190 protein-coding genes, 2 tRNA genes, 1 CRISPR repeat array and 7 riboswitches (2 of these 200 only partly in view) are annotated in these 230,686 nt (G+C 54.8%); of the genes, 91 read left to right on the top strand and 101 right to left on the bottom strand.

All coding sequences use genetic code 11. From position 1 onward, the window contains the following. Positions 1-63: direct repeats of the CRISPR family, unit length 28 nt; unit sequence GTTCACTGCCGCACAGGCAGCTTAGAAA; it reaches 1,465 nt to the left of the window's first position. Between the two features lie 396 nt (positions 64-459). The 6 genes from HUN04_15820 (at position 460) to HUN04_15795 (ending at position 6,898) form a co-directional block, all read left to right on the top strand. Continuing rightward, entirely contained in the window at positions 460-1,140 is a 681-nt protein-coding gene (locus HUN04_15820) for a DUF1722 domain-containing protein (GenBank protein WDP91082.1), read from the top strand. 103 nt (positions 1,141-1,243) lie between these two features. After that, positions 1,244-3,166 carry a molecular chaperone HtpG gene (htpG, locus tag HUN04_15815; GenBank protein WDP91081.1) on the top strand — a complete coding sequence of 641 codons (1,923 nt, stop codon included), beginning with the start codon at positions 1,244-1,246 and terminating at the stop codon, positions 3,164-3,166. A gap of 21 nt (positions 3,167-3,187) precedes the next feature. Continuing rightward, complete coding sequence (gene rimO / locus HUN04_15810; protein WDP91080.1) at positions 3,188-4,522, top strand: 30S ribosomal protein S12 methylthiotransferase RimO; 1,335 nt, start codon at positions 3,188-3,190, stop codon at positions 4,520-4,522. Further along, a complete protein-coding gene (locus tag HUN04_15805) occupies positions 4,519-5,502 on the top strand; it encodes a polyprenyl synthetase family protein (protein ID WDP91079.1) in 984 nt (327 codons plus the stop codon). Before rimO ends, HUN04_15805 begins: the two co-directional genes overlap by 4 nt. Before the next feature lie 2 nt (positions 5,503-5,504). Then, positions 5,505-6,767, top strand: a complete 1,263-nt coding sequence (locus HUN04_15800; GenBank protein WDP91078.1) for a hypothetical protein — start codon at positions 5,505-5,507, stop codon at positions 6,765-6,767. Positions 6,768-6,822: 55 nt separating this feature from the next. Continuing rightward, positions 6,823-6,898 (top strand) — tRNA-Val (locus HUN04_15795). Between the two features lie 99 nt (positions 6,899-6,997). Here HUN04_15795 and HUN04_15790 read toward each other — a convergent pair. The 10 genes from HUN04_15790 to HUN04_15745 all read right to left on the bottom strand — a co-directional run bounded on the left by HUN04_15790 (position 6,998) and on the right by HUN04_15745 (position 15,882). Beyond that, the gene (locus tag HUN04_15790; GenBank protein ID WDP93311.1) at positions 6,998-8,083 is read right to left on the bottom strand and encodes a site-specific integrase; all 1,086 of its coding nucleotides are present in this window, start codon (positions 8,081-8,083) and stop codon (positions 6,998-7,000) included. Positions 8,084-8,175: 92 nt separating this feature from the next. Beyond that, on the bottom strand, positions 8,176-8,382 hold the full coding sequence (locus HUN04_15785) for a helix-turn-helix domain-containing protein (protein ID WDP91077.1): 207 nt from the start codon (positions 8,380-8,382) through the stop codon (positions 8,176-8,178). A gap of 551 nt (positions 8,383-8,933) precedes the next feature. Continuing rightward, a complete protein-coding gene (locus tag HUN04_15780; GenBank protein WDP91076.1) occupies positions 8,934-9,455 on the bottom strand; it encodes a DNA repair protein RadC in 522 nt (173 codons plus the stop codon). 97 nt (positions 9,456-9,552) lie between these two features. Further along, positions 9,553-9,795, bottom strand: coding sequence for a hypothetical protein (locus tag HUN04_15775; GenBank protein WDP91075.1), 243 nt, complete (start codon positions 9,793-9,795; stop codon positions 9,553-9,555). Positions 9,796-9,871: 76 nt separating this feature from the next. After that, complete coding sequence (locus HUN04_15770) at positions 9,872-10,210, bottom strand: hypothetical protein (protein WDP91074.1); 339 nt, start codon at positions 10,208-10,210, stop codon at positions 9,872-9,874. A gap of 13 nt (positions 10,211-10,223) precedes the next feature. After that, complete coding sequence (locus HUN04_15765; GenBank protein ID WDP91073.1) at positions 10,224-11,840, bottom strand: hypothetical protein; 1,617 nt, start codon at positions 11,838-11,840, stop codon at positions 10,224-10,226. Between the two features lie 15 nt (positions 11,841-11,855). Next, on the bottom strand, positions 11,856-12,830 hold the full coding sequence (locus HUN04_15760) for a DUF3150 domain-containing protein (protein WDP91072.1): 975 nt from the start codon (positions 12,828-12,830) through the stop codon (positions 11,856-11,858). Between the two features lie 96 nt (positions 12,831-12,926). Beyond that, positions 12,927-13,901 carry an AAA family ATPase gene (locus HUN04_15755; protein ID WDP91071.1) on the bottom strand — a complete coding sequence of 325 codons (975 nt, stop codon included), beginning with the start codon at positions 13,899-13,901 and terminating at the stop codon, positions 12,927-12,929. A gap of 78 nt (positions 13,902-13,979) precedes the next feature. Next, a complete protein-coding gene (locus HUN04_15750) occupies positions 13,980-15,212 on the bottom strand; it encodes a hypothetical protein (protein ID WDP91070.1) in 1,233 nt (410 codons plus the stop codon). Next, on the bottom strand, positions 15,202-15,882 hold the full coding sequence (locus tag HUN04_15745; GenBank protein ID WDP91069.1) for an ERF family protein: 681 nt from the start codon (positions 15,880-15,882) through the stop codon (positions 15,202-15,204). The genes HUN04_15750 and HUN04_15745 overlap by 11 nt, the downstream gene beginning before the upstream one ends. A 347-nt stretch (positions 15,883-16,229) precedes the next feature. Here HUN04_15745 and HUN04_15740 point away from each other — a divergent pair, with 347 nt between their 5' ends. The 5 genes from HUN04_15740 to HUN04_15720 are packed head-to-tail and all read left to right on the top strand — an operon-like array spanning position 16,230 to position 27,739. Next, a complete protein-coding gene (locus tag HUN04_15740) occupies positions 16,230-19,280 on the top strand; it encodes a DEAD/DEAH box helicase family protein (protein WDP91068.1) in 3,051 nt (1,016 codons plus the stop codon). 9 nt (positions 19,281-19,289) lie between these two features. After that, the gene (locus HUN04_15735; protein WDP91067.1) at positions 19,290-22,100 is read left to right on the top strand and encodes a site-specific DNA-methyltransferase; all 2,811 of its coding nucleotides are present in this window, start codon (positions 19,290-19,292) and stop codon (positions 22,098-22,100) included. Positions 22,101-22,158: 58 nt separating this feature from the next. Then, positions 22,159-23,154, top strand: a complete 996-nt coding sequence (locus tag HUN04_15730) for an ATP-binding protein (protein WDP91066.1) — start codon at positions 22,159-22,161, stop codon at positions 23,152-23,154. Next, entirely contained in the window at positions 23,154-25,664 is a 2,511-nt protein-coding gene (locus HUN04_15725; GenBank protein WDP91065.1) for a S8 family peptidase, read from the top strand. Before HUN04_15730 ends, HUN04_15725 begins: the two co-directional genes overlap by 1 nt. Further along, complete coding sequence (locus tag HUN04_15720; GenBank protein WDP91064.1) at positions 25,661-27,739, top strand: UvrD-helicase domain-containing protein; 2,079 nt, start codon at positions 25,661-25,663, stop codon at positions 27,737-27,739. Before HUN04_15725 ends, HUN04_15720 begins: the two co-directional genes overlap by 4 nt. 530 nt (positions 27,740-28,269) lie before the next feature. On the opposite strand, the gene HUN04_15715 is transcribed toward HUN04_15720, so the two are convergent. Beyond that, a complete protein-coding gene (locus HUN04_15715) occupies positions 28,270-29,355 on the bottom strand; it encodes a hypothetical protein (protein WDP91063.1) in 1,086 nt (361 codons plus the stop codon). A 187-nt stretch (positions 29,356-29,542) separates the two neighbouring features. Between HUN04_15715 and HUN04_15710 the strand changes: the two genes are divergently transcribed. From HUN04_15710 to HUN04_15700, 3 genes are all read left to right on the top strand, one after another. Next, the gene (locus HUN04_15710) at positions 29,543-29,872 is read left to right on the top strand and encodes a helix-turn-helix transcriptional regulator (GenBank protein ID WDP91062.1); all 330 of its coding nucleotides are present in this window, start codon (positions 29,543-29,545) and stop codon (positions 29,870-29,872) included. Positions 29,873-30,014: 142 nt separating this feature from the next. Further along, positions 30,015-30,224: a hypothetical protein gene (locus HUN04_15705; GenBank protein ID WDP91061.1), complete on the top strand. Its 210-nt coding sequence runs from the start codon at positions 30,015-30,017 to the stop codon at positions 30,222-30,224. Between the two features lie 197 nt (positions 30,225-30,421). Beyond that, positions 30,422-31,357 carry a hypothetical protein gene (locus tag HUN04_15700; GenBank protein ID WDP91060.1) on the top strand — a complete coding sequence of 312 codons (936 nt, stop codon included), beginning with the start codon at positions 30,422-30,424 and terminating at the stop codon, positions 31,355-31,357. Positions 31,358-31,678: 321 nt separating this feature from the next. Here HUN04_15700 and HUN04_15695 read toward each other — a convergent pair whose 3' ends face one another. The 4 genes from HUN04_15695 to HUN04_15680 form a co-directional block, all read right to left on the bottom strand. Next, a complete protein-coding gene (locus HUN04_15695; protein ID WDP91059.1) occupies positions 31,679-32,287 on the bottom strand; it encodes an inovirus-type Gp2 protein in 609 nt (202 codons plus the stop codon). 591 nt (positions 32,288-32,878) lie between these two features. Then, positions 32,879-33,154 (bottom strand): hypothetical protein, encoded by a 276-nt coding sequence (locus tag HUN04_15690; GenBank protein WDP91058.1) that lies wholly within the window; start codon positions 33,152-33,154, stop codon positions 32,879-32,881. Between the two features lie 722 nt (positions 33,155-33,876). Beyond that, the gene (locus tag HUN04_15685) at positions 33,877-35,901 is read right to left on the bottom strand and encodes a DUF3987 domain-containing protein (GenBank protein WDP91057.1); all 2,025 of its coding nucleotides are present in this window, start codon (positions 35,899-35,901) and stop codon (positions 33,877-33,879) included. Positions 35,902-36,307: 406 nt separating this feature from the next. Beyond that, positions 36,308-37,528: an aminotransferase class I/II-fold pyridoxal phosphate-dependent enzyme gene (locus tag HUN04_15680; protein WDP91056.1), complete on the bottom strand. Its 1,221-nt coding sequence runs from the start codon at positions 37,526-37,528 to the stop codon at positions 36,308-36,310. A gap of 192 nt (positions 37,529-37,720) precedes the next feature. Here HUN04_15680 and HUN04_15675 point away from each other — a divergent pair, with 192 nt between their 5' ends. The 11 genes from HUN04_15675 to HUN04_15625 all read left to right on the top strand — a co-directional run bounded on the left by HUN04_15675 (position 37,721) and on the right by HUN04_15625 (position 50,923). Further along, on the top strand, positions 37,721-38,170 hold the full coding sequence (locus tag HUN04_15675) for an Lrp/AsnC family transcriptional regulator (protein ID WDP93310.1): 450 nt from the start codon (positions 37,721-37,723) through the stop codon (positions 38,168-38,170). Between the two features lie 410 nt (positions 38,171-38,580). Next, entirely contained in the window at positions 38,581-39,945 is a 1,365-nt protein-coding gene (locus HUN04_15670; GenBank protein ID WDP91055.1) for a YjiH family protein, read from the top strand. 121 nt (positions 39,946-40,066) lie between these two features. Beyond that, complete coding sequence (locus tag HUN04_15665; protein WDP91054.1) at positions 40,067-41,020, top strand: MarR family transcriptional regulator; 954 nt, start codon at positions 40,067-40,069, stop codon at positions 41,018-41,020. A gap of 312 nt (positions 41,021-41,332) precedes the next feature. Next, complete coding sequence (locus HUN04_15660) at positions 41,333-42,490, top strand: acyl-CoA dehydrogenase family protein (GenBank protein ID WDP91053.1); 1,158 nt, start codon at positions 41,333-41,335, stop codon at positions 42,488-42,490. Positions 42,491-42,508: 18 nt separating this feature from the next. After that, entirely contained in the window at positions 42,509-43,639 is a 1,131-nt protein-coding gene (locus tag HUN04_15655; protein ID WDP91052.1) for an acyl-CoA/acyl-ACP dehydrogenase, read from the top strand. A gap of 65 nt (positions 43,640-43,704) precedes the next feature. After that, entirely contained in the window at positions 43,705-44,892 is a 1,188-nt protein-coding gene (locus HUN04_15650; protein ID WDP91051.1) for a CoA transferase, read from the top strand. A 109-nt stretch (positions 44,893-45,001) separates the two neighbouring features. Next, positions 45,002-47,032, top strand: coding sequence for a urocanate hydratase (locus tag HUN04_15645; protein ID WDP91050.1), 2,031 nt, complete (start codon positions 45,002-45,004; stop codon positions 47,030-47,032). 102 nt (positions 47,033-47,134) lie between these two features. Next, entirely contained in the window at positions 47,135-48,751 is a 1,617-nt protein-coding gene (gene ftcD, locus HUN04_15640; GenBank protein ID WDP91049.1) for a glutamate formimidoyltransferase, read from the top strand. Positions 48,752-48,778: 27 nt separating this feature from the next. Then, a complete protein-coding gene (locus tag HUN04_15635; protein WDP91048.1) occupies positions 48,779-49,567 on the top strand; it encodes an electron transfer flavoprotein subunit beta/FixA family protein in 789 nt (262 codons plus the stop codon). A gap of 2 nt (positions 49,568-49,569) precedes the next feature. Continuing rightward, positions 49,570-50,544, top strand: a complete 975-nt coding sequence (locus HUN04_15630) for an electron transfer flavoprotein subunit alpha/FixB family protein (protein WDP91047.1) — start codon at positions 49,570-49,572, stop codon at positions 50,542-50,544. Positions 50,545-50,686: 142 nt separating this feature from the next. Further along, positions 50,687-50,923 carry a hypothetical protein gene (locus HUN04_15625; protein WDP91046.1) on the top strand — a complete coding sequence of 79 codons (237 nt, stop codon included), beginning with the start codon at positions 50,687-50,689 and terminating at the stop codon, positions 50,921-50,923. A 13-nt stretch (positions 50,924-50,936) separates the two neighbouring features. Here HUN04_15625 and HUN04_15620 read toward each other — a convergent pair whose 3' ends face one another. Beyond that, entirely contained in the window at positions 50,937-52,532 is a 1,596-nt protein-coding gene (locus HUN04_15620) for a sigma 54-interacting transcriptional regulator (protein ID WDP91045.1), read from the bottom strand. A gap of 257 nt (positions 52,533-52,789) precedes the next feature. Between HUN04_15620 and HUN04_15615 the strand changes: the two genes are divergently transcribed. Then, a tRNA-Asn gene (locus HUN04_15615) sits at positions 52,790-52,862 on the top strand. A gap of 3 nt (positions 52,863-52,865) precedes the next feature. Here the strand turns inward: HUN04_15615 and HUN04_15610 are convergent. Next, positions 52,866-53,036: a hypothetical protein gene (locus HUN04_15610; protein WDP91044.1), complete on the bottom strand. Its 171-nt coding sequence runs from the start codon at positions 53,034-53,036 to the stop codon at positions 52,866-52,868. Positions 53,037-53,164: 128 nt separating this feature from the next. Here HUN04_15610 and HUN04_15605 point away from each other — a divergent pair, with 128 nt between their 5' ends. Genes HUN04_15605 through HUN04_15595 form a run of 3 tightly spaced genes read left to right on the top strand, consistent with a single transcriptional unit; the run spans position 53,165 to position 56,528 of the window. Continuing rightward, positions 53,165-54,265: a slipin family protein gene (locus tag HUN04_15605; GenBank protein WDP91043.1), complete on the top strand. Its 1,101-nt coding sequence runs from the start codon at positions 53,165-53,167 to the stop codon at positions 54,263-54,265. An 18-nt stretch (positions 54,266-54,283) separates the two neighbouring features. Next, positions 54,284-55,294 carry an RNA 3'-terminal phosphate cyclase gene (locus tag HUN04_15600; GenBank protein ID WDP91042.1) on the top strand — a complete coding sequence of 337 codons (1,011 nt, stop codon included), beginning with the start codon at positions 54,284-54,286 and terminating at the stop codon, positions 55,292-55,294. A 16-nt stretch (positions 55,295-55,310) separates the two neighbouring features. Continuing rightward, the gene (locus HUN04_15595; GenBank protein ID WDP91041.1) at positions 55,311-56,528 is read left to right on the top strand and encodes an RtcB family protein; all 1,218 of its coding nucleotides are present in this window, start codon (positions 55,311-55,313) and stop codon (positions 56,526-56,528) included. 7 nt (positions 56,529-56,535) lie between these two features. On the opposite strand, the gene HUN04_15590 is transcribed toward HUN04_15595, so the two are convergent. From HUN04_15590 to HUN04_15545, 10 genes are all read right to left on the bottom strand, one after another. After that, positions 56,536-57,882 carry a tetratricopeptide repeat protein gene (locus HUN04_15590; protein ID WDP91040.1) on the bottom strand — a complete coding sequence of 449 codons (1,347 nt, stop codon included), beginning with the start codon at positions 57,880-57,882 and terminating at the stop codon, positions 56,536-56,538. Positions 57,883-57,893: 11 nt separating this feature from the next. Beyond that, the gene (locus tag HUN04_15585; GenBank protein WDP91039.1) at positions 57,894-58,616 is read right to left on the bottom strand and encodes an energy transducer TonB; all 723 of its coding nucleotides are present in this window, start codon (positions 58,614-58,616) and stop codon (positions 57,894-57,896) included. A gap of 1 nt (position 58,617) precedes the next feature. Beyond that, positions 58,618-59,037, bottom strand: coding sequence for a biopolymer transporter ExbD (locus HUN04_15580; GenBank protein ID WDP91038.1), 420 nt, complete (start codon positions 59,035-59,037; stop codon positions 58,618-58,620). Continuing rightward, positions 59,031-59,675: a MotA/TolQ/ExbB proton channel family protein gene (locus tag HUN04_15575; GenBank protein WDP91037.1), complete on the bottom strand. Its 645-nt coding sequence runs from the start codon at positions 59,673-59,675 to the stop codon at positions 59,031-59,033. Before HUN04_15575 ends, HUN04_15580 begins: the two co-directional genes overlap by 7 nt. Further along, a complete protein-coding gene (locus tag HUN04_15570) occupies positions 59,676-61,148 on the bottom strand; it encodes a DUF3450 family protein (protein ID WDP91036.1) in 1,473 nt (490 codons plus the stop codon). Then, positions 61,141-61,953, bottom strand: a complete 813-nt coding sequence (locus HUN04_15565) for a DUF3450 domain-containing protein (GenBank protein ID WDP91035.1) — start codon at positions 61,951-61,953, stop codon at positions 61,141-61,143. Before HUN04_15565 ends, HUN04_15570 begins: the two co-directional genes overlap by 8 nt. 142 nt (positions 61,954-62,095) lie before the next feature. After that, positions 62,096-62,273, bottom strand: a riboswitch (cobalamin riboswitch). A gap of 92 nt (positions 62,274-62,365) precedes the next feature. Further along, entirely contained in the window at positions 62,366-63,034 is a 669-nt protein-coding gene (locus HUN04_15560) for a PAS domain-containing protein (GenBank protein ID WDP91034.1), read from the bottom strand. 191 nt (positions 63,035-63,225) lie between these two features. Next, on the bottom strand, positions 63,226-63,576 hold the full coding sequence (locus HUN04_15555) for a hypothetical protein (protein WDP91033.1): 351 nt from the start codon (positions 63,574-63,576) through the stop codon (positions 63,226-63,228). A 144-nt stretch (positions 63,577-63,720) separates the two neighbouring features. Then, positions 63,721-64,953, bottom strand: coding sequence for an ABC transporter ATP-binding protein (locus HUN04_15550; GenBank protein WDP91032.1), 1,233 nt, complete (start codon positions 64,951-64,953; stop codon positions 63,721-63,723). Positions 64,954-64,970: 17 nt separating this feature from the next. Continuing rightward, a complete protein-coding gene (locus tag HUN04_15545; protein ID WDP91031.1) occupies positions 64,971-65,528 on the bottom strand; it encodes a hypothetical protein in 558 nt (185 codons plus the stop codon). Between the two features lie 166 nt (positions 65,529-65,694). Continuing rightward, positions 65,695-65,877, bottom strand: a riboswitch (cobalamin riboswitch). Between the two features lie 228 nt (positions 65,878-66,105). Next, positions 66,106-66,313, top strand: a riboswitch (cobalamin riboswitch). A gap of 148 nt (positions 66,314-66,461) precedes the next feature. Between HUN04_15545 and HUN04_15540 the strand changes: the two genes are divergently transcribed. The 14 genes from HUN04_15540 (at position 66,462) to HUN04_15475 (ending at position 85,138) form a co-directional block, all read left to right on the top strand. Beyond that, positions 66,462-68,405, top strand: a complete 1,944-nt coding sequence (locus HUN04_15540; protein ID WDP91030.1) for a TonB-dependent receptor — start codon at positions 66,462-66,464, stop codon at positions 68,403-68,405. 92 nt (positions 68,406-68,497) lie between these two features. Continuing rightward, complete coding sequence (locus tag HUN04_15535; GenBank protein ID WDP91029.1) at positions 68,498-70,504, top strand: adenosylcobinamide amidohydrolase; 2,007 nt, start codon at positions 68,498-68,500, stop codon at positions 70,502-70,504. Further along, positions 70,501-74,397 carry a cobaltochelatase subunit CobN gene (locus HUN04_15530; GenBank protein WDP91028.1) on the top strand — a complete coding sequence of 1,299 codons (3,897 nt, stop codon included), beginning with the start codon at positions 70,501-70,503 and terminating at the stop codon, positions 74,395-74,397. The genes HUN04_15535 and HUN04_15530 overlap by 4 nt, the downstream gene beginning before the upstream one ends. After that, on the top strand, positions 74,397-75,143 hold the full coding sequence (locus tag HUN04_15525) for a hypothetical protein (GenBank protein WDP93309.1): 747 nt from the start codon (positions 74,397-74,399) through the stop codon (positions 75,141-75,143). Before HUN04_15530 ends, HUN04_15525 begins: the two co-directional genes overlap by 1 nt. After that, positions 75,140-75,781 carry a MotA/TolQ/ExbB proton channel family protein gene (locus tag HUN04_15520; protein WDP91027.1) on the top strand — a complete coding sequence of 214 codons (642 nt, stop codon included), beginning with the start codon at positions 75,140-75,142 and terminating at the stop codon, positions 75,779-75,781. Before HUN04_15525 ends, HUN04_15520 begins: the two co-directional genes overlap by 4 nt. Further along, positions 75,778-76,143, top strand: coding sequence for a DUF2149 domain-containing protein (locus tag HUN04_15515; GenBank protein WDP91026.1), 366 nt, complete (start codon positions 75,778-75,780; stop codon positions 76,141-76,143). Before HUN04_15520 ends, HUN04_15515 begins: the two co-directional genes overlap by 4 nt. Further along, entirely contained in the window at positions 76,140-77,723 is a 1,584-nt protein-coding gene (locus HUN04_15510) for a carbon-nitrogen hydrolase family protein (GenBank protein WDP91025.1), read from the top strand. Before HUN04_15515 ends, HUN04_15510 begins: the two co-directional genes overlap by 4 nt. A 2-nt stretch (positions 77,724-77,725) precedes the next feature. Beyond that, complete coding sequence (locus HUN04_15505; protein ID WDP91024.1) at positions 77,726-79,603, top strand: TonB-dependent receptor; 1,878 nt, start codon at positions 77,726-77,728, stop codon at positions 79,601-79,603. A gap of 3 nt (positions 79,604-79,606) precedes the next feature. Beyond that, a complete protein-coding gene (locus HUN04_15500; GenBank protein WDP91023.1) occupies positions 79,607-80,482 on the top strand; it encodes a hypothetical protein in 876 nt (291 codons plus the stop codon). Beyond that, positions 80,467-81,405 carry a 4Fe-4S binding protein gene (locus HUN04_15495; GenBank protein WDP91022.1) on the top strand — a complete coding sequence of 313 codons (939 nt, stop codon included), beginning with the start codon at positions 80,467-80,469 and terminating at the stop codon, positions 81,403-81,405. The genes HUN04_15500 and HUN04_15495 overlap by 16 nt, the downstream gene beginning before the upstream one ends. After that, the gene (locus HUN04_15490; protein WDP91021.1) at positions 81,402-82,679 is read left to right on the top strand and encodes a 2-hydroxyacyl-CoA dehydratase; all 1,278 of its coding nucleotides are present in this window, start codon (positions 81,402-81,404) and stop codon (positions 82,677-82,679) included. Before HUN04_15495 ends, HUN04_15490 begins: the two co-directional genes overlap by 4 nt. 19 nt (positions 82,680-82,698) lie before the next feature. After that, on the top strand, positions 82,699-83,454 hold the full coding sequence (locus HUN04_15485) for a hypothetical protein (protein WDP91020.1): 756 nt from the start codon (positions 82,699-82,701) through the stop codon (positions 83,452-83,454). Positions 83,455-83,488: 34 nt separating this feature from the next. After that, a complete protein-coding gene (locus HUN04_15480; GenBank protein ID WDP91019.1) occupies positions 83,489-84,454 on the top strand; it encodes a hypothetical protein in 966 nt (321 codons plus the stop codon). Between the two features lie 198 nt (positions 84,455-84,652). Further along, on the top strand, positions 84,653-85,138 hold the full coding sequence (locus tag HUN04_15475) for a hypothetical protein (GenBank protein WDP91018.1): 486 nt from the start codon (positions 84,653-84,655) through the stop codon (positions 85,136-85,138). A gap of 157 nt (positions 85,139-85,295) precedes the next feature. Here HUN04_15475 and HUN04_15470 read toward each other — a convergent pair whose 3' ends face one another. The 12 genes from HUN04_15470 to HUN04_15415 form a co-directional block, all read right to left on the bottom strand. Continuing rightward, positions 85,296-85,736, bottom strand: a complete 441-nt coding sequence (locus HUN04_15470) for a DUF4019 domain-containing protein (protein WDP91017.1) — start codon at positions 85,734-85,736, stop codon at positions 85,296-85,298. Position 85,737: 1 nt separating this feature from the next. Beyond that, positions 85,738-89,685 carry a cobaltochelatase subunit CobN gene (locus tag HUN04_15465; GenBank protein ID WDP91016.1) on the bottom strand — a complete coding sequence of 1,316 codons (3,948 nt, stop codon included), beginning with the start codon at positions 89,683-89,685 and terminating at the stop codon, positions 85,738-85,740. Continuing rightward, on the bottom strand, positions 89,675-90,025 hold the full coding sequence (locus tag HUN04_15460; GenBank protein ID WDP91015.1) for a DUF2149 domain-containing protein: 351 nt from the start codon (positions 90,023-90,025) through the stop codon (positions 89,675-89,677). The genes HUN04_15465 and HUN04_15460 overlap by 11 nt, the downstream gene beginning before the upstream one ends. Further along, positions 90,012-90,701, bottom strand: coding sequence for a MotA/TolQ/ExbB proton channel family protein (locus tag HUN04_15455; GenBank protein ID WDP91014.1), 690 nt, complete (start codon positions 90,699-90,701; stop codon positions 90,012-90,014). Before HUN04_15455 ends, HUN04_15460 begins: the two co-directional genes overlap by 14 nt. Beyond that, positions 90,702-91,508, bottom strand: a complete 807-nt coding sequence (locus tag HUN04_15450; protein ID WDP91013.1) for a hypothetical protein — start codon at positions 91,506-91,508, stop codon at positions 90,702-90,704. 1 nt (position 91,509) lies between these two features. Next, a complete protein-coding gene (locus HUN04_15445) occupies positions 91,510-92,328 on the bottom strand; it encodes an ABC transporter ATP-binding protein (GenBank protein ID WDP91012.1) in 819 nt (272 codons plus the stop codon). After that, a complete protein-coding gene (locus HUN04_15440; protein ID WDP91011.1) occupies positions 92,325-93,332 on the bottom strand; it encodes an iron ABC transporter permease in 1,008 nt (335 codons plus the stop codon). The genes HUN04_15445 and HUN04_15440 overlap by 4 nt, the downstream gene beginning before the upstream one ends. After that, positions 93,322-94,182, bottom strand: a complete 861-nt coding sequence (locus tag HUN04_15435; GenBank protein ID WDP91010.1) for an ABC transporter substrate-binding protein — start codon at positions 94,180-94,182, stop codon at positions 93,322-93,324. Before HUN04_15435 ends, HUN04_15440 begins: the two co-directional genes overlap by 11 nt. Positions 94,183-94,186: 4 nt before the next feature. Beyond that, positions 94,187-96,241 carry an adenosylcobinamide amidohydrolase gene (locus tag HUN04_15430; GenBank protein ID WDP91009.1) on the bottom strand — a complete coding sequence of 685 codons (2,055 nt, stop codon included), beginning with the start codon at positions 96,239-96,241 and terminating at the stop codon, positions 94,187-94,189. Positions 96,242-96,371: 130 nt separating this feature from the next. Then, positions 96,372-96,557: riboswitch (cobalamin riboswitch) on the bottom strand. A gap of 99 nt (positions 96,558-96,656) precedes the next feature. Next, positions 96,657-97,343 carry a PAS domain S-box protein gene (locus HUN04_15425; GenBank protein WDP91008.1) on the bottom strand — a complete coding sequence of 229 codons (687 nt, stop codon included), beginning with the start codon at positions 97,341-97,343 and terminating at the stop codon, positions 96,657-96,659. Positions 97,344-97,685: 342 nt separating this feature from the next. Further along, positions 97,686-98,207 carry a hydrogenase-4 component G gene (locus HUN04_15420; GenBank protein WDP91007.1) on the bottom strand — a complete coding sequence of 174 codons (522 nt, stop codon included), beginning with the start codon at positions 98,205-98,207 and terminating at the stop codon, positions 97,686-97,688. A 124-nt stretch (positions 98,208-98,331) separates the two neighbouring features. Further along, on the bottom strand, positions 98,332-99,414 hold the full coding sequence (locus HUN04_15415) for a 4Fe-4S binding protein (protein WDP91006.1): 1,083 nt from the start codon (positions 99,412-99,414) through the stop codon (positions 98,332-98,334). A 218-nt stretch (positions 99,415-99,632) separates the two neighbouring features. Here HUN04_15415 and HUN04_15410 point away from each other — a divergent pair, with 218 nt between their 5' ends. Next, complete coding sequence (locus tag HUN04_15410; protein WDP91005.1) at positions 99,633-100,145, top strand: O-acetyl-ADP-ribose deacetylase; 513 nt, start codon at positions 99,633-99,635, stop codon at positions 100,143-100,145. Continuing rightward, entirely contained in the window at positions 100,142-100,438 is a 297-nt protein-coding gene (locus tag HUN04_15405; GenBank protein ID WDP91004.1) for an ArsR family transcriptional regulator, read from the top strand. Before HUN04_15410 ends, HUN04_15405 begins: the two co-directional genes overlap by 4 nt. Positions 100,439-100,477: 39 nt before the next feature. Here the strand turns inward: HUN04_15405 and HUN04_15400 are convergent, their stop codons facing one another. From HUN04_15400 to ilvY, 4 genes are all read right to left on the bottom strand, one after another. Then, entirely contained in the window at positions 100,478-102,067 is a 1,590-nt protein-coding gene (locus tag HUN04_15400; protein ID WDP91003.1) for a molybdopterin-dependent oxidoreductase, read from the bottom strand. 48 nt (positions 102,068-102,115) lie between these two features. Beyond that, entirely contained in the window at positions 102,116-103,237 is a 1,122-nt protein-coding gene (locus tag HUN04_15395) for a (2Fe-2S)-binding protein (protein WDP91002.1), read from the bottom strand. Between the two features lie 402 nt (positions 103,238-103,639). After that, positions 103,640-104,980, bottom strand: a complete 1,341-nt coding sequence (locus HUN04_15390) for a transporter substrate-binding domain-containing protein (GenBank protein ID WDP91001.1) — start codon at positions 104,978-104,980, stop codon at positions 103,640-103,642. Between the two features lie 171 nt (positions 104,981-105,151). Further along, positions 105,152-106,039, bottom strand: coding sequence for an HTH-type transcriptional activator IlvY (gene ilvY / locus HUN04_15385; protein ID WDP91000.1), 888 nt, complete (start codon positions 106,037-106,039; stop codon positions 105,152-105,154). Between the two features lie 150 nt (positions 106,040-106,189). Here ilvY and ilvC point away from each other — a divergent pair, with 150 nt between their 5' ends. Next, positions 106,190-107,662: a ketol-acid reductoisomerase gene (gene ilvC / locus HUN04_15380; GenBank protein WDP90999.1), complete on the top strand. Its 1,473-nt coding sequence runs from the start codon at positions 106,190-106,192 to the stop codon at positions 107,660-107,662. 265 nt (positions 107,663-107,927) lie between these two features. Here the strand turns inward: ilvC and HUN04_15375 are convergent, their stop codons facing one another. From HUN04_15375 to HUN04_15345, 7 genes are all read right to left on the bottom strand, one after another. Beyond that, positions 107,928-108,497, bottom strand: a complete 570-nt coding sequence (locus tag HUN04_15375; protein ID WDP90998.1) for a hypothetical protein — start codon at positions 108,495-108,497, stop codon at positions 107,928-107,930. 24 nt (positions 108,498-108,521) lie between these two features. Then, a complete protein-coding gene (locus HUN04_15370) occupies positions 108,522-109,604 on the bottom strand; it encodes a hypothetical protein (GenBank protein WDP90997.1) in 1,083 nt (360 codons plus the stop codon). Positions 109,605-109,646: 42 nt separating this feature from the next. Continuing rightward, positions 109,647-109,838 (bottom strand): hypothetical protein, encoded by a 192-nt coding sequence (locus HUN04_15365; GenBank protein WDP90996.1) that lies wholly within the window; start codon positions 109,836-109,838, stop codon positions 109,647-109,649. Positions 109,839-110,197: 359 nt separating this feature from the next. Beyond that, positions 110,198-110,515, bottom strand: coding sequence for a response regulator (locus HUN04_15360; GenBank protein WDP93308.1), 318 nt, complete (start codon positions 110,513-110,515; stop codon positions 110,198-110,200). 55 nt (positions 110,516-110,570) lie between these two features. After that, on the bottom strand, positions 110,571-113,060 hold the full coding sequence (locus tag HUN04_15355; GenBank protein ID WDP90995.1) for a response regulator: 2,490 nt from the start codon (positions 113,058-113,060) through the stop codon (positions 110,571-110,573). After that, complete coding sequence (locus tag HUN04_15350; protein ID WDP93307.1) at positions 113,050-114,645, bottom strand: PAS domain-containing protein; 1,596 nt, start codon at positions 114,643-114,645, stop codon at positions 113,050-113,052. Before HUN04_15350 ends, HUN04_15355 begins: the two co-directional genes overlap by 11 nt. A gap of 512 nt (positions 114,646-115,157) precedes the next feature. After that, complete coding sequence (locus HUN04_15345) at positions 115,158-115,760, bottom strand: hypothetical protein (protein ID WDP90994.1); 603 nt, start codon at positions 115,758-115,760, stop codon at positions 115,158-115,160. A 259-nt stretch (positions 115,761-116,019) separates the two neighbouring features. On the opposite strand from HUN04_15345, the gene HUN04_15340 reads away from it, so the two are divergent. Continuing rightward, a complete protein-coding gene (locus tag HUN04_15340; GenBank protein WDP90993.1) occupies positions 116,020-116,943 on the top strand; it encodes a glycine cleavage system protein H in 924 nt (307 codons plus the stop codon). A gap of 32 nt (positions 116,944-116,975) precedes the next feature. On the opposite strand, the gene HUN04_15335 is transcribed toward HUN04_15340, so the two are convergent. The 3 genes from HUN04_15335 to HUN04_15325 are packed head-to-tail and all read right to left on the bottom strand — an operon-like array spanning position 116,976 to position 120,417. Then, the gene (locus HUN04_15335; protein WDP90992.1) at positions 116,976-117,503 is read right to left on the bottom strand and encodes an archaemetzincin family Zn-dependent metalloprotease; all 528 of its coding nucleotides are present in this window, start codon (positions 117,501-117,503) and stop codon (positions 116,976-116,978) included. Continuing rightward, positions 117,500-118,846, bottom strand: coding sequence for a sigma-54-dependent Fis family transcriptional regulator (locus tag HUN04_15330; protein ID WDP90991.1), 1,347 nt, complete (start codon positions 118,844-118,846; stop codon positions 117,500-117,502). Before HUN04_15330 ends, HUN04_15335 begins: the two co-directional genes overlap by 4 nt. Before the next feature lie 2 nt (positions 118,847-118,848). Beyond that, on the bottom strand, positions 118,849-120,417 hold the full coding sequence (locus HUN04_15325) for a PAS domain-containing protein (protein ID WDP90990.1): 1,569 nt from the start codon (positions 120,415-120,417) through the stop codon (positions 118,849-118,851). Positions 120,418-121,328: 911 nt separating this feature from the next. Here HUN04_15325 and HUN04_15320 point away from each other — a divergent pair. Continuing rightward, positions 121,329-121,547 carry a phage integrase N-terminal SAM-like domain-containing protein gene (locus HUN04_15320; GenBank protein ID WDP90989.1) on the top strand — a complete coding sequence of 73 codons (219 nt, stop codon included), beginning with the start codon at positions 121,329-121,331 and terminating at the stop codon, positions 121,545-121,547. Between the two features lie 142 nt (positions 121,548-121,689). Here HUN04_15320 and HUN04_15315 read toward each other — a convergent pair whose 3' ends face one another. From HUN04_15315 to HUN04_15295, 5 genes are all read right to left on the bottom strand, one after another. After that, positions 121,690-121,968, bottom strand: coding sequence for a hypothetical protein (locus HUN04_15315; protein ID WDP90988.1), 279 nt, complete (start codon positions 121,966-121,968; stop codon positions 121,690-121,692). A 42-nt stretch (positions 121,969-122,010) separates the two neighbouring features. Then, positions 122,011-122,772, bottom strand: a complete 762-nt coding sequence (locus tag HUN04_15310) for a transporter substrate-binding domain-containing protein (GenBank protein WDP90987.1) — start codon at positions 122,770-122,772, stop codon at positions 122,011-122,013. A gap of 413 nt (positions 122,773-123,185) precedes the next feature. Continuing rightward, on the bottom strand, positions 123,186-123,800 hold the full coding sequence (locus HUN04_15305) for a histidine phosphatase family protein (protein ID WDP90986.1): 615 nt from the start codon (positions 123,798-123,800) through the stop codon (positions 123,186-123,188). A gap of 231 nt (positions 123,801-124,031) precedes the next feature. Beyond that, positions 124,032-124,661, bottom strand: coding sequence for a LysE family translocator (locus tag HUN04_15300; protein ID WDP90985.1), 630 nt, complete (start codon positions 124,659-124,661; stop codon positions 124,032-124,034). Between the two features lie 249 nt (positions 124,662-124,910). Further along, positions 124,911-126,455 carry a phosphatidylserine/phosphatidylglycerophosphate/cardiolipin synthase family protein gene (locus HUN04_15295; protein ID WDP90984.1) on the bottom strand — a complete coding sequence of 515 codons (1,545 nt, stop codon included), beginning with the start codon at positions 126,453-126,455 and terminating at the stop codon, positions 124,911-124,913. A gap of 306 nt (positions 126,456-126,761) precedes the next feature. Here HUN04_15295 and HUN04_15290 point away from each other — a divergent pair, with 306 nt between their 5' ends. Both HUN04_15290 and nudC read left to right on the top strand, forming a co-directional pair. Beyond that, positions 126,762-128,045 carry an MATE family efflux transporter gene (locus HUN04_15290; GenBank protein ID WDP90983.1) on the top strand — a complete coding sequence of 428 codons (1,284 nt, stop codon included), beginning with the start codon at positions 126,762-126,764 and terminating at the stop codon, positions 128,043-128,045. Positions 128,046-128,127: 82 nt separating this feature from the next. Further along, positions 128,128-128,946, top strand: coding sequence for an NAD(+) diphosphatase (gene nudC / locus HUN04_15285; GenBank protein WDP90982.1), 819 nt, complete (start codon positions 128,128-128,130; stop codon positions 128,944-128,946). Here nudC and HUN04_15280 read toward each other — a convergent pair. The 7 genes from HUN04_15280 to HUN04_15250 all read right to left on the bottom strand — a co-directional run bounded on the left by HUN04_15280 (position 128,943) and on the right by HUN04_15250 (position 140,425). Next, entirely contained in the window at positions 128,943-129,623 is a 681-nt protein-coding gene (locus HUN04_15280) for a YkgJ family cysteine cluster protein (protein WDP90981.1), read from the bottom strand. The genes nudC and HUN04_15280 overlap by 4 nt on opposite strands. Then, entirely contained in the window at positions 129,620-130,519 is a 900-nt protein-coding gene (locus tag HUN04_15275) for an MBL fold metallo-hydrolase (GenBank protein ID WDP90980.1), read from the bottom strand. The genes HUN04_15280 and HUN04_15275 overlap by 4 nt, the downstream gene beginning before the upstream one ends. A 12-nt stretch (positions 130,520-130,531) precedes the next feature. Further along, positions 130,532-133,180, bottom strand: coding sequence for an ATP-dependent helicase HrpB (gene hrpB, locus HUN04_15270; protein WDP90979.1), 2,649 nt, complete (start codon positions 133,178-133,180; stop codon positions 130,532-130,534). Further along, a complete protein-coding gene (locus HUN04_15265) occupies positions 133,177-133,641 on the bottom strand; it encodes an L-2-amino-thiazoline-4-carboxylic acid hydrolase (GenBank protein ID WDP93306.1) in 465 nt (154 codons plus the stop codon). Before HUN04_15265 ends, hrpB begins: the two co-directional genes overlap by 4 nt. 100 nt (positions 133,642-133,741) lie before the next feature. After that, positions 133,742-138,190, bottom strand: coding sequence for a DEAD/DEAH box helicase (locus HUN04_15260; protein ID WDP90978.1), 4,449 nt, complete (start codon positions 138,188-138,190; stop codon positions 133,742-133,744). Next, positions 138,187-138,960 (bottom strand): endonuclease/exonuclease/phosphatase family protein, encoded by a 774-nt coding sequence (locus HUN04_15255; protein WDP90977.1) that lies wholly within the window; start codon positions 138,958-138,960, stop codon positions 138,187-138,189. Before HUN04_15255 ends, HUN04_15260 begins: the two co-directional genes overlap by 4 nt. Before the next feature lie 7 nt (positions 138,961-138,967). Next, positions 138,968-140,425, bottom strand: coding sequence for a PLP-dependent aminotransferase family protein (locus HUN04_15250; GenBank protein ID WDP90976.1), 1,458 nt, complete (start codon positions 140,423-140,425; stop codon positions 138,968-138,970). A gap of 116 nt (positions 140,426-140,541) precedes the next feature. Here HUN04_15250 and HUN04_15245 point away from each other — a divergent pair, with 116 nt between their 5' ends. The 6 genes from HUN04_15245 (at position 140,542) to HUN04_15220 (ending at position 146,553) form a co-directional block, all read left to right on the top strand. After that, positions 140,542-140,736: a hypothetical protein gene (locus HUN04_15245; GenBank protein WDP90975.1), complete on the top strand. Its 195-nt coding sequence runs from the start codon at positions 140,542-140,544 to the stop codon at positions 140,734-140,736. 124 nt (positions 140,737-140,860) lie between these two features. After that, the gene (locus HUN04_15240) at positions 140,861-141,343 is read left to right on the top strand and encodes an MFS transporter permease (protein ID WDP90974.1); all 483 of its coding nucleotides are present in this window, start codon (positions 140,861-140,863) and stop codon (positions 141,341-141,343) included. Positions 141,344-141,376: 33 nt separating this feature from the next. Continuing rightward, positions 141,377-142,135: a phytochelatin synthase gene (locus HUN04_15235; GenBank protein WDP90973.1), complete on the top strand. Its 759-nt coding sequence runs from the start codon at positions 141,377-141,379 to the stop codon at positions 142,133-142,135. Between the two features lie 143 nt (positions 142,136-142,278). After that, positions 142,279-142,881: a superoxide dismutase gene (locus HUN04_15230; GenBank protein ID WDP90972.1), complete on the top strand. Its 603-nt coding sequence runs from the start codon at positions 142,279-142,281 to the stop codon at positions 142,879-142,881. A 225-nt stretch (positions 142,882-143,106) separates the two neighbouring features. Continuing rightward, complete coding sequence (locus HUN04_15225; protein WDP90971.1) at positions 143,107-145,599, top strand: DUF3365 domain-containing protein; 2,493 nt, start codon at positions 143,107-143,109, stop codon at positions 145,597-145,599. A 96-nt stretch (positions 145,600-145,695) separates the two neighbouring features. Beyond that, positions 145,696-146,553, top strand: a complete 858-nt coding sequence (locus HUN04_15220) for a methylenetetrahydrofolate reductase (GenBank protein WDP90970.1) — start codon at positions 145,696-145,698, stop codon at positions 146,551-146,553. 46 nt (positions 146,554-146,599) lie between these two features. On the opposite strand, the gene HUN04_15215 is transcribed toward HUN04_15220, so the two are convergent. Continuing rightward, positions 146,600-147,481, bottom strand: a complete 882-nt coding sequence (locus tag HUN04_15215) for a CBS domain-containing protein (GenBank protein ID WDP90969.1) — start codon at positions 147,479-147,481, stop codon at positions 146,600-146,602. A 2-nt stretch (positions 147,482-147,483) separates the two neighbouring features. Next, complete coding sequence (locus HUN04_15210) at positions 147,484-147,960, bottom strand: CBS domain-containing protein (GenBank protein WDP90968.1); 477 nt, start codon at positions 147,958-147,960, stop codon at positions 147,484-147,486. A 272-nt stretch (positions 147,961-148,232) separates the two neighbouring features. Here HUN04_15210 and HUN04_15205 point away from each other — a divergent pair, with 272 nt between their 5' ends. From HUN04_15205 to HUN04_15195, 3 genes are all read left to right on the top strand, one after another. Next, positions 148,233-149,027, top strand: coding sequence for a cytidylate kinase-like family protein (locus HUN04_15205; GenBank protein ID WDP90967.1), 795 nt, complete (start codon positions 148,233-148,235; stop codon positions 149,025-149,027). An 88-nt stretch (positions 149,028-149,115) separates the two neighbouring features. Beyond that, positions 149,116-151,527 (top strand): penicillin acylase family protein, encoded by a 2,412-nt coding sequence (locus HUN04_15200; protein ID WDP90966.1) that lies wholly within the window; start codon positions 149,116-149,118, stop codon positions 151,525-151,527. Between the two features lie 55 nt (positions 151,528-151,582). Beyond that, complete coding sequence (locus HUN04_15195; GenBank protein ID WDP90965.1) at positions 151,583-154,054, top strand: penicillin acylase family protein; 2,472 nt, start codon at positions 151,583-151,585, stop codon at positions 154,052-154,054. 13 nt (positions 154,055-154,067) lie between these two features. Here the strand turns inward: HUN04_15195 and HUN04_15190 are convergent, their stop codons facing one another. Further along, a complete protein-coding gene (locus HUN04_15190) occupies positions 154,068-154,913 on the bottom strand; it encodes an HDOD domain-containing protein (GenBank protein WDP90964.1) in 846 nt (281 codons plus the stop codon). A 2-nt stretch (positions 154,914-154,915) separates the two neighbouring features. Beyond that, positions 154,916-156,775: a Flp pilus assembly complex ATPase component TadA gene (tadA, locus tag HUN04_15185; GenBank protein ID WDP90963.1), complete on the bottom strand. Its 1,860-nt coding sequence runs from the start codon at positions 156,773-156,775 to the stop codon at positions 154,916-154,918. A gap of 387 nt (positions 156,776-157,162) precedes the next feature. Here tadA and HUN04_15180 point away from each other — a divergent pair, with 387 nt between their 5' ends. From HUN04_15180 to HUN04_15135, 10 genes are all read left to right on the top strand, one after another. Beyond that, positions 157,163-157,714: a prepilin-type cleavage/methylation domain-containing protein gene (locus HUN04_15180; GenBank protein WDP93305.1), complete on the top strand. Its 552-nt coding sequence runs from the start codon at positions 157,163-157,165 to the stop codon at positions 157,712-157,714. After that, positions 157,705-158,346 (top strand): prepilin-type N-terminal cleavage/methylation domain-containing protein, encoded by a 642-nt coding sequence (locus tag HUN04_15175; protein ID WDP93304.1) that lies wholly within the window; start codon positions 157,705-157,707, stop codon positions 158,344-158,346. The genes HUN04_15180 and HUN04_15175 overlap by 10 nt, the downstream gene beginning before the upstream one ends. A gap of 4 nt (positions 158,347-158,350) precedes the next feature. After that, entirely contained in the window at positions 158,351-158,818 is a 468-nt protein-coding gene (locus tag HUN04_15170) for a prepilin-type N-terminal cleavage/methylation domain-containing protein (GenBank protein ID WDP90962.1), read from the top strand. Continuing rightward, positions 158,815-159,360, top strand: coding sequence for a pilus assembly PilX N-terminal domain-containing protein (locus tag HUN04_15165; GenBank protein WDP90961.1), 546 nt, complete (start codon positions 158,815-158,817; stop codon positions 159,358-159,360). Before HUN04_15170 ends, HUN04_15165 begins: the two co-directional genes overlap by 4 nt. 21 nt (positions 159,361-159,381) lie before the next feature. Continuing rightward, a complete protein-coding gene (locus HUN04_15160) occupies positions 159,382-163,002 on the top strand; it encodes a VWA domain-containing protein (GenBank protein ID WDP90960.1) in 3,621 nt (1,206 codons plus the stop codon). Between the two features lie 11 nt (positions 163,003-163,013). Continuing rightward, positions 163,014-163,424 carry a hypothetical protein gene (locus HUN04_15155; protein WDP90959.1) on the top strand — a complete coding sequence of 137 codons (411 nt, stop codon included), beginning with the start codon at positions 163,014-163,016 and terminating at the stop codon, positions 163,422-163,424. Positions 163,425-163,511: 87 nt separating this feature from the next. Continuing rightward, a complete protein-coding gene (locus tag HUN04_15150) occupies positions 163,512-165,251 on the top strand; it encodes an HDOD domain-containing protein (protein WDP90958.1) in 1,740 nt (579 codons plus the stop codon). A gap of 312 nt (positions 165,252-165,563) precedes the next feature. Then, the gene (locus tag HUN04_15145; GenBank protein ID WDP90957.1) at positions 165,564-166,559 is read left to right on the top strand and encodes a TRAP transporter substrate-binding protein; all 996 of its coding nucleotides are present in this window, start codon (positions 165,564-165,566) and stop codon (positions 166,557-166,559) included. Between the two features lie 3 nt (positions 166,560-166,562). After that, positions 166,563-167,048, top strand: coding sequence for a TRAP transporter small permease (locus HUN04_15140; GenBank protein WDP90956.1), 486 nt, complete (start codon positions 166,563-166,565; stop codon positions 167,046-167,048). 5 nt (positions 167,049-167,053) lie between these two features. Then, positions 167,054-168,370, top strand: a complete 1,317-nt coding sequence (locus HUN04_15135) for a TRAP transporter large permease (protein WDP90955.1) — start codon at positions 167,054-167,056, stop codon at positions 168,368-168,370. Between the two features lie 50 nt (positions 168,371-168,420). On the opposite strand, the gene HUN04_15130 is transcribed toward HUN04_15135, so the two are convergent. From HUN04_15130 to HUN04_15075, 12 genes are all read right to left on the bottom strand, one after another. After that, a complete protein-coding gene (locus HUN04_15130; GenBank protein WDP90954.1) occupies positions 168,421-169,833 on the bottom strand; it encodes a sigma-54-dependent Fis family transcriptional regulator in 1,413 nt (470 codons plus the stop codon). Continuing rightward, entirely contained in the window at positions 169,830-171,353 is a 1,524-nt protein-coding gene (locus tag HUN04_15125; protein ID WDP90953.1) for a PAS domain S-box protein, read from the bottom strand. The genes HUN04_15130 and HUN04_15125 overlap by 4 nt, the downstream gene beginning before the upstream one ends. Next, positions 171,350-171,835, bottom strand: a complete 486-nt coding sequence (locus HUN04_15120; GenBank protein WDP93303.1) for a hypothetical protein — start codon at positions 171,833-171,835, stop codon at positions 171,350-171,352. The genes HUN04_15125 and HUN04_15120 overlap by 4 nt, the downstream gene beginning before the upstream one ends. Beyond that, positions 171,822-172,394: a hypothetical protein gene (locus HUN04_15115; GenBank protein ID WDP90952.1), complete on the bottom strand. Its 573-nt coding sequence runs from the start codon at positions 172,392-172,394 to the stop codon at positions 171,822-171,824. Before HUN04_15115 ends, HUN04_15120 begins: the two co-directional genes overlap by 14 nt. A 109-nt stretch (positions 172,395-172,503) precedes the next feature. Beyond that, the gene (locus tag HUN04_15110; GenBank protein WDP90951.1) at positions 172,504-174,201 is read right to left on the bottom strand and encodes a sulfite exporter TauE/SafE family protein; all 1,698 of its coding nucleotides are present in this window, start codon (positions 174,199-174,201) and stop codon (positions 172,504-172,506) included. A gap of 22 nt (positions 174,202-174,223) precedes the next feature. Then, a complete protein-coding gene (locus HUN04_15105) occupies positions 174,224-174,595 on the bottom strand; it encodes a hypothetical protein (protein WDP90950.1) in 372 nt (123 codons plus the stop codon). Between the two features lie 42 nt (positions 174,596-174,637). Beyond that, a complete protein-coding gene (locus tag HUN04_15100; GenBank protein WDP90949.1) occupies positions 174,638-175,396 on the bottom strand; it encodes a (2Fe-2S)-binding protein in 759 nt (252 codons plus the stop codon). Continuing rightward, positions 175,389-175,838: a CBS domain-containing protein gene (locus tag HUN04_15095; GenBank protein WDP90948.1), complete on the bottom strand. Its 450-nt coding sequence runs from the start codon at positions 175,836-175,838 to the stop codon at positions 175,389-175,391. The genes HUN04_15100 and HUN04_15095 overlap by 8 nt, the downstream gene beginning before the upstream one ends. After that, positions 175,835-176,053, bottom strand: a complete 219-nt coding sequence (locus HUN04_15090; GenBank protein ID WDP90947.1) for a hypothetical protein — start codon at positions 176,051-176,053, stop codon at positions 175,835-175,837. The genes HUN04_15095 and HUN04_15090 overlap by 4 nt, the downstream gene beginning before the upstream one ends. Before the next feature lie 15 nt (positions 176,054-176,068). Beyond that, positions 176,069-178,228, bottom strand: coding sequence for an FAD-dependent oxidoreductase (locus HUN04_15085; GenBank protein ID WDP90946.1), 2,160 nt, complete (start codon positions 178,226-178,228; stop codon positions 176,069-176,071). 9 nt (positions 178,229-178,237) lie between these two features. Further along, positions 178,238-178,753, bottom strand: a complete 516-nt coding sequence (locus tag HUN04_15080; protein ID WDP90945.1) for a 4Fe-4S dicluster domain-containing protein — start codon at positions 178,751-178,753, stop codon at positions 178,238-178,240. A gap of 240 nt (positions 178,754-178,993) precedes the next feature. Further along, the gene (locus HUN04_15075; GenBank protein WDP90944.1) at positions 178,994-179,317 is read right to left on the bottom strand and encodes a LysR family transcriptional regulator; all 324 of its coding nucleotides are present in this window, start codon (positions 179,315-179,317) and stop codon (positions 178,994-178,996) included. 87 nt (positions 179,318-179,404) lie between these two features. Between HUN04_15075 and HUN04_15070 the strand changes: the two genes are divergently transcribed. Genes HUN04_15070 through mobB form a run of 3 tightly spaced genes read left to right on the top strand, consistent with a single transcriptional unit; the run spans position 179,405 to position 181,555 of the window. Further along, on the top strand, positions 179,405-180,025 hold the full coding sequence (locus tag HUN04_15070; GenBank protein WDP90943.1) for a formylmethanofuran dehydrogenase: 621 nt from the start codon (positions 179,405-179,407) through the stop codon (positions 180,023-180,025). After that, positions 180,012-181,049, top strand: a complete 1,038-nt coding sequence (locus HUN04_15065) for a molybdopterin-binding protein (protein WDP90942.1) — start codon at positions 180,012-180,014, stop codon at positions 181,047-181,049. The genes HUN04_15070 and HUN04_15065 overlap by 14 nt, the downstream gene beginning before the upstream one ends. Beyond that, the gene (gene mobB, locus HUN04_15060; GenBank protein ID WDP90941.1) at positions 181,049-181,555 is read left to right on the top strand and encodes a molybdopterin-guanine dinucleotide biosynthesis protein B; all 507 of its coding nucleotides are present in this window, start codon (positions 181,049-181,051) and stop codon (positions 181,553-181,555) included. Before HUN04_15065 ends, mobB begins: the two co-directional genes overlap by 1 nt. Before the next feature lie 98 nt (positions 181,556-181,653). Here the strand turns inward: mobB and HUN04_15055 are convergent, their stop codons facing one another. From HUN04_15055 to HUN04_15045, 3 genes are read right to left on the bottom strand one after another with little or no spacing between them, the layout of a single operon-like run. Beyond that, positions 181,654-182,826, bottom strand: coding sequence for a hybrid sensor histidine kinase/response regulator (locus tag HUN04_15055; GenBank protein WDP90940.1), 1,173 nt, complete (start codon positions 182,824-182,826; stop codon positions 181,654-181,656). Positions 182,827-182,858: 32 nt separating this feature from the next. Next, positions 182,859-183,947 carry a two-component system response regulator gene (locus HUN04_15050; protein ID WDP90939.1) on the bottom strand — a complete coding sequence of 363 codons (1,089 nt, stop codon included), beginning with the start codon at positions 183,945-183,947 and terminating at the stop codon, positions 182,859-182,861. A 4-nt stretch (positions 183,948-183,951) separates the two neighbouring features. After that, positions 183,952-186,612 carry a response regulator gene (locus tag HUN04_15045; protein ID WDP90938.1) on the bottom strand — a complete coding sequence of 887 codons (2,661 nt, stop codon included), beginning with the start codon at positions 186,610-186,612 and terminating at the stop codon, positions 183,952-183,954. A 60-nt stretch (positions 186,613-186,672) separates the two neighbouring features. Here HUN04_15045 and HUN04_15040 point away from each other — a divergent pair, with 60 nt between their 5' ends. Further along, a complete protein-coding gene (locus tag HUN04_15040) occupies positions 186,673-186,942 on the top strand; it encodes a transposase (GenBank protein WDP90937.1) in 270 nt (89 codons plus the stop codon). A 32-nt stretch (positions 186,943-186,974) separates the two neighbouring features. Continuing rightward, positions 186,975-187,841 (top strand): IS3 family transposase, encoded by an 867-nt coding sequence (locus HUN04_15035; protein ID WDP90936.1) that lies wholly within the window; start codon positions 186,975-186,977, stop codon positions 187,839-187,841. Positions 187,842-187,995: 154 nt separating this feature from the next. On the opposite strand, the gene HUN04_15030 is transcribed toward HUN04_15035, so the two are convergent. Then, positions 187,996-189,552, bottom strand: coding sequence for a transporter substrate-binding domain-containing protein (locus HUN04_15030; GenBank protein WDP90935.1), 1,557 nt, complete (start codon positions 189,550-189,552; stop codon positions 187,996-187,998). A gap of 394 nt (positions 189,553-189,946) precedes the next feature. Between HUN04_15030 and HUN04_15025 the strand changes: the two genes are divergently transcribed. Beyond that, entirely contained in the window at positions 189,947-193,618 is a 3,672-nt protein-coding gene (locus tag HUN04_15025) for a response regulator (GenBank protein WDP90934.1), read from the top strand. Between the two features lie 68 nt (positions 193,619-193,686). On the opposite strand, the gene HUN04_15020 is transcribed toward HUN04_15025, so the two are convergent. The 6 genes from HUN04_15020 to HUN04_14995 all read right to left on the bottom strand — a co-directional run bounded on the left by HUN04_15020 (position 193,687) and on the right by HUN04_14995 (position 201,379). Next, positions 193,687-195,771, bottom strand: coding sequence for a molybdopterin-dependent oxidoreductase (locus HUN04_15020; GenBank protein WDP90933.1), 2,085 nt, complete (start codon positions 195,769-195,771; stop codon positions 193,687-193,689). 286 nt (positions 195,772-196,057) lie between these two features. After that, the gene (locus HUN04_15015; GenBank protein WDP90932.1) at positions 196,058-196,588 is read right to left on the bottom strand and encodes a TraR/DksA C4-type zinc finger protein; all 531 of its coding nucleotides are present in this window, start codon (positions 196,586-196,588) and stop codon (positions 196,058-196,060) included. A gap of 42 nt (positions 196,589-196,630) precedes the next feature. Continuing rightward, entirely contained in the window at positions 196,631-197,389 is a 759-nt protein-coding gene (locus tag HUN04_15010; GenBank protein WDP90931.1) for an ABC transporter ATP-binding protein, read from the bottom strand. After that, a complete protein-coding gene (locus HUN04_15005; protein ID WDP90930.1) occupies positions 197,386-198,456 on the bottom strand; it encodes an iron ABC transporter permease in 1,071 nt (356 codons plus the stop codon). Before HUN04_15005 ends, HUN04_15010 begins: the two co-directional genes overlap by 4 nt. An 8-nt stretch (positions 198,457-198,464) precedes the next feature. Further along, positions 198,465-199,544 (bottom strand): iron ABC transporter substrate-binding protein, encoded by a 1,080-nt coding sequence (locus tag HUN04_15000; GenBank protein ID WDP93302.1) that lies wholly within the window; start codon positions 199,542-199,544, stop codon positions 198,465-198,467. Between the two features lie 206 nt (positions 199,545-199,750). Continuing rightward, positions 199,751-201,379, bottom strand: a complete 1,629-nt coding sequence (locus tag HUN04_14995) for a response regulator (GenBank protein WDP90929.1) — start codon at positions 201,377-201,379, stop codon at positions 199,751-199,753. A gap of 90 nt (positions 201,380-201,469) precedes the next feature. Between HUN04_14995 and lnt the strand changes: the two genes are divergently transcribed. From lnt to HUN04_14980, 3 genes are all read left to right on the top strand, one after another. After that, entirely contained in the window at positions 201,470-203,038 is a 1,569-nt protein-coding gene (gene lnt / locus HUN04_14990) for an apolipoprotein N-acyltransferase (GenBank protein WDP90928.1), read from the top strand. 30 nt (positions 203,039-203,068) lie between these two features. After that, positions 203,069-204,167, top strand: a protein-coding gene (locus HUN04_14985; GenBank protein ID WDP90927.1) for a peptide chain release factor 2 whose coding sequence is annotated in 2 segments (ribosomal slippage) — positions 203,069-203,137 and positions 203,139-204,167 — 1,098 coding nt in all. Because the reading frame shifts where the segments join, the coding sequence is not laid out codon by codon here. Positions 204,168-204,209: 42 nt separating this feature from the next. Then, on the top strand, positions 204,210-204,773 hold the full coding sequence (locus tag HUN04_14980) for an HD domain-containing protein (protein ID WDP90926.1): 564 nt from the start codon (positions 204,210-204,212) through the stop codon (positions 204,771-204,773). Between the two features lie 24 nt (positions 204,774-204,797). Here the strand turns inward: HUN04_14980 and HUN04_14975 are convergent, their stop codons facing one another. Beyond that, on the bottom strand, positions 204,798-205,067 hold the full coding sequence (locus HUN04_14975) for a hypothetical protein (protein ID WDP90925.1): 270 nt from the start codon (positions 205,065-205,067) through the stop codon (positions 204,798-204,800). Between the two features lie 14 nt (positions 205,068-205,081). Next, positions 205,082-206,614, bottom strand: a complete 1,533-nt coding sequence (locus HUN04_14970; GenBank protein WDP93301.1) for a sigma 54-interacting transcriptional regulator — start codon at positions 206,612-206,614, stop codon at positions 205,082-205,084. A 284-nt stretch (positions 206,615-206,898) separates the two neighbouring features. Between HUN04_14970 and HUN04_14965 the strand changes: the two genes are divergently transcribed. The 6 genes from HUN04_14965 to HUN04_14940 all read left to right on the top strand — a co-directional run bounded on the left by HUN04_14965 (position 206,899) and on the right by HUN04_14940 (position 214,489). After that, positions 206,899-207,750: a 3-hydroxybutyryl-CoA dehydrogenase gene (locus HUN04_14965; GenBank protein ID WDP93300.1), complete on the top strand. Its 852-nt coding sequence runs from the start codon at positions 206,899-206,901 to the stop codon at positions 207,748-207,750. 10 nt (positions 207,751-207,760) lie between these two features. Beyond that, complete coding sequence (locus HUN04_14960) at positions 207,761-209,572, top strand: acyl-CoA dehydrogenase (GenBank protein WDP90924.1); 1,812 nt, start codon at positions 207,761-207,763, stop codon at positions 209,570-209,572. A 40-nt stretch (positions 209,573-209,612) separates the two neighbouring features. Further along, positions 209,613-210,863, top strand: coding sequence for an acetyl-CoA C-acyltransferase (locus HUN04_14955; GenBank protein WDP90923.1), 1,251 nt, complete (start codon positions 209,613-209,615; stop codon positions 210,861-210,863). A 136-nt stretch (positions 210,864-210,999) separates the two neighbouring features. Then, complete coding sequence (locus tag HUN04_14950; protein WDP90922.1) at positions 211,000-211,509, top strand: hypothetical protein; 510 nt, start codon at positions 211,000-211,002, stop codon at positions 211,507-211,509. 53 nt (positions 211,510-211,562) lie between these two features. After that, entirely contained in the window at positions 211,563-213,815 is a 2,253-nt protein-coding gene (locus tag HUN04_14945; GenBank protein ID WDP90921.1) for a cache domain-containing protein, read from the top strand. Next, complete coding sequence (locus tag HUN04_14940; GenBank protein WDP90920.1) at positions 213,812-214,489, top strand: response regulator transcription factor; 678 nt, start codon at positions 213,812-213,814, stop codon at positions 214,487-214,489. The genes HUN04_14945 and HUN04_14940 overlap by 4 nt, the downstream gene beginning before the upstream one ends. Before the next feature lie 42 nt (positions 214,490-214,531). On the opposite strand, the gene HUN04_14935 is transcribed toward HUN04_14940, so the two are convergent. Continuing rightward, positions 214,532-215,437: a hypothetical protein gene (locus HUN04_14935; protein WDP90919.1), complete on the bottom strand. Its 906-nt coding sequence runs from the start codon at positions 215,435-215,437 to the stop codon at positions 214,532-214,534. A gap of 325 nt (positions 215,438-215,762) precedes the next feature. Between HUN04_14935 and HUN04_14930 the strand changes: the two genes are divergently transcribed. Beyond that, positions 215,763-217,409 (top strand): fatty acid--CoA ligase, encoded by a 1,647-nt coding sequence (locus HUN04_14930; GenBank protein ID WDP90918.1) that lies wholly within the window; start codon positions 215,763-215,765, stop codon positions 217,407-217,409. A gap of 53 nt (positions 217,410-217,462) precedes the next feature. On the opposite strand, the gene HUN04_14925 is transcribed toward HUN04_14930, so the two are convergent. Beyond that, a complete protein-coding gene (locus HUN04_14925) occupies positions 217,463-218,512 on the bottom strand; it encodes an HDOD domain-containing protein (protein ID WDP90917.1) in 1,050 nt (349 codons plus the stop codon). Between the two features lie 237 nt (positions 218,513-218,749). Beyond that, positions 218,750-218,826: riboswitch (cyclic di-GMP riboswitch) on the top strand. Between the two features lie 265 nt (positions 218,827-219,091). On the opposite strand from HUN04_14925, the gene HUN04_14920 reads away from it, so the two are divergent. Together HUN04_14920 and HUN04_14915 are read left to right on the top strand one after the other, a co-directional pair. Next, complete coding sequence (locus HUN04_14920) at positions 219,092-219,595, top strand: VPLPA-CTERM sorting domain-containing protein (GenBank protein WDP93299.1); 504 nt, start codon at positions 219,092-219,094, stop codon at positions 219,593-219,595. A 299-nt stretch (positions 219,596-219,894) separates the two neighbouring features. Continuing rightward, positions 219,895-220,078: riboswitch (cobalamin riboswitch) on the top strand. 88 nt (positions 220,079-220,166) lie between these two features. Next, positions 220,167-220,979, top strand: coding sequence for an AraC family transcriptional regulator (locus tag HUN04_14915; protein ID WDP90916.1), 813 nt, complete (start codon positions 220,167-220,169; stop codon positions 220,977-220,979). Between the two features lie 76 nt (positions 220,980-221,055). On the opposite strand, the gene HUN04_14910 is transcribed toward HUN04_14915, so the two are convergent. Beyond that, positions 221,056-221,916 carry a hypothetical protein gene (locus HUN04_14910; GenBank protein ID WDP90915.1) on the bottom strand — a complete coding sequence of 287 codons (861 nt, stop codon included), beginning with the start codon at positions 221,914-221,916 and terminating at the stop codon, positions 221,056-221,058. A 79-nt stretch (positions 221,917-221,995) separates the two neighbouring features. After that, positions 221,996-222,072: riboswitch (cyclic di-GMP riboswitch) on the bottom strand. Positions 222,073-222,317: 245 nt separating this feature from the next. Here HUN04_14910 and HUN04_14905 point away from each other — a divergent pair. From HUN04_14905 to HUN04_14890, 4 genes are all read left to right on the top strand, one after another. Further along, complete coding sequence (locus HUN04_14905) at positions 222,318-222,923, top strand: hypothetical protein (protein WDP90914.1); 606 nt, start codon at positions 222,318-222,320, stop codon at positions 222,921-222,923. A 57-nt stretch (positions 222,924-222,980) separates the two neighbouring features. Then, positions 222,981-224,501, top strand: coding sequence for a hypothetical protein (locus HUN04_14900; protein ID WDP90913.1), 1,521 nt, complete (start codon positions 222,981-222,983; stop codon positions 224,499-224,501). A gap of 2 nt (positions 224,502-224,503) precedes the next feature. Then, positions 224,504-225,097: a VPLPA-CTERM sorting domain-containing protein gene (locus HUN04_14895; GenBank protein WDP90912.1), complete on the top strand. Its 594-nt coding sequence runs from the start codon at positions 224,504-224,506 to the stop codon at positions 225,095-225,097. 78 nt (positions 225,098-225,175) lie between these two features. After that, on the top strand, positions 225,176-226,225 hold the full coding sequence (locus HUN04_14890; protein WDP90911.1) for a DUF1573 domain-containing protein: 1,050 nt from the start codon (positions 225,176-225,178) through the stop codon (positions 226,223-226,225). Between the two features lie 5 nt (positions 226,226-226,230). On the opposite strand, the gene HUN04_14885 is transcribed toward HUN04_14890, so the two are convergent. The 5 genes in view from HUN04_14885 to HUN04_14865 are tightly spaced (at most 9 nt apart) and all read right to left on the bottom strand, a layout consistent with a single transcriptional unit that may run on beyond the window. Continuing rightward, entirely contained in the window at positions 226,231-227,721 is a 1,491-nt protein-coding gene (locus HUN04_14885) for a hypothetical protein (GenBank protein WDP90910.1), read from the bottom strand. Continuing rightward, positions 227,699-228,640: a tetratricopeptide repeat protein gene (locus tag HUN04_14880; GenBank protein ID WDP90909.1), complete on the bottom strand. Its 942-nt coding sequence runs from the start codon at positions 228,638-228,640 to the stop codon at positions 227,699-227,701. The genes HUN04_14885 and HUN04_14880 overlap by 23 nt, the downstream gene beginning before the upstream one ends. Before the next feature lie 9 nt (positions 228,641-228,649). Further along, on the bottom strand, positions 228,650-229,570 hold the full coding sequence (locus HUN04_14875) for a type II secretion system F family protein (GenBank protein ID WDP90908.1): 921 nt from the start codon (positions 229,568-229,570) through the stop codon (positions 228,650-228,652). After that, positions 229,567-230,514, bottom strand: coding sequence for a type II secretion system F family protein (locus HUN04_14870; GenBank protein ID WDP90907.1), 948 nt, complete (start codon positions 230,512-230,514; stop codon positions 229,567-229,569). The genes HUN04_14875 and HUN04_14870 overlap by 4 nt, the downstream gene beginning before the upstream one ends. A gap of 8 nt (positions 230,515-230,522) precedes the next feature. After that, a protein-coding gene (locus tag HUN04_14865; protein ID WDP90906.1) for a CpaF family protein crosses the window boundary here: on the bottom strand, positions 230,523-230,686 show its 3' portion. The gene runs 1,183 nt beyond the window's last position; only the last 164 of its 1,347 coding nucleotides appear in the window; its start codon lies beyond the right edge, outside the window; its stop codon occupies positions 230,523-230,525.

Here is a 230,686-nt window from a genome sequence, read left to right as displayed (position 1 = left end):
AAAGGTAGATATGCAGCAGGGTATGCCACATGGCTGTTCACTGCCGCACAGGCAGCTTAGAAATGCATAAGGCATAAACAGACAGACTTGGAGATAGGAAGCCGCATGAATAAAGGGATAGACCCTACTTTCACGGTAGCGTTTTGGGGGGTTTTTGGACTTTCACGGTAAGTTTCACGGTAAAGACGCAAAATAGGGGGTTTTTGGGTGAACTTTCACGGTAAATAGCCAAAGTGAAAGTATGGGATTTTGTTAGTTTTAATTAGTCAAATCAGAGAGTTATGGACTAATCGCCGATTCACCCCGACGGCTTCTGATATCGTCCATATCATTTCCCTATCAGAGATTGGGTTTTGCCTCCAGCTTTCTTTTTAATGTTCTTTGGGAATCCCCCCTGGTCAACCCCTGAATCAATGCATACAATATTCTTTGCAACCCAAGAACCATAGGGGACCTAATATGAGAATCTGGGACATTGACCCGGGATTTTTAAACGACCAGAGCCTGTTGGGAGAGCACCGGGAACTCCACGGCCTGATGTCCATCCATATCAACAATAAAAAGGGGTATTCCCGCCACCCGGAAACCCTGAGGTGGCAGCATTCCCTGACAGGACTTTATCAGCGCCATGAACTGCTGGTCAGTGAAATGACCCTCAGGGGCATGAACCACAACAGCCCGCTGGACCGCCCCCGGGGCTCCCTGTCATGGCCGGAAGAATGGATAGATCCCCCACATACCCAGTTTGACCTGCTCAGGGCCAAGTATACAAATAAACCGGGCGGCCGGATCCCCCTGCCCCAAAATCCCATGGCACTATGGGCCAGCCACAAATATTCGGTGATGGCCAGGGACCCGGGCCTGTACAGGCAGCTCGGGCCCGAAGTTGCCCAAAAAAAACTGACCTTGGCATCCCTTTCCCTCTCCCTGGCTCAGACCCTGAGGCAGCCGCCGGAGCAGGGCCGCCTTGACAATGCCCTGGATCACATGTGGGGATATGTATCCGGGATCAGCGCCCTGGATCGGAAGGATTTGGACGCCCGCCGCCTGTTCAATGAAATCCAGTCATTGAGCATCTCCGGGGAAATCACCTATCTGACCCGTTCAACCGCCCTGGGAGAACTGGGCGCATGGTTTTAAATCCCCCGTCTTGACAATCCATTTTTTGCCACAATTATTATTGGAAACTATTTTTATAATTATTCAAATTTAACCATATTTGAGCTTAATTTTAGGAGTTAAAATGGGAGCAAAAAAGACACGTAAATTTAAAACAGAAGTTCAGCAGCTGCTGCATCTCATCATCCATTCCCTTTATTCCAACAAGGAAATCTTTGTCAGGGAACTCATTTCCAATGCCTCGGACGCCATTGACAAGGCCCGCTTCAAAGAGCAGACCGAACCGGATCTCTTTGCCGACGACACCGATTACCACATCCGCCTGGCCGTGGATAAGGAAGCCAAAACCTTCACCATCACGGACAACGGCATTGGCATGACCTTTGACGAGGTCAATGAAAACATCGGCACCATTGCCCAGTCCGGCACCGCCGCCTTCATGGACGCCCTGGAAAAATCCAAAAATGAAACTGGGCTTTCACCGGAACTCATCGGCCAGTTCGGCGTGGGCTTTTACTCCGCCTTCATCGTGGCCGACAAGGTCCGCCTGGACACCAGAGCACCGGGCGAAGAAAAGGGCACCCGCTGGGAATCCGACGGCAAAGGGGCCTATACGGTTGAAGAAATTGACAAGGCCGGCCGGGGCACTGAAATCACCCTTTACCTGCGCGAAGGTGAAGAAGGGGACCAGGACTTCACCGAAGAGTACACCATCCAGAATATTGTCAAAAAGCACTCCGACTTCGTCACCTATCCCGTGATCATGAACGTGGAAAAGAACGAACCCATCCCCGAAGAAGAGATCATCAAGGACAGCGAGGGCAAGCCCATCGGAGACACCTTCCGCAAGGTGCGCGAAGACCAGACCCTCAATTCCATGAAAGCCATCTGGGCCAAGGCCAAGGACGAGGTTACCGAGGACGAGCACAAGGAATTCTACAAACACATCTCCCACAACTGGGACGATCCCTGCGCCACCATCCACAAACGCTTCGAAGGCGTCACCGAATACGACGTTCTCATGTACCTGCCCGCCAAGGCCCCCTTCGACCTGTTCCGTCCGGAACGCAAACATGGGATGCAGCTTTACTGCAAGCGGGTCTTCATCATGGACGACTGCAAGGAACTGCTGCCCGAATACCTGGGATTCGTCCAGGGCATCGTGGACGCCCCGGACCTCAACCTCAACGTGAGCCGTGAAATTCTCCAGGAAGACCGGCTGGTCCGCAGCATCCGCAAAAACCTGACCAAACAGATCTTTTCCACCCTGGAATCCATGGACAAGGAAAAGTACGAAGAATTCTACAACGAATTCGGCCAGGCCCTGAAAGCCGGCATCCCCACGGACTTTACCAACAAGGACCGCCTGGCGGCCCTGCTGCGGTACAAAACCACCAAGTCCGGCGACGAATACGTCACCCTGGACCAGTACATCGAAAACATGAAGGAAGACCAGAAGGAGATCTACTACCTCACCGGCGAAAGCCTGACCTCCCTGGCCAACTCCCCGCTGCTGGAAGCCCTCAAGTCCAAGGACTACGAAGTCCTGCTCATGACCGATCCCATTGACGAATGGGTGACCCAGTCCCTCACCGAATACAAGGAAAAGAAACTCAAAAGCGCGGAAAAGGGCGACCTGGATGTGGAAAAGGTGGACGATGAAAAGAAAAACGAATACTCCGCCCTCCTCTCCTTTCTCAAGGGCAAGCTGGAATCCCGCGTCAAAGACGTGGTGGTCTCCAACCGCCTCAAGGATTCCGTCTCCTGCCTCTCCGGCGACGACTTCGGCATGAGCGCCTACATGGAAAAAATCCTCAAGGCCTCCGGCCAGCAGACACCGGACCAGAAGCGGGTGATGGAGGTCAATGTCAACCATCCGGTCATGGGCAAAATCAAGGAACTATTCGAATCCGACACCACCAACCCGGTGCTCTCCGACTATTCCGACCTGCTCTATGACATTGCCGTGATCTCCGAAGGGGGTAAACTGGACAACCCGGCTAAATTTTCTGCCCAGCTGGGAGACCTCATGGCCAAAGCCATTTAGCATCACACTAAATAGGATAATATGAAAGTATACCTGGAAACACTCGGCTGTTCCAGAAACCAGGTGGACAGCGAAATCATGCTGGGCAAACTGGCCGCGGCCGGACATGAAGCCACCCATGATCCGGCCCTGGCCCATGCCATCATCGTGAACACCTGCGGATTTATTTCAACCGCCTCGGACGAGGCGGTTGAAACTATTTTGGACATGGCTGAATACAAAAAGGAAGGCGCCTGCCAGCGCCTCATTGCCACGGGCTGCCTGGCCCAGCGGTATAAAGACGATCCCGAGCTTACGAGCAGCCTGCCCGAGGTGGATGCCTTCCTGGGCACGGCCGCCTGCGACCGGATCGTGGATGCGGTGGAAGGCAGGGAATCAACACCGCTTACCCTGTTTCCCGATCCCAATTCCCGGGGATTCCAGAACCCGGAAGAGCGCCGGGAACTGCTCTCACAGGGGTTTGCCTACATCAAGGTCTCCGAAGGCTGCAACCGCCACTGCACCTACTGCATCATCCCATCACTCCGTGGCAAGCAGCGCTCCCGCCCGGTTCAGGAAATCTGCGATGAAGCCGTGGCCCTGGTGAGGGCCGGGGTCAAGGAGATCATCCTCACCGCGGAAAATACCACGGACTACGGCCTGGATCTGGATAATGGCGAAGGCTTCCACACCGTTCTGGAACACCTGTCAACAGCCGTGGGCAAGGCGGATCCCGACGCCTGGATCCGTTTTTTGTACACCCACCCCAAGACCCTGGATGAACGGGTCATCAAAACCGTCCGGAACCACGGCAATCTCTGCGCCTATTACGACGTGCCCATCCAGCATGCGGCATCATCCGCCCTCAAGCGAATGGGCCGGCCCTATACCCGGGAAGAACTCATTGCCCTCTTTGCCGACATCCGCCGCCTGGATCCCGATGCCTGCCTGCGGACCACGGTGATCGTGGGCTTTCCAGGGGAAACCGAGGAAGAATTCCAGACGCTCCTGGACTTCATCAAGGAGGTGAAATTCGACCATCTCGGCGTCTTCACCTACTCCGATTCCGAAGACCTCAAATCCCACGGCTTTAAGAACCATATCCCCGAAGAGACGGCTGAAAAACGCCACGACACCATCATGGCCGCCCAGGCCGCCATCTCCGAGGCGCATAATCTGGCCCATGTGGGCAGGACCTACCCGGTGCTGGTGGAAGAGAATCCCGAAGAAGGGGTTTACATCGGCAGAACCCCCTTCCAGGCCCCGGATGTGGACGGGGTTACATTTATTTACTCCGAGGGGCTGGACACGGGTTCCCTTGTTCAGGTAAAAGTAACCGACGCATTTGAATACGACATTGCCGGGGAGAAGGCATGAGTGCCGATATAAAACAACAGATCATCAAGATGGTGGGGCCGGACCTTGCAAAGGTGGAAGCGGCCCTTGAAGAGAATCTAACCCCCAACCTGGACCTGGTTCGGGAGGTGGCCGCCCACCTGCTCTTTGCAGGGGGAAAGCGGCTGCGCCCCCTGCTCATGATCCATGCCGCCCGCATGTGCGGTTACAGTTCAGGGTATGAAATTCTCTTTTCCACCATATTTGAATACCTCCACGCCGCCACCCTCCTCCACGACGATGTGGTGGACGGGGCGGACATGCGCCGGGGACGGCCCGCCGCCCACACCAAGTGGGAGGCCCCCAAGGTGGTTCTCACCGGGGATTTTCTTCTGGCCACGGCCCTGGACATTGCCGCAAAGACTGAGTCCCCCAGGGTGATCTCCGTCATTGCCCACATCACCCAGGCCATGTCCCAGGGCGAAATCGACCAGATGGAACAAAAAGGCCGGGCCGACCTCAGCGAGGCGGAATACAATAAGATCATCGAAAGAAAAACCGCCGTCCTCATCCAGGGGGCCTGCCAGAGCGGCGCCATTGTGGCCGGCGCGCCCGGAGAAAAGGAAAATGCCCTCAAGGACTACGGATACCACATGGGCATGGCCTTCCAGATGGCCGACGACCTCCTGGACTATATGGCCACGGCCGAGGAACTGGGTAAAAACCCCGGGGCGGACATGCGGGAAGGCAAACTCACCCTCCCCCTCATCCACAGTTTGGCCAATGCCGGCCCCGAAGACCGGGAATGGATCCTGGAAACCATGGCCCAGACCGGATTTGACCCCCAAAGATTTGACGGGCTGAAACAACGGCTCACGGACCTGGGCGGCATTGCCTATACCCGGGACCGGGCCGTCTCCCACGTAGAATCTGCCAAAGCCGCCCTGAACCGCTTTGAAGATTCAGATTCAAAAAACCTGCTCAACCTGATTGCCGATTATTCAATCCACAGAAAGGTATAGATATGAAGCTTAAATCCCCAGCCCTGCTGCTGGTTTTTTTCATTGCCGTGACCCTAGTGCCGGCGGTCCTGCCCCAGGCCCATTGCGCTGATGTCCTCACCCATGTAACCACGGGCAGCCAGGAAATCAAGGGACAGAACCTGCCAGGAGCCAAACAGAAAGCCGTAAAACTGGCCCTGGAACAGGCGGTCCAGCAGGCATTTGCCAAGCTGGTTTCCCGGGAAGTCTTTGCCTCCAACCTGGAATTCCTTTATTCCCGCCTCCTGCCCTCGGCCCAGGACTATGTGGTCACCTACCGGGTGCTGGACGGAATAGAGTACAACGGGCAATACCTGGTGGGCGTGGAGTCCAAAATAAACCTGGGCCTGGTGGAAAAACGGCTGAAAGACGCCAGGATCATTAAAACCGGCCAGGAAAAACCGGTGGTGCTCATACTCATTGCCGAGGAAACCCTGGATACGCCCCAGCCCCTTCACTGGTGGGGGACCGGCGCAGCGCCCTTTACCTCCTCCGTTGCAACCGCCATCAGAACCCGGCTGGAACAGGACCGCATCCCCTTTGCCAGGGCAGCGGCCACCTATCCTGACCCTGCATCCCACAATATCGTATTTGCGTCACCCTACGATGCCAAGGCCGCCATGGACCTGGGCCAGGCCCTCAAGGCCGACCTGGTAATCCTGGGCAAGGCTGCGGCTGCGGAATCCGCCAACCGAATGGGAGACGAACGGGCATTTGATGCCCATATCGACCTGACGGTCTACGATGTGAAAACCCAGGCCCTGGTCATCCGGACCACGGCAAAGGCCACCGCCAAAAGCGAAGTGGAATACCAGGGTGCGGCCCAGGCCCTGGACCAAGCCGCCGCATCTGCAGGTGAAGATCTGGCAAAACAGATCGATACATTCTGGAGCCGGACCCTGAGACAGGAAAAACAGTTTGACCTGACCATTGAAGGGGAAAACTTCCTGACCCGGTTCATTGCATTAAAACGGCGCATGAGGGACATCCGGGACATTGAGAATATCCAGCCCCGGGAAATCGGATCGAACAGCGCCGTCATGGAGGTGACCTTCAAGGGCAGCTCCCGGCAGTTTGCCGACGCCCTCCTCCTTAAAACCTTTGACGGATTCGGCATTGAAATTGCCGAGGTTACCGATGAGCAGGTCAGCATCCGGTTCACCGAAGCCGGCGGCCAGGCTGAAGAAGAAACAGCAACCCAGCCCGGCGCCCCCACAGCGGTGACCCAGGAAAAAATTGAAAACTAACGCCGGTTTTCCTTGACATGCCAAAGGATCTTTGATAAATACATCCGACGTTTGAAGGCGCGTAACTCAGTTGGTAGAGTGCTACCTCGACACGGTAGAAGTCAGCGGTTCAAATCCGCTCGTGCCTACCAGTAAAATCAAGGACTTACGGAAATGCCCGTAAGTCCTTTTTTGATTTTGTGACCGTTTTGTGACCGGTTCATTATTTCTGGTGCTGAAATCCATTCGAATTACCCATTCAAGATCAACTGTTCCAGTTTCATCGCTGATTCCTGATTAGTCCGCTTCATCAAATGCGCATATACATTAAATGTGACCATCGGGTTTGCATGCCCCAACTGATTCTGTATGTACTTGGGATTCTCTCCACGTTCAAATAAGAGGCTGGCGTATGTATGGCGAAGATCATGAAAACGAATTCGATCAATCCCCGCAGCTTTAAGTGCCGGTCGGAAATACCGATTGACCATATTGTTATGGTTCATCGGGGTGCCTTTCGCTGTAGGAAAGACAAGATTGAGTTCCCCTGGAGGGCACGCCAAGCGCCACTCCTTTAATGCTTTAATGGTTTGAGGACCGATATCGACTCTCCGCCTGGAAGTTTTGGTCTTGGTGGCAAAGAATTGTCCATTGTTAAATGTCCGCCGAATAAAAATCTGCTTATCCTTCCAGAGTATATCCGACCATTTAAGCCCCAGAAGCTCTCCTTGTCTGGCACCACTAACGATGGCCAGCCTAAACAAAGTTTTATACTTCTGTCCTTTGACCTCATTCAGAAAGGCAGATATCTGCTGTAGGTTTAAAATGGTCATCTTCTCCTCCTCTTCAAACTCTGTCCCTTGGCTTCGTGGTCTGTCAGCTTCCGTGAGCGGATTGCGGATACAATATCCCCGCTTTGTGGCCAAGGCTAATATCTGTCCAAAAGTAACGAGTATCTTTCTGAGGGTCGAAATGTTCATACCCTGCTTCTGACACTTGTTGATATACTGTTCAATCATCTTGGTGGTGATCCGATCAACCCTCAGGTGAAGAAACTCATCAAAATGATTCCGGGTGTGCCCCTCATAAACTGCCCAAGTTGAGGATCTAATATTCATTTTCTTATGTTCAAGCCATTCTTGGCCTGCTTCGTAAAAGGTAGGGATCTCTTGAACAGGCATATAAACACCGTTAGACACCTGATCCTGGATTTCTCTAAGGAGTTTCTCTGCAGACTTTTTCGTAGTGCCCTTTGGCATGGTCAAGCGCTGCCTCTTTCCATTTTGATCATAGAAATCCAAGACCCAACGTGATCTTCTATTAACAACTATTCCCATATTTTTTAGTTCCTTATTATTCATTGAGTTCTCGTTATTGGTGTCACAGCCAACGCTAATACAACGTTGGCTACGACATCGGTAAATAAGAGTTAGGTGCTGTAACAGTAGCCACCAATCTTTCTTGATTCCAGCCACTCCAGAACCTCATTCAACTTGAATCTCACATAGCGACCAATTTTATACCGGGGAATGGAGTCCTTTCCTTTCTGGCGTGTCAGAGAGTATATTTTTGATTTTGGTACGTTCAGGAACGCCGCCAACTCATCAACATTTATTAAAGGGTTTTGGTTTCCCATACTATCACCTCTAACTTAACTTTTTGTTTTTATAGCTTATTTGAAAGGGCGTTTAAGCCCAAACACTTCTTCCTTATTTTTGAGAAGGCAATACTACGATCTGTAAAACTAATAGGCCGTTGAGATTGCCTTGCGGTATCGAATTGCCTTTAAACAATGTTTGTTGACACGTAAAATATCAACGGAGGCTTATCGATGTTCAGCGAATTTTGTGTGATGCCATTAGATGCCGTTGCTGTTAAATGATGCTCGATTAACAAGCAACGCAGTAGATAAAAATATATGTAGGTAGGTTGAAGCCTCTTCTCAATTGCCTTCCCGAAGGACAATCAATTATTTCAAGACTTCGTCAATTAAGGGGGTTAAGTGGTTTACCATTTCTGATACCACTTCCTGCGGTATCAGTGATCTAATTACATTCCGAAGACTCCTAATTAGATCTATAAATATGACATAATAAATAGTCGAATTCGAGATCCGTGTCAAGGAGGTATTTGATAGTCCAGAATCCAGACATGTGAGTAACCCGAAGTGTAAATAATAATCCCACATCACCGAATATAGTTGCTTGAATCGATAAATTCCCGGTATTGTGCCTGTGCTTTCTCAACCCACCCCTTTTCGGCAAAGCTGTACCAGGTATCGCCAATAATCAGATGATCATGGAGCTGTACATCTATACTGGTCAACGCCACGTTCACCTTAGCAGTGATTTTAAAATCCTCTGACGAAAGGGTAATCTCACCGGAAGGATGGTTGTGTACCAGGATGACGGACGTTGCCTGCTTTTCCAGAACAGTCTTAAGCAGTTCTCTCGGATATACAGGTGAAGAAGTTATCGAACCTGAGAAAAGTTCATCAATTGCGAGGATCTTATTTTTCCCATCCAGAAAAATGCAATACATCTTTTCGACATCCGGATACTGAGCAAATATGGGTTTCATCGTGTTGTAAACCTCTTGGCCATTGGACAGCATATTGCCTTTCGAGACCTCTTTTACCATCGAAGTGAACGTCCCAGATCTCAGTTCTTCCCAGAACTTGAACGGTTCATAGGCTTGATTCTTATTCATTTGGTTTCTCCTGAAATAGCAAGAGCCCCCTCGCTTTTACACAAGGAGGCCCATGGTTGTTTGGTCAATTTTGATTTACTACAGAGGATACACATTCTTATTCAGTGGTGATTTCTTCATCTTCCAACAATTCTACGTTTCGGAAACCGGATACGTTATCCATCGCATCAAACAAACCGGTACCAATGTCTCCAGCCATAACAACATCTTCTTCAACCTCGTCTACACCTTCAATGGCACTTTCAGCGCTATCATCGCTGAGTGCCTGTAATCCAGCGGCAGCAAGAATGTTAGCAGCCGCACCACCAATAAACGTGATAGTTATTTTTACCTTGCCCATAACTTTCTCCCAAAATGTTGAAGACCCCTTTGAAGACGATCAAAGAGGTCTTGTAAATGTTAAAATGAAATATAATCTACATCTCGAACTCAGCACCGCATTTGTTACAGCGGTACTCACCGATCACATGACGGTCAATGTGTTCGCCAACTTTGTTGCCCACGGCAGCACCGGTGAAAAACCCTGCCAATGCTCCGGCCAGGCCACCTGCAACCATCCCGAGACCAGTGCCAACGACAGGAACAACTGAGCCAATTGCTCCACCGGTAACTACACCGGTTTTCGCACCGACATAGCCAGAAGCAGCTCCCGCAGCTCCGCCTACCGCTGTCCCTGCCTTCTTGGCAGTACTTACTAATACAACATGGTTTGCATTTTTACATTCCGGACATACAGGTGTTTCGTTTTCAGTCATAAATTTCTCCTTGTTATTTATGATTGTTAAATACAGTTTTCATGATTCGGAACATGGCCGGGGCCAGTTCAGACAGGTTGTGAATATTGCAACTACTTTGGGGCAGGATGCTTTTGATACTGATAGTATCTATCCCGATACCATGGAATTCAAACCCGAGCTTTTGACCTTGGTCAATGGCTTCTATCGTATTTGCAAGGTAATCCGGACTACCGTCTGTTAATATCAGGACAATCTTCCTGGTTTCCTTCAGCGGTAACATGGCCTGAAGTACCCACCATATGGCCTCCCCCATGGGAGTGCATCCTGCGGCACGGGTATGAAACTTGGAATGCATCAGTTCCCCATGCCTAACGACAGGATGGACTGCTGCCATATCAGGATTTTCACGGCCATTTATTTTAGGACGATCAGCAGGGAATGCGGTGACTCCGATGTTGATGCCCTTGATAGAGTCGAGAGCCTTTGCCAAGGCGTAACAGACCTGTGAAGTCAGTTCCATCCGTCGTCGCATACTTCCTGAACAATCAATCAGGATATGGACCGCTGTATTGAATCCCTGTCGTTCTTCAGGCTTGACGAACATCCGGGGATCGGAGACAGCGACTTTGTATAACTGCCGGGTATCCAATTTGCCTTGACGGGAGATACGGCCCCGTTTCAAAAGAACAGACTGAAGCATACTTTGCAGCCGTGTTTTCAGTGCCGTTGTTGATTTCAGCAGCTCTGGTGATTTTGCGGTATCAAGGGCTTTGAAATACCTATTACCAACAACAGCAACACTGACTTTGTCCTGGGAATTGGCAGACACCTTATTAGCCAAGTGCTCCTGGAGGATCTCCCCTGTACCTTTGGGTAAATCATCTGCTCCAGCATTGATCAGTTGTTCCAACTGATGTTTTGAGCCAGAACCCTGATCTTTATCCCCCCAAGGTCTCTGTACTGGGGCGTCATTATTTTCATTCCCTGCACTTCTCTGTTCCTTATTTGACGGGGGTTTAGGAGCTGGTTTTTCATTTGCTTCAGATTTGAGCAACGCAACTATCTTTTTGGCGTAGAGAATACTGTCCCCTGTTGTTACGCAGTTTGATCTTATTTCCTGGAGAATCGATTTTATCTTTCCTGGTAGACCAGGATAACGACTTTCAATTATGGCCTCCGACTGATCCCGTGGACCAGACAGACCCGGTACATGCCAGGCCCTGACAGACAAAAGAATCCAATCCGGGATAAGCTTTACCGGAATGCTGCCATCATCAACTATAGAGCCGCCGAAGATATGCCGAATCAGCCAATGGAAGTTTCCACGACATCCAGGAAAGATAGAGGCCAGCTTCTCTTCCACTCTCCAGTCTTCAATGCAGTTCCATATGTTCATCTCAAGCGGAGTGAGGTTGGCCTTCTTTACCTCATCAAAATCCGTATCCCTGATATGGGCAGATTCATGGTCAATATATCCCCTGGCAAGACCGATAAGCTGTTCATCGCTGTCCATGGGAAGACCTGGCAGGTAGATGGTGTTGCCATCGGTGAATGCGTCACTTCCGCCGATGGAGACTTTCACACCGTACTTATCACCTAAGACAGCCGCTACCAGGGGCAGCGACCGCATGATCAATTTGTTATTCATGGGCATTATATTCCTCTACCAGAGCCCAAAGCTATCGATGGCCTGCTGATTCAAATTGTTAACTGGAAGTGGTTCTGACAGATCTATGGAATCTGCCGGGACGGGACAGGCAGTATCATCGTTCTGGACAAGGCTTTTCAGTATGGAATCAGGCGTTTTGCCTTTGATGATACTTTTCCCATGTTCAACCAGGGATTCAGGATCTCGCAAAAGTGCCAATACGCCTTGGAGCATTAACAGATCCGCACCCTGGATAAATCCTCTTTTGGGGATTTGATCAAATGCTGTTCTGAGAAGATTGGCAATGGGTGCAGCACACGGCTCCACGAAGCTTAACCCGTTTAGCTTTTCATAAATGGACCGTAACGGGGAGATGGCCTTATGGGAGACCTTATTTTTCCCGAGATAACACTTGTTCCAGGCATCCTCCGCCGCCTTGGCTATCTCACCATAGAGGGTGTGCCCCAGATTGGTTACCTCATCTTTCAAACCTTGATGGATAAATTTCTTTTTAGGCGGGACAAGCTGGAATAGCTGCCATTTGAACCCGATCCGGCTACTGACGTATCCGGCATCCACTGTGGAATTTTTAATGATATCTTTCCACTCTGGGTGCTGGTTGATCCAGGATTCGATACTCTGGTCATAGGTGGCCAGGAACTGCTGTTTGGCGTCCATGAACTCATCGTGGATCGCCTTCAGATCCTTGATGACACCATCGGCGAGGCTCTCAGGAATCCCCCAACCACCCAGGAACCTCACCCCGATACGATCCAACATATTAACTGCACGGGATTTAAGGGTACCAAAGATCCGGAGGTCTTCGGGATTGCAAATTTTCTTGCTGCCGAGAGAAGCGAGTTCTTCCGGGGGCAACTTGGCTCCCCCGAAATCAGAGGGGCTTAATTTCTTTCGGGCTGACCAAATACTGACATCAAGGTTCAGCACCATCAGGTGTTTGAATACTTTTGCATCTGTGGCTGTATCCATATATTTTCCTTTCCAAAATAGAAAACAGGATAGAGGCATCCATGCCTCTTCCCGTCTGATTCTGTTTTTTATATTTTGTGGTATTGGTGACGTGATTTATGCGTCCGTCACAGGAAAAATTCGTTGTGCAAGCTCATGCAGAAATGACCGAGTTTCCCTGGTTGCCCGATATCCGAGAGCACGGTCCAAGGCGTATGTGACCGGCTGAATTCCTTGATTGGCTAACGGCTGAAACCGTATGGCCAGATCTGCCCACCGGATCAGGGTCCGGGTGGAGAACGTCACCTCTATGGTATCGTTAAAATCGGTGCTCTCACCCATGAACAGTTTCCGGACCTCATTGGCATATTCCACCATCTTTTTCCTGATGTCTTCGGGCAGACCTTTTGCTCTGAGTGCCAGGAGACTCTCTTCAGCGTCAGGTGTGGGATAGTTGATCTCGCAGAGCCAGAACCGATCCATAAACGCCAGGTTCTGTCGGAGGGTTCCCTGATAAAGACCGGTTTCATCTGACCCACCGTTAGTATTTGCCGTGGCTGCAAACCTGAAAAGTGGGTTGGGTTTGATTATTTCACTTCCGTTTTCCGGGATACATAAGGGTTCTCCGTCCAGCATCCCATTGAGACCTGCAGCGGTAGCAGGGTCAAGCAGGTCGATTTCATCAAGGAGGAACAATCCCCCATATTTCATGGCAAGCGCCAGGGGGCCGTATTGGAACACCATGTTTCCATTATCCACGGTCAGGTGCCCCACCATGTCAGGGAATTCCAACCGGCTGTGGCCTGTGATGGAAAACACTGGATAGTTGAGTTTTGTAGCAAGCTGCTTGATAAGGCTGGTTTTCCCGCTACCCGCAGGACCAAACAGATAAAACGGATCTGAACTGTCCATAAACCAGACGATCACGTCCCGGCTGGATTCATGATAAAGATATTCCGGGTTGATTGTCGGGGTAAAGGAACAGGGGGAAGCATAACCTTTGATCATTTTACCCGACGCTGTACCACTGAAGATGAGCCCAGCGTCCAGGTCCTTGGGTTTTAGTTTTTCAAGTTCAGTTATTGTTGTCATTGGCATCTCCTTAAAATAGAAAAGGCCCATCCCCCCGGTTAAGGGAGGTGGGCCTCGTTAAATTGAGTTATAAATTTGTTATGCTGCAGAAATCAGCTTTTTATTGATTTTGCTGATATAGAGCCGTTCATAGGGCGCGCTTGTTTTCTGGCATTGATCCAGGACATCATCCACCGATGTACCATCAGGGACCTGCCCTGCCATCTTTAGATGCAGCTTATCCCGGTCAAGGGATTTACGCCCCGGCATCTGGGATACCTTGAACCGGTATCCGGATGTGTTGAGCCAACCGGTAGTATCACCATTTACCAGGCGATATGTGTTCTTAACCCTTTGCTCAATGGCTTTCTTTTTCTTCTGGATCACTGATTCCTGAGCTTTCAGATCTGCCAACTTTTCAAGTTCAGATTCAAAAGCAGGGTCATGTTGCAGGATATCCGGCCCTTTGAACTTGGGACAGTCTTCATTGACACTGCAATAATCACACAACGGATGAAACCCGGAACAGTATTGGACATCATTCAGGACTATATCACCGGCATGAATCTCATTCTTCTCATTCCAGATCCGCTCTGCCATTTTAAGGCAGGTGTTGAGCATGACTTTATCCGGTAAATAGGGGCCAAACGGCTTCACCTGAGTCATGGAGATGGAAAGTATCCATGCTTCAATATCCACATTTTCTGGTGTATTCGGCATGGTGACTCCGAACAGTTTGGTAACAGCGTCAGGAAATGATACACCACTGAAACTATCCTTTCCGTTTTCTGCAACCACTCCAAAGCAAGGCTTGTTCCAACATTCTTTCAGCAAGCTGACCTGCCCGTATACCTGTGCTTCATAGGAGGCATACAGATGGTCTGGTATATTCTCGTTACTTTTCAGCTCTATAATTCTAACGGCTGGTTTCTTCCCTCCCCAGACTATTGTGAAATCCAAATGAGCCTTAATGGGGACCCCGTTGTACTCAATACAGATTTCAAGTTGTGGAATTAGTTTTACACTAGTTGCCATGATTGCGTTCTGGATGCCGTATTCTTGCCAATGCCCCCGCTGCAGAACAATTTGCTTCTCCAACACTGCCCTCAACGTTTTCTGGTTTAATCTGGGGACATCTTTATAATGAGGATGCCGGATCAGACCGGCTTTATCGGCTACGGCTGATCTGAGGCATTCCATACCCTTGCCGATATCCGAAAGACCAATGTACTGGTTCCGATCTCCAAGCTGGACTGCAGTATCCTCTGCGGTGTGCTTCAAGATTCCGGTGGTCAGGAATTGAAGCAGACCATTTTCTTTATCAGGCTGCATTGTCGTACCTCCACCAAACCTTCTTGTCCCCATCCCACCGGAATCCGGCGCTCTTCAGGAACTCTTTCTTGGAATGGGTGTTCCCGGTTGCCAGGATACAAAATTTACCGTTTTGTCCCTTCTGTTTTCTGTAACTGACACCATCCAATTGAGGCAAGTTCTCCTGAGGGGCAGTGTCTCCATATTGATGTGGCTTCTGTGGGCTTCCAGGGGCAGGTGTCGCCCCATGATTTAAGGGGTTAATCTGGTGATTTTCATTTTCCTGTCGTTGCATAGCAGATTCGGCGTCATCGTCTTCGGTGATAATACCAAGTAATGCTGACAGGCCGTAACGCCTGGCATAGGTCATGGCCGAGCCGTATCCTTGTGGATCATTCTTTGGCAGGGGCATTTCAATCAGGGAAGATTGCCATTGGCCGGATGCCGCATGAATGATTTTAGTGACCAGGCCCAAATGACCCTTATCAACCGAAACAGGGTACTGGGTCATCCAGATCCCGTGGTTGAATAATGCTGCCCGGCACACTTCCATTACCGATTTTAAAGATGCATAGCTGCTGTTGGTGAAATCGTTAATACTGTCTTTCAATGCAGGAGCAAGAGCCTGCTGCACTTGGATCATGGCTTTTGCCAGGTCGGTTATTTTGTCTGAACATAGGGTGACTTCCATGGTTATACTCCTTTCCAAATAACACAGCCAGAGTCCTGCTGTTATGCAGGACTCTGGCTGTGACATTGTTGTTTTAAGCGATTAAAGATCTTGTATCAGAAGGGTAATATATATCTGAAATGATTTGAGAAGCATTACTCGTAATATTCACTAGTAGATCACCAAGAGTGCAAGATAATATTTGCTTTTCCATAATTTTATAGATAAGAAAACTTAAGATTTGAATTACGCGGAAGGACATTGTTGACATAGTTTGCAGATATTGTAGGGACAACTTCTAATTCTATAGACTGATTATTTGATCCCAAACGCCGCGAGCGCTTCGATACGAGTTTGAGGAAACATATATGGCACCAGCAAATCTTTTTTTTGAACAACCTATTCTAAACTCCCCTTATACATATCCTGACAGGCATTGGGAGCTTGACGAACAGGGGCAGCCAACCCAGAAGGTTATTCCTAAACGACGGAAGGCTGAATTCCTTACCCCGATTCCCAAACCCAAAAAGAGTAAGGGAAAGAGCAGTGACTTAAGCCTGTTTGCCAACCATGAACTTACCCAAGACGGCCAACAGTATGATCCCACCCCAATCATCAACCAGTTACGAGAGACTGTGGACGCCTGGCGGGAGCTGCCTGATCCAAATGATTGGAAAGTCACCCCGGAAACAGCCCGACTCCTGCAGCACTGGAGGCATCATAAGTTCAGCAGTCTCCGACCATTCTTTTGCCAGGTGGAAGCCGCAGAAGTGACCATCTGGCTAACAGAGGTTGCTCCGAAATCAGGTAAAGCCGGGCGTATATTTCTTGAACATCTGAATAATGCCAATATTAACGCAAACCCAGAGTTGATGCGGCTTGCATTGAAGCTGGCTACCGGGGCTGGGAAAACAACGGTTATGGCCATGCTCATTGCCTGGCAAACCATAAATGCGGTCCGTCGCCGGGCCAGCAAAAAGTTTACCCGGGGTTTTCTTATCGTTACTCCTGGTATTACTATCCGGGACCGGCTGAGGGTTCTGCAGCCCAATGATATTGACAGCTATTACGGCAACCGTGAGCTGGTTCCAACAGATATGCTTCCTGATCTTGAGAAGGCTAAGATTGTCATCACCAATTATCACTCGTTTAAAAGACGGGAGCGGATTAAACTGGCCAAAGGAAGCCGATCCCTTCTCCAGGGAAGGGGGGAGGAACTGAGCACGGTTGAAACAGAAGGCCAGATGCTGCAACGGGTGATGCCGGAACTGATGGGCATGAAAAATATCATGGCAATCAACGATGAAGCCCATCACTGTTATAGAGAGAAACCCGGTGAGGATGACGTTGCTGATCTTAAAGGTGATGATAAGAAAGAAGCTCAGAAAAACAATGAAGCGGCCAGGCTTTGGATCACCGGGCTGGAAACGGTAGGGCGTCATATCGGCATAAACCGGGTCATGGACCTTTCAGCAACGCCCTTCTTCCTGAGCGGTTCGGGTTATGCTGAAGGCACCCTGTTTCCCTGGGCCATGAGTGATTTTGCCCTGATGGATGCCATTGAGTGCGGTATTGTCAAGCTGCCCCGGGTGCCGGTGGCTGAAAATATCCCCGGTAACGAAATGCCCATGTTCCGGAACCTTTGGGAGAATATCCGCACTGACATGCCCAAGAAAGGCCGGGGCAAAGCAAAGAATCTTGATCCGCGCAGTCTGCCGGTTCGGCTGCAGACTGCCATGGAAGCCCTGTACGGCCACTATGAAGAAACCTTTGAACTCTGGCAGAAAAGCGGGCTCACCATACCGCCTTCCTTTATTATCGTCTGCAACAATACTGCTACCTCCAAGTTGGTGTATGATTTCATCTCCGGATTTCATTTCCAGGGAGAGAACGAGAAGGAAACCTTTGTGGATGGACGCCTGCCTTTGTTTAGGAACTTTGATGAATACGGGGAAAGGCTGGCCCGGCCACGAACCCTGCTCATTGATAGTGAACAGCTTGAATCAGGTGAAGCACTGGACAAGAAGTTCCTGGACATGAATGCCCGGGAAATTGAAAGATTCCGATATGAGATGCGGGAGCGCGGAGATCACCAGAAAGCCGAAAAGATCACCAACCAGGACCTGCTCCGGGAGGTAATGAATACCGTTGGACAAAAAGGGCGGCTGGGCGAGTCCATCCGCTGTGTAGTTTCCGTGTCCATGCTGACCGAGGGCTGGGATGCCAATACCGTGACTCATATTTTAGGTATCCGCGCCTTCGGCACCCAGTTGCTCTGTGAACAGGTAATAGGCAGGGCCTTGCGTCGGCAGTCCTATGACTTGAACGAAGCGGGATTGTTCAATGTAGAATACGCAGATATTCTGGGCATCCCCTTTGATTTTACGGCAAAGCCTGTTGTGGCACCTCCGCAGCCACCCCGGGAAACCATCCAGGTCAAAGCGGTCAAACCGGAAAGAGATCATCTTGAGATCCAGTTCCCCAGGGTGCAGGGATACCGGGTGGAACTGCCGGAAGAAAAACTTAGTGCAGAGTTTACTGATGATTCAACACTGGTCCTCACGCCCAAGATCGTCGGCCCGTCCATCACCAAGAACCAGGGTATTATTGGGGAAGGCGTCGAACTGAACCTCAAGCATCTGGAAGATATGCGTCGTTCAACGTTGGTTTTGGAATTGACCAAGCGCCTGCTGTTTACCAAATGGCGCGACACCGGGGAAGAGCCCAAACTGCACTTGTTTGGACAGCTCAAACGCATCACCAGGAAATGGCTGGATAATCATTTGGAGTGTAAGGGCAGTACCTATCCGGCTCAGCTCATCTACCAGGAACTGGCGGACATGGCCTGCAATCGCATTACGGATGCCATAACCCTGTCCCACTCAGATAAAACACCCATCAAGGCCCTGCTTGATCCATATAATCCCAGTGGTTCAACAACCCATGTAAATTTCAATACCTCAAAAAAGCTGCGCTGGGAAACCAGTGCAGACCGAAGCCATATCAACTGGGTGATTCTCGACAGTGACTGGGAGGCGGAATTCTGCAGGGTGGCGGAGGCCCATCCCAAGGTCAAAGCCTATGTGAAAAACCATAATCTTGGCCTGGAAGTCCCCTACCGATACGGCTCCGGGACCCGAACCTATATCCCAGACTTTATTGTTCATGTGGATGATGGTCATGAAGATCCCTTGCAACTGATTGTTGAGATCAAGGGGTATCGCGGAGAAGATGCCAAAGATAAGAAATCGACCATGGAAGCCTATTGGATACCCGGAGTCAACAATCTTAAAACCTATGGCCGGTGGGCCTTTGCGGAATTCACTGAGGTTTTTGAAATCGAGGACCAGTTCAAGAAGAAGATTGAAAACGAGTTTAACAAAATGATTGATTCCACTGTCAGTGGACAACAAGGTTAAGATATACATATGGCAAAGAAGAAGAAAGCCCCTAAAATAGTTGAGACCATTACCCATGACGAGGCAAGCCGTAAAAACATCCCGACTGCAGAGTTCCAGTCCGTAATGCGGGATGATGAGCTGGCCCCCTTACAGGTGGCCTATGAACGCCGCAATCAAGATCTTGATCCTCAGTTGGTCTGGCGCGGGAAGGATGTACAGGACTGGTCAGAGTTGGTGGTACAGGCCCCGCCCCTCTATATCCAGGAAAAGGTACATCCCAAGATACTGGTGGACGATCTGCGCCGTCAGAGTGAAAAAAGCAATGCACCAGAACCACCGGAACAGATGGATCTATTTTCCGACTTCAACGGTATTTCCAGTGAGGCCGCCAAGACCGAGTTCTATCAGCACGACGGAAAGTGGCAGAACCGAATGATCTTGGGAGATTCCATGCAGGTCATGGCTTCTTTGGCCGAGCGGGAAGGACTGCGGGGCAAGGTGCAGTGTATTTATCTTGATCCACCTTATGGCATCAAATTCAATTCCAACTTCCAGTGGTCAACCACCAGCCGGGATGTAAAGGATGGCAATGCCACGCATATCACCCGTGAACCTGAGCAGGTAAAGGCCTTCCGGGATACCTGGCGGGATGGGATTCATTCATACCTGACTTATCTACGAGATCGTCTGACTGTGGCCCGGGATCTGTTGACTGACTCTGGATCGATCTTTGTGCAGATCGGGGATGAGAATGTGCATCGGGTACGGGCATTAATGGATGAAGTGTTTGGAGATAATAATTACTCCGGGACCATATCATTTTATAAAACAAGTTCCCAATCAACAAAAGGCCTCCAGACCGTTACAGATTCAATTCTTGTTTACGCCAAAATAGCTGAGTTACAAAAAATTAGGAACCTAGCTTTTAAAAAGAGCAGTGGTGAAAGAGGAGCTAAGCAGTATGTTTATCTTTTTTCTCCTGATTTATCTGAGATAAAACGAATGACTAAGGAACAAATCTTAGGTTCTGAGTCTATTCCAGAAGGCTGGAGGATTGGACGCCCAGGCCCTCTATTTTCTCAAGGGCATCAAAAAAACAGAAGTGGGCATTATCAATTTAGAAATAAATCATACCCCTGTGCTAGTGGCAATCACTGGAAGTATGACCCTTCCCCAGGAGGTGATTTAGACAAACTAACCAAAGCTAACCGTATACGCGTATCAGGAAAGAGCATATCCAGTATACTGCTCGCTGAGGACAACCCGATTTCCTACTTTGATAGTACATGGCATGATACAGGAACAGGAAGTTTTACTGAGGAACAAATATATGTGGTACAAACCGGTAACAAAGTTGTTCAGCGCTGCATCCTCATGTCTACTGATCCAGGAGACCTCGTCCTTGATCCAACTTGCGGCTCAGGAACTACAGCCTATGTCGCAGAGCAATGGGGCCGACGTTGGATAACAATTGACACGTCCCGGGTTTCTCTAGCATTGGCCCGTGCCCGCATTATGGGTGCCCGTTATCCTTTCTATCTATTATCAGACAGCAAAGAAGGGCAAGACAGAGAAGCGGAAATCACCCGCACACCGCCGTCCGAAACCCCAACTTTTGGCAATATTCGTCAGGGTTTTGTCTATGAAAGAGTGCCTCATATCACTCTAAAAGCCATTGCCAGCAATGCAGAACTCGATATAATCTGGGATCAGTTCCAGGAAGAACTGGAGCCATTACGGGAACAACTCAACACGGCACTCAAAAAGAAATGGCAGGAGTGGGAAATCCCCCGTGAAGCAGAAGAAGGCTGGTCGGGAAAGGCCAAGACCTTGCATAAGAGGTGGTGGGATCTGCGGATCGCCAGACAAAAAGAAATCGACGCCTCCATTGCAGCCAAGGCCGACTTTGAGTACCTCTACGATAAACCCTATGAAGATAAGAAGAAGGTGCGGGTGGCCGGTCCCTTTACGGTTGAGTCTCTCTCCCCGCACCGGGTATTGGGGGTGGATGCGGATGACGAGCTAATTGACCCCCTCAATACAGTTCAGGGGGAAGACGCCCAGGATTTTGCACAGGTCATTCTGGACAACCTCAAAACCGCAGGGGTCCAGCAGGCGCATAAAGAGGATAAGATTGACTTTTCCTCCCTTGTTGCCTGGCCTGGAAAATATATCTGTGGTGAAGGCTGTTACCAGGAGGGGGGTACAGAACAAGGACCGGAACGGCGGGCAGCCATCTTCATCGGCCCTGAATTCGGCACCGTATCCCGGCCTGATCTGGTTGCGGCTGCCCGGGAGGCCGGAGATGCAGGGTTTGATGTGCTTATCGCCTGTGCCTTTAATTATGATGCCCATTCCTCTGAGTTTGACAAACTTGGGCGTATCCCGGTACTTAAAGCCCGCATGAACGCAGACCTTCACATGGCTGATGACCTGAAAAACACGGGTAAGGGTAATCTTTTTGTCATTTTTGGAGAACCGGACATCGATATTCTTGATGCTGAGGACAATCAGGTGCAGGTTAAGATCAATGGTGTGGATGTGTTCCACCCGAATACCGGTGAAGTCAAAAGTGACAATGCCGGTGGCATCGCCTGCTGGTTCATCGACACTGATTATAATGAAGAGAGTTTCTTTGTGCGTCACGCTTATTTCCTCGGAGCCAATGATCCATATAAGGCACTGAAGACAACCCTTAAAGCTGAGATCGACAAAGACGCCTGGAAGAGCCTGAACAGCGACGTTTCCCGGCCCTTTGACCGTCCGGAGTCGGGACGCATTGCTGTCAAGGTCATCAATCATTTAGGTGATGAAGTGATGAAAGTTTATCAAATTTAGGTTATAATAGAGATTGCTTCAGGAAACAGGATAACCGTAGTTTTATAGGAGAACGGCCATGGCCAGGGCAGATCAAATAAAAGCTTTACTGCAGTCACACAGCGAGGGAGACGATCAGCGTTTCTACTCCATCGCTATGCAGGTTGCTGCCCATGAAGCCAAACGGGGACACGGCAAACTGGCCGAAGAACTGCGTGACCTGATTGATAAAGCTAAAAAGCGCCAAAGCAGTAAACAGACTATTACAAACCCTATCCCCATAGGCCGTCCCAAAGGTGAGCTTGCAGATCTGCTGACAGTGACATATCCCAAGCTTCGGGTTGCAGATATGATCCTGGAAGATACTTTGGCCCTGCAGATCAAAAAGGTCATTCGTGAACAGCGTCATGCGGCAGATCTTCTATCCCATGGCCTGTCCCCTGCTAGAAAGCTGCTTTTGGTTGGGCCTCCAGGCACCGGGAAAACCATGTCAGCGGCTGTGCTTGCCGGTGAACTGGGGTACCCCCTGTGTCAGATTCGTCTGGATGGTCTGTTAACCAAATACATGGGAGAGACTGCGGCCAAACTGAGGCAGGTATTTGATGCAGCCACCCATACCCGGGGCATCTATTTCTTTGATGAGTTTGATGCCATTGGCTCCCAGCGGGGCCTGATCAACGATGTAGGAGAAATCCGCCGGATTCTGAACAGCTTTCTGGTAATGATTGAGCAGGATCATTCCCACAGCCTGATCATTGCGGCGACAAATCACCCTGGCATTCTTGATCATGCTCTTTTCAGAAGATTTGATGATGTGTTGCATTACTCCCTGCCCGACACGGTACTCATTGCCGCACTTCTTAAATCGAGGCTATCCCATTCTGCTGCAGACATCCCCTGGCAGCGGATAGCAGATCAGGCAGAAGGGTTAAGTTATGCAGAAGTCACCCGGGCAGTTGAAGAGGCATTGAAACATATGCTCATTAATAAGGAATCTCGTGTTACGGAAGGCATAGTTGAAAAGACGCTGATTGAACGGAAAACGATGAAAGAACGGTTGCTGAATCAAGGGTAATGACAGAAGAACACACACACAATAGATCTCACTTTTTACTGGGCAATCTGGCAGAATCAGAACCTTTCCGCCCACGGGGAGGAGGAAGCTCGATATCCCCTCCTGATCGGAACCGCCAATCTCACGGCAATCATTTATTCGGACAGATCCAACAGCTTAAGCCGATTATGGAAAATGCCAGTGCTATTCAGAAAGCAGCCGGTCTGGAGGAAGACGGACTTGGCCTGCGTCTTGAATTTGAATCATTTGATGATATTGATCTGGCATTTGAAAGCTTAGCTCGTGAGCGATCTGGAATTGAACTGCTCAATGTCCGACAAGATGAGGAGCGTTTCTACGCCACAGTATTTGTTCCTGACGGTAAACTGGTTCATTTTGAGAATTTGATTTCGGACTATCTTTCTGAAAGACGGAGCGAGAAGGGCAATCTACTGGATCATCACAAGCTGATCAATACTATCAAGGAAATCCGCACAGCAAGCCTTCAGGCGCTTTGGACTGATGATGAATCCGAGTTCCCCCGTCAGGACGATGAGCTGTTCTGGTGGGAAGTTTGGCTGCCGGTTAGAAAAGACCGGGCAAATGTGGTGGATACGTTTCGGTTCATGGCAGAAGGTCAAGGGATCGCTATATCGGATTCAATGCTGGAATTCCCCGAAAGGTCGGTGTTGGTAGCTTACGCCTCCAAGAAGAAAATGCAGGAGTCAATGATGACCCTGAACACCATTGCGGAGCTTCGGCGAGCTAAAGATACGGCTGAGTTCTTTGATGCCCTGACGCCGGACGAGCAGGCGGAATGGGTTGAAGAATTGACGAGCCGTTGCAGCTATGCTGATGAAAGTCAAGCTGTTCCTCATATCTGTCTTTTAGATAGCGGCATCAACAATGGGCATGTACTTATTGCCCCGGCTCTTGACGATGCGGATCTGCATACTGTGAATCCTGCCTGGGGATTGGACGATCAGGAGGGGCACGGCACTTCCATGGCAGGGTTGGCCCTGTTCGGGGATTTAAGCGGGCCGCTGGACTCCTCTTTTCCGATCAATATCCAACACAGAATAGAGTCCGTGAAAATTATTCCTCATGACCATGCTAATGGTGGTGATGCAAAGTTACACGGCTATCTGACTCAGGAAGCGGTCAACCGGACAATCGTAACTGATGCGTTTAGAAAACGTGTTTACGGAATGGCGATTTCAGCGCGCGATAACCGGGACCGGGGCCGTCCCTCTGCCTGGTCTGCGGCTGTGGACAGCTTGGCAGTGGATGTCGAAGGAGAAAACGAAATCCCCAGGTTAATGGTGCTTTGTGCTGGTAATATAGATGACCAGAACGCCTGGCGGGAATATCCAGACTCCAATACCGTCGAAGGTATTCATGATCCGGGGCAAGCCTGGAACGCGTTAACTGTTGGTGCCTATACCGACCTTGTGACGATTACAGAAGAAGATGCGGAAAACTACGAGCCGATTGCCCCGGAAGGGGGATTAAGCCCTTTCAGTACCACTTCATCCACCTGGCAGAAACACTGGCCCATCAAACCGGATATTGTCTTTGAAGGCGGTAATGTCGCAGATGACGGGATCGGGCCTTTAACAATGGAAAGCTTAAGCCTTCTTACCACTCATCACAAACCCCACGAACGATTACTGACGATCATGAACGCAACCAGTGCTGCCACTGCGCTTGCCTGCCGAATGGCGGCACAGTTGATGGCTGAGTATCCTGATCTCTGGTCAGAGACTATCCGGGCCTTGATCGTTCATTCAGCCCAGTGGACCGATGCAATGCGTCAGACATTTCTCCCTGATTCGAGAACACCAAATAAAGGAGATTATCTGCAGCTTGTCCGGCATTGTGGTTTTGGGATGCCTGATATCAGCCGGGCCTTGTGGAGTGTTTCCAATTCATTGACCATGGTCATTGAGTCTGATTTGTACCCCTTCGAGAAAACAGGGAGCACCCCTAAATTGCGGGATATGAATCTCCACCGCCTTCCCTGGCCCCTTGATGAGTTGGAAAGCCTGGGAGAAATGGAGGTGGAAATGAGAGTGACGTTGTCCTACTTTATTGAACCCAATCCATCGACCAGAGGCGTCCGTTCCAGATACCGTTATGAATCCCATGGCCTGCGTTTCGATGTGAAAAGACCCTATGAATCTGAAGATGATTTTAGAGGACGAATCAACGCCCTGACTATCAGTGCAGACTCCGGGAAGTCCCGGACTGGAGATGATAAAGGCTGGGTAATCGGCCCCAATAATAGGCATAAGGGATCAATGCATTCTGACATCTGGCAGGGGACTGCTGCAGAACTGGCCAGTCGTGGCGTGTTGGCCGTTTATCCAACACTTGGCTGGTGGAAAACCCGGACTGCGCTTGCAAGATACGATAAGAAAGCGCGGTATGCCTTGATCATCTCTATCCATGTGCCGGAAACCAAGACAGACCTTTATGCAGCCGTTGAAAATATAATCAAACCACAGATTCCCATTGGAACCGGTATATGAATTTTCGTATTGCAGACACCTTTACTGCCAGCCTGGGGAAGATGACAGCCCAGGAACAGAAAATCATCAAGACCTCCGCCTTTGATCTCCAGATGAACCCTGCTAATCCCGGGTTCAAGTTCCACAGGGTAGATCATGCCAAAGATCCAAACTTTTGGTCCGTACGGGTGAATAATGATATCCGGATTATCATTCATAAGACCGATGCGAATATGCTGCTGTGCTATGTGGACCACCACGACAAGGCCTATGCCTGGGCAGAGAAAAGAAAGCTTGCGGTCCACCCGAAAACCGGAGCTGCACAGATTATTGAAGTGCGGGAAAGGGTAGAGGAGATTATTGTTCCAGTCTATGTTGAAGAACAGGTTGCATCCGATAAACCCTTGCTCTTTGCAAACCAAACGGAGGAAGAACTGCTTGGGTATGGCGTTCCGGAAGAATGGGTTGAGGATGTGCGTAAAGCGGATGAAGACTCTTTGCTGGGACTGGCAGATCATCTTCCTGCTGAAGCAGCAGAGGCCCTGCTTGAAATCGCTACCGGAGGTACGCCGATAGGGCTGTCATTAATATCGTCTGATACGGGTAACCCATTTGACCATCCCGATGCAAAGCGTCGTTTCCGCCTTATGACCAACAAAGAGGAACTGGAACGCGCTTTGGAAGCGCCATGGGAGAAATGGACAATATTCCTGCATCCAGATCAAGCTGACTTAGTCCAAAAGAAATTTAACGGTCCAGCCCGGGTTTCTGGATCTGCTGGTACGGGTAAAACTGTAGTGGCTCTGCATCGTGCAGTTCACCTTGCTCAATCACATCCAGATGGCCGCATTCTCTTAACTACGTTCTCGAAGCCACTTGCCAACGCTCTGCAAATGAAATTGAAACTCTTAATCAGTAACATGCCGCGCCTTGCAGAACGCCTCGAAGTAGCTGACATGAATACTATTGGTAGAAGATTGTACGAAGCACAAGGCTTGAAAGCTAATATTGTTTCTATTGAGAAACTGCAGACGTTTCTTAAAGAAGCGAGCCAAAGTATAGCGGATCATTCTTTTTCACAGCGTTTTCTGCTCAGTGAGTGGCAGGATGTGGTGGATGCATGGCAATTAAATACATGGGAGGCATATCGGGATGTCCGCCGTCTGGGAAGAAAGACCCGTCTCCCGGAGTCGCAACGGCAAAAACTGTGGGAGATCTTTGCCTGTGTTCGCTCAATGATGCAAAAGCACCAATTGACAACCTTATCCGGAATGTTCTGTGAAGTTGCGCAAAAGGTTAAACAGAATGCCCATCCCCCATTTGACTCTATCGTTGTAGATGAGGCGCAGGATATAAGCGTCGCCCAGCTCAAACTTCTTGCTGCCATAGCAGGCAAACGGGAGAACGGCCTTTTTTTCGCAGGGGATCTGGGGCAGCGTATCTTCCAGCCGCCATTTTCCTGGAAGGGGCTTGGAGTCAACATCCTTGGACGCTCCCGGACACTGCGAATTAACTATCGTACCTCTCACCAGATTCGAAAGCAGGCAGATCTTCTGCTCGATCCGGAGATTGCGGATGTTGATGGTAATCGGGAAAAGAGAAATAATACCATCTCTGTTTTCAACGGTCCCTCACCACAGATTAAAGAATACCCGAATGAGGAAGAGGAGATCAAAGCCGTAGCAGCATGGCTCACAGAATGTCATAACCAGGGGATTCTACCCTCTGAGGCCGGTGTATTTGTTCGCTCACAAAATGAAATACAGCGGGCGATAACAGCCGTTGAATCAGCGGGGTTGCCCTACACGGTCCTTGATGAAAAGATACAATTTAAAAGCGGTCACCTTTCTATCAGCACCATGCATCTTGCTAAAGGCCTTGAATTCAAAGTCGTTGTGGTCATGGCCTGTGATGAAGACGTAATACCTTCAATGCAGAGGATTGAGGCTGTGGGAGATGATTCTGATCTGGACGAAGTGTATAATACAGAACGCCACCTTCTTTATGTGGCCTGCACCCGGGCAAGGGATCGTCTATTGGTTACTGGAATCGATCCCATATCTGAATTTGTTGAAGATTTGACTGTTGATAGATAAACACCTTGATGAGGGAATCTAAAAGCAGTCCCCAAAGCCCTATCAATCCCCCTATACACGGTTATTGATTTTAACACTCCTTCCGATGACCAGATCCTTGTATCTTGGGCCGCTATCAGGGTTATACAAAAAACAAATGAGAAGATGTTGCTTTCCCCAGGCCCATGATATACTGAATCAGCCTGACAAAATGATTACAGTGAGAGACCATGGACGATTCGAATACAACCGACCCAATTATCCCACCGATGGGAAGTGACCCTGATCTGAATGAATACCGGTGCCCCCACTGCGGTAAGTTTCTCTTTAAAGGTAATGTTAAGCGATTGAACATGGTCTGCCACCATTGCCAGAAGCTGATATCAGCCGATGCAGAGGATTTGCTGGAACCTGAAGATTAAAGGCGGTTTCAACTGAACTTTTAGGGTCGTGTCCAATTGTGTCCCCCTATTTTTAAAAGAACACCCCTCCCGGATGGTGGTCCGGGAAGGTTATGATTTCTCTTACACGTAGTCAGATTAACTATAGAACTATTGTTTCCACCAGTTCTTGTCATCAGAACACATTACACTATCACCGTCACCAAAACGGGCCTCGTAAGGATAGATGTAATCGCCTTTCTTAAAGAATCTGATTTCTACGGCAAATTTATATTCACCTTCTAATGATCCATTCAGGCCACAGGAAACTTCGCCTTCTTTATTAACAGTAGCGTTAAGCTTAGCGCTGACGATATCCATGGTAGGATTGTCTTTAACGTCATATGATCTCAACCCTGATGGATAACCAGTTTTCCGTGCATACTCATTAACCACTTCTTTCTGAGTGTACATCGATTCAACCTCACAAACACTCCGTTCATCAGCACTGACGAGATGGAGATATCCTCTCATGTAATTGGATTCACCAAATATACTGACAAAGTGGGTGTTCTCATCACGACTCCGAATAAGAACTTTGACGCGCCGATGATGTTCGAAGAACTGTTTAAGCTGGTCACCATATATATCAAATACACGATTTACATATGGTTTAAGTTTGGCCATGCCACGCTGACGGTTAGCTTCACGTTTACTGGTCATACGGTATGACCTTTCCCCATTGTAGAGTTTCGAGAAAACACTATAAACAACAGGTACAGGCTTGTTGGCATAGATGGATTTCAATACCTCATAGTTAGTATGAGAAGTGTACCCAAAGTACTCCTTCTGCTCACGTTCATCGAACATCTGTTTCAGTTCATCAGAAGCATTATACGCGGTTCCGATATAAGTGATCTCAAACTTCTCATCTTCACCTACAGTGAACTGGATCTTTACATCAGTATAAACACCATACTTTTTAATGAAATCACAGGATTCTTCGCTTAAGCACTCGATATCAGACTTAGCTGTAAATTCAACGATGGTTCTGCCCATGTCATCTTCAAATTCTTCCCAAGTCTGGCCAGTGAGGTGCTTGTTCTTTTCGAGGGCATCACCAAGGGTGATTGAATTGTCCAGTTTCAGATGAGCATCTTTAACCACATCGGTTGGGTTAGAACCGCAGCCGAAAAGAAATACAGTAGCAAACAAAATGACAATAGAGGTTCTAAACAATCTCTTTAATGAGTTCATTATTTTATCCTTCGTTGAAATTGAAAACGTCCTAACCAGGCTATGTCTCAAAACTAAGATTTGGATTATCGATCATGGCATTTATATAACACCTATTGGTGTTAATTTGAACAATTAAATACCCATCATCGTGGGTTTATATAAATCGCCGGTCATCTTAAAAATAGAAAATTAAGGAGATGGCCGAATGACAGACGCTTTAGAGAACATCGGAAAACATATCAAAGATCTTAGAGGAGAGCAAAAGCTCAGCCAGCAAGCATTGGCGGAGCTGGCTGGTATCAGTTATAAATATCTTGGAGAAATAGAGCGTGGCCAGGTCAACCTGTCCGTTGAGATCCTGGTCAAGATAGCAGAATCTCTTGAGGTGCCCCCTGGAGAGCTTCTAAATGCTGTAATTGATGATGATACCAAGACCGTTTCAAGAATCAAATCTATATTCGCAGAACTATCAAAGAAAGATTCAGACGCAGCACTTGAAATCCTAGACGTATTCCATAAGCACATGAAATCTTAGTTCGGTTTCGTCTGTACGTTCTGACTCCTATTCAGATTCTATCTATTTTCAACAATAGCCATTGAATCCACGTCCCTTTTCTGATAGCCCAGATACTGAGCAGTCGCTTCTCAACAATCACAATATCAAAGGGAGAGAAAAGATGGCTGATAAGGAATGTTATTCATGCGGGAATTTTGTTGAAGAGGACGATGGCGAGAAGACAAACGGTTATTGGTATTGCGATGACTGTACAACGCCAATAGACTGTAGAAAATGCGAATGTGAATTTACCATCAGCGACTTTGCACATATTGATGATGAATATGATGAGGATGATCAGCTTTGCCCGGCATGCAGTGCTGGGCGGTAATCCCAGCCTATCCAATAAGGCTATACTTGAGGGGCTTTCTGACCATTCTTTTCAAGCGTCACGCCCGTCTATGATGGGGTCTTAAAATAGATTTTCAGTTTCTATCCAGCCTGTCCTTTTGGCCTGGATAGTCGAATTGTCATGATACACGGTTGCTCAGATAGAACTCTGTAATCCATCAACTCTCAGGAGCATTTATGACCAGTAAGCACAGAAACCAATCTAACACACCATTTGAGGAAGCTGTTGATGAGTACTGTTCAGAAGAAACCGTAGGGCACGGTGATCACATTGGTATTTTCTATGACGATCCCACAGACCTCTTCAATCAACTTCCGGAAATCATACAGGACAGCCAGATGGCCCTGTCTTATGCTGATAATAAATATGCCAAGCCCTATGCATTTCCCGAACAGGAGCCGACAGGTGCTCTATTGGTGTGGCCGATACCGCGTTTTGGTTTGATAAGTGTGATCCAGCTTAATTCACCAGAAGGGGGAAATGAGTTCATCTCAGCCTACCCTTGGGTGAGCGAGGGCACACAGCATACCGTTGTGATCGAAGAAATCAAATTGTGGCCAAACCGTCTTGAAGCTCAGATTCAAGGTCTTGTGGGGCCAGAGAAAGATCATCCAATTGTGTTTTTCGACCCGCTGTTTGCCGCTAATCGGATATTCTATAAAACAGGTGAACCCTATCAGTTCATTTTCGCAGGGTTCCCATATACGTTTGAAATAGTCAGTCCAGATCCAATAGTTATCGATGAACAAGAGCATGTCTCCCGTCTCCGGGGGCTGATGCACGCTGATGACCCAAGCAAACGGGATAGTAAGGAGCCGTTGATCTTTCAGACCCAAGGGATGACGGCACTTATACCACGGGAAGATCTTGCAAAAGATGATTATGAGTTTCAGGGACCAGTCAAGTCCGTGACAGAATTGCATGAAACAATGCTCGATCAAAGGGTTTGGCGTATCCGTGTTACTGTTCTACGGCCTTCTGATGCTGATTTCGATATTGACCTGTATGTACCAGAGAACAAGTTGGCCGATGGTTGCGTCCCAAGTGTTGGAGACGATGTGCGGGGTATCCTCTGGCTCCAAGCTTATCTTTGGTTGCCTGGGGAAAGCTGAGACTTGGCAGTATCAAAATATCAACGAGTGAAATGATATGGATGGCACAGCTTATTTGAATCCATCGCCATACGGCCTCCAATTATACCCCTCTAGCAGATTCTGAAAGCCTTATATGAAGGGCCTTTATGTGGAGTATCACAAATGTCGTAGTGGGGAGAGGATGTCAGGATCATAATGGTCGGAAATGGTAATGGATATTTCAGACCCGTCAGATGTGGCTCAAATCTGGAACGATATCGATATTTGCTAAAATCCATCAATAATGGGATCTGATGGAGGGCAACCGAAGCTTCCAACTACTCAGGAAGCCTACCGGTCTTATAATACAGAACAGCCATATCCCCTAAGGAACTTATGCTGGCGCTCTTTACTGTAAACTTTCGCGAGATAAGAAGCCCATTGTAGCGCAGCTTCATAATGAAGGGGACACTCCGGAAGATAGCGCCTGATCATAATGCCACGCTTCTCATTGACCTTCCAAAAAGGTTTATCTATGTTGAAATATCCACCTGCATCCATTCCCAGAACCCTACCCCATAAGGAATGAACTTTCATTTTCAGCCAGTTAGTGGTCTCTACCCGGTTTCCATTAAACAGTACCAAGCAATGGAAGTGGTGCTGGCCTGACCTTGGGGACACCTCTCTCACCCAGAGATATTTAGGATCATAGTCCCTGCGGTTACAATGACGAATCAACGCTTCCATAAATGTCGTGATGGTGGAATTGTCATGGGGATAGCAGTGATACGTTGCTGTGGGAAATTTCAATGTTATTCGTGTGACATAAACTTTACTGTGACGCGTTATCATATATTGAAAAAGGCAATGAATAATTTGGCGTAGTTCTTCATGGGTTCGACTGTTCTGTTTCAGTGAAAAGGTGAGAGGCAACTCCTTATATTCGTCGCCTGTGAAGATGTTCTGCATGATCGTTTATCCTTAATGTGTGTTTTGAACGGAGTTTCAGCAGAACTGAAAGGAAAGAACGCTGGCACTCACGTTAAAGTGGATTCTATATTGGTTTTGGTGAATAGTGATTTGGCGGGACACTATGCTATAAGAAACGGTACTTGTGAATTGATGGGGATTATGAAAGCTACTTAATTAGCTAATACTACAATACATAATACATATTACATTAACCTCCCTAAGTGGTATCAACCCGAGCGATAAGGGGGGCGTTATTTCAATACCCTTCATTTTCAAATGGACATTGATGTAGATTTTGTCGGAGATAATTTAAGATTTGAAAAGAATGAGATCGTGATTCAGTTTTACTATTCTCATAATATAACTGTCGGAGATAAACTATAATTTGATTTTTGCTGAGAGACGAATGAATGATCCTCCTGGGGAGGATGGCACCAATAAACCTTAAAGAAAACATAGATCTTTGTTGGCATAAGTTTTATCCAGGAGAATCCAATGCAGGCATGAGTCACTGCTTCAAATGCAGTGACTCACAAGTTCGCATGGTCACAAAAAATAACGGTTTTAAAATTCTACAAAGATTAGTGATTATCTGAATGATATTGGTGCGGGACAATCACCCTGAAATTCACAGCCTGCTGTTTCGATATCCTTTGACTCAGTCGTGCCTTCTGGATATTCAACATATAAGAAACTGATGCTCAATGCTTCACCGCAATTACAGGATTCCCCCCACTCAGAAGTATGATGGAATTCAGGCCCCATAGCTTCAGAGTGCTTTGCATAAGCCTCTGAACTCCAACTCAAATCATCACAATGAAATTCGTATACTTTCCCACATTGGTTACAAATAGCTTTAGCCATAACGACAACCTCCCAATTTATACTCAACTGAAATGTCAATACATGATTTTTGAATTTTAAGCTCTATGATGGAAAGGTGTCAATGGATATGTCAATCGTAAGCGAAGACGAGTATGCCAGAAATATATTGGATTGAGATTTGCCTCAGCAACGTATTGCCAATCCACCGGGGCTGCCCCCCACTTTTTGAAGCGTGAAGGGAGTTTCCAGGTCCAATGTTTTAAGGGTGAAATTGTTGAGAATGAAAATATCGAAGGAAAGTAGTAAGAGAATACAGAATCCGTGATTGCCCATATCGGACTGAACAGAATACTAAGATTTTATCAAGAACAGAGTACTGACACTATCGACCGTCAGTGGTGTCAGTACTGTCAATATCAATAAAGTCATTTTTAAAGCACCCAGAAACTTGAGTTTGAGGGAATTGAAGCCAATGCCGCGTCCGAGTTGTTACAGGGCGTCTCTGCCCTCCATTGCCAGATTACCCTGCGGTCATCGGCCTTATATCCGGTTTCTATTCGTCAGGTTCGGATTTTGCCTCCAGTTTCCTCCAGCCCCTGCCTCACACAACACCCTTGCCTTCAGCTATACATTTCCGACCATTTCGGCCTGTTCGGGACTTGCACCCGTTAGAAATGCGCCATGCCTGGCACACAAAGAAAACGCTGCCCAGGCTTCCCCAGGCAGCGCATTTTAAAGATATGGACTCTTACGATAAAAAATTATCCATATACTTGAGCAGGACTCCCCTGAGGGATAGGGGCGGGGCGTCTTATGCCTTCTGCCTCTTTATTCTTCTTATTGAGGACATCGTGCAAGTGATTAGGGTTGACAATTACAATCTCGCGGTCATTGGAATCTATATATCTGACTAAATAGCCATGCTCTGCTAAAAGTTGAAGCCCGATTGTGCAATGCTCAGAGGTATATTTATTCCCAATGTCACGATAACATTTTCTCGGTCTAAATTTACGACAGGGATGCAACTCAAGCCAATGTAAAATCTTATTGGCATATCCTATGGCATCAAGCTGCTCTTTATTAAAAATGGCCTTAGCATGCTCCGCAAAGAACTCGGCTATGGCCACCCCTGCGTTCATCGCCGAAGCACCTATCGGTTGTTCCCAGGGATTATCATGCTCCAGCAGATTAACAACTGCAGCCAAACGAGCAGCATGCCCACCTAATTTTGAAGCCATTTCTATACAGTTTTTATATTCCCCATCTTTTTCCGTTATTTTTATATTGGTCTTTTTCTTAAAGTCAGCCCAGATGTTAAACGCTTCTCCAGTTAAATTGAAAATGTGTGTTTTCCTTTTATCAGTAGCCGATCTCTCAGGCATAGAAAACTTTAGAATGCTCCGGATTTTATCTTCATACGCCGTATTCAGCGCTTCAGAGACTGTCGGTGCGTAGGGGTCTTGGGCACCTTTGAACTTGGGTAAAATTACGGGCAATATCCTGGGCAACAATCCATCTTCTTTAAGGCCTTGCTTTGAAAAGAAGTCTAAAGCAACTCTTGTCTGAAAAAAAGAAAACGCTGTAAAACATGTCCGAGGCATTCTAACAGATTTACCGGTACTGGTTTCATCTGTATAAGACTTTCCGTTGTAGCCTTTAAGAAAGATCGTGTCCTGTCTTGCATTGACCCTATCTTTCCAAATAGCAGGTTCATCTTCAAATAATCCACCGACACCACCTTGTTCCTGCAGATATAACGCCAGTGCTTTGTGGGTGGGATTGTCAATGAGTAGCCTTGGGCAAACTATTGTTGTAGCTATTTCTTTCTCCAAAGGTGCGAGCTTCCCTGCACATATCTCTAAATATTCATCAAGTTCATCTTCAGGTACGTCCTCCATTTCTTTCAAAAAATCTTTTTCCATCTGTTTTTTACGCTTCTTCAGCAACACTAATTTAGCTTTCAATTTTGGAGCCTCTTTGTCATGGGCGGCTTGCAACGCTTCCTCTATCATTTCAAAAATGTTTCGAAAGAATCCATCAATCCCAGTTTTGTTGGTTCCAGATCCCATTGCAACTGCTATATATTCCGTCACAAGTTCCTTATACCCCTTTTTAATTTGTACGTAGGAACTCCCACGGACAGCGATGAATATCGCTCCCAATAGACATGGTGCTACCGCTTCGATAGGGGCACTAAGAGAATTCGCGACCTCAACTATGAGTTGCTGAAATAATTCCGGGAGTACATGCAGTGGAAAGCTGACAGGGATGGAAATATTATCACCTATCTTGATTGGCCCTTGCCGTGCTAATTCGTTTTCGTATTGTAGCATTTGATATTCATCGTGATCCTTCATACGATTCTTTTCAGTCCTTTCGCACTCAGACCGGTAATTGTTGATAACCCGCTGTTCATTTGTAGCAGCTTTGATGCTCTGATAAACATCCACCTGCTGTGGCACACGTGGCTGATGATGATAATCTGGTATCGTTATCACTTGAGTCGGAGCTTGGGTTGTGGGTTGCCCGGCTCCTGCGGTTCCCCCCCCTTCATTTACGGTATGGCCTCGTCGGATAACGGGGGATTTTGTTGTGTCCTGATCCCCCCCCTTGGATCTAAAATCTGAGCAATGAATGCCCTGATCGACAGGATATAGATGGGGGGAGGTTTCATTTGGCTGGTGTTCTTTTTCCCTTCTCTCTGCAGCCATCAGGTCTTGAACTTGTTGATTTATCCTTTCTGCCACCTCTGGGGGGACAGACCTCTCTTTTTGAAATTCACTCATGGTATCATAACCTTTCCCACAAGCAGGGATATCTCCCTGCCTGTGGTATCTTCTTAAATGCTTATGGAATTGTGACCATTCTGTGACCACAATCATCAAAACTTAAAAACAATAACGAATAACAAAATAGAACGTTGTTGATTAAGAAGGCGATTTATGAAGGGTTTCAGACACCAGTGTATAATAATAGACAATAACCTAAAACGGCCTGAGCAGATCGACACGGTAGAAGTCAGCGGTTCAAGTCCGCTCGTGCCTACCATAAAAATCAAGGGTTTAGCGAGTTTCTCTAAACCCTTTTTTGATTTCTGCCCCAGGGAACCAAAACCTTTTTTAAAGTGGATAAATTCACTCCTTGGATTTGCCGACCCGTGATGAATCTTTCAATCATGGGCCACCCCTTTTATTAAACGCCCAATACTTTTTTTACTGCCCGTTCCATCTGCGCCATGCGGGTATTAAGATCCCCGGTAAATCCCAGAGCTATCCTGAGAAGTCCCGGCGACAATCCCATTTTTTGCTGATCCTCAATCTTGATTTCAGACGAGGTGGAAGAACCGGAACAGCTGATCAGGGTATCAAAATATCCCAAGGAAACGGCAATCATGCCAAAAGACTCTTCATTCTGAAGCACCTCCATGAGTTCTTCCGCCTTCTCCTTGGTCCCGCAGTCCAGAGCCAGGATTCCGCCCAGACCGTATCCCTCATTGGCAAGTTCATTTGCTTTTTCATACTGGGGATGATCCGGCAGTCCCGGATAGGCGACCCTGATTCCCATCTTTTTGAGCATTTCGGCCATGGCGATACCTCTTCTGCTGTGCTCGCGCATCCGAATGGGCAGATGGGGGATTCTCTGGAGCACATCAAAGGCCACGCGGGGATCCATGGTCGGCCCCAGCAACATTACCCTTCCCGTATGCAGGTCCATCAGTTCATGGATAAAGGATTTGTCCGCACATACAGCACCGGCAATCAAATCACTTGCCCCATTGATATATTTGGTCAAAGAATAGACGACGACATCGGCACCTGAATTCTTGGGGGTGAAAATCAAGGGAGAAAAGGTATTGTCTACGACCAGTTTGGCATCCTGTTTGTGGGCGATGTCTGAAAGGGTGGGTATATCTGCAATTTTAAGTGTCGGATTCCCCATGGTCTCCGTATAAATTACCTTTGTTTCTTCAGTAACCGCCGCTTTTACCGCTTCAATATCTGTGATATCCACAAAAGTTGTTTTGATATTCATTTGGGGCAACAGGGATTCAAAAAGGGCATGGGTCCCGCCGTAAATGCTCTCACTGGCCACAATGTGATCTCCGCTGTTGCATATTTGAAGAATAGCGCAGGAAATGGCAGACATTCCGCTGGCCGTACAGATGGCAGCCTCCGTTCCTTCCATGGCCGCAAGGTAACGAGACAAAATATCTACAGTGGGATTGAAATGGCGGCTATAGAGAAAACATCCCCCCTGTTCGGGCCCTTTCAGGCCGTTGAAAATTTCAGGCATGGTCCCCGGATGCATGACAGTAAAAGTAGCAGACCTTGAAATGGACGGCGCAACGCCGCCATGTTCTCCAAATTCTCTACGTGCATTGAGCAATGCCTGTTCGGGATTGAAAGTTTCCATAAGCCCTCCTTGGATGGGTAATGTTTATGTTGAAATGCTTAAAACATTATATATAGAATACCCGTTACCCAATGAAATGTCCTTGCTTTTTGAACCCGATTCATTCTAAAAAATGGAATATTCTTTCGGATTTAACCAAATTGGGGGAATAATTTGCCTGACGATACGCTTTTCGATGAAACAGATTGCGCCATGCTTGATTTGTTGCAAAAAGATGGAAGGGCATCTAATGTAACACTGGCTGGCAAGCTTAATTTAAGTGAAAGCCCCTGCTGGCGACGCCAGAAGCGCCTGGAGGAAAAAGGGGTTATTAAAGGATACCATGCCCACCTGGACCGCAAGCGCTTGGGTTTTGGCGTTATCGCATTTGTACAAATCAGCTTCTCCATACACAGTGATGACTCTTTAGTCGACTTTGAACAGGCGATTCAAGATATCCCCGAAGTCCTTTTCTGCCACAACATTTCGGGTGAGTCCGATTATCTGCTTCAAGTTGTTTCCGAAAACCTGGAATCCTATGAAAAATTATCGAGGAACGTTATTCGAAGACTACCGGGGGTGACTTCCGTTAAAACAAGTTTTTCATTAAAAGAAATAAAGAACTCAACCCAACTGCCCATAGTTGACATTACCCAATTTTAATTGGAAAACGAATTTTTAAGATCCCACCCCAAAGGGCGCCATGGCGATTCCAATGCCATTGCCCATCAGGCACCTGGCCATTGACGGCCGGCCTCTGTTATCCTTTTGCTCAATTCCACAATTGCCATCTCTATGTCACCTCTCCTTATTCCGTCCATCACAACGGGCTGCGTTAATCCCGCATTCCCATATCCATAAAAAAGCTTGACAAACACAAAAAACCACATATATAAGTCTTTATATAAAACATAATATAATTTTTTAATAAAAAATTCGTATATTTAAAATAGCTGTTTCCACAGGAGGTATTCATGAATTAGGGAAGCGAAATTGCTGCCCGGAAAAAGTCCTGGTTCAATTGCGCGGCCCATATTATTAACAACATAATCGCGTAAAGGAGTTAGTGAGACATGGAAGAAGCTTTAAAAAAAGGCGAGACCAGAGCCCGAAGCGTTAAAGGCACAGCTGCCCTGAAGTCCATTGCAGGAAGCCTGCTGGGAATTATTTTGTTTTTTATTCCCTTTTCCACTGCATCCGGGGAATCAAAAATTCCCTTGATCATGATCATTGATTTTATCAAGGGAAGTCTTGGAAAAGGACTGGAATACCTGACTTTAGGCGTGGTGCTGTTGCTCTTTTCCACCTGGGTGCTTTCCAGGACCACACAGATCCCCATGTTCAAGAAATACCACGAAAAGGACGGGATCTTAAACGGGATTTTCTTTGGCCTGGCCGCTGTTTTCAGTGTAATGATCGTCTTTAAAATCGGCCCGGAGTGGCTTCTCCATAAAGATATCGGGGGACTGGCCTTTCATATCGGGTGCAGTGTGCTGTTAACCGTCTCCTTTGCCGGCACCCTGGTGATGTTCTTGACGGAATTCGGTTTCCTGGAATTTGTCGGAACGCTGATGGCCCCCCTGATGAGACCCGTTTACCGGCTTCCCGGCCGGTCTGCCGTTGACGCGGTGACCTCTTTTGTCGCAGACCCCGCTGTGGGGATTTTCATCACCAACAAGATTTATAAAAACGGGTATTATACCCAGCGGGAATCGGCAAGCATTGCAACCAACTTCAGTATTTGCTCCCTCGGCTTTTTCGCGCTGTTAACCTCCATCGGCGGAATCATGGAATACCTTCCCCATGTCATCATCACCTCCTTTATCGTCACCTTCATCATAGCGGCCATCGTCACCCGGGTCCCCCCCCTGTCCACGAAAAGAGACGTGTACATCGACGGCCGGGAACAGACCGATGAGATGCGCAAACCCGTCCCCTTGAGCAAAAAAATAATCTCAGAAGCCGCTGAAATTGCCGTGGATAAAGCCGCTGCAGCAAAACCCGCGATGTTTTCCAAGGGGGCACTGGATGCGGTGAAATTCGCCCAGAAAATAGTGGGGTATGTGGTCTCAATCGCCACCCTGGCCCTGATCCTGGCTGAATATACGCCGGTATTTGACTGGCTGGGCGTCCCTGTCAGCCCCATACTTGAGCTTTTGGGGCTTCCCGATGCCAAGGCCATCGGCTCAACGGTTCTTGTGTCCATCACTGAAATTGCACTTCCCATAATTATCGCCTCGGGGGCAAAGGTCTCTACAATGAGCCTGTTTTTTGTCTGCACCCTGTCCACGGTCCAGGTCATCTTTTTCACAGAAAGTGCCAATGCCATGCTGGAAGCAGACATTCCGTTGACGGTGTGGGAACTTGTAGCGATTTTCTTTATCCGCACCATTGTGGCTGTTCCCCTGGTGGCCATTGCCGCACACATAATTTTTTAGAAGATCCATCTATCCCGGGCAGCCGCGGCTGCCCGGGAAAATTTGGGAAAAACTGCTTGCCAAGTTAAACCCACCTGTGTTTTGTTGACATGTTATATAAATACTAACTTAAAGGTTTAATATGTCCCTTTATCAAAAAACAGGTGTGCTTCTCTTCGGCACACGGCTGAAGCGGTTGAGCGAGAAATTTTTTTCAGATCTTTCAAGAATCTATACCGACCAGGGCATTCGCTTCGAGGCCAGCTGGTTTCCTGTTTTCTACCTTCTGAGCAGCAAGGGAGAGGTGACCATTTCCAAAATTGCCAAGGAACTGGAGATTACCCACCCTGGGGCCAGCCAGCTCGTCACATCGCTCAAGAAAAAGGGCTTTGTGCAGATTGCCCAGGACAAGGAAGACAAGCGGTTTAAAAAAGTCATCCTCACCGATTCCGGAAAAGAAAAACTCCATGAAATCCGGCCGGTATGGCAGGCGCTTCTGGAAACCATGCATAAACTGCCGCCCATCGGCGGCAAACCCTCGAGGCCCCTTGAACTTCTGGAAGAGCTGGAACAGGAAATGGCCCAAATCGACCTTGTGGACCTTGTGGAAACCAAACTGCAGTTCAACAGGCTCCTGGAAAAAATCCAGATTATCCCCTATGCACCACCCTACCATGACGGACTCATGTCCCTGGCCCTTGACTGGATCGCAGAAAACCCCGGCACCCGCAACAGCGATTTTGACTGGATAAACCATACCGACGAGGCCGTAAATAAATCCCAGACCCATACGATCTTTTTGGCGGTTCATATGGAGAGAACCATCGGCGCCAGCGTGGTGGCCATTGAGGCCAGCGCTAAAACCGGCCGGTTGACATTAATACTTGAAAAAGGCCAGGTATCAGACCACATCATCCAGGTACTGCTGGATCGGACATGCCTTGAGCTGGACCGCAAAGGGATCTCTGAAATAACGGCGGATGTGGACATCTCCAGCTCGAACATCCTAAAATTATTCCAAAAAAATAATTTCAAGCTAAAGACCATCGAAAAAGGCGATTCAGCCTCCTTTGCCCGGCTTTCCAGGACCCTATAGACCCACCTGCCCATTTGTATACCGACCTGCCCATCGGCTTGGAAAACGTTTTCCAGGCCGATGCCTTATTGATTCTTTTCTCAACGGCCTGGCCTGAACCCCATTTTTAATTTCCCGACGCATCGGTTTGAATAAACCATTGCCCCATTTCCACTGGGTTCAAAACCCGGCCCCCAATTTTTTATAAAAAAACTATTGACAAGATCAAAAGGAATTAATTAAAGATAATGTATAAGCATTTATATAAACAGTTAATAGACTATCTTGATCTATTGATTTCATTGAACTTATACCGTTTTCAAGGAGGCAGAGATGGCCATTTTGCAATCAGATCAACTGGAAGCGCTCAGAATGGAAATCCGGGAATTCGCGCAAAAAGAATTGGCGCCGTTTGAGCAGGAGGTTGAAGCCAGCAATCAAATTCCCGAACATATTCTGGCCAGAATGAGGGAGAAAGGGTATTTCGGGCTGACCATCCCCAAGGAATACGGGGGGATGGGCATGGGTAAAACCGCCTTTTGCACGGTGGAAGAGGAGCTGGCCAAGACCCATTTTGCCTTCATGGACATCATCAGCCTCAATAACGGGCTGGGTTCCAGAAGCATCGTTCTGGACGGAAGCGAAGAACAAAAGCAAAAATACCTGCCCAAACTGGCCAGCGGGGAATGGATCTCCGCCTTTACCCTCACCGAGCCCAATGCCGGATCCGATGCCGCCAGCATCACCACCACCGCGGAAAAAAAGGGGGATGTCTACATTCTCAACGGGATGAAACATTTTATCACCAACGCCCCCATTGCCGACGTATTCATCGTCATTGCCGTCACCGACCCTGAAAAAGGCCCCAGGGGAGGGATTTCCGCCTTCATCGTTGAAAAGGATTTCCCGGGCATTTCCATTGGAAACATCCACCAGTCCATGGGCATGCAGGGCTCCCACAAAAGTGAGGTGATTTTCAAGGATACGCCGGTGCCCGCCTGCAACCTCATCGGTACCGAGGGGCGGGGGCTCACCGTGGCCCTGAAAACCGTTGACGAAGGGCGGATGGGGGTTGCCGCCACCTCGGTGGGCTTCGCCACAAGGCTGTTGGACATGGCGGTGGACTATGCCGCATCCAAGCCCTTCAACGACAAGCCCCTGGCAAGGTATCAGTCCATTGAATGGCTGCTGGCCGACATGGCCACGGAACTCTACGCCGCCAGGACCATGCTCTACAAAACCGCAGCCAAGATGGACTGCAAGGAAGATGCCCAGATGGAAGTCGCCATGTGCAAACTCTACGGTTCGGAAATGGTGGGCCGGGTGGTTGAAAAGGCCATGGAAATCTTCGGAAAGGACGGCTGCCTCTTTGACAACATTGTGGAGCGGATTCTGCGGGATGCCAGAATTTTACGGATTTTTGAAGGCACCGCGGAAATACACCGCATTATCATCGGACGTAAACTGCTCGCCGGCCAGCGGCCCCAATAAGGAAAAGGAGATCGATCCATGACATTCCAACTCACAGAAGAACAGACGTTTATCCAGAAAGCCGCACGGGATTTTGCCAGGGGTGAATTTGACGACGATCAGATCCTGGACCTCATCGAAAAACAGCAGTTTCCCAAAAAGATACTTAAAACCGCATGCAAACTGGACCTCATCGGCCTGACCTGGCCGGAATCGGCAGGGGGACAGGAATGCGGCGCCATGGAAAGTGTGCTGGTAACAGAGGAACTCTGCCGCAGGGACTCCGCCATGGGGCTGGCCCTCTGTTTTACCGACCTGGGCGCCGAGATTGTGGCCCGGTTCGGCACAAAGGACCAGATCAAGGCCCTCAACATCCCCCTGCTCAAGGGCAAGTCGGTCACCGCCGTGATCTGCCCGGAACTGGGCCAGGACCCGGGCCCGGTGCGTTACCGCAAGGAGGGGGATACCCTGGTGCTGACCGGGGAGGCACCTGTGGTGGTCAATGCGGGAATCGCCGATTTCTTTCTGGCGGTGGCCCACCCCGAAGAGGGCCAGGGAGAACGGCTGCTGCTCCTCTTCCCCAAAGATCTCCCCGGCATACAGGTTTCAGCCCCCGTCAAAAAGCTGGGAATGGACATGATGACCTGGAACAGGGTGAGCTTTGACTCCGCAACACTTTCAACCGGCGCCGTGATTTCCTCTAACGACACCGGAAAAAATCCGGTGCATATGCTTGAACATCATCTTTTGCTCAAAACCTCAGCCATGTTCCTGGGCATGGCCCAGGGCGCCTTTGACCTGGCCATTGCCTATGCCAGGGAGAGGGAGCAGTTTCGCCGGAAAATCGCCGCCTTCCAGGGAATCAGCCAGAAAATTGCAGGCATGTACACCCGGCTCCGGGAAGGTAGGGCGTCGCTGTATGCCGCTGCCCGGGCCTGTGACGGAAAAGGCATGGGGCTGGCGGATCTCATTGCGGCCCAGCTTTCAGCACAGGCCCTGGCCGAATACCTCACCGATGAGGCCCTACAGATCCACGGGGGGGTCGGGTATATGATCGAATTCCCAGTGGAGCATTTTTTCCGGGATGTGAAATGTTTGAGAACCCTGCTGGGCAGGCGCATCACCCGGATGGACCTGATCAGCCAGCGGGTGATTGGCCGGCTCAACTAAGGCAGCAAGCCTCTAGGCAGCGCATTTCCACTGGCTGCCTTGCCAAAATTTTAGGAGGAGTGATTATGAGTGCATTAAAAGGTATCAAAATCCTGGATCTGACCCGGGTGCTGAGCGGCCCGTTCTGCACGGCCATGCTGGCGGATATGGGGGCAGAGGTCATCAAGGTGGAACATCCCATGGGCGGAGACGGGGCACGGGAACCCTCGGCGGCCGTCAACGGGGAGAGCCTCTACTTCATGTCCCTGAACCGGGGTAAAAAAAGCATCACCCTGAACCTCAAGGAAAAACAGGGCATCAAGGTGCTCAAATCCCTGATCAAAAAATCAGACGTTATCGTGGAAAATTTCCGCCCCGGTGTCATGGAAAAACTGGGCCTGTCATACCCTGAGGTTTGCGAGATCAATTCCCAGATCATCTACGCCTCCATTTCCGGGTTCGGCCAGGACAGCCCCATGAAGCATCTCCCCGCATTCGACCTGGTGGCCCAGGCCATGGGGGGCATCATGAGCGTCAACGGCCAGAAAGGGGCCCCACCCACCCGGGTGGGGGTCTCTCTGGGGGACACCTCCACGGCCCTGTACACGGCTTTTGCCATTGTCACCGCCCTGTTCAACAGGGAAAAAACCGGAAAGGGGCAGTCCATTGACGTCTCCATGGTGGATTCCATCTTCTCCCTGCTGGAGATGTCCCTGTTTTCCTATCTGGGGGATGACAGAAAAATACTGGGCCGCATGGGCTCCCGCCACCCCACCAGCTACCCCTATGACGTATTCGAGGCAAAAGACGGGTATTTCACCATTGCCACCTATGACAATACGGGATTCGCAAGGCTCTGCGAGGCCATGGGCAAGCCCGACCTCATGGAAGACCAGCGCTTTTTGACCGACACCATCAGGGGGAAAAACGATACGGCCCTCAAGGAAATTATCCATTCCTGGTCCACAAAGCTGGCCGTTGAAGAGGTGGTAACTGTTCTTGAACAGGCAAGGGTGCCCGCATCTCCCATCTACAATATCCAGCAGATTGCGGAAAGCGACCACATCAAAGCCAGGGAAATGCTGGTCCATGTGGATCACCCCGTGGCAGGCCCCACAAGACTGCCCGCCATGCCTGTTAAATTCTCCCAGACCAGGGCGACCATCCAGGGCCCTTCGCCCCTGCTGGGAGAGCATACCAGAGAGGTGTTGAAAACCGAGCTTGGATTTGACGATCCGTCCATCAACGAACTGGCAGCCAACAAGATCATCTAACGGCCATGGGCCGACCTGGTCTTTCATCCAGGTTTGCCCACAACGAATTATGAAAGAACTAAGGTGTTTACTCAGTTATTTTATATAAAAATAAGGAGAAATGAACCCCATGAAAAATATCGATGTTTCCAATGCAATGACCATCCGTTTCCAGGACATTTTTACCGAACTTCCCCAGATGCCCGAATTTGAGCCCGGTATCCGCAGGGCCCCCAAACGCCCCCTGCACCTGACCAAGGACGAAATCGCCCTTGCCCTTAAAAATGCCCTAAGGTATCTGCCCGAAGAATGGCATGAAAAAATGGCCCCGGAATTTCTGGACGAACTCATGACCTTCGGCCGGATCTACGGGTATAGGTTCAGGCCCGCAGGCCGGATCAAAGGCCTGCCCATTGATGAGTACAAGGGCTGCTGCACCGAGGGAAAAGCCTTCCAGGTCATGATCGACAATAACCTGGACTTTGACATCGCCCTCTATCCCTATGAACTGGTCACCTACGGGGAAACCGGACAGGTCTGCCAGAACTGGATGCAATACCATGTCATCAGACGGTACCTGGAAAACCTGACCGAAGACCAGACCCTGGTGGTGGAATCCGGCCATCCCCTGGGCCTGTTCAAGTCCTCCCCCGCCTCACCCAGGACCATCATCACCAACGCCATGATGGTGGGGCTGTTCAATGACCAGGAAAACTGGGAACGGGCCATCTCCCTCGGTGTGGCCAACTACGGACAGATGACCGCCGGCGGCTGGATGTACATCGGCCCCCAGGGCATTGTCCACGGCACCTACGGCACCCTTCTCAACGCGGCGCGGCTGGAACTGGGAGTGCCCGAGGACGGGGACCTGACCGGAAAACTCTTTGTGACCTCAGGACTGGGCGGCATGAGCGGCGCCCAGGGCAAAGCCATAGAGATCGCCAATGGGGTGGGCATTATCGCCGAAGTAGATGAGTCCAGGATCAAGACCCGGTTTGACCAGGGCTGGGTGAGCAAAGTGGCCACCACCCCGGCCGAAAGTTTCCAACTGGCAAAGGCGGCGGCTGAGGCCAAAGAGGCCCTGGCCATCGCCTTCCACGGCAATGTGGTAGACCTGCTGAAATATGCCGTGGACCATAACATCCACATTGAGCTGCTCTCGGACCAGACCTCCTGCCACGTGGCCCACGGCGGCGGATACTGCCCCCAGGGACTGACCTTTGAACAGCGGACCGGGATGCTCAGCGACGACCCGGAAGGATTCGCCAAAAAGGTGGATGAATCCCTGGTCCGCCATTACCAATTGATCAAGACCCTGGTGGACCGCGGCACCTATTTCTTTGACTACGGCAACGCCTTTATGCGCGCCGTCTTCGATGCCGGGATCACCGAAATCTGCAAAAACGGCAAAAACACCATGGACGGCTTCATCTTCCCCTCCTATGTGGAAGACATCATGGGACCGTTGATGTTCGACTACGGCTACGGCCCCTTCAGATGGGTCTGCCTCTCCGGCCGCCAGGAAGACCTGCTCAAAACCGACCAGGCCGCCATGGCATGCATCGATCCCGACCGCAGGTTCCAGGACCGGGACAATTATATCTGGATCCGTGATGCCCACAAGAACCGGCTGGTTGTCGGCACCCAGGCCAGAATCCTCTACCAGGACGCCATGGGGCGGGTGAACATTGCCCTGAAATTTAACGACATGGTCAGGAAAGGCGAGATCGGCCCCGTGATGCTGGGACGGGACCACCACGACACCGGCGGCACCGATTCCCCCTTCAGGGAAACCGCCAATATCAAGGACGGCTCCAACATCATGGCCGACATGGCGGTCCAGTGCTTTGCCGGCAACTGTGCCCGGGGCATGAGCCTTGTGGCCCTTCATAACGGCGGCGGGGTCGGCATCGGCAAGGCCGTCAACGGCGGCTTCGGCCTGGTCCTTGACGGCAGTGCCAGGATCGATGCCATCATCAAGCGGGCCATGCTCTGGGATGTGATGGGCGGGGTGGCCCGGCGCTCCTGGGCCAGAAATGAGAACTCCATGGAGACCTGCGTGGCCTTTAACGAGATGTTCCAGGGAGAGGCCCATGTGACCATTCCTTACGTTGCCGATGACCAACTGGTCTCCACCCTTGTTAACGAAAGGATCAAATAGGAGGGGGACGGCCCAATCCGGCGTCTGAAAGACAGCCCCCTTTGGTTCCGGCCTCCAACCGGGCCAAGGGGGCGCAACAGCCAGGAACAGGAAATTTAAAACATGAAAAAAATTATCGAATGTGTCCCTAATTTCAGCGAAGGCCGTGACAGGGCGGTGATTGAAGCCATTGCCGAGGCCATCCGCAACACCGAAGGGGTCACCCTTCTTGACGTGGATCCCGGAAAATCCACCCACCGGACCGTCTACACCTTTGTCGGGGATGAGAAAACCGTCATCGAGGGGGCCCTGGCCGCCGCCCGGGTGGCCAGGGAAAAAATCGACATGCGGCACCACAAAGGGGAGCATCCCCGATTCGGCGCCATGGATGTCTGCCCCTTCATCCCGGTGGCCAATGTGACCATGGAAGAGTGCGCCGACATTTCCAAAACATTTGCCCGGCGGGCAGCCCAGGAGCTCAATGTCCCCTTTTATCTCTATGAAGAGGCCTCTGACAGAGCCTATCGAAAAAAACTGCCCGATGTCAGGAAAGGGGAATACGAGGCCCTGGAAGAGCGGCTGAAGGATCCTGAATGGGCCCCTGATTTCGGCCCCTGTGAATTTGTTCCGTCCTGGGGGGCCACGGCCACCGGCGCCCGGATGTTTCTCATTGCTTACAACGTCAACATCCTGGGCACCGCCAACCAGGCCCACAGGATCGCCCTGGACCTGAGGGAAGCCGGCCGGGGAGAAAACCAGCCGGGCCGGCTCAAGGATGTCAAAGGCATGGGCTGGTTTGTGGACGAATACAGCATGGCCCAGGTGACCGTGAATTTGAACAATTATAATGTCACCCCCATCCACCGGCTCTTTGAAGAGGTGAAAAAAGAGGCGGAGGCGCTGAACATTGCCGTTGCCGGATCTGAAATCGTGGGCATTGTCCCCCTGGCCTCCCTGATGATGGCGGCGGACTACTATATTGAAAAGGAAGGGCTGTTCATTTACCGGGAGGAACAGAAAATCCGGCTGGCCGTTGAGCGGCTGGGCCTCAATTCCGTGGCCCCCTTCAATCCCAACGAAAAAATCATCGAATACATCGTGGCCGAGCCCCCAGACGAACCGCTGGCCGCCATGAGCGTCAGGGGATTCATCCAAGAAATTGCGGCCCGGACATCGGCCCCCGGGGGCGGATCGGCTTCGGCGGCCATGGCGGCCATGGGCACCGGCCTTGCCGCCATGGTGGCCAAACTGACCCAGGGGGTCCGGAAGTTCGAGGACAGGGAACCCCAAATGCAGGAAGCGATTCCGGTCCTCCACGATCTCACCCGTTCCCTGATCCCCATGATCGACAAAGACACCTCGGCCTTTAACGACTATATGGAAGGCCTGCGCATGCCAAAAAACACGGAGGCGGAAAAGGCCCAACGCAGGGCCAGGATGCAGGCCGGGCTGAAGACCGCCATCCAGGTGCCCCTGAACACCATGCGCCTGGGGGACCAGGCCTGGGACGCGCTGATCATCACCGCCCAACACGGGAACCCGGCCTCCAAGTCCGATGTCCAGGTCGGCGCAAAGGCGCTGGAAGCGGGCATCTGGGGCGCCTTCCAAAACGTGTTAATCAACATGGCCGATATTGAGGACGAAAGGTTCAAATCCGAGACCCTGGCCCGGGCAGGGGCCATGGAAACAAGGGCCCGGGAAAAATGCGCCCAGGTCCTGGCCATTCTGGATAAAATTTAAAGATTATTAAAATGAACGGAGAAAACAATGGAAATTTTGGTCTGTATCAAGCGGGTCCCGGATGCGGCCGAGAATGAGTTTGAACTCAATCCGGCGGGAAACGATATCAACCGTGAAGACCTGGTCTATTCGGTGAACGAATGGGATAATTATGCCGTCGAAGAAGCCATTCAGATGGTTGATGATTTGGGCGGCAGGGTAACGGTGGTCACCGTGGGCGATGATGACGACGAGGAAATCCTGCGCCGGGAAATGGCCATGGGCGCCGACAACGGCGTGCTGCTGGCCGATGATGCATTTAAAGGATCCGACGGGCAGGGCCTGGCCGCCATCCTGAAAGCGGAAATCGGGCAGGGCGATTACGACCTCATCCTCACCGGCGCCCAGGCCGATGAAGGTGCCGGCCAGGTTGGCGGCATGCTGGCAGCCATGCTGGATCTGCCCTATGCCTCTCTGGTCAACAAAATTGAGATCCTTGATGGCAAAACCATCAGGGTCGGCCGGGAGATTGAAGGCGGCAGCCAGGAAATCAACGAAATCCAGCTCCCCTGCGTGCTGTCCATCCAGACCGGGATCAATGACCCCCGTTATGTGGGCATCCGGGGTATCCGCAAGGTGGCCAAGGTGGATATTCCCAAAAAATCGGCTGCTGACCTGGGCCTTGATCCGGCGGGCATGGGAGAGGCCGGCGCGAAAACCAGACGGGTGGATTATTTTGTGCCCGATGCCGGGGGCGGCGCTGAAATGCTGGAAGGATCCACCGAAGAGATTGTCGAAACGCTGATTGAAAAGCTCAAAGCCAATGGAGGGCTATGATCATGACACAAATCTTTGCATATATTCCATTTAAAAACGGCAGTGCAGACGACATCGCACTGGAGTATCCGTCCGCGGCAGAAAAAATTGATGCCGGCGCCGGCGTAACCGCCGTGGTTACAGGCGCCGGCCCGGACCTTGACGGGGTGGCCAATGAATTGACCCAGGTCTATTCCCAGGTACTCAAAATAGACCATGGGGCGCTTTCCTATCCCAATGCGGAGATTGTACGGAAAGCACTGCTCAAGGTGCTTCCGGCCGATGCCATTATTCTCTTTCCCCATGACACCTTTGGCATGGACCTGGCCCCCGGGCTTTCCGTTAAGATGGATGCGGCCTATGCCGCTGATATCGTGGATGTTGAAGGAATTGAGGGAACAACATTAAAAACCGTTCGGCAGGAACTTGGCGGGGCCGTTTCAACCCATGCCGCCGTTGATCTCTCCGCCGGCGCCGTCATGACGGTCAGGCCGGGCGCCTTTGCACCTGTGGACGCCGCCACGGCCCAAGGCTGTGTGATGGATAAATCGGCCGAGGTTGGGGATCTCACCGCCCCCAGAAAATTTATTGAAGTCGTTGAAGCAGAAACCGGTGACGTGGATATCACCAAATCCGATATCCTGGTTTCCGTGGGCCGGGGCATTGAAGATGAAGAGAATATTGAAATGGCCGAGGAACTGGCCGCTGCCATGGGCGGGGTGGTTTCCTGCTCCCGTCCCATTGTTGATGCCAAGTGGATGGAAAAATCCCGCCAGGTGGGCACCTCCGGCCAAACCGTAAAGCCCAAGGTCTATATGGCCATGGGCATTTCCGGTTCCTTCCAGCACATGGGCGGCGTCAAAGGCAACCCCTTTATCGTTGCCGTCAACAAAAACCCAAAGGCACCGATATTCCAGGTCGCGGAGGTCGGGATCCTAGAGGACATCCTTGAATTCATGCCCGAGCTGTCTGAAAAAATTGAAGAGATGTCAGGATAAGGACACCTCCCCCCCGGAAAGGGCGGGTTGAGCTGAACAATAATGGCACCCTCCCCGAAAATTTGAACTTTTAAAAATCAGCCCTATTTTTTTAAAAAGAATGATTTGATTGGAGGATTCCGCTTATTTGGGGAGGTATGCCATGGGGAAAAAACGCCGTGCCTGTAAAAGCTGTGGAAAAGAAGTGGATGGTCTAGGCCATCTGTGCAGCCCGTCCGAGATCACCGAAGCCTTTGTCTGCCAGGATTGCGGGGCATCCTCCACCGATGCCCGGCATATCTGCAAACCCAAGCTTCAAAAACTGAAATACGCCTGCAGAAAATGCGGCCGGCTGTCGGTGAAATCCAAGCGGTTGTGCAAACCCAGTGAAATTGAATAATCCCGGCGCCGGGTCAGCAGATCTCATCCCATTTGATATGGTATTTGGCCAGATACTTCCTGAGCCGGTCCGAATCATTGGGACGGGTCTTCCGCTGGCGGGAAGCGGCAAAGAGCCGCCGCCCGGCCTGGGCAATGGTTTTGGCCTCCCGGCAGACCTGGAGGACATCCGCCAGCTGGACCCGCTCGAACCGGTCCAGTTCTCCGGCCTTTTCCCGACCCAAAATATCCACTAAAATGTCCTGTCCCCGTGGACCGGAAGCATCTATGGTCCATCTCTCCCCGAGCCTGGCGATCTCTTCCGCCACCACGGGTTTTGTAATCCGTCCCCCCGGGGCCAGGGTGGCCATCCGGGTCACCGCCCCGTTAAGGTCCCTGAAGTTTGCCCGCCACACCCCATGGGAGGAGACGGCAAAGTCCAGAAATGAGCTGCGGGCCTCCTTGTTGAAGGTCACCCTCCGGTTGGTCTTTTCGGCAAACCGGTCAAGCTCGTAATTGAGGTTGGGCGCGATATCCTCCGGGCGGTGGCGCAGGCCGGGCATTTCAAAGGTCCATAAATTGATCCGGGCCAGCAGGTCCTCCCGGAACCGGCCCTGCCCCACATCCTCAAGCAGGTTCCTGTTGGTGCCGCAGATGAGCTGGAAATCGCTGCCGGTTTCATTGTCCGCCCCCACAGGGAGGAAGCGTTTTTCCTCCACCGCCCGCAACAGCATGGACTGCTCGTCAAGGCCCAGTTCCCCGACCTCGTCCAGAAAAAGCAGGCCCTTGTCCGCCGTTTTCAACAGCCCCTGCCGGTCGGCGGCGGCCCCGGTAAATGCCCCTTTTTTGTGGCCGAACAGGGCGGACATGGCCCCGTCCCCCCTCAGGGTGGCACAGTTCACCTCCACAAAGGCACCGCTGATCTGCCGCCGGGATTTCTTCAATTCATAAATCCTGCGGGCCAGCCGGGATTTGCCCGCCCCGGTGGGGCCGGTGATGAGCACCGGGTCCACGGACCGGACCGCCACCCGTTCAATCTGGCCGATCATGGCGTTGAACGCCGGATTCCGGGTTTCTATTCCGGATTTTAGAAAAGAAATATCATCCCGGAGTTCCTGCCTGAACCGCATGGCAATCCGGTCATACCGGGAAAGGTCCAGGTCGATGATCCGGTATTCCCCCACCGGATCCGCCGTTCTTTTTTTCGACGGCGGCCCGGCCTGGATCAGCCGTCCGGGCAGATAATTGGACTCGTTTAAAAGATAGAGGCAGATCTGGGCCACGTGGGTGCCGGTGGTGATATGGATGAGGTAATCCTCATTTTCAGTGTCAAAGGGATAGGCCTTTGCAAAATCGTGGAGACCCCCGTAGACCTCCTCAAAATCCCAGGGGTCTTCAAAATCGATCTCGCGGGCCACCACCTCGGTTTCAGGAGAGACCAGGGAGATGTCCGCCTTCACCCGCTCCATGAGGCTGAAATACTGCCTCTGGTAGAGCAGGTCAAACCGGTGGATGAGCAGTTCCTCATGCTGGCAGAGGGCCACACTGGGCCGCCAATGCTCCCACCTGGATGCCTTTTTGCCCCGGTCCAGGGTGGATCCTAAAAGCCCGATCACAATTGTTTTTTTCATAGAATCATATCTATATCCGTAGATTTTTTTATATAAAATTATATATACGCAAATCTTCAGAAAGTCAAAGCATCGCCTCTCCCATAAAAAAATCCCTTTTATTTTTATGCACTTAATCTTTTTTCCGGATTTTATTCAGGTCCCGGCACACCCGTTGCTATTTAAGGAGACTGAAGCCGGTACGGCCCGGCCAGCGGCGCAGGCTCCTCTGGAGACCCTGTGTACCGGACATGGCATCTGACCTGCGGCCGGCATCGGTATGGATAGCTCAATGGGTAGAGCATCGTGCCGTTAACACGATTGTTGCAGGTTCGATTCCTGCTCCATCTTTTTTTACCTGAAGGGTGCAAGGGGGCCGCAGCAGACGCAAAGGCCCGTTTCTCCGGGACGGCGGGTAGGTGAATACCGCGGCACCGGAACAGACAGCACATCCCCCATGCCATGCAGCAGGCGGATACCGTTCACGGCAGCACCGGGGCACCCGCCCCTGGTTCCGGCCGGCATCAGCGCCGGCCGGACCTCCGGCGGGCAAACCGGAGACGCCGCGAACTCAAGCACGGCTCCGCATGGATTGTGCGGCCGGACCGTCCGGCGTTCCCCTTGTACCCGGCAACGCCCATTAAGGAGGCAGTATGATCAAAACCATATACATCCGGTCCTGGGAAAAAGGGCTTTACTTTAAAAACGGTGAATTCAAAGGCCTTCTGGGCCGGGGCCGCCACTGGATTATAGATCCCCTGGGGCGGACCAGGGTTGAAGCCCTGTCCATGCGCCGCCCCTGGCTGGAGCATGACCAGCTGGACCTCATCGTCAAATCCGGGGCCCTGGGCAGCCATGCACGGGTATTGGACCTCAAGGACAGCCAGCGGGCATTGGTATGGATAGAGGGGCGGTTTGACCGCATCCTCGGACCCGGCCGCCATGCCCTCTGGCAGGGGTTCAAATCCGCTGAAATTGAAATCCTGGACACCCGGGAGGTCCGGTTCACCCATGGGGCCGCCCACAGGATTTCCGAGTGGGAAGGGGTTGGCCGGTTCCTGCACATTGTGGACGTGGCCGACGGATGGACCTGCGTTTACACCCGGAACGGGAAATATGTTGAGTCCCTGTCCCCCGGGCGCCACCTCTTCTGGAAGGGCGCGGCGCAACTCAGGTTCTACCCCGTGGATATGAGGGAGCGGATCATGGATATCTCCGGCCAGGAAATCATGACGGCAGACAAGGTATCCCTCCGTATCAATGCCCTGGCCGGCTTTTGCATCATTGACGCCTGGAAGTCGGTCGCTTCATCGGAAGATACGGTACAGGCGCTTTACCGGGAGGCCCAGCTGGCCCTTCGTACCGCAATATCCGCCCGGAATCTGGACGGGGTGCTCAATGAAAAGGCGCAGCTTGCCGGGGGCCTGATATCGGCCCTGGAAAAAAAGGCGCCGGCATTGGGCGTCCGGATCAACCGCTTCGGCATCCGGGACATCATCCTGCCCGGAGATATGAAGGAATTAATGAATAAGGTCATTGAAGCCGAAAAAGCCGCCGACGCCAATCTGATCATGCGCCGGGAGGAGACCGCGGCCATGAGAAGCCAGGCCAATACCGCCCGGCTCCTGGACAACAACCCCACCCTCATGCGGTTGAAAGAACTTGATATTCTGGAAAAGATCGTATCAAATTCAAAAATGAACCTGGTGCTGGGAGAAAAAGGGCTGGGGGACCGGATTATCAATTTATTGTAAAACCAGAGGAATATACCCATGAAGACCATCGACGGCACCCACGGAGAAGGGGGCGGACAGATATTGAGGACCTCGCTGGCCCTGTCCCTGGTGACAGGGCAGCCATTCACAATCAAAAACATCCGGGCCAGACGGAGCAAGCCCGGCCTGATGCGCCAGCACCTGACCTGCGTCAACGCAGCGGCCCGGATCGGGACCGCCCGGGTGGGAGGGGCCCAAATCGGTTCCCGGGAACTCACCTTTTATCCCGGGCCCGTCCGGGCCGGGGACTATTCTTTTGCCATCGGCACGGCCGGCAGCTGCACCCTGGTGCTCCAGACCGTGCTGCCGGCCCTGATGACGGCGGACGCCCCCTCACGGGTCATTCTGGAGGGGGGCACCCACAACCCCTTTGCCCCGCCCTTTGACTTCCTCGACCGGGCCTTTCTGGGGCTCATCAACCGGATGGGGCCAAGTGTAAAGGCCCGCCTGGAGCGGCCCGGATTCTATCCGGCAGGGGGCGGCCAAATGGCCGTGGAGATCACCCCGGCCCCCCTGGAACGCATTGAGATTCCGGAGCGGGGAACCATCCTGGCCCAACGGGCCGTGGCTGCCGTGGCCGACCTTCCCCCCTCCATCGGGGAGCGGGAAATCAAGGTGGTGCAAAAACGGCTGGGCTGGGAGGATACCCTCGTGGACAGCATCCAGGGCTCCCAGGGCCCGGGCAATATCCTCACCCTCACCGTTGAAAGCGAGCATATCACCGAGGTCTTCACCGGCTTCGGCATGAAAGGGGTGAGTGCTGAAAAGGTGGCCAAACAATGCACGGGCCAGGCCAGGGCCTATCTTTCGGCCGGGGTGCCCGTGGGGCGGTTCCTGGCCGACCAGCTGCTCCTTCCCATGGCCCTGGCCGGCGGGGGCGGCTTTGCCACCCTGCCCCTGAGCCGCCACACCACCACCAACATCGATATTATCAGAACCTTCATGGATATAGAGATCCTGGCCCGGGAGACCGGGGAAGGCCGGTGGGAAATCAAATTACAAAAATAAAAAGGAAATACAAATAATGGAATGGATAAAAAAAGAAGAGAATTACAAGGTACCGGTCAAATCCTGGTGCGCCGAGGTTGAGGACCTGGCCATGAGCCAGGCCGCCGACCTGGCCATCCACCCCGTGGTCTGGCACCATGTGGCCCTGATGCCCGACTGCCACCCCGGCTACGGCATGCCCATCGGCGGGGTGATCGCAGCGGACAACGCCGTCATCCCCAATGCCGTGGGGGTGGATATCGGCTGCGGCATGGGGGCGGTGCGGACCAGCATACCGGTGGCGCAAACCTGCAGGGAAACCCTGCGCCGGGTGACCATTGAAGTCAAAAAGGCCGTGCCCTGCGGAGAGGGAAAGGCCCACCGGGACAAGCAAAGCTGGGAAAACCTGGAGGAGATGGATAATTTTTCAGACCGGGGCTGGTTCTCGGCCCATGTGAAAAAGCTGGCCCTCCGGAACCTGGGCACCCTGGGCGGGGGCAACCACTTCATCGAGGTCCAGGCCGGGGACGATGACAGGGTCTGGCTGATGATCCATTCCGGATCCCGCCACCTGGGCAATGTCATCGCCCGGTTTTACAACGGGGTGGCCGTGGACCTCAATGAACAATGGCATGCCCGGACACCGGGAAAGGACCTGGCCTTTCTCCCTGCGGACAGCCCCCAGGGCCTGGATTATATCCGGGACATGAATTTCGCCCTCTCCTATGCCATGGAAAACCGGCGGCGGATCATGGCCCGGTTCATGGAGGCCCTTGCCTCAGTCTTTCCGGACGCTGAATTCGAGGCCCCGGTGAACATCCACCATAATTATGCGGCCCTGGAAACCCATTTCGATAAAGCGGTCTGGGTCCACCGCAAGGGGGCCACCTCGGCCAAGCCCGGGGAAAAGGGGATTATTCCCGGCTCCATGGGCACCCCCTCCTACCTGGTGGAGGGGCTGGGCCACCCCGATTCCTTCATGTCCTGCTCCCACGGGGCCGGCCGGACCATGGGGCGGATGGCGGCCAGCCGGACCCTGACCCCCGAGGCCTGCGACAAAGCCATGGAGGGAATTGTCTACGACCGGTGGAATAAAATGAGAAAGAACAAATTCCGCCGGGGAAAGTCAACGGGCCTCTATGACCTGGGTGAGGCCCCCCAGGCCTACAAGGACATTGACGGGGTGATCCATGCACAACTGGACCTGATCACCCCCCTGAACAAGCTGCGCCCCCTGGCCGTGGTCAAGGGGTAGGCGGCATTCAGCTTCCGGCCGCCCCTGCCGGAACCACCTCAAGCATTTCCGCCGCCCGGATCCTCCGGATCTGTGCCAGGGCAGTGCGGGCGGCCTTTTTCTGCCTGGAGGAGGCCGCCGCCAGCTTAAACAGCTGTTCGGCCTTGTCCAGCCGGTTCATATTCCAGGCGGCATACCCGGCCATTAGCCTTGCCCTGCCCGCCTCGGCCTTGAACTCCGCCAGCCGTTCGTAGGCACAGCAGGCGGAATCGTATTGCTTTTCCCGGAAGAGGATATCGGCCTTGAGCCGCAGCAGGCCCCTGTGGGATGCCATGGCAAGCCCCTTGTCGGCCCAGGACAGGGCCGATGCATTGTCACCGCCCCGCATATAGGCATTGGCCATCCTGAAAATTTTCTCTGCAATTTTTTGGGGGTCACCGCCCCCGGCCCTCTGCCCGTCCACCCATTCCCCATAGCACCGGGCCGCCTCCAGGGGGATGTTGCAGGCCGAATAGAGGTCGGCCAAAAGACTGGTCCCCGAGGGGGAAAGGGGGGTGATAAAACCGTAAACCATCAAACTTCTCAACCCCTTTTCCAGCCTGTTTTTATCCAGATGGATATGGGTGAGGGATTTCCACCATTTGGGTTCTGTCGGATCGGTGCGGGTCAGAAAAAGGGCGTAATCCAGGGCGGCCTTGTCCATTTTCAGGGTGAGGTATTGGTAGAGCAGCACCTCCTGCCACTGCTTTTTCTTCCTTCCCTTTGATTTTTCAGCCAGTTCCCGCAGCCAGGGCAGGGCCTCCTTATTTCTCTCCAGGGCGAAGAGGGTGTTGACCAGGATCTCCTTCCACTCCAGCTTCACCGCGGGCCCGTGATCTTTTATCAGCCGGGAAAAGGTCTCCAGGGCCTGGTGATGCTGCTTGGCAAAAAACCGGCAGGCCGCCCCGTAATAGAGAGTCACCGCCCTCTTCTCCTCTGCGGTCTCATATCCTTTGATAAAGGCATCCCCGGCCCGGGCCATCTTTCCCATGCTGTACCGGCACTGGGCCAGGTTGAGCCAGGCATGGGAGAGGTCCGGGGCCTTGGCCAGGGCCCGCTCATAGGCCATGGCCGCCCGGGTGAGTGCGGTCTTGTCCGAGGTTTCCATCATCATCAGGCTGTTGCCCAGGAGGAAATCAATATAATAGTGGGTTTCCTGTTTTTTCTTGTTCCGGAAGGCCTCAAGTACCTTTACGGCCTCGCCGGGGTTGCCCTTCTGGATGAGCAGGTTGGCCTTATTCACGCAGAGGCCGGCGGCCAGGGGCAGGTCATCCGCGGGCGCTGCCCAGGCATTTCCCGCCAGAAAAAAAACAATGCATAAAAAAATCCGTTTCATGGCGCCTCCGCTCATTGATCCAATTGGAACCGGATGGTGGTCTGGGCCTGGGTGGCCACGGCCACCCCTTCCACGGTGCCCGGCTTGAACCGCCATTGGGAAATATGGTTGATCACGGTGTTTTCAAATACCCCCTGGGGCTGGGCCCCCAGGATCTTGATATCTTCCACCTGTCCGGCCCGGGTCACCACAAATCCCACCTTGACCCAGCCTTCGATGCCCAGCCGGCTTGCCCGGAGGGGAAAGGGGGGCTGGGTCATATTGACGGGCATCAGCGGCGAATCCAGGTCCCCCATCTGATAGAGCCCCTTGGGCGCCGCCGCCTTCATGGTGAAATGGGAGAGGGGGGGCATTTCCAGGCTGTCGGAAAACCGGGGCAGTTTGGGATTCAGCTCAAAGGGGAGCTTGGGGCGGATTGGAGCCGGCTGGGGCGCGGTCATCCTGGCCAGCTGTTTCACGGGTTTGGGCTTGTCTTCGGGCTTGGGCGGTTTGGTTTTCTCCCGCTTTTTGGGCGGAGTATCCGGCCGTTTCACCCGCACCACCTGGACCGTGCGGATATCCTCCAGGGCATCGGGGCGCTGGGGCACGGAATGGATGAGGCCGGGCATGATACCGAATAAAAAAAGGTTCAGACCCAGGGAGAGACCGATGGCAAAAAGCCAGCCCAGCAGGGCCAGCACCCGGCTTCGGGAAGATTCCGGCCCGGGCCCGTTATGGCAGGCGGCCCGGCCCATATCAATTCCCCCTGGGCAGGCTGGCCGCAATGGAGACATTTTCAGCCCCGGCCAGTTTACAGGCATCCATCACCTCGATCACCAGGCCGGTGAAGCTCTCCTTGTCCGCCACAATGACCACCGCCCCTTCGGGGTTTTCGGCCAGGGCCCGCTCCACATTGGCCCGCACCGCCCTGACATCGATCTCCCGCCGGTCCAGGTGAACCGTATTCTCGCGGGTGACCCCGATGAGGATGGTGGATTTGGTTTTGGCCACGGCCGTGGTGGCCGAGGGCCGGGAAATGTCCACCCCGGTCTCCTTGACAAAGGAGGTGGTCACCAAAAAAAAGATCAACAGGATGAATACCATGTCGATGAGGGGGGCGATATTCAGTTCCAGTGTTTTTTTATTGGCCCGTCTGGCCGCGGAAATATTCAGCATGGTGTACTGCCCTTCATTTGAATCGGGTCCCCGGGTTGGAGATACCGTTTAAGATACATGCCGGTGGCGGCGATGCGCTGCTTGAGGTTGGCGGCCCGGCGGTTGAGCCAGCCGCTCATATAGAGCCCCGGAATAGAGATCATCAGCCCGGTCTGGGTGGTCACCAGGGCCACGGAGATCCCCGAGGCCATGGCCCGGGCATTGCCCGTGCCGAAAATGGTGATCACGTCAAAGGTCTGCATCATGCCCACCACCGTCCCCAGCAGCCCCATGAGCGGCGCCACGGCCGAGAGCACGGATATGGCCGCCAGATGCCGGTCCAGGGAGGCATTCAGGGCCATCACCGCCTCGTCCAGGATATTATTGTCCAGTTCCGGGTCGTGGACCCGGCTGCGCCGGGCCAAGAAGGCCCGGACCAGGGCGGCGTTGGCCCCCTTCAGCCCCTTGTCCGGCCAGAGGTTGTCCCGGACCATTTTTCCGGCCTCGTCCCTGGGGATGTTCCTCACATGCAGCCGGCGCAGGAACATGACCCGGTTGAAAATCAGCACCCACATCACCAGGGAGACCCCCAGGATGGGAAACATGACAATGCCCCCGGACCGGACATAATCGGCCATATGGTAGAAAAAAACCTGCATTTATCCCTCTTGGGCCGCCCCTTCAGGGGGACGGCATTCATTCCTGGCCTTAAAGACCATGTTGACAAAGGATACCGCCTTTTCCTCCATCCGGCTGATATGGGTCTCCACCATCCGGCTCAGCAGGGTATGGCAGAGCATGATAGGGATGGCCACGGCCAGGCCCAGCATGGTGGTGACCAGGGCCTCGGAAATGCCTCCGGACATCATCCTGGGGTCGCCGGTGCCGTAATAGGTGATCACATGAAAGGTGTTGATCATCCCGGTCACCGTGCCCAGCAGCCCCATGAGGGGGGCGATGGCCGCCAGCATGCCCAGGGTGGACAAAAACCGCTCAATGGCCGGGATCTCCCCCAGGATGGCCTCCTGGAGGGCGTTTTCCATATCCGACCGGCTCCTATCCCTGAAGGGCAGCACCTTGAGCAGGACCTTGGGGATCAGGGCCCGTTTACGGCCCGCCATGAGGGTTTCGCAATCTGCCCAATTTTCAGCGTCAATGAGGCGCCGGACCTCGGCCATGAAGGGCTCCACCTTCAGCCGGCGGCGGAGGAAGAAGACCCACCGTTCCAGAAGGATGAGCAGGGCCAGGCCCAGGATGGCCAGGATGGGCCAGACAATGGGGCCGCCCTTGGGCACCTGCTCGGCCAGGTTCAGTTCATGGGTGAACCGCCGCAGGGCCCCGCCCCGGGACATATCCATGGGCACGGCATCGGCATCCCCGGCAAGATAGGCGTCCAGCTGGTCCTTAAGCTGAACCGAGGGGAGTTTGGACAGGGCGAAAAACCGCCGGCTCTGGTCGGAATAGATGAGGAATCCCGTCTCCGGGGAAGCGCCGGTTTCAGATTCCAGCACATAGATGCCGGTGAAATTGCCCAGGGTCAGGATCTTTGCTGTGCGGTCCCGGCCCTGGCGGTCGATGATGGGCCCCTGGCGGAATTCCACCCGGCCCGAGGCCTCAATCTCTTCCAATGCCGTATCGGCCATGCGGCGGAGGTCGTCCATGGACCAGAACCGTTCCTGGTTGATCAAGGGGCCGAGGAATTTTTCCCGGTCAGGGGTCAATGCACTCTGGAGACTCTGGTCCAGCAGGCTGTCCAGGTCCTTGGCATAGGCCCGGACAAAACCGGCCAGTTCCTTGTTCACCGCCCGGGACTCTTCCAGGGCCGCCCTGAGCTTGTCTCCCTCGGTTCCCAGGGCCAGGATATTTTTTTCCAGCCCCTGGTTTTCCTTTTTCAATTTTTTATTCCCGGCCGAAAGCCGGCTGATGGCCGCTTCAAGGGCCTGCCTGTCCCTGCGGATGGCCTGGGCGTTTTCCCTGGCCGCCGCTTTGGCCCGGGCCAGTTCATCCTCCGCCTGAACCGCCATGGCCTGGCGCTGTTTTTCCAAATCAATATGGGCCTGGCGGATGTCCTTGGCAGCCGCCGGGGTCCCGGCCAGGCAGGCCACCAGCAGGATGGCAAAAATTCTACTCATGGCTGCCCCCTTCCCCCCTGCCCAGCCGGCCCAGGGGCAGGGCAATCACTTCCATGGGGCGGTGTTTGGCCGCCATCTCCACGGCAGCGGCAACGGACGGGACATGGGCGCCGTCCAGAACAACCCATTTGTCCCGGGCCACATCAAAGACGGCGGCCGTGGCCCGGTCAAGGGTGAGGAAAAAGAGGGAGACCCGGCCCAGGCGGAAGATATCCCCAAGGACTTCGGCCCCGTCCACCATGATCTTCTCCTGGTAGACCTCCACGGTATTGCCGTATTCCGCCTCCACAAAGAGGGCCTCCATGGTCTTTCGATATTTTTCAGCCCCTGAAACCTCCGGATCCTCCAGAATGGCCTCCAGCCGGGAAAGCCGCTGGCGCCGCTCCTGGACCAGGAAGGGGGCGTCATGGGCCCGGATCTCATCGATCCGGCCGGTCACGCTTTTGAGGAAGGGCATCATTTCGTCCTGAATCCGCCGGGCCTCGGCCTGTTCCTCGGCCAGGGCCCGGTTTACCTTCTCCTGCCGGGCAGCTTCTTTGGCCAGCCGGGCCCGGACGGCTTCCAGCTGCTCCTTCTCCGCCTTGAGCCGTTCATAGGCCGCCACCAGCTTCTCCCGCGCCCCGTCCCATTTTTCCTGGGCATCCTGGGCGGACTGCCGGGTGTCAATGGCCTGCTGCACCGGTTTTTCTATATCCCTGGATACGGAGGTCTGCGACCATGCCGGTGCTGCAGCCAGTACCGCCGCCAGACCGGCACCCCACAGCCATCTGCCCGGCCGGCCTGCTCCCTGTTTTCTGATTCCCATCCTGAACTCGCCTTGTCTCTTTGTGTTTGCGCCTTGCACGCTTCAAAAACAAAAAATCCCCGAACCGTAAACCATTTACGATCCGGGGATTTCCCTTTTTTATCCGATAGATCAACCGGGGCACGGGCGTGCCATGCACCATACCCCAAACGTTTTACCCGGCAGGTCTTCTGACTCTCGGCTCATCCTCCTGCCGCGCCTTCCCGTCAAAATGACAGTGGCCAGATGCGGCGATTGTCCCCGATTACAGCGGCGGGCCCGTTCCCGATTTCCACGGAATTCCCTATTAAGCCTTGGGCACCCGGTAAAAATTTTTCTTCTTTTGCTACAAACCGATGATATAAATGTCAAGGAAAATCTGGATGCCGCCACCTTTTAAGGCCGGTCACGGATCCCCCCCGCCATAACAGCCTCACTTCACTCCCTTTTTCTTTTTCATTTCAAGATACCACCCCTCTTTACCATATAGTTTTTCTGCGCAGTCCGTACACATACCATGGCTGAATGAAGCGTCGGAGTGTTTCTCTATATATGTTTCAAGGGTACTCCAATACCCTTTGTCATCCCGGATTTTTTTGCACATGGAACAGATTGGAAGCAATCCGCTTAAATCCTTGATTTCATTATTGGCTTTTTTAAGCTCAAGTATCAGCGCTTCTTTTTCAGTAAGCGCTTTTCTGGATTCCGTAACGTTGAAAGCAATCCAGACAACCATGCGCGGTTTCCCATGGATTTTTTCAATGGGTGAAATATGGGCTTCAAACCATTGGGGACCCTTTGGGCCGGGAAGGTTTTCTGACCCCTTAACCTCCGTTGCAGACAATCGGTAATCGTAATAGATCACCTTTTCGAGCCGTATTGCTTTTTTGATCTGATGTAAATAGTCATCCGCTGCTTTAACATCGATGACATCATGTATGCGTTTACCTATCAAATGCTGCCCATCGTGATATTTATCACGATCGACTCCGCCTAAAATATCTACATAGTAACCATTTTCATCAAAGACAAAAAACGGTTCAGGAATAGATGACAAAATAGCATTAGAAACATAGTCATCAATCCTTTTATGGCTATTCATAAATATATCCTAATCAATCAGGAAGGTGCCCTCATCTCGAACCTAAAACGAATCATCCTTAACAACTCCCTGGGTTGGCATTCACCCTGCACCTAAGCAAATTCGAAAAAAGAGAATATATAAACTCGCATAAGAAAGCAAAACTATTCGTGCTTTTTTAGTCCGCCCCATGGCATGGATTCAATTTCAGGTTACTCATTCAGCCCTTCAATCTCCCCCTCTATTTCCAGGTATTCCTCCTTCAGCCGGTTTTCCATCTCGTCGCCGGCATCCCACATGCCCCTGGAGATGGCCTCCAGCACCATGACCAGCCGGTGAAGGCTGTCCACATTATCAGAGGAGACCACGGTGGTCACATTAAACGGCACCCGGTATTTTTCAAGGCGGGCCAGCCCCTTAAAGGTTTTGGCGGCACCGCCCCTCAGGGCCTCCTGCACCGGGGGATCCCCGTCCAGGCTGACGCCCGGTTTGAGGTCGAACTCCCGGATGATGTCCACGGCGGTTTCATCCAGGAGGGTGCCGCCCGCCTGCCGCCAGGTCAACGGCCCGGTCCATAAACGCCGGAGACATTGTATTCCCCAGCCCCGGGGGCGTTTTCTTATCCCCGAGGTAGCAAGCAATACCGGCAGGAAAGATTGCACTGGTCCGTGACCATGAGAATCAGATAGGCCGGCCCGGCCATGGTATCAGGCGGTTTTCTCACCGGCTTGTCCAAGATAATCGTCCATAAGGTCGGCCACAAGGGTTTCACGGCCGGCCCGGCGCACCAGACTGGGGTTCAGCCGGTAGGCCGGACGGGGGGCGCCCCTGTCCAGGGCGAATACGCTCCTGCCCTGGGCCAGGGCATGGTCCAGCAGGTCCAGGTTCGCCCGGTTCAGATCCGAAACCATAAATCCGGCATCCACCACCAGGTCACAGGCATCCATGGCCGCCCGGGCATTGTCAATGAGCCCCCGGGGCACTGCCATGGGATTATCCTGGATCAGGCACAGCGCCCCCAGGGACCTGGCCACCACCGCATCAATATCATTTTCCATGAGGATGCCCGTGGCCATATCGTAGCCCCGCTTGGCCAGGAGGCGGTAAAGGACGGCGGCGGAGCCCATCCCCCCCACCACAAACACCCGGGCCTGGTCTGCCCGGCTCCGTATTTCAATATTCCCCAGAACCGGGTTAAATGCGGCCCGGCTGAATTCATAGAGGCCGGAAACCGTTTCCCGGTCCAGGACATCCTCGGGCGGCCCGCAGTCCGGCACACCGCCCTCCCGGACCAGTGCCACCCGGTCGGATACCTTGGCCGCCACTTCAAGGTCATGGAGGGAGGCCAGTACCGTGATACCCTTTTCCCGGCAAAGCCGCTGGAGGATGGACATGATTTCCATGCGGTGCTTGAGATCCAGGTGGACCGTGGGTTCGTCCAAAAGAATAATTTCCGGCTCCTGGGCCAGGGCCCGGGCAATGAAAATTTTCTGTTTTTCCCCGTCGCTGAGGGTATCCAGGTCTCTGAAGGCCAGATCTGCCGCCCCCACCATCTCCAGGGCGTCGGCCACGGCCCGGTCGTCCTCCGGTCTCAGCCGGCCGGTCCACACCGTATAGGGATACCGGCCCATGGCCACAAACTCATACACCTGGAACAGGGGCGGCACATGTTTGACCGTCAGGACAACGGACATGGTCCGGGCCAGCTCAGGCGAGGGGATGTCCTCCAGGGGCCGTCCTTTGAGAAGGATTTGGCCGCCCAGGGCGGGCTGCAGCCGGGAGAGGGTTCTCAGCAAGGTGGTTTTTCCCGCCCCGTTGGGCCCCAGGAGGGAGACAAACTCCCCCGGATAAAAGCGCATGTCCAGGCCGTCCAGAACCCTGGACCTGCCGTAGCCCACGCAGAGATTCCGGCAGGATAATATGGGCGTTGTATTTTTCATATGGCAACCTTTCGCTTTTACAGCAGGCTGATGGCGATGGGGGCGCCTCCGGCACAGGCCCAGGCCCGCCGCCCCGCCAGAATCATCACCGCCGGAAGGGCCGCCAGGAGAAACAGCGCCTTGCCTGCCACCCCCATGAAAAAAAACAGGGGGGAAAACAGGGTTTTGAACTGAAGAAAGGGCAGGTAAAAATCATTGGGAAAAATACAGGCCGTCCATGACAATACCGTTACCAGAAGGAGCCGGGGCAGGATGAGGGAGGGATGTTCATGATAGTTGTGCGGGACTTCGTCACCGGTATTTCCCACGGTATTCTTCCGGGGCAGTCCCCGGAATTTCCCCAAGCTGCCCAGGAGGCCCGCTGCAAATGGGATAAAAAACGGTCCCTGGTAGACCGGAAGCAGGGGGAAACTGGTTGAATACCGCATGAGCAGGGAAATGCCATGGCAAGTCATTCCCGCAACAAATATCATGCCTGCCCCGGTTTTCCGTCCGGCAGAGGTCCATACAAGACCAATGCTGAACATAATGGTTCCGAGAAAAAACAGGATATCAATCATGGTGTGAATGGTCATTGATCCTTGGACTACTCCAAAATTTTATTTATCCGGCATTGCAACACGGCAGGGGAGGCAAAATGCCGCAAAAACAAAAATCCCCGAACCGTAACCAATGTACGATCCGGGGATGTCCCTTTTTTATCCTAAGATCCAATGGGAAGCATGCGCTGCCGTACGCAACTCTCCTCATGTTTTACCTGGCAGGTCTTCTGACTTCCGGATCATCCTTGTGCTGCGCCTTCCCATTCACAATCGAACAGTGGCATCTTTGCAGCACTTGTCCCCGGTTACAGCGGCGGGCCCGTTTCCGACTTCCACGGAATTCCCTATTAAGCCTTTCGGCACCGGATAACTTCTCCTTTTTTGCTACAAAAGCACGATCTAAAAGTCAAGGGGATTATTTTTTGTTTGACATCCTTCTTTTATTCTATTTTCTTTGTGCCTCTCCGGCCCACCCGTATCAAAGAGGCGGCATGAACCGTTCCCCTCCCCCCTGTATTGCCAAGTGAAACACAACGCAAAATTTTCACAATATTTGGATTGGGTTTTACATTTTGGGTTGACAACCGCAAAACCAAGTGATTAGTAGAACAACGACATACGAAGTTCAGGTGCGCGTAACACCGCATGCAAAAGGGTTAAAGCCCCTTCTGTATTAGGGAATCCCGTGAGAATCGGGAACGGGCCCGCCGCTGTAATCGGGGACGAAACCTGCATATCACCACTGGCGAAAGTCGGGAAGGGGCAGGGATTAGAAAGAGCCGAAAGTCAGAAGACCTGCCTGGACTGATGTGCCACATTTCCCGTGGACAGGGAAGGCATGGTGATCCTCATCGGATAGTTATGGGAAATCCCCGGATCGTTTATAAACGGTCCGGGTTTTTTAGTTTCTACCCTTTAGGGTATGCCCGGACCCCTGGATTTTAAATTTAGGAGGGCAAAAAAAAGATGAAAAAATGGCTATCGTTTCTCATGCTGTCTGCGTTGTTGACACTCCCGGCCGGAGTAATGGCCGGAGAATCCGCATCTTCTCCCACGGAATCTCTAAAATTCGATGATATGGTTGTCACCTCCGGCAGAATCAAGGAGAAAAGAGAAGATGTAACCACCAATATTTCGGTGTATACCTCAGAAGACATCCAAGCCTTGGCGGTTCAGGATCTGAGCGACCTGATGCTAAAAGAAGGATTTTATATCAAAGAATATCCCAACTCCACCATTTCCGTGGGGATCCGCGGACTTTCCACCGATACCCATGGCAACGACCTGTCAAGCAACGTGCTGATCCTGATCAACGGCCGCAGATCCGGCACAGGTAACCTTGCAAAAATCACCATGGACAATGTGGAACGGATTGAAATCATCAGAGGGCCGGGATCTGTCCAATACGGCGCTTCGGCCATGGGCGGGGTGGTAAATATCATCACCAAAAGAGGCAGCCAAGGGTTCACTGCATCCATCGAAGGCACAATGGGAAGTTGGAGCTATAAAAAAGGGGCCATCGACATTGCAGGCGGGGTAAACAAATTTGACTATTCCCTAAGTGCCTCCAAATCCTCCAAGGGGGATTTCGAAACCGGGGATGGCGAAAAATACGAGAATACTGGATATGATTCAAAGGAAAATATGGACATTGACCTGGGTTTCACCTTTCTGCCGAAAAACCGGTTCGGAGTTTCGCTTTCCGACCATGACGGTGATCACATCGGTAATCCCGGGAAGCTGACATCAGGAACGCCGGACCAGTATGTGGACCATGCCCTCAAATCCTTTGATATTTACTATGACGGCCAAACCCAGGATAATTTTCTGTTTTGGAAACTCCGTTATTTCAAAGGTAAAGACGAATATTTTGTCGGCTATCCCAGCAGCCCGAGCAGTAATTATACAAGGGATACTGATCACCAGGGAATTTCGGCTCAGCTCACAGCCAAATGGAAGATGGTCGATGTAACCGGCGGGCTGGACTGGGCCGATTATGCCATTGAAACCTCCAAAAACCCGGGCAAGGAAAACACCTATGAGAACCCGGGCCTCTTCATCATGGCAAAGACCCGGCTGATGGAAGACCGGTTGATCCTTTCCCTGGGAGGGCGGTACGACAAATATGAGGTTGAAGGCACCAACGGAAAAAACACGGATGATAGCAACTGGTCCTGGAGCTTTGGGGCCGCATACAAAATACTCCCGGGCCTGAGCATCCGGGGCAATATTGCAGAAGCCTTTTGCATGCCCACGGCGGATCAATTGTTCAGCTACACCAATTGGGGTGCTTGGGGCATATGGATCGGAAACGAAAATCTGGATCCTGAAACCAGCAGAACCTATGAAGTCGGAATTGATTTTAAAAAATACGGCCTAACCGCCGGCCTGACCTATTTTTACACGAAGTTTGAAAACAAAATTTCATATATTGATCTCCCAGGCAACACCCACCAGTATGCAAACATCAAAGGCGCCACCATTTCAGGTGTTGAGGGCAGTATCAGCTACAATATATCAGAGCGGTTCGGGTGGAGTTTTAAAATCGAACCCTACGCTTCTTTTACCGTATTTGACGAATATACCAATGATGAAACAGGAGAAAACCTGACAAGCACACCGGACTGGAGTGCAGCATACGGCATCAATGTCAGCAACAATGAACTGGGGCTGGTCACCCGCCTGAATTTTGTCCATTACGGCGAGCAGGATATGTCCGGAGGTGCGCGGCTGGCTGAAGCCGATGTGGCGGATTGGTCTATCTCTAAACGACTCTTTTCATTGAAGGATTACGGCATTGTTACCCTGAAGGGGGAAATCGTCAATTTGTTTGATGAAGACTACGCCCTGGTCCAGGGATATCCCTCTCCGGGCAGAACCTTTTACCTGGGGCTGAATTACACCTTTTAATCCCTGATTTAACGGCAAACCGCATTATTAAACTTCCGCAGCAGCCCTCAGTGACGGGCTGCTGCGGCAATAATTCTAACACATATAAGATCATGAAAAAATTTTACCTATTCCTGGCAGTGACTTTGGGGCTTTGCCTTGCATCAATGGTATTTGCAACGACAGCCCCCCAGCCGGTGCAAATAAAAGACGCATCGGGAAAACGCCATGAGTTTCTCCGCCCCCCGCAGCGGGTCGCCTGCCTGGCCCCCTATGTCACCCAGATACTGGTGGACCTGGGGCAGTCGGGCCGCATCGCCGCCCTGACCCGGCAGGACCTGGTTTTTCACGCAGCCTTGAGAAAAACCAGCCTGGGCAGCTATTTCACCCCGGACCTGGCCGCCATTGAACGATGCGGGGCGGACCTGGTGATCTGTCCCCCCGGCCGGGCAGAACAGGTCAAAGCCGCCCTGGGAGACCGGATCCCCATTCTGGTCATGGCCGCCACCTCCATGGACCAGGCCTTCGGCCAGGTCCGGCAGATGGGCCGGCTCTTTGGATGCGAAAAAAAGGCGGGGCAGGTCCTGGCAGAGATCCGCACCCAGCTGTCCATGGTGAGCGGGCGGCTGGCCCGGGAAAAGGACCTGGAAAAAAAACGGACGGTCCGGGTCATGGGGGGAAAGACCTTAAGCTGCCCCGGGGATGATTCGTTTCAGAATGAAATGATCCGGGCCGCCGGGGGCATCGTCCCCCAGTGGGGGAAAAGCGGTTCTGCCGTTGAGGTGGATCCCGGGGCCTGGCAGGCCTTCAACCCCCAGGTGATCTACGGCTGCAACGCCAATGCAGACAGGGTCCGCCACCTGCTTTCCGCACCGCCCTACAATACTGTGGATGCCGTTAAAAACGGCAGAATCCACATGTTTCCCTGCGAGATGACCTGCCGGGCGACCACCATTACCGGGGACTTTATCCAATGGCTGGCCGCGGCGGTCTATCCGGATATCTTTGCCGACCCTAAACGGGCCGTCACGGCGGACCGCCCGCTGTCCTGGCGCCCCCTGGCCGTCGACCTGGATTACGTGGACAGGGCCCGGGTGGTGGAACACCGGCTTGCCGACACCCCTTACAAATCCCTGGTGCTGAGGTTCAAGGCTCCCATGACCCTCCTTTCCACCTTTGAGGGGCTGCGGGAAAACCAGGAAGGGTGCGGCAACACCTTTATTCCCATGGCTGCCAGCCTGGGACACATGAAAACCGGGGTGGATCGGGTCAAAGAAACCCTGGAAAACAACCTGGGCTTTTCAAAGGGGGGCTTTACCACCCTCATGACCGGGGCGGACATGGACCACCTGGCCCTGGCCGAGAAAACCTACAAGGACCTGTCGGTCACGGCCCTGGTCACTGCCGGGGTCAGGGGAAACGCCATGCGCCTGTCCAAGGACAAGGGCTATTATTTTTCCCACGGCACCATCAATATCATTGTGGGCACCAACCGGAAGCTGTCCACAGCAGCCATGTCCCGGGCCCTGATCACGGCGACCGAGGCCAAAACCGCGGCCCTCACCGACCTGGACATCCGGAGCCGGTATACCCCCTGGTCCAACCCGGCCACGGGCACGGGTACGGACAATATCCTGGTCATCCAGGGCCGGGGCCCCTGGGTTAAATATGCCGGGGGCCACAGCAAAATCGCCCAGCTCATGGCCGAGGCGGTCCATGAAGGGGTGACCCGGGCCATTGCCGGACAGAACGGCATCCTCAAGGGCCGGGACATTTTCCAGCGGCTGGCCGAACGGGGAATGAGCCTGGAGGCCCTGGTCCGCTGCTTTGAGACCCGGATGCCCGGCCGCGCCCTGACCCGGGAGCTGGAAACCCTGCTCGGCCGCCCCTATTACGCCGCCTTTGTGGAGTCGGCCCTGGCCGTTTCGGACGCCCGGGCAAGGGACCTGGTCCGGGAAAGCCCCTTCTGGGAAGAGACCTGTAAAGCGGTCACACTTAAAATCTGCGGCAGGGCAACGGCCCCTGCCCCCTGCACATCCCACAAGATTCCCGCCCCCCTTGCCAAGGCCCTGGGGGCCATGATTGCGGGAATTGAATCTGTAAAGGAAATCCGCCAATGAACACCTGCTTTAAATCCATTCTGCCATTCATGATCCTGGCTGCAGCCTGCCTGGCCGGCCTGGCCCCGGCCGCGGCCCAGTCCCCGGAGACCATCACCTTTCTGGGCGGATCTTCCTATTCATACAAAATCAGCCGTGCCCTGGACAAGGTCCGCCAGGCCCCTGACGCCTCCGGTGTGGAACTCTTCTACTTCACCGAGGAAGACCTGGCTGCGGGCGCCATTGATCCGGCGGTCATTGCCCGGTCCAGGGTGATCATTCTGGACGATATGTACAAAGGTTTAAGGGATTATGCCCTCAAGACGGTGGCCTTTGACACCACCAAGGTCTTCGGCCTCTCCACCGTGCCCAGCAATCCGGACCGGATCATCCCGGACCCCAAGGTCAAGGCCTATGCCAGGCCCCTGACCCAGAACAACCTGGCCGGCCTGATCCGTTTTCTCATGCACCGGGAACTGGCCATGGATATCAGCTATGACGCCCCCCAGTCCGTCCCCAAAATGGGGATTTTCCACCCCCAAAGCCCCGACATCTTCACCACCTTTCCGGCCTACCTGGACTGGTACAAATCCGCCGGGCTGTATAATAGTCAAGGCTTCTGGGTGGGCATCCCGGAGATGAACACCTATGTCTATCCCGGAGAAACCGGGGCGGTGGTCCGGATGCTGGTGGAAAAACTGGAAGCCCGGGGGATGAATGTGCTGCCGGTATACTCATATCCTGCCTCCAAAGCCGTTGAAACCTTTTTCTTTGACCCGGAGAAATCCAGATCCAGGGTGGACATTGTGGCCTCCATGGCCTTTAAATTCTCCCCTTCCGATGTGAACAAAACCCGGCAGATGTTTGAACGGCTCAATGTGCCCATCCTCAATCCCCTGCGGGTCCATTTTCTCACCATCCCCCAGTGGGAAAAGGATCTCCAGGGACTAGGGCCAATGGAGGTGACCTATGCCATGAGCAATCCGGAATTTTTCGGGCTCATCGAACCCTCAGCCATCGGCGGAAAAATCGCCCGGTCCGATGCCAATACCGGAAACCCCCTGTACACCTACGCCCCCATTGAAAAAAACCTGGACTTTTTCATCACCCGGGTAAAGGCCTGGCTCAACCTCAAGGCCCGGCCCAACAAGGATAAAAAGGTGGTGATCATGTTCTGGAACCATACGCCGGGCAAGCAGAACATCGGGGCCACCTACCTCAATGTCTTCAGAAGCCTTGAAAAAATCCTGGCCCGGCTCAAGGCCGAAGGCTACACCGTCACCGGCGACCTTCCCGGGGAAAAGGAGATACAGGACCTCATCCTCTCCGCCGGGCGGAACATCGGCTCCTGGGCCCCGGGGGAACTGGACAGTCTCCTGGCCAGGGGCCGGGCCGTACGCCTGACCATGGACCAGTACAAAAGCTGGTATGACGGCCTGGACCCGGAATACCGCCGCCTCATTGAAAAAGACTGGGGTGCGCCAAAACAGGGAAAGGTGATGACAAAAAACAATGAAATCATCATCCCCTGCGTCACCCTGGGGAATGTGGTCCTGGCCCCCCAGCCCTCCAGGGGATGGCACGACGAGCCCACCAAGCTCTACCATTCCACCACCCTGTGGCCCCACCACCAGTACACGGCCTTCTACCTATGGCTGGCCAAGGGTTTCAATGCCGACGCCCTGATCTCTTTAGGCACCCACGGCACCCATGAGTGGCTGCCCGGCAAACAGGCGGGCTTAAGCCGCTCCTGTTCCCCGGAGGTCCTGATCCAGGACATTCCCAATATCTACCCCTATGTGATGGATGACATCGGCGAAGGGGTCCAGGCCAAGCGCCGGGGCCGGGGGGTGATCATCGACTACCTCATCCCCCCCATGAAAAAGGCCGGGTCCTATGCGGAATATTCGGAGCTGGCCGACCTCATCTCCAACTACAACCAGACCCTGGACCAGAGCCCGGAGCTGGCCGCCAAAAAAATGGAGCGGATCAGCACCATGGTGGAGACCCTGGGACTGATGAAGGACCTCAAGCTGGACCATTTTGACCAAGACGCCCTGGAGGCGGTGGAGCATTATCTGCTGGAAATCAACGAGGCCACCCTGCCCTACGGCCTGCACACCTTTGGGGACTCCCCCGAAGGCCATGCCCTGGATGATTTTGCAGACCTGATCGTGGACCGGAACCCGGAACTGGATCTTAGTCAAACCAAGGAAAAATTAAGCCGCTGCAACCGGGAAATCGACCACCTGGTCAACGCGCTTTCCTGCGGCTACGTGCCCGCCGGGGAGGCCAACGACCCCCTGCGCAACCCCGACGCCATCCCCACGGGGAGCAATTTCTACGGGTTTGACCCGGCCAAGGTCCCCTCCAGGGACGCCTGGCGCCTGGGCAAGGAGCAGGCCGACCAGCTCATTGAAAAATACAAAAAGGAGCACAACAAATTCCCCGAAAAAATCGGCCTGGTCTTCTGGAGCATCGAGCTTCAGCGCAACGAAGGCACCCAGGTGGCCACGGCCCTCCACCTCATGGGCATGACCCCGGTCTGGGATAAAAACGGCAAGGTCAAAGGGGTGGAAGCCGTGCCGGCCAAGGTCCTGGGCCGGCCAAGGATCGATGTCCACATGCAGGTATCCGGGCTGTTCAGGGATAATTTCCCCAACCTCATCCTGCTCCTGGACGAGGCCGTTCACCAGGCGGGGCAGCTCAAGGATGTGGAAAACTTCATTGCCCTGCACAATGAAAAGATTAAAACCGCCCTCCTTGAAAAGGGGTACGGGGAATCCGAGGCGGAAAAGCTGAAAACCCTGAGGGTGTTTTCCAACGAGCCCGGCTCCTACGGCAATACCATCGAGGACCTGATCCCGGCCTCGGGCACCTGGGAGACTGACGACGAAATCGCAGACGTCTTCATCAATTACGTCTCCTTTGCCTACGGCAGGGGCCATTGGGGCAAGCCTTTGAAATCGGCATACAAGAAAAACCTGGAAGATGTGGATGTCACCATGCACACCCGCAGTTCCAATATTTTCAAAAGTTTGGATACCGACGGGGTCTTTTCCGAACTGGGGGGGCTGGCCCTGGCCGTGAAGCGGGTGAAGGGGGACTATCCAGACGTGGTCCTCTCCAACCAGGCCGACCCGGACGCCGCCTTTGTGGAGGACATTGAAACCGCCATCGGCCGGGAACTGCGGGCCCGTTACCTTAATCCCAAGTGGATCGAGGGCATGAAAGAGGACAACTACGCCGGCGCCCGGGAGATGAACCGGTTTGCCGAGCACCTCTGGGGCTGGCAGGTGGTCACCCCCTACGCCGTGGACGGGGCCAAGTGGCAGCAGATCTATGAAGTCTATATCCAGGACAAGTACGGGATGGAACTCAAAAAATTCTTTGACGCGCACAACCCCTGGGCCAGGCAGTCCATGGCCGCCCGGATGCTGGAGGCGGACCGGAAAGACTATTGGAAAGCCCCGGAGGAAGTGAAAAAGGACCTGGCCAAAACCTATGCCCTCAACGTCATTGAAAAGGGGGTGGCCTGCTGCGAGCACACCTGCAACAACCCCATGCTCCAGAAATTCGTGACCAACATTATCTCCCTCTACGGGCTGCTCACCCCCAAGGAGCTGGAGCAGTTCAAAATGACCATTGCCAAGGCCGTGGGCAAAACCCAGGCCGAGCACGAGGCCGCCCGCCGGGAAATGAGAAAGGCCCTGGAAAAGGCATCGGAGAAAAACCGGCAGGAGGAAAAGGTAAAGGCCAAAGAAAATAAGAAAAAACTTGAAGGCTACGAAATGGTGGAAGAGCAGGCCGAAAAAACCCAGGTGACTTCCTCGGGCAGTTCATGGATGGTCATGGCCATCGTGGGCCTGGGGCTGGCTCTGCTCTTCCTGGGCTGGAAGAAAAAGGAGGTATGATGGTTGAACATCTGTGGATGAGCGGGGTGGTCATGGCCTTCCTCTCCTTCGGCATCAAGGCCGGGATGGGGATGGGGTCCCGAATTTTTAATCCAGGGGTCTCCCGGGGCTCGGCCGCCGCCTTTTTTTTCGGGACCCTGGCCGTCTACCTGGTCCTCTTCGCCGGACTTCACCTGGCCGTGACCCGGCTGGATCTCATGGCCTATCTGGACCGGATCGCCAATCTGATCCAGTACGGCATGGCCGTTCACCTGGCAGTGGCCCTGGGACTGCTGCTCTGGGGACTGAAGCTGCTGCTGGCCCCGGGCGCCGGGCACGGGCCCTCCCATGCCGGCCTTTTACTGGTGCTGCCCTGCCCGGTCTGCGCCACGGTGATCCTGCTCAACCTCACCCTGGCCCTCTCCCTCTCCAGCCTCTCCGCCCCAGCCACCACGGCCCTGCTCTTCGCCCTGTTCTGGGCCGTGATCACAGCCACCCTGGCCCTTCTGGCCCTGTTCAGGGGAAGAAAAGGCATTGACAATGGTTTTCTGGGCGGGGCCATGGGGCTGATCGCCCTTTATTTCCTGGCCACTGTGCTCATCAGCCCCATCTATCCAAAAATCAAACCGGCCTATTCAATGGCGGTTTCCAATAATCCGGCCGGCCAGGTGGATCCCAGGGCCACCCTGATCCTGGCAGGGGCCTGCCTGGTGCTGGCCGGAATCGGTTTTTTGAAGGTTTATTTTAAAAAAGGAGAAATGCATTGAATCTTTTTCCCGCATGCCAAACCGTTTTATATACCATATCAACGGCATTGCTCTATCCGGTGGTCATCTGCCTGATCCTGCTCTGCATCTGGCTGCTGGTCTATGCCGGCGGATTTGCCGCCGAATGGATCAAACGCCGCCGGATGAATCCCGGTGTCGCACGGTCCATGGCCGCCATCCGGGCGCAAAAAAAACTGCCCGAAGCACTGGCCGGGGAGCTGCCCCGCCGTGTAACGGCCTATGCCGAAGCCCTCTCCCTCCTCACTGCCCGGGCCGATGAATTTACCCCGGAACGGGTGGAGGCCCTCAACCAGAAGGCCCAGTTGGAGCTGTTCAAGGAGGTGGACCGGATCCGCCTTATTGTCCGCACCGGCCCCAGCCTGGGGCTGATGGGCACCCTGATCCCCATGGGAACCGGGCTTGCCGGGCTGACCCAGGGCAACATGGCCCAGCTCTCCTCCAGCCTGATCCTGGCCTTCACCACCACGGTGGTGGGGCTCTTTTTAGGCATATCCGCCCATTTCTTTTCCGTCATCAAAGAGCAGTGGGCCATGGAAGACCTCCGCCATATCAACCTGATCACCGAAGCCATGACCCGGACAGACCACAGGGAACTAAAAAGGGTGAAAGCCGCATGAAATACATGATGACTTCCCGGCCGGCCCTCCGGCTGAGGCGAACCGGCGACCAGGACCCCATGACCGGGGTGGCCAACCTTTTTGACGTGGCCCTGGTCTTTATCGTGGCCCTGCTGCTGTCGCTCATGGCCACCTTCCAGGTCCTGGATTTTTTCAACCCAGACAGCGAAATCACGGTGATGAAAAAGGTGAAGGACCAGTGGCAGATCATCACCAAAAAGGGGAAAGAGGTGAAGGTCAAAAAGGTGACGGACCGCACCGTGGGCGGGGATGAAGGGTTTGAACTGGGCACGGCCTACCAGCTCAAGGACGGCCGGGTCATTTACATCCCCAGCAAAACAGAGAAAGGAAACCCCAAATGAAATTCAGACTGATCCTGGCGGCCCTGTTTTCCGTTTTGCTCATGGCCGTTAATCCGGCGGCCGCAGAAACCGCCGCTTTGAAAATCGCCCTGGTCCATTTCAAGGTGGCCTATAAAGAGCCGGCCAAAAACCTTGAGGCCCTCAAAGCCCTCCACCGGGAGGCGGCGGCCCAAGGGGCGAAACTCATCCTGAACACCGAGCTGGCCCTCTCCGGGTACTCCTTTTCCTGCCGGGCGGATGTCCGGCCCTTCACCCGGACCCTTGAAGACAGGGATATCAGGGAGATGGGGGACCTGGCCCGGGAGCTGGCCGTCTATATCGGCATCACCTTTCCGGAACGGAACCCGGACACCGACAGCTTTTACAATGCAGCGGCCGTCTTCTCCCCGGACGGAAAGATGATACTGGGCTACCATAAAATTTACGGGGAGAAGCGCTGGGCCCGGGCCGGCGACCCCGCCCAGGAGAATGTATTCCACACCCCCTGGGGCCGCATCGGCGTGGCCATCTGTGCGGACAGCTATTTCGGGCTCATCCCCAGGGCCCTGGCCCTTAAGGGGGCGGACCTCATCTGGGTGCCGGCCAACTGGCCCCCCACGGGCCTGGTCTCCCCCCTGGATGTCTGGCAGACCCGGGCCATGGAGAACGGGGTATATCTCGCGGCCTGCAACCGCACCGGCAAAGACCGGGTCATGGACTGCACCCAGTCCGTTTCCGCGGTGATCGGTCCGGACGGAGCCCCTTTGTTCTCCAGGAGCGCCCAGGATTCCGCCCTCTTTTACGCCGACATCCCCCTGGACCGTACAGGAAAAATAAAAAATGGCCGCCGCCAAAGGGTGCTGGCCGGCCGGAAGGTCGGCCACTACCGCCAGATTTACCTGGATCCCTGGACCGAAAACCTGACCCGATATTACAAACTGCCGGAACCCGGCAGGCTGCAAGTCCGCTGCATCACCGCTCCGTCCACCGGCCTGGACATTGACCATATCAGAGAACAGGTCACCGGCCACCCCTCAAAGGAAACCGCACTCTGGCTCCTGCCCCGGGCGGCTGAAGGCAGCCTGGATCTGGAAAAACTTAAAGATCTGGCCGCCTCCCGCCGCTGCGGATTTGCCCTTTCCATGGATGGGGAAGACGGCCGGAGCGCTCCGGTTCTGGTGACGGGAAAAGGGGTGGAATCATTTATGACGGACAAGGGGGAATTCCCCTTCAGGCAGCTTTATTTCGGGCCGGCGGCCCTGGCCATGGTCCCCATGGCCGACCTGCGCCATCCGGAACTGGCCATGGTCCTTTCCAAACTGGGCTGCGACCTGGTGCTGCTCTCGGAAAATGATTTGTCCCAAGGGGATGAGCGGCTGGCAAAACTCAGGACCATCGATGGCCTTGCCGTTGCCGCTGCCGGCGGAGGCCGGGCCATGACCGCCCATATGAAGGGCATCCACGGCCGGCTCAACCTGGAACGGGCAAAGGCGGGAGAAGTCTGCACCCTGGACCTGGACACCTCGGACACCCGGAAAAAGGATTTTTACGACCGCGTGGATTATGATCTGCTGCTGGGGCAGCCAAAGGGAGGAAATTAAAAATGGAAAAAGGCAGATGGGTGAGACGGCCGGTGCTGATTTTATGCACCCTCATTGGAATTTCATTGGGACTGGGAACGGCCGTGGCCGGCCACGGCCCCTCCCCCTCCCAGGATCTGGGCGAAGTGGTGGTCACGGGCGACAAGATCGAAGACTTTGTCCGGCAGAACCCCTCCCAGGTGGTGAGCATGGGGGCGGCGGAAATTGAACAACGCAATTTTCTCCAGGTCCAGGAGGTGCTCGGGGCCATGCCCGGGGTGGATGTCAAACCCAGCGCAGGGGGCCTGGGCACACGCATCGCCATCCGGGGCGGGGGCGGTTCCGGCGCCGTGCTGGTGCTCATTGACGGGCGGCCCGCCGCCACCATGCAGTTCGGCGGGGTGGACCTCAGCTCCATCCCCATTGATATTGTCAAAAAAATCACCGTGTTCAAACCGCCGGTGCCGGTGTGGCTGGGGCCCGATGCCGCGGCCGGCGCCGTTTATATCGAAACCCGGCAGAAAAAGACCAGCAGCAAGGCCGGGAAAAAGGGAAAAATAAGGGTGGCCGGCGGTTCCTACGGCCTGGCCGTCCTCAGCGCCACCGGCCAGGTGGACACCCGGGATAACCAGTTCCTAATCTCCGGCGGCCTCTCCCACAAGGACGGCCGGCGGGACAACAGCGACAGGGACCAGGCCCACCTGACCATGGGTTTTGCCCGGAAAAAAGAGGGCAGGCAATTCCAGGTCAACGCCAAGGCCTATGTTTCGGACCACGGCATTGCCGGCCCCACCTACAATCCCACCCCCAGCGCCAGGCAGCGGTACGAAAAGGCCAGCCTGGACATGAAATACAAGGGATTTACGGACAAAACAGATTACACCCTCAAGGCCTGGACAGACGTGAAACAGCTGGATGAAACCGCCCAGAACGGGGACCCGTCCAAACTGGACACCCTCACCGCCGGCATGGGGGCCGACCTTTTCCTCTCGGAATGGGATAATACAAACGAACTGAGATTCGGGGGGCTTGCCGAACACAACCGGGTGGACCACACCCTCTCGGGCAAGCACAACAGAACCCGGGTCTCCGCCCACACCGAATACAATATCCGCACTGCACCGGCGGTTTACACCCTGGGGGCCCGGGGCGACTATACCAATGACTTTGATTTTTCCCCCGGGGGCCATGCCGGGGCCAGCCTCAACCTGTCCAAGGCCACCCAGGTAAAGGCCAATGCCGGGTACACCGAACATATCCCCAGCTTCGGCCAGCTCTACCAGCCCAGCCACGGCGCCGTGGACCAGGTTAGGGGGAACCCGGACCTGGACAAGGAAAGAATTGTCTCCCTGAGCCTGGGCCTGGACCACAGCTTTCCCGAAGGCCACAAATTTTCGGTTTCCCTGTTCAGAACCGACTCCCATGACCTGATCAAATACCAGCGGGACAGCAGCAATATCAGCGAGCCGGAAAACATCGACCGGGCTTATAAACAGGGCATTGAAGCGGCTGCCAAATTCGCCCTCTCCGACAAGACCGGCATTGAGCTGAGCTATATCCTCCAGGAGACGGAAAACAAGGATAACAACAAAGACCTGAGCTATGCCCCCGCCCATTCGGCAAAATTGATCTTCAAAACCGAAATTTTCACCAAGACCCGGCTGGAATGGACCACAAGGGGGTATTCCAAACAATACTCGGACAATGACAACACCGAGGCGGAACGGCTGGATCCCTACCTGACCACCGATGTGAAGCTGAGCCGGCCGGTCACCCTGATGGGCAATAAGGGGGTGGTATTCGCCAATGTCCACAACCTCTTTGACAAGGACTACGCGGCCCACTACGGATACCCCGACGACGGGATAAAGCTGGAGCTGGGCATGAGCCTGAGTTTTTAACAAATGGCAGCAGGAAGAAAATGTATACGCCCATGCCGGGGGGGCCTTGCCCTCATGGCGGCCCTTCTCTGCCTGGTCCTGGCCCCTGCCGCCCCGGCCCCGGGGAAGCCTCTCCCGGAGCGGCCCGAATTCTACTTCAGCTACCTGGAGTTCAAAAAGGAGATCAACGGCCAGGCCTCCCAGACCTTTGAACTGGTGAGCCCGGAAAATGCAAAAGGCATCCACCTGCTTTTCCGGGAGGGGGAGGCCCCGAACCTTTACACCATTAAACCGGTAAACGGCATAATTAAAATCACCGGCTCCCACAGGCGGCTGGTGCGGGTATACGCCTTTGGCCGGGCCGGGGACCGGATCCTGACGGCCTCGGCCGTTTTTTTCCTCTGGGGGAATTCAAAGACACCGGCGGAACGGATACCGGCGGGGCAGGATGCCCGGGCGGCCCTGGCCGCCCTCCCCTTTGTGGCCCTCTCCCCGGACCGGGGCGGCTACTGGCCCCAGACCGGCCAGGCATTCAGGTTCCGTCTCCGGCAGGGGGGCCCCGACAGTTCGGAGACAACGCCTGAAGGCGGATTCAAGGTGGTTGAAAGGGAAACCCTCCGGCCCCTGCCCCCGGACGGCACCCATATCCCCGCCCACGACCTTGACCTCAACCGGCAGGGGGCCGCGGCCTTCCGCCAGGACATCGTCTTTACGGACCTCATCTTTACGGACCGGGTGGGCGGCGGCCAAAGGGTCCGGGCATCCTATACCCTCAAACTCCACCGGTCCAGGACCGCCCAGGACAATCACATGGCCGGGTGGGCGGCCATGGGCGGCAGCCTCTGCCTTTTCACCGGCTGGGTACTGATCAAAAGGAGGCGCCCATGGTGGAACGATTAAGGCAGATCAGCCAGCATCTCTTCTTTGTCCTTCTCATCTACGGCCAGCGTCTGGGCATCCACCTGGGCAGTTCCCTGCCCTGTTTTGCCTGCCCCTATGTCCAGGGCTGCGCGGGCCACTGCTATCTCATGGCCTTCCAGCGCCCCCTGGTGGGGTGGCAGACCGCCTTTGACCGGATATTCTCCCCGGCGGTGCTGGACATGCTCTGGCCCCTGGGGCTCTTTCTGCTCTTTTTCGCCCCCCTGTCCAAACTCTGGTGCGCCTGGATCTGTCCCTTCTGCCTCTTCCAGGACTGGCTCACCTGGATCCGGAAAAAACTGGGGATCCGGCCCATGGTCATGACCCGGAAACAGCGGGGGGCCATCAAACCGGTGAAGTACGTGCTGCTGGCCCTGATGGTCATCATCCCCCTGTCCATGGCCAATTTCGGCCTCCACCCCGACTGGGTGGTGCCCTTTTGCCAGATCTGCCCGGGGCGGGTGATCCTGCCCATGTTCGAGGGCAATTTCTCCCATGTCCACATTGACTTCACCAACGCCGTGACCATGGGGTTTACCCTGACGGCCATGGTGCTCACCGGCGGATTCCTGGCGGGCATCTTTTTCAAGGAGCGGTTTTTCTGCATGTTCTGCCCCATGCTGGCCCTGATGCACCTCTTCTCTAAACTGAGCCCGGTCCGGTTTGAAAAAAATGTGGCCACCTGTTCGGGGTGCGGGAACTGCGAACGGATCTGCCCCGTGGACATTGCCGACACCTTCCTTGAAAAAAAGCAGAAGAACGTGATGTCCCAGGACTGCATGGGCTGCATGAGCTGCGCGGAATCCTGCCCCACCGACACCACCCTGACCTTTAAATGGCTGGGCTTCCCCCTGTTTACCTCTTCCAGGGAATACCAGACCCGGAAATGGAGCAAAAAATCATGACCCCATCCCCCAGACCCTCCCGCCGGGAGAGGCTGCTGAAAAGAATCCGGACGGAGATGGACCAGGAATGCCGGGCCGTGGCGGAATCCCTGGACCCGGCGGACCGGACCGGTCTCGCCCCCTTCCTGGAGCGGCTGACCCAATCTTCCACGGACCTCAGGGAAAGAACAGCGGGGGCTTTGGCCCCAAAGATTTTTTCATTGTGCGTCCAGGCCCCGCCCGAACTCTTCCACGCCGCCGGCATAGGGCATTCACGGCTGGCCTGCGGCTCCTTTGCAACGGCGGATACGGCCCCCAGGCACCTGCCCGCCCTGGCCTGCCCCATGGCCAAATCCATGGCCGGCCTGCTGGCCATGGCCGGGGAGGCACAGGACCTAAGCCTGGTGGTCCCCACCACCTGTGACTGGATGGTCAAATTCCCTGAACTGGCAGGCTTCCGGGAAACCGCCCCCATCCATTTCATGGAACTGCCCCACCTGAGGGAGGGGGAGGCGGCGGCCCGGCGCTGGACCGGGGCTGTCAAAGAACTGAAAACCTGGGTTGAAAAACGCACCGGCCGGCGGATTCGCCCCAAAGCCCTGCTTTCAGCGGTCAGGGAATTCAACAGGGCAGCCCCATCCTTTGAGCGTCTCCTGTCCCTGCGACGGACCCAGGCCCTCCCCGCCGCCCACTTCGCCCTGATCATGAATGCCTTTTCCCTGATGGACATCAATGCCTGGCACCAGGCCCTCCTGGACTACATGGCCGGCAGCCGGGCACCTGCCGAAACCAGGCCTCCGGTATTTCTCACCGGCAGCCCCATTGTTTTTCCCAATTATAAGATGCTGGACCTCATTGAAAATGCGGGGATGCACATTGCCGGCGACGATATCTGCACCATGGAACGGGTCTTTCCCGGGCTCACCGCCCCTAGGGACAATTCGGAATACAGTTTGATCAAGGCCCTGGCCGACCGCCACCACCGGGCCTGCACCTGCCCCACCTTTGCCGACAATGCCAGGCGGATGAACCGGCTGGTGGCCCAGGTCCGGCAGAACAAAATCCGCGGGGTGGTTTTCCATGTGCTCAAGGGATGCCATCCCTTTGACATGGAGGCCGGCCTGGCGGAAGAGCGGCTCAAGGCCGAAGGGATCCGGTTTCTAAAAATCGAAACCGATTACGTCAAATCCGATGAGCAGAATATCGTCACCCGGCTGGAGGCCTTCGGCAGGAGCATCGCCGCCGGGCCGGAGACAGCGGCTGAAAACCGAACCATTGAAACCGCCCTGAATTAAAAGAAAAAGGAAATATAAAATGAAAATCGGCATTGACGTGGGCAGCACCGGCATCAAAATGGTCTTTGTCTCCCCGGAGACCCGCATCCTGTGGAAAAAGGTGACCCCCACCCGCCCGGGGCAGTCCGGGGTGGTGGAGGCACTGATCCGGGAGGGGCTCAAGGACCTTAGTGCCGGCCCGGACGATATTGAAAAGACCTGTGTCACCGGATACGGCAGAAACCTCATCCCCGACTCCGACCATGTGGTGGATGAAATCACCGCCAATGCCGCAGGCATCCATTTTCTGACCCAGGGCCGGGCCCGGACCCTCATCAACATCGGGGGACAGGATGTTAAAATCATCTCCCTTTCCCGGGAAGGCCGGGTAACGGACTTCCGCATGAATGACAAATGCGCCGCCGGCACCGGCCGTTTTTTCGAAATGGCCGCCCGGATTCTGGACACCCCCCTGGATGATTTTGCCGCGGATGAAGGAACGGCCCCGGCGGCCATCAACGCCACCTGCGCCGTATTCGCCGAAAGTGAAATCGTCTCCCTGATGGCCCAGGACGTTGCCAAAGGCGCCATTATCCAGGGCATCAACAATGCAGTGGCCCGGCGCATCGCCAACCTGGCCGGCGCCTCCCCCCTGGAAGAGGCGGTCTTTGCCGACGGCGGCCCGGCCATGAACCAGGGGCTCATCTACAGCCTGGAGGACGCCCTGCTCTGCGATATCCACGTGACCGAAGCCCCCCAGTTCACCGTGGCCCTGGGGGCGGTGCTGGCCGCTTGATCCCGGGAATGGTCCATGATAAAAGAGATCTCTTATGAAACCCACATTAATAAAACAGATCATTCTCTGCACCTTTCTGATGCTGACCGCCGGCACCGCAGCCGGAAAAGAAACCCCGCTCAAACATGCACCCTACAGTGAGGCGGTTAAGTGCGGCGCCATGTCGGACAGCCGGATCCAGGAAATCTCCGGACTCTGTGCCTCCCGCCGGAAAGAAAAGGGGCTGTGGATGGTCAATGACAGCGGCAACCGCCCGTACCTGTACCTGGTATCCTCGGACGGTCAGCTGTTGGGCGAACATTCCGTTCAAGGGGTGGAAAATACCGACTGGGAGGATCTCTCCGGCTTCAGCCACGGGGACCAAAATTTTCTGGTCATTGCCGACGTGGGGGACAATCGGGCACAGAGGGAGGTCTGCACCCTCTTCTTTGTCAGGGAGCCGGACCCCGCCCAAGGGGAAGCCCAGCCGCTGCCCCTGGGCTGGCAGATGCAATTCAGGTATGAAGACGGGCCCCGGGACTGTGAGGCCGTGGCCGTTGACAGCCCCAACAAAAGGATTTTACTGCTGAGCAAGCGGGAAAAATATCCGACCCTTTATGAACTCCCCCTGGTTCTTCCGCCCCGGGGTATTGAAAACAAGGACAGGGTGTATAGGGCAAAACCCATTGCAAGGATCGAGACCCTTCCCCAGCCCACCCCGGCGGACCTCAAGGAAAAATACGGGAAATACAGGTCCTGGCCCACGGCCATGGATATCTCAGCCGACGGCGCCACCCTTGTCATCCTCACCTATAAGCATGCCTACCTTTTCAGGCGCCAGCCGGGCCGGGACTGGGACCAGGCGGTTCAATCCCCGCCTGAGCTGATCCCCCTGCCCCTGCCTGAAACCGGGGAACTGATCCAGCGGGAGGCCCTGTGCATCGACCATGAATCGGGGCGGATCTTTGTTACCACGGAACAGCTTCCGGCCCCCATCTATGCCCTGGACCCGGTGAAATAGGGCCGGGGACTTCAATCAAAGACGGCCGCTTTCAAGCCGGAACAGGGGCCTGCGCTCCCCCAGTCAGGCAGCCCGTTCAGGGAAACCGCATTTCATTGCCCTTATCCCGGGTTTCTGGTATATTCTCCACTTTTTTACCGGGCGCAGGCTTGGCGCCCGACAAACCATAAAATATGGATACAAAAGGAGATATACCATATGAAAACCACCCGCACCCTTTATTTAGCTGTCACCGCCCTGGTCCTGGGGCTCTGCATCAACTTATCCGCCGCTTTTGCCGCGTCACCCGAAGAGGTGGCAGTGGATTTCAGCAAGGCCTTTTTCATGCAGGACCCCGGCATGGAGGCCTTCCTGTCCGAAGAGGCCAAGGTGACCGAAGACGATAAAAACACCATGGAAGTCTACTTTGACCGGCTTGAAAAAAGGGCGGTCAAAGAGGGATACAAGACCAGCTACTATAGAATGTGCCTGTCGGATATTAAAACCGAGGTCCTCCATTCCGATGATACAACGGCCAAGGTCCTGATCACCGGCATCAAGGAACGGAACATCAATTCCTTCTACAAAATCATGGCTGATATGTTCAGCCTGCAGGATGAACACAAACTGGACGAAATCCTGACCCTGGTCAAAGAAGGCGGCAGCTGGAAAATTGCCGACGGCACCTACGGCCTTCCCAGGTAAGGGGATTGAAAATAAAAAGCAGGGCCGCTTTTGCCGCCCTGCTTTTGCATATGCTCAGTTCAAAAATGGGGGGCTTTCTGTTTAACAGCCAGGTAGAATGACCTGGGTGGGCCCCCAATCGACTTTCCCCTCTACCCCACGAAATACGGCCGGGCGATTATTTGATGAAATAGCCGATGACCCGGAAAACGCCGTCATCCTCTTTTACCAGGGTGAGGGTTTCCAGGGCATGGGCCTTTTTTTCGAATTTCGTCATGTACCTGAGGCTCAGGTATAGCCCGTCGGGCATCCCGGCCAGGGTGTCGGACAATTGATGGAAATCAAGCTTCCGGTGGACCAATTTTCCCAGGGGGCCCCGCACGGCGGCGGCGGTGCTGTCCCACTGCCCCTGGCTGACGGCGGCTTTAAACACCTTGCCGGCACCGGCCCAGGAAAGGCCGTAGGCCCCACTGTCCACCAGGTCCAGCCAGGTGGCGGCGGCCTGGATACCCTCTTTTTCATTATTGCTGCCCGCCTGGGCCTGGAGCGGCTGGCACAGGGCCAGGGTTAACATCAGAGTGAACAGGGTAAAGAAACTCGCATGCATCATTCGTTTCATCTCATTCTCCTTTTTTTCTTGCCCCGAATGCGGCCAGGGCCATGATGAGCACCACACCTGCCAGGGCCGTCCATTCCATGCCCGAGGAGGTCATCTGGGTGCGGTCATCGGCTTGATTCATCTTTTCCATCTTAAAGCCTTCCACTTCGGCTTGCTTTGCCCCGTTGTCGGTTTTCCGGGGCGCGGCCTCTTTGGCCGGGGCCGACAATTGACGGAGCAGTTCCTGCCGCTCTTTTACCTGGTCTTCCAGGGATTTTTGGGCGGCCTGCTCCACGGCGATTTTAAATTGTTCGGCCATCTCCGGGCTGAGGACACCGGGAATGGAAATAATGGACATAACCATCTGGTTAAGCATGGGATTATTGCATGTATGGTCGCAGCAGGCCACCCCTTTTTCCACCACTGAGACGGCATACCGGGCCGCCAGTTTTTTGAGCACCTTGTCTTCGGCCTGCCAGTAGCCCTTGCGGTGGGTCTCCAGCATCCTCCCGGTGATGGACTGAAAGGCCCAGGGGGATGCCTTGTCGAAAAATTCTTTCATATTTAAATCGTGCTTGTCTTCAACGTAAACGGCAAAGGTCTGCTCCCATTTGGCTTTGTCCACCTTTTCCGGATTGGTCATGTTCCAGCCCCAGAGGTATTCCACATAATCGGCCATGGCCTTGGCACCGGCATAATCCTCGGCCTGCATCCCCCGTATCCACTTGGGATTGAGATAGCGGGAGCGCATCTCCCGGCCCAGGCTTTTGGCCGCATCTTCCACCCCCACCCGGCCGGCGGACTTCTGCCGGGTCACCAGGGTTTGGGGGGCCTTTCCCGATTCTTTGCGCACGGCCATGGACAGCCCCCCCAGGTACTGGAAAAAATCGTCGTTGTCCAGGAGGCCGTAAACATTGGAGGAGCTGGACTGGACGGTCACGTCCACCCCGGCCAGCTGGGCACGGAGCCCCGCCTTGGCCGGAACGCCCCAGGCCCCGTCTCCGAAGGCAAACCCCATGCGGTTCTGGAATACATCCACCACCCGGTCCGGGTCGTCCCATTTGGCAGAGTTGGAGGCCATTTCACTCACACCGGTGCCGTAGGCCCCGGGCCGCTCGGAAAAGACCCTGAACCGGGACAATTTTTCCGCCTCTTTTTCGTCCATGCCCTCCCGTATGAGCCGGGTTTTGACGGCGGCGGAATTCCGGGCAATGAGATTTTCCACGTCGGTCTGGGCTTCGGCCAGGCGGATGGCCTTGTCGATGAAGGCTAGCTTTTCGGGGAACACATCCCGGTAGAGGCCCGAGGCATTGATCATTACATCGATCCTGGGCCGGCCCAGTTCAGGCCCGGGGATGATATCAACCCCCAGCACCCGTCCCGATGGGGACCACCGGGGTTTGGCCCCGATGAGATAGAGGATGGTGGATTCGTTCACCCCCTCGTTCCTCAGGGTTTCCACGGCCCAGAGGACCACGGCCACCTTATTGGGCCAGCTGCCCTGCTTGTCCATGTGATCCTGGATGATCTGCCGGGCCGCCGTTTTCCCCAGTTCCCAGGCCGCCGGGCTGGGCAGCTTGCCCGGGTTGAAGCCGTAGAGATTTCTCCCCGTGGGAAGGGCGCCCGGGTTGCGCACCGGGTCATTGCCCGGACCGGGGGGGACAAAACGTCCGTCAAGCCCCCGGATCAAGGCCTCCAGCTCCGCCGGGCCGGACCGGGCCAGTTTCTTTGAAATCCCTTCCGGGGTCTCGCCGGAATTGAGTTTGCATATCGCCGCCGTCATTTCCCTGGATGCCTCCGGGTCCGGGGATTGGCCGAAGGTGTGCATCCCGAAGGGCATGAGGTTTTCCCGGATCTCTTCCAAATAATGCCCCAGCAGATGGACCATTTCCTCCTGCGCCGCCTCCGAAATGCTGTCTGCCGCGGGGCTGTTTCCGGCGGGCCCCGCCCCATGGGTCATTCCTTCGGCTTCAAGATCCTTGAGGATCCCGGTGGGGCCGGCCAGGGCCATGAGTGCCTTGTATTTCTCAGCGGCCAGGGCCGGGCTTTTGGCCCGGGCCTGCTGGTATTGGTTCACCAGGTCGGCCATGCGGCTGTATTCCCCGTAATCCCCGGTCTGTTTCAGCACCGGGGTAAGGTGGGAAATCATCACCCCCCGGCCCCGCCGCTTGGCCTGGATGGCCTCCCCCACATCATCCACGATATAGGGATAAAGGTTGGGGATGTCCGTGATCAGCACCTCGGGGGGGCAGGAAGGGGAGAGGCCGACCTGCTTTCCCGGGGTCCACTCATAGGTGGCATGGGTGCCCAGGTGGATCATGGCGTCGGCCTTGAACTTTTTCTGCAGCCAGAGATAGGCGGCCAGGTATTGGTGGTGGGGATAGAGGGTGTCGCTGTGGTAAAGCTTGTCGGGATCGTCCCCCCAGCCTCGGACCGGCTCGGGCAGGAGCACCAGGTTGCCGATCTCCACTGCAGGGATAATAAAATCATCGCCTTTGACCATGATTTTGGACGCCTCCGGCAGTCCCCACTGCGCCACCACCCTGGCCTTGAAATCTTCGGGCAGGGCCTCAAACCATTTCAGGTACTCGCTTCTGGGCAAATGGACCAGCCGGCCCCCCTCAAGGAGCCGGTCCAGCTCGCCCGGGGCCCAGGTGCCGATATTCCGGGCCGAAGTGAGAATCAAATCCTTGATTTCCGCTTCGGACATGAGATCGCCGGTGCAATATCCGGCCTTTTCCATGGCCCCCTGAATCCGGGACAGGCTCCTGAATACGTTGAGGTAGGAGGCCCCGACATTCTGCTTGCCCTGGTGGTGGTTGTAAAACATCACCGCCACCTTTTTATCCTTGTTAGGCTTATCCTGGAGAACCAGCCATTTTTTTATCCTGGGGATGAGGCGGTCAAAATTTTCATCCACGGGCAGGGATTGAAAATGGGTTTTGCCGGTTTCAGGATCCAGGACCTTCTCCTTGCCCGAAAGCACCGTGGGTTCGATGAGCCCGGACAGCTCGGGCACGGCCACGGACCAGGCCACCTCCAGGGTGTCGATGCCCTGGGGGCTTTCCCGCCATTGGGAGACCGTATTTTTATAGAGGCTGATACCCGAGAACAGGGGCACATCCAGTTGTTCGACCCGCTCGGCCAGTTCCGGGGTCAGGGCGTTGTAGAATTTAAAGGACCAGGCCAGGACCAGGCGAACCCGGGAACGGCCCTGGCCGTCCAAAAGGAATTTTTTGAAGATATCCCGCTCCCGGCCGAAACAGGGCAGGACGTTGAAGCCTTCGGCCTCCAGGCGGCGGATGGCGGCGGCCACAGGGGCCCGCTGGCCGGGATTTAAAAAGGAGGTGAAAAAAACCAGCCCGACAAAGGGGCGGCCGGAATCATAGTTCGGCTGGGCGTTTTGCCAGTCCAGGTAGGCCCGGACATCGGTGAACAGGGCCGGGGCATCGGGATGGAAGAGGCCCGGGGAGATGATGGGTTTCACCGGGCCGTAGGAGATGGCGCCATCCTTGTGGCGGGCCCCCACCAATCGAATCATGTTCTCCACATTTTCAAGGGTCAAATGGCGGAAATATTCCGCCACCTCGGGATCGAATATCAGTCCCTGTTTCTTCAACGTTTCGTCGTCCAGGGATCCCCTCAGGGCATAGACGGTTTTGGCGGTGGCATCCACGTGATCCGTTACAAACTGCTTCAGTTCCCGGCCCATGACATCCACCACGATCACGGGGGCGCCGGCCGTGAGCGCCTTGGTTTCATCGAGCTTCTGGGCGATATCCGCCACCGTCACCACCCGGACATCCAGATCCCTATCCAGGTCCTGTTTTAATTTTTCAACGGCACGATCCACCACATAGGCATTCTGGTCCAGGACCATGAGCACCATGTCCGGCCGGTCCGCTGCCCCGGCGGGCAGAATGGGCAGGACAACCAGCAACACCAGCCAAATCAGAAATTTAGTTTTCATGGGCAGTATCCGGTATATAAATCATTGATCCGTCAGCCAGCTTATAGGCGGTGCCCAGGCGCTGGCCACGGCCCTTGGCCTTTTCCTCGGTCACCCGCATGGCGTCGATTTTCTTTCCCTTTTTAGCGATGATTTCCATGGTGCCGTCCTGGTTCTGCTTGACCATGGTGAATTCGGAGTTCTCCGACAGCAGGTCTTCCAGGTGGTAGGCCCCGAATAAAGCGATGAGCAGTCCCACGATGAACACCAGCCCCAGGTCGAAGAGGTTGGCCACCCCGCTGAGGGGATCGTTGTCCGAGAGTCCGCTGCCCCTGTCCTGGGCCGGCTTAAGATATCGCATTTGCGTTCTCCGGTTTTCCGGGTCGGCGTTCCCCGGTCCCCGCTTTCGGTGCTTTGCCTGCATTCGCTGCTTTGGCTGGGTTTGCGGCGTTTGCTTCAGCGGCGGCACCCGATGCCAGCAGTTCTGCGGCCAGCTGGATATTTTTCACATCCTGCTCCACCCACCGCCGCTGCACCGTGAACAGGCAGTAGGCGGCCAGCCCCAGGGCCATGCCCACCACCGTGGTGGTAAAGGCCACCACCAGGTCCCGGCTCAACTGGCTTAAATCCCCCTGGCCCAGGGAGGCCAGGCCGGTTCCCATGGGGATGAGGGTGCCGATGAGGCCCAGCCCCGGCCCCACCCGGATGATGATTTTCAAGGGATCCAGGGATTTCCACATCCCGTGCTCCGTGTCCCTCAAAAGGTTGGTCACCCGCACCGGCTCCGGGTCTTTTGCAATGGCCCGGGCCGCCCGGCTGACCCGGGGCGGCAGACAGGATTCGGCTTCGCCCGCCATAATTTTTTGGGGCAGGCAGTCTGTTTTTGCAAGCCGGCGGCGGCCCAGCCACTGCCGGAAAAATCCCCCGGCATGGATAACCATCCAGACAAAGAGGCAGGAGAGGATTGCCAGCACCGGGAGAAAAAGGGATGAGGCGATGAGATAGATAAAGGTTTTTAAAAGGGCGAGTATCTGCATTTAAATGAGTTCCTTTTCAGGCGCCCGGAAAAATCCCAGGCAGAATGCCAGTAAAATGAGTATCACAAGTCCGGCCCATGAAACGGCCGGCCCCGCCGCCCCAACTGAATGGGAGAGGCTGATCCGGTAAATCCGTCCCAGGTCCGCCCACTGGGGCACCAGAAGCACCGAAAGGATGAAGTATCCTGAAATATAGACCATGATGGTGCCCAGCAGGTTTTCGGCCCGGCCCCGGGCGGCCCGGGATACCAGGAGGGCCGCCCCGATGGCGGAAGAAACGAACCCGAGATAGAGCCAGATAAATACCCGGGTCTGCCCCGGGTAGAGGGCGGCCAGGAACCCGGAACTGAGCAGAATCACGGCAAAGCATACCGGACAGGGAACGGCCAGGGCCATCCAGGCCCGGGAGGGCCGGGCCCTTGAGGGCCAAGCTTTGGTCGGCCGGGCATTAGATGGCTGAGCATCAGGCGGCCCGGGTATTTGACCCTCATCCCCCCCCTTTCCGGCGGCCCCAAGGAGCCCCGCCCCCCAGGCCATGACCAGGACGGCCAGGATGAGGTGGAGGGTCATTCCGGATTTAAACAGCAGGGTGAAATCCGCCAGGTGGGCGGTGAGGTCCACATGGGAAAGAATCCCCCAGGAGAGGAGGAAAACCGCCCCGTATCCGGCGGCAAAGGCCAGGGTGCGGCCGGCCTGCACCGGCCACTTCCGGCCGTCGGCCATGAGATAGCCCATGCCGGCCCCGCTTTTCAGGGCAAAGGCCCCCATGGACATGACCAGTCCCAGGACCAGGGATTTTAATTCCATATCATTCTCCTTTCGTCTTAACCGGCGGGGTGTTGTCCCGGGCCAGAAAAATACAGGGTTTGCCGGACACCGGGTTTTGGGCGGTTTCCACCCGGGTATGGTAGACGGCCCGGATATTCTCCCGGGTCAGCACCGCCTCCGGGGTGCCCACGGCATGGAGGCTGCCTGTATCCCTGCTCACCAGCACCAGACGGTCGGAGTATTCCGCCGCCAGGTTAAGGTCGTGGATGACCATGAGCACGGTGAGTCCCAGGGCATGCCTCAGCCCGGAGATCAATTCCAGGATCTTTGCCGAATGGGTGATGTCCAGGTGGGCAGTGGGCTCATCCAGCACCAGAAGGGCCGGTTCCTGGGTCAGGGCCCGGGCCAGGGCGGCCAGCTGGCGCTCGCCCCCTGAGATCCGGTCCATGGAGGAACCGGCGAGGTGACCGATGCCGGTGACGTCCATATATTTGCGGGCCAGTTCCCTGTCCCCTTTGGTGTCAAAAAACTGAAGGGGCTTGAAAAAGGGGAGCCGCCCTAGAAGCACATAGGCTTCCACCTCCATGGCCAGGGGATCCAGGGTCTGGCGGACCACGGCCATCTGCCGGGCCAGGCCGGCGTTGTCCAGGGACCGGATATCCCGGCCCATGAGGCGGATGCTGCCGGCAGCGGGGTCAAGCTGTTTGGACACCGCCCTGACCAGGCTGGTCTTGCCGGCCCCGTTGGGCCCGATGATGGAGACGATTTCCCCCGGGTTAAGGTCAAAACTGATATTGTTCAGGATCCGGCGGGGGCCGAAGGCCAGGTCCAGGTTTTCAACCGCCAATACGGGGCTCATATTTCCCCCTTTTTCCTGGAAATGGCCCAGATGAAGACCACCCCGCCGATGATACCGGTGATCACCCCCACGGGCAGTTCCAGGGGGGCGATGACGGTCCGGGCCAGGACATCGCAGAGCATTAGGAATACGGCACCGCCGAGGTATGAGGCCACCAGGAGGATCCGGTGGTCGGGACCGGTGACCATGCGCATGAAATGGGGAACAATCAGCCCCACAAACATGATCACCCCGGCCACGGAGACCGACAGCCCCGTGAGAAAAGAGGCAATGAAAAACACCCCTTTTTTGGTCCTGGAGGTATTCACTCCCAGGCTGGCCGCCTCCTCCTCTCCCAGGAGGAGGCCGTTGAGGTCCCGGCAGAAAAAATAGGAGAGAAAGAGCCCCCCGATGGAACCGCCCAGGGCCAGGAGGATGAGGTCCATGTCGGGCTCGTCCAGGGAGCCCATGATCCAGAGCACGATGTTCTGGAGGTCGTCGCTTTCGGCCAGGGCCATGAGCAGCATGACCAGGGAGGAGGCCACATAGGAGATCATCACCCCTGTCAGCAGCATCCGGTTGGATTTGATATACCGGGTCCGGCGGTTAAGGCCGTAAACCAGGATGATCACCAGGCTGGCCCCGGCAAAGCCGGAAAGGGGATAGGCAATGATGCCCATATGGGTGTAAAGCTTTAAAAGGATATTCACACAGATCCCCAGGGAGGCCCCCCCGGAGATCCCCAAGGTGTAGGGTTCCACCAAGGGATTTTTAAACATGCCCTGGAGCAGGGTGCCGGCCAGGGCTAAGGCCCCGCCCATGGCCAGGCCCAGCAGGGTCCTGGGCAGGCGGATGCCGGTGAGGATGCCGTATTCGGCGCTGCCCGGGCCGGCCATGAGGATACCGGGAATCTCGGCCACCCTGATGCCGGCGGCCCCCACGGAAAGGGAGATGCCGGCGGCCAGGGCCAGGAGGATCAAAAGCAGCACCGTCACCAGGGTCCAGGATGCGGGTTTATTGGCCATTGTGTTCCTCGGGATGGATGAGTGATGCCACCCGGGCCAGGCCCTGGGCAAAGCTGACGGGTGTGGGGCTGCAGATGAGTTCGGGGTCCAGGACATGGATCTCATTGTTGCTCCCGGCCCTCAGGGAGGCAAAGCCCATCCATCGCTTCTTTTCCTGCACCGCCGCCTTTTTGGAACTGCCCATGGTGGCCACCAGAATCACATCGGGATTCTCCTTTATCACCTGCTCCCGGCTGTATATCCCCGAGGGCTGGTCTTGGGCGATATTGACCCCGTTGGAGAGGCGGATGAATTCATTGATGAACAGCTCCTTATTCACCGTGTGCAGGGGCTTGAGCCCGATCTGGATAAAGACCCGGCGGGGGGGGAGTCCCGCCACCCGGTCCCGGATGGCCGCCACCCGGTCTCCGGCCCCGGCGGTTATATTGTCGGCTTCCCCGGACCTGCCCAGGGCCCGGCCGATCTGGCGGGTGAGATCGCACATCTGATCAAAGGTTTTGGGATTCTTGATTTCCATGACCCGGATCCCCTGTTTTTTAAGGATGATAATCTGCTTTTCCCGGGTCAGGGCCGAGGTGATGACCAGGTCCGGGGAGAGGCTGATGATCTTTTCCACATTCACATGGGTCACCGAGCCGATCTTTTCCTTTTCCGCTGCCTCGGGGGGCACATTGCAATAGCTGGTGTTGGCCAGCAGGGCATCCTGGGCCCCCAGCAGGTAAATGGTCTCCGTGATAATGGGGGAGAGGGAAACCACCCGCCGGGCCGGCGGTTCTTCCGCCCGGCCGGAGGCGGCCGCCAGGAAGACGGTCAGGGTCAAACAGATGATACCGGTTAAACTTTTTTTCATTTTATTATTCTCCCATGCGGATTCTGGCCCCGGTCATCACCGCATCCAGGGCCTTGCGGATCACCGGGGGAATCGCCTTGTCCGTAACCAGGGATTCCACCCTGACACCCTCCCGGCCGGCGATCCTGGCGGCCACCTGGGCGCACCAGCGGTCAAAGGATGTTAAATTCTTTATCTGCCCCTTTTCCCAGGCATCGGAGAGGCTGAGGGCCGCTTCCAGAAAGCCTGCATACTCGGGGTTGAGCAGGAGGTGCTCCACCATGGCGGAAAATTCGCTTTTCTTCTCCCGGCAGTCGCACTGGGCCCCCGAGGTCAGCTGATAGATACTGATTTTGCGGTCCTTGAGCCGCTGGACAATATGGCGGCCGGCAACCAGGCCGTTCTGATTCTCAATGGCCTTTTTCACCCCGGCGTTGACGGCCCTGGCGATGAGTTCCCCCATCTTGCTGTGGCCCCCGGCATTGTCGATGGGGGTGCCCTCCCCCTGGACCACCAGGACATTGTCCGTGCCCGTGCCCGTGGCCATGTTGGTCCGGCCGGTATAGGCGGACCGGATGTCCAGATCCTGGAGGGCGGCGCTCTTGGCTTCCGTGGCCGTTATAACGGCCCGGGTCATGGCCCGGGGGCTGAGCGTCATATTGGTCATGATGATGATGTTGATGGTGCCCGGTTCATACCAGAGCCCGGTGTCCTCGGCCATGCGCATGGCATTGGAAACCACCCCGGCCGTGACCAGGGCCGTGACCTTCATCTCCTTAAAGGAAACCGTATTGACGGAGATATGGTCCATGTCCGCCCCTGTCATGAGAAAGGCTGTATTCTCCTTTTTCCGGCCGATGGCCCTGAGGATGTCGCTGCGGTTCTCCTCAATGGACCGGGTGTGGCCCGGGAGCCAGGTGGGGGGCGGGGAGTAATGGTTGCCCACGGTAATGATATCCTCCCGGAGTCCCTCCAGGGTGGACACCACGGCCATGGGCCGTTTCAGGTCAATGACCAGGGTCTTGTTCTGAAAATCCAAAATCGTCGAGCGGACAATGGCGGCCGCCGCCACATAGTCCAGCTCCCCGGCCGGATCCTTGCCGGACGCCGGAGGAAGGGGCCGCCGGTCAATCCCGGCCACCGGGTGGACGAAATTCTTTTCATCGGCGAATTCGTGGGTGTAAATCATGGAGGCCAGCCCGGCCACAAAAGAGGAGGTCCTGGCAGAGGCCCGGCAGGTTAAATCGCAGGGCAGGTAATAGATGCGGCCGTTCTTTACGGCGGAGACATCCTTCCACCCGGGCGTTGAAAAGAATCTTTCTGCCACGGCCCGGTCCGGCTCACACCCGTAAATGACCTCCGGATCAAAGGCCCGCCACTGGGCCAGGGTCACGTCCACGATTTTACCCGGCGCCGTAAAATCCGGTGCAATGCCGCCGGCCGCCCGGATCATATCATTCTGGAAGGACCCTTTGCCCGGGGTCATGACCCGGTCCCGGCCCATGAGGCGGATCACCCGTTTGGGAACAGCACCGGCCTTGTCCAGCTTGGCCCGGATATGGGCCAGTTCTTCTTTGTTCTTTTTGATCAGGGCGGCAGCTTCGGCCTGTTGCCCCGCAATTTCTCCCAGCCGGGCCATCAGGTCCCAGGCATCATCCAGCCGTCCGGTTGCATAAAAGAACACCGGGATGCCGGCGTCCCTGAACTCTTGGGCCATCTCCCTGTGAAGGGGGGAAAGGATGAGAAAATCCGGATTCAAGCCCTTGATATGGGCAGGGGAGGGATTAAAAAATCCGCCGGCCAGCCCCCGCCCGGCCGCCCCCTTCAGGGTGAGGTCGTGGTAGGTGGCCCCGGCCAGCCGGTCCCCGGCGCCGATGGCCACCAGGATCTCCGAGGCAGAGGGCACCAGGCTGACAATTCTTTCAGGGGGGTGATTCAGTTGAACAATATTGTCCAGGCTGTCCCTGATCTCAGCGGCCCGGCCCGGCCCGGCAACGGCCAGGCCCAGGAGAATCAGAAGCAGTAAAAAGGCCTGAAAAACGCCGCCCTTTTGGCGGCATATATTCAAACGCAGGTCCATCAAACATTCCTTTCATTGGCAGAATGATGAGACCGGCCCGGCGCAAAATAAAAATCCCCGGACCAATCATGCTTGATCCGGGGATCCCCTTTTTTTCTCCAAGATCGGCGGCCGCCCCTTTACCACGGTAAACAGCCCTAAAGTTCCAGGCAGGTCTTCTGACTTCCGGATCGTCCTCCAAGCTGCCCCTTCCCATGGTATGTTACCCCACAGTGGTTCATGCAGCTCTTGTCCCCGGTTACAGCGGCGGGTCCGTCCCTGAATTTCACAGGGTTCCCTATTATGCCCAACAGGCACCTGAACGAATCCGTTATTCAAAACTGAGGGACAATTGTCAAGTAAAAATCCGGCCCCCGTGTCTCTTCTTCCACTGGGCCGGACGGCTGGCCAATCCCAGCCCCCCTATAATTGCCCGCTAGGTTTTCTTTTTATTTTTGGACTTGATATACCAGGCCTTGTCGCCATAGAGTTCATCCGAGCACTCCATACAAAGGCCATGGCTGAACATTGCTTCGGTATTTTCTTCAATATAGCTTTCCAAACTGTTCCAATAACCTTCATCGTCCCTGATTTTTTTGCATGACGAACAAATCGGCAACAATCCGGATAATGTTTTTACCCTTGCCAAGGCCTCTTGTAATTCGTAAATCACCCGTTCACGTTCATCTTCAGCCTGCTTTCTTTCGGTAATATCGTGGGAGACGCCTATCAGATATTTTTTACCGCTTTCACTTGTAAAAGAAGCTTTACTTGTCAAAATGATGCGTTTTTCGCCCTTGGAATTGATATACGATTCTTCATTGATGTTTGTTTCATTGGATTCAAATACTAAATCATCCTTTTCCCAGAAAATTTGGGCCTGCTCTTTTGTGTGCAAATCAAAATCGGTTTTACCAATCAGGTCTTCCCGGTTCTGTCCCACGGCATTGCAAAACGCATCGTTAAGAAATATCCATCTATGTTTTTCATCTTTAATGAAAATAAGATCCGGAATATAGTTTAAAACATTCTTGAAAAGATTTTTGCCCAACGCCATCATATCTTCCAACTCTTTAATTCTTTTTACCAGTTGGCCAGATGATTTTTTTGATTTCGTCTGCATGTCCAAGAACTTGTTTTTTGTCCAATCATTTAAAAATCAGGAGGTGCTGACAGGAAAACCATTAAGTATACGGATCAAGGGATCGCCTATAGAGAAACATGCCCCTCCCCCGTATTATAAATATCAAATTTATAAACAAAACTCACTTTAAATTTAATATATTGAAAGAGGAAAAACCATGAAATTGATGCAAATCCAGGGTGTGATCGCTTATGGGTGCTTCCCTGGCCGCCACCAATTTTGAAAAATCATGAAGCGCAGCATTACGGTTGGGGATGCCGTGAATGATACGGGCCGTACCCAAGGCAGAGAGTTTGCTTTCCCAGGTGTTTGCTAAAATTTTTATGCCGTCAGATCGACAATGGATTCGCCAAGCCCGCCCAGCTTTTCATCAATGGCTTCCAGGCTCTTGGCCAATGTGTCATAGGATATATCCGGCAGCTTTCCGCCCCATGCCTTTTCAGCTTCGGCAAAGCCCTTTAAGATTCCTTCCCGGCCGGCTCTCAATTGCTGGACATCGTCTCCGGCGGCCTCCAGCACAAAATCCGCAATCCGCTGGGCGGTCTTATCGATCCCGAAGTACCCCTCGGGGCCGATAAGTTCCTGTGCCTCATCAGCAGACAGCTGGGAAATGGGCATGCCCTCGTAGGTGAGGGACGCCTTCAGCTCATCGCTTAACCGGCGAAAATGAAAAAGGGCATTTTGACCCTCTATGTTCTGCCGGGTGCCGGTTTGGACCTGGGCACCGAATAGAATAAGTTTATCCTCTGTTTTTATGATCTTATTTTCAGTTTTTGCTGCCGCATTGGCGGAAGCGTATGTGGCAGTAGATAAAACCGATGAATTTATCTCTAGTGAAACCATGGCACCCCCCTTTTTAAGCTTTTACAATATATCGGAATTTCCAATAAATACTTGAGCTTCGCAAAATATCCGCCGGCCGGTGGCGCTGGCTCAAAAAGGCGGGGCCTTTTTCCCTCCGCGCTCCTTATTGCTGCATTTTAAGGGGAATCAGTGAGGTCCCCCGCTTTTCGGCGGTAATGGCCATGAGCTCCTGTCCCGATGCCGGCGGTGACACCTGGAGTTCTTTGGGCTTTTCCTCCAGCCGGATGGCCTCCACCGGACAGGTGGTGACGCAGAGGCCGCAGCCGATGCACCGTGATCCCTTCACCATTGCCGTCTCTTCCATCTCAATGGCATCCATCTGGCAGCGCTCCAGGCAGTCTCCGCAGCCGATGCATTCCTCGGGGTCGGCCACGGCCCAATAACGGTTGTAAACCATTTCCCCGGGGTTGGGCTGAAGTTTGAGGGCCCGGAGCACCCCGCAGCAGTCGCCGCAGCAATTGCACATGCCCCCGGGATTGACCATGTTGGCCGGCTGGTTCACCAGCCCGGCCTCCTCGCATTTGTCAAGGATGGCGCAGGCCTCTTCCTTGTCGATGTAGCGGGCCATTTTATTGGCCACGTAGTAATCGGCATGGGACCCGAAGAGCAGGCAGACCTCCCTGGGTTTGTCGCAGCCCTTGTCCAGCAGTCCCTGCTGGGTCCGGCAGATGCAGTCGGCAACGGCGATCTTCGCCTTGGCGTTGACCATGGCCTTGGCATCCTCGTAGGCCGCCACCTTATGGGTCACATCCACGGATTTGCCAACGGGGATGGTCCTCAGGGGCGGTATGTTGTCGCCCATGCCCTTAAGGAACACCTCTTCCATGTAGCTGTTGGTCAGCTGGGCAAACTCCTTGTCCATGCGCCCCAGCTGGAATTCATAGGAGCCGATGACAAAAGGAATCGCAGAATACCGTCTATTCCCCGCCTTGACGTGGCGGAAAATCAGCCCCCGGGATGCCATATCCTCCAGCTTTCGGGCCGTTTCCTCGGGCGACCGCCCCGTCCTGTCCGCAAATGCATCCGGGGCTTCCAGGAGCATGGAGAGATCCAGGTATATCTCGGCATCGTCTTCGGTGAAAAGTTTTTCCAGAATTTTCAGTTCCACCCCGGACTTGCTTGCCGGGAAACCGGTCGAGTATTGGTCCATCTGTTCGCGAAGCCGGTGATAAATCTCTGCTGCCATCGTTCCTCCCCATGGATAATGGATAAAAAGTGAATGCCCCTCACATCCGGGGGCCCCTCCTGCCGGAACCCCTATGCTCCGGAGCGGTCAACTCCCACCCATGACCACTACACAGATGGGCCCCCCATGTCAACTGCAATTTTTCCCCAAACCTGATATAATCCGGGACCTTGATAAAAAAGCGATGTGTACCGGCAACCCCATGGAAGGAGAAAAATATGGATACCATTACAATCGTGCAGGGCGATATCACCCAAGCCGAGACCGACGCCATTGTCAATGCAGCCAACTCCCGGATGCTGGGGGGCGGCGGGGTGGACGGCGCCATCCACCGGGCAGCCGGGCCGGCCCTGCTGGCGGCCTGCAAGGCCGTAAAACCCGAAAACGGCATCCGGTGTCCGGCCGGAGCGGCCCGGATCACCGAGGCCGGGAAGCTTAAGGCAAAATACGTCATCCATACGGTGGGCCCCAGGTACGGGATTGACGAAAATCCGGAACGGCTGCTGGCATCGGCATATACAAACAGCCTGGACCTGGCCCTGGCCCATGGGTGCCGGTCCATTGCCTTTCCTGCGGTGTCCTGCGGGGTATTCGGTTTTCCCCACAGGGAAGCCGCCGCCATCTCCATCGCGGTCTGCCGCCGGCCGGAATACGGGGAAATCCATAAATACTTTTTCCTGTTCAGCCCGGAGATGGTCGCCGTCTGGACGGCGGCCCTGGACGCAGCATGAGCCGTGAGCGCCACCAGACTATCAGACAGGAAATCATGGTCCTGCTTGAATCGGAACCCATGACCATCCGGGACATCTCCCAGGCGGCCGGGATCATGGAAAAGGAGGTGATCCGCCATCTGGAATCCATTGAAAAATCCCTGAAACCCAAAGGGAAGCACCTCCACTGGGAGCCCTGCGTCTGTGTGAACTGCGGGTTTGAATTCAACAGCCGGAAACGATTCGGGAAACCTGGCAGATGTCCGGAATGCAGGGAAAGCCGAATCGCCCCGGCCCTCTACCGGATTGAATGAAGGGGCCCCGGGCAGGATGCCTGCCCGGGGCGGAGAGGATCAGGCCTGCTTTTCAATATTCACGGCGCAGGCCTTGTATTCTGCGGTGAGGGTGATGGGGTCAAAGGCGGGGTTGGCCAGCCAGTTGGCATTATTTTCCCTGAAATGGAAGGCCATCCAGACCATGCCCTCCGGCACTTCCTCGGTGACCTTGGCACGCACCCGGACCTGCCCCCGACGGGAGCTGACCCGGATATATTCGCCCTGGGCAATGCCCAGGCGGCCGGCATCCACCGGGGAGATATCCGCGGTTTCCTCGCCCAGAAGGTCGTTGAGCCCGCTGCACCGGCCGGTCTGGGTCCGGGTGTGGTAATGGTATAGCCTGCGGCCCGTACTCAATACATAGGGGAACGCCTCGCAGGGGACCTCGGCCGGCGGGGTCCATTCCGCGGGCAGGAACTGTCCCCGCCCCCTTGTGAAAGAGCCCTTGCCGTGGAGGAACCCCGTGCCGGGGTGATCCATGCTGGGACAGGGCCATTGGAGGCCGTCTTCCTCAATGCGGTGGTATTTAATCCCCCCCAGGGCCGGGGCCAGTTGGGAAATTTCGTTGTCCCAGATATCCTGGCCGCTTTCGGATTCCCACTCCTGGCCGAAGCGTTTGGCAATCTCCCTGAATATCCACCAATTGGGCCGGGCCTCCCCGGGAGGCGGGCTGGCGGTGCGGACCCGGCTCACCCGGCGTTCGCTGTTGGTAAAGGTGCCGTCGTTTTCGCTCCAGGCCGCCGCCGGAAAGACCACATCGGCAAACCGGGTGGTTTCGTTGAAAAAGATATCCTGGCAGATGAGAAATTCGGCGGAACCCAGCTCCTTTTCGACTTTGGTGATGTCCGGTTCGGTATTTGCCAGGTTCTCGCCGAAAATCCAGAAGGCCCGGACCTTTCTTTTTTCCAGCCCTTCCATCATATGGGGGATCATCAGCCCGTTTTGATCCGGGAGATGGTCCACGTTCCAGAATTTTTCAAATTTTTCCCGGGCGGCAGGATCCACCACGGCCTGGTAACCCGGGAAAACATTGGGCAGGGCCCCCATGTCGCAGGCACCCTGGACGTTGTTCTGGCCCCTGAGGGGATTCACCCCGCCGCATTCCGCGCCCATGTTGCCCAAAAGCATCTGGAGATTGGCAACGGAGACCACGTTATTCCGGCCGCAGGTGTGTTCGGTGATGCCCAGGGTGTAGCAGACCATCACCGGTTTAACCGAGGCCAGGCGGCGGGCCGTTTCCACGATAGCGGCGGCGTCAATGCCGGTAATATCGGCCGCCCGTTCCGGGGGATAGGTTTCCACCACGGCGGCCAGCTTGTCAAAATCCTCGGTATGGTTTTCCACAAAATCCCGATCATATAAGTTCTCTTTAATGAGCACATGCATGAGCCCGTTGAGCAGGGCGATGTCCGAGCCCACCTTCAACCCCAGATGGATGTCGGCAAACTCCGCCAGCTTATGCCGCCTGGGGTCGGCCACGATGAGGGCGGCCCCGTTCTGCACTGCATTTTTCACAAAGGTTGAGGCCACGGGATGGGCCTCGGTCATATTGGAGCCGATGACAAAAAACATCCTGGCCCTGGAAAATTCCCCAAAGGAATTGGTCATGGCGCCGGAACCGAATGATGCCGCAAGACCTGCGACGGTTGGCGCATGTCAAGTTCGGGCGCAATGGTCGATATTGTTGGTCTTGAATACCGCCCGGAAGAGCTTCTGCATCTGGTAGGAATCTTCGTTGATGGACCGGGCGCAGCTGACCCCGGCCAGGGCGTCGGGCCCGGATTCGTCAATGATGGCCTTGAGCCGGTCCGCCGTATAATCCAGGGCATGGTCCCAGGAGACCTCTTTGAATTCCCCGTTCTCCCGGATCACCGGCCGTTTGATCCGTTCATCTGAATAGATGAAATCATATCCGAACCGGCCTTTGACGCAGAGCCGCCCCTTGTTGGGGGCCCCCTCCTCAACACCGGTGACCTTGACGATTTTTTCATCTTTTACATGGAGCCACTGCTGGCAGCCCACCCCGCAGTAGGGGCAGGTGGTGCGGATCTTTTCGATTTCCCAGGGCCGCCATTGGTTCTGTGCCTTTTTCTCCACCAACGCCCCCACCGGGCAGGCCTGGATGCATTCACCGCAGAAGACGCAGTTGGATTCCACAAGGCCGTTGCCCTCTTTGGTGGCCACCACGTCCCTGCCGTTGCTCCTGTCCATATCAATGGCCAGGTTGACCTGAACCTCGTTGCAGGCCTTCACGCACCGGCCGCATCCGATGCACCGGGAGAAATCCCTGACAATCATGGGATTGGCCACATCGGGCACCTCCTTTTTCCAGCCGGAATCAAAAAGACCGGTCCGGGCCTGGTATTCATAGACCAGATCCTGGAGCCGGCAGTCCCCCCACACCGGGCAGAGATCGTAGGAGGCTTCCATATCCCCGGCGTCCATCTGAAAATCCGTGAAGCTTTCGGTCATGGCCCCGGCCACCCCGCAGTTGTGATTGCCCGTGGCCACCAGGGCCTCAATGGCTTTTTTACGGGCCTCCCTCACCGCAACCCCGTGGGTACGGATCTCCAGGCCCGCTTCCGCCGGGGTGGAACAGGCCTTGACCATGCCGGCCTTGGCCTCCTCCACCAGGCATACCCCGCAGGTGCCGGTGGGGGTGGTGCCGGCCAGGTGGCAGAGGGTGGGAATATTTATGGAAAGGGCTTCGCAAAGGTCAAGAATGGTCTGCCCGGGCTGAAATTCGACGGTCTGGCTGTTGATACTCAGGTGCGGCATGGGGCCTCCTTTTATCCACTGTGGTCCAGGAATCCTTAACGACTTGTATTCAGGGGATGGGTATCATGGTTTTTTCGCTATGTCAATATCGACATAATAAGAAAAGCGCTTTATTTTCCGGACCTTGTAAAAAACTATCAGCCAGCATGGGCGTCTTTTATCCTGGGTACTGCAGGAGGTTCAGGGGGCGTTCCGGCAACCGCCGGTATACCCCGTACAGAAAAAATACTGAAAACGGATTTTATAAAGTTAAAATAGGAATGACATCAATTAATAATAAATATACCGGCCGGGAAAACACCAGCGGCACCCTTGCATTCCCCTGCACGGGGGCCATGGCGCCGCTGTCGATCTTGTCTGGGGTGAAACGCCTAATTCATGCGATATCGGCGGTACTCTTCCTTACCATCGTGAACGGATATATTCGTGGGCTTCGCTCATGCTCAAAGGAACCGACGATGCACCGGCCCGGATAAAAAAAGCCTCTTTGCCCTGCTCCTTGATATAGACTGGACGATCACTGGGCTTTACTGTAATACGGCAGACGTCCCGGCCGCCAAACGCCTGAATATCGGTGGTTATAAATTTATGGCTCTGACGCCCGAAATTATGGGAGATCAGGCTCGATAATTTGAGCATAAACCCGTCACGGTTGGGTTTTTTCTGGAATGTCTTGTAATCCGGTTCTATCCCCACAGCCTCCCCCCCATCGTTGATACCGATAAAAAGGGTTCCTCCCCGGGCGTTCATAAATGCAGACAGGGTTTTCACGATGACGCCTTCAATGATCTTATCGGCCTTTTCGGTCTTGATATTCCACCTCAAAGATGACTTGAATTCCACCCAGTCATTTTCGCCCTGATCAATGATCTGACGCCATTCATCCCTGTCAAACTTCTTTCTGCCGACACCCAGACGCCGGATCCGGGACTTGAGTTCAAAGATGTAGAGGCCGAACCCGATACAGCCTGCCAGCAATACCACAATGGCTGTAATAATCCAGTCCTTGTACCGGACGATCATGGGAGGCGGGGTAATTCCCCATTTGGCATACAGCTCTTTTACCTCTTCCTTTGAAATGGTTTTGATCCCCTTGTTGATCATGGCGATCAGGGGATCATTTCCCTTTGCCACGGCGGCCCTGAGCTTCTCCGTATACAGGGTTTTTAAAATCTTGAACTTGGTCATGGAGTCATGCTCCGCCAAAAGGAAAACGGCATTGGGGAAATCCAGGGCATAGGCCTTTACCTTTCCGGACAGCGCCGCCGCCACCACAGCTTCTGAACCGGGAAAGGTTCTGATGTTCATCTCGGGATACCCGGCTTTGATATGCCCCACCACAAAATCATCCCTGATCACGCCCACTGGGATTTTCTCCGTTAACTGATCAATGCTTTCAATACCAAGGTCCTCACGGATATAAAGGTTGGTATGCACATCAATCATGGGATTGGAAAAATCCAGGAAGTTGGACCGCTCCGAAGATTTGAAAAGGCCGATCATAATGTCGGCCTCACCGGTTTTCACCCGTTCCAGGCTCTGGGTCAGCCGGCCGGGAAGGAAAGAGACGGTGATCTTGTTTTTCTCCCCCCACATCTGCCAGAAGTCAATGAGCACCCCTTCTACTTTGCCATCTTTATTGACATAGGAATAGGGCCGGTAATCCTGATAACAGGCAATGGTAACAGACTCGGCACGGGCCGTTGAACATACCGGTGCGCCGGCAATAAGGATCACAGCCATAAGCAGCAGTATCCTGAACAGTTGGGGCAGTTCCTGAAAAATACTCCCGGAATTTTGACGATCCGGACGGTTGGGGGGCAGAGTGTGTTTCAAATCGGTATCGTCCAAAGATTAGGGTTAACATTGATGCTCATTCCAGGACACAATTCATATGTGAAATTGAGCATTAAGTCAAGATTTCCCGGCCCTGGCGGCGATCTCCCACAGCGCCCGGATTCTTGGATTGTCCAGGCTTTTCTCCCGGGTGCAAAGGCCGATTTCATAGGGGGGCAGTTCAGGCATGCCAGAAAGCATCCGCATCTCTTTGGCCAGGGGGCTTTTGTCCAGCACCAGCTTGGGAACCAGGCCCACGCCGCATCCCAGGTTGACCAGGGCCAGGATGGCCTCGTGGCCGGCCACCCGGGAGTAGATATTGGGCACCACCCCGTTTTGGGCGAACCAGAGGTCCATGCGCTCCCGGCTCAGGCCCGTCTCCGCCAGGATCATGGGGGTATTTTCCCAATCCATGCCGCCGTCACCGACCCGGATCACCGCCTCGGGATACTGGCGGGCAGAAATAAAGACCAGGGGGCTTTCGGCCATGGTTAAAAAACTGAGGCCCTTCTGGAGTTTCCCGGGCAGGGCCGCAATGACCACATCGGCATCCCGGTTCATGAGCCGGCCGATGGCCCGGGCCGGGTCCCCGGTCTGGAGCCGGATCTGCACCCCGGGATGGACCGCCCGATACCGGGTGATGATTTCGGGCAGGATGGAATAGGCTGCGGTGACCGAGCAATAGACCGACAGTTCCCCCTGGAGGACCTCCTCCTCGGAGAGTTCCCCCTGGAGCCGGTCCCAGCGGCCCAGCACATCTTCGGCGTATTTTTTAAAGGCAAAGCCGGCATAGGTCAGCTCCACGGACCGATTGTCCCTGTAAAAGAGCTGCTCCCCCACCTCGGCCTCGATGCGCTGGACCACCCGGCTCAGGGCCGAGGGGGAAATATTGCAGGCCTGGCTGGTCCGGGTAAAGTGAAGGGTATTGCTTAAATGGCGGAATAATTCCAGTGTCCTGATATCCATGGCACCTCGCTTTCAGTCAAATATTCCCTTTGATTCTAACCTCACATCCCGATATTTGCAACATTATATTGCAAACGATTCATTTGACGCAACAAAAGAAATACGCCATTGTGCTTATGACTTTTAATTGACTATTTAAGGAGACAAATTATGGGCACCAATTATTTCAACACCCTTCCATTAAGGCTTCAGTTGGAAGAACTTTCCCAGTGCAGATTCATGGACCCCTCTGAATTCAACGGGGTCGAAGCGCTGAAAGGCAAAAAAATCGTCATCGTGGGCTGCGGTGCCCAGGGCCTTCACCAGGGGCTGAACCTGCGTGATTCCGGCCTGAATGTCTCCTACACCCTCAGGGAAGCCGCCATCAAAGAACAGCGGCAGTCCTGGAAAAACGCCACGGAAAACGGGTTTGCCGTGGACACCTATGAAAAGATGCTGCCCGACGCCGACCTGGTCATCAACCTCACCCCGGACAAACAGCACTCCAACGTCATCGAGGCCGTCATGCCCCTGATGAAAAAGGATGCCTGCCTCTCCTACTCCCACGGCTTCAACATCGTTGAAGAGGGCATGCAGATCAGGGAAGACCTCACCGTTATCATGGTGGCCCCAAAATCACCTGGCACCGAAGTCCGGGAAGAGTACAAAAGAGGATTCGGCGTGCCCACCCTCATTGCCGTCCACCGGGAAAACGATCCCAGGGGCGAGGGCCTGGAACTGGCCAAGGCCTATGCCGCCGGCACCGGCGGTCACAAGGCCGGGGTCCTGCAGTCCTCCTTTGTGGCCGAAGTAAAATCGGACCTCATGGGCGAACAGACCATCCTCTGCGGAATGCTGCAGATGGGCTCCCTGCTCTGCTACGACAAGATGATCGAAAAAGGGGTTGATGCGGGCTATGCCTCAAAGCTGGTCCAATACGGTTGGGAAACCGTCACCGAAGCCCTGAAACACGGTGGCATCACCAACATGATGGACCGCCTCTCCAACCCGGCCAAAATCAAGGCCTTTGACCTGGCCGAAGAGATCAAAGCCATCCTCACTCCCCTGTTCAACAAGCACATGGACGACATCATGACCGGGGATTTCTCCAAAACCATGATGGAAGACTGGGCCGCCGGGGATGCCAATCTGCTCAAATGGCGGGGGGAAACCGCTGAAACCCCCTTTGAAAACTCCGCATGCCAGGAGGCAGATATCCCCGAACAGGAATACTTTGACAATGGGATCCTCATGGTGGCCATGATCAAGGCCGGGGTGGAGCTGGCATACGATACCATGGTATCCGCCGGCATCATCGAGGAATCCGCCTATTACGAATCCCTCCACGAGACACCGCTGATCGCCAACCTCATTGCCCGGAAGAAGCTCTATGAAATGAATGTGGTGATTTCAGATACGGCCGAATACGGCTGCTACCTCTTTGCCCACAAGGCCGTGCCCATGCTGGCCGAGTTCATGAAAACCGTTGACACCGACGTCATCGGCCGGGGGCTGGATCTTGCCGACAACGGCTGCGACAATATCCGCCTCATCCAGGTCAACGACGCCATCCGCAGCACCTCCGTTGAGGTGGTGGGCAAAAAACTGCGGGGATACATGGGCGCCATGAAAGCCATCCGCTAACCCCATTTGCCTTCCCCGGGGCCGCCCATACCCCGGGGCATTCACGGGTTAGAACAGAGCCGGTGCAGGGACCTCCTTTCCTGCACCGGCTCTTTTTATGTTTAGGCGGTCCCCCATCTGCCGGGTTGATGCACAACACTGAAATCCCCACGTACTGCAGTGCGCTCCGGTTTCACTGTTGCTTAGGCCTTGCATCTGGGCAAATTTACACCTGAACATAGAATCTCTCATTCGGGGGGGCTTAAAATTGGGGCAAAAAACAATTTTAACCCTTAAAATCCGGCTGGTACATGAGGTCCTTTTTCATCTTATAGGTCCAGGGCAGGCCTTCCAGCTTCCAGCCCCCGGCCCAGCGCTGACCGTGGAAAATGCTGTTTTTATTTTTGTTTTTCCCCCCTTCAAACCCGCCCATCATATTGAAAACCTTCCCCTCGTTAAATCCGGCCTTGATGGCCTCGTTGCAGGCCGTGCAGCTCCGGTTGCCGCTGCGGCAGAGGATGATCAGGGTATCGGTCTCGGGATTGAACCGGGCCAGCAGCGCCTTGGCAAAATCCGGGTTGCTCACTTCCACATATCCCTTTTTGCCGGGCTTGGCCGACAAAAAACGCAGGGGGACGTTATACGCGCCCACGGGATGGCCCACATACTGGTACTCGGCCCGGGTCCGGCAGTCCACCAGAAAGGTGTGTTCCGGGTCCTTTTCCATCATTTTAAAGGCTTCCACCGGCGTAAGATTGCCGCCCAGGTGATCCTTGTTGGCCTTATAGGCATAACCGGCCCAGGCCGTTGATACCGCAAAAACAACCATTAACAGGATTGCAGATGCTTTTTTCATGTTTTCTTCCTCCTTTATGGTTTCCTAATTATCCGGAATCTTTTCCGGGATCCTATCCAGGGGTACAAGCACGTTTTTATTGGCTGCTGCCCTGCCCGGGGCCAGGTCCTCTTCCGTTAAAAAGAGGGCGGTGTTGCCGTGGCAGTGATTGCAGCTCCGGTTCTGGGGCGTTTCTTTCAGGATAGTATGCGGCGATGTTGGTTTCCAGGTGGGGCGGCTGTCGAACCGGCCCAGGCCGGCGCCGTAGAATTTAAAGGTATCCGGCTCCACCGGCACCTGGCGCACCAGGACATATTCCCAGGGCCTGGAGGGGCTCCGGTCCGGATTCAATCCGATCTTGAACCCGTATTCGGTCTTTTTGCATTTAAAATAGGGAAGCCCCTGTTTATCCGTCCCCACATGGCAGGAGGCACAATTTTTATAGGCCTGGGCATGGCAGACCCGGCAGTCGAGCTTCTCAATGTGATTCTCGTGGGCCGTATTGGTTGCCTCCCCAGAAAAGACCGGCGCGTGGCACTGCCTGCATCCCGGCCGCTGCTTCAGGCCGAAACGGTTTGACGCCTTTCCCTGGGCCGCATGCATTTCCCCGCCCGTGTGGCAGTGGGTACAGGCCATCTCCTCATCCTCAAAATGGAGGTCCGGCGAAAAGTCCTCGTTTTCCCCTGTAAATTCGGCAAAGACCCGCCCCCCGTGGCAGGAGGCGCAGGTGGTCTCCATGGCCGGTGTTTTTACAAAATGATGCTTGGACAAAAACCCCCCTTTCACATAATCCGGGCGGCTGATATGGCATTGGCCGCAGCTGGCATGGCAGCTGCCGCAATGCCTGCCCATTGCCGGTTTCAATTTTTCGCCCACCGTTAAATCAGATGGGTCCGTGCGCGTTAACACGGCGTCGAACACCGGCGCCAGGGTATAGTGGAGGCTGCTTACGGCTGAGGCCGCGATCTCTTCATGGCAGTCCCCGCAGGCCCCGGCAGGGGATTTAAGGCTGGGATCCCTGACCAGGCCGGTGTGGGCGGTCTGCCAGTTACCATCCCCAGGGCTGCCCCCATGGCAGTCCTGGCAGGGGATTTGGCCATGGTCCGTTTCCAGGAATGCTGGATCCACGTAGATTTTCTGGTACAGCTCCAACGGAGCCAGGGGACCGCCTCATCCCTCTCCGCTGTTTTCAGCAGATTCCGGTGGCTTGGGCTTGATCTTTTCAACCTCCCAGCACAGGCGGATCAATTTCTTAAGATCCGTATGGCAGGTGATGCACTGGCTCTGGCCGGCAGATACAGGGGAAAGCGATAAAAAAAGATAGACAAAAAGAACCGACAACCTGATCGTGATACCCGTCATGGAACGCCTCCGGCGATATCGGATGAAATAATGGGTCTTGCGTTAAACTGATGCAGACAGGGAGAGAAATGAGCGGGAAGCCCGGCGTCAGAAATAGAAAGAATCGAAATTCAACGCAGATCCGGAAAAAACAGAACTATTCAGGTCATAGTGCCATTGGCAAACCGTGTCAAGATTTTTTTAGGGCGTGCCCGCCGTGACAGGCGGCTGAGCCATATCATCAACCGATCCCCGGTCTTGCCTGCCAGAGATAAGGATCTGATATTCAGCCGCCGGTTCATGGACCGGCATCCCGCGGCGGCCACAAACCTCCGGGATACCCTGAAATCAGCTCGGGGCGAATGGGGCCCCCCTTGGGGTTACGGTGATAAAAGCGCCAAAACGGCATCTTCCAGGTCTTCAATCCGGTCCACGGGCTTGGAAAAGACCCGGTCCGCCACCCGGGGATTTTTACACAGGTCAGTGGAAATCCCGAACTCGGGGGAGCCGGTACAGATGACAAAGACCATTTCCGGGTACAGGGCCAGGGTTTTCCTAATAAAGGTCTCACCGTCCATCCCGCCCATGCGGATATCCACAACGGCGGCATTGCATGGCCGGTGTTCAAGCATATCAAGGGCCTCTTCCCCGCTCTCCGCGGAAAAGACATCCCAGAGCCGGTCTTCAAAGAAAAACATAAAACTCTGTCTGACATAGTGCTCATCATCAACAATGAGAATGGATCCCGGAATATTATCTGCCTGGTTCACTGTCTTTTCCTTCGTTGTCTTTTTGGTTTCCGGCCAGCACCTGCCGGATCACCCGGGCCAGCACATTTCCGGTCACGGGTTTCTGGAGATACCGGCGGATGCCCAATGCCAGGGCGGCTTCCTTGGTAAATGTTTCATGGAATCCCGTACAGAGGATGATGGGCATCTCCTTTTTCAGGGACAGAATTTTCCGGGACAGTTCATCACCGTTCATCCTGGGCATGGTCATGTCCGTGATGACCAGGTCAAACCGCTCCGGGGCGGCCTCAAAGGCCTCCAGGGCCGACTCCCCGTCTCCAAATCCTGCAACCCGGTAGCCCATCTGTTCAAGGATACTCTGGTTGGCTTTGCGTATGGGCGCTTCATCCTCCACCATCATGATCCGCTCAGACCCAGCAGCCGGCCCCCCATTGGGCCGGACCGCGGCCTGGGGGGCTGGAGATTCGGCCCGGGGGAAAAACACCCTGAACACGGCACCGTCCCCCATTCGGCTGTCAACGGTGATGAATCCTCGGTGCTTCTTGACGATCCCGCCCACAACGGCCAGGCCCAGTCCTGTGCCCTGGCCGATTTCCTTGGTGGTAAAATAGGGGTCAAAGATCCGGTCCAGAATATCCTCGCCGATTCCCTTGCCCGTATCCCGGATTTCCAACCGGATGTACCTGCCCGGCATGCAGCCGTCCTTCACCTCCTCCCACCCCGCATCCACATCCTCCAGGGAGACCGTGAGCATGCCGCCGCCCTCTGCCATGGCATGGGAGGCGTTGGTGCACAGATTCATGATCACCTGGTGGATCTGGGTGGTGTCGGCCATGGCCATGCCTTGACTATTGACCCGCTCCACAATTTCAATGCTGGCCGGTATGGAGGAACGGAGGAATTTCAAGGTCTCCTTGACAATGAGATAGAGCTTGAGGGGCCGCAGTTCATGCTCGGCCTGGCGGCTGAAGGTCAGCACCTGCTGGACCAGTTCGCCGGCCCGTTCCGCCCCTTTGACCACCTGTTCAAGGTTTTTCCTGGCGGCATCGGGTTTGCCCAGGTTCATTTCCGCCAGCTGGGCATATCCGAAAATACCGGAGAGAATATTATTGAAATCATGGGCAATCCCGCCGGCCAGGGTGCCGATGGCTTCCATTTTCCTGGACTGGCGGAGCTGTTTTTCCATTTCCAGGTCCTGGGTAATATCCCGGGCTATACCGATCATGGTCTCCTTGTCCAGGGGAACGCAGCTCACCCGGGCGGTGCGGGCGGATTTGTCCGGCCGGATATAGGTTACCGCCCCCAGGTCCACAGGGCCGGATTCGGTTGTTCCGGACAGGTAACTCTCTGCCAGTTCAGGCGGGGCCACATCGTGGACGGAGAGTTGTTTCAATGTTTTAATGGACCGCCCCGTCAATTCCTCGGCCGCCCGGTTGGCGTCGATATACCGGCCCGAGTGTTTATCTACCATAAAAATGGCGTCATTGGCCTTTTCAAACAGGGTCCGGTACCGGTGCTCGCTTTTCTGAACCTCCTCAAAGGCCTTGACCGCCCTCAGGGTCTCGCAGGAATAGGAGGCCAGGATGGCACCGATTTCCTTGTCCTGGTCAACAAAGGGCGGATCGTTTTTACTGTGCAGGGTAATGGTTCCCACGGTCATGCCCTCTGTGTCCTTGATGGGAAAAACCAGGGCGGATCCGTCCTTGTACCCCTTCCACCTGCTGGGGGTCAGGTCCCTGGCCCTGTCTATGTCCTGAATCAGCAACGGCTGTCCCGTTTCCATCACCCTTCCCAGCGCCGTGTTGCCGTCAAGGGGCAGATCAAGGGCGGACGGGGCATGGCCCGGATCCAGGACATGCTTCAGCCGAAGCCGCCCCTCTTCAAGCATATACAGGCTGCCGCCGTAAGCCCCCATCTGTTCGGCAAATTCCTCAAGGATCATTTCCGAAAACTGGTCCAGCTTCTGGCAACTGGTCAGCCCCTGGGTGGTTTTCACAATTTTCCGCAGCCGGTTGTTGATATGGGAGAGATTGGTGTTGGCGATTTCAAGCGCCTGGGTCCGCTCCCTGACCATCTGCTCAAGGTGGGCCTGGTATTCCCGGTTTTCCCTGACCAGCCTGGCCTTTTCCAGGGCCTTTTCCACCGAATGCCCCAGGATGGAGAAATCCTGCACCGGCTTTTCAATATAATCCCAGGCACCGTATCTCAGGGCCCGGACCACATTCCCGATGCGTTTGGCCCCGGAAATGACGATCATGGGGACTTCCGGCATAATGACCTTGCCCTTTTGCAGCACTTCCAGCCCGTCCACCTCGGGCATCCGCAGGTCCAGAAGCACCAGGTCCGGTCTTTGGGCCGTCATGATCTCCAGCCCGGTCCGGCCGTTTTCCGCGGTCAGGACCTCATACCCCCGGTCTTCCAAATAATAGGAGAAACTCTGGCAGATGGCCCGCTCATCGTCAATGACAAGTATTTTGCAGGTATCAGCCCCCATCTTGGCCCCCCTGCCGGGCCCGCCTGGACCGTTGCGCTGCCAGGGGCAGCCGGATAATGAAATTACTCCCCTTTCCCGGGGCCGAGGTGACGCCCATGGTGCCGCCGTGGTTTTCTGTAATAATAAAATAGGAAACCGAGAGGCCCAGTCCCGTTCCCACCCCGGTGGGCTTGGTGGTAAAAAAGGGTTCGAAAATCCGCTTCCGCACCGCCCGGTCCATACCCGGACCGTTGTCCTGTATTTCTATCCTCAGCATTCCGGCACCTTTCTCAACGGACATCCTCAGGGTAAAGCAGGGCGCCTCAGTATTGCCCTCCACCATGGCCTGGGCCCCGTTGCGCAGGATATTCAGAATCACCTGCTGAATCTTGGCCCCTTCGCAGGGCACCATGGGCAGATTGGGATCGTATTCTTTAATGATCTTTATGGCTTTAAAATCATATTGTTTTTTGAGGTCATAATCCGTTGCCGCCAGGTCCAGGATCCGGTCCATGAGTTCCCCGGGGTTGTGGGAAGAGACGGAGGCATTGCTCTTTCTGGCGAAACTGAGCATATTGTTCACAATTTCCTTCACCCTTATCCCGGACTCGTTGATGGCCGTGAGCATCTTAAAGATCCCCCTTTTTTCCATAAAGGCACGGATATGGGCCAAAGAGACCCCGATCTCCCGGGCGGCCTTCTGGTTTGCCGCCATCTCGATATCCTCAAGGCGGAGGGTCAGAACATTGGCCGTCTGCATGATACCGGCCAGGGGATTATTGATCTCATGGGCCATGCCGGCGGCCAGTCCCCCCACGGAAAGCATTTTCTCCGACTGAATCATCATCTCCTCCAGCCGGACCTGGTCCGTGACATCATCCACCCGGATAACGGCCCCCGCCACCCCCTCGCCGGTGAGGGGAAATACGGTAATATCCTCATAAACCGTACTCCCATGGTCAGGCACGGTCTGCTTTTTATGCTGCTGTACCGCCTGGGTACGGATGGCCTTCCTCACTGTCTCCATCCGGGTCTCCAGCCCTTTGTATACCTGTTCCAGGGGAAGGCCCATGGCTTCCTGGGCAGACGCCCCCGACACCTCTTCGGCCCGCCTGTTCCACAGGGTAATCCTTCCCTGGGAATCCACGCCGATGAGCACCGACGGCATGGAATCGATGATATTGAATAAATAATTTCGCAGGCGGCGGCGTTCCAGATCCGCCAATTTCATGTCAGTGATATCCGTTGAAATTCCGCAGAGGGCATAAATTGATCCGTCCGCCTTTTTCAAGGGGAACTTCACCGACACATACTCCCTCAACTCTCCGTCCGGCCCCGGCGCCGATTCCTCAAACTGCAGGGAGGCCCGGGTTTCAAGGATTTTTCTATCGTTGCTCTGGAAGGCGGCAGCAATCTCCTCCGGGAATATATCATGGTCCATAAGTCCGTATATTTCCGACCGATCAACCCTGAACAGGGTTTCAAACCGCCGGTTCACTGTCATATACCGCCCCTGTATATCCTTGAGGTAAATGATGGTCTCGGCATTGTCCAGTATGGCCTGGAGCCTGTCCTGGCTCTCCTTGAGATCCGCGGTGCGCGCCATGACCCGCGCCTTGAGGGTTTTCCCAGCAAGATAAAGCCGAAAGAAAAACCAGACACCGATAAACAGCAGCCCCATGCACACCAGCAGATAAAAATGGACAAATACCGACCTGTTCTGCCATTGTACAACAATCCTGCCGATGTCCAGCTTTCCATACCGTACCGTCTCCTCCAGCCGCCGCACCGGCAGCAGGCCGGCCCCGGCCAGCACTTCGTCCAGCGGCCCGGGACCGGGTCCCGGCACCTGGGCATAGACCTCTTCGGCATCATCAAACACCTGCAGAAACCTATAATGATTCGACCGGGCGGCCAGTTCCAGATACGCCATCGGCGGCGTTTCATACCGCCACAGCGAACCGGCAATCACCCGGGCATCTTCCGAAAGCCGTTCCCCGGCCTCCCGGACGGCCCATTCCTGATATGCCGTGAAAAACCACAGGAACCCGCCGGCAAACAGGGCAAGCAGTCCAAAAAATACTTTCCAGATATGCTTTTCAATGAAGATCGCCATATCTAGAACGACTTTCTGTCGTAAGTGGATAGCATTTTCGCCATGGCGCCGTCTCCGGCCACATTTTTGACGATCCGGTTGAACTTTTCCGGCATACCCGTATCGTCTGACCCGGTGTTGATGCGCAGACAAAATGGCATCCGGGGCCATTGGGCGGGCACGCCCCTAAAGCGGTCCGGGGCATTCACAAAGATATCGTAAGAAAAGCCCTTAATTTCGCCGTTCTCATGTTTTGAAAAAAAAGAAGAAAAATCAGAATAGGCAGTGCCCAGCCCTTCTCCGGCCGCGGTCACGGCAGTAGTAAAAAGCAATAGAAAAAAAAGGGCTCCTAATCGTCTATTCATCACCGTCGGCTTTCCGAATTTGCAAGGCATTAAAGATATGAAATAATCATACGGTGATTCAAATTTCTTGTAAAGCGAATTCGTAATGGAAGGGATAGGTGACAACAGGCAGGTGCAGGATAGGGTTCCTGAACTCTGGCTAAAAATATATGCTGTTATATCCTGATTGTTGGGCTTGCTCGCCAGGCATTTTTCGCGACCGGCCCATGATCCAACGCCCACACGGAAATAGATGTAAAAATTATCACAGGCATGTAGCATTTAGCAACATTCGCCCAAACCGCCTGTCCATCCCCTGTTTGAACCGATATCTTCAAAAAAGGCCTACAGATATGTAGCAAAAAGCTACAACTCACCTGCCGGCCTCCCAGGGCTTTTTTGTCCCCCAGGCCCGGGCAAAACATAACCACTTGATTTTAAAACACATTACCGCACCTTTTTCTTTATTTCCCCTGTGGCACCGGATTTGCTCTTTCATTTGGGTGAACGCTTTAAGCCATGAGGCGGAAAGGAGGACAAAATGAGAGCCAAAAAACAGAAAACCATGGTCAAGGGATTTCAGGTTGTTGAAAACGAATGCATCTGGATGAAAGCGGGTATTGTTCACTTCAGAATGTGCGACAACGCCTATGACTGCGGGACCTGTCCCTTTGACAAGGCCATGCAGAAAACCATCCAGGCCGCCCCCCATACGGATTCCCAAGACAATTGCTCACGGTGGGCGCAAAACTTGAAAAACATATACAAATGGACCAACAATCCCTGCCGCCACGTGCTGACCGGCCGCATCAGTGCACCGAGGGACTGTGCCATGAACTATGAATGTTATCATTGCGAGTTTGACCAGCAGCTGGATGAGGAGGACATGGCCCTGCTCGGCCCAAAGCCGTCCTGCTTAAAGGCATCGGGATACCTCCTGGCCGACGGCTATTATTATCACATGGGGCATACATGGGCGCGGTTTGAGCATGGCGGAAGGGTAAAGATCGGGTTTGACGATTTCATGGTCAAACTTTTCGGCACCCTCTCAGAAATTATACTCCCCCCCCTCGGTGCTGTTTTGAAAAAAGATCAGGCCGGGCTGATGTTTTCACGCGCAGACCAAAAAGCCGCGGTATTTTCCCCCATCACCGGCGCTGTGCTGGCAGTCAACGGCAAAGCCCAGGACGACCCCAAAATCGTCCACGAAGATCCTTACCATGAAGGCTGGCTGTGTATCCTTGAGCCCAATATGCCCAAGCGGAACCTCAAGGGGCTTTTTTACGGAAAGGACAGCCTTGAATGGACGGACCGCGAAAGCCAGAAACTCCTACACCTGATCGAGCCTGAGTACCAGGCCCTGGCTGCCATGGGCGGTGAACCGGTGGATGATGTATACGGCAGTTTCCCCCAGATCGGATGGAACGCCCTGGCAAGGACCTTTTTGAGGACAGAAAAACGCTAACCTGCCACCCGGAGAGGGGGATACCCTCCCCCTCAGGGGGTCAGGCGTCTTTCGCAGTCCCGGCAGAGGTAAAAGGGAATTTTATCCAGATCATCAATGCCCCCTGTAAAATGCATGACACATTTGTTTTCGTTACAATGGAAAAGGTTGAACAGATGCCCCAGTTCATGGAGGGCGACCTTGGCCGCCCGCTCGTAGAACAGGGAAGGCGCAGGGGTCGATCCGTCTGCGTTCCGATCCAGCCGGAACAGTGAAATCAAGGCCAGGCTGCCGCCCTGGACAGCCTGGCCGTACACATAGTTGAAAATCGGGATAAAAAGATCCTGGGACATCACTGCGACAATTTTGGAACAATCCCCAAAATCCAATTCACCAAGCCTGTTGATGACGATACCGGCATCATACTTGAGCCTGGCGCCATCAAAGGCGGACTCGGGAACGGGCTGCATGGGCAGTGCATCGGCCGGCCATTTGTAATAGGCCGTAATATTGGCTGCAATGACCTTTATTACGAGTTCCGGCACCTCTCCCAGCGGAACCACACCGATACGTTTTTTCATCTGTGTTTTTTCAAATTGTCCCGTTTAATGATTTTATGGAGTGTCACGCGGTTGATGCCGAGGATTTCTGCCGACCGGGTGATCTGCCAGTCCTGTTCATCAAGGATACGGAGGATATGTTCTTTTTGTACCGCTTTTAGTGTCTGCGCGGCGGGAAACGGTGCCCGTGCAGGCTGCAGATATGAAAAATCCCCGGCAGCAAGTGTCCGGGATTTGCTCAGCACAACGGCGCGTTCAATGGCATTTTCCAGCTCCCTGACGTTCCCCGGCCAGTCATACGACTTTAAGAGGGTGATGGCATCCGGCCGGATCCTGTCCACATGCTTTGTTGTTTCATGGCTGTATTTTTCCATAAAATGCGCCGCGAGAATCGGAATATCATCTTTTCGATCCCGCAGGGGGGGCAGCTGAATTCTGATCACATTGATCCGGTAATAAAAATCCTCCCTGAATCCCCCCTCCACGATGCGGTCTTCAAGGTGCTGCCGGGTCGCCGAAATCAGGCGGAAATCCACCTCAACAGGCGTATTGCTGCCAACGCTGAAAATTTTTTTATCCTCCAGGACCCGGAGCAGGTCCACCTGCATCTTTGCACTGGTATCACCGATTTCATCCAGAAACAGGGTGCCGCCGGAAACGATCTCAAGAAATCCTTTTCTCGAATGCCCCGCCCCGGTAAACGCCCCTTTTTTATGCCCGAACAATTCACTTTCCATGAGTGCGTCCGGCAGTGCGCCGCAGTTGATGGCAATAAACGGAAGCTGGGCCCTGGGGCTTTTGGCGTGGATGGCTTTTGCCACCAGTTCTTTTCCGGTGCCGGTTTCCCCGGTGATCAGTACCGAGGAATCACTTTGTGCCACCTCCGGAATCAATGAATACAATTCTTTCATGGGCGCGGACTGGCCGATGATATTGTCAAACCGGGTGATCTGCTCCAGGTGTCCTTTCAGGTATTGATACTCGGATGTGATTTTCTGCTGGCGGATGATTCTTTCCATCACCAATGAGAGCTGTTCCGGCTTGAAGGGTTTGAGCAGGTAATCGCTGGCACCGGTGCGCATGGCTTTGACAGCGCTTTCAATGGAACCGTAGGCGGTGATGATCACCACCATGGTGTCCGGATACCCCTCTTTTACCTTTTCCAGCAGTTCCAGCCCGTCCATACCCGGCATTTTAATATCCACAAACAAAAGCTGAAACGGCTTTTGTTCGAGTTTTTCCAGGGCCTGTGCGCCTGAAGCGGCCGTATCCACTTCATGGCCGTATTTGCCAAACCAGTTCAAAAGCGATTCCCGGACGATCAACTCATCATCCACGATCATGAGTCTCATTTTACTATCCATGCCTATCCTCCGTTAGCATCCGGTGCAGCCGGCGATACCATTGGGAAGGTTATTGTAAATGCGGCGCCTTTTTTCTCCCGGCTGTCGATTTTTATCTTCCCCCTGTGATTTTTGACCACACCGTACACAATGGACAACCCCAGCCCAGTCCCTTTGCCCACATCCTTTGTGGTAAAAAAAGGGTCGAACAGGTTATCCCTTACCTTTTCCGGGATGCCGTACCCGGTATCCCGGATTTCAACACAGGCATTCCCGAATTCTTTATCTATCCTGGATGTAACAATAAGATCCCCCCCCTCGGGCATGGATTCAATGGCATTGAAAACCAGATTCAAAAAGCATTGCTGGAGCTGGTTGATATCACCTTCAAGAAGGATCGGTGCAGGGTACAGCCCTGTGGTCAGTTTGATATTTCGGAGTTCCAGCTTGTGGCGGGTCAGGGAGAGGACGGAATTTAACACTTCATTTAAATCTAAATGGCTGAATTCCACGGCGGATTCCCGGGAAAAGGAGAGAAGCCCTGAAACAATGTTCCCGCAGCGTTCCAGTTCCTTTGACATGAGCGACAGGTGGTCTTTGAACTTTTTCAGCTGCCCGTCCCCGGGACGCCCTTCATTTAAAGTGTCCAGCATATAATCACAAAATGTCAAAAGCCCCTGGATGGGGTTGTTGATTTCATGGGCGCAGCTTGCCGCCAGCTTGCCCAAAGAGATCATCCGGTCTTCCTGGATCATTTTCTGGATGTTGGATTTAAGCTTTTTTTCCCGTTCGTTCCACCGGTCTGAGAATTCAGCCGTAACATCCCGCCAGAACTCAATGACCTGTATGACATCGCCATTGGCATTCCTTACCGGATAGGTGGTCAGGTTGCAGTACACCCGATGGCCGTCCGGCCCGGGATGGTCATGGATGACATGGGCATTTTTACCGGTGCGCAAGGTTTCCAGCATGGGGCATTTCACCCCGGGAAACGCACTTGAGCAGGGCGTATTTATCCCGTGGGAAATTTCATAGCAATGGGCGCCGATAACCTTGTCTTTTGGCCTTTTCACCGTATTAAGATAGGCATCATTCGCATCGAGAATGATAAAATCCGTATTGATAATGACGATGGCAGCCGTACTCTGCTGGATCAGCAAATTGGAAAAATCTTTTTCGGCAACAAGCTTCTGTTCGGTTGATTCCAGCCGCCGGCTCGTATCCAGGAGATTGCGCAGTATCCTGGAGATATTATACTCAAGGACACCAACGCCCCGGGGTTTCAACCGGATGATTTCATGAAGCACCTTTTTTCTGCCCGTCAGCTCCAGGACACTGTCAAGGCGTTCGATATTCAGCAAATCATGGAGGTTCCCGGTGGTATATATCCCCATTTCCTCAGCCAGCAGCATCCCCTCTGCTCCGGCATTCTTATCGCACACGCCCAGTATTTTGATATCGAAAAAAGGAAAGGGGTCGTTATGGATCAGTTCAAGGAAAAACCGGCAGGTCCGTCCGCCGCCCACAATGGCGATATTCAGTGGAAAGGTCTCATTCACATGATCCTTTGGGATATTGTTGCTCATGTCCATCTGGCAACCCTCCAACTGAATGGCACTGCACGGTTATTGAGTCAACCTTTGCCTGGATGTCGCTTTTGTATTACCGCAAGATATCGTTTTAAGATAGAAACAGCCTATCATTAACGGATGATTTAGTAAATAAGGAGTATGCCCGGAACCCGGGCCATGGAATTCAGAATTCGGGTTTGACCCGGCAGGGGCAGGGCAAAGGAGCGCAGCTAAACTTCAGCGGGCGTCCTGCCCCCTGAAGAGCGATCCGGCCGGCCTTTGCCGTCCATGGCAGTCCGCCCTCCGACGCCGCTTTGCCCCTTTGCCCTGCCCCTGCCTGAACACCCAGACAAATTTCAGCATTGTTAACTTGCCTCCGGCCAACCGCTACTTTTCTTCGTATGTATGTACAAGTGAATTCATGGCACACTCTTTCAAAGTTTTTGTGAAAAGCTTGCCAAATTTCACAAAGTAAATTTATTCCCCAATTGAACTAAACCGCTGCGCGGTGGGGTGGAACAACCGCTGACCCAAAATTTTTAATGTGTCGGCATATTGAAAGTTTCTTCTTTTAGCCGAACTGTGATATTCAATTATCATGGTTGCTATTTTTGGGCAGCCTTATTTTTAGCATTGTGAAACTGTGGAACTACTTATAAACAAGGGGTTCAATACAATTTCCATAGAGTATGAAAAATCTGGTTTGCACATTTTTCTCTTCAGGTTTAGCTCAAGAGATTTAATTGATTCACCCGATATCGACTTTGTCCGGTATTGAACTAAACCGCTTTGCGGTGGTGTTTCTCCCACCACCCAGCGAATATCGCTACTTCAAATCCCCCCTACCATAATCCCCACCCTCGATAAATTTTGTCGAATAAGTCTATTTTTCCTTTGTTGTTATTTTTTAACCCACAGCAAAGGAGAGTCAAATGACACCATTGAGACAAAAAATGATAGACGACATAAAATTGCGCAGATTTTCCAGTGCCACCCAAAAACTATACCTTCATGCGGTTGAGGATCTTGCAAAATATTATCATCGATCCCCAGACAGCATCAGCGAAGGGGAAGTCTATCAATACCTGCTTTATCTTCAAGAAGTAAAAAAACTTAAATGGGCAGTTGTAACGGTATCTCCGCAGGATTGACCCAGTTCGCTGCATCATTCTCATTCAGGAAAAAAACACATAGTCGACTTTGTTGATATGCTCTTTTGAAAAATCAAAAAGCCTGTCGCGTTCCTTGTTCCATGAGGCGGGGAAAACAATATCTGTTTTTTTAGTTAGAACGTCATTGAGTCAGCTTTTCCACGGCCTGAGTATAGCCCATTGCATGCAGTGATTCCCTGAAGACATCCCAGGCATATACTTGAAGCCGCCTTGAATCGTTTCCCGGTTTTATCACCTCATTCATCAGATTTTTATCAGAGCCGGGGAGGGGAAAAGCATGGGGTGCAAAATTCAAAAGTGTCGTGGCGGAGAGTGTTTTAATCTCTTGTCCGTTGGCGCATTGAATTGCAGCAAATAAGACAAAAAGAACAATTGCTATCCTTTTGATTTTATAAACCATCCCTTCCTCCTCCTGTTTAATATGGTGATTTATAATGTGCTGTCATTGTTGCAGTGCCTCGATGCGCCATTTTTCAAATAATCCGTTTTCCCGCAGCTGCCGAATGCCGTCATCAAAGGTCTGGATAAGCTTAGGGGAAAATTGTTTGTTAAACACGGCATAATATTTATCTTCAAGAAGGGGCTTGGGGTGGACTGTAATTTGTGACTGCTGTTCAGGGGTCAGCATTTTTTTCAAAAGAAAGGGGGTTGTGATGGGGTTTCCGATCATCACATCAATCCTGCGGGTCATAAGTTTTTTTACATTCAGTTGATCTGTCGCCACTTTATCCAGCACCAGGTCACCGGAGTTTACAGCGTCCCAAAACGCTTTTGGCACGGTCTTGGCCCCTATACGGTATCCAATCCTGAACATGGAAAGATCCTGGATGGTATTCCAGGTAAAATCTGTGCCCTTGAGATAATAAAAGCTGGTTGCTGACGAAATCAAAGGGGCGTCATTGAAAGTAAAGGAAGATTCCCGTTCCGGTGTTTTCCGCCATCCCAAAGACATATCAGCGGCGCCTTTTTTCACCATTATCAGTACCCGTTTCGTAGGATGCCAGGCAATGGTCATTTTATGTCCGTGAAGTGCAAAGGCTTCTTTAGCAACCCTGCATGCAAACCCGCCATAGGGGAGACTTGCCGATGCCATTGGAAAACGTTCATTCTGTACCAATCGGATAATTTGAGTCTTTGAAGGACTGGCGGAGAAAGCATCAAGAATTCCAAGGGAAACTAAAAACATTATTATGCGAATTTTCATACGCGTCACCTGCAATTTTTTAGCTGTTACGGTTCGGATATGTGGGTAATTTCATAAAACTCTAAGCACGGCAAACAGTACTGTATGTTGAATTATAATCTGTTTTAATTTAAAAATTCAACAAGAAGAGGTTAGAAAAATACTCTGGAAAGGGAAGAAGTAACGGGTTTGAAAAGGTCTTGAAGGGCAACTTTGTTTTCAGGGGGGCTTGCAGAAAGCAGAAAATATGCCAAAGATCCTGCAACGAAGAAATCGAAACAAAAGACGATTATTAGAGGTGGCCTTAAATCTAACCGCCATTCAGGATACATCATAATTCAATAAGTCTGAGGGGTGTTATCAATGCCTGCCCTGTTTACAACATTCAATGAACCGACTATTACATGAATACCATCATTGTACAAATCCTTCTATCATAAGTGCTTTGTACAGTTCATCAGTTTTAATGCATGTTGACCATAAGAGTTTGTATCCAATATTGAAATGCTTCCAGGACTTGCTGAAAAATATGATTTCTCAAGTAATTTTAAATCAAAATTTAACCACCATGCAATTATATAATTCAAAGCACAGCCATGAGTAACTAAAATAGCTGAGCTTTCATTTAAGGAACAAAGCATATCCATAAATTCAGCAATTCTGTAAAAAAAATCTATCCAAGTTTCTCCATTTTTATATTCTCGATAATTTATATCAAAACTTTCTTTGCTCCGCGGATTTCTGTTATTCTTTGCCCAATCTTTAGTTTTCCATGCAGCATCTCCATTATTTATTTCTCGTAATCGTTTATCCTCAATAAAGGGAAGTTTGATACAATTATGAATAATTTCTGCTGTTTGTTTTGCTCGTAATAAATCTGAAGAGATAAATTTGTATTGAGAAATATTTTGAATATTACAAATCCGTTTACTAATTTGATCGGCCTGAGTTTTCCCTGTCTCAGTTAATGGTGTATCCGTCCATCCACCAGTTAAATTATTGATATGATGCTCTGATTGGCAATGTTGTATTATGATTATCTTTTCCATAAACTTCTCCAATTGATGTCAGGGTTTATCACCCATAACTCCCTTGATACGTCATCAGATTTAAAAAAACACAATCACCGACCAAGGCTATAGGCAACCAAATCAGTTAACAAAGTCAGAATCAATCCAGTATTAAACTGATTCTTGAAGACAAGCTCTCCGAAATAAGAAGGTTAAGGTGGGCAGCGAAGCGGACTAATTTTCGCCTATGTGTAGCGCCGAGTGATGTATTTATTCATGACTCACTGCAAGGCCAATACCTGCTCCGATAAAAGTACCTCCGGCAATTTTTTTTATATATTTCCCAACTGCGGCTTTGGAAAACAGTGAGGCGATTTTCTGACCGCCTATTGCATAAATCATAAAGCAGCAGAATGCAATAAGTGCACAAGTTCCTAAAAGTATGCAGGATTGAACCAGATAGGCGGCATCCGTCTTGATGAACTGGGGAAAGACTGCGGCAAAAAATATAATTGCTTTGGGGTTCCCTGCAGTAACAAAGGCAGCCTGCAGATACATCCTTAATAAGGAGTCACGTTTATCGTATTGACTTAATTCTCCTGGCGAGAGTAATTTTTCTGATGAACATAGCATGCTTATACCCATATAGATAAGATATGCAGCCCCCGCCCACTTGATGAATTGGAATATTGTTTCAGAAGCAATTAAAACTGTTCCCAGGCCGATAATGGAAACAGATGCTTGAATCAATGTGACCGTCACATTTCCCATAGCGGATGCCATAGTTCGTCTGGCCCCGTAACGCATACCGTGAGTTAAAGCCAATAACATGCTCGGCCCCGGTATGATTGAGGCAATAAATACAGTCAGTGAAAATAATAGTACAAACTTGAAAGACATATTATCAAACCCTTTTCATGGTGGTTACTAAGAGATTGTCTCTGCTATCAAATTTTTTATTCATTATCAAATCTCTTTTTATTTTCAGGCAGAAAAAAAATGCGACAATCAATTTAATGCTCTGGGAAAAAGACAGGATAATTTATTTGCGTTCAGAGCATCCGCATCATCCGGCATACAAGGACGCTTCAATGGGAAAACCTGCCCCAATATGTTGCCGTCGAGGAAATTTGGTAGATTTTTGACGCATCAGAGAAGAAAGTCAAACAATATGGCAAAGGGCATGATCCCATAGGTCATCCAACGCTTCTCCTTTTCCACATCAGCCACCAGGCCCTGTGCCCCTGAAGCGTTCATGCCTCCGATAATATGCCGGGCGGCACCTCTTCGCAGTTCAAAGCTCCGGGTTGCCTCCCTTGCCAAATCTGTGTTTCCCCTGCAGACGATAACGAGTTCGGAATTGAGATTGGCTGATCGGGGATCAATATTATAGGTCCCTACAACGAGGACTTGATCGTCGATGATGGCTCTTTTGGCATGCACCCCCCAACGCACAACTTTTTTTTGGGCGTGTTTGGAATTACCGTTTTGTTTAACCAGCTCCCCTCCCTTATAGGCGAAAAGATTCAGTGTGGGCAATTCTTTCAGCTCGTCCAGCGTTGGCAGCAGAGCGGCGACGGTATAATAAGCATCTGTCGAATACAGACTGTTGGTAAGGACATCCAGTGTGACGCCCCGCCGGCTGACATTACGAAGGTCTTCCAGTCCATCCTTTCTCAAAATAAAATAGGGGGTCTCCAACCGTATGATCTGTTTCGCCTCCCGGGCAAGTTCAACCATGGCACGATAGACAACTCTATTCTCGACCCCTGAACCGGGATGATCCGTGATGAATTGAACATCCGAGCACTCGTGGATTTTCGACATGGCCCGGCGATCAAGAAGTGCCTGCCTCAGCGTTTCATCCCCATCTTCATCCCGGATCCAGGCAAGAGCGTCCTCTTTGTCGTCGGCCTGTCGGAGCAGCTCTTCATCGCTGATTTCTCCTTTTTCATACTGTGGCGGCTCCGTCCACTCAGAAGCCCAATACAGGTCAAAGCTCTTTGCAATTGATCCAACAATGTTTCCTTTTATCCAAATATCGCTATCAATAAAATTGTAGTCATGGGAGAGGTCGAAATAATCATCTCCAATATTTCGCCCGCCCACGATCGCTATCTCGTTGTCGGCTACCAGCATCTTTCTGTGAGTTCTGTGCTGTACGCTAAAAAAACGCAGGAGCCCTGCAGTATTATAATAGCGGACCTGAACACCGGCGGCCTGTAATTTTCGGGCAAAGACCGGCCTCAGTTTGAAAACCGGACGGGCAAAATCGACAAGCACCCGGACCTGCAGGCCTTCTCTGGCTCTGCGGGCAAGCGCATTACTAATGAGCCTGCTCGCGGTGTCCAGTTCATAGATAAAGAATTCAAGGTCGATGGAGCGTTTTGCCTGCTCAATCACCTGAAGCCGGGTGGCCAGGGAGTCCATGCCGACATCCAGCAGGGAGATCTGATGTGTCTCCAACAGACGGACATTGGTCGCCCCATGCTCGGGTGCCTTGCCCAACCATTGTCTCTCGGTTATTTCAAGCAGTCCCACAAAAATAAGAGAAAATATGACAGGTACGCCTATTGCGCCAACTGCAAGCCACCGTATTATCCGTTTGAGATTCATTATCCTCACTTTCCAAGCGGCCCCAATTTGGTTCATCGGCTTTGCCGCGACTATACTATTTATATCTGCCGCCCCCATATCAACATTCCTGACCTGTGTAAAGGAATTTCAGAGTTGATTTCATCCTTGGTGAATTTGATGTTTAAAGGGGCATCGTGTCTTACCATTTTGTTCTTAATCTGCTATTTATTGTTCCGGCAATTATCGTTGGATGATGACTCTTAAGCCGAAGGTGAGGAACCCCAGGCCTATCAACTCCATTTTTCCTGTTTTTGCAATTGAAGAGAAGGCAGCATGAGGCACGGAACAGATTTAACCCAAGGGCCCATATTATCAAAACTGATTAAACTTTCCCTACCGATTATAGGCACATCCTTCATTCAGATGGCCTATAACCTGACCGACGTCATATGGCTCGGCAGGACAGGGCCTGCAACGGTTACGGCCGTCACCACAGCGGGATTCTTCCTCTGGCTTCTGATGTCCATTTTTTATTGTACGAAATCAGGGACTGAAGCCCTGGTCTCCCAGGCCGTCGGCAGAAAAGATATGACCATGGCAAGGCAGGTATCGGAAAATGCGCTGACGATCAGCCTTTATGGTTCCATACTATTAAACCTGCTTATCCTTGTTTTTTCCGGAACCCTGCTTCAGTTTTTCACCCTGGAAGCAGATGTCATGACCAAGGCTGTTTCCTACCTGAGAATCGTCTCTTTTGGAATGTGCTTTGCCGTGATCAACCCGGTCCTCAGTGCCATTCATATCGGGTTTGGCAACAGTAAAACCCCCTTTATTGTCAATTCCATGGGGCTTGGGGTAAACATTATTTTGGATCCCATTTTTATTTTTGGATTCATGTTTATCCCGGCGCTGGGTGCCCTGGGGGCTGCCATCGCCACTGTGATCGCAAATACGCTTGTGTTTTCCATATTCATATTCAAGTTGAAATCACGCAACTCCGTGATTCCGGGTATTCAACTGTTTAACCCCTTGATTAAAAAAGTTCTCAGGCGGATTTTTAAAATCGGAATTCCCATAACCATCCATTCGGTGGCCTTCTGCCTGTTCTCCATGTGCATCGGAAGAATCGTCTCTGCATACGGGACGATCCCTTTGGGCGTTCAGAATGTGGGTGCAGGCATCGAGGCGCTGTCATGGAACACGGCCCTTGGCTTTTCCACAGCACTTGGCGCTTTTACCGGTCAGAACTACGGGGCTGCAAACTATGACAGAATCAGGAAAGGGTATTACATCATTCTTCTTTTGAGTCTGAGTCTCGGCCTGATTGCAACCATTGCGTTTTTCTTCTTTGGAGAAGCGGTTTTTTCTTTGTTCACAAAAGAAATTGAGATGCGTGACACCGGCGTCCTTTACCTTAAAATACTGGCAGTTTCGCAGATTTTTATGTGCATTGAAATCACTTCTGCCGGAGGGTTTTACGGACTGGGCAAATCAAAACCACCTTCGATTACGAGTGTCCTTTTCACGGGGCTTAGGGTGCCTGCGGCGCTGTTTGTGGTCAATTATACGGCATTTGCCTATGCCGGCGTATGGTGGTGCATCAGCATCAGCAGTGTTTTAAAGGGAATTGTCGTTGCAGCGCTTTATTTTCTGACCCTGAGAAAGCTATCAATGCCAGGTACTGCGAATATCAGCGAAACGGGTTAGGATTGCCATCGGCCACAAAACGGTGATGGCCCTGTGCCCGGAAGAGACTGGACAGAACCGGCCTGCTGTGGTACCAGAGCCCATGAACTTTAGCGCATCACTCCCCGGGCCGGTCCCTGGCCGGGGCAAGGCCTTTTACGTTCTCCTGGACGACCTGTATATGGCGGCCGCCCCCGGAGAAACCCTCCCCTGCCTGGAGAGGGAGGAGGCCGCGGCCCTCTGCCACGCCCCCAGTTACTTTTTCGGATATCTGGGAAAAATGCCCTGTTATTGTGCGGCCCCGCATCCTGAATTCTGGAAAGACCCGGTACCGCCCTTTTCCCGTATCAGGCTCAGGTCCTTTTTCAACCGGGCCGATGAGGGCCTCAGGCTGGCCCTGGGGTACGGCCGCCAGGTCCTGGACCTCCATACCAATTTCAAATTCTGCGGCAGATGCAGCACCCCCACCCAACCCAAAACCGGCGAGCATGCAAGGATCTGCCCCGCCTGCGGCCAGACCGCCTACCCCAGGATATCCCCGGCCGTGATCATGTCCGTCACCCGGGGGGATGAAATTCTCCTGGCCCGCGGGGTCAATTTTCCCAATAAGGAGATGTTTTCGGTACTGGCCGGCTTTGTTTCCCCCTCGGAAACCCTTGAAGAATGCGTCAGAAGAGAGGTCTACGAGGAAACCCAAATCCGGGTGGACCGTGTCCGGTATTCACAAAGCCAGCCCTGGCCCTTCCCGGACAGCCTCATGATCGGTTTCACTGCGGAATACCGGGGCGGGGAGATTAAAATCGATCCCGGAGAAATCGCCGAAGCCGCCTGGTTCAATGCGGGCGACCTTCCCCTGATTCCCGACAGCTATACCCTGGCCGGCCGTCTCATCAGAAACTTTGTTAAAGGCGTTAAGGGTTAGAGTCCGGCCCCTGAAAACACATCCTCCTTCGCCAGCCAGCGCCGGGCTGCCGTGTCGTCGCTGAACAATATATCCAGCCCCTTGACCAGCCCCACCTGGAACGAGGGAAAGCCCTTGTCCGCCAGCACCTTGATAAAGACAGAGGAATACATGTCCGTGCAGGCCCGGTAAAGGGGGAAACAGGGCACCCGGACCTCCCGCCCCTGCTCAAAGCCCTGCCGGCAGACCGCCTCGTCCGTGGAGTGGTAGGCCCGGCAGGAAAAGGGGCGGATGGCATAGATCAGGCAGCGGCGCCGGTCATCCAGAAAGGGGCAGGGTGTCCGGGATTCATGCCAGAACGTTTCGGTCAGGGTATCTCCCTTGGAGAGGATCTCCTGTATCCTGGACCTAAAATATACCAGGCCCTCGGGGGTGGCCTGGCCCTGGAGCTCATAAAAAATCACCAGCAGCTCAGGGATGGACAGCCCCACTCTAAGATGGCAGCAATGGGCGCAACCTGCCTGGCAGGCCGTTTCTTCGGGGAGATCGAATACGGTGTGGGTAAACTCCTCCATGGCCTTTCCCAGCACGGGCAGGCTCACCCCGTGGTTCTCCAGGAAATCGTCCAGCAGGGACCTTGCCTTTTCCATGTGTGCGGCCAGCAGTTCCCTGGAGCGGCCGGCGGCCGGCCCCTTCATTTCCGGTCTCCGAACTGTTTTGCCATGAACCGGACCATCTGGCCCAGCACCATCTCCATCACCTCCCGGGGCAGAAAATATCCCGATGCCCGGCTGGAAATCTCTTCCAGGAGTGCCGCCACCGCCTTTTTCTCATCCCGGCAACGGCCGTAGGTCTCCTCAAGCAGGGCCCGCATCTCCCGGGCCCGGACAATGGATTTTGCCATGAATCCCCGGCCCGCGTCTCCGGCCACGGCCCCGTAATGTTCAGCCAGCACCACCTCAACCTCATAGGCCGCCATCTTTTCAAGGCTGGCCTGGTATGCGTCAAAATTGGAATTGGCTGCGGCAAAGATATCCTCCCCGTAGGGAATCCCGCCGGCATCCGATGGGCTGAGCACCTTTTCGGCCGGGATATACACCGCCATGGAACAGGAGGAATGGCCGGGGACCTCTATCATCTCCAGGTCAAGGTCCCCGCAGGGCACCAGGTCCCCGTCCCCCGCGGTCCGGTCTACCCCAATGGTGGTGATGTCCAGGCTCTTTTTCAATTCGTCCGGCGCGGTATCAGGCAGCAGCATCCGGTTCAGGGAGGAGATGGCCCCGACCACATCCGGCCGGGCCAGCATCTCCTTTGCCCGCACCGATGCCGTCACCGCCATCCAGGGCCAGAGCGCCTTGAGCCGGGGCACGATGCCCACATGGTCAAAATGGGAATGGTGGATCACCAGCCTGCGGATCTTTTCCGGGTCAACCCCCAGTTCATCAATCTGGCGGAGGATATCCGGTACGATATAGGTCATTCCGCCCCCCAGCAGGGCGTATTCATCCCCGCCGTCCACCAGGTAGACACAGGATTCATTCCGCCCCAGCAGGGTAATCCGGGGAGTCACAGGACCGGGCTGTTCAATTCTCATCGTGATTCTCCTTTATTTTTTCCTGGGCTTTGCCCTGGCCGTGGGCACTGCATTTTCCGGATCCTCCGGCCAGTAATGCTTGGGATAGCGGCCCATGAGATCTTTCTTCACCTCTTTATAGGTGTGTCGCCAGAAATTGGCAAGGTCCCGGGTGATCTGAACCGGCCGGGAGGCCGGCGAAAGCAGGTGAAGGGTGAGGGGCACCCGCCCCCGGGCCAGGGCCGGGGTGGCCGTCAGCCCGAACATCTCCTGCAGCCGCACCGCCAGCACCGGGGATGCCAGGGGACCGTTTTCATCCCCGTACCGGATGGGAATCCTGGAGCCCGAAGGCACCGTTATATGGGTGGGGGCATGGGCATCCACCAGCTGAAGCTGCTCCCAGGAGAACAGCCCCTTCAGGGCCCCGTCCAGGTCCACCTGTTTCAGGCCGGCCAGGGAGGTGATCCCGTCCAGAAACGGCCCCAGCCAGGTCTCCAGGGAACCGGCCAGGCCGCCATCCGACAGATCGGGCAGCCCTTTGAAAACCGGATCATCCAGGGTTCTTAAAAATCCCACCCGGAGCCTGAAGGCAGCGGCGGCTTTGGGCCAGGCCAGGCTGGCCGGTCCGGCGTCTGCAATCCCCTGGATAAGGGCCGATTTCACCGCTGCGGGATCGGGACGGGCCATGGGCCGCTCCCGGAGCACCAGCCGCCCGTACAGGGTCCGGGACAGGGCGGACACCGCCCCCTTTTCCCGGTTCCAGAAAACCCTGTCCTGAATGTCTACGGCCCCGGCGAAATCCCGCTCCAGATCATCCGCATCATAGGCGGCCGCCAGAAAAACCGCCGCGTTTTTGGGATTTCCGTCCACATGGACTGCCACCATGAACTCCCGGCTGGAAACAGGATTGTCCGACCGGAAAAAAAGGCCGGCCCCCGAGGCGGCCAGGTAGGCAAGGGAACCCGGGGAACGTTTTTTCGCAATCCGTTCCGGCCAGGCAAAGGCCAGCAGCCTTCCGGCGCCGGCAGTGTCAATTTTCCTTTCCTTGATCCTGAACTGTTTTGCCAATTGCCCGGCCCGGTCCAGCACGCCTTTTGCCCGGCTCAAATGAACGCCTGCCCCCTCCCGGCGGCCTTTTCGGGCCAGGCCGTCCAGGATTTCCAGGCGCAGCCCCGCATCCGGATCCGCGGCCGCCCGTCCCGGGGAGACAAAATCCCGCTCCTCCACCAGGGCGGCCAGGCAGCAGGCGGTGAACCCTTTGCCCAGGTCCTTTCCCTTGAGAATCATATGGGCCAGCCGGGGATGGGTACCGGCTTCGGTGAGCGCCTGGCCGTGGGCGGTGATCCGGCCCTGTCCGTCCAGGGCCTCCAGCTGTTTGAGCAGGGTGACGGCGGCCTTGAAGCTAGTTTGGGGAGGCAGATCCAGCCATTTTAAATCGCCGGGATCCGCCACCCCCCACCGGGCCAGTTCAAGGGCCAGGGGGGCCAGGTCGGCATTGAGGATTTCCGGGCGGTTAAAGGGGACCAGCCCCTGGTGCAGGTGCCGGGACCAGAGCCGGTAGCATACCCCGGGCCCGGTCCGGCCGGCCCGGCCCCGGCGCTGGTCTGCCGAGGCCTTTGATACGGCAAGGGTCTCCAACCGAGTCATGCCCCGGCCCGGAGAAAACCGCGGGGCATTGGCCAGGCCGGAATCCACCACCACCCGAACCCCCTGGATGGTCAGGGAGGTTTCGGCAATGGGGGTGGCCAGGACGATCTTACGCCGGCCCGGCGGCGAGGGGGCAATGGCCGAGGCCTGGGCCGCCGGCGGCAGGTTGCCGAAAAGCGGATGCACCCCGATGGTCTTATCCCCCTTTAGCTTTTCCCCCAGGGCATCGGCCATGGCCCGGATCTGGGCGGCGCCGGGAAGGAATACCAGGATGTCCCCCTCCTCCTGCCCCAGGGCGTTGACCACGGTTCTGAAGCAGGGGCCGAGGATCTCCCCGGCCTTGTCGCCGGGCCGGGCCCGGAACCGTCCGGCCCTCCCTGCCTGCCCGGTGGCAGGCCCGGGCACCCCTTCCAGGTAGTGGGTGGTCACGGGCCAGGTTTTCCCTTCCGAATGGATCACCGGGGCATCCGCCATCATGGTGGAAAGGGCCCGGGTATCCATGGTGGCGGACATGACCAGAATCCTCAGGTCCGGATTAAAGACCTCCGCCGCCTCCAGACTGAGGGCCAGCCCCAGGTCCCCGTGGATGTGGCGTTCGTGGAATTCGTCAAAAATAAGCAGGCCCACGCCTTCCAGTCCGGGGTCGGACTGGATCCGCCGGGTCAGGATGCCTTCGGTGATGATTTCAACCCGGGTGGCAGGCCCGATGCACCGGTCCATGCGGACCTGGAACCCCACGGTCTGGCCGGGTTTCTCCCCCAGAAGCCCCGCCATATGGGCGGCACAGGCCCGGGCCGCCAGACGCCGGGGCTCCAGCATGATAATTTTTTTCTTCTCCAGCCAGGGTCTGTTCTGAAGGGCCAGGGGGACCAGGGTGGTCTTGCCGGCCCCGGGCGGGGCCTGGACCAGGGCCCGCTTCCGGACCGCCAATGCCCTGTCCAGTTCGGGCAGTACATCAACCACGGGCAGGGCGGCGACGCCGGCCATTTTCTCCAGGCCCGGGGGCAGCAGATCAATTCCGGACGGCATGGTCATATATTTTCCTGCCCGGGTTCAGGGAATTGGTAGTCAAATTCACAGCAGTCATTCCCGGCCATTATGGTGGCGGGCCGTATCATCCTCGCCCCGGGATTGAACCCTTCCATGAGCGCCCCGTCCCGGTTGCAGGAAAACACTTGGCCCAGGCCGGCGGCGCCCAGGGCCCTGTACATCTCTGCATACCGGCACCGGGTCACCCGGAACTTCAGCCGGGTGTCGCTGATTTCATCCACTTTTATTTCCAGGGCATTGTCCCGGGTCCAGAACTTCAGGGCCTCCCTGAAATGGTCAGGGGTATTTCCTCCCATGGCCGCGGCCAGTTCCCGGCCCTGGTCCCGGGCGATCCCCATAATGGTCTGGCTGACGATTTCAACCACCCTGTCCCGGCCCAGGGCCTCCCCCAGGGATTCAATGACGGGGATGAGGATACGGGCCTCTGTCTCCCGCCGGGTCAGCACCCCGATTTTTTCCGTAATCCGGTCAATGGCATAGGGATTAAGGCGATCATCCCTGTCTTCAGGCAGGTTACCCGGTGTATGCGTTGAATCATTTTCTGATTTACTTCGGGGGCTCATGGTCTCTCCTTTGGAAAAGGTCCAGGGTCCTGGGGCCGGCATCCACCTCAAATTCCACCTGGAAAATATGTTTATAGGGGCTTGCCGCTGCCGGCCCGCCGTTGATGGTTTCGATGGTAACCCGGGGCAGCGGGTCAAAGGGCCGGGTCAGCAGATGGCGAAGGGGGGCCAGGTATCCGGCCAGCCCCGGGTCCTCCGGCGGCACATGGACGGCAAGTTCCCGGCCGCTGCGAAGGGAGACCAGCACCAGGTCGTTCCCCCTGTAAACCAGGTGGGTGGAGGCCAGCCGCCGGGGCAGCTTTAAGCGGCGGACCGCAGGCCCCAGGCCGCAGGGGGAGGCCGGGTCCATTCCGTTCATCCAGAATACGGCAGTCCGGTCCGGACCGGCCTTAAGCCGCCGGAAAGCACCCGGAGACATAAACTGGGGGCCCTCTATCCCCTTGAAAAAGGAGCCTGCCACCACCTCCCCGGACAATTCCATGAGATAGAGGGATTTGAACAGATCCCCCCACCGGAATCCCGGTGCCTCCCTTGCCGCCAGTTCCCGGAACAAAATCCCGTACCGGTCCAGAAGCAGCCTTGCCTTTTCCCTGTTTAATTCCTCCCGGTCCACCAGGTCGCCGTCACCGGCCGGGGCGCCCAGCCCCTCCGGCCGGAACCAGAAGCCGGCCATATCCGCCTGGCCCCCGGCCCGGGGCCGGAACCGCCTCAGTCCCCGGTGCCGGCTGTGGCGGGAGCCTTTCCGGGCAGCCCCGGACGGATCCCGGGGCAGTTTGAACTTATTGAGGATGCCCCGACGCAGGGCCAGAAAATTATCACTGGAAAGCCGCCCCTTCCACACCGCTTTCCAGAGGTCCGCGGCGAGTTCCGGAGCGGGCTGCTGGGTGAGTGACTTGAGAGTGGAAAAATCAAACCGCTGCTCCGGGGAGGTGAAGACCCCATCCCAGGAAGCGGCCCCCTCCTCGGGTTCAAAAAAAACCAGATCCGGATCAAAGCAGAAAAGCACCTGCTCCTTTTCATGCCCCATCCACCTTAATTCCCCCTCCTGGAAAACACTGTCCAGAAAGGACGGATGGTATCCCTTTACCCGGGCCGGCAGGATCTCCCGCTCCCACAGCCCTGCGGGCAGGGGGAGGCAGGCCAGTTGTTCCAGGGTGCTGAACAGGCTGTCCAGCCGGTCTCTGCCGCCGTTGCTCCCTACCAGTCCCTGGGTTTGGGCCAGAAAAAAGGGCAGCCGGCCGATCTCCAGGGGCTCGTCCCCGGGGCGGGAGGCCTTCCTCTGCATGCGGACCAAGGTCTCAAAATTTTTCGCATCGCAGATATCCGCATCCCCGCCCTCCTCTGCCAGACGGCCGGTAACCAGGTCCTTTGTTTCAGAAAGGCTGGAAATAAACAGGTCAAGGCGCCCATGATCCAGGCCCAGGACCCTTGTACAGAAGGCCGGGGAAACCGGGCCGTAGAATGAAATCCACTGGGAAAACAGGGCGATTCCAAAGGCCGGATCACCGTTGACACCGATCCGGGGCCCGTACCATGCCGAACGGATATCCCCGGTTTTTTCCCGGGCCGTAACCAGGTCGCCGCCGCCCCCCGGGATCCGGTCCAGCTTGTCCCGGACCGCCGCCATTAGGGCGGCTGCTTCATGGGCGCCGATTTCCTTTTCCAGCCCCGCTTCCAGCAACTGCCACTCCTTTTCCGGAATGGCCACCCGGTCCTTGACCCAGTCCAGGAGGTCGGCCGGGGTGGCCGGGGCATATCCCGGGGCCAGGCGCTGCCGCTTGAGTTCAAAGGCCTCAAGGATGTTTTGGGGGAGAACCGGCCGCAGGCCCTCGTCAAAGATCAGGCCTTTTATCAGCTCGTCTGTAAGGCTGGAACGGGCCGATGCCGGCTGGTCTTCCCGGTACATGTACTGGTTGATCTGGTTCCAGGCCATGGCCGCGGCAAAGGGGCTGGGCCGGGAGGTATGGACAACGGCCCAATTGATCTGCCCCTCAGCCAATTCCTCCAGCACCTGTCCCAGGGCCGCCATGTCAAATTCATCTTTGATGCAGGTGCGCCAGGTCTCCAGAAGTATTGGGAAATCCGGGTATTTGACGACATTTTCCATGAGTTTCTGGGCCTGGAGGCGGGTCATCCACAGGGGCATGCGCTGGTTGATCCGATGCCGGGTCACCAGCAGAGCGCGCCCTGCGCACTCCCTGAACCGGGCAGCGAAAAAGCCCGAGGACTCCAATTGCTTCATCACCATGGATTCCAGGTTTTCCCGGGTGACCAGGGAAAACAGGGTGTCGGGGTCCACCGGTCCGGGCAGCTGGATGATCACGGCATCGTTGCCCGGAAAAATTTCAGGCCGCTCCCCGAAATGTTGGGTCCAGGCAGCTTCCAGGGCCAGGGCAAAGGGACGGTTCACCCGTCCCCCCCAGAGGGTGTGGATCACCAGCATGGTGCCCGGGGCAGCCCCGGGGCCGGATCTCACGTATTCCAGTACAATGCGGCGGCGGTGGGGAATGGCTGCGGCCCTGGCCTGGCTTCGGCAGAACCGGACCAGTTCCCCGGCGGAGGCGTCATCCATGGCATAATCCCGGACCAGGGTGCCCCCCAGCGCCGCCACGGGCCCTTTTCCCCCGGCCAGGGCGGTATCGATATCTTCAAGGAAACGGCCGATGCGCCGGGAAAAATGGTAATCCCGGTCCAGCCCCTCGGCCAGCCAGAAGGGGGCGTCCATTCCCCTGTGGCCCGCGGGCAGGGCAAAGACATCGTCATGGGTGATCCGGGTGATTTTCCAGTTCTGGCTGCCCACGGTGGCGATCTGCCCCACCTTGGCCTCCCAGACATATTCCTCGTCCAGCTCCCCGATGCGGACCCGGGTCTCGGCGTGGCGCAGCTTATAGTATCCCCGGTCCGGGATGGTCCCCCCGGACATGTACAAAGAGAGCAGGGCCCCTTTTCTGGCCGCCACCCGATTGTCCAGCCGGTCAATGGAGACCCTGGGCCGCAACTCACGGATCCGGGTCTCCCCGTAATATCCGGCCAGCATGTTCAGCACCAGGTCAAACCGCACCCGGTCCAGGCGGTGGTAGGGGGCAGAGGAACGGATAAAAGAGAAGAGTTCATCCACATCCCAGGTGTCCATGGCGGTCATGGAAATCAGGATCTGGGCCAGGACATCCAGGGGGGCGTCCACGGGGGCCAGGGGCTCGATATCGCCCTGGGCCACGGCCCGGGCAAGCACGGCGCTGGGGATGAGGTCCTGGGCATGGGCCGGATAGAGTCGGCCGCAGCTTTCCATGCCCACCCGGTGGCCGGCCCGGCCCAGGCGCTGCACCGCCGAGGAAACGGCAAAGGGGCTCTGGACCATGATCACCTCATCCAGTTCCCCGATATCAATCCCCATCTCCAGGGAGCTTGTGGCCACAATGGCCTTGAGGCCGCCGGACCGCAGCTTTTCCTCCACGTCGGTCCTCAGCTCCCGGGAAAGAGACCCGTGGTGGGCGAAGGCCACCAGCCTTCCGGCGGCATTGTTGATCTTATAGGCCAGCTTTTCGCACAGCCGGCGGCCGTTGGTAAACAAAAGGGTGGCCCGGTTCTTTTCGATACGCTCCAAAAAGGCATCGGCCAGCAGATCCCAGACCGAGAAATCCATTTCCTGGTCTTCTTCCAAAGGCCGCCGGGGAAAACAGATCTTCATTTGATACTGTTTTTGAATATCCGAGGCAATGCATGCCACGGGCCGGGGGGCATAGTCAGTGGCCAGGGCCGGGCCGGACAATTCATATCCCCCCACCATCCGGGCCACGGCCCTGGGATTTTCAAGGGTGGCGGACAGGGCAATGCGCTGGAATTCACCGGATAGCCGGACCAGGCGGTCCACGGCCGTGATCAGGTGGACGCCCCGCTTTGAACCGGCGCAGGCATGCACCTCATCCAGCACAACGGTTTTGATCCCCCCCAGAATGAGGCAGCCGGATGTTGAACTGATCAGCAGGTTCAGGCTTTCCGGGGTGGTGATGAGAATCTCGGGGGGGTGGCGGTACATTTTCCGGCGCTCCCCCTGGGGGGTATCCCCGCTTCGGGTGAGCACCCGGATTCCGGGAAAATTTTCTCCGGCCCTTTCAAAGGATTCCCGGATCTGAGCCAGGGGGCTTAGGAGGTTTTCCCGGATGTCATTGTTCAGGGCCTTGAGGGGGGATACGTAGAGCACCCTCACCTGCCCCCGGGACCAGGCGCCGGTGGCCAGCTGGTTCAGGGCCCATAAAAAGGCGGTAAGGGTCTTGCCGGAGCCGGTGGGGGCGGTCACCAGGATATGCTCCCCTGCGGCAATCCTTGGCCAGGCCTCTGCCTGGACATCCGTGGGAGCACCCTTGGCCCGGAGAAACCAGTCCCGGATCAGGGGATGGAAGGGAAGGATCCCGGCATCTGTTTCCGGGCTCATCTGGCCCGGGCCTCAAGGGTAAAGCGGGCCTGGACCGGATAATGGTCCGAGGGGAACCGGCCTGAAAAGTCATCGTCAAGGACCCGGGCCCCCTGCTTCTCCAGGCCTCCCCGATAGAGGATCCAGTCGATGTGGGGGCCATTGCGCCCCCCCTTGAACTCATGGAAAGTGGTGATCTCCTCCCCGGAAAAGACCTCATGGAATCCCCCGGCAGAAAACCGGTCGGCCGCCGGAGAGTCCGGTTCCGCATTGAAATCCCCGCAGACCAGGGCCGGCAGCCCCGGGGGGAAGGTATCGATAAACGCCATGACCAGGCCGGCGCTTTCCGCCTGCACCCCGGCGTCAAAATCAAAATGGGTATTGGCCGCCAGGATCTGCTGCCCCTGCTTTTCAAACCAGCCCACCACGCACTGCCGGGGCCATTTCGACCCGTCAAGCTTTGAGGGGATATCCGGGGTGTGGCTTAAAAAATGGTGGCGGCTGCCCAGGCAGGTCCAGTCCTCCCGGTAAAAAATCATATTGGACTGCCACCAGGGGACCTCCCTGTTGTAATGGCCGATGTGGCCGTACCCGCTCAGGGTCTCCTTCAGAAATGCCGCCTGGAAATGGTTCACCTCCTGAAAGCAGATAAGGTCAACCGGATACCGGCCGAGGAGACGCCGGACCAGTTCCCGCCGCCGGTCCCAGCCGTTGTCCCCGTCCTTGGCCAGGCCGAACCTGAGGTTCATGGTCATGATACTGATCTGGTCAACGGTTGCCTGGGTATTCATTAGTTTCCTATGCCTTGGTTACGGAATTCTTGTCGGCCAATTGGTACACGATCTTTCCGATTTGCGCAACGGCATCCTCCACCTCCTGGTCCCAGACCCTGCCGTAGCCGATGCGGATATACCGCTCAAAGGCATCAAAGCTGGAGCATAAAAACCCCGGGAGAATGGAGATCCCCTTTTTTTTGGCCTCAAAATAAACCTCCCGGCCGGACACCCCCCGGGGCAGTTCCAGCCAGAGGGAGAGCCCCCCTGCCGGAGAGGTCATTTTAACGGATGCCGGGAAGTAACGGTGGACGGCGGCGGCGCAATAGCCGTGCTGGCGCCGGATGGTTTCCCTCAGCCGGCGCAGGTGGCGATCATAGGTGCCCTCCTTGAGGTAGGCGGCCACCAGGGCCTGGTTCAGGGTGGGGGAAATCAAAGAGCGGTTCAGCTTCATCCGCTTGATGATTTTTTTAAACCGTCCCGGCACCACCCAGCCGATGCGCAGCCCCGGGGCCAGCACCTTGGAAAAGGAGGAGCAATAGAGCACATTGCCCTGGTCATCCCATTTTTTTACGGGGTTGGGCCGGGATGCACCAAAGTAGATGTCGCCGCAGATATCGTTTTCTATGATGGGAATCCCCCTGGCCGACAGCAGGGAGAGGGCCCGTTTTTTGTTGTCGTCGGGCATGATAAAGCCCAGGGGATTCTGACAATTGGGGTTCATGATGCAGGCGGCGATCTTTTCCCTGTCCAGTATGGCCGCCATCCGGTCCAGGTCGATGCCCGTGACCGGATCGGCGGGAATTTCCAGGGCATACATCCGGGAATCCATGATGATCTGCCTCAGCCAGGGATCTGTGGGGGATTCCACAATGATGGCGGCGCCGGGTTCGGCCACGGCCTTGAGGCTCATGTCCAGGGCCTCGGTGCAGCCGTTGGTGATGATGATATCCTCCTGGGTAATATGGGGAAGGATGGGAAAAAGCAGGTTGGATATCTGGTGCCGGAGCAGCCCGTCCCCCTGGGGATGGGCATATCCGGCGATGAGCCCGGGGCTCTCTTTTTTGGAAATGGTGCGCAGGTGGCTGTGCAGCCGTTTCACCGGCAGATGCCCCGGGGCCACGGTGACGCCCCCCAGCTTGAGTACGCCGGGGTCGCTCATATCACGGGTGAGTTCATGGATCAGCCGGTCCATGGTCACCTTGACGGGCACCACCTCGTGGTCCCGGATTTCCGGCACGGGCCGCAGCCGTTTCCGCCGCGGCCGGATAAAATACCCGGACCGGTGCCGGGACTCCACAATGCCCCGCTTTTCCAGCTCCACATAGGCCTGAAGCACCGTGGTCATGGAGTATCCCGTGGTCCGGCAAAGGGCCCTGAGCGAGGGCAGCTTTTCCGAGAGCCGGTATCCCCCGCTTTCAATGCGGGCCTGAATCCTGTCCGCCAGATCCGAATAAAGGAATTTTCCCTCTTGGTTTTTCACATCTGCTCTGCTTTTTTTTTAAAGGTTCTGCTTCTGTTATTTTTGTATCCATAACTATATTCTTTTACAACAGGATTTTTAATGAACGTAAAGGTTTTCACCATAAGGAGATAAAAATGAAAAATTACTGGTTCACAATGATGCGTTATCTGGTGGCCGGCGAAGACTCCAGGCCGGGTATTCAGGACTATTGGCGGAACGGATTTCTGGCGGCCCACACCCCGCTGCAGCGCAAACTCCTGGAATGCACCAAAGTAGCGGTGCTCCTGGCCGTTTCCTTTTCCATAATGAGCTGGCTCTTTCCCGCCTAGTTTTTTAAGGGGCTTTTGCCAGTTCATTCTTGTCCATCCACAGGTTTTAGGGTAAATATTCTTTTGGGGCTGATTGTTCAGCCCATCTAATTTATTTAGACCGAATAGAGAGGACAAGGAACGCATGGCCCCGCACCACAAAACCATTGTCATCCCCAAAGAAAAAGCCGTCTTCCGCATGGACGGCAACGGCATCTGGCACAACGAACACGGCCGGTTCGAGCACCCGAAAATCATCAGCCATTTCAACCGGTCCATCCAAAAGGATAACCAGGGATACTTTCTAAGTCAGATGATTGACGACCAGCGGGAGGAAAAGGTCTATTTCCCCTATGAGGAGACCGCTGTTTTTGCGGTGGATGTCAGATCAAAGGACACCGGCAACGAAGGGGAGACAATCGTTTTGGTTCTCAACACCACCGACAGGTTTCCCCTTGATCCTTCCACCCTGTTCATCCGGAACGACAGCCTCTATATCGACGCCCCCGACCACCTGATCAAATTCAGCCAGCAGGCCCTGGCTAAAATGGTCCGGCGCCTGGAGGATACGGACCAGGGACTGGCGTTGAAAATGGGCGGCACCGAGACCCTGATTCCCCAGCGGTAAGGCCGGCCTGCCTGCGAAGAGAACCAAAACGCCATGCCCCTTATCTACAGATATGTCGTCCGCATCCTGCTCATGGTGCGCTATTCTTTCCACCGCCTGACCCGCACCGGCTGTTTCGGTCCGGGCCAGGCCGAGTATTTCACCCCGGGACCGTCGGAAAAAAAGGGCCCCACCCTCAGGGCCGGACTGTTCCGCCACCATGTCAAACAGTTCCACGAGTCCTCATGTTCCGTGGCCTCGGTGGTTTCTGCAGTCAATACCCTGGCAGAACACACCCGGATGCCCTTGGACCGGCCCGTCACCCAGCAAGAGATCCTGGACCGGGTCAGGGCGGCCCACTGGAAGGAAAGAATGGGACCCGACGGCCACAACGGCAGAAGGGGGCTTCCCATTGACATCCTTGCAGAGGTGGTCCGGGCCAGCCTTACGGCTTACAGGATTCCCCATTCCAGGGTTGAGGTGGTCCGGGGCAGGGGCGGCAAAGGCACCTTGGCGGCCAAAGCGGATATTGTTGCCGGCCTGAAGGCGTTCCAGACCCGGGACGACTGCCTGGTCATCGCCCATTTCGACCAGGGCAGCTTCGTCAAGGAACTGAACATCCCCCATATTTCCCCGGTGGGGGGCTTTGACCCGACCACCGGAAAGGTCATTATCCTGGACGTGGACCCCTCCCAGCCCAGGCCTTACACCCTCCCCTTTTCAAGATTTTACCGGGGCATTTCCACGGGCTACGGCGGCCTCTTTTCCCATTTCGGCTACGGCCGGGGCGGGATAGTTATCATTCACCTTTAAAAAGTCTTTCTTAACTAACTCAGTCTGCCATCCTTGACTCTCGTCAAACCCATCCTTATATTTCTCCTGATTGCAGAAAAAAATCTGCATCTAAAATAAAAATATCGCAGCGGGTCTGCGAACTATATATACGGAGGTGAACCATGCCCCATACCCTGCCATCACTCGGATATGACTACGATGCGCTGGAACCCTTTATTGACGCCAAAACAATGGAGATCCACCACACCAAACACCACCAGACCTATGTGGATAAACTCAACGCCGCCCTCAAGGGCCATGACGAACTGGCGGCATTGCCCGTGGAAAAACTGATCTCCGATCTCTCCCGGGTGCCCGAAGAAATCCGCACCGCCGTGCGCAACCACGGCGGCGGCCATGCCAACCACAGCTTCTTCTGGCCCCTGCTCAAAAAAGAGACCGCACCGGGCGGCGCCGTCATTGAGGCCATCAACCGGGACTTCACCAGCTTTGAGGCCTTCAGGGAGGAATTCTCCCAGAAAGCCGCGCTCCTGTTCGGATCGGGCTGGACCTGGCTGGTGGCCGACCGGGGAAAACTTGCCGTCATGGCAACCCCCAACCAGGACAATCCCCTCAGTGTCGGGAAAACCCCGATCCTGGGCCTGGATGTCTGGGAGCATGCCTATTACCTGAAATACCAGAACCGGAGGCCGGATTACATCAAGGCCTTTTTCGACATCATCAACTGGGACCAGGTCAACCGCAACTTTCTGGATGCATCCTGACATTGCCTTGACACAGCACCGCAAAGCGGCCGGCCGGGGATCGGCACAACACGGTTTCCGGCCTGGCCGCTTGGGCGGCCAGGGTCCATGTTTTCCGTACAGCCCGCCTCCGGGCCCTGTCATTTCATATTTGACGATTTCCCCCCGTCCCGTTATGATGGCCCCAATATAACTGGAAAATCCACAAGCAGAAAACTGGACGGACACAGCCCCGGAGGAAGTTGGGTGAAAAGTATTACCTCAAAGCTTTTGGCAGCCATCGGCAGCATCGCCATATTATTTTCGCTCCTTTTATTCTATGCCGCATATACCCAGACCCGGAACCGGACCTACGAGGTCATCGGCGAACAGGCCGCCATGGCCCTTAAATTCGACCTGGCCATCAGAAGCTATGTGGGAAACCACATCCGGCCGGTGCTTTACGACCTCATCGGCGAGGATGACTTCATCCTGGAGGCCATGTCCACCTCCTATGCGGCCCGGTCCATTTTTGAAGATGTGAGAACGGAATTTCCCGACTATATCATCAAATTTTCCTCGGATAATCCCAGAAACCCCATCAACCAGGCCGGCCCGGAAGAGATGGAAATCATAACGCTTTTCAACCAGACCCCGGACCTGAAACGCTGGGAAGGCACAATCACCATCCAGGGCAAGCCCTATATGGCCAAATTCAACGCCAGGCGGATGGAAACCTCCTGCGCCCTCTGCCACGGGGATCCCGCAGACGCGCCGGCCTCCATCATAGAAAAATACGGACCTGCTGCCGGATTCAACCGGCCCATGGGCCGGGTCATCGGCATGGACATGGTGGCCATCCCATTAACCCGCATTTCACAACAGTTCTGGAAGGAAATGGGCACCACATTTATCGCCAGTCTCATGGGGCTTCTGATCTTTTTCGTTTCCATCGTCATGGTGATTAAACACCTGGTCATCAACCGGCTGGCCACCATATCCGGCCACTTTGACCGCGCCGCAGGGGAGTCCGATTATTCTAAAATCCCCCCCATTTACACCCGGGGAAACGACGAAATCTCCGACCTGGCCATGGGATTCAACACCCTTTCCCAAAAACTGAAAGAAAGCTACGCCGCCCTAGACAAAAAGGTAAAGGACCGGACCCAGACCCTTGAAATCGTCAACCAGCAGCTCTCCCAGGAAATCAGGGAACGCCGGAAAACGGAAAAGGCGCTCAGGGACAGCGAGGAACGGTTCCGCACCCTGCACAATGCCTCCTTCGGCGGTATTGCCATCCATGACGGCGGCATCATCCTGGACTGCAACCAGGGACTTTCCCAGCTCACCGGCTATGACAGGGAAGAACTCATCGGCATGAACGGCATGGCCCTCATTGCCCCGGATTTTCGTAACCAGACACTGAAAAAGGTATATACCGAATCCGACCGCCCCTATGAAGTGGAAGGGGTCCGCAAAGACGGCACCATCTATCCCCTGCGGATCCACGCCCAGAACATCCCCTACCGGGGCAGGACGGTCCGCGTCACGGAAATGAGGGACATCACCGAAAGCCGCCGGGCCGAGGAGGAAAAAATAAGCGCCCAGAAGGTGGCCGGCGAACAGAAACAGCTGGCCCTGGTGGGCCAGGTGGCCGGAAAAATCGCCCATGACTTCAACAATATCCTGGGCATTGTCATGGGCAACGCAGAACTCTCCCTGCGCCACTGCAGCGATGAAAAGATAAAAAAACGGCTGTCACTCATCTTCCAGCAGACCCAGAGGGGCAAAAACCTCACCCGGAACCTGGTGGCTTTTGCCAAAAGCCAGGATCCCAAACAGGATTTTTTCAACATCAAAGATAAAATCGATCTGGTCCTGAACCTGCTCAAAAAAGACCTGGACGGCATCCGGGTGGTCCGAAAGGATGAGGCGGGGACGCCCGAACTCCTGGCAGACCCGGGCATGATCGAACACGCCCTGGTCAACCTGCTCATTAATGCCGTCCATGCCCTGAGTAAAACAGACGCGCCCGAGATCGTCGTCCAGACCTGGTGCAAAGAAGACCAGATCTTCATTGAGATCCGGGACAACGGATGCGGGATCCCCGCGGAACACCTGGACCGGATCTATGAACCCTCCTTCACCCTCAAGGGCAGCCGGGACAAGCTGAATCTCTACGGCAGTGAGATCCGGGGAACGGGATACGGCATGGCCAATGTGAAAAAATATGTCCGCCAGCACAAGGGCAGGATCACCGTGTCATCACAGCTGGATAAAGGTACGGTCTTCACCCTCTCCTTCCCCGTCATACGGAAAAAGCTGAGCCGGCAGGAAAAACAAACCGTCAAACAGGGCCTCATTCACACAAGCAAACAGATCCTCCTGGTGGAGGACGAGCCCGCCATTTCAGGTGTCCAAAAAACCATCCTCACCCAGGCCCCCTGCCGCCACAAGGTGGACACGGCCGATAGTGTGGCAGAGGCCGTCGCCCTTTTTGATACAAATCCATACGACCTGGTCAGCCTGGACTATATCCTGGCCGGCAACGGCAACGGCATGGATGTATATACCCATATCCGGGAATCCGATGCCAAAACGCCCATCCTATTTGTTTCGGGCAATATCGAATTCCTGGAATCCCTCAAGCCCCTGACACGGAAGGACACCTTGGCCGGGCATATCTCCAAGCCCTGCATGAACACCGAGTATCTGGAGGCGGTCAACCGGATGCTTGACCGCCGCGGGCATAAAGTATAGACTACCCATTCATATTTTCGCCCGGGCCTCCCAATACAGATGAATCCGGGCGAATCCGAAAAATAAAACCGTCAACCCTGGAAAGAGGAGACCGGTATGGCCCTGTCCGGAAAATTCGGCAAAAAGTTTATCATCACCACTGAGCTTGGACCTGTCAAAGGCGTGGACACCGGGGCGTCCCTGGAAAAAGCCAGGGGGTATCTGCCCCTGGACGCCATTAACATCCATGACTGCCCCATGGGAAACCTGCGGATCAGCGCCGTTTCCATGGGAAGCCTCATCCAGAGCGGCCTGGGCATTGACGCCGTCCCCCATTTCACCTGCCGGGACCGCAGCCTTCTGGGCACCCAGGCCGACCTGCTCGGCGCCCATGCCCTGGGGATTCGCCACATCCTGGTGACCACCGGCGATCCCCCCAAGCACGGCCCCTATCCCTCCAAGGCGGTTTACGATTACAATACCTTTGACCTGGTACGGCTGATCAAAAAAATGAATTCGGGCCTGGACTATAACGATAAGGAATTCGGCGGCAATACGGATTTCACCGTCTCCTGCACGGCCATGCCCATTGCCAAAAAGCGGGAAGCGGAACTGGAACGGATGCAAAAAAAAATCGACGCCGGCGCAGACTTCTTCCAGACCCAGGTGGTCTACGATGCCGAAAGGACCATTGAGTTCCTCAAGGACGCCAAATCTTTGGGCAAGCCCGTTCTGGTGGGCATCATGCCCCTGAAAAGCGTGAAAATGGCCAAATTCATGACCCAGAACGTAGAGGGCATAGACGTGCCGGACCATATCATCGACCGCATGGAAAACCAGGGGGCTTCGGGCATTGACATCGCCTGCGATTTTATAAAGGAAATCATCGGCCATGCCGACGGCATCCACATCATGGCCATGGGCGATATCGCCGGGACAAACAAGATTATCGAATCCACCAACACGCTGCGATAGGCGCCATCTGAAACAGGCCTGGAAAGCCGGGCCCTGTTTCAGTCCCCTACACCAGCCGCCCGGCACTGCAGGCCCGGCAGGTGCCTGATCTGAACCGGGCGGCATCGGAGAGGGAAAGCACCCCCACAATTTTTCCGGATTCCCCGGCGGCAACAAACAGATGGCCGATATCGGCAAAAAACATCTTCAATATGGCACGGGCCAGCTGTTCTTCGGGGCCGCAGGAAATCAGAGGCGCATTCATCATCTCCCGTGCCGGCCGGTCCGGCGACACCCCCCTGGCATAGGCCAGCACCAGGTCTGTTTTTGAAATCAGCCCCAGGGCGGCATCGGCACGGTCCACAACGGGCACCGCCTTGATATTGCCCTGGGAGAGCAGGTCCATCACAGCATAGAGGCTGTCGTCCTCCCTGCATACATCAATGCCGGTGGTCATCACCGACGCCACATTCAGCCGGGGCAGGCGCAGTGATTCGATCTCCCTTGGACGGCGCCGGCTTTTTGCGCAGTTCCGGCAATACCGGTACAGCAGCCCGACGATATCGGAATATTCCAGTTTCCCGATGGTTTCGCCGCTGCCGGCATCTTTCACAAAGACCTGGTGGATGGACCGGCGTTTCATGCGGTCCAGCACCCGGTGAATTTTTTCCTCCGGCCCGCAGGTCTGCACCGGCCCCATCATCATATCCCCGGCCCGGATGTCCACGGGCAGGCCGGCATAAAAGGCCCCCATGACATCGGTTTTGGACACCACGCCCAGGGCGTCTCCGCCGGCACCGGCCACCAGGACGGCATCGGCTTTGGACTTGATCATCATCCGGACGCACCGGTCCACCGGGGTATCCGGCCCCGTGCTGACGACGGACTTCTGCATGGCGCTGGCCACGGTCATTCCGGACAATACGCTGCGTTCCCTGTAGATCGGCATCCTCAGACCTCCCATTCCAGAATCAGCCTGTCCATGAGCCGGTTAAAAAGATCCCCCCGGTAAAGCATCCCCACCACCCGCTCCCCGTCCACCACGGGCACCCGCCTCAGGTGCTTTCTCACCATGATGTCCATAGCCATGAACAGGTGGGTATCCGGCCGGACCGTCGTAAGCTCCGTTGACATGAGATCCTCCACCCGGATGTTCTGAATCCGTTTATTGATCCCGTCAAAGATCCGGTCCAGGTCAATATCCTCCATCTCTCCCAGGATGCGGATATGCTTGGGCCGGATGAAAAGCAGGATATCGTACATGGAGACCATGCCCGCCAGCCGGTCCCCGTCGTCAATGACCATCATGCCGAAAATTTTCTTTTTCATTTCCTCTCCCGCAGCCCTGAATTCGGCCACGGCTTGGGCAATGCTCTGCCCGGGATGCAGGCAGCGGAATTTCGTATCCATCACGTCCTGAACATACATGGCATACTCCTTTACAGCATTAACAAAGGAAGGGATGAATCTATAGTCTACACTGATATGGAGGAATGGTAAACATCTGGAATTCAAACAGATAAACACCATGACGATATAGATTCCGGATATGGTTCAGAAGAGATCACAACCGCCGGGGCGGTCACTGCCCGCCGCTATTTTAATATTTTTTACAATTGACCCCAAAAGTGGTATGCAAAATAAAGCGTTATCTTTTTTCTTGGCTTAAAGCAGTTTCCCTATTTTGAAAGGAGTGTGCCATGGCCATTATCACCATCTCCCGAGGCAGTTACCGCTACGGAAAATCCATTGCTGAAAAACTGGCCGCAAAACTGAAGTATACCTGTATATCCAGGGGGCAGATCATTGACAGCCTGGAAGAATTCCACATGCCTGAAATCAAGCTCAAACGGGGGCTCCACGACGCCTTTTCCCTGCTGGACCGGTTCCCCAACGGCAAAAAACGGTATATTTCGGCCGTGCGGGCCGCCCTGCTCAGGCAGTTCATGGCCGGGGACATCGTATACCACGGCCTCAGCGGCCACCACTATATCAAAAGCATTTCCCATGTGCTGAAAGTCAGAATCGTGGCCGATATAGACAGCCGGATCCAGGCGGAGATGGAGCGGTCCGGCACCACGGCGGACCAGGCCCGGCTGCTGCTGAAAAAAGATGACGAAGAACGTCGCAAATGGGCCATGTTCCTATACGATATCGACCTGTTTGACTCCTCATTGTACAATCTTGTCATCCGCATCGGCCATCTTTCAGAAGACGATGCCGTGAACATCATTGCCGACGCGGCACAACTGCCCCTGTTCCAGGAAACCGAGCAGTCCAGATCCGAGCTGGCCGACGCCGCCCTGGCCGCCATGGCTGCCAAGGCCCTGTTCGACTTTCCCACGGCCTCGGTCCGGGTCAAAGAGGGGAAATTAAAGGTGGGCATGAAAATACCCGAAGACCAGCAGGCGGCCATTGCCGAAAAAGTCACCGAACTCCTGGAAGGGGTCGAGGGCATGGGCGAATTTTCCATTCACATGGATCCGTATTATTAATCGGCCTCAATCCGTTAGCCCCCCGCCCGGCTGACGGCCAGGCGCCGGCAACCCTTTTACACGCAGCTGTTCCTGCCCAGGAGGCAATATGCTGAAAAAAATTCTCATCGGTCTTGCCGCAGTGCTCCTCACGGCCATTGCCGGCGGCAGTTATCTTCTCCATCACCTGTCCACCCGTTCCCTGCCGGATTATGAGGGGACGGCAGCCGTTGCAGGCCTGAGCCAAAAGGTCACCATTTACCGGGACCGCCATGCCGTCCCCCACATCACGGCAGAAAATGAAGAGGATCTTTATTTTGCAGTGGGCTATACCCTGGCCCAGGACCGGCTCTGGCAGATGGACCTGCTGAGGCGGGTCACCCAGGGCCGGCTGGCTGAAATATTCGGGGAAGACCTTGTGGAGGTCGACCTGCTCATGCGGGCCTTAAGAATCCCGGACAAGTCAAAACGGATTCTGGCACAAACCGAGCCGCCCATCAAATCGGCCCTGGAACAATTTTCGGCCGGGGTCAACCATTACATCAAGACCCTGGGCGACCGCCTGCCGCCGGAGTTCACCGTCCTGGGATATGAGCCGGAACCCTGGCAGCCGGAACATTCGGTCAACCTGGTGGGCTACATGGCCTGGGACCTGACCCTGCCCAATTCCACGGAACCGGTGCTCCACAAAATCGCCCAAAAGGTCTCCCGGGCGCAGTTCAAGGAAATGCTGCCCGGCGATCTGGCCCGGCAGCCCGCCGTATATGAGACATACGCGGACAAAGACACCGGCCTCAACCTGGAAAACATGCTGGCGGACCGGCACCGTCTCCTGGAAGAGATGGGCCTGAATATCTTCACCGGATCCAACAACTGGGCCGTAGCCGGAAAAAAGAGCGCCACCGGCCGCCCCATACTGGCCAATGACATGCACCTGGGCCTCAACGCCCCCGGACTCTGGTACCAGATGCACCAGAAGGCCGCAGGCGGGGTGGACGTCACCGGCGTGGTCCTGCCGGGGCAGCCCTTTGTGATCTGCGGTCACAACCGGCGCATTGCCTGGGGCATGACCAATGTCATGGTGGATGATATGGATTTCTACCGGGAGACCCTCCACCCGGAGGATCCGGGCCGCTACGAATTCAACGGGGAGTACAGGCCCTTCACCACCCGGACCGAAACCATCCGGATCAAAGGGGGAAAAGAGCGGACCGAAACCCTGAAATTCACCCACCGGGGGCCTGTGGTGTCCCGGTTCAAGGACCTGAAAGGCGGGCCGGTCTCCATGAAGTGGCTGGGAAACGACCCCAGCAATGAACTGAAAACCGTGTATCTCCTGAACCGGGCAGGGAACTGGGAAGAATTCAAATACGCCCTGCGCACCTTCAGGGCCGTGAGCCAGAACGTCAATTATGCAGACGTGGATGGAAACATCGGGCTTTACTGCAGCGCCGGCATTCCCATCCGTAAAAAAGGGGACGGCCTGGGCATTGTGCCGGGCCGCACCGACGAATATGACTGGGCCGGTGTCGTCCCCTTTGAAGAACAGCCCCATGTATACAATCCCGCCTCGGGATTTGTTTCATCGGCCAATAATAAAACAGCGCCGGACAGCTATCCCTACTATATCAGCCGCTGGTATGCCCTGAATTACCGCATCGGCCGGATCAGGGAGGTACTGGGAAGCAAAGAAAAACTCTCCCTTGATGATTTTAAACGGCTCCACAGCGATTTCAAATCAAAAATGGCAGAGACCTTCACCCCCTTTTTCCTGGAAATGCTCTCACCCGACACCCACCGGCTCTCCCCCCTTGAAAAACAGGGCATGGACCTGCTCCAGAACTGGGATGGGGTGGTGGACAGCAGCAGCGGGGCCGCGGCCCTGTTTGAACTCATGTACACCGGCATGGTGGAAGGGCTGGTCCGGGACGAACTGGGCCCCGGGCTTTATAAGGAATTTGCGGCCAGCTCCATGCTCCACCGCTACCTGACCCGGAATATCGTTTTAAAAAAGGCCTCCGCCTTTTGCGACGACATTAACACCCGGGACAAAACAGAGCGCCTTGGGGATATTATCCGCCAAAGCTTCAGCGACGCTGTTGCCCGGCTCAGGGAAACCTGCGGGGATAACCCGGAGAACTGGGCCTGGGGAGAGATCCACCAGCTGGCCCTCAAACACCCCCTGGGCAAGGTCAAACTCCTGGACCGGCTGCTGGGGCTGAACGACCAGGCCAGGCCCGTAGGCGGCAGTTTCCACACCGTCTGCCCCATGGCCTACAAGCTTTCCAACCCCTTTGTCATCAACCACGGTGCCTCGCACCGGCACATCTACCACACCGGGGACTGGGACCGTTCCCTCAGTGTCATTCCCACCGGCATCAGCGGCATTCCGGCCAGCCCCCACTACTGCGACCAGACCGGGATGTATGCCGCCGGCCAGTACCATCCGGACCTGTTCACCCTGGGAGAGATCAAAGGGGCCAGCCGCTACACACTGGTGCTGACGCCCCGGAAAAAATAAAACCCAACAACCGACGGGAGCCTTTCAACCTCCCTCATTCTCCAAAGGAGCCCCCATGAAGCGGATTACTGTTCTTCTCAAACCCATCGGACTGATTGTTCTTGTGCTTGCCATTGCTGCCGCAGGCGGTGCCTGGTTGTATCTGGACCGACGCAAACCCGTAATCCAGGGGGAGCTGATCACCCCCAAGGTAAACCAGGCCGTCCGGATTGTCAGGGACCAGTGGGGGGTGCCCCACATCCAGGCCCGTTCCGGGGAAGACGCCTATTTTGCATTAGGGTTTGCCACCGCCCAGGACCGGCTGTTCCAGATGGAACTCCAGCGGCGCCTGGCCCGGGGGGAACTGGCGGAGATACTGGGGCCTAAACTGGTGGATGTGGATAAAAAATTTCGAACCCTGCTCCTGCGCCGTACGGCCGAGACATACCTGGCACACAGCCAAAATATCAATCCCCGGGCCCTGGCATTTCTGGACAGGTTTCTGGCCGGGATCAACCATTTTATCGACACCGCCCCCCTGCCCGTTGAATTCACCCTGCTGGGCACGAGGCCCAGGCACTTTACCCGGCTGGACACCGTCTCCATGATGGGGTATGTGGCCTATTCCTTTGCCGACGGCATCAAACGGGATTCTTTGCATACCATCCTGGCATCCCGCCTGACCCAAAGAGACCTGGACCTGGTTTTTCCCGATTATACCCAGGACAACCGGGTGACGGTAATGGAGCCGGAGGGGGTGCCCCGGGACGGCCTGGCCGCCGCATCCGCCCCCCTCTCTCCCCCGGGCCCGGCTGCCGGTGCAGGCCCCTTTGAAGGATTCACCCCGGCATTCCAGGCCCTGGAGGAAAAAGCCCTGGGCATCTCTCCGCCCTTTACCGGCAGCAACTCCTGGGTCCTGGCCCCGTCCAGGAGCAAAAACGGCCACGCCCTCCTGGCCAACGATCCCCACATCGGCATTGCCAATCCCGGGGTCTGGTACGAGGCCCATCTCTCTTATCCCGGATATGATAACTACGGCTACCACCTGCCCCTGCTCCCCTTTCCCATGCTGGCCCACAACAGCACCAAGGCCTGGGCCATTACCATGTTTGAGAATGACGATCTGGACCTCTACGCCGAAACCTTTGCCGCAGGCGATCCCGGCCGGGTCCAATTCAAGGGGCAGTGGGCAGAGGTGGAGACCCTTGAAGAAACCATTAAAGTCAAGGGAGGGGCCGATGTGCCCCTGACCATCCGGATCACCCCCCACGGCCCGGTGATCTCGGACTTTCTGCCCGGTTACACCGGCCGCCCCGTCTCCCTTTCATGGGTCTACCACAAGATGGAGAATCCCATTCTGGATGTGGCCTTTGACATGGGCAGGGCAAAAACCATGGCCGAATTCAGATCCGCCCTCTCCCGGCTGGCGGCACCGGGGCTGAATATCTCCTATATCGACGCCGGCGGGAATATCGGCTGGTGGGCCGCCGGAAGGCTCCCCGTCCGCCCGGCCCATATGACCGGGAAAGAGATCCATGACGGCGGCTCGGGCCGGGACGAGTGGGCCGGATTCCTCCCCTTTGAACAAAATCCCCAGATGGAAAATCCGGAAAACGGCATGATTATCACGGCCAACAACCTGTCCACCATGGCACCCGTCGGGACCGGGGGCATTCTTACCGGTTATTTCAGGCCCTCGGACCGGGCCGCCCGGATATACCAACGCCTCTCCCGACAGGAAAAATGGGATATGGACGGGCTGAAACAGATCCAGACCGACACCCTGCTCCACTCGGGCCGGTCCATGGCCGACGCCGCCATCAAGGTTCTGGAACTGAAAAAGAAGGAATTTTCCGGGCCACAGGCCCTTGCACTGGAGGCCCTTCAGGAGTGGGACGGATTCATGGAAACGGACAGCAGGGGCGGTTCCGTATTCCAGTTCACCCTCTACCATATCCTCAAACAGGCCCTGGAACCTGCCATGGGTACGGAGAACTTCACGGCCTACCTGAACCAGGTGGACCATTGGAATTTTTTAAAACAATTTTTCAGGACCCGGCAAACCATTGCCGGGACATCAGGACTGGCCGGCAGCACCTATGAAGAGATTGTCCTGGCCGGATTTAAAAACGGGGTGAATGAACTGGTGGAAAAATACGGCAACACCCCGGACCAATGGAACTGGGGCGCCATCCATAAAATTGAATTCGTCCACGCCATCGGAAAAAAGAAGCCCATGAACCTTCTTTTCAATATCGGCCCCTTTCCAAGCCCCGGGGAATTCACCTCAATAAATAAACTGAAATCAAAGGTTGGACGCCACGACTACAGGGTATCTTCCCTGCCCTCCACCCGGCGGCTCATCGACTGCAATGATCCGGACAACACCTGGAGCATTCTCCCCACCGGCAACTCCGGCAGTCCCCTGAGCCCCTTTTACGACGACCAGGCCCAGATGTTCATCACCGGGCAATACAGGAAGATCCTCACGGACAGGGACCGGCTGGCCCGGGATCATGCCGGGGTACTGGCCATCCGGCCCCATTAACGCCCTTTGGGATTTATGCCGTTTTGGATGCCAGGCCGGCATCTTCCAAAGCGATCTCAAGGAGGGCCACCCCGGTTTCCCGGATGCCCAGGATATCCGCCTCCTTGGACCCCATGATAAAGGCCAGGTCCTCCCCGGGGTCGTTGCGGGACATTTTGTTGGTCACCATATCGGCCAGGCGAACCACCGCAAGCAGGTTGTCGGATTCATCATACTTTTCAGTGTGGTGCTCCCGGGCGATGCGGCAGTATTGTTCCGGCAGGTTCCACTGGGTCAGCAGGGCATATCCCTGTTCCTCATGGAGGCTGTCCAGAATTCTTTCCATCAGTTCAGGGGTCAGGGGCACCTTATCCGTCTTGGAGGACATTATCTTTTCGATGGCCGACAGGAGACAGAGCTTTCCGATATCATGGAGCAGGCCGGCAATAAAGGCTTTGGACAGCATGGTCTCCATGTTCAAATGCCGAACCAGCCAGCGGGCGGCAAAGGCGCAGGCCACGGAATGGTTCCACAGCCTGACCTGCCGGGCTTTCACCGCCGGCAGGGCGGAGGTGAAATTTTTCTTGAGCAGCACCTGCATGATGATGTTGACCAGTTCATCCCGGCCCAGGCGCAGGACCGCCTCCTTGATGGTGGCCACCTCACCCAGCCCCTGGTAATATGAGGAGTTGGCGACTTTGAGGATTTCTCCGGTCAGGGTGGGATCGGTCTGGATCAATTTTTTCACCGCGTCCAGGTCGGGCTCCTGCTTCAGGATTTCATTCTGAAGCCGTGCCGCATCCGGATTGAGAACGGGAAAATTTTCCTGGTCTTCGATGTATTGCTTCAGGATTTCCAATATGGATTTTTTTTCGGCCATGATTAACTCCCCGCCAGCCGCTGAATTTCATGGATGGGCCGGGGCGGAATGAGCCGGGGCACACAGCGGAAAATCTCATCCAGGGTGGTGATGCCGGCGGCGGCCTTGACCAGGGCGTCCTCCATCAGGGTGACCAGATTGGTGGTTTCCATGCTGACTTTCCGGATTTCAAAGGTGGACCGGTGGTTGAGGATGGCTTCCCTGACGTGCTCATTGAGCACCAGCATTTCAAATACCGCCACCCGCCCCTTATATCCGGTGTAATTGCAGGCCCGGCACCCCTCCCCCTTTTTGAACTCGTAACGGCCGATATCCTGGGGGATGAAATTGAGCATCTTCAATTCCCCGGGAGAGGGTTTGTGGGGACGGGCGCAATGGCGGCAGACCCGCCTAAGCAGGCGCTGGGACAGGACACAGACCACCGTGGAAGAGATCAGAAAAGCCTCGATGTTCATGTTCATCAGCCGGATGAGCCCGGAGATGCTGTCTTCGGTATGAAATGAGGTCAATACCTTGTGGCCGGTGAGGGCCGCCTGCACCGCGACTTCGGCAGAATAATTGTCCCGGATCTCACCGATGACGATGACATCGGGGTCCTGGCGGACCACATGGCGCAGGGTCTCTTCATAGGTGAGGTTGATATCCGGATCAATGGAGCACTGGGTAATCCCCTCCACCACATACTCCACGGGATCCTCCGCCGTGATAATGCTCAGTTCGGGCTTTTTAATGTGCTTGATGCTGGAGTAGAGGGTGGTGGTCTTTCCCGAACCGGTGGGGCCTGTGATAATCAACACCCCGCTGGGCACCCCCAGCACATCCCTTATATAATGGTCCAGCATCCTGGGCTGCATGCCGATGTCTTCAATGGGGATGATCTGGTCGATGCGGTTGAGAATCCTCAGCACCACCTTTTCCCCGAACACCGATGCGTAAAAGGAGACCCGCAGGTCATAGGTGTTGCCCTTATGGTCAAAACTCATCCGGCCATCCTGGTGCCGGCGTTTTTCAGCAATGTTGGCCCGGCTCATCACCTTGATCCTGGCCGTCACCATGGCCTTGGACTCCGGGGGGAGATCCCGGTGAAACACCAGGATACCGTCGATCCTGAACCGGACCTGGAGGCGCTCCTTAAAGGGCTCGATGTGAATGTCGCTGGCCCCCTGTTCAATACCGTCTCCGATCACCTTATCCACAATGCCCATGGCCGTATTTTCATCAATGACCTGGGCGGCCTGCCTGCCGCTGACAAATTTTTCCAGGTAGCGTTCAATGGCCCCGGGCGAACAGATGGCCGCCTCTATATTCTCCCCGTATATTTTTTTGGCATTGCTGATGCTGTTCCGGCTGTAGGGGTCGGCAAAGGCCACCACCACCCTGTCATCCCGCTTCCGAAAGGGAAGAAAGTGGTTGGTCCGGCACCATTTCAGGGGGGCCTGGTTCAACAGCGCCGTATCCGGCTCTTCCACGGAAAGGTTGACAAAGGGGAACCCGAGCTGGACCGACAGGGCCTCCAAAAACTCCTGCTCCCCCATGAACTGGTGCTCGACGATGATCTGCCCCAGCTGCTTTCCCGGTTTTGAGGCCTGGATATCCAGGGCCGCCTTAAGCTTTTCAGGGGAGAGGTATCCGAACTCGACCAGCAGATCGCCGATGCGCAGGGAAAGGCGGTTGGACCTTAATACCTCCTTGAGCTGGCTGTCGGTTACGTAGTTCAGCTCTTTGAGAATGCCGATGACGGTATTTCCGCCGGAGAGCTTTGACAGCACCCGAATGGCCGTCCTGGCCTGTTCAGGGGTCAGCACCTTGGCCTCAACCAGGGCGGAGAGAATCTTATTGCCTTCCAGCTCGCTGTCTGTCATATCTGTGTTTTCCGTCAAATGGTTATTTCATCCCTATACCATAGTGCTCCGGGAATGAAAAGAAGTCCCGGCCAAGTAAAGTCCCAAGACCGCCTGCAATCAGGAGGATTCTCGATTTTTCCAATGATTTTAAACCGTTTCCCTTGGGGACAGACATCTTATTTTTTTAAAAAAAGGTGTTGACATTTCTTTTACAATCCCCTATTAATTTGCGCCATTCTTATGGAATATTTTATATAATTTGATCAAAAAAGAGAAAATTTTTACCTAAAATCATATTTTAAAGATCGTCGTCACCACTCAAATTTTAAACCATCAATAATTGGGTTAACCATGAAAATACAAAAAAACGAAGCCGGCCCCCTTGGAAACGCCGGCGGATTTACAATACTTGAACTAATCATCGTCATCGCCATCATTTCCATCATGGTCGGCATGACCGCGACCAATTTGGGCCCCTGGCAGGCAAATATGGCCCTGAAGTCTGCGGCAAGGGATCTTTACTCCATCATCCAGGACGCAAGGCTGCTGGCTGTAAGGAATAATTCAGATGCCGCCGTTGTCTTCAACGCCGCAACCAACCAGTACCACCTCTGCTCGGCCCCGGGTGCAGACGGCCGGTGGGACGGCGCCAACGATATGAACGGCACCGGAGACAACACCATTGTCCGCACCATCACCCTCAACACCCCTGACAACAAGGCCCGTTTCGGAAAGGGCAAGGCAAATGCACCGGTGAACGGGGGGACCATGCCCGGGGACTACGTGGAATTCAGCGGGCCCGACAATGTGCTGGTGGTGAATTCCAGGGGCCTGAGCCTCAGCGGCGAGGGCTATGTCTACCTGGAAAACAGATACCAGGACACTGCCTATGCCGTGGGCGCAGAGGCCAGCGGTTTTGTACGCATGTGGAAATGGCAGAATGGGGCCTGGCTATGAAAAACAATGCAGGATTCACCCTGATCGAACTGATGATCACCATCGTTATTTCCGGCTTCATCCTCATGGCCGCCTACTCCGCCAATATCTCCCAGCAAAAGTCCTATTATGCCCAGGATCAGGTGGCGGAGATGCAGCAGAATATCCGGGCAGCCATGGCCCTGGTGACGTCCGACGTCCGCATGGCCGGGTATGACCCCACAGACAGCGGCAATTTCAAAATATCGGTCCTTGAGACCCAGCGGCTCGAAATGACCGCCGATGTTGATGAAAACGGAGTGATCAGTGCCGCCTCCGGAGAGACCATCAATTATACCCTTGACAACCCCACGGGCGAATTTCGCCGCCAGGTGGACGCCCAGGCGGCAGCCGACGCCGCCATTGCCAAAAACATTCAGGACGTTGAATTCATCTACCTGGATAAAGACGGAAATATCACCGGCAATGCCGCCGATATCCGCAGGGTTCAATTTACCATTCTGGTCAGGGCCGGCCGGCCGGACAGGGAATTTACAAATACGGCCGTTTACACGGCGCCGCCGCCCTCCAACCGGACCTGGGGCCCATTCAACGACAACTTCCGGCGCCGCCTGCTCACCACCAGCATCCGCTGCCGGAATCTAGGATTATAATCCCATGAATACCTTAAAAGACAACAGCGGCTTCACCCTCATCGAAGCCCTTATCGCCATGATGGTGCTGAGCATCGGCATCCTGGCCCTGAGCACCATGCAGATCTCCAGCGTGGAGGGCAATGCCACAGCCAACCGCCTGACCATTGCGGATACCGTTGCCGGGGACTGTTACGAGCATCTCCTGAGCCTGCCCTACGACCATGACAGCCTTGACGGGGAGGCAAAATCCAACCCCCACAGCCTGAATGAACTGCCCACACCCCGCCCCCAGCTGCCCGCCAATGTAAGTTCAGTTACCTGGACCGTCACGGAATGGAGCAACGAGGACGGATTCAACAACGACGGGGACGGGCTCACGGACGAGGATGACGAAAGAGGGGTTAAAGGCATCACCCTCACCGTAAACTACCGCGACAAAAGGGCCAAACGCCTGACCATAACCTTTCTGAAAACGGAGCTGTACCAATGAAAACCGAACCGAAATGGGGCCCCGCAGCCCCGCTTGCCGATTCCGGGGGATTTGCACTCCTTGCCACCCTGCTCATCATGTCCCTGTTGACCGTTATCGGCCTGGCAGCCATCAAAACCACCGGTTTTGAACTGGGCATCGCCCGTAACGGAAAGACAGCCCGTGTGCGCTTTCTGGGAGCGGACAGCGGATGGCAGCAGGCCGGCCCCTACCTGAACGGCCGGGACACCACCCCGCCCCCCATTAACCTGAACCTCAAATCCGGCGATACGAAACGGGATTTTGAAAATAACGTCTACTATAAAATCGTACGAAACTTCGGCAACGGGACCGACGGGGTGCTCAACGACGATTTCCAACAGGCCACCAAAGACGGCCAGACGGGCGTTCCCTACTGGTATCGGGTGATTGGCCAGGGAAACACCCAGGCCGTGGGATTCGACCAGAACTACCTGGACTACACCTATGAGGTGGTCTGCAACGCCGGCGGTACCACCGAGGTGGACGCCCGGGTTAAAAAGGTTTATAGAACATCTTATTAACTTGATCTAAAGGACGCAACCATGACGAAACATATGTCACGATTTTTTTCTATTTATCTTTTTTGCATCCTGTTTTCGGCCCTGGCGTTCCCCTGGGGAACGGCCATGGCCCTCTGCCCCATCATCCCCGACGGCACCTATATTGAAGCGGAAAACTTCGTTTCACGCCATGACACCTATGCCGGCGCAAACAACCACGACCGGTTTACCATTATCTCGGTGACCGGAACCAACGGCGGCAAGGTGATCGCCGCGGGCAAAAGCGGTGGGGGCGGGGTCACACCCTACAATGAAATTTTAGAGTATCCGGTTTATTTCTCCCAGGCCGGCACCTATTATATGTGGGTGAGGGGAAAGGGAAACAACTCCAACAGCGACTCCGTCTTCTTTACCGTGGACAGCGAACCGTGGAGTGCCTGGAACCTGGGTCCCACCTATACCTCCTATGTCTGGAAAAATACCATCCAGGTGGGGTCGGACAATACCATCCACATCGACGCGGCCGGCGAGCACACCCTTAAGCTTGCCATGAGGGAAAGCTACACCCGGATAGACGGCATTTATATCACAAGCGACTCCGGCGACGTCCCCACGGACGATGATGTGCCGGGCAAGGTGACCACCATCAACCCCAAGGCCGACTGCAGCGGCGCTTTCTGGGCCGTGGCCCCCACCAATCTGGGACCCACCACCTTTGAAGGGTATAATGCAGATCCGGTAAATATCACCCTTACCAACGCCGCTGCCGGCATCACCTCCACCGGCGCAAAGATATCCAGCAACCAGTCCTGGGTCTCCGTTGACCATACAGACATACCGGACCTGGCGCCGGGCGACACCCATACCCTGACCGTCAATTTCAATACCACCGGGCTTTCCGACGGGATCCACAATGCGGAGTTGACCATCACCGGCAGCGCCTCAAACGCCCCGGTCAAGATTCCTGTCACCCTCCTGGTCAAAGAGGCCCCCTCTACAGCCTCCTGCGGGGAGATTCCCCTCTACGCAGAAAGCCTGGTCAATCCGGGGGTCATGGTGATGCTGGATACCTCCGGCAGCATGAAAACCTCGGTGCAGATCGCCTGGGGCCAATACCAGCGGCGGATAGACATCGCCGAAGATGTTATCGAAGAGGTGTTTGAAGACCGGAGTATTGCCTGGGGCTTTGCCACCTGGACCGGCAGCAGCCTGGACGGCCATACCTATAAAAAGGATTACACCAATTTCCGGGTCGGTGTCCACGAACATGACCAGGCCCACCAGGATGCCCTCCAGGACAAGGCCGACGACGGTTATCCCAAGGGAAACACCCCCCTTGTTCCCGCCCTCAGGGCCGGGCTGAAATATTTTAAAAGTCTGCGGCAGGACGGCCACTACAAGGAATTGTATTCAAAACTTTCCTGCCAGCCCAGGATCATCGTTCTGATCACCGACGGATACGGCAACGTGGATACCAGTAACACCACCATAGACAAGGTCATGGACGACCTGATCAAAGAGGAAATCAGTGTGGTCACCGTGGGCTTCGGCCTGTCCGACGCCACCCAGCTGCAGCGGATTGTAAACAAGATGACCACAGCCGGCAACGCCAGTGATTCGGATTATCTCTACAGCCTTCACAAAAAGAACAGCAGCGGCAAAACCGTTCCATTCATGGCCACCACCCGCACGGACTTCATCAAGGCCATGAATGACATCGTCTCCAATGTGAAATCCCAGATCTTCCACGGGGCCTCGCCTGCGGCCACAACGGCAACGGACAACGGGGCCGTCCTGCTGACCTCCTCTTTTGACGCCTCGGACTGGACCGGCAACATCACCGCCACAAAATTCAATAAATTCACCGGCGCGCTTGAAACCAGTGCCCTGTGGAACGCCGAAACAGTAATGCCGGCAAATACCAATCACTGGTTCATTTATGATGATGCCTCCTCAAGCGGTGTGGCCGGGTTCCATCCGACCCTCTCCCCGGATGCCAAAAAATCCGCCTGCCAGCTGGCCATGGGGGATATCATCAATTCCTCACCCGCCATCGTCGGTCTTCCGCCCTACCAATACAGGTTTGACGACTATTTCGACACCTTTAAATACAGCAGCGCCATCATGAACCGGGACGAGACCGCCTATGTTGCGGCCAACGACGGTGCGCTCCACGCCTTCAGCCTCTCCGACGGGGTGGAAAAATGGCGGTTCTATCCCCGGGCGGTGAGAGTCAAGCTGGCCGAAGCCGTGACCAACCCCAAAGCAGACAGATGCTCTTCCACATACTGCCACCGGTTCCTCCTGGACGGGTCTCCGAGGCCCGCAGACATTTATACCGGCTCAAAGGGGTGGCGGACCATTCTCACCACCGGCCTGGGCAGGGGGGGAAGTGCCTTTTTCGCCATAGACATTACCTTCGGGGAAAGCTTTAACGCACCCAATAAAATCATCGATTCCACCAGTGTACCGGTCCGGTCGGAATACCTTTGGGAATTCACCGACCCTGAACTGGGAAAAGCCACCTCACTGCCCGAAACCACCCGGCTCCACACCAGTTCCGGCGGCAGCGGCTGGGCCACCCTTTTCGGCTCCGGCAACGCCTTGACCGACCCGGCCCAGGCCGACAAGGAAGCCTATCTTTTTGCCGTGGATGCCTGGAACATGAACAAGGTCTGGCTGGACGCCGGCGGCAACAAAACCAGCAGGCTCAAACTCTCCGCCGCCACACTGAAAAACGACAGCGCCGGCATTCCCCTGGCCATGGATACCCATAACAACGATTATATATCCGACCGGGTTTATGTGGGAAACCAATACGGCAATCTCTACCGGATAAAAGACATCGGCTACGACCAGATGCCGGTATCCCAATTGTTTTTCGACGCCAAAAAGACAGACCGCAGCACCCCGGCGCTGTCCAAACCCGCCGCCGCCTATGCCGGCGGTTCCGATTACTGGATCTATTTCGGCACCGGCCAATATGAAACCCAGTTGGACAAATCCACCGGATTCCAGCAATACTTTTTCGGCCTCTTCGATCCCGGGGCTTCCAAAGCCTCCCCTTATACCCGGCCGGAACTGGTCTCCTACACCGCCAATATTGTTGAGGGATACGCCCTAAACCAAGAGGGGGACAAGATCGACATCAACAAGGACGGGGTCATTGACACCAAGGACCAGAGGCGGTACAGGACCCTGACCTGCGACAACCCCGGAATCAACAGCGTCTGCAACCCCGACAAAAAATCCTGGGTCATTAAACTGGCTTCCGGTGTCACCGCCAGCGAGCGGGTACTCAGCCAGCCATCGGTGTCATCGGGCACGGTGAAATTCACCACCTTCATACCCGATGACGATGTCTGTGAAGGCAGCGGAGATACCTGGATCATGGCCGTGGACTGGGAAACCGGTGCCCCCAAGGAAGAAGAGGTGTTCAAAGGCAAGGGGCACCAGGTGGTGGATAAGGACGGCAATATCCATGAAACCGTCGGCTATTTTGTTGCAGCGGGAAAACCCTCTGGACAGATTGTCCGTTACAATACCGTCGGATTTGTGGGAACCACCAACGGCAGCCCGGACGGCCAGCCCGTTACCGCCATACCCTTTAACGAAAAAGGGATGGGGGCCCGGCTGAAAGCCTGGCAGCAACAATTCAAATAAAGGGGACAGAGATGACCTGGATTAAAAAAATAATTTTCATATCCGTCCTGGGCCTTCTCCTGGCCGGCCCGGCCCTGGGGGAGGAGACCGGAGACGAATACCAGACATTTGTCGACATCGTTTCCGAAGTCGATGACAACGGCACCATGATTCAGCTTGGCGATTTCACCATCACCAAGATCAAATCCCTGTGGCTGGATGAAGGCCAGAGGGACGGCCAGGGCAATCCCGTCCTGTTCCGGGTGCCCAGGCGCTATATCAAAGTCGGCCAGCCCGCCCGGGTCTTTTTGGAACAAAAAGATGAAAACGGATTCTGGATTGCCCATAGGTTGATCGTCTTCTCCGGCAAGGGCCTGGAGGAGGCAATCACCATGCTTCCCAGCCACAAGCGCCGGGAACTCAAGGAAGGGTCCCGGGAATAAACCGGGGCCATCCTGAAAACAGCCACCGGGCGTTGCTGAAAACAAAGGATGACAGCAGCCCCTTAAACAGGTACACTGAACGGGCTTATGAAACCGTTCTATTCCCAGATACAGCCGGAAAACCTGCCCATGCCCGACCAGGGCATCATGGCCGTGATCCGTTATGCCCTTAAAGAGGATGCAGACTTTGAAATCCTGGGCCGGCTGATTTCCGTCAACCCGGCCCTGACCATCCAGCTTCTGGGCCTGGTCAACTCGGCCTTTTTCGGATTCAGGGAACGGATCTCCAGCATCCCCCACGCGCTCACGGCCCTGGGACTGAAACAGATCCGGAGCCTGGTACTCTGCTTTGCCGTCAAGGAAACCTTTGCCGAGCATTCCATACCCGGCTTTGACATCAACGGATTCTGGACGGATTCCGTCCGCCGGGGGGCTGTCGCCAGGGAGCTGGCCAGGATGGCCGGAGAATCCGATGATGAGGCCTTTTCCGCCGGCATGCTGCTGGATATCGGCCTGCTGGCCCTGTTTTTCCTGGAGCCGGCCAAGGCGGACCGGTGGCCCCTGCTCCGGCCCAATCTACCGGAGGACCGGCGGCGGATGGAAAAATCCCTGTTCCGGACCACCCACGACCGTATGGGCGGCCTCCTGGCGGCCAAATGGGGACTGCCCCAGGCCTATGTGGATGCCATCCAGGCCCACCATACGGCATTCGACCGCCGCCGGGACAGGCCCGATGGACCGTCCCCTCTGGGGCTGCCGGCGATCATTCACCTGGCCGACCTGTGCAACGCCGTCTACACCTGCCATGACAAGGCCAGGGCCCTGACCCTGGTTGAACAGCGGGGCAGGCAGTTATTCGGCCTGGATGCAGAGGAAATAACCATCCTTCTCTCCCGGCTGCCGGACCTGGTTGAAACAATCACCGGCCCCATGGCCATCCAGCCCGGTCCCCAGACAGATTTCAACACCATCATGAGCCAGGCCGGCCAGAAGCTGGTGGAAGACAATATCACCTACCGGGAATTAACATGGAAACTCCAGCATTCCCTGAAACAGCGGGACGAATATGCCCACCGCCTCCAGACCGAGCTGGGGGTGGCCCGGGAGATCCAGAAAAGCCTCCAGCCTGAGCCCGGACGGTTCCCCCAGATTGCCGCCTTCAACCTGGCCGCCTACCACCTTTCTGGGGATTTTTACGATTTTTTCCACCTCCCTTCCGGGGACATCGGCTTCTGTATCGGCGATGTATCCGGAAAGGGTACGGCAGCCGCCCTGCTCATGGCCAAGGCCATCTCCCTGTTCAGGTGCCTGTGCAAACTGGAAGAGGATATGGGACGGGTGGTGGAAATGATGAATACAGAACTCTATGAAACCGCTGTCCGGGGCATGTTCGTCACCTTTGCCGGAGGACGGCTGGACCCGGAACGCCGCCAAGCGGCCCTCATCAATATGGGCCATGTTCCCCCCATGCTCATCCGGGCGGGCAAGATCACCCGGGTCAACCCGGCGGGCCCGCCCCTGGGGGTGCTGCCCCAGGCCAGCCCCGTGGCCCAGCCCCTGGACATCGCCGGCAGCCGCCTGGTGCTCTACACCGACGGTTTCACCGAAGGAAAGCAGACCACAGCGGAGGAAAAAAACGCTGCCCCCCTTGGATTCAAAGGTTTTTTACGCTGGCTGGTCCAGTCCGGGGACCTGCCCATCCGGGAACAGACCCGGTGGATGCAGGAAAAATGCAGGGAAAAACTATCCCCCCGGTCCGACGACCTCACCCTGATGATTCTCTCCGGCGAAGATGATCCCGCCGCCCCTGGAAGAAAAATTAGTTGACCCGGCAATTTTCAGGTTTTTCCGGCCGAATCCGGGCCGTATTTTTTTTTCGGCTTGAACGGCCACCCAAACAGGCCGCGACACACAGCTTTAATTTAGCTGGAAAATAGCTAAAATCTTCATCGATACCGGTCTTACCCAAGGACCGAAACCCCTTTAAAATTGGCATTGTTGACCGCTCAACCAATTTTTCACCGGTTCTTCAGCCCCCCCTTTAATTTTTCCTTGACACCCCCCTTTGCTCCGATACTATAGGATATCCTTTTTAGCTGGCTTACAGCTACAATATAACTATTTTACCGGAGGTTTTCCATGAAGCGGACAGCTGTTTTTCTATGTGCAACTCTGGCCCTTTGCCTGTTATCCGCCCCGTCTCTCTGGGCAAAAACCCAGTTGCGGTACGCCAATTTTTTCCCGCCCACCCATATCCAGAGCCAGCTGGCCGAATCCTGGTGCAAAGAGGTTGAAAAACGGACAAAGGGAGAAGTTGTCATCCAATACTTTCCCGCCGGCACCCTGACCAAGGCCCCCCAAACCTACGACGGAGTGGTACAGGGCATCGCCGACATCGGGATGACGGTTCTGGCCTATTCCCGGGGCCGTTTCCCCGTGGCCGCCGCCATTGACCTGCCCATGGGCTATACCTCCGGGGTCCAGGCCACCTCCCTGGCCAACGCCGTCCTGGACGAATTCACGCCCAAGGAGTTCAAGGACACCCAGATCATGTTTCTCCATGCCCACGGCCCGGGCTTTATCCACACCCGGGACAAGGCCGTCAACGGCCTTGAGGACCTGAAGGGCATGAAGCTGCGGGGCACGGGCACCTCCGGCCTGGTCCAGGCCGCCCTGGGGGCCTCTCCGGTGGGCAAAAGCATGCGGGACTGTTACCAGATGCTGCAAAAGGGCGTGGTGGACGGCTCCTCCCATCCCATGGAATCCAACAAGGGCTGGAAGCTGGGGGAGGTGGTCCACTACATGGTCCAGAATTACTCCACTGCCTACACCACCACCTTTGCCGTATTCATGAACAAAAGAAAATGGGCCAAGCTCACCCCGGACCAGCAGAAGACCATCACCGCCATCAACGCGGAATGGGCGGTCAAACACGGTGAAGCCTGGGATGAATCAGACCTCAAGGGCCTGGCATTTTTCAAGGAAAAAGGGGGCCAGGTCATCGCCCAGTCCGAGGCTGAGTCGGAAAAATGGAAAGCAGCCGCCCGGCCGGTCATCGACAATTATATCCAAAAAGTGGCCAAAAAAGGCCTGGACGGGAAAGCCATTGTTGACTTCATTAAAACGAAACTCTAATCCATGAAATATATATTTAACCTGCAGGATTTTCTTTCCGGGATGCTCAGGGGCATCGGCGGACTGGCCCTCACCGCCATGATGCTCCTCACCGTTGTTGATGTGGTGGGCCGTTTTTTCAAACATCCGGTATTCGGCTCCGTTGAGCTGGTGGGGTTCCTGGCCGTCATTGTGGCGGCTGCGGCCCTGCCCCACACCTACAAGGCCAACGGCCATGTGGGGGTGGAAATTTTTCTACGCTTTCTGCCCCCGAGGGTCCGGCTCTGGGTCGAGCTGGGCACCCGGGTGCTGAGTTTTCTGCTCTTTGCCGTGATTGCCTGGCAGATGTTCCTTTATTCCGGGGACCTCAAGGAAACCGGAGAGGTCTCCATGAACCTGGAACTCCCCGTCCATTATATTGTCTTTCTGCTGGCCTCGGGCCTTGGGATCTTTTCCGTGACCATCCTCCAGCGCATTGTTGACACCCTCAAGCAGATAAAGGAATACTGATCCAGATGAGCCCCATCCTGGCCGGCATTGCCGGCATTTTCATTATGCTTCTCATGTTCACCACCCGGATGCCCGTGGCCTTTGTCATGGCCCTGGTGGGATTTGGCGGCTTCTCCCTGATGATCTCCCCCGAGGCCGGACTGGTCCTTTTGTCCAGAAATGTATTTGAAACCTTTGCCTCCTATGACCTGACCACCATCCCGTTGTTCATCCTCATGGGACAGCTGGGGTTCAACTCGGGCATTTCCAAACGGCTCTACGATGCGGGATACAAATTTTTAGGCGCCGTCAGGGGAGGTCTTGCCATGGCCACGGTGTCCGCCTGCACCGCCTTCGGGGCGGTCTGCGGCTCCAGTCCGGCCACCGCCGCCACCATGGCCACGGTGGGGCTTCCCGAGATGAAGCGCTTCGGCTATGATGACGAGCTGTCCACCGGGGCCGTGGCCTCGGGCGGGGGCATCGGCATGATCATGCCCCCCTCGGTGGTGCTCATCATCTACGGCATCCTCACGGAACAGTCCATCGGCCAGCTCTTTGTGGCGGGCATCTTTCCGGCCATCCTGGTGACCCTGCTCTTTATCGGGGCCATCTACCTGCGCTGCCGCATGGCGCCGGAACTGGGCCCGGCCGGGGAGTCCTTTACCTGGTCCGAAAAAGTCAAAGCCCTGATGGGGCTGGGGGAGACCCTGGCCGTCTTTGCCCTGGTGGTGGGCGGAATTTTCTATGGATTGTTCACCCCCACCGAAGCCGCCGCCGTGGGCGCCTTCGGGGTGCTGGCCATTGCCGTTGCAAGAAAGCAGATCACCTGGAAAGGCTTTGTCAAATCCCTGATGGAAACCCTGCAGACCTCCTGCATGGTCCTCATGCTCATCACCGGCGCCGTGATCTTCGGCAAATTCCTGGCCGTCACCCGGATCCCCTTTGAGATCGCCGACTGGGTCGGCGGGCTGAACATGTCACCGGTCCTGGTCATGGGGGTGATTATCCTCATCTACTTTATAGGGGGCTGCTTCATGGATGCCCTGGCCTTTGTCACCCTCACCGTGCCCATCTTCTTTCCCGTGGTCATGGAACTGGGGTTCGATCCCGTATGGTTCGGGGTGATCGTGGTCATGGTCACGGAGATGGGGGTCATCACCCCGCCCGTGGGCATCAATGTCTATGTGGTCTACGGGGTGGCCAAAAATGTACTGGCGGAACCGGTGCGCCTGGAAAAGATATTCAAGGGCATCACGCCTTTTCTTATGGCCGTGATGCTAGGGGTGTTGATTTTAGTCTGCTGCCCCTGGATAATTCTCTTCCTGCCCAACCTTATGTACTGAATGGAGACCTTCAGAATTGACGAAAATAGCGGGCCTTCCCGGCGGGAAGGCTATTTCCCCCGGTACCGGTCCGGGTCGATATCGTACCGCTTCATGATCTGCTGCAGGGCCTGGCGGTCCATGGCGCAGCGTTTTGCCGCCTGGGTGATATTGCCCCCGGTCATGGTGAGCATGGCCCCGATATAATTGTGGTTGAACCGGGTGAGGATTTTCTCCTTGGCCGCCTTGTAAGGAAGTTTTCCCGTCTCGCCGTCAAGGCTGCCGCAGGTGTTGTCGGGCCCGTCTCCGCCGGTGAGGATGCTGGCCGGGATATTGGCCCGGCGGATGGTTTCGTCTTCGGAATAAAGAATCCCCTGGACCAGAACATTTTCCAGTTCCCGGACATTGCCCGGCCAGGGCTGCTTCATGAGCAGGTCCAGCACGTTTTCCGACAAGCGCCTGGACGGTTTGTTCAACTTTTCACAATGCTTGGCCAGGAGGTGGTCGCAGAGCAGGGGGATATCCGTAATCCGGTCCCTCAGGGGCGGCAGTTCAATGGTAATCACTGAAAGGCGGTAGAAAAAATCCTCCCTGAATTCTTTGTCTGCAATTTTCTGTTTCAGGTCCTGGTTGGTGGAGGCGATGATCCGCACATCCACCCGGTCCACCCGGGTATCTCCCAGGGGCTTGACCTCTTTTTCCTGGATCACCCGCAGCAGCTTGGTCTGGATGGAGGGGCCCACATCACCGATTTCATCCAGGAAAATGGTCCCCTTGTCGGCCTCCTGGAAGAGGCCTGTTTTATCCCGGTAGGCATTGGTAAACGCCCCCTTTTTATACCCGAACAATTCGCTTTCCAGGATGTGTTCGGGAATGGTGGGGCAGTTCACCGGGATATAGGGTTTGCCCTTTCTGTTGCTCAGGGTATGGATGGAACGGGCCGTCAGGTCTTTGCCCGTTCCGGACTCTCCGGTGATGAGCACGGTGACGTCGGAACCGGCCACCAGGGAGATTTTCTCAAACACCTTTTCCATGGCCGGGCTCTGGCCGATGAGGGGCAGGGGTGTTTTTTGGCAGGCCTGCTGGAGCCGCTTGTTTTCATTGAGCAGGCGGCTGCGTTCCAGGGCCTTTCCGATCTTAAATATGATTTCATCCTGGTCAAAGGGTTTGGCAATAAAATCATAGGCCCCTTTTTTAATGGCGGTCACTGCTGATTCAATGTTGCCGTAGGCGGTGAGCATGACCACGGTGAGGTCCGGGCTGTGCTGTTTCAACCGCGCCAGCAGCTCAAACCCGTCCATGCCGGGCATGCGGATATCGCTGATCACCAGGTCGAAAAGGGTGTCGGCCTGCTCCACGACATTCATGGCCATTTCTCCTGAAAAGGCCATGGTTACGTCGCAGTCCAGCTCCGGCTCCAGGGTGCGCTGCAGCAGGCGGGTCATATCCTTTTCATCATCAACAACAAGAATCTGTGCGGTCATGACTCACCTCCTTTGTCTTGTTCCAGGGGCAGGCGGATGGTAAAGACCGCCCCCCCCTCTTCCCGGTTTCCGGCGGTGATGGTCCCGCCGTGGCGGCGAATGATCCCGTATCCCACGGAAAGCCCCAGGCCGGTGCCCTGTCCCACGGGCTTGGTGGTAAAAAAGGGATCAAAGATCCTGGGCAGGTGGCGTTTTTTAATTCCCGTGCCATTATCCTGCACCGAAATCAACACATCTGCCCCCTCTTTATCAGTAATCACCTCGATGCAGCCGTCGGGAATGCCCTCAACGGCATGGCAGGCGTTGATCATAAGGTTGATCATTACCTGGGTGAGTTCCTGGGCATTGCCGTTGACATTAAGCGTATCGCCCTTCCAGAGCCCCAGGCGGACCTCGGCCCTTCTGAAATCCGTATGGTTGCTTAAAAACTTCACCACCCCGTCCACCACGCGGTGCACGTCCACCCGCCCCCTCTCCTTGGAGCCCTTTCTGGAAAAGCTGAGCAGATCCGACACCACATCCTTGCAGTTCTTCACGTGCTTTTCAATGGTTTTCAGGTCCTCTTCAAATCCGGTGTCCGCCTTAACGGCCTCTTCCTTGAGCATGAGCTGGGTGTATCCCAGAATAATTCCCAAGGGATTGTTGATCTCATGGGCCACTCCGGCGGAAAGCTCACCCAGGGCGGCCAGTTTATCGGCCTGGGCGATCTGCTGCTCCATCTGTTTTTTCTCGTTGATATCCTTGATAATGAAATGAAAAGTCTTGCCGCAGCCAAAGGCCCCGTAATCGGCGCCGCCGGTGATCAGAACCCGGATCTGGGAGCCGTCGGGCCGCAGGAAATCCGTTTCCTCGTTCAGGACAAATTCACTGGTGGTCAGCAGGTCCCGGAGCCGGGCCCAGTCCGAGGGCTTGGTTATGAAATCTCCGAACCCCATTTCCCGGTCCAGCATATCCGCCTTCTGGTAGCCGGTCAGGGTGATCCCGGCCTGGTTAATCTCGGAAATCCGGAACCGGGCGTCGGTGACCACAATGGTGTCCAGGGACTGCTCAAAAATCCGTCGCGCCTTATGTTCCGAGGAAGTGAGCATTTCGGTGCGCTCCACCACCTTGTGCTCCAGGGTCTGATTCAGGCTCATGAGCTGGTCATGGGCCTCCTCCAGCTTTTCCCGGGAGGTGAGAATCTTTTCATTGATTTTCCAGTTCTGGTTAAAAAACAGGGTAATCAGCCCCACCAGCATGAAGGAGACCGTATTCACGGCCCCGGTATAGGGGCTGATGGAGGCCCAGATGTCCGGATTGGCCGTCAGCACGAGAAATTGCTTGAGGATATGGGAAAAAGACCTGGACACGGCAAAGATGGTAAACCCGGTGGAAATCCATAAAAGGTACAGAAAAATCGTGTTGTCATGGTCCAGTTCCCGCAGCTGCTTGGCCTTGTCCAGGGCCAGGACGGCAATGACCACCATGGCCACGGAACCAAACATATCCACCAGGCGTATGGGCAGGGAAGAAAAAATCATAGCGCCTGCCCCTTTTTCCGGCGCTGCCGGAATTGCTCCCGGGCCAGAATATTGGCCAGCCCCCGGTAAAAGAGGAAAATGGCCGGCACGCAGAAAAAATGATCCAGCTTCAGGGTGTGGTAAAAGAGGGCCAGGAACTCAGACCCGCTCACAGCGGTGATCTCAACCTGCCATATGGAAAGATTCTCAACAAGCACCGCACCGATCTGATTGTCCAGGAAATGGGCAAAAACCGTGTCCAGATTCCAAACCACAAAGAGTACGGCAGACCAGAGGATCATTCCCCATCCCTTTTCCCGGTTCAGTCCCCGGCCCGTGATGATGAAAATCAGGACCACCATGGACAGCAGGAAAAAAACATGGCCCGCCTGGTGGACAATAATCCCCTCGCTGCTCTGGTGAAGCTGGATGGCTCCGGCCCTCTCCGGTGTCAGGAGCAAACCAAGGCCGCAAACAAATAATATGTGCTTAAGTGCCCTGATGGGATTTTCCTTTTTTTAAATATGCCCCGGCCAGGCCGTACAGGATAAATCCGGCCATCAGGCAGATGACATACCAGAACAGGGTCCCCACATGGAAGTCCGTGCCCATGGTAAAAATCCATGGGTCCCCGAATTTCGCCGCCAGGTTCTCCTTGGTGTAGGTCCTGGACAGGTAGGCGACGGTGGTGAGTACCGGCAGCACCGTTGTCACCAGATTCTTCATAAACCCCTCAAAGAAATAATCATAATAGACCTTGTTGAGTTTGGCCTGGTCAATATTTTTGGCCATGGTTTTGCCCTTGGCCCTATCCTGGGCCTTCATGGCCTCCTCCCGCACGGCCTGCCAGTGGAGGAACTCCTTTTTCAGTTCATCGTGCCGCCGGGTCCGGTAGATTCGAACCAGCACCCGGGTGACACCCACCGTGGCAAAGGCCAGGATCAGGACCACCCAGGCCGGCCCCAGGGCCTCAAGGGGAGCAATCAGCATATCCGCACCCGAGGCGGCGCCTTCCAGCCCCCCTTCAATTACCACCCACAGCCTGTCCAGATATTCATCCATCACATGTCACATTCTTGGTTAATGCCATAAAATCAGAAACCCGCGGTCCGAATCCGGATTATAGGATTTGGTCCCGCGGGTTTCAAGTCACTTGCACTCCTCTTGCAAATTAAATCCAGATCTCAATCTTGAAGAACCGGAAGAAGAGGAAAAAGAGGGTACATGCCAAGACCACCTTCAGGGTCATTTCCGAGAACATTTTCTGGGCGCGGGAGCCCAGCATGCCGCCGGCAAAGCCGCCGATGATTATGGCGATGGCCAGGGTCATATCCGGCAGGTACCCGGTCATCAGGTAACCGATGAATGAGCCGATACTTGAAAAACAGGTACCGATCAGGGAGATGGGTACGGCCACGTACATGGGCAGCGCCCCCAGTGTGGTCATGGCAGGAACGAGCAGGAATCCGCCGCCGATGCCGAAGGACCGGGAAACCACGCCGATGGCAACACCCAGGATACCAAAGAGCAGGGGATTGATCCTGAATTCCTCACCCCAGAATTTAAAACGGTAATCGGTGAGTCCGGTTTTAACGGGTTCGATGGAGCCCATTTCAGCGGCACGGCCTTCGGCCTTGGCCTTGGCCACCTCATCGTTGAACTTTTTGGTCATGGCCTTGATGTTTTTACGTTTTGCCATGGCAGCCGGGCGCATTTCCATGAGGGTCTTGATCCCCATGAGTACAACCAGGACCGCCAGCCATTCCTTGTAGGCCTTCATGGGCAGGAGGGCGGAGATATATTTGCCCAGCCAGATGGAGCCGATGAAGATACCCACGCCAAAGGAGATGCCGATGGGCCAGGCCACCCGTTTTTCAACCTTGGCATACCGGTAAAAGGATCCCAGGGGGGAGAACAGGGTCAGGGCCATGTTGGAGGGCTTGAGCACGTTGGCTGCATTGATACCCACAGGGCCCATGGTGTTGACCACCAGCACCTGGAAGGCGGCCATGAGCATGCCGCCGGCCGCACCGATCATGGAGAAGTAGGTCCCCACCAGGATGGCGCCGATGACGATCCACAGGGGATTCATGTACCGGAAGCCCTTGGTGAGCCAGTATCCGTTCTTTTCAATGGTGTATGCGGCGGTCTTTGCACCGTTGACATAAACGTCGAATTGGGTATTCGGCGGGGTGTGGCGGAAGGACTTAAAGGAGACCGTATACTTGCCCGTGGACTTATCCAGGCTGACTTTGGTGCCCTTGTCCCAGTAGTTGCCGGACCCTTCGTCCGTAACAACGGTCTTGGAAAAGATAACCACCTTGCCGATGCGGTTGCCTTCCTTAACAATGGTGTTGATGCCGTAGCTGGACTCATTGGCCCAGCGCAGGAAATTCCACTGCTTGTCGGAGCTGATGGGGCCCATCATGGCCCGGGCGGTGGCGTCCACCTCGTTGAATTTCTTTTTCAGGTAGAACATGGTGGTGGAATAAATCCCGTTGCCTTTGCCCAGAAGCACAGAGGGGCCGCCGAATTTTTTCTTGTCCACGCTACCGAATTTTTCCGGCACATTGGTGATCAGGTAGTAGAGGGGCGGAATGGCCGTATCCATGTCAAAGGCCCCTTTCTTGACGGTGCCTTTAAATTTTTTGATCTCATGCACCCCGTTGGTGTCCTTGGGGGCGAACATTTTTTTCTGGGCAATGGCCAGGTAAAGGTCCTGCCCCGGTTCAATCTGCCCGGAAATTTCGACCACATCCCCTGCCTTGTAGCTGCCTGCAGAAACTTTGGCAGTGCCGGCAAAGGCGGCCGGAGCAGCCAAAAACAGGGCCATTGCCATGGCTGTCAAATAAATACTGATTTTCTTCATTCGTTCTCTCCTTAACAAACAATTATAAATTAAAATACCTGGCCGCCAGCCTGGCCCCCAGGTAACTTGTAATACCTGAAACAACGATATAAATGAGCAGGTCCACCGCGGACAGCATCATAACCCGCCCTGCAAAAGGAAGGGCGGTATTGGCGATGGCAAAGACCGCAGCCCCCTGGCCGGCCCCCATGATAAAGGGAAAGATAAAACGGCCCCGGATCCTGTCCCGGAGCTGGTCCACCAGGGCAAAACCAATCATGGCGCCGGTAAATCCCAGAAACAGGGGGATAATGACCAGGGCCTTTTCAATGGTCAGAAAGGTGGTGGCAAACAGGGTCAGAATCACTGCCCCGCCGATGCCGCTTCCCAAAGATTTAATGCTGGCTGATGTCATACCGGTTTCCTTTTTCTCCTTCTCTTTCAATTGAGGATTCCCCTATTTGCGGGTCCGCTCCCGCTCGGTCACCGCCCGGTCGGACATGAGTTTGGCGCAGTTGGGGCAGAGGTGGTGGAGGTCCTTGGTATGGGGATGGGGATCGGTGGTCTCTTCCACATGGGCCAGAAACTGTTCGGTGGCGTAGCTTTTACCGCAGGCTTCGCACCGTTCCAGGGGCAGGCGGCTGATGACCTCATCCTTGATGGACACGGTCCTCACAAGGCCCTCGTCTTTGACCTGGATCACTTTGGTGGGACAGAGGTTGGCGCAGGTGCCGCAGCCGATGCAGGTGCCTTCCCCGGGCATGACCCTGGGGCCGGATTCGGTTTTCACCATTTTAATGGCCCGGGCCTTGACGATTTCATTGCAGACCCTGACGCAAAGGCGGCAGCGGATACATCCGTTGGGTTTTGGGATCACCGGCACATTGAACGCCTCTGCCAGTTCCCTGATGCGCCGGGACTCCGGGGCCAGGCCCAGCAGCTTGTTAAAGGCCTTCTCGCGGTTGGCCCGGACGAGCTCGGAATCGGTCTTTACCTCCAGTCCCTCCTTGACCTTCATGATGCAGGAAAGCATCACCGTCTGCCGGCCCGAGGGAGAGGTCACTTCAACCCCGCAGAGCTTGCAGGAACCCGAAGGCTTCAGGGCGGGATGGTAGCAGAGGTGGGGCACGGGAATCTTGTGCTGCCGGGCCACCTGGAGCACCGTGGTTCCTTCTTCCGCTTCAAAGGCTTTATCGTCAATATAAAACTTAATCATGGGCGGCATCCTGGAGGTCGGAAATATAATCCTTTAAATAATGGAGTTCCTGGGTGAGAGCCCCCACATGGACCTTAACCAGGTCTTCCAGGCAGATCAGGCCGATGATTTTCTCCTCCCCCACCACGGGCAGGTGCCTGATTTTCGCCTTGATCATCATGCCCATGGCATCTTCAACCTTGTCCGTGGGTTCGGCGACGATGAGTTGGGTGGTCATCACCTCTTTGATCTTCACCTCGCCGGGTTTTTTATCCGGAAAAAGGATGTGGCAGCGGACAAAATCCCGTTCCGTAAAAATACCCACGGGTGTCTCACCGTCCGTAACCATCAGGGCCGAGGCCCCGTAGGCAGTCATCTGCTGCAGCCCCTGGGCCACGGTCTGGCCTCCGGTGATGGTGTGGTATTCCCCCACATGGGATTCCAATAAATTCTTTACTGTCATTTATCCTCTCCAATGCAGCGCAGGCAGTCCTGGGGCAGCCTGTGGGTGCCTTTGCCTTCCAGGCTGACCTCGATCAGGGCATCCGGGTCATTGACCGTGGTGTCCGGATCGGTGACATACCCGTGGCAGCCGATGAAATCGTCCATATATGTTTCCCAGGCCTCGTCGTCGGAGCGCCTGTAGACCTCTATTTTATCCCCTCTTTGAAATTCCATGACCTCCTCCTTCCCCTATACAAAGGATACCGGGCCGCTTTCGGCATTTCCGGCAGCCCCGTTGCGGCGCAGACAATTATTGCACAGCATCCGTTTACCCGCTGCCGGGGTTACCCCTTGGGTTTTCTTCTGGATGAAACGGATGTATTGTTCTGATCCCAGCTCGGCTCCGCAGCCGTCGCAGTATTGTATTTCCTGGCTGTTGAGAACGGTGCCGCAGAGTTTGAGCATCCGCTTTCCGTCCCGTTTTTCGATGACCATGGCCTTATTTTCACAATTGGCCGCACAGGCTCCGCAGGTGATGCAATTTTCGGCCGTGGCCCTGAAATCCGTGGGGGACTGCTCATCAAATTCAAGGTATCCCAGCTTCAGGGCTCCGATGCCCATCTTGTCCCGGCAGATCTCAACACATTCCCCGCAGCGGCGGCAGATGTCGCAGCGCAGGCAGCGGCTGGCTTCCCTCCGGACCGCAGCCTCTTCATACCCCAGTTCCACCTGCTGAAAGGTGGTCCGGCGGCGGTCCAGGTTGAGCATGGGCATTTCAGGCTGCCTGGCCGTCATTTTCTGGCTGGCGGAAATTTCCATCACGGGTTCGGTGTTATGGCGAATGGGGGTTCTGGGCATTCTGGGCTGGGGAATCCCGCGCAGATACCGGTCAATGGCGTCGGCGGCCCGCTTGCCTCCGCCGATGGCTTCGATCACCGTTGCAGGGCCCGATACGGCGTCCCCGGCGGCAAACACACCCGGCTGGGTGGTTTCCATGGATGCATGGTTCACCTCTATGGTCCCTCTGCGGGTCCAGTTCACCCCGTCAAAGACCTCCATGCCGGCATCGTCCACATACTGGCCGATGGCCGAAATCACGGCGTCGGCATGGATCTCGAAATCCTGGCCTTCGATGGGCACAGGGGCCAGCCGGTCGGAGCCCTTTTTCTTTTTCAGTTCCGCCTTGATGCAGGAAAGGGCCGTAATTTCATCCCCTTCCCCCACAATGGCCTTGGGGATGGTGAGAAAGGCAAACTCAATGCCCTCTTCCTCGGCCTGTTCCACCTCTTCCACATCCGCGGGCATCTGGTTCCTGGAACGCCGGTAGGCAATGGTCACCCTTTCGGCCCCCAGGCGCAGGCTGGTCCGGGCGGCGTCAATGGCCACATTGCCCCCGCCGATGACCACCACATGGGAACCCGGGGCATGGTGCTCTCCCAGGGCCACATCCTTTAAAAATGTGACCGCTTCGATCACCCCGGGAAAATCTTTTTCTCCTTCGATCCCCAGATCCCAGGCCTTGTGGGCGCCGATGGCCAGAAAAAAGGCCTCGTATCCCTGGCGTTCCAGTTCTTCTTTGGTGATGTCCCTGCCAAACCTTGTATTATAGGAAATCTCCACCCCAAGGGCTTCGATCATGGCCACTTCCCGGTCAATGACCTCCCTGGGCAGCCGGTACCTGGGAATGCCCACCATGAGCATGCCACCGGGGATGGGCAGATCCTCCAGCACCCGGACCGTGTACCCCTCCAGGGCCAGGTAATAGGCACAGGAGAGCCCGCCGGGGCCGGCCCCGACAACACAGACCTTCTTCCCGTTGGCCGGTTTCGGTACGGGGTTTTTATAGGCCCTGTGTGACATGGCCCGCTCTGCGGCAAAGGCCTTGAGAAATTTAATGGAGACCGGGGTGTCGATCCGCCCCCGCACACACATCATTTCGCAGGGCCGGGTGCAGATCAGGCCGCAGACCCAGGGCAGGGGATTGTCCCGCCGGATCACCTCAATGGCGTCGGCATCCCGCCCCTGGGCAATGAGGGCCAGGTAGGTGGGAATATCAATGCCCGCCGGACAGGCCATCTGGCAGGGAGAGGGCGCCAGTTTCCCGCAGTCGTGGGAGGGGCAGTTCCGGGATTCGATATGATCCTGAAAGACCTCCCTGTTCTCCGCTAATAATTTTTTGACAATTTTCCCGGTTTCCCGGGTCTTGGCCGGGCTGTTGGTGTACGCATACTCTTCAATCAAGGTGTCGATGGCGGCCAGGTGCTGGTCACCGGCCGCTCCTTCGGCAATTTCCTCGGCCAGGGCAAGGATCTGTTCGGATATGCGCTGGCCCCTGGGATCGGACAGGCCGGCCGGCCCGATCTGCTCGGTCAGGAAAATAATGGTCTGGCGAACCGGACAGGTCTCCATGGCGACTCCTTAGAAGCTGGTATTTTCAAAGGAGGCCACGGCCTCTGCGTGGCGCTCCCGTCTGATCTGGGTCATATCCTCCACCTTTCCGAACTTGAGGCAGTTGGTGGTGCAGGTGGTGACGCAGGCCGGCTCCAGCCCTTCGTCGATACGGTCCTTGCAGTAATCGCACTTCACCACCTTCCCGGTTTCCGGGTTCCATTGGGGAGCGCCCCAGGGACAGGCGGAGACACAGGTCTTGCAGCCCACGCAGAGATCCTGGTCGATGAATACGATGCCGTCCTTGGCACGCCGCTGCATGGCCCCGGTGGGGCAGGCGGAAACACACCACGGATTTTCACAGTGGAAACAGGGCATGAAAATAAAAGAAATCTTGGGCACCTCGGCAACGGTCTTGGGGCCCACCTGGATAATCTGGCAGGGCTTTGGGCCCAGGGGCAGCCCTTTGTTGGACTTGCACTGAACCTCACAGGTCCGGCACCCGATGCATTTTTTGGTATCCTGAAACAGGTAGTACTTACTCATATGTCCTCCGGCGTGATCACGTTGTTAAAAACCTTTTAGGAGTTCTAACATAGCCATAACCATGCCATGGGAGGCCCATGGAAGCGGTTTTATTCTAACCCTTTAAAATCATGAATTTTTTTCACATAATTTCCAAGATCAGGAAAGATAGAATTAAAGATCCCGGACCCGTACGGCCGGGTGCGGCGCAATAAATTTATTGCACCGCATTGTTTTTATTGCAGAAATCGGCCCGGCGGCCTATTGGGGGAAGAGTTCGTCGAAAATGGCGTCGTCGGCGGCCATGCACCGGCGGTTCAGTTCTTTGTAGGCATCAAGAAGGGAACGGCCCTCATCCGTCAAGGAGGTTCCCTTGACACGGTCGGCATTGACCACGGGCCTGCCCCAGTTGTTTTCAGTGGATTTGATCTTACTCCATACAGATTTATAAGACATGCCCAGCGCCTTGGCGGTTTTATTGATGGAACCGGTCTGTTCAATGGAGGTCAGAATATCCATCCGCCCCTTTCCCATGATGATGCCGCCATCGTCTCCCACCAGAAGCTGCATTGATTTAAGCTTCATAATTTCCTTTTTTATGCTTGACCTTATGTTAATTTCAACATATACCTTATGTTAAACTCAACATAAGAGAAAGCCCGAGGAAAATCAATGAAAGATTTAGAAACCCTGCTCAACGGCGCGGCAAAGGCCCACGGCCACCTCTGCCCCGGACAGGTGGTGGGGGTGCGCATGGCCATGCTGGGCTGCCGGCTCATCGGGCTGGACGAGCCGTCCACCCTGCCCCAGATCAAAAAAATCATCGTGTATGTGGAAATGGACCGGTGCGCCACCGACGCCATCTCCTATGTCACCGGGGTAAAACTGGGCCGCAGGTCCCTGAAATTCATTGACAACGGCATCATGGCCGCCACCTTTGTCAACCTGGAAACCAAAAAAGCCTTCAGGATCGTGTCCACGGAAACCGCAAGGGACCTGGCGCCCGAACTCATGCCCCAGATTGACGATCCCAGGCAGCAGCAGCTTGAGGCCTATAAAATCATGGATGACAAGGATTTATTCACCGTGGACGAGGGCCGGGTGGATGTCCCCGCAGCGGACATGCCCGGCCCCACCCGGTTCAAGGCCGTCTGCGCCCGGTGCGGCCAGGTGGTCCGGGACAAAAAAGAAGTATTCAAAAACAATGAGATACTCTGCCGGCCCTGCGCCGCAGGCTCCTATTTTCAACCCCTGGAAAAGAAAGACAAGGAGAACCACCATGCAGCAGTTTAAAACCGTACCCGTAGAGCAGGCCGAAGGGCTGACCATCGCCCACGACATGACCGAGATCATCCCCGGGAAATCAAAGGGGCCGGTATTCAAGCGGGGCCAGAAGGTGGGGGCCGGGGATATCTGCCGCCTCATGCGCATGGGAAAAAACAATCTTTACGTTCTGGACCTGGACCAGGACACCCAGGTCCACGAAGACGATGCCGTTTACGAACTGGCCTCGGCCCTGGCCGGGCCGGGGGTGGAATTTCCCGGCACCCCCGGGGAAGGCAAACTGGAGCTGAGGGCCTCCTATCCCGGGCTCTTCAAGGTGAATACAGCGGCCCTGACGGAATTCAACATGATCGCCGATGTCATGTGCGCCAGCATCCACAACAACACAGTGGTGGAAAGGAACCAGAGCCTGGCCGCCACCCGGGCCATTCCCCTGGTCATTGAACGGCGATACCTGGACGAGGCCGTGGCCCTGGCCAAAGCGTCCTACCCTGTCTTTTCCGTGGCCATGTTCAATCCCCTGAAAATCCGGCTGGTCATCGTGGGCAACGAGGTGTACAACGGCCTGATCCAGGACCGATTCCAGGCCATTGTGGAAGAAAAGACCGCCGCCCTGGGCGCCCAGCTCCTTGAAACCCACATCCTCCCCGACGACAGGGAGATGATCACGGCGCAGATCCAGGACTATCTGGCCAAGGACACCGATTTAATCATCACCACCGGCGGCATGTCCGTGGATCCCGACGACGTCACCAAAGAGGGGATTGAAGCCTCGGGCTTTGAAGAGGTACACTATTCCTCGGCGGTGCTGCCCGGCGCCATGTTCCTTCTGGGCTACACCCAAAAAACCGCCATCATGGGCCTGCCCGCCTGCGGCCTCTACCACCGCACCACCATCTTCGACCTTATCCTGCCCCGGGTCATGGCCGGCGAACGGCCGGGGAAACGGGACCTGGCCAGCCTATGCCACGGCGGGCTCTGTCTCAACTGCAAGGTCTGCCGGTTCCCCCACTGCTCCTTCGGCAAAGCCTGATGCCCCGGACCATCTGCCATATCATCGGCCAGCCCGGATCCGGCAAAACAACGCTTACGGCCGCCCTGGTCCGTCATCTCACCAACCAGGGCCTGGCCGTGGGCACCCTAAAGCACTCGGCCCACGCCCACGAACTGGACAAGCCGGGCAAGGATTCCCACGTCCACCGCACCGCCGGCGCCGCCCCCGCCGCCATGGTTAACGCCACAATGGCGGCCCTCTACTTCCCGGCCTCGGACCTCACCCGGCCCGACCGCCTCATTGACACCTACTACAGCCATGCCGACATCATTCTCATCGAAGGCTGGCTCTCGGGCCCCTATCCCAAGATCGAAATCTGGCGCCGGGCCGTGGGCCGCCCGCCCCTGTTCCCGGACATTCCAACGGTCAGGGCCATTGCCACAAACGACAGCCCCGGCGGCACAGATCAAAGGGGCCTGGTCCGCCTTCCCCTGGAACCGGTGGCCGCCATCGCAGACTATGTTTTAAACATCGGACCGGTTTAAAATTTAAGGGTATCTCTAATAATTAAGGATTCAGGGCCATTATTCCCCTGCCCTTTTATTGCCCGCCATTCACCCCGGTTAAAGCGTTGCATTTAAATTCAATCCGTGTTGCTGTCGGACTGCTGGCTGGATAGCCTCGGCTTCTTCTCCCATCGTATATCGACTTTTGTTATATTGTCTTCATCTGATGTAAACAGCTGAATATCGGCACCGTGCATCTCAGCAGCCAGCCGGGCCGAATAGGTGCCGATCCCGGTTCCCTTTGGTTTGTCTGCGGTCACAAACTTTTCAAAAAAACAACTCCGGATGGAAGGATTTACCGCCCCTTTGTTTTCAACGCCGATACTCAGCCCCTTGGTATCCTGAATCATTATTTTTACCTGCTCTTTTTTTGGAGACGCTTCCAAGGCATTTTTCACCAGATTGCCCATCATGGAATAAAAAAGCAGTTCATCACAGATCAGTTCAAACCGGTCCTCCTGTTTGCGGGGATATCCGTTTATTTCAATCAGCAGTTCAAGCCCCTTGGACCGGATGATTTCCTCGCCCTCCATAAGCACCTGATCCATTAAGTACAACAGATCTGTCCGCTTGGCATCAAGCTTATACGATTTATCTTCCATCTTATAGACATCAAGGCAGCGGTTGACCATATTCAGTATATTGCGGCAGGATTTCAATTGTATCTGTATCATTTCCTCCAGGTCTTCTGGATCCTTGGCGGGCAGATGTAAGCGGATGATCTCTGCGGCACTCATGATGGCCTGGACCGGGTTTTTAAGATCATGGCGGGTGATATGGTCCACCTGTTCCCTGAGCCGGATATTTTCCTTTAATATCTCGTTCTGTATCTCAAGTTCCTTCCTGGCCGCTGCCAGTTCAAGATGGGTTTTTATCCGGGCGCGGATGACAGAAGAACTGAAGGGCTTGGTGATATAATCCACAGCGCCCAGCTCGAATCCGTAGGTTTCATCAACGGCATCGGCAAGTGCTGTGACAAACAATACCATGGCGTTCCTTGTGGCCCGGTTTTCCTTAACCCGTCTGCAGACCTCGTATCCATCCATCCCCGGCATCATGATATCCAGCAAAATGATATCCGGCATAATTTCGTTGATGATTTCCAGGGCAGATTGACCATCCATGGCGACACTGACCTCGTAGCTGTCCCCCAGGGTTCCCACCAGGATCTCAATATTTACCTGATCGTCATCCACCACCAGTATGGTATTTTTTTGAACCATATGCACGCCTCCATGGTTTGTATCCATTCGGCCTTTCCTTGTACGGATTTACAGACGGATTAATTCAGGGAATCCTTTTCCATTTCCGAATCCGCAAGTTCATGGGCGATCCGTTTGAAGGTACCCGCAATGTCAACAAAGGCATCCACCATATCCGGATCAAAGTGGCGCCCCTTGCCTTCTATGATGATGGAAACGGCTTTTTCGTGACTGAATGGCGGCTTATACACCCGTTTTGTGACCAGGGCATCGTAGACATCTGCGATGGCCATCAGCCGTCCGGATACCGGAATGTCATTCCCGGACACCCCTTTGGGGTATCCGGACCCGTCCCACTTTTCATGGTGGGTAAAGGCGATTTCACCGGCATACTTTAAAAAGGAGTTTTTCCCCAGCTTCTCCTCTGCGTCACGCAGGGTATCCCTCCCGTATACGGTATGCCGTTTCATCTCTTCAAACTCTTCTTCGGTCAGCTTGCCGGGCTTGAGCAGAATCCGGTCCGTGACCCCGACCTTTCCGATATCGTGAAGGGGGGCGGATTTATAAATCAGATCAATGGTTTCTTCATCCAGCAGGGCGCCATAGGCAGATTTCTGTTTAAGCACCCTGGCCAGTTCCCTGACATAATTCTGGGTCCTCTGGATATGCCCGCCGGTTTCGGGATCCCTTGTTTCAGCAAGGTTGGCCAGGCAGCAGATGGTGACATTCTGCGTGAGTTCAATCTGCCGTGTCCGTTCCGCCACCAAAGACGCCAGATGGTCCCGGTGTTTTTTCAGCTCAAGATGGTTTCTGACACGGGCTTTGATCAGGTCCGGGGAAAAGGGTTTGGTCACGTAGTCCACAGCGCCCAGGGCGAGCCCTTTGGCCTCGTTCTGCTCCTGATCCATGGCGGTGAGGAAAATCACCGGTATATCCTGTGTTTTCGAATCTGATTTCATGCGGCGGCAGACCTCGTAGCCGTCCATTCCCGGCATCATTATGTCAAGAAGAATCAGGTCGGGTTTTTCTTCTGCGATATTTTCCAGGGCAGACTCCCCGTCCAGGGCCACCCTGAGTTCGTAATCCTCTCCCAGAGTTTCCACAAGGATATCGATATTGGCCTCTGTGTCGTCCACTGCCAAAACGATGCAATCAGAATAATCATTCATGTATTTATCCTTTCATCTCTTTTTTCAGGGATGCAATGGATGCAAGGGCATCCTTAAATTTATAGGTGTTGATCTGATGGTGCAAGGTGCTCAGCAGCGTTCTGTTTTCTTGGGGCATGGCCATCTTGTCCAGGCGCTCCATTATCCTTCTGCAAGGTTTGGGGGCCCGTTTGGCCGCGGCCTGTTGAAGTTCATCCAAAAGGGCAGAGACCTTATTTGTGTCCACGGGCCCCTGAACCGGTTGGGTCTCCCGGGCTTTTATCTTTTCCAGCACCCGGCTTTGGGCGATTCCCTCCAGCACCTCTGTGAGCCTGGGAGCCAGCGCCCCGAGATAACGGGGGATATCCTCGGCCTTCTTTTCCCTGACGGCCTTTTCAAGATCGGCTGCGGCCCTTGAAAGCGCCTGGGCCCCGATATTGCCGGCAACCCCCTTCAGGGTATGGGCCAACCTTAAGGCGGTGTCGTGATCCCCCTCATTTAAAAGCCTCTCAAGATCAGGCATAAAGGGCGTGAACTGTTCAAAAAAACGTTCCAGAATCTGAATATAAACCCTTGGGCTTGAACCGACTCTGGACAATCCGAGCTGGGTGTCGACCCCCTGCAGTTCAGGGATAGACATATTTATTGGGGCGGCCTGGCCCTCTGAAGCCTTCTGTTTTTGCCAGCCTTCGGGCAGGGGCCGTTCTCCCGGTTTGATCCACTGGATCAGCGCATTGAAAAGCTGGGACGGTTCCACAGGCTTGGTCAGATATCCGTTCATTCCGGCATCCAGAACCTTTTCCCGAACCCCTGTCATGGCATCGGCGGTCATGGCAAGTATGGGCAAAGGCGCGGCACCGGTTCTGTTTTCCCACTCCCGGATCCTCTGGGTGGCTTCAATCCCTCCCATCACCGGCATCTGCAGATCCATGAGAATGATATCAACCGGATCATGCGCTAAAGGCCCTGTGATAAGGTCCACGGAAATTTGGCCGTTTTCGGCATTTTCCATGATAAAGCCCTCTCCTGAAAGCATCTCCCGGGCCACCTGCTGGTTGATCTCATTGTCCTCCACAAGAAGAATCCTCGCCCCCCGGATCCGGTCAATTCCATCGGGAACTTCTTTTACATGCCTTAAATCCCCTGTCGTATGATCGCCGTGGCCCTGGCCAAAGACTTCAAGTACGGCATCGTAGACCATGGATTCGGTCAGGGGCTTCAGCAGGAAACCGCAAAACCCCATATCCTGGGCTTGTGCCATGACATCTTCCCTGCCGTATGCCGTCACCATGATGATTTTGGTTTTTCCGGCAGAATCATTATTGGCCAGGATCCGCCTTGCGGCTTCTATGCCGGTCATACCCGGCATCTGCCAGTCCATAAATATGAGGTCAAAGGGCTTTTTACCGGCATTTCTGCGTTCCCGGATCCTGTCCAGCGCCGCTTGCCCGGACAAAGCGGTTTCGATACAGGAGGAAAATTTTTTCAGATAGTATTCAAGTACGGCCTGTGAGGTTTCGTTGTCATCAACCACCAGGATATCCAGGTTGCAAAGGAATCTGGGAAGAATTTTCTTCTGCCCCCGGGCCGCCCTGGGTTGTTCTTTCTGCTTTTTCAGCCTGGCCGTAAAATAAAAGGTGCTGCCCTGACCGAATTCGCTTTCCACACCAATGGTTCCGCCCATCATTTCAGCCAATTGCTTGCTGATGGTCAGTCCAAGGCCGGTACCGCCATATTGACGGGTGGTGGATGTGTCTGCCTGGTGAAACGACTGAAACAATGTATCCATCTGCTCACGGGTCAGGCCGATGCCGGTGTCTTTTACGGCAAATTTGATCATGACGGTATCCGCATTTTCTTCAACCCGGTTGATCTGTACGACAATTTCGCCCTTTTGTGTAAATTTCACCGCATTGTTGGTCAGGTTCAAAAGGATTTGCCCCAGCCTTAAGGGGTCGCCGATCAATTCGACGGGCACTTCCTCGTCCAGGAAAAACAAAAGCTCAATCCCTTTTTCCTGGGCCTTCATACTGACAAGGTTGGACAGGTTGGACAAAATTTCATTCAGGTTGAAAGAGATGCATTCAATATCCAGTTTACCGGCCTCAATCTTTGAAAAATCAAGGATATCGTTGATAATACCTAAAAGATTCTGGGCTGAAACTTTAATTTTTACGGCATAGTCCTTCTGCCGGGCATCCAGGCCGGTTTTCATGAGCAGGTGGTTGACGCCGATAATCGCATTCATGGGGGTACGGATCTCATGGCTCATATTTGCCAGAAAATCGCTCTTGGCCTGGGTGGCGGCTTCCGCCTCTTTCTTTGCTTCGTCGAGGTTCCCCAGGATATTGTGAAGCTTTTCAGTCCTTTCCTTAATGCTGTCTGTCATCATGTTAAAGGCATTGGCCAGGTCTCCGGCTTCATCTTTGGAGTCAATCTCTATGTGGGTTGAATAGTCCCCTTTTTCAAGGCGCTGGGCCCCTGATTTGAGCAGAGACAAAGGAACGATGATCTTGCGCTTAAGCAGAAAAAAAGAAATAAAACCAAGCACCACCGTGCAGAAGGTGAGTGCCATGATGGTTAAAAGGGTTGCGGTCGCCTTTTTCTGCAACAGCCCCACCTCCCTTTTGGTCCGGTTTTTAATCAGGTCAAAAAAATTATCAATATGCTTCATGATCTTGGGCATGCCCCCCAAAAACAGTACAATGTGATATGTTAGGATCTCCGAGCTAAAAAGGAGATCAAGATGAAAAAGAAACGCTATTCTGAAGAACAGATCGTCAAAATTCTGCTTGAAGCCGAGAAACAGGAAAGACCTATCGCTGAATTCTGCAAGCTGGGAGGATTCTCCGAGCAAAGCTATTACCGCTGGAAAAAGAAATACGGTGGCATGTCCGTTCCGGATGTAAAGCGGCTGCGAGAGTTGGAGAAGGAGAACGTACGATTAAAAAGGCTCCTGGCTGAACGGGACCTCGAAGTTGATGCTCTAAAGGCGGTGGTCTCAAAAAAGTGGTAAAGGTCCCGGATCGCAGGAAAGCCGTACATACTATGACGGAACGGGGCCTTTCAGAATACAAAGCATGTCTGTTTTTGAAGATAAGTCGGTCAAGCTACAGATACCAAGCAAACCCAAGGGATGACACTGTTTTGGTTATCTGGCTAAGAACATTCTCTGGTAAGTATCCGAGGCATGGGTACCGCCAGGCCCATATGCAGTTGGTCAGATCCGGGATGATCATCAATCATAAGAAAGTCGAGCGGCTCTGGCAGGAACAAGGGCTGTGCGTGCCGAGGGTCAGGCGCAAGAGGCGGCGTGGCAAGGGGACAACGCTGCCAATATCAGCGAAGTATCCCAATCATGTATGGACCTATGATTTCATGGAAGATTCCTGCCTTGAAGGGCAGCGGCTGAGATTTTTAACGGTGGTTGACGAATATACACGAGAAAGCCTGGCAATCCACATTGATACCTCAATACCATCTTCACAGGTGAAAATCGTTTTGCAGATTCTATTTGCAACCCGTGGGGTTCCAACATACATCAGGAGCGATAATGGGCCTGAGTTTATTGCATATAAAATCCAGGACTGGCTCAAAGAGCAAGGGGTGAAAACCAAGTACATTGAGCCAGGCAAACCATGGCAGAATCCTTTTGGAGAAAGCTTTAACAGCCGGTTCAGAGACGAATGTCTGAATCAGGAGGTCTTCTATTCCGTCCCGGATGCCAGGGCAATCATAGAGACGTGGCGCCAGTACTACAACACGAAAAGATTGCATAGCAGCCTGGGATATCAGACACCGGAAAACATTAGAAAGGAATGGGAACAATCTTATATGGGGGCTCTGCCCCCAAGCCCCCGGGGTTTAACGCCTACGGGCCATCCGGATGGGCCAAAGGAAAAGGCCACGCTATGAACATGGCCCATCCGTATTGGCACCTGCCGCAGTGCTCGGGTCGCTCCCCAGCGTTGCCCTATCCCCTGGGCAGGTATTTGAAAAGTAGCAAAGGAAGTGGTACACAACAACAATATTTTGAAAATTCGGAGCCTTCCTAACATTGCGGGTTGTACTAAAGAAGGGGGCAAGTCATCTTGGCCTTGGCCAGATGGTAGGCTTCGCCATGGAGGAGCTGGCGTGCCATTTCCCGTTCCGGTTTTCTTACCTCAGTAAAATTGCCCTGACCGTCATCAAACAGTCCCTTAACGGCATTCATTCCGACGGCCTCAAGGGTTGTCAGGTCGTCTGACTCTTTCTTGGCATAGGAGAGTTCGCGCCGCTCTTCTTCAGAAAGCCCCAGATCCTCCATTCTCTGTTCAATGGAGTAGGTTTCGCCACGGTATTCGGGTTTCATCCCCCCTGCGGCCACATGATCCCAAAATGCAGGGGTATTATTTACCGGATGGGGAATGATACCATCCCGAATATCCAGAATATCCTGGAAATAGGACTCATACTCTGCTTTTCCCGTGACCACAAAGGTTCTGGCGAACCGGGTCAGGTCATCTGAAGACTGTTTGAGTTCATGGGCCAGGTCTATGTACTGATTCAGCCTGTTTTCAGCTTTACCCACCTGTTTTTCAAGATTTAAAAACAGGACGGCCAGTACACCGATTGACACGGTGAGGCCCGCAAAAATAAAAAGAATCCCAAACAGCGTTGACCGTATGGACACTTTCCTTGGCTGGCCCAAGGCCAGCCAGGCCATAAGGATGATTGTAAAAATGCCGGCAAAGACCAGGGCCATGCTTTTCAGAAGATAAGCGACCTGGTCCGGCGAAATGACCGAGTCTGATTCCCGGCCCGGGTCCCTCCCGGGAAGGATCTGGAGCCAATTGTTCCGGATCTGCCGTTCTTCTTCAATGGTGATGGATGCCAGGGCCTTGTCCAGAATGGCGGCCAGCTCGGGCCAGTCTTTCCGGACGCCGATGGAAAGGACCACAGGCGGCTTGTCCATCCGCCCCTGGATCTGAAGATTCCCCATCAGCTCTCTTTCAATCAGATATATGACAACGGCCCTGTTGCCGGCATAGGCATCGGCCTCGCTTCTGGATACGGCCCCGAGCGCCTCACTTGTGGACTCATATTCCCTGATCCCGACTTCGGGATATGTGTTTTGGAAATACCTGATATTAAAGAATCCCTTTTCAAGGGCCACTGTCTTTCCCTTTAAATCTTGTTCGGATTCAAAATAAGGGCCGTTTTTGCGGCCGACAATCACATGGGGGATCTTGAGATAAGGGCGGGTAAAGTTGAAAAAGGGCCGGCGCTCCTTTTTAGGGGTGATGTCCATCAATGCATCAAGCTGCCTCTTCCGGACCTGCTCGAAATTTTTCTTAAAAGGACCGGGCCGGATGATTAATGCTCCAGTAAGCCGCCTGTTCAAAAGCGTGATATAATCTGCGCCGATCCCCATGGGCTGCCCGCCGTCTTCCACATAGTTGAGCGGCGGCCAGTTCTCCATGGTTCCGATACGGATGACCGGGTGGGATTTGAGCCAGGCATTCTCATGGGGGGTAAGCACCAGCACCCCGGCGTCGGTGTCTGAAGAGAAACAGACCGCCGGGCCTGCCATGCCAAAATTCATCAACAAGAAAAGAACAATCAATGAAATTCTGTTGCTCAGCATATGGGGTCAACTCCTGACCGATTTATATTGTCCGTTTGGCGATTTATATGAAAATGGAACACCTAAATATTTATTGACGAAATAAAATACAGACGGATCCTATATCTTATTGATATACCACAATATAGCATAATGATTAAATAAAATTTCCATTAAATCACACCCAATCCATTCGTGCCGGATTTCAGTATGTTTTATTCCTGCCGGGTTCTTGCTTTTTCCGGGTGATATTTGTAAACTGAGTTCAACCCATGCGAAGGGTGGTGCCCAATTGCCTCTGCTGCGGTACCGGGTGTAAATTCTGATTTCAATGATTTCAAAAATAGCACCATGCAGACGAATAAATTCCTGAATTCTCTATTTTCAATATCATGGCATAAAGCGAGTTTTTACAATGAAAGGAAATATCAGCGTTGTAACAGGTGAGGCAGAGGCATTGGAAGGCCTGCCGGCTTATGTTCGTGAAAAGCCCCATAAATACAGGCATATCTACATCGTATTCAAGGGACTTTTAGCCTCAGAAAATTTCAATCAGCTATTTAAAATTTTCTATAAAATAGTTGGCGTGCCCATCGCCATTATTGATTTGGATGCAAATGTGCTGGCCTCTTCGGAATGGAATCCAATATGCACCCAATTCCATCGCGTACACCCCGAAAGCTGCGCACGATGTATTGAAAGCGACACCTCCTTGGCGAAAAATCTAAAAACAGGAGCCCCCTATAACATCTATCGCTGTAAAAACGGAATGACCGATTGCGCCTCCCCGATACTGATTGGAGGCGAGTATCTCGCAAATCTTTTCATCGGTCAGTTTTTGCTGGATAAACCGGATATTGATTATTTCACTAAACAGGCGGACCAATTCGGTTATGACAAGCAGGAATACCTGAATGCATTGAACAATACCCCCATAATCTCTTCCGAGCGGGCCGAAGTCATTCTCTCTTTTCTTGTCCAGTTCGCCAAACTGGTTGCCGCCATGGGGATGGACCGGATCAAGGAACGCCAGGCGGAGAAGGCCAAACTTGAACAGGAACGGGCACTGGCCAGCCAGGAAAGCATGGATACGATTTTCAATACAGTTTTAATACCGGTGGCCGTAACCCTTGAAAATGGAGTGATACTCAAGGCAAACCAGGCGATGGCAGATTTTCACGGGATATCAATAAAAGAGGTGGTCAAAAAAAACTCCAACGCAATGTATGTCGATTCAAAGGACAGGAACGCCATACTCCAGATCCTAAAACAGGAAGGGGAGGCGGTAAATTTTCCAGCGGACATCTATAAACTGGGGTCGTTGAAAAAACGAAAGGCAAACATAACCATACGAAAAATTGAGTTTCAAGGTAAACCCGCTCTTTTATCGTCTCTATATGATGTTACCGAATTGCTGGAAAGCGAAAAGAGATTCAGGCATTTATTTGAAAACACCCCGGTTATGTATCAGTCTTTATCACAAGACGGAAGCATCAATGATGTCAACCCAATGTGGCTGAAATTTCTGGGCTACGAAAAGGATCAGGTGATCGGCAAAAAATTTACCGGACTCTGCACACCGGCAGACCGGACGATTTTTTCCGATAAATTCAAAGAGTTCAAAAGCCGTGGCTTTATCAATAATGCAGCGTTGGAAATCTGCCATAAAAATGGAAGGGTTTTCAATGTCTTATTGACAGGGCGGGTGCAGCGTGACGCCTACGGAAAATTTATCCGTTCCCACTTCATCCTGGCTGATATAACCGAGTTGAAGCTGGCAGAAAAAGAATTGGAAAATGCCAAACAACTGGCCGAAGAAGCCACCCGGGCGAAATCGGAGTTCCTGGCCAATATGTCCCATGAAATCCGGACGCCGATGAATGCGATTATCGGCATGAGCCATTTGGCAAAAAAAACAGATCTGAATGCCAAGCAGCGGGATTATATCCATAAAATTCAATTGTCGGCCCAAAGTCTATTGGGCATCATCAACGATATCCTCGACTTTTCCAAAATTGAGGCAGGAAAGCTGGATATCGAAACCATCGCCTTTAATCTTGATGCCGTGCTCGACAATCTGGCAAACCTGATTTCCATGAAAACACAAAAAAAGGGGATCGAACTCATTTTTAACCTGGATTCCCAGGTGCCCACCCATTTGAAGGGGGATCCGCTCAGGCTGGGGCAGATACTGCTTAATTTGGCCAATAATGCCGTCAAATTTACCGAAAAAGGAGAGATTGAAGTCTCTGTCTCCCCCCTGGAAACGGATGAAAAAAACGTGTTGATCCGGTTTTCCGTCCGGGATACGGGGATTGGCCTGTCAAAGGAACAGCAAAACAAGTTGTTTCAGTCTTTTTCCCAGGCAGACATGTCCACGACCCGCAAATACGGGGGAACGGGGCTGGGGCTCACAATTAGTAAAAAGCTGGCCGAAATGATGGGCGGGGAGATCGGCGTTCAAAGCACCATGGGACAAGGTACGATGTTCTGGTTCACCGTCCGCTTGGGCCGCCTTGAAAAACCGGTTGATAAACAAGAAATCGTTCCACAAATACTAAAGGGGATCAACGTCCTTGTGGTGGACGACAACCCCACTTTCTGCAAGGTGATGGAAAACTACCTGGCCGATTTCACCTTTCAGGCCGACACCATTAACAACGGCCATGACGCCATTGAGATGGTCCGTTCGGCGGCAAACGCTGAAAGCGGCGGGTATGATATTCTTTTCCTGGACTGGCAGATGCCGGGAATCGACGGAATTGAAACCGCCAGAAAAATCCAGAAAGATACCACCCTTCCAAAGGTTCCAAAGATCATTATGGTAACGGGACATGACCGGGAAGATGTTATGGAACAGGCGCGTCACATCAATCTGGATGGGTTTCTTTTGAAACCCGTGACCCACTCCCTCCTGTTTGAAAGTATTCTGGCTTCATTTGGGAAAAAGGTCCTAAGCCGGAAAAACAGGCCGCGCCGCCAGACGCTTCACCTGCCGAAAGAAATCGACGCCGTCAGGGGGGCAAGGCTGCTTTTGGTGGAAGACAACGAAATCAACCAGCAGCTGGCCGTTGAGCTGCTCAACGATGAAGGCTTTCATGTGGAGGTGGCGGAAAACGGCCGTGTGGGAGTGGAAAAAGCGGCTGCGGAGAAGGGTGCATTTGATGCGGTGCTGATGGACCTGCAAATGCCGGTGATGGATGGCCGGACGGCCGCCCGGGAAATCCGTAAACTGGATCCGCCGGCCAGGGATATTCCCATCATTGCCATGACAGCGGATGCCATGAGCGGCGTCAGGGAAGAGACCCTGGAAATCGGCATGAACGACTATATTACCAAACCCATTGAACCGGCGGACCTGTTAAGGATACTGGCCAAATGGATTACGCCCGGGAACCGGACCGTTCACGAAAGATATTCAGGGAAATTGCCCCCTGCCGCTGGACCAGAAAATGAGGCAGGCCTGCCGGAATTTGAAGGTATCGATACGGCAGCGGGGTTGGCCCGGCTGGCCGGCAACCAAAAATTGTATAAAAGTATATTGGCCAAATTTTTCAAGGAGACCCGGCAGACCGTTTCCAATCTTTTAATGGCCATTGAGACGGGAAAGCAGCAGGCGGCTGTCAGGCAGGCCCATACGATTAAAGGCCTGTCCGGCACGATTGGCGCAAAGGCGCTGCAGGAACTGGCCGCAAATTTGGAGAATGCGTTAAAACAAAATTTCAGGGCAGATCATAGAGATATATTGGGTCGTTTTGAAGTGGAGCTGGTCAAGATCCGCCAGGGGTTGGCTCCTTTCGCTGAAAAAACAATGGCCCCCCTGGACGGCCAACACAGGAAACAGGGAAACGCAAAACTGTTGATGGCATTTCTTCAGAAACTTGCCCCCCTCATGAAAAAGAGAACGCCCAAACCGATCAAAGAAATGTTTGCAAAAATCAACGAATATGCCTGGCCAGCAGAATATCCGGATCAATTAGAATCAATAGAAACCCTTGTCAGTAAGTATAAATTCAAGGATGCCGACCATATTTTGACCTCAGTTTTCCAATCAATAAGGGATGAAAGAGGTGCTGCAGAAGATTGAAAAACAATCCCCTCCATGCCGGATGCGGCACAGGGGGGATTGTCTACAGCGGAGTGGTGGTGGTTGATTTACTGCTTGGTTACGGTGACAAAATGCTCCTGGTAGGCGATGGCGCCGCCGGCCTTATCCCAGATATCCATGCCGCCGGACATGAATTTATTGTCCGCAAGGCCCTTGCCGAAGGCCCGGCTCTCCACTTTCAGGCGGTGGCCGAAGCCGTGGATGACAAAAACGGCATCGGGATGGATATGGTCGGTGACCTTGGCTTTGATGGTTTCCGTGTAGCCGTTCTGGCCAACGGTGACCACATCGCCGTCTGAGATGCCCAGTTTTTCCGCCTCTCCCGTATTAATCCACAGGGTGTTCTCGGACATCTGCTCGTTGAGCAGGGGGTTGTTCACGGTGTGTCCCTGGGTGTGCAGGGCACAGCGGCCGAAGGTCACCCTGAATTCCCCTTCCTTGGGGAATACGGGCGGTTCATAGGGTTTCAGAGAGGGCAGGCCGGCATCTTCCAGTTTCTTGGAAATCATCTCAATCTTTCCGGAACTTGTCTTGAACGTGTAATCCTCGAAATCCTTGTAAATAGGCTTGTCCGCCAGGGGAACCATTCCCTTGGCATCGAAATCCTCAATGGACACCCCGGTGCCCTCAAGCTGGAAATTCCACAGGTCTTCCACGCGGTCAAACACCAGTTCGGGCAGATCCAGCCGTTTGGCCAGGCCGGAGATAATCTCCCAGTCAGCCCGGCTGTCATACCTGGGTTCCACAGAGCGGCGGCGGACAAAAAACTGGGGTTTGAGGCCATTTTTGGTGGCAATGATGCTTTCCCGCTCCAGGTAGGTGGACAACGGCAGGACCACATCGGAGTACCAGGCCGTGTCTGACCAGGAAAAGGTAACGGAGACCAGGAGATCCAGGTTTTTCCACAACTCCCGGACCCGGTCGGGATCGGGATAGGCCATGAGGGGATCATGGCGGTAGGCGATATAGGCCTTCACAGGATAGGGGTCCTGGGTTTCAATGGCTTCGTAAAGCAGGTGGGCCAGGCCGGGCCCGGTTTCAATATGCGGATACTTCCATCCTGCCCCGTCGGCCCGTTTGTCTTCGGGTTTGGGAAAGAGGTTCATGAAGGACTTCAGCCCCTTGGCCCCGACATCGCCGGGTTTGGAAACAAAGGGAAGGCCGCCCTTGGCCCCGTAAGCCCCCAGCAGGGCGTTGATGATATAGATGGAACGGCAGATATAAAAAGAATTTTTATACCGGGCGGCCATCCACCCGGGATGCCAGATCACGGAAGGCGCGGCTGCCGCCAGTTCCTCCACAAAGGCGCGAAGCTGGGCCGCCTCAATGCCGGTCTGCTCTTCGGCCCATTCCGGGGTGTACGGGGAGACAAACTGCTCCAGGTCCTTAAAGCCCTCAATATAGCGGTCCACAAATTCCTGATTGTAAAGGCGGCGCTTGATGAGCTCATGGATCACCGCCAGGTTGAAGGCGTAATCGGTGCCCGGCCGGATCTGCATGAACCGGGTGGCTTTGGCCGCGGAGACATTGGCCCGGATATCAATGACGGTCAGCTTGCAGCCCTTTTCCATGGCATCCATGAGATTGTTCACCTCCTGGACATTCACGGCTTCCAAGATATTCCTGAACTGGAGCACCACATGCTTGCAGTTTTTCAGGTCATAGGCCACGGCCTTCCGGCCCATGCCGGTGAGGGAGAGGGCCGAATGCTGGACATTCCGGGCGCAGGCGGAATCATGGTTGCAGTAGTTGGGCGTACCCAGCCCCCTGAGGAATGCCCGGCGCATATCCCTGAACGGCCCCCCCCGGTCGGTGAGGGATATGGCCCGGGCACCATGGGTTTCCTTGATCTCTTTCATCTTGCCGGCCACGTAATCCAGGGCCTCTTCCCAGGTGGCCTTGCGCCACTTGCCTTCCCCCCGCTCCCCTTCACGGATCAGGGGGGTCTGGGGCCGTTCATTGTCATGGAGCAGGGCCTTGCCTGCGGCACCCCTGGGGCAGACCGCCCCTTTCATGGCCGGGACATGGGGGTTGCCCCCGATAAATTTTACCTGGCCGTTTTCAACCTCTACGCTAATGGGGCAGCGTACGGTACACATGCCGCAAACACTGAACACCTTGTTTTTTGTCATATCGGTTCTCCTCGGGAACGTCTCTTGGCCCGGGGGGATGGCCCCGGGCCGGTAAATTCTAAATTTTTGGTCTATGATGTAGCCATAACCATGCCAGAAGAAGTTCAGGGGGCCGTGACGCATCGGACACAACCATATAACAAGCTGATTTTAAACTATATTTAAGAGAAATAAAAAATTATTGCCCGAGTCAGGACCTGGAAAGGAGGAAAGATGGAAATATGAAAAATGCAATAAAATCATGGCAGCGCAATATTTTTATTGCACTGCCAGATTTATCCAGGCTTTAGATTTTCTGTTCCACTTTTTGAAAGCAGGGCATGCAGAGATGCTCCCCGCCGAAAAGACGAATCCGGGATTCCATGACCATCTCCCCGCAGTGGTCGCAGGCAATGCTCTTTAAAATCCGCGCCGGCCGCACCGGCGGGGCATCAATATCCTCCAGGTCAAATAGGGTGTCGAGATCGGCCTCCATGAGAAACCCGATCCGTTCCTCCCGGTCCAACCCTTTGCCCCCGTCCCTGAACAACGCTCTGAACCCTCTGCCCGTATCCCGGTTGAAAAAGGTAAAGGCGGACTTCCCGTAATCCCGGTGCACCAGGTTGCCTTTTCCAAAGGAACAGCCCGTGAGAAACTGGATGGCGTCCACGCCGCACATGTCGGTCTCCGTCACACAGATGGTGTTGGCAGTGGTGTGGATGGCAAGCTTTTCCCTGGCCAGTTCCGCCGCCCGGATGCCGATGGCCAGTCCCGGACAGGAATGGCCGTGGAATGAAATGGTTGCGTCAATGGTCTCTTTATCCAAGGCACAGCTCATGTATAATCTCCTTTAATTCGGTTTAATTACAGTTTTTACATATCAGGCCGCCACAGGTACCACCATGGGACAGCCCCGGTGGCGGATAATTTCAACGTCAAGCCCGTAGACCCGGGCCACCAGGTCCGGGGAAATCTCGGCCATGGGCCCGGTGCCCGCCACCCGGCCCTCCTTTAAACATAAATATCGATCCCCGTACCGCAAGGCCGCATTCAGATCATGCATGGTCATGACCACTGCCATGCCGTGGTCCCTTGCAATGTGCCGGATGAGTCCCAGGATCTCGGTCTGGTTTTTCAGATCCAGGCTGGCCGTGGGCTCGTCCAGAAGCAAGAGTCCGGTCTCCTGGACCAGGGCCCGGGCAATGGCCACCTTCTGCAGTTCGCCCCCGCTGAGGCAGTCCAGGTATTTGACGCCCATATGGGCAATGTTCAAGCGCTCCATCACCGCATGGGTTTTCTCCAGATCCTTAGGGCCGGCCTTGATCCGGATATGGGGGGTCCGCCCCATGAGCACCGCGTCAAATACCGTCATCCGGGTCCCGGGATTATTCTGGGCCACATAGGCGATGTGACGGGCGGTTTCCGTGGTGCCCATGGTTGAGATATCCCTGCCGTTCACCAGAATCTGTCCTGTTTGGGGAGAATGGATACGGTTGAGGCATTTGAGCAGGGTGGTCTTTCCCACCCCGTTGGGCCCCAGAATCATGAGGATCTCCCCCGCCTGCACAGAAAAACCGATCTGCCGGAGGACAGGGGTGTGGTTATAATGAAAGCCCAGTTTTCTGACATCAAGACTCATGGCCTGTCTCCTCTGATAATAAGGTAAATGAACACCGGGGCCCCCAGAAATGAGGTAAGGATGGATACCGGCAGCACATGGGGCAGCAGCACCAGCCGGGCCGCCGTATCCGCCCCCACCAGCACCAGGGCGCCGGTGAGCAGGCTGGCCGGCAGCAGGTAATAATGGTCTTCCCCCATGATCCGCCGGACGATGTGCGGCGCCACCAGTCCCACAAAACTGATGATGCCCACAAAGGAAATGATCACGGCCGTGGCCAGACAGGCGGCCAGCATGCCGGAGAGCCGTACCCGCCGCACCCGGATACCCAGGCTTTTGGCTGTCTCGTCCCCCAGGGCCATGGCGTTGTAGGACCGGGCATTGGCCAGAAAAAAGACCAGGATGGCCAGGGTCACCGGCCCCAGGACGCCCAGATCCCCCCAGTCGGCCCGGGCCAGGTCCCCGAAGGTCCAGAACACCATGGCGGCCAACTGCACATCATCGGCAAAAAACTGGAGCAGCATGGTGCCGGCGGTGAACAGCGACCCCAGGGCCACCCCGGTGAGCACCAGCATCTGGGGGGAGCCGCCCCGGCGCCCGGCAATATGGATGATGAGCCAGGCCGTGGCCATGGAAAAGAAAAAGGCCGACCCCACGGTGAGGGCGGGATAGGAAATGTTCAGGGCGTCGGCGGAACTGGAGGCCATGACCCCGGTGCCCATGATCATGACGGCACAGGCGGCACCGAATGCGGCGGCATGGGAGATGCCCAGGGTAAAGGGGGAGGCCAGGGGGTTTTTCAGCACCGACTGCATCACGGCCCCGGAACCGGCCAGGCCGGCCCCGGCCGCCAGGGCGGTGAGGGCCTGGGGCAGACGGATCTGCCAGATAATGAGACCGTCCCTGGCAGACCCGGTGCCCGTAAAAAACCCGTACACGGTTTTGAACACATTCACCGGCACCGCACCGAAACTCACGGCCCCCAGAAAAGCGGCCGTCAGCAGGAGGGCCATGCAGAGAATCCCCATGCGCTTGCGCCGGATATACCCCAGGTACTGCCCCGGGACCGTAGCGGTCTCAAAATGCATGCGGCCCCCTAATTTTCCACTGCCAGCCGGGTAAAGATCAGATTCCGGAACTGCCGGTTCATGGCATCAAAGACCGGGGCGCCCAGCAGGAAGGTATAAATGCGGTCGGCCGCCGCAGCCGGGTCCACATCCCTGAACCGTTCCGGATAAAGTGTCTTCCCCGCAAACCAGGCATCGGCCAGGATGGAACCGAAATTCTGGGTATACCAATTATAGGGCAGCGTCCCGTAGACCTCTCCCTTTCCCACGGCGGTGAGGGCCCGGAACACGGGATCGGTTTTCAATTCAAACAGGCCGCCGTGGCCCTCGCCCATCTGAAGGGTGCTCAGGTCCAGGAAAATGACATCCGGGTCACGGGTCAGCAGTTTTTCCTTGGAATACAGGCTCTGCTGCAGCTGTTTGCCCAGGGGCATGTCCATGCCGGCAATATTAAGGCCGCCGCCAAACTCAAAGGGGGGATAAAAGGGCTCGGTGGAAACAAACCCGTGGGGCCCCTTAAAGGCCACCCCGCCGATATAGCAGGTCTTTTTTTCCGGGATATCGCGGGTCCGGCCTTCGAGGGCCAGGATTTCATCCTCGAAAAAACGGATCACCTCTGCGGCCCTGGCCTCACGGCCAATCACCCGGCCCATGAGGGTCAGGGAGGAAAACAGCTTCTCCCGGGCCGGGCCCAGATCCCCGTAGTCCAGGGCCACCACCGGAATGCCGGTCTTATTTTCCAGTTCCACGGGATCATGGCCCATGGTGGGGTAGGTTTTGAAAATCACCTGGGGAGAAGGATCCAGCCCCAGAATCTTTTCCGGGTCATCCTGCCCCCTGAAACCGCCGAACACCGGCAGGCTGCGGTATGCCGGATTTGCCAGCGCATAGGGCCGGGCATCGAATTTTTGCTTGCGGCCCTCGATATCATCCACCGCCACCACCATTTCACCGGCCTGAAGATAGGCCACCAGCCGCAGGCATCCGGGGCCGGAACAGATGATACGGTCCACCCGGTCCGGCAGGGCCTTGGACCGGCCCATGGCATCCACCACGGTGTTGCCGGCCCAGGCGGTTCCGGCGGCCTGAAATGACAGGGCAATCATCATAAGAACGAGTACAGATCCGATTTTCAGCTTAACAGCCTCTGATTTCACAGGAACACCTCCAATAAAAAAAGCCACAAAGGGACGCTTCCGGAATACGGAAAAGTCAGCCTTCGTGGCTTTGAGTTGTAATATGTTTTCTTTCGGGTACTGCTTTGTTTGCCTTCAGGCAAAAGTTATTCAGTCATTAGTCAAAAACCCCCTCCTTGTCAATGACTATTCAGGGAGGCCGTCCGGTCTCCGGCCCTGCCGTCAATAATCGCCCTCACCTTTCTTGAAAATATTCCCATTGAAAAAGGCTTTTGGAGGAAACCGTGGCACCCGCTTTTAAGCAGGGCTTCCACCTCCAGATCCACATTGAACCCCGTGGATACCAGAATCTTGACCTCCGGTGCAATTCTGCGCATTTCAAAAAAAGCCTCTTTTCCGTCCATGTTGGGCATGAGCAGATCCAATACAACCAGAGCCACTTCATCATGGTAGAGCTTGAAAATCTCCACGGCCTCAATCCCGTTCCGGGCCAGCAGGGGCTTGTATCCCAGCTGTTCCAGAAACCCCTTGCCCACCTCCAGGACCTCCTGTTCATCATCCACAAGGAGAACGGTTTCCGTGCCCTTTGGCATCCGGGACGGTTCCGCCCCCGACTTTGTCACACCGGCAGCATTCTGGGCATCAGCCCCGGGCAGGCAGACCCTGAAGCTGGAGCCCCGGCCGGGCTGGCTCTCCACGGTGATAAATCCGCCGTGGTTCTTGACGATGCCGAAGACCGTTGACAGGCCCAGGCCCCGGCCTTTTTTATCCCCGGGTTCCTTGGTGGAAAAAAAGGGATCGAAGATCTTCTTTTGTATGGCATCATCCATGCCCATGCCCGTATCCCGAATCAGAATTTCCACATAGGGGCCCGGGATGACCTCAAAATGGTAGTTATTGGCCTCTTTCACCTTGATGTTACGGGTGGCCACCGTGAGGGTGCCGCCGTCTATCATGGCCTGGGATGCATTGACCATGAGGTTGAGCAGGACCTGCTCCAGCTGGGAATGGTCCCCGTTCACCGGGTAAAGGGACTCCCCGGGTGTTTCTTTGATGGTGATCTCCCCCCGGGTGGGCTCAAAAATGTTCAGGGCCATGGAAACCACCTGGTTGATATCCAGGGTGGAAATCTGGTATTTGCCTCCCCGGGCAAATCCCAGCAGCCTTCCGGTCAGTTCGGCGGCCGTTTCCACCAGTTTGGCCATCTGCTCGATATGGTGCCCCACCTTATTGGGACGGTTCACGTTGATCCGCATCAGGGAGAGATGTCCCTGGATCCCCATGAGCAGATTGTTGAAATCATGGGAGATGCCGCCGGCCAGCACACCGATGGCCTCCATTTTCTGGGCCTGCTGTTTCTGGATCTGGGTCGACCGGATCTCGGTGATATCCGATGCCGTGATCATCAGCCCCTGGGAAAAATCGCCGGGATCCATCCGGGCGGCCCGGACCCGGCAGTCGAATGTGGTATTGTCCTTTCGAAAAAGCCGGGTGTCCGCCGTTCCCGATCCGGTCTGGTTGACCTCGGCCATCAGCCGCCGGCTGACCCGTTCGTATTCCTTGAGTGTGGGGTAAAAGATACGGGCCTCTTTTCCCTCAAGGCTCCCCGGCTCGTGGCCGGTCATTTCGTAAAAAGCAGGATTGGCCCAGTCAATGATATTGCCTTTTAGAATACAGATACCTAGGGGGGACCGGTCAAGAGCGGTCATCGCCGTTTCCCCGGGCATCGGCGTACTGCCCTGAACCCCGCCCGGGGGAATCTTGTCCGGCTCTGGACGGCCGGTCTCTTCATGATACATTTCAGCCATAAAATAAGCCTGTATCCTTTGCGGAAATTGACGAATGTTTAAATTGTCTGATAAGTATAGCAGACTTTTTTTATCAAGGCCCGGAAAAAAATGAAAATTTTACCCAATTTATCCAAATTTTTACCCTATTCACCCGCATTGGCCACCGGCATCCTGCTCACCGCAGCTTTTCCGGACGCCGCCCTCTATCCAGCCGCCTTTTTCGCCCTGGTCCCCCTCTGGGCCGCCCTGGCCGCCATGACGCCGCGCCAGGCCTTTTATGCCGGGCTTGCCGCCGGCACCGCCCATTACCTGACCCTGATCTACTGGATCGTCCCCACCCTGACCCAGTTCGGCAAACTGCCCATGGTGGCGGCCCTGGGCTGCCTGGTTCTGCTGGCCCTCTACCTGGCCCTTTACCCGGCCCTCTTTGCCCTGGCCATGAAAAAGCTGCCGGTCCCGGGCTGGCTCACCCCCTTCTGGGGGGCTGCGGTGTGGACGGGGCTGGAATATATCCGGACTTACGCCCTCACCGGCTTCCCCTGGGGCGTCCTGGGTTACAGCCAGTATGCCAACCGCCTTCTGGTCCAGGTTGCAGACATTTCCGGGGTATTGGGCATCTCCTTTATACTGGTGGTCTGCAACGGAATTCTGACCCAAACCCTTCTGGTAGTCAGAAAAAAAACGGACGCCGGCAGCGCCTTTGCCCTGTCCGCAGGTCTGGGCCTGGCACTGGTGGCCGGGGCATTGGGCTACGGATCCGCCCGGCTGGAAACCGTTGCCCAATGGACCGCCCAGGGGGAAAAAACAAAAATCTCCATCATCCAGGGCAATATCGAACAGGATAAAAAATGGGACAACGCCTTTAAGGATTTCACCCTGGACCGGTACGAAGCCCTTTCCCTTTCCGCCCTGCCCGCCGACCTGGTGGTCTGGCCGGAAACCGCCCTCCCCTTTTACTACGGCAGGGACCGGGAAAACTCCAGCCGGGTGGAGGCATTGGTGCAACGGGCCGGCACCTATTTTCTTGTGGGCAGCCCGGCCGTGGAGGTGTCCAAAGAAAATATCCGGTACTACAACCGGGCCTATATGTTCAACGGGCATTCCCTGGTCACCGGCACCTATGACAAGGCCCACCTGGTGCCCTTCGGGGAATATGTCCCCCTCCAGGACCTGCTCTGGTTCGTGGAAAAACTCACGGCCCAGGCCGGCAATTTCTCCATAGGCACCACCGGCCCCATCCCCCTGGCATTCGGCACCCATAAAACCGGGGTGCTCATCTGTTTTGAAATCCTTTTCCCCGGTATCTCCCGGCAGTTTGTGCTCAACGGGGCCGATATCCTGACCACCATCACCAATGACGCCTGGTTCGGACGGACCTCGGCCCCGGCCCAGCATTTTGCCATCGCCGTACTCCGGGCCGTGGAAAACCGCAGGGCCATGATCCGGGCGGCCAACACCGGCATTTCAGGGGTTATCGACCCGTCCGGAAGGCCCCTGGCGGCAACGGGGCTGTTTACGGAAGCCGCCCTCACCCGGGAGGTTCCCGCCCTGAAACAGACGAGTTTTTACACCCGCCACGGCGACCTCACGGGCATGGCCGCCCTGGTTGCATTGACCTTGGGTTTTATGGTAAAACTCCTCAAAAATAAAAGGATGCCTGGACGGAAACCCGTCTAGGCGCCGCCATAACATTAGGAGACCCTGACAATGAGTATTGATTTCAAACAGACCATTTCTTCCATCACTGCTAAAGCCGACCGGCTGAAGGAGTATCTTTGACCTTCCTGTAAAGGAAAAGCGGCTTCGTGAACTTGAACTGCTCATTGCCAGGGAAGATTTCTGGAACGATGCCGACAACGCCACCCGTCTTTTAAAAGAACGCACCACCATTTCCGGCCTCATCGAATCCTGTGACGCCATATTCTCGGACCTGGAAGAAGCCCAGGTCATGCTGGAACTGGCCAGGGAGGAAGGGGATAAGGAATTGGAAGAGGAGGCGGCCGACCTCCTGGAAGCCCTTGGAAAAAAAGTAAAAAAATTCTCCATCGAGATCACCCTGGACGGCGAAGACGACAACCGGGACGCCATTGTCTCCATCAATGCCGGGGCCGGGGGCACCGATTCCCAGGACTGGACCGAAATGCTCTTCCGCATGTACACCCGGTGGATCGAAAAACGGGGCTACAAGTACAAGGTCATCGACTACCAGGATGGGGACGAGGCCGGGATCAAGGGAGCCACCCTCCATGTCTCGGGCCAGAACTGCTACGGATTCATGAAAGTGGAATCCGGGGTGCACAGGCTGGTGCGGATATCCCCCTTCAATGCCAGCGGCAAGCGCCAGACCTCCTTTGCAGCGGTATTTGTCTATCCCGAAGTCCAGGATGAGATCAATATTGATGTGGACGAAGGGGACCTGCGCATCGACGTCTACCGGGCCAGCGGGGCCGGGGGCCAGCATGTGAACAAGACCAGTTCCGCCGTGCGCATCACCCACCTGCCCACGGGCGTAGTGGTCCAGTGCCAGCAGGAGCCCTCCCAGCACCGGAACAAGGAAATTGCCATGAAGGTCCTGAAATCCAGGCTCTACCAGCTTGAAAAACAGAAACAGGACGAAAAGATGCAGAACCTCCACGACGGCAAGGATGATATTGCCTGGGGCAGCCAGATCCGCTCCTATGTGCTCCATCCCTACCGCATGGTCAAGGACCACCGGACCAACCTGGAAATCGGGGATGTGGACCGGGTACTGGACGGGGATCTGGACCCCTTTATCGAAGGGGTACTCCTGTCCGGTTCCAAATAGGGGCCGGCTCCAAACAGGCCACCCTGGCTGGGATGAGACGAAATGAAGATTGATCCCCTGGACATCATCGGGCGGTTTTACAAGCCCGGATCCGAACTATACGAGGTGCTGGTGGACCACAGCCGCCGGGTGGCGGACAAAAGTCTGGAAATCGCCCAGGGCCTGAACGCGGATCTCAACCTGGATCTGGATTTCATTGAAACCGCGGCCATGCTCCATGACATCGGGATATTTAAAACCAGCGCCCCGGCCATCGGCTGCCGGGGCGACCGGCCCTATATCTGCCACGGCTACCTGGGCCGGGAACTGCTGGACGATTTAAACCTGCCCTCCGCCTACGGCCTGGTGGCGGAACGCCACACCGGTGCCGGAATCACCCTGGACAACATCATGGAGGCCGGCCTGCCCCTGCCCAGGCGGGAAATGGTGCCCCAGACCCTGGAGGAAAAAATCATCTGCTGCGCAGACAAATATTTCTCCAAACATCCTAAAAACAGAAATAAAACCATGACCCGGGATAAAATCATCAATGAACTGCGCCGGATAAATCCCGGCCATGCCCGGCGGTTCGCGGCCTGGGCCGGGGAACTCGGATTGACACCCTGAACGCCGGATGCCCCCGGCCGGCCCCTATTTTTTATATCCGATATTATCCATAAAATGCCGGCGCTTCATCCGGTAAAGGGATTTATCCTCGTTGACCAGGTAATAGGTTTTCTCATTTTTCTCGTCAAAGCATTGGTAGAGCCCGGTATACCCCGGCACCTCCGCCACATCGCAGACCCGTTCCACATCGTCGTCAAATCTGGCACAGACTGCGGGCCAGCTTTCCTCTTCTGCATTTTCACTGATTTTGATTTCAAAAGGCTCTTTTGAATATTCGGCCTGGATTGCTTTCATAAGCCCTCCTTTTTCTAGTATCGAACCTGCCTTCCAAAAGGAATGTTAAGCTTTTTCATCCGCTTTCTCAAGGTGGAAGGGTGAATTTTTAGGAGTTGTGCCGCCCCTTTTTCCCCTTCCACCCGTCCCCGGCATTGGGCAAGGGCCCGGCGGATATGACCGGCCACCACCCGGTCAAGGGGCTGCACCGGGGTGCCGTCTCCGGCCCCTTCTTCCTCCCCGCCGCCCTGGGCGATGATCTCCTTGAAAAACAATTCCCCCTCCCGGTCCAGAATCATGGACCGTTCCACGGCATTTTCCAGTTCCCGGACATTGCCCGGCCAGAGATACTCCCTCAGCCCCTCCATGACCCGGCCGGGCACCGTGGGAATCTTCAGCAGCTTCATTTCCCGGGCTTTTTTCAGGATAAAATGCTCCACCAGGGCCGGGATATCTCCCCTGCGCTCCCGCAGGGGGGGAATGGTGATGGGAAAGACCCGGAGCCGGAAAAAGAGGTCCGGCCGGAATCGGTTCTCCCCCATCATCTGCTCCAGATTCCTGTGGGTGGCCGCAATGATGCGGATATTCACCCGGATGGTCTCGGTGCCTCCCACCCGGTCAATCTCCTTTTCCTGAAGGACCCGGAGCAGCCGGATCTGGGCTTCGGCGCTGAGTTCCCCGATTTCATCCAGAAAAAGGGTCCCGCCCCGGGCCCGTTCGATGCGGCCCCGCTTTCTGGCCACCGCCCCGGTGAAAGCCCCCTTCTCATAGCCGAAGAGTTCTGAATCCAGCAGGGAGGCCGGAATTGCCCCGCAGTTCACCCGGATAAAGGGGCCCTGGTTTCTCAGGGACAAATTATGGATGGCATTGGCAATCACCTCCTTGCCCGTGCCCGTCTCCCCCAGCAGCAGCACCGGGCTTTCCAGGGGAGAGACCTGGCGGACCATGTCCATAACCTGCCCCAGCCCCTGGCCGGCACCGATCACCGTCTCCCCGGCCATGCGGTTCAGCTCGGCCTGGAAATACCGGTTATCGTCGGCCAGGCGCTCCTTGAAATTATTCAGTTCCCTGAACCTCAGGGAATTGGTCAGGGCAATGGCGCAGGGTTTGTCCAGAAGGCTGAGCAGCCGGACATGATCTTCTGAAAAGGGGGTTTCCCCCTCGTTGAAAACGGAAAATATCCCCAGCATGGTCCGTTCCAGAACCAGATCAATGACCACGGCGGAAAGGTCCCAGGCCCTCAGCCGGTCGGCCACGGGACCGGTGATGGGGTCGTCTCCCAGCCGTTCAATGGAGCGGACCCGCTCCAGGCGCCGGTCCTCAATGAGCCGCCGCCCCCGTCCGGTCAGGGGAATCTTCATGGAGACGGCCTCCCCTTTTTCCGGTGTGGCCAGGGCCACGGTTTCAACGATGCCGGCATCGGGATGATAGACATGGAATCCCATCTGAAGGGCCGGCATGAATTGCCGGACATAGAGAAGACAGGAGTGAAGGGCCCGCTCAATCTCAAGGGTGGAACAGAGGGTGAGGGTGGCCTCCCTGAAAAAATCATTTTCATCAATATGCAGACCCATGGACATCTCCCGGCATTCTGTTATTGATTACGCCATATTTTCCATACCAGGCTACTATCCTATAGAACAGTTCATATGTAAACTGGAAAATGAGACAGAAAAAACTTTGCCATGGTACAGAAATCGTCCATTTTCCGCCCCCATATTTTCCCCCAACGGCTGAAAGCCACTGTTCCCGGGCCATTTGAATTCCGGCATATAAATTGCTGCCGGATAAATTGCTATTGGTTTCACAGGCATCGTAAGAAAGATAACCAACAGGGAGGATAGACATGGAAATGAAGAACGTCACCGTACTCGGCGCAGGCATCATGGGGGCAGGCATTGCCCAGTGCGCGGCCCAGGCAGGATTTGAGGTCGTTTTAAGGGATGTGGAGGACCGGTTTGTGGAAAACGGGATCACCACCATCAAATCCAATCTGGACCGGGCCGTATCCAAGGGAAAACTGGCCGAGGCCGATGCGGACAAAATCATGGACCGGATCACCGGCACCACCGACCTCACCATGGCGGCCAAGGACGCCGACCTGGTCATCGAGGCCATCATCGAAGTCATGGATATCAAAAAAGAGGTGTTCAAGGAACTGGACACCATCTGCAAAAAAGAGGCCCTGTTCGCCTCCAACACCTCGGGGCTTTCCATCACGGAAATGGCCTCGGCCACGGGCCGGCCGGATAAATTCATCGGCATGCATTTTTTCAACCCCGTGCCCGTGATGAAGCTGGTGGAACTGATCAAAGGATTCTCCACCTCTGACCAGACCCTGGGCATTGCCCAGGATTTCGTGGACAAGATCAACAAGACCGCCATTGAGGTCAAAGAGGCCCCGGGCTTTGCCGTCAACCGCATCCTCTGCCCCATGATCAACGAGGCCATTTTCGTCCTGGCCGAGGGCATTGCCTCCCCCGAAGATATCGACAACGCCATGACCCTGGGCGCCAACCACCCCATCGGGCCTTTGGCCCTGGCCGACATGGTGGGGCTGGACACCATGCTGAGGGTGCTGGAAGGCTTCCACGCCGAACTGGGCGAAGACAAATACCGGCCCGCCCCCCTGCTCAGAAAGATGGTCCGGGCCGGCTACCTGGGCAGAAAGAGCGGCAAGGGATTCTACGACTACACCAAATAAGGAGAACACCATGGCACAACAGGTTGCAGACCGGCGGGACGTGGATTTCGTCCTCCATGAACAGCTCAAGGTGGAAGAATTAAGCAAGTACGAACGCTTTGAAGACTTCAATAAAAAGACCATCGACATGGTGGTATCCGAAGCCAGGAACCTGGCCCTCAAGGAATTGCTTCCCCATCTCAAGGAGGCCGACGAAGAGGGCTGTACCTTTGACAACGGAAAAGTATCCGTGCCCAAGGTATTTCACCGGGCCTACGAACTCTTTGCCGAGGGCGAATGGATCGCCATGTGCGACGATCCGGAATGGGGGGGACAGGGCATGCCCGCCACCGTGGCCCTGGCCGCCAACAATTATTTCAACGGGGCCAACTACCCCTTTATGCTCCACAACATCCTGGCCCACGGCGCCGGCAAGCTGGTGGAAAAATTCGGCACGGACAGGCAAAAGGAACTCTACCTGAAAAAGATGTACACCGGGGTCTGGGGGGGCAGCATGCTCCTCACCGAACCCGAGGCCGGCTCCGACGTGGGGGCCCTGACCACCCGCGCCGTGCCCAACGGAGACGGTACCTATTCCATCACCGGCAATAAAATTTTTATCTCCTCGGGGGAAAACGACCTGGTGGAGAATATCATCCATCCGGTACTGGCCCGTATCGAAGGGGCGCCTGCCGGCACCGCCGGCATCTCGCTTTTCCTGGTGCCCAAAATCTGGGTGAACGACGACGGATCCTTGGGAGAGCCCAACGACATCGCCTGTACCGGCATTGAAGAAAAAATGGGCATCCACGGCAGCCCCACCTGCTCCATGGCCTTAGGGGGCAAGGGAAAATGCATCGGCACCCTCCTGGGACAGGAGAACAAAGGGATGAGCGCCATGTTCGTCATGATGAACGAAGCCCGGCTCCACGTGGGCATGCAGGGTTTTGCCTGCGCCTCAGCCTCATATCTCAACGCCCTGAACTATGCCAAGGAACGGGTGCAGGGCGCGGGCCTCACCGCCCCCAAGGGCTCACCCGGGGTCCCCATCATCCAGCACCCGGACATCCGCCGCATGCTGCTGAACATGAAGGCCAACACCGAAGCCATGCGGAGCCTTCTGTACTACGTGGGCTATATGGAAGACATGGTCAAGGTGGCCGAGACCGAAGAGGACCGGGCCAGGTACCAGGGCATCATCGATGTGCTCATCCCCGTGGCCAAGGGCTATATCACCGACCGGGCCTTTGAACTCTGCTCCGACGGGGTCCAGATCTTCGGCGGCTACGGCTTCACCAAGGAATATCCCCAGGAGCAGCTCCTCCGGGACTGCAAGATCACCCAGATCTATGAAGGGACCAACGGGATCCAGGCCATGGACCTTCTGGGCCGGAAACTGGGCCTGAACAAGGGCAAGGCCTTCACTGACCTGCTGGCTGAAGTCTCAAAAACCATTGAAGGAGCCAAAGCCGTTGAGGGCTTAGGCGACCAGGCCGCCGCCCTGGAAACCGCCCTGAACACCCTGATGAAAACCGCCAAATCACTGGGCGGCCTCATGGGCGATGGAAAAATAGAGAACGCCTTTGCCTTTGCCCACCCCTTCCTCTGTGTCACCGGGGACGTGCTCATGGCCTGGATGCTGGTCTGGCGGGCCACCATTGCCGCGGAAAAACTGGCGGCCAAGCCCAAGAAAAAAGACATGGCTTTCTACAAGGGAATCCTGGCCTCGGCCCGGTATTTTACGGCATCAATCCTGCCCGCCACCCTGGGCAAGGCCGAGGCGGTCATGGCCGGCGATGGCGTGGTAATGGAAATTGAAGAAGAGGCATTTGCATCAAAATAGAAACGGTTTTTCAACAACACTTAAAATGAAGGATGAACCCATGAAAGACGTTGTCATCGTATCTGCCTGCCGCACGGCCATCGGGGCCTTCGGCGGAACCCTCAAAGACCTCAACGGCGCCTATCTGGCCAGCATCACCATGAAAGAAGCCATCAAACGGGCCGGCATTGAGCCGGGCATCATCGACGATGTCCGCTACGGCACCTGCGTGGAGCACCATGACACCCTCAACACCACCCGGGTGGCCGCGCTCATGGCCGGCATCCCGGAGACCATTCCCGCCGCCACCATCAACCGGGTCTGCATCTCCGGCATGGAAGCGGTGCTTTCGGGCATGGCCATGATCCAGGCCGGCATGGCCGACGTCATCCTGGCCGGGGGCGTGGAGCATATGTCAGGCGTTCCCTATACCGCGCCCAAGGCCCGGTGGGGCTGCCGCCTCCAGGACGCCCAGTTCGTGGATGCCATGATCCACGCCCTGCACTGCGGCTCCTACATTCTTCCCTTTGACGAAAGCACCCCCGTGGACCACACCCAGGCCCCGGCCTCCTTTTTCATGGGCAAGCCCTATATCATGGGCCATACCGCGGAATTCGTGGCCCAGCACCTGAACATTTCCAGGGAAGAGATGGATGAAATCGCCCTGCGCTCCCACAACAATGCGGAACGGGCCACGGCAGACGGCAGCTTTGCCGATGAGATCGTTCCCGTGGAAGTCCCCCGCCGTAAAAAAGATCCCCTGATCTTTGACAAGGACGAGCATTTCCGTCCCGGCATGACCATGGAAAAACTGGCCGCCCTGCCCGCCGCCTTTGTTCCCAAAACCGGAAAGGTGACGGCGGGCAACGCCTCGGGCATCAACGACGGGGCCACCGGCATGGTGATCATGTCTGCGGACAAGGCCGACGAACTGGGCCTCACCCCCATCGCCCGCATCAAGGCCACGGGAATGGGCGCCTGCCACCCGACGGTAATGGGCATCTCCCCGGTACCGGCCGTGAAAAACCTCATGGAGAGATCCGGCCTTGCCATTGACGATTTCGACCTCATCGAAGTCAACGAAGCCTTTGCCGCCCAGTACCTGGGCTGCGAAAAAGAGCTGGGCCTCAACCGGGAAGTCACCAACATCAACGGTTCCGGCATCGGCCTGGGGCATCCAGTGGGCTCCACCGGCGCCCGGATCATGACCACCCTGATGTACGCCATGAAAAAACGGGGCGACAGCCTGGGGCTTGCCACCCTCTGCGGCGGCGGCGGCGTAGCCATGGCCTGCGCCATTGAGATGATCTAAATAAAAAATGGCCCGGGAGGCATCGCCCCCGGGCCATTATCCCAGCTTCAACCGGGTTAAAATTTGCATTTCCGTTTAAAATTAGTTACTTTAAATTTTAACCTTCCTGTAAAAACAGATAAAAACGGTGAATTTCATGGGAATCAGTCCGGATAAAAACTTCAGGCCGTTCATAGTGGATGTGGAGGCATCCGGCTTCGGCAGTCTCTCATACCCCATAGAAATCGGCGTGGCCATGGACGAAAACAAACGCTATTGCAGCCTGATCCATCCCCCGCCCCAGTGGACCCACTGGGACAAGGAGGCGGAAAACACCCACCGCATCACCCGGGAAATCCTTTTGCGCCACGGCAAATCCCCGCCCCGGGTCTCCCTTGAACTGAACAACCTTCTGGAAGGGCTCACCGTTTACACCGACGGGTGGGCCGTGGACAAACCCTGGATTACCCGGCTTTTTGCCCAGGCCGGCCTGCGGCCATCCTTCACCGTCAGCCCCCTGGAACGGATTCTCAGCGAACCCCAGATGGACATCTGGCATAGCACCAAGGATAAAATCATAAACGCCCTGGACAAAAGCCGCCACCGGGCCAGCATCGACGCCTTTATCATCCAGGAGACCTTTATCCAGACCCGGACCCTGGCCTGATGAATGCTAAAATCGTTTGATATTGCCGCCCGCCCTGGCGTATAGATCAGTACATGAACCGTTTTTTCCAGTTTTTCAAGGACCTGAGGATCCGGTCAAAACTTTTGGGGGGATACACCCTGGCGTTTCTTGCGGCCCTTCTGGCAGGGGGGGCGCTGATTGTATTCCAGGTGGAAAAAACCATTGAATCCCATATTGAAAGCGAGCTGACCAATACCACCGCCGCCATCGGCAATATGGTAAAAACCGCGGCCGCCACCTCCATAAAAAACCATTTGCGGGCCGTGGCGGAAAAAAACCTGGATATCGTCCGGGCCCTCTACGAAGAATTCCAGCGGGGGGAACGGAGCGAAGAAGAGGCCATGGCCCTCTGCCGGAAAATTCTCTTTTCCCAGACCATCGGCAAAACCGGATATATTTTCTGCGCCAGCTCCGACGGCATTGCCGTTGAACACCCCAACCCGGGGGTGGCCGGAAAAAATTTCACCGACCACGCCTTTGTCCACCAAATGATCGCCAAAAAAACCGGCTACCTGGAATACGAATGGAAAAACCCGGAGGACAAGGACTTCAGGCCCAAGGCCATGTACATGTCCTATTTTGAACCCTGGGACTGGATCATTGCCGCCTCCTCCTACCGGGAAGAATTCAGGGAATTGATCAAAATCGAGGATTTCAAGGAAAGCATCCTGGACATGAAATTCGGCAAAAGCGGGTATGCCTACATCTGCGACACCAGCGGCAACCTCATCGTCCACCCCTTTATCTCGGGCAACTACTATAATGCCAGGGACAGGGACGGCAAATTTTTTGTACACAAAATGTGCGAAATGAAAACGGGCCAATTTGTCTACACCTGGAAAAACCCCGGCGAAACCGTTGACCGGGAAAAGCTGGTGATTTTCAACCATATCCCCGAATACGACTGGATCGTCTCCTCCGCCACCTACCTGGATGAAATCTACGCCCCCCTGGAAACGGTGAAATCCGTGATCACTGCCATTGTCGTGCTCATCGCCCTCATGGTCTTTGCCGTGTCACTCTGGATCAACGCCTCGGTGGTCAAACCCCTGCGGGCCCTGATGACCCGGTTCGACCAGGGGGCCTCGGGGAATTTCAATGTACGGATGCCCGTCCGGTCCAGGGACGAAATCGGACAATTGGCCGGCTATTTCAACCGCTTCATGGACCGGCTGGAATCCAAAGGGAAAGCGCTGAGGGAGGAGATCGCCCAGCGCAAGCAGAACGAACTGGCCCTCCGCCTCTCCGAAGAGATGTTTTCCAAGGCGTTCAGGTCCAGCCCATCTGGCATGTTCATCCTCAGCCTGGACAGCGGAAAGCTCATCAATGTTAACGACAGCTTTCTTTCCATCACCGGCCGCCGCCTCATGGACCTCATCGGACGGGAACTGCTGGGGCTGCACTTTTTTGCACACCGGGAAGAGGGCCGGGCCCTGTTCAGGGATGTCCGGGACCGCAAGCCGGTGCAGAACAGGGAAATCCGTTTTCTGACCGCAGAGGGGGACCGGCGCCGGGGGCTGGTTTCCGGAGAAAAACTGGATCTCTGGGGGGAAGCGTGCATGCTCGGCGCCATGGCCGACATCACCGAATCCCGCCGCCTGGAGCGGGAAATCCTGGATGTCAGCCAGAATGAACGGCAGAAAATCGCCATGGCCCTCCACGACGACCTCTGCCCCCAGCTCATCGGCATCGAGGTCATGACCAAGATGCTGCGCCGCCGCCTGGAGCGGGGAACAGGGAGTTCATCGGATGAAGCCGGCAGTGCCGGTAAAATCAGGGCCCTCATCCGGGATGCCATTGAAAAAACCAGAACCCTGTCCAAGGGGCTCTCCCCGGTCAACCTTGAGGACCGGGGATTCGACCAGTCCTTGGCGGACCTGGCCCAATATGTCAGGGATGTTTTCAAGATCACCTGCACCCTGGATATTAAAAATTTCACCCCGGGCCCGTCCCGCCCCTTTTCAGACAACAACATTGCCACACATGCCTATTATATTGTCCACGAGGCGGTCCACAATGCGGTGAAGCATGCCGGCTGCACGGCCATCACAATTTCCCTGTCCGGTATCATCCCCCGTTCAACCAGGGAAGACCGGCGGGCAGTAAAACTGGTTGTCACGGACAATGGAAAAGGCTATGATCCCACAGCAGTCCACACCGGCCTGGGGGTAAGGATCATGTCCTACCGGGCCGGACGCATCAACGGCAGACTGGATATTTCAGCATCACCCCACACCGGCACCCGGGTCACCCTGGTGCTGCCGGAGACATCGGAGGCGCAATGAAAGAAACGGATTGTCTGGACATTCTCATCGTGGAAGACCACCCCATTTTCAGAATGGGAATGAAGGAAATGATCGACCATGAACCGGACATGCAGGTCTGCGGGGAGGCTGAAGATGTGGACACAGGCCTCGCCCTGGTCCGTGCCTGCCGCCCCCACCTGGCCGTTGTGGACCTCTCCCTGAAAAACAGCAGCGGCATGGACCTGGTCAAGGAAATCCGCCACAGCTACTCCTATTGCGCCACCCTGGTCCTCTCCATGCACGACGAGGCCCTCCATGCCGAACGCTGCCTTGTGGCCGGGGCCAAGGGCTATATCATGAAGCAGGAGGCCTCGGATTCCGTGGTCACGGCCATCCGGAACATCATGGCCGGCCATATCCATGTCAGCCCCGCCATCATGAGCCGCCTGCTCAACGTCTTCAGAAAGCAGCCGGACCTGGCCCACGCCTCCCCCCTGGAGCGGATATCGGACCGGGAACTGGAAATCTTCCGCCTCATCGGCCAGGGCCTCTCCTCCAAACAGATCGCCGTGCAGCTGAACATCTCCATCAAAACCGTGGGCACCTACCGGGAACGGATCAAGGAAAAGCTCTGCCTGGAAAACGCCGCCGAACTGGTCCGCTTTGCCGTGATCTGGGTGGAAACCGGCAGCTACAAGGGGCGCCCGGTGTAATCAACCCGCCGGCCAGGCCTGGGCGCCGGGGGAAATATCATTTCATGCCCCATGCCTGGGAGGAAGGATCTCCCTGACGAAAAATGCGGCCAGCAATGCCAGGCAGATCAAGATGGCATATCCGGAGAAATGATATGCCTTTTTCCAGAACGGATTGGCGGGCTTTAAATTTTTAAAGGCTTCAACATAAATGGTTTCGCAGGCCCCGTTGCCCTTATCCGTCCTGGTGGTGCTGGAGCTTCTTTTGAATGTCCCGTTTGCATGGGAATAGCGGACCAGATAGCCCTTGAGGTGTATCTGATCTCCGATGCCGGCACCCATGATGGCCTGATTGACAGCGGGGGTGTCGGACAGCAAATGATTGTTTGACAAACAATCGCAGTTAAACCGTTTGCCGATCTCCCGGTTGGGCCACCGGTAATAGCAGGTAAAGCTGCCGCTGGAAAATTCCAGGTGCTGATACACATCTGATTTGAGATTTTCCCCCCACAGCACACAGATATCCTTTATGTTGATAAAATCATTCCACCATTTGTGATAAAAGTCATAAAATGCAGCACTATGGTTGTAACTGACGACCATGCCATTCAGCTCATACCGGTAAAGCGGGGTAATGGTGTAAGTGATGCCATCCACCTGTTTCTCAAAAGGCGGGGAATCGGTCTCAATCTGTACCGGATCCTGAAGGGTTGCAGGCAGGATCTGCGACACCTCCGGCAGCCTGTCCTTGAGAAAAAAGCCCAGAATAAAAAATACAACGCCGGCCAGGAGTATTATGTTAACAATGGATTTAAGGGGAAACGCCGGAACCCTGGTTTTAGCGCCCAGCGACTGGTAAAAATCAGCCTCGCGTTCAGGGTGGGTTTTCAGGTATCCATTAATATCAATACCGCAGTCCTTGCAGATAAATGAGTCTTCCTGTTCCCGCCTGCAATAAGGACATATCATGATACAAACTCCAGGCGTTGCGGGTTCGGATAAATGACCATACGCGTCCTAACCATAAGCGTCCTAAATAGAAAAGCTAACCCGGCTGGGATTAAACATCGCCTGGGATTAAATTACAATCAAATTCTGCGTCTCCACTGAATAAAACCGGGCCGGCATTTTCCTCTTCCTAAAAATTTTTCCCCAGGGCAACGATATCTCTGTAGGATTTCAACCTACAGGAATTTCAGGATATCACACACTTGCTTTTGGGCTGCGGCCCTATTTTTTTCTTCCCCAGGATGTCCTATGACGGTATAAACCCAAACCCCAACAAGGAGGTCCCATGGAAACCAGACTCATCAATCCCTGCCCCGATGCCTACCATTATCCCCTGCTCATTAAAAACATCCTGAACACCCCCCTGATCTATTCCCCGGATCAGGAAATCGTCTACCGCGATCAGATGCGCTACGACTATAAAACCTTAGGACAACGGGTAAAACAACTGGCCAACATGCTCAAGGGGATGGGCGTGAAACCCGGCGACACCGTGGCCGTCATGGACTGGGACTCCCACCGCTACCTGGAATGCTTCTTTGCCGTGCCCATGATGGGGGCGGTGCTCCACACCATCAATATCCGCCTGACCCCGGAACAGCTCATCTATACCATCAACCATGCGGAAGACGATGTCATCCTGGTCAACGAAGACTTCCTCCCCCTGCTGGAATCGGTAAAAGACCGGTTTGAAACCGTTAAAAAAGTCATCCTGCTCACGGACAAAAAAGACCTGCCCCAGTCCAACCTGGAATTTGCCGGGGAATACGAGGCCCTGATCTCCGATGCCCTGCCCGAATATGAGTTTCCCGATTTCGATGAAAACACCATGGCCACCACCTTCTACACCACCGGCACCACAGGGCTCCCCAAGGGGGTCTTTTTCAGCCACCGCCAGCTGGTGCTGCACACCTACGGCCTCATGTCCGGCCTCTGCGCCTACCAGGCCCAGGCCAGGGTGGATTCCGGCGATGTCTACATGCCCATGACCCCCATGTTCCACGTCCATGCCTGGGGCATCCCCTACCTGATGACCATGCTGGGCACCAAACAGATCTACCCGGGCCGGTACGAGCCTGAAATGCTCCTCAAGCTCATACTCACGGAAAAGGTCACCTTCTCCCACTGCGTGCCCACCATCATCAACATGCTGGTCACAAGTCCAGCCATCAAAAAGGTGGACCTGAGCCGCTGGAAGGTGATCATCGGCGGTTCCGCCCTGCCCCAGGGCCTCTGCCGGGAAGCCCTGAAACACGGGATCAACCTTTACAGCGCCTACGGCATGTCCGAAACCTGCCCGCTGCTCACCGTGGCCATGATCAAACCCCACCTCATGGAAAAAAGCGAAGACGAACAGGTGGAAATCCGCTGCAAAACAGGGCTCCCCGTGCCCAACGTCAACCTGGAAATTGTTGACATGAACGGCGCCCCAGTCGCCCACGACGGAGAGACCGCAGGCGAGGTGGTGGTCCGCAGCCCCTGGCTCACCCAGGGCTATATCAAGGATGAGGAAAAAAGCGCGGAACTCTGGGCCAACGGCTGGCTCCACACCGGTGACATCGGCGTCATCGACAGCGAAGGCTACCTCAAGATCACCGACCGTCTCAAGGACGTCATCAAGACCGGCGGGGAATGGGTCTCCTCCCTGGAACTGGAAGATATCATCTCCCAGCACGAAGCGGTCACCGAAGTCGCAGTGGTCGGCATCAGCGACGAAAAATGGGGGGAACGCCCCATGGCCATGGTGGTCCTCAGGGACGGATTCCAGGACAAGGTCACGGAAAAGGATATCCAGGATTTCTGCATGACATTCGTGGACAAGGGCCAGATTCCCAAATACGGGGTGCCCTCAAAGGTGGTCCTGGATGCCGAAATCCCAAAAACCTCAGTGGGCAAGATCTCCAAAAAGGATATCCGGGCCCAGTATAATTAAATTAAGATTTAACACGGCACAGCCGCCGCCCCGTGAACGGGGCGGCGGCTGTGTTATTTCAGAATGGATTTCACCCAGCCCATAACCCCTTTTTTCTTTTTAGGGGCCGGCTGGGCACTTATCCTTTTCTTTGCAGGTTTCTTACCCGGCCCAGGCTGCGCTTTCCCCCCTGTGTTGCCGTTCCCGCTTTCGGAATTGGGAAACATGGATCCGGCCTTTTTCTGCAGTTCAGTGGCAATTTCATCCACCAGGGCGGCCTGGACTTCGGGCTTGGCCACTTCCAGGCCGGGCTTCTGGCCCAGGAAGGTCTGGGGCAGTTCCAGCTGGATGCCGTCGCCGCTTTTGCCGATACCTGCTGTGCCGGCCACTGAAAAGGCATACTGGGTAAGCCCGGCCACCAGGATATATTCCGGCTGGGCCAGTTCCGGTGCCTGGTAAAACCCCACCCCTTCGCAGATATTGGCAGGCATCTGCCAGGTTTTCAGCACCCTGGCGGCCACCAGCCCGTCCGTTGTGCCGAAGATGTCCCGTTCCACTTCATGGAGGGGGCATTCCACCTCCCTGGCCTTTGCAATGCAGGCGGTAAACTGCTCGGGAAAATGGATGGCCATGAGCAATTTGCCCAGGCCCTGAAGCATTCCCGCCATATACAGGTCCCCGGGCAGCACGTCCATGCCCAGGGCGGGGTGGCCCAGCCGGCGGTTGGCCGTTGCACAGGCCCAGGAAAAAGCCCAGAAATCGCTGTAGGAGAACCCTTCAATATCCGGAAACCTGGGCAGCATTTTCTGAAAAAACCCCAGGCATACCGTATTGACGGTTTCTTTTAAACCGATGCGGGTAATGGCGGCCCTGAGGGTGACGATTTTATCCACACCCTTATAATAGGGTGAGTTGGCCAGTTGCAGAATCCGCGTGAAAAGACCGGGATCCGACTCCACAAGATGGGCGAATTCAGGAATGTCGATTTTCTCTTCGGGCTGGCGCACCATCTTGAAAATCTGCTGGACATTTTCGGGGATGGCAGGAATATCCACGCTGGTGCTGAGGATCTCCTGGGCAATACTCATGGCGATCGTTTTTTCACCGGCCAGGGAATATGTCATGATGCCCCTCTTTCAGTGGTTTCAACTTAAAACCGTTTGTATAATTCTGCTGTGGACGTTTTAATTATCCTTTGTTTATGAAATCTGGGCTGTTTAGTCAATTGAATCCTTATCATCCTTTACCATTCATGCGGTAGGGTATTTCATTTCACCGCAAAATAGTCTCCAACAAAGGCAATAATCTATCGAAAAAAAGCAATAATTTCGGAGAAACGCCTCCCATGCGGGTGTATATATGGAAATCTAAGCCACACCCGCCGTGAGGCGGGGCCGGAAAGCCACGGGTCTTGCAGCAAGACAGCCGGGTTGCAAAAAGTAATCCGGCATCTTCTGCCAGGCATATTTTCGCATCGGCAACGATACCGGTATCGTTTTTTAATCAGATAAGGAGAAAAGATGAAAACGTCCAAATGGATTCAATTGACCGGTATTCTTTTTATTGGGATTCTGTTCTCTGCTGTTTCCGCCCAGGCGGCCATGGGGAGCTTTTCTTTTGACGACATCGACTATTGGGTTGGAACAGGCGCCAATGAGGCAGCCTTTGTCATCGACTGGCATGACGATGACAATGCCGGCCCCATGGTCTGGGGTTACCGGTGGGACGGGGAGGCCAGCGGCGAAGATATGCTTATGGCCATTGTTAACAATGATTCCAATCTTTACGCAAAGGTTTCCGGCCCAACCCAATACGGCATTGCTGTGTTCGGCCTGGGATATGATGTAGACAGTGACGGATTTGGCATCAGCGACGGCTCTTTATTCACCAACGGAATCACACAGGCCGGGTACTCCACAGCTGACGGTTCATCAGCCACGGACCCAGATGATCTGTATACCGAAGGGTGGTATCAGAATGGTTATTGGAGCTACTGGTTAGCAGATGGAACAGACTGGGGGTATTCAGGGACCGGCATGTCAGGAAGAACACTTTCAGACGGTGATGTTGATGGTTGGGGGTTTTCTTTTTATGGTGGAGGAGGCGGTGCACCCTCCATTACACCTGCACCGGTGCCTGTCCCTGCAGCGTTCTGGCTGCTGGGTTCAGGGATTATCGGCCTTGCCGGGCTGAAAAGAAGAAATTAGAGCCTGAGTATATCCATACCCTTTGTGCATTTCAGAATATAAGGCTGCCCGCAGGCAACCCTTCCGGCAGCCTTATATTCGTTAAAAAATTATCCCTTTCCTGCAACTTCTGACAGATTTAAGTATTCCGGTTCACCCGCAGATCAAGCCTGTAATGCATACGGACTTTTTTGCCAAAGACAGGATTTTTTTGCGCCCCATGTGATTAAATGATCTGAATTTTGTTTTAAATGCCAAAAAACACCGTGAAATTTACAAAGCCGCTTGACTTTGAAAATGCCACATTCTAATTTCAGACCAACTAGTATCGGATTACAGGTACCCCTTAACCGGGGATAATGGGAACATTGTGAAAGTCAATGACGGACCCGCCGCTGTAACCGGGGATGAACGCTGCAATGATGTCACTGTCGCAGGACGGGAAGGCGCAGCAAGTAAAGTGATCCGGAAGTCAGAAGACCAGCCTGTATGAATTTGGCAGTCCTAGGGAAGGGGCTGTTGAACGCCATGAGGAAAAAACGGGAATCCGGGCAATTTGATTTGTCTGGATTTTGTTTTTTTTGGAGAAACCATGGAAACATATCTCTCAACAATGGACCGTCAGCGTCCAATCTTCGCCTCCCCGAATCATTTCGGGACAAAAAGCAACAGTTTTGAAAAACTTATTGAATCCGAGTTCACACTGACACAATTCCCCGCATACACCCTTGTTCTTGAAAAAGACCACCGAATTTCCCAGGTCGGCTATATCTGCAAAGGGTCACTGAACCTGCTGGGCACCTCATTAAAGGGTGAGGCCTACCGAAAAGGCCTCATGGGAAAAGGGGATTTTTTCGGCCTGGAGCTTTTCTTTGACAACGGCCTGGCCCTTTGCGACGCATTGAGCCTTGAAACCCTTGACTGCTACGTCATTGATTCACATCGGCTAATCGAACTGGTGACAAAGATTCCCGAGTTTAAGACCTATCTTGAGGGGATACTCTTCGAAACCATGAAACGTTTTTTTCACCTTCCGGCCATGCCCGCCGATACCGGCACCATCGTACCGCCCACGGCAAAAACCAGCCGGTTTGACAAGGCCGTCGCATTCATCGACACCCATTATATGAATCCCCTGACCCTGGATGATGTGGCGAGGAAAGCCGGCCTGAGCCGGTTCTATTTCAGCCGGATGTTTAAAAAGGAAACCGGCCACTCCTTCAAGGACTATTTGAATATCAACCGAATGGAGGCGGCCAAAAAGCTTCTGGGACTGCAGGATATGAACATTTCCCAGACCTGTTATTCCGTTGGCTTCAACGATGTGTCCTATTTTGCCCGGATATTCAAACGGTACCAGGGGGAGAGTCCATCGTCCTTCAGGAAAAAAACAATGGAAGGGTAGGTAACCACTGCGCCTGATGACAAAAAAGGCCGCCGGAGAATTCATTCCGGCGGCCTTTTGGGGTGACACTGTTTTTTTAGCCTATTTTACGCCTAAATCCGGCCAGACCGAGCAGACCGGAGCCCAGCAGCCAGAACGCACCGGGAACCGGCACCGGCGCAGCAGCAGCGACATCGGCTACGGCGTCGATCTCACCGCCGGCGCCTTCGATTTTAATATACTGAATCCACTCCATCCCTGATTCTGCAAGATCAAATCCTGTACCGCCTGCAGATCCGTCATACAGCGCCATGGCATCGGCACTTGTTCCGGCAAAATCGGCAGCGGTCAAACTGGGATCCACCGGCTTGGTAAAATCATTTTGCTGATCTGTCCAGCCGTTGCCGGTTTCTGCAAAGAGTTCGGCGCTCCAGATCCATGGATTGGTGGGGTAAAGGCCGTCTCCGGTAGGACCGTTTTCGTATTTGTACCAGTCCGTACCGTTCTGGCTGACGGATATGGTGATATCCTCAGAGAATAAACCGCCGCCCAAAGTATAGGTATTATGATCTGTGGTATCGCTTACGAATCCATTGCCTGAAAAAAATGAATTGCCGTAGACGATAAAGTCAAGTCCATAGGGATTATCGGGATCATCCTCAACCCTGTGGTCAAACTTGATAGTGGCCCAGTCGCCCTCATTAAACGTGGTGATAAATCCATTTCCCCAAGACGGCTCAACAATACTGATATGATCGTTACCTGAAGGCCAGCCGGCACAATACTCAGCCGGCTTGCCCAGCAGGTCATTGGGATCGTTATAGGCTCCGGAACCGTCAAGGCTGGCGGAATGGTCCACGAGTTCAGTGGCAAAGGGGCTGGCCTGGGCCCAGGACACCGTGAAAAACAAGGCCGCAATCGTCGCTGCAATGGGGAGAATTCCTTTAAACCGCTTCATGTTTCTTCCTTTCTGATTTACTTGGGTTACTGGTCCCGGCCCGTTTTTCTTCATCCAATCACAATAGCCGGGATACCTTTATGGCAACCCGGCTGTCTCCCCCTGAGACCCGTGGCTTTCCGGCCCCGCCTCACGACGGGTGTGGCATTTTCATTACCAGGGTATGGTATGCGGTTTTATTTTTTCAGGCTATAACGTTTTTGCTCAAATTCAGTACTTTTTAGCGAAAATAGAGTATTTTTTTGTCTACTGTTTTTTTACATTTCCATCTCTGCAATCTCCCAAAAAAAATAGAGGCGAAACCGCAAAAAACTACCGATATTCAGCAAATTAGTACCAGCAAATAAGTTTAGAATAGCGTATGACAATAGCCATAATGGCGTATAAGGAATAATATACAGATGAATAGAAAACTACTAGTAACAACAATTGCCGCCGCCGTCTTGGGCGGCTCCGCTTTTATCATATTCAAAATCCCCCCTAAACCCATGCCCTCTTCCATCGCCCTCCAGGCTGCTGCCCAGCCTGTTCCGGACCAGCCAGACAATAGGGAGGCTGCGGGACCATTACTAAAAGCCGAAATACTTCCACCGCCCCCCCCTCAAAAACAAAGGGATAGTAAACGCATCATCGTGCTGGAACAGGCAACCGGGACATCAGGAAAGGCTCCGGCCCGGGAAGCGCCTGATGAATCCCTTGAAATTGAATGGCAGCTTAACCAGATATTTGAAGCCGAAGCCATGGAAACCTTCCCCATATACACCGTCCAGACCCACAACCCATTTAAGGCAATGGAAAACCCGGAATTTTTCGGTCCGCCTGAAAATGAAATCTGGATCCGGATTAAACCGGAAAGTGCAGGGGAAATGAAAGAAGTCATGGCCCAGGTGGCAGATCTTTACCGGGTGAATGCGGCCCAGCCAGAGGATGAAATCACCGTCCTCCAATGGGTGGGAGGACGGCCATGGGCCAAAGAGACCTATCGGCCGGAAAATTTTAATAATTAAAAATGGCGGCTCCGGAACACCGGGCTGCCGATTCATACAACCAAATAAGGAGGCGTTATGAAAAAAAAGATAGTGCGCCCGATGGGACGCACCATTGCGCTGATTGTCGCCCTATTATTCATCGCCGTCCCTTCCTTTGCCGCTGAAGATTTCTTCCTATACGGCAACCAGGGAACGGCGAATATAACGACGACAAATTTAATTGAAGCCGGCGGGGACGCCCTGCATGCCAGCTGGTTTACCGCTGTGGATTATTTCCGCTCCGGCCCCTATAAAGGCAGAATGATTGCGGCCACAGGCGCAAAGGTGTACATGCAGAGCGCCGGCGATCCGGAATCCTGGACCGAGATCGGTTCCATTGCCAATGAAATGGATCCGGGCTATTCCATGGATCCCGCTTTCATCAAGGTATCCCCGGACGGAACCAAGATCGCCTTGGGCATCGGATACGGCAAACCGCTTCTGGTCATGCCCAGTTCCATCTGCGAAAATGTATCCGCTGCCCCCCTGATCACCGTGAGATGGGAAGACCCAGATGATGACGAAACCCAATACTATGAACTGGCCACAGGGGTCGCCGCATTTGACGAAAATTATTATGACGCCGCTTGGGCCCCGGACAACAAACACCTTGTCATCAACGGCGGAAAATGGCCCGGCCCGGATCATGGAAGCGGGGTCACCGCCCTGAACACCCAGACCGGCACCGTTACCGGATTGTTGAAAAATATTCCCGGATCATCCGCAAGTATTGCCGTGGATAACAATTACAACCTTGTGACAGGTATTGGTTACAAAACCACTCCGGTCAATCGAACAGGTGAAATAAAACTCTGGAAAAACGTGGAATGGTGGAACGGCGGAAGCATGATCGGCGGCAATTACGATGACCAGGATCGGATTGTGGCTGCCAATGCCCTCAGTTCTGCCTATCTCGGATTTGATATTGACGGCAACCTCTGTGTGGGCGGCGGCGACGCATTCGGTGTGGGCGGCCCCTCGGAAAACGGATATGCCGCAGTGATCAATCATAAGGTCATTGAGCGGGTGGCGGCCGAAGTCCCCGGCCTGGCCGCCCCGGTCAACGAAGAAAAAGGGGATGAATACCGGCAGTTCGCACCAGACCCCTGCCAGAACGATACCGCCACGGGCATCATTGCCTTTGACGGCGGCATTTCAGTATCCTGGAACCCCACCCAGGCGGGGGCATGCACCCCCGGCTCCCACTCCGACAACTGGGAAGACGGAATAGTCGCAAAGCTGACCACATATAAGTTAAACGACACCAGGGATCAGGACGGCGACGGCGTCCCCGACTGTGAAGACCATTCCCCCGGGACCTATGACCAGGCCAATATTGACTCCGACGGGGACGGTTACGGCAATGTCATTGATGCGGATTACAACAATGACGGTATTGTGAATATGGATGATTACAATGTGTTCTATGGGACCTATGGGACGAATAATGCAGACTCCGACATGAACGGAGATGGCATTGTAAATATGGATGACTACAACGTATTTTTTGGGCTATACGGAAAAGTTGCACCTTATTACAACATGGAAGGAAATTAATAATGAAAACAAAAGCTCTATTTACAGCTATTATGCTTACAATGGTATTGTCTTTTTCCGGCAATGCATTGGCCGCGCTATCATTTTACATTACATCAGATTATGCCCTTGGAAATGAAAACCTGACGTTTACCCTTAAAATGGAAACAGATGCCCCCCTTACCGTCGCAGGCGGATACAATTTTGAATTTGAATATGATAATACTGAATTGATATTTGACTCTCTCGTCCTGACACCGCCAAATGGCCTTTATTCATCATTGTTCGGACCGTTTAATTATGATGAGAGTAATGGAACAATCAACAATGTTACAATGGGCCTTTTCATGGGTATGCCCCCGACAACACTTGAAGCCGATATCTACGACATAGGTACATTTACCTTTAATGTTCGAAACGATGCAGCAGTCGCAAACGGTGAAACGGATTTCAATTTTGATTTTGAAGATTCCATGTTTCCCAACAGTACCAAGCAATATTGCGATGCTTTCTTATTGGATGTAAGCTCAGCATCCCCAGTACCCGTTCCTTCAGCCGTATGGCTTCTGGGCACCGGCCTTTTAGGTCTTGCAGGCATCAGGCGCAAAAGGGCATAATACAAGGCTGTTAAAAGATTAAACCATGGCAAGGGGCATCTCTGTTTCAAATTTTTTCGGGATAGAGGTGCCCTTTTTATGTCAACAGAAACTGAGGCCCCGGGTGCCATGAAGCACATTATAACAACCATTTTGACTTCACTATGTTTTCTGATCTGCTGGACTGCCGGTCTCTGGGCGGCACCAACCCACCCGGCGGAGAATACAGGCGGGCACCAGGGCCCCAAGCTTTTTGTCAAAGACAGTTCTTTCCATGGCGGCACCCTGGTTGAGGGGGTGAAGCTGATCCACGACTTTACCCTTGAAAACCAAGGGGGCGCCCCCTTGATTCTTACCTCCGTCACCAGCGACTGCAGTTGCACGGCCACCAATGCGGACAGGACCATCCTGCCCGGAAAAACCGGCAGGGTCAGGGCCGTATTCAACACTGAGGGGTGGTCCGGGGCCGTTGTCCGAAAAATCCGTATTAACACCAATGACCCCCGACTTCCCGTCACCCTGCTGGAAGTCGGGGCTGACATCCTGGAACGGATCTCAGTCAAACCGGGACGGGTCTTCTTTAACGGCCTCAGGGACAGGCCCATGGAACGAACCGTGGAGATCAGCACGCCGGACCGCCGCCGGATTGAGTTGTCTTTATTGGAAGCCCGGCTATCGGATCAGGTGGGATTCCATTTAAATGAAAACAGGGATAAAACCCGATGGGAGGTAATTTTCAAAAATAAGGCCCTACGGCCCGGCTCCGAAAGGGGGCGGGTAACCTTTAAAACAGGCCTTAAAAAGCAGCCGAAACTCACCGTCCCGGTATTTTCCAGAATCCTTGATCCCTATCAGGCGATTCCCCGGGAATTGTCATTTGGAAAAATCAGTCCAGCCGCGCCCAAGGCAAAACGCCTGACCATCAGATCCCATGACGGCACCCCATTTAAAGTTGCTTCGGTGGCTGCGGAAAAACCGGTCATTGAAACGGAAACCAGGACGCTGAAACCGGGAATCGTCATTCTCACCGCCAGGCCGCATCTTGTTCCAGGCGCATCCGGCACCGTTGAGACAACGCTTGCCCTTTCCCTGGCAGGCAAGGCCGGAAATCTGATCCTGAAGATACCCGTCCGGATGAAAATAAAATAAGGTCTTCAGTCCAGGCGGCCCATAGCCACGGGGAAAACCCTGGGACAGGGCGGGCCGAATTTCAGGTAAAAATCATAGGCATCAAAGCCGGTGCCGGTGTCATAGCGGCCGAAAATAATGGACCCGTCACTGGTCACCGCCCGCATGTAATTCCGTGCCGGGGGATGGTAATTACCGTCGACGGTTCCATCACTTTTTCCGCCAAAGGAAAAATAAAAACTCCGGCTGAAAAACGCCACACCATTCAGATCGTTGAAGCGGGAACTGAAAAAAATATCCTCTCCGGAAACAAAATTTACCTGCCCCCCGTCCCTTCCTCCCAGTGAAATGCCGGGAGCGTCCTGCCGGGGGATGTAAATGGAGGCATTGGAAACAAAGGTCACATTTTCCACGGTTTTTCCAAAGGGCGTTTTATCTGAAACAGAACAGTCCCCCGGCGGCATGGGTGAATTCAATGAGGTGGAGCTCCTTGATAATTTGTCGCTGTAGCAGGGTGTGGCCGTGATGAAGGCAATCACCTGTCGGGTATCATCTTCAGGCACATCGAAATAGATGATTTCATGGGCCTCCCGTTCCCCGGTCAGGTCAAAAAAACAATAAAGCTCAGTGCCCGCGTCATTTTCACAGGCCCCATAAAAGGGAGTGGCCGGGGACTGGTCTCCGGTGGTGTAGACCACATCGGCCCTTTGCTTCATTTTTCCCACATAGTCCCCAAGCAGATCCCGCCCCTCTTCTGCCGGAAAATAGCGTTCTATCAGCCCCGACGCCGGCATTTCATCCGGCAGCCTTACGGTGGATCCACTATAAACAGGGCGATTCCGGAACTCATCCCATCCCAGATAATTTTTTCTGTAGATCTTAACACCGTCCTTTGCCCCGATGAGAATGTTGTCATCGGCCTCCGTCCCGTAAAGCCGGCCGGTTTTTGCCGAATAAATACGGCCTTGATGAAAGGCGATATTCCCGCCGCCGTATTTACTGAAAAATGATTTGCCCGACACCATGTCCACCCCCGGCAAGTAGGCCACGGACCGGGCTTTAACGGTTTTGGCCGCATTCAGCCCGGTTAGGCTGTCCACAGAATTTTCAATGGCCACCATCACGGCATTGGGATATTCCTCTTCGGGAAAATCGTCGCTCTCTGCCGGAGCGAAATTCCTATAGGTATCAAAATCCTCGTACAGCCCATAGGCATCATAAAACCCCGCGGTGATGGTCAGGGCGTCTTCTGGCAGGAGTACATTGGCGGCCAGGGCAACTGTTGTTGCCCGTTCTTCGATTCTGCCGCAGCACAGATTTTCCGCACCGGCCCGGGCAGCGGCATCTGCACAGGCCTGGTAGCGCCCTGCGGTCCGGGTAAAATACCCCACATCCAGTACAAAGGCCAGCACCGAAACCAGAATCACCAGGGAAATCGCCATGACCACGGCAAAGCCGCCTTTCTCCGAGGCGATAATTTCCACAGCCCGCCTGTTAGTCTTTGCTTTTAAGGGCATTGTCCGCCTTCATGCCGGGCAGGTATTTCTTGGTATAAATGGTGTGGGCCACATCCCCGGCCATGCCCTCTGCCGGGGCAGAATCAGCCGGGGCGTTGGGATTCATCACCTGGCGGTCAAAGACCTTCTGGCTTTTGATTTTCTGATCCGGCGCATTCTTTCTGGACAATTCAAACATGGCCCGGGCCCGGACGGGGTCATTTCCCTCCCTGTAGATACACCCCATGTTGTAAAATGCCTGTTCCGCCGGCTGGTGGTCCATGAGCAGCGTCAATGCTTGGCTGTCCTTATCCTGACGGCCCAGGCAGATGGCCAGGTTATTCACGGCGGTTTCGTTGGAAGGCGCCAGGGCAAGGGCCTGACGGAACAGGGCCTCGGCTCCGGTATTGTCCCCATGCGCCATAAGGAAATAACCAAAGTTGTTAAAATAATCCCCGCGGGCCGGATCCAGGGCCACGGCACGGCTGAAGTGTCTCCGGGCATCCTTGGTTTTATCCATGAGGGTGTAAAGGATGGCGATATTATTATTGACTGAAGCGTTGTCCGGTTCCAGGGCCAGGGCACGCTTAAAATAGGCCAGGCTTTGGGCACTCTCTCCGGTTTCCCTTGTACAGACCCCGGCCAGGTTAAAGGTCTCTACACCGGACGCCCCTTTTTCCACGGCCGTTTTGAGCTGTACCAAGGCCACATCATAGAACCCCTTGCCGACCAGATCACGGGCCAGGGCGGTATGATCGGGTTCAAGTTGACTGGTATCCCACACTTCCGGGGATTTGCGGACGGCTTCTGGTGTGTGGACACCCTTGTCCGCCTTTTTTTGCCAGGCCCCCATGCAGCCCGGGGCCAAAAGCGAAACAGCCAGCAATAAAACGACAGGGCCCCATCTTTTAACGCATCTCGCAGAACTCTCCGTGGTCATAGATTCTCCTTAAAATCCCTCTGTAACAAGCTTAACAAAATTAATGATCACCGGCCCCAGGATAATGAGCATCAGGGCCGGCAGGATAAAAACCACCAGGGGGAGGGTCAGTTTCGTCCCCAGCTTGGCCCCCTGCTCCTCGGCCATCTGCTGGCGCTCTTTGCGCATGGTGTCTGTATAGACTTTCAGGGCCCTTGCCATGTCCGTCCCGATTCTGGAGGATTGCAGCAGTACGTTGACCACGCTTTTCAGGGGCTCGGACCCGTTCCGCTCGGCCAGGTTTTTCAGCGCGGTTTCCCGGACAAGGCCGCTTTTGGTTTCAAGGAAATACCGGCCGAACTCCCCGGACAGGATGGGGGCAATGTCCCTGAGTTCACTGCATACCCGGTAAAGGGCATAGTCGAAACCCAGGCCGGCGTAAAGGCAGATGACCAGCAGGTCCAAAGTGTCCGGAAGCTCCCTGAAGATGCTCGTAACCCTTGCTTTGGCCCGGTGTTTTAAAACCATATCCGGGAGTAAATACCCGAACCCGAAGGGAATGAACAGCATGAGGGGGGTCCGGGGTGACACAAGGCCCAGTGCCAATTGGAAAAAAAAGAAAAGGCCGGATAGCAGCAGCCCCCCGCCAAGCTTCAACCCGTAAAAACCCATCGGCGCGCCCTCGTCCCGGTAACCGGCGTAACAGAGACGCGCCCTGATTTTGGAAATCTCTTTATCCTTTTTCGGTGCCGCCACCTGGCCCAGGGTAAGAACCACCCGGTTCAGGGAGGCTGTCTTCTTACCGGCCTTTGGCTGGGGGGAGACCGCGATGCCCAGCCGCTTCTCCGTCATCCGCCGCCTGTAGCGGACATCTATCCAGGAAATCATGCAGAATGTAGTGCCCGACGCCAGGCAGAATACCAGTACATCCAGGATATTCGGGAAAATCATACCTTTATCTCTGCCATCTTTTTCATTACCAGAAATCCGGCCCCTTCTAATGCAAAGGCGGCAAACACCAGGATGCGGCCCAGGGAGGTATCCGTCAGCCGGGTGATATAATCCGGATTGAACAGATAGGAAACCACCACAAAGAGCAGGGGCAGCAGGCCGATGATCACGGCGCTCACCCGCGCCTCTGCGCTATAGGTTTTGACCTGGCGCTGGAAATAAAATCGTTTCTTGATGGTGTCGCTCAATCCCTCCAGAATCTGGGAGAGGCTGCCCCCGATTTCCCGCTGGATGATAAAGGCCGTGGCAAATATCTTTACATCGGCCAAGGCCGGGTACCGTGCTTCAAAATTCCTCAGGGCCTGGTCAAAGGGGATGCCCATGCGGATCTCCTCATATATAATTCTGACCTCGGTGCCGAAGGGGGCGGGAACGGCCACAGCCACATCTTTAAGGGCGCTGTCCACGGATTGCCCCACCCTCAGGGCCCGGACAATCATGCCCAGGGCATCGGGCATCTGTACAATGAGCTGCTGCTCGATTTTCTTTTTCTTTATATAGAGGAAGATGACTGGCAGGGACAGGCAGAGGAGGAAGGCTCCGGCAGCGGCCAGCGGGTTGTCCAGGAGTGTAAAAATTAAAAACGCGGCCAGGCCTGCAGCCCCTGCGGCCATCATAATAAATCGTTCCGGGGAAAACGGAATGCCTGCGGCAATGAGAAGATAATTTAATGCCCCGAGACTCAACCCCGTTGCCGGGATGCGTTTTTTTCTTAACGCCTCCGGCCCCAGGCGGCGTTCCGGAACCGGCCGGTTCCGTCCGTCGGTGCCGAAAGCAGACTTTAAAAACCGCCTTTGCCGCCGGCTGCCCAGCCGGTCCTTGATGAAAAAAATAACCAGGGTGACCAGGAATATAATGAAAAAAACAATGGTGTATATGAGCATTTCCGCTCTCATTGAATGGCCCATTCCCGGCTGAAAATCTCTTTGTCAAGCTCAATACCGGCCACGGCAATATGATTGAAACACTCAGGTACGGTCCCGGTCCCTTTAAACATGCCCAACACATTCCCGTCCCCGTCTGTGCCCCGGGGCAGAAAGCGGAACAGTTCGGAAA

Origin of the sequence: Desulfobacter sp., from assembly GCA_028768525.1 — a bacterium.
Classification (GTDB): domain Bacteria; phylum Desulfobacterota; class Desulfobacteria; order Desulfobacterales; family Desulfobacteraceae; genus Desulfobacter.
Note: the sequence above shows the minus strand (reverse complement) of the source record. Positions and strands in the feature narration are given on the sequence as shown.

What these genes read in the sequence shown, in the direction of transcription:
- HUN04_15735 (WDP91067.1), top strand. Translation starts at nt 19,290, where the DNA reads ATGGCAAAGAAGAAGAAAGCCCCTAAAATAGTTGAGACCATTACCCAT.
- HUN04_14940 (WDP90920.1), top strand. Translation starts at nt 213,812, where the DNA reads ATGAAAGAAACGGATTGTCTGGACATTCTCATCGTGGAAGACCACCCC.
- HUN04_15600 (WDP91042.1), top strand. Translation starts at nt 54,284, where the DNA reads ATGAAGACCATCGACGGCACCCACGGAGAAGGGGGCGGACAGATATTG.
- HUN04_15295 (WDP90984.1), bottom strand. Translation starts at nt 126,455, where the DNA reads ATGGGGGCGGCAGATATAAATAGTATAGTCGCGGCAAAGCCGATGAAC.
- HUN04_14925 (WDP90917.1), bottom strand. Translation starts at nt 218,512, where the DNA reads ATGACATATTCCCTGGCCGGTGAAAAAACGATCGCCATGAGTATTGCC.
- HUN04_15540 (WDP91030.1), top strand. Translation starts at nt 66,462, where the DNA reads ATGAAAAAATGGCTATCGTTTCTCATGCTGTCTGCGTTGTTGACACTC.
- HUN04_15365 (WDP90996.1), bottom strand. Translation starts at nt 109,838, where the DNA reads ATGACGGGTATCACGATCAGGTTGTCGGTTCTTTTTGTCTATCTTTTT.
- HUN04_15055 (WDP90940.1), bottom strand. Translation starts at nt 182,826, where the DNA reads ATGGATACAAACCATGGAGGCGTGCATATGGTTCAAAAAAATACCATA.
- HUN04_15690 (WDP91058.1), bottom strand. Translation starts at nt 33,154, where the DNA reads ATGGCTAAAGCTATTTGTAACCAATGTGGGAAAGTATACGAATTTCAT.
- HUN04_15395 (WDP91002.1), bottom strand. Translation starts at nt 103,237, where the DNA reads ATGCCGCACCTGAGTATCAACAGCCAGACCGTCGAATTTCAGCCCGGG.
- HUN04_15790 (WDP93311.1), bottom strand. Translation starts at nt 8,083, where the DNA reads ATGGGAATAGTTGTTAATAGAAGATCACGTTGGGTCTTGGATTTCTAT.
- HUN04_15235 (WDP90973.1), top strand. Translation starts at nt 141,377, where the DNA reads ATGCCCCTTATCTACAGATATGTCGTCCGCATCCTGCTCATGGTGCGC.
- HUN04_15275 (WDP90980.1), bottom strand. Translation starts at nt 130,519, where the DNA reads ATGAGAATTGAACAGCCCGGTCCTGTGACTCCCCGGATTACCCTGCTG.
- HUN04_15375 (WDP90998.1), bottom strand. Translation starts at nt 108,497, where the DNA reads ATGAAAAAAGCATCTGCAATCCTGTTAATGGTTGTTTTTGCGGTATCA.
- HUN04_15200 (WDP90966.1), top strand. Translation starts at nt 149,116, where the DNA reads ATGCTGAAAAAAATTCTCATCGGTCTTGCCGCAGTGCTCCTCACGGCC.
- HUN04_15685 (WDP91057.1), bottom strand. Translation starts at nt 35,901, where the DNA reads ATGAGTGAATTTCAAAAAGAGAGGTCTGTCCCCCCAGAGGTGGCAGAA.
- HUN04_15680 (WDP91056.1), bottom strand. Translation starts at nt 37,528, where the DNA reads ATGGAAACTTTCAATCCCGAACAGGCATTGCTCAATGCACGTAGAGAA.
- HUN04_15545 (WDP91031.1), bottom strand. Translation starts at nt 65,528, where the DNA reads ATGACCATTCACACCATGATTGATATCCTGTTTTTTCTCGGAACCATT.
- HUN04_15620 (WDP91045.1), bottom strand. Translation starts at nt 52,532, where the DNA reads ATGAAAAAAACAATTGTGATCGGGCTTTTAGGATCCACCCTGGACCGG.
- lnt (WDP90928.1), top strand. Translation starts at nt 201,470, where the DNA reads ATGAAAATTTTACCCAATTTATCCAAATTTTTACCCTATTCACCCGCA.
- mobB (WDP90941.1), top strand. Translation starts at nt 181,049, where the DNA reads ATGCCCCGGACCATCTGCCATATCATCGGCCAGCCCGGATCCGGCAAA.
- HUN04_15705 (WDP91061.1), top strand. Translation starts at nt 30,015, where the DNA reads ATGGCTGATAAGGAATGTTATTCATGCGGGAATTTTGTTGAAGAGGAC.
- HUN04_15490 (WDP91021.1), top strand. Translation starts at nt 81,402, where the DNA reads ATGACCCCATCCCCCAGACCCTCCCGCCGGGAGAGGCTGCTGAAAAGA.
- HUN04_15065 (WDP90942.1), top strand. Translation starts at nt 180,012, where the DNA reads ATGCAGCAGTTTAAAACCGTACCCGTAGAGCAGGCCGAAGGGCTGACC.
- rimO (WDP91080.1), top strand. Translation starts at nt 3,188, where the DNA reads ATGAAAGTATACCTGGAAACACTCGGCTGTTCCAGAAACCAGGTGGAC.
- HUN04_14870 (WDP90907.1), bottom strand. Translation starts at nt 230,514, where the DNA reads ATGCTCATATACACCATTGTTTTTTTCATTATATTCCTGGTCACCCTG.
- HUN04_15075 (WDP90944.1), bottom strand. Translation starts at nt 179,317, where the DNA reads ATGAAGCTTAAATCAATGCAGCTTCTGGTGGGAGACGATGGCGGCATC.
- HUN04_15665 (WDP91054.1), top strand. Translation starts at nt 40,067, where the DNA reads ATGTCCCTTTATCAAAAAACAGGTGTGCTTCTCTTCGGCACACGGCTG.
- HUN04_15105 (WDP90950.1), bottom strand. Translation starts at nt 174,595, where the DNA reads ATGACATCAGCCAGCATTAAATCTTTGGGAAGCGGCATCGGCGGGGCA.
- HUN04_15625 (WDP91046.1), top strand. Translation starts at nt 50,687, where the DNA reads ATGGGGAAAAAACGCCGTGCCTGTAAAAGCTGTGGAAAAGAAGTGGAT.
- HUN04_15040 (WDP90937.1), top strand. Translation starts at nt 186,673, where the DNA reads ATGAAAAAGAAACGCTATTCTGAAGAACAGATCGTCAAAATTCTGCTT.
- HUN04_15510 (WDP91025.1), top strand. Translation starts at nt 76,140, where the DNA reads ATGAAATTCAGACTGATCCTGGCGGCCCTGTTTTCCGTTTTGCTCATG.
- HUN04_15255 (WDP90977.1), bottom strand. Translation starts at nt 138,960, where the DNA reads ATGAATACCCAGGCAACCGTTGACCAGATCAGTATCATGACCATGAAC.
- HUN04_15025 (WDP90934.1), top strand. Translation starts at nt 189,947, where the DNA reads ATGAAAGGAAATATCAGCGTTGTAACAGGTGAGGCAGAGGCATTGGAA.
- HUN04_14930 (WDP90918.1), top strand. Translation starts at nt 215,763, where the DNA reads ATGGAAACCAGACTCATCAATCCCTGCCCCGATGCCTACCATTATCCC.
- HUN04_15740 (WDP91068.1), top strand. Translation starts at nt 16,230, where the DNA reads ATGGCACCAGCAAATCTTTTTTTTGAACAACCTATTCTAAACTCCCCT.
- HUN04_15595 (WDP91041.1), top strand. Translation starts at nt 55,311, where the DNA reads ATGGAATGGATAAAAAAAGAAGAGAATTACAAGGTACCGGTCAAATCC.
- HUN04_14960 (WDP90924.1), top strand. Translation starts at nt 207,761, where the DNA reads ATGGCACAACAGGTTGCAGACCGGCGGGACGTGGATTTCGTCCTCCAT.
- HUN04_15410 (WDP91005.1), top strand. Translation starts at nt 99,633, where the DNA reads ATGGATACCATTACAATCGTGCAGGGCGATATCACCCAAGCCGAGACC.
- HUN04_15205 (WDP90967.1), top strand. Translation starts at nt 148,233, where the DNA reads ATGGCCATTATCACCATCTCCCGAGGCAGTTACCGCTACGGAAAATCC.
- HUN04_15360 (WDP93308.1), bottom strand. Translation starts at nt 110,515, where the DNA reads ATGTTTTTCTTTGAAGACCGGCTCTGGGATGTCTTTTCCGCGGAGAGC.
- HUN04_15350 (WDP93307.1), bottom strand. Translation starts at nt 114,645, where the DNA reads ATGGCGCGCACCGCGGATCTCAAGGAGAGCCAGGACAGGCTCCAGGCC.
- HUN04_15440 (WDP91011.1), bottom strand. Translation starts at nt 93,332, where the DNA reads ATGGCCAATAAACCCGCATCCTGGACCCTGGTGACGGTGCTGCTTTTG.
- HUN04_15290 (WDP90983.1), top strand. Translation starts at nt 126,762, where the DNA reads ATGGCCTATAACCTGACCGACGTCATATGGCTCGGCAGGACAGGGCCT.
- HUN04_15515 (WDP91026.1), top strand. Translation starts at nt 75,778, where the DNA reads ATGAAATACATGATGACTTCCCGGCCGGCCCTCCGGCTGAGGCGAACC.
- HUN04_15820 (WDP91082.1), top strand. Translation starts at nt 460, where the DNA reads ATGAGAATCTGGGACATTGACCCGGGATTTTTAAACGACCAGAGCCTG.
- HUN04_15150 (WDP90958.1), top strand. Translation starts at nt 163,512, where the DNA reads ATGAAACCGTTCTATTCCCAGATACAGCCGGAAAACCTGCCCATGCCC.
- HUN04_15560 (WDP91034.1), bottom strand. Translation starts at nt 63,034, where the DNA reads ATGAATAGCCATAAAAGGATTGATGACTATGTTTCTAATGCTATTTTG.
- HUN04_15110 (WDP90951.1), bottom strand. Translation starts at nt 174,201, where the DNA reads ATGAAGAAAATCAGTATTTATTTGACAGCCATGGCAATGGCCCTGTTT.
- HUN04_15785 (WDP91077.1), bottom strand. Translation starts at nt 8,382, where the DNA reads ATGGGAAACCAAAACCCTTTAATAAATGTTGATGAGTTGGCGGCGTTC.
- HUN04_15050 (WDP90939.1), bottom strand. Translation starts at nt 183,947, where the DNA reads ATGAATGATTATTCTGATTGCATCGTTTTGGCAGTGGACGACACAGAG.
- HUN04_15000 (WDP93302.1), bottom strand. Translation starts at nt 199,544, where the DNA reads ATGATGATTGCCCTGTCATTTCAGGCCGCCGGAACCGCCTGGGCCGGC.
- HUN04_15610 (WDP91044.1), bottom strand. Translation starts at nt 53,036, where the DNA reads ATGCCGGCCGGAACCAGGGGCGGGTGCCCCGGTGCTGCCGTGAACGGT.
- HUN04_15400 (WDP91003.1), bottom strand. Translation starts at nt 102,067, where the DNA reads ATGACCAATTCCTTTGGGGAATTTTCCAGGGCCAGGATGTTTTTTGTC.
- HUN04_15305 (WDP90986.1), bottom strand. Translation starts at nt 123,800, where the DNA reads ATGGAAAAGATAATCATAATACAACATTGCCAATCAGAGCATCATATC.
- HUN04_15695 (WDP91059.1), bottom strand. Translation starts at nt 32,287, where the DNA reads ATGCAGAACATCTTCACAGGCGACGAATATAAGGAGTTGCCTCTCACC.
- HUN04_15775 (WDP91075.1), bottom strand. Translation starts at nt 9,795, where the DNA reads ATGGGCAAGGTAAAAATAACTATCACGTTTATTGGTGGTGCGGCTGCT.
- HUN04_14875 (WDP90908.1), bottom strand. Translation starts at nt 229,570, where the DNA reads ATGATTTTCCCGAATATCCTGGATGTACTGGTATTCTGCCTGGCGTCG.
- HUN04_15495 (WDP91022.1), top strand. Translation starts at nt 80,467, where the DNA reads ATGGTGGAACGATTAAGGCAGATCAGCCAGCATCTCTTCTTTGTCCTT.
- HUN04_15710 (WDP91062.1), top strand. Translation starts at nt 29,543, where the DNA reads ATGACAGACGCTTTAGAGAACATCGGAAAACATATCAAAGATCTTAGA.
- HUN04_14895 (WDP90912.1), top strand. Translation starts at nt 224,504, where the DNA reads ATGAAAACAAAAGCTCTATTTACAGCTATTATGCTTACAATGGTATTG.
- HUN04_15035 (WDP90936.1), top strand. Translation starts at nt 186,975, where the DNA reads ATGACGGAACGGGGCCTTTCAGAATACAAAGCATGTCTGTTTTTGAAG.
- HUN04_15575 (WDP91037.1), bottom strand. Translation starts at nt 59,675, where the DNA reads ATGCAGGTTTTTTTCTACCATATGGCCGATTATGTCCGGTCCGGGGGC.
- HUN04_15215 (WDP90969.1), bottom strand. Translation starts at nt 147,481, where the DNA reads ATGCCGATCTACAGGGAACGCAGCGTATTGTCCGGAATGACCGTGGCC.
- HUN04_15535 (WDP91029.1), top strand. Translation starts at nt 68,498, where the DNA reads ATGAAAAAATTTTACCTATTCCTGGCAGTGACTTTGGGGCTTTGCCTT.
- hrpB (WDP90979.1), bottom strand. Translation starts at nt 133,180, where the DNA reads ATGACCATGCCGTCCGGAATTGATCTGCTGCCCCCGGGCCTGGAGAAA.
- HUN04_15765 (WDP91073.1), bottom strand. Translation starts at nt 11,840, where the DNA reads ATGAATAACAAATTGATCATGCGGTCGCTGCCCCTGGTAGCGGCTGTC.
- HUN04_15145 (WDP90957.1), top strand. Translation starts at nt 165,564, where the DNA reads ATGAAGCGGACAGCTGTTTTTCTATGTGCAACTCTGGCCCTTTGCCTG.
- HUN04_15170 (WDP90962.1), top strand. Translation starts at nt 158,351, where the DNA reads ATGAATACCTTAAAAGACAACAGCGGCTTCACCCTCATCGAAGCCCTT.
- HUN04_15030 (WDP90935.1), bottom strand. Translation starts at nt 189,552, where the DNA reads ATGCTGAGCAACAGAATTTCATTGATTGTTCTTTTCTTGTTGATGAAT.
- HUN04_14945 (WDP90921.1), top strand. Translation starts at nt 211,563, where the DNA reads ATGAACCGTTTTTTCCAGTTTTTCAAGGACCTGAGGATCCGGTCAAAA.
- HUN04_15100 (WDP90949.1), bottom strand. Translation starts at nt 175,396, where the DNA reads ATGATTAAGTTTTATATTGACGATAAAGCCTTTGAAGCGGAAGAAGGA.
- HUN04_15310 (WDP90987.1), bottom strand. Translation starts at nt 122,772, where the DNA reads ATGAAAATTCGCATAATAATGTTTTTAGTTTCCCTTGGAATTCTTGAT.
- HUN04_15605 (WDP91043.1), top strand. Translation starts at nt 53,165, where the DNA reads ATGATCAAAACCATATACATCCGGTCCTGGGAAAAAGGGCTTTACTTT.
- HUN04_15445 (WDP91012.1), bottom strand. Translation starts at nt 92,328, where the DNA reads ATGAGCCCCGTATTGGCGGTTGAAAACCTGGACCTGGCCTTCGGCCCC.
- HUN04_15155 (WDP90959.1), top strand. Translation starts at nt 163,014, where the DNA reads ATGACCTGGATTAAAAAAATAATTTTCATATCCGTCCTGGGCCTTCTC.
- HUN04_15045 (WDP90938.1), bottom strand. Translation starts at nt 186,612, where the DNA reads ATGCCCAAGATCATGAAGCATATTGATAATTTTTTTGACCTGATTAAA.
- HUN04_15465 (WDP91016.1), bottom strand. Translation starts at nt 89,685, where the DNA reads ATGAAAACTAAATTTCTGATTTGGCTGGTGTTGCTGGTTGTCCTGCCC.
- HUN04_15780 (WDP91076.1), bottom strand. Translation starts at nt 9,455, where the DNA reads ATGAATAAGAATCAAGCCTATGAACCGTTCAAGTTCTGGGAAGAACTG.
- HUN04_14920 (WDP93299.1), top strand. Translation starts at nt 219,092, where the DNA reads ATGGTCTGGGGTTACCGGTGGGACGGGGAGGCCAGCGGCGAAGATATG.
- HUN04_15165 (WDP90961.1), top strand. Translation starts at nt 158,815, where the DNA reads ATGAAAACCGAACCGAAATGGGGCCCCGCAGCCCCGCTTGCCGATTCC.
- HUN04_15760 (WDP91072.1), bottom strand. Translation starts at nt 12,830, where the DNA reads ATGGATACAGCCACAGATGCAAAAGTATTCAAACACCTGATGGTGCTG.
- HUN04_14915 (WDP90916.1), top strand. Translation starts at nt 220,167, where the DNA reads ATGGAAACATATCTCTCAACAATGGACCGTCAGCGTCCAATCTTCGCC.
- HUN04_14900 (WDP90913.1), top strand. Translation starts at nt 222,981, where the DNA reads ATGAAAAAAAAGATAGTGCGCCCGATGGGACGCACCATTGCGCTGATT.
- HUN04_14910 (WDP90915.1), bottom strand. Translation starts at nt 221,916, where the DNA reads ATGAAGCGGTTTAAAGGAATTCTCCCCATTGCAGCGACGATTGCGGCC.
- HUN04_15580 (WDP91038.1), bottom strand. Translation starts at nt 59,037, where the DNA reads ATGCTGAATATTTCCGCGGCCAGACGGGCCAATAAAAAAACACTGGAA.
- HUN04_15230 (WDP90972.1), top strand. Translation starts at nt 142,279, where the DNA reads ATGCCCCATACCCTGCCATCACTCGGATATGACTACGATGCGCTGGAA.
- HUN04_15475 (WDP91018.1), top strand. Translation starts at nt 84,653, where the DNA reads ATGAAAACCACCCGCACCCTTTATTTAGCTGTCACCGCCCTGGTCCTG.
- HUN04_14885 (WDP90910.1), bottom strand. Translation starts at nt 227,721, where the DNA reads ATGCCCTTAAAAGCAAAGACTAACAGGCGGGCTGTGGAAATTATCGCC.
- HUN04_15635 (WDP91048.1), top strand. Translation starts at nt 48,779, where the DNA reads ATGGAAATTTTGGTCTGTATCAAGCGGGTCCCGGATGCGGCCGAGAAT.
- HUN04_15530 (WDP91028.1), top strand. Translation starts at nt 70,501, where the DNA reads ATGAACACCTGCTTTAAATCCATTCTGCCATTCATGATCCTGGCTGCA.
- ftcD (WDP91049.1), top strand. Translation starts at nt 47,135, where the DNA reads ATGAAAAAAATTATCGAATGTGTCCCTAATTTCAGCGAAGGCCGTGAC.
- HUN04_15245 (WDP90975.1), top strand. Translation starts at nt 140,542, where the DNA reads ATGAAAAATTACTGGTTCACAATGATGCGTTATCTGGTGGCCGGCGAA.
- HUN04_15325 (WDP90990.1), bottom strand. Translation starts at nt 120,417, where the DNA reads ATGGACATGAGCAACAATATCCCAAAGGATCATGTGAATGAGACCTTT.
- HUN04_15590 (WDP91040.1), bottom strand. Translation starts at nt 57,882, where the DNA reads ATGAAACGGATTTTTTTATGCATTGTTTTTTTTCTGGCGGGAAATGCC.
- HUN04_15435 (WDP91010.1), bottom strand. Translation starts at nt 94,182, where the DNA reads ATGAAAAAAAGTTTAACCGGTATCATCTGTTTGACCCTGACCGTCTTC.
- HUN04_15470 (WDP91017.1), bottom strand. Translation starts at nt 85,736, where the DNA reads ATGAAACGAATGATGCATGCGAGTTTCTTTACCCTGTTCACTCTGATG.
- HUN04_15700 (WDP91060.1), top strand. Translation starts at nt 30,422, where the DNA reads ATGACCAGTAAGCACAGAAACCAATCTAACACACCATTTGAGGAAGCT.
- nudC (WDP90982.1), top strand. Translation starts at nt 128,128, where the DNA reads ATGAACTTTAGCGCATCACTCCCCGGGCCGGTCCCTGGCCGGGGCAAG.
- HUN04_15750 (WDP91070.1), bottom strand. Translation starts at nt 15,212, where the DNA reads ATGCAGCCTGATAAAGAAAATGGTCTGCTTCAATTCCTGACCACCGGA.
- HUN04_15770 (WDP91074.1), bottom strand. Translation starts at nt 10,210, where the DNA reads ATGACTGAAAACGAAACACCTGTATGTCCGGAATGTAAAAATGCAAAC.
- HUN04_15565 (WDP91035.1), bottom strand. Translation starts at nt 61,953, where the DNA reads ATGGGAATCAGAAAACAGGGAGCAGGCCGGCCGGGCAGATGGCTGTGG.
- HUN04_15670 (WDP91055.1), top strand. Translation starts at nt 38,581, where the DNA reads ATGGAAGAAGCTTTAAAAAAAGGCGAGACCAGAGCCCGAAGCGTTAAA.
- HUN04_15330 (WDP90991.1), bottom strand. Translation starts at nt 118,846, where the DNA reads ATGGATAGTAAAATGAGACTCATGATCGTGGATGATGAGTTGATCGTC.
- HUN04_15450 (WDP91013.1), bottom strand. Translation starts at nt 91,508, where the DNA reads ATGGAATTAAAATCCCTGGTCCTGGGACTGGTCATGTCCATGGGGGCC.
- HUN04_15645 (WDP91050.1), top strand. Translation starts at nt 45,002, where the DNA reads ATGAAAAATATCGATGTTTCCAATGCAATGACCATCCGTTTCCAGGAC.
- HUN04_15080 (WDP90945.1), bottom strand. Translation starts at nt 178,753, where the DNA reads ATGAGTAAGTACTACCTGTTTCAGGATACCAAAAAATGCATCGGGTGC.
- HUN04_15085 (WDP90946.1), bottom strand. Translation starts at nt 178,228, where the DNA reads ATGGAGACCTGTCCGGTTCGCCAGACCATTATTTTCCTGACCGAGCAG.
- HUN04_15415 (WDP91006.1), bottom strand. Translation starts at nt 99,414, where the DNA reads ATGGCAGCAGAGATTTATCACCGGCTTCGCGAACAGATGGACCAATAC.
- HUN04_14935 (WDP90919.1), bottom strand. Translation starts at nt 215,437, where the DNA reads ATGATATGTCCTTATTGCAGGCGGGAACAGGAAGACTCATTTATCTGC.
- htpG (WDP91081.1), top strand. Translation starts at nt 1,244, where the DNA reads ATGGGAGCAAAAAAGACACGTAAATTTAAAACAGAAGTTCAGCAGCTG.
- HUN04_15650 (WDP91051.1), top strand. Translation starts at nt 43,705, where the DNA reads ATGAGTGCATTAAAAGGTATCAAAATCCTGGATCTGACCCGGGTGCTG.
- HUN04_15220 (WDP90970.1), top strand. Translation starts at nt 145,696, where the DNA reads ATGGCCCTGTCCGGAAAATTCGGCAAAAAGTTTATCATCACCACTGAG.
- HUN04_15195 (WDP90965.1), top strand. Translation starts at nt 151,583, where the DNA reads ATGAAGCGGATTACTGTTCTTCTCAAACCCATCGGACTGATTGTTCTT.
- HUN04_15745 (WDP91069.1), bottom strand. Translation starts at nt 15,882, where the DNA reads ATGGAAGTCACCCTATGTTCAGACAAAATAACCGACCTGGCAAAAGCC.
- HUN04_15315 (WDP90988.1), bottom strand. Translation starts at nt 121,968, where the DNA reads ATGGTTTATAAAATCAAAAGGATAGCAATTGTTCTTTTTGTCTTATTT.
- HUN04_14965 (WDP93300.1), top strand. Translation starts at nt 206,899, where the DNA reads ATGAAGAACGTCACCGTACTCGGCGCAGGCATCATGGGGGCAGGCATT.
- HUN04_15725 (WDP91065.1), top strand. Translation starts at nt 23,154, where the DNA reads ATGACAGAAGAACACACACACAATAGATCTCACTTTTTACTGGGCAAT.
- HUN04_15090 (WDP90947.1), bottom strand. Translation starts at nt 176,053, where the DNA reads ATGGAATTTCAAAGAGGGGATAAAATAGAGGTCTACAGGCGCTCCGAC.
- HUN04_15210 (WDP90968.1), bottom strand. Translation starts at nt 147,960, where the DNA reads ATGTATGTTCAGGACGTGATGGATACGAAATTCCGCTGCCTGCATCCC.
- HUN04_15260 (WDP90978.1), bottom strand. Translation starts at nt 138,190, where the DNA reads ATGAGCCCGGAAACAGATGCCGGGATCCTTCCCTTCCATCCCCTGATC.
- HUN04_15355 (WDP90995.1), bottom strand. Translation starts at nt 113,060, where the DNA reads ATGGGGGCTGATACCTGCAAAATACTTGTCATTGACGATGAGCGGGCC.
- HUN04_15340 (WDP90993.1), top strand. Translation starts at nt 116,020, where the DNA reads ATGAGAGCCAAAAAACAGAAAACCATGGTCAAGGGATTTCAGGTTGTT.
- HUN04_14975 (WDP90925.1), bottom strand. Translation starts at nt 205,067, where the DNA reads ATGAAAGCAATCCAGGCCGAATATTCAAAAGAGCCTTTTGAAATCAAA.
- HUN04_14950 (WDP90922.1), top strand. Translation starts at nt 211,000, where the DNA reads ATGGGAATCAGTCCGGATAAAAACTTCAGGCCGTTCATAGTGGATGTG.
- HUN04_15630 (WDP91047.1), top strand. Translation starts at nt 49,570, where the DNA reads ATGACACAAATCTTTGCATATATTCCATTTAAAAACGGCAGTGCAGAC.
- HUN04_15805 (WDP91079.1), top strand. Translation starts at nt 4,519, where the DNA reads ATGAGTGCCGATATAAAACAACAGATCATCAAGATGGTGGGGCCGGAC.
- tadA (WDP90963.1), bottom strand. Translation starts at nt 156,775, where the DNA reads ATGACAGACAGCGAGCTGGAAGGCAATAAGATTCTCTCCGCCCTGGTT.
- HUN04_15140 (WDP90956.1), top strand. Translation starts at nt 166,563, where the DNA reads ATGAAATATATATTTAACCTGCAGGATTTTCTTTCCGGGATGCTCAGG.
- HUN04_15480 (WDP91019.1), top strand. Translation starts at nt 83,489, where the DNA reads ATGAAACCCACATTAATAAAACAGATCATTCTCTGCACCTTTCTGATG.
- HUN04_15460 (WDP91015.1), bottom strand. Translation starts at nt 90,025, where the DNA reads ATGCGATATCTTAAGCCGGCCCAGGACAGGGGCAGCGGACTCTCGGAC.
- ilvC (WDP90999.1), top strand. Translation starts at nt 106,190, where the DNA reads ATGGGCACCAATTATTTCAACACCCTTCCATTAAGGCTTCAGTTGGAA.
- HUN04_15455 (WDP91014.1), bottom strand. Translation starts at nt 90,701, where the DNA reads ATGCAGATACTCGCCCTTTTAAAAACCTTTATCTATCTCATCGCCTCA.
- HUN04_14980 (WDP90926.1), top strand. Translation starts at nt 204,210, where the DNA reads ATGAAGATTGATCCCCTGGACATCATCGGGCGGTTTTACAAGCCCGGA.
- HUN04_14905 (WDP90914.1), top strand. Translation starts at nt 222,318, where the DNA reads ATGAATAGAAAACTACTAGTAACAACAATTGCCGCCGCCGTCTTGGGC.
- HUN04_15655 (WDP91052.1), top strand. Translation starts at nt 42,509, where the DNA reads ATGACATTCCAACTCACAGAAGAACAGACGTTTATCCAGAAAGCCGCA.
- HUN04_15345 (WDP90994.1), bottom strand. Translation starts at nt 115,760, where the DNA reads ATGCTACATGCCTGTGATAATTTTTACATCTATTTCCGTGTGGGCGTT.
- HUN04_15425 (WDP91008.1), bottom strand. Translation starts at nt 97,343, where the DNA reads ATGCAGACGAAATCAAAAAAATCATCTGGCCAACTGGTAAAAAGAATT.
- HUN04_15130 (WDP90954.1), bottom strand. Translation starts at nt 169,833, where the DNA reads ATGACCGCACAGATTCTTGTTGTTGATGATGAAAAGGATATGACCCGC.
- HUN04_15715 (WDP91063.1), bottom strand. Translation starts at nt 29,355, where the DNA reads ATGAACTCATTAAAGAGATTGTTTAGAACCTCTATTGTCATTTTGTTT.
- HUN04_15730 (WDP91066.1), top strand. Translation starts at nt 22,159, where the DNA reads ATGGCCAGGGCAGATCAAATAAAAGCTTTACTGCAGTCACACAGCGAG.
- HUN04_15485 (WDP91020.1), top strand. Translation starts at nt 82,699, where the DNA reads ATGAAAATCGGCATTGACGTGGGCAGCACCGGCATCAAAATGGTCTTT.
- HUN04_15550 (WDP91032.1), bottom strand. Translation starts at nt 64,953, where the DNA reads ATGAAAAATACAACGCCCATATTATCCTGCCGGAATCTCTGCGTGGGC.
- HUN04_15335 (WDP90992.1), bottom strand. Translation starts at nt 117,503, where the DNA reads ATGAAAAAACGTATCGGTGTGGTTCCGCTGGGAGAGGTGCCGGAACTC.
- HUN04_15420 (WDP91007.1), bottom strand. Translation starts at nt 98,207, where the DNA reads ATGGTTTCACTAGAGATAAATTCATCGGTTTTATCTACTGCCACATAC.
- HUN04_14955 (WDP90923.1), top strand. Translation starts at nt 209,613, where the DNA reads ATGAAAGACGTTGTCATCGTATCTGCCTGCCGCACGGCCATCGGGGCC.
- HUN04_15070 (WDP90943.1), top strand. Translation starts at nt 179,405, where the DNA reads ATGAAAGATTTAGAAACCCTGCTCAACGGCGCGGCAAAGGCCCACGGC.
- HUN04_15095 (WDP90948.1), bottom strand. Translation starts at nt 175,838, where the DNA reads ATGACAGTAAAGAATTTATTGGAATCCCATGTGGGGGAATACCACACC.
- HUN04_15190 (WDP90964.1), bottom strand. Translation starts at nt 154,913, where the DNA reads ATGGCCGAAAAAAAATCCATATTGGAAATCCTGAAGCAATACATCGAA.
- ilvY (WDP91000.1), bottom strand. Translation starts at nt 106,039, where the DNA reads ATGGATATCAGGACACTGGAATTATTCCGCCATTTAAGCAATACCCTT.
- HUN04_15005 (WDP90930.1), bottom strand. Translation starts at nt 198,456, where the DNA reads ATGCATTTTGAGACCGCTACGGTCCCGGGGCAGTACCTGGGGTATATC.
- HUN04_15525 (WDP93309.1), top strand. Translation starts at nt 74,397, where the DNA reads ATGGTTGAACATCTGTGGATGAGCGGGGTGGTCATGGCCTTCCTCTCC.
- HUN04_15500 (WDP91023.1), top strand. Translation starts at nt 79,607, where the DNA reads ATGGCAGCAGGAAGAAAATGTATACGCCCATGCCGGGGGGGCCTTGCC.
- HUN04_15015 (WDP90932.1), bottom strand. Translation starts at nt 196,588, where the DNA reads ATGAGCTGTGCCTTGGATAAAGAGACCATTGACGCAACCATTTCATTC.
- HUN04_15430 (WDP91009.1), bottom strand. Translation starts at nt 96,241, where the DNA reads ATGGACCTGCGTTTGAATATATGCCGCCAAAAGGGCGGCGTTTTTCAG.
- HUN04_15720 (WDP91064.1), top strand. Translation starts at nt 25,661, where the DNA reads ATGAATTTTCGTATTGCAGACACCTTTACTGCCAGCCTGGGGAAGATG.
- HUN04_15160 (WDP90960.1), top strand. Translation starts at nt 159,382, where the DNA reads ATGACGAAACATATGTCACGATTTTTTTCTATTTATCTTTTTTGCATC.
- HUN04_15115 (WDP90952.1), bottom strand. Translation starts at nt 172,394, where the DNA reads ATGGATGAATATCTGGACAGGCTGTGGGTGGTAATTGAAGGGGGGCTG.
- HUN04_15320 (WDP90989.1), top strand. Translation starts at nt 121,329, where the DNA reads ATGACACCATTGAGACAAAAAATGATAGACGACATAAAATTGCGCAGA.
- HUN04_15010 (WDP90931.1), bottom strand. Translation starts at nt 197,389, where the DNA reads ATGAGTCTTGATGTCAGAAAACTGGGCTTTCATTATAACCACACCCCT.
- HUN04_14890 (WDP90911.1), top strand. Translation starts at nt 225,176, where the DNA reads ATGTCAACAGAAACTGAGGCCCCGGGTGCCATGAAGCACATTATAACA.
- HUN04_14995 (WDP90929.1), bottom strand. Translation starts at nt 201,379, where the DNA reads ATGGCTGAAATGTATCATGAAGAGACCGGCCGTCCAGAGCCGGACAAG.
- HUN04_15300 (WDP90985.1), bottom strand. Translation starts at nt 124,661, where the DNA reads ATGTCTTTCAAGTTTGTACTATTATTTTCACTGACTGTATTTATTGCC.
- HUN04_15660 (WDP91053.1), top strand. Translation starts at nt 41,333, where the DNA reads ATGGCCATTTTGCAATCAGATCAACTGGAAGCGCTCAGAATGGAAATC.
- HUN04_15280 (WDP90981.1), bottom strand. Translation starts at nt 129,623, where the DNA reads ATGAAGGGGCCGGCCGCCGGCCGCTCCAGGGAACTGCTGGCCGCACAC.
- HUN04_15020 (WDP90933.1), bottom strand. Translation starts at nt 195,771, where the DNA reads ATGACAAAAAACAAGGTGTTCAGTGTTTGCGGCATGTGTACCGTACGC.
- HUN04_15570 (WDP91036.1), bottom strand. Translation starts at nt 61,148, where the DNA reads ATGAGTAGAATTTTTGCCATCCTGCTGGTGGCCTGCCTGGCCGGGACC.
- HUN04_15505 (WDP91024.1), top strand. Translation starts at nt 77,726, where the DNA reads ATGGAAAAAGGCAGATGGGTGAGACGGCCGGTGCTGATTTTATGCACC.
- HUN04_15125 (WDP90953.1), bottom strand. Translation starts at nt 171,353, where the DNA reads ATGATTTTTTCTTCCCTGCCCATACGCCTGGTGGATATGTTTGGTTCC.
- HUN04_15755 (WDP91071.1), bottom strand. Translation starts at nt 13,901, where the DNA reads ATGACAACAATAACTGAACTTGAAAAACTAAAACCCAAGGACCTGGAC.
- HUN04_15800 (WDP91078.1), top strand. Translation starts at nt 5,505, where the DNA reads ATGAAGCTTAAATCCCCAGCCCTGCTGCTGGTTTTTTTCATTGCCGTG.
- HUN04_14880 (WDP90909.1), bottom strand. Translation starts at nt 228,640, where the DNA reads ATGACCACGGAGAGTTCTGCGAGATGCGTTAAAAGATGGGGCCCTGTC.
- HUN04_15135 (WDP90955.1), top strand. Translation starts at nt 167,054, where the DNA reads ATGAGCCCCATCCTGGCCGGCATTGCCGGCATTTTCATTATGCTTCTC.
- HUN04_15585 (WDP91039.1), bottom strand. Translation starts at nt 58,616, where the DNA reads ATGGGCCGGGCCGCCTGCCATAACGGGCCCGGGCCGGAATCTTCCCGA.
- HUN04_15675 (WDP93310.1), top strand. Translation starts at nt 37,721, where the DNA reads ATGCTTGATTTGTTGCAAAAAGATGGAAGGGCATCTAATGTAACACTG.
- HUN04_15240 (WDP90974.1), top strand. Translation starts at nt 140,861, where the DNA reads ATGGCCCCGCACCACAAAACCATTGTCATCCCCAAAGAAAAAGCCGTC.
- HUN04_15390 (WDP91001.1), bottom strand. Translation starts at nt 104,980, where the DNA reads ATGGCTGTGATCCTTATTGCCGGCGCACCGGTATGTTCAACGGCCCGT.
- HUN04_15405 (WDP91004.1), top strand. Translation starts at nt 100,142, where the DNA reads ATGAGCCGTGAGCGCCACCAGACTATCAGACAGGAAATCATGGTCCTG.